Origin of the sequence: Streptomyces sp. NPDC057565, from assembly GCF_042801455.1 — a bacterium.
Taxonomy (GTDB): Bacteria; Actinomycetota; Actinomycetes; order Streptomycetales; family Streptomycetaceae; genus Streptomyces; species Streptomyces yanii.
Window position 1 is genome coordinate 1 of the sequence record NZ_JBHVFU010000010.1, and the last position, 230,686, is coordinate 230,686.

Here is a 230,686-nt window from a genome sequence, read left to right on the forward strand (position 1 = left end):
TCGACATGAACAGCCTTGTCCGCACCCATCGACAGCGCCTTGCGCAACGCGTCCTTGGCATCCTCCGGACCCACCGTCACCACAGTGATCTCCGCGTCGTCCGCCTCATCGGCGATCTGCAGCGCCTGCTCCACCGCGTACTCATCGAGCTCCGACAGCAGACCGTCCACATCCTCACGGTCCAGCGTCAGGTCATCAGCGAAGTGCCGGTCACCAGTGGCATCGGGCACATACTTCACACAGACAACGATCCTCAAGCTCACGCCGGCTCTCCTACTTGGGTGTGGGTCCTGAGATGACCATATGGCACTCAGTACCCTCTGTAAAGGTACGTAGTGTCGAACGGCCGGTATTGGTGTTAGGTTCCGGGCATGACCGAGGCGCGCAGACCAGTGAAGAAACCCCCCATGCGGGAGGTGCTCGCCGAAGCGGCGTTCCAGCTCTTCCTGGAACGGGGCTTCGAGCGGACCACCGTGGACGACATCGTTGCGCGGGCCGGGGTCGGACGGCGTTCCTTCTTCCGGTACTTCCCCTCCAAGGAGGACGTGGTCTTCCCCGACCACGAGCGCTGCCTCGCCGACATGACCGCGCTTCTGGAGGCGGCCGACGAAGGCGACCCGGTGAGCACGGTGTGCGATGCGGCCCGGCTCGTCCTGCGGATGTATGCGGCGAATCCGGAGTTCTCGGTCCAGCGCTACCACCTCACGCGGGAGGTTCCCGGCCTGCGTACCTACGAGTTGTCCGTGGTGCGCCGCTACGAACGGACGATGGCCGAATACCTGCGGGGTCGCTACGTCGGCACGCCGGACGGCCCGCTGCACGCCGAGGTGATCGCCGCTGCCGTGGTCGCCGCGCACAACAACGGCCTGCGGTCGTGGCTGCGTTCGGGTGGCGAGGGTGACGCCGAGGCCGCGGTGGACCATGCCCTCGGTGTCGTGCAGGAAGTCTGGGGGGCGAAGGCCGCGGGCGCCGCAGGGCCGACCGCGGACGACGACGAGGTCGTCGTGGTGGTCGCCTCCAAGAGCACGCCGATGTGGCGTGTGGTGCAGAGGATCGAGTCGGTTCTCGCCGAGGACTGATCACAGAGAAGGAACTCAGTACCTTTACGTCTCGACACTCAGTGCCATACGATGCGTGTGCGTCTGTGTCGAGCCACGACGCTGACGCACCGAGCCGAGTTCAGGGGGTCGAGACGTGTCCCACTCCGTTTCAGCGATCGGTGCCGCACCGGCGGCGCAGGGTGAAGCCGGACTGATCCATCAGCTCTGCCGCTGGTGCGGCACCGCGTCCTTCAGGCGGCTTCTGTGCCCTGTGTGCGCGTCGAGCGATCTGGATTCCGTGCGCAGCGACGGCCTCGGCGTCGTCGTACGGACCAGCGTGGTGCACCGCTACACAGAGGCGGCACGCAACGAGTCCCTCGTCCGGCTGCCCGAAGGGTTCGTGTTCCGGTGCCGTGTCGTGGGCGCCGCCCCGCACCTGGTGCACGTCGGCGCGCGGGTGCGACCCGTGGCGGAAGGTGCCCCGGAGACGGGTGAGATCGTCCTCGAACTCTGCGACCCCGGCGCGTATGCCGAATGGCGGTAGGCCGGTCCCCTAGGCAACCGGATGCCCCGGACCGGACCCCTCCGGCGGCCGGGGCTGCCTGCCGGGAGGACATGCGAGCATGAGTATGCGCGAGCTCGGCAGAATCGGCGTCATGGGCTGCGGCTTGATGGGGCCGGGTATCGCCGGGGCCGGTCCGGCCCGGCCGACGCGGGGCCGTTGTGGGCCCGGGGCCGCCGTGGCCCCCCGCACTGTGCTCGCCGATGTCGGCCATCGCCGCATGGGCCGGGCATGGGCCTGCACGGTGGATCGGGGGTTGTCCGGCCATGATTCACCAGGCCGATTCCTGGGCGCGTGTTCGGGAGGTCCTGTCCGCCTGCTCGCTGTACGGCGTCAGTCCTCGAATGCTTCGCCGGCGCAGCTCGGGTTCTCCTCCAGTACCGCTGTGTCCAGCGCTGCTGTGAGGCGGTTGAGGCGGGCCTGAAGATCGGTGATTTCGTCGAGACCGAAGCCGGTTGCCGCGGCGATCCGGCGGGGGACGGCGAGCGCCCGCTCGCGCAGTGCGGCGCCCTCGTCGGTGAGGTCGATGTGCACCGAGCGCTCGTCCTGGGCGCTGCGCTCGCGCCGTACCAGGCCCGCTGCCTCCAAGCGCTTCAGCAGCGGCGACAGCGTGCCGGAGTCCAGTCGCAGATACATGCCCAGCTTCTTCACCGGCAGTTCGCCGTGCTCCCAGAGCGCCAGCATCACCAGGTACTGAGGGTAGGTGAGCCCGAGGTCCTTGAGCAGGACGCGGTAGATGCCGCCGAAGGCGCGTGAGGCGGCGTTCAGGGAGAAGCAGATCTGCTGGTCGAGGCGGAGGTAGTCGGCCTCGGACGGGGCTTCGCGGCTCGGGCCGGGCGTGAAGGTCATGAATCCAGCGTACCCCCGCGCTCCCCATTCAATTGTGCACAACTTAATTGTGTGCTTTCATGATGGGGAAGCGGCCGGACAGCGCCGCTGGAACACGACTTTCAAGAGGGATGGTTTCCATGGAAGCGCTCTACACCGCCGTCGCCACCGCCACCCACGGCCGCGAGGGCCGCGCCGTCACCCCCGACGGCAAGCTGGATCTGCAGCTGGCCATTCCGGTGGAGATGGGTGGGAGCGGCCAGGGCACGAACCCTGAGCAGCTGTTTGCCGCCGGTTACGCCGCCTGCTTCGCAAGTGCCCTGGGCCTTGTCGGCCGGCAGGCCAAGGTCGACGTCAGCGACGCCGCCGTGACCGGCGAAGTCGGCATCGGCAAGCTGGGGGAGGGTTTCGGCCTCGCGGTCACGCTGCGAGTGGAGCTGCCCGGGACCGTCGACGAGGCCACCGGCCGCAAGCTGGTCGAGCAGGCTCACCAGGTCTGCCCCTATTCCAACGCGACTCGCGGCAACATCCCGGTCGAGCTCGTCATCGAGTAGTGGACTCCGGGCGGAGCAGGGCCGACGTCCCGGGGTCGGGCCCCCTCCGCCGGCTCCACGTCTCACCCCGCCGGTCGGCGTCGATCCGCCGGGCACCCTCCGAGGCGGGTTGACGCCCTGTGTGGGCAGACGCTGACCGTTCGACATCGACCTTGCCCATACCGGCCTCACGGAAGCTGAGTTGGCACGGAAGCTGAGTTGGGGACGTGTGACATCGACGGTGCCGGATGCCCCGCCGACGGTGACGCCCGTGCCGCCGCATGCCGGAGCGCACACGGCTGCGAATGCCCCGACCGCCCCTTGGTACCGCCGGGTCCCTGGCTGATCCGGACCGGACACCGCGGCGGTTCAGCGCACCCTGATGGGTGAATGTCACGCCATGGTGGGCGCCGGGCAGCCCACGTCGGTCCCGTGGCTGGTTTGCTGCACCAGGAGGCTGGCGCGACGCGCCGGGGGACCTGCCGGCCGCCCCGGTGGGAGCGGCGCCTCGCCGGGTGCCGAGTCCACCCGCGAAGGACCGATCGAAGGAGCGTCGTAGTGACGACGATGGGCACAGCTGGGGCGGACGAGGCAGACGAGTCGTACGCGAACGAGCTGCCGGTACGGAGCAAGGAACCGGGCAATGTGGTCGTCAGGTGGATGACCACCACCGATCACAAGACGATCGGCACGTTGTACCTGGTCACCTCGTTCGCGTTCTTCGTCGTCGGCGGCGTGATGGCACTCATCATGCGCGCGGAGCTGGCCCGTCCCGGCACGCAGATCGTGTCGAACGAGCAGTTCAACCAGTTGTTCACGATGCACGGCACGATCATGCTGCTGATGTTCGCGACGCCGCTGTTCGCCGGGTTCACGAACTGGATCATGCCGCTGCAGATCGGCGCGCCCGATGTGGCTTTTCCGCGGCTGAACATGTTCGCGTACTGGCTGTACCTCTTCGGCTCGATCATCGCGGTGGCCGGCTTCCTGACTCCGGCGGGGGCGGCGGACTTCGGCTGGTTCGCCTACTCCCCGCTGACCGACGCGGTCCATTCGCCCAGCATCGGCAGCGACCTGTGGATCATGGGTCTGGCCTTCTCCGGCTTCGGTACGATCCTCGGTTCGGTCAACTTCATCACCACGATCATCTGCATGCGCGCACCCGGCATGACGATGTTCCGGATGCCGATCTTCGTATGGAACGTCCTGCTGACCGCTGTGCTGGTCCTGCTGGCCTTCCCGGTGCTGGCAGCGGCCCTTCTGGTGCTGGAGGCGGACCGCAAGTTCGGTGCGCATGTATTCGAGGCGGCCAATGGCGGCGCGCTGCTCTGGCAGCACCTCTTCTGGTTCTTCGGCCATCCGGAGGTGTACATCATCGCGCTGCCGTTCTTCGGCATCGTCACCGAGATCATCCCCGTCTTCAGCCGCAAGCCGGTCTTCGGCTACATCGGTCTGATCAGCGCCACCATCGCCATCGCGGGCCTGTCGATCACCGTGTGGGCGCACCACATGTACGTCACCGGCGGCGTGCTGTTGCCGTTCTTCTCGTTCATGACGTTCCTGATCGCGGTACCGACCGGGGTGAAGTTCTTCAACTGGATCGGCACGATGTGGAAGGGATCGTTGTCCTTCGAGACTCCGATGCTCTGGTCCATCGGCTTTCTGGTGACCTTCGTCTTCGGTGGTCTGACCGGCGTCATCCTGGCCTCGCCGCCGCTGGACTTCCATGTCTCGGACTCGTACTTCGTCGTCGCGCACTTCCACTACGTGGTGTTCGGCACCGTGGTCTTCGCGATGTTCGCGGGATTCCATTTCTGGTGGCCGAAGTTCACCGGCAAGATGCTGGACGAGCGGCTCGGCAAGATGTCGTTCTGGACGCTGTTCGTGGGCTTCCACGGCACGTTCCTGGTGCAGCACTGGCTCGGTGCGGAGGGCATGCCGCGTCGTTACGCGGACTACCTCGCCGCCGACGGCTTCACCGCGCTGAACACGATCTCGACGATCTCCTCGTTCCTCCTCGGAATGTCGCTGCTGCCGTTCTTCTACAACGTGTGGAAGACCGCCAAGTACGGCAAGAAGATCGAGGTCGACGACCCGTGGGGCTACGGCCGTTCGCTGGAGTGGGCGACCTCCTGCCCGCCCCCGCGGCACAACTTCCTCACCCTGCCGCGGATCCGTTCCGAATCCCCGGCGTTCGACCTGCACCACCCCGCCGTACGCACCCTCGACGAGGCGCAGAACCGCTCGCACACCGCCCCCGGGGGTCCGGGGCGGAACCCGGCGTGACGGAGCCCCGGTGAAAGGAGGATGAATGGACGACGACAAGGACAGCACCGCCCGCGGTCTGGCACAGATGGAGGGCTACCTGCTGTGGAACGCCGAGGTCGAGGAGGCGCGCAGGCGGGCTGCCCGGTTCACCGGGGAGCTGCCCTGGCTCACCACGGCCCAGCGTGAGGACGTGGAACGCGTCTACACGGCGGAGCGGGTTGCCGCATCCCGGGCGATGCTGTCCCGGATCTCGGCCCGCGCCATGGAACTGCGCGGCGAGTACAACGACCGCTACCGCGCGCTCAGAGCACGCTGTGTCGCGACCGCCGTCGTCACCGCATGCGCGGTCAGCTGCACCTGCGCAGCCCTCACCCTGCTGACCCGCTGACTCCGTGCCGTCGTCCGTTCCGCCGCCCTCAGCGGGCGAAGTCGGCCGTGGTTCGTGAGGATGAGGGGTGATGGGCGCGTGTGACCGGGCAGGAGTACGGGCGACCGCGCAGACCCGAGAAGGGACGAACACCGTGGCACGACCCAGGATTCTCGTCGTCGGCGCCGGATTCGGCGGGGTCGAGTGCGTACGCCGACTGGAGCGCCGACTCAACCTCGGCGAGGCGGACATCGCGCTCGTCGCCCCGAACTCCTATCAGCTCTACCTGCCACTGCTGCCCCAGGTGGCCGCGGGTGTCCTCACCCCGCAATCGGTCGCGGTGTCGCTGCGCCGCAGCCGCCGGCACCGCACCCGGATCATCCCCGGCGGAGCGATCGGAGTGGACCCGAAGGCGAAGATCTGCGTCATCCGTAAGATCACCGACGAGATCGTCGACGAACCGTACGACTACATCGTCCTCGCCCCCGGCAGCGTCACCCGTACGTTCGACATCCCGGGGCTGCTCGACAACGCCCGCGGCATGAAGACGCTGGCCGAGGCCGCCTATGTACGCGACCATGTGATCGCCCAGCTCGACCTGGCGGACGCCAGCCACGACGAGGAGGAACGGGCCTCCCGGCTGCAGTTCGTCGTCGTCGGCGGCGGCTACGCGGGCACCGAGACCGCGGCGTGTCTGCAGCGGATCACCATGAACGCCGTAAGGCAGTACCCCCGGCTCGACCCGAAGCTCATCAAGTGGCACCTGGTGGACATCGCCTCGAAGCTGATGCCCGAGCTGGGGGACAAGCTCGGGCTCAGCGCCCTGGCAGTCCTGCGCGAGCGCGGCATCGAGGTATCGCTCGGCGTTTCCGTCGCCGAAGCCGGACCGGACAGGGTGACACTCACCGACGGCCGCGTACTGCCCTGCCGCACCTTGATCTGGACGGCCGGTGTCACCGCGAGCCCGCTGGTCGCCACCTTCGACGCCGAAACGGTACGGGGCCGGCTGGCAGTGACACCCGAGATGACCCTGCCGGGGTTCGAGGGCGTCTTCGCGCTCGGCGATGCCGCCGCCGTCCCGGATCTGATCAAGGGTGACGGCGCGGTCTGCCCGCCCACCGCGCAGCACGCCATGCGCCAGGGACGCAGGCTCGCCGACAACCTGATCGCGACTCTGCGCCACCAGCCGCTGAAGCCGTACGTCCACAGGGACCTCGGGCTCGTCGTGGACCTCGGCGGCAAGGACGCGGTCTCCAAGCCGCTCGGTATCGAGATGCATGGCATCACCGCGCAGGCCGTGGCCCGTGGCTATCACTGGTCGGCGCTGCGCACCAATGTGGCCAAGGCCCGGGTCATGACCAACTGGATGCTCAACGCGATCGCCGGTGACGATTTCGTACGCACCGGATTCCAGGCCAGGCATCCCGCCACGCTGCGCGACTTCGAGTACACGGACGCCTATCTCACGCCGGCACAGGTCCGTGAGCACACAGCGTCGATGACCGCCCGCGGCTGATTTCGGAATTCCTCATCGGGTCCGGTCACATTCCTTCGGCGGCGCGTGTCATAGCACCGACGGACGGAGTTCCGTCGGTGTGACAGGCAGCAGAACACGCGACACGAGGAGCACGCCATGACCGCAGGCATCAAGACGATCATCTACCCCGTCAAGGACCTGGCCGGGGCAAAGTCCCTGTTCAACACCTTGCTGGGGGCGGAGCCCGTGATGGACGAGCCGTACTACGTCGGCTACCGGGTCGCCGGTCAGGACATCGGTCTGGATCCCCACGGCCACAGCAGGGGGATGACCGGTCCGCTCGCCTATTGGCACGTGGACGACATCGAGGCCGACGTGAAGAAGCTCCTCGAAGCGGGTGCGGAGACCGTGCAGGCGATCCAGGACGTCGGCGGTGGCAAGCTCACCGCCTCGCTGAAGGACGTGGACGGCAATGCGATCGGCCTCATCCAGCCCGCCTGAGTCCCGAGGTCCCGTCGTCTGACCGCTTCTGCGGGCGACGACGGATGTTCGGCGACAGGACCTGGGCCCGCTGCTGCGACGAACAGCGGGCCCAGCCGGCCGGGCGCTCAGGCGTCGAGGATCCGTACATCCATCCGGCCGAGGTGATCGGCGTCGGCGAGGAGGTCGATCGAGGCGATCCTGCCGTCCTCGACGGTGAAGTCGAAGACCACCCGCGGCTTCCCGGCCGAAGCCCAGACGGCGCCCGGAACACCGTCGATCAGCGCCGGCTGCGCCGCCTTGGCACGCCCCGAGAACGTGTCGGCGACCGCCTGGGCCCCGACGGCAGCGGCCGCGCCCGACAGGGCGGCCGCGGCGTCGACGCGCAGGACGACGTCCGGGTCGAGCAGGGCCAGCAACGCCTCGAAGTCGCCCTTGCGCGACGCGGCCAGGAACGCGTCGACGACTTCGCGACGGCGGGCGGGATCCGACCCGGGAGCCGGCATCGGCACGGTGCTCTGGACGCGTCGGCGCGCACGGCTGGCGAGTTGGCGGGTCGCGGCGGGGGTGCGTTCCACAATGGGTGCGATCTCGTCGAACGGCACGGCGAACATGTCGTGCAGCACGAACGCCAGGCGCTCGGCCGGCGACAGCGTCTCGAGCACCACGAGCATCGCCAGACCGACCGACTCGGTGAGCTCCGCCTGTTGTTCGGGACCGGTGCCGTCCCGGTGTTCCACGGCGGGTTCCGGCCGGTGCGTCTCCCAGGGGTCCTCACGCCGGGTGTCGCGGGCGCGCAGCATATTGAGCGACACGCGGGCGACCACTGTCGTGAGCCACCCACCGAGGTTCTCCACCGCTTCGGCGTCGGTGCGGGTGAGCCGCAGCCAGGTTTCCTGGACGGCGTCGTCCGCCTCGGCCGCCGATCCGAGCATCCGGTAGGCCACCGCCCTGAGCCGGGGCCGGTGCTGCTCGAAGCGCCCCGCCAGAAGTTCCTGTTCGTCCATCGGTCACGTTCCTTACGTCGCGCAGTGTCGTACGTGTGACCCATGGGACCAGCACGTTGTGACCGGGGGCGCACGCCGACACACCGTCGGAACGCCCCGGACGGGGAGGGCGGGGTCACCCGGACGGTGTGCCCGGCCCTCCCCGTCGCGGGTGACCGGTCGACTCAGTCGTTGCCCCCGTGGCCCGCGGTCAGCGCCGGGTTCCGTTCCACCACCGGCTCCAGAACGTCGTCGATGGCCTTGAGGAGGTCCGCGTCGAACGTCACGCCCGCCGCCTTCGCGTTCTCCGTGACCTGCTCGGGCCGGGAGGCGCCGATGATCGCGGCGGAGACGTTGGAGTTCTGCAGCACCCAGGCGACGGCCAGCTGCGCAAGGCTCAGACCGGCTTCGTCGGCGAGCGGCCGCAACTGCTGGACGCGCTCCAGGACTTCGTCGCGGAGCCACCCGGCGACGAAGTCCGCACCGCCCTTCTCATCGGTCGCCCGAGAGCCTGCCGGAGGCTGCGCCCCCGGCTTGTACTTGCCCGTCAGCACGCCCTGGGCGATCGGCGACCAGACGATCTGACCGACGCCGAGCTCCTCGGAGGCGGGCACCACTTCGGCCTCGATGACCCGCCACAGGGCCGAGTACTGCGGCTGGTTGGAGATGAACGGAACGTTCAGCTCGCGGGCCAGCCGGTGTCCGGCGCGCAGTTGGTCGGCCGTCCACTCGGAGACGCCGATGTAGAGGGCCTTGCCGGAGCGGACCACGTCGGCGAACGCCTCCATGGTCTCCTCCAGCGGCGTGGAGTGGTCGTAGCGGTGCGCCTGGTACAGGTCCACGTAGTCGGTCTGCAGTCGACGCAGGGAGTTGTCGATCGATTCGAGGATGTGCTTGCGGCCCAGGCCGCGGTCGTTCTGCCCCGGACCGGTCGGGAAGTAGACCTTGGTGAACACCTCGATGCCCTCGCGGCGCTGGTCCTTGAGCGCCCGGCCGAGGACGGCCTCGGCGCGGGTCTCGGCGTAGACGTCCGCCGTGTCGAAAGTGGTGATTCCGGCGTCCAGGGCGGCGCGGATACAGGCGACGGCCGCCTCCTCCTCCACCTGGGAGCCGTGGGTGATCCAATTCCCGTAGGCGATCTCACTGATCGTCAGACCGCTGCGGCCGAGTCGGCGGAATTCCATGTGCCTGCTCTCCCTGTGCTGATACGTGAACACGTCATGCTATGCCGAGGGTTCTGCTTCCGCCGGGAAGGTTCAGGCGGCGGGGACGGTGCCGCGGATGCGGCGGAGGAACGTCGCGTTGTCGGGGGTCTGCCGGATCCTGTCCAGCAGCACTTCGAGGGTCGCCTGCGCGTCCCGGGTGTGCAGTGCGCCCCGGAGACCTCGGACGGCGGCCAGTTCGGCGGCAGGGAGCAGCAGTTCCTCGCGGCGGGTGCCGGACTGCGGAATGTGCACGGCCGGGTAGACCCGCTTGTCCGCCATCGTGCGGTCCAGCCGGAGTTCCATGTTGCCGGTGCTCTTGAGCTCTTCGAAGAAGAAGTCGTCGGCGCGGGAACCGGTGTCCACCAGCGCCGTGGCGAGGATGGTCAGCGAGCCGCCCTCCTCGGTGAGCCGGGCGGCGCCGAAGAGCTGCTTGGGGCCGAGCAGGGCAGTGGGGTCGACACCACCGCTGAGGGTGCGGCCACCGGCGGTGGCGGCGTTGTTGTGGGCCCGGCAGAGCCGGGTCAGCGAGTCGAGCAGGATCACGACGTCCTGCCCCTGCTCGACGAGCCGCTTCGCACGCTCCACCGCGAGTCCGGCGAGTGCGATGTGCTCCTTCGCGGGCCGGTCGAAAGTCGACGCGAGCACGTCACCCCGCACGGAGCGGCGCATGTCGGTGACCTCCTCGGGGCGTTCGTCGAGCAGCACCACCATCAGATGGCACTCGGGGTGGTTGGCCGCGACGGCGGCGGCGATCTGCTGCAGCAGCACGGTCTTTCCGGTCCTGGGCGGGGCGACGATCAGCCCGCGCTGTCCCTTGCCGACCGGGGCGACGAGATCGATGACGCGCGTCGCCGGGCTGCCGCCGGGCGTCTCCAGGCGCAGCCGCTGCCGGGGGTGGAGGGGGGTGAGATCGGCGAAGTGCGGCCGGTCGCGCAGCGCCTGCGGGGTGCGTCCGTTCACGCGCTCGACCGCTGTGAGGGAGCGGGCCCGGTCGCAGGGTCCCTCGACGAGGTCGCCCCTGCGCAGGCCGTACCGGCGGACGAGGCCGACGGACACCTGCACGTCGGCGGGGGACGGGTGGCCGCCGTCGGTGCGCAGGGCACCGTGCCCCTGGCGCGTGATGTCCAGGACACCGGTGACGGTGGTGGGGGTCGGTTGCTGGTTGAGGGAGCGTTCGAGTGTGGTGGTCATGCGGGGTGGTCCTTTCGCGGACATGGCGAATGAGGGGCCCGGCGGGTGTGAGGGGCGGTGTGATCACGCCCCGGACGACGGGCAGGAAAGTCCGTACCGGACTGGAAGAAGGTGGTGCGGAAGGCTGCGTCGCCGGCCGGGAAGGACGGGAGAAACAGCATCAGAAAGGAGAACCGGCACCGGCGCCCAAAACCGGGGCGTACACACGTGCCATGCGCACTGTACCACCCGCCGGACGCGAATCGCGCCGGGAATACAGGAGGGGCGGTGGCCGCCCCGCAGCCACCGCCCCTGACCTGCTCACCCGCGCTCAGCCGCCGAGCGCATGCACCTCGTTGAGGATCGCCCGCATCTGCGGTCCCGACCTCTGCGCGTAGTCGCCGCCCGTGTACCCCCACCAGTCCCAGCAGCCCTGCGGGTTGCCGCGCAGCAGGCTGATGTCGGTCTGCGGGTACAGGATCACCAGTTTGTTGGTGTCCGCGTACTCGTTGAGATGGGACTCGCGGGCGAACCGGTCACCGACGAACGTGTTGTCGCTGAGGCAGCCGTGCAGCGCGACAACCAGCTTGCAGGCGGCCCCGGCGGCGCAGGAGTCCGGCGTGTAGAGGAAGCTGCTGCTGCCCATGCTGTACCACTGGGCCAGTCCGCCCGGCACGTACCGGTTCTGGTCGTGCCTGCTGATGGTGCCCGACTGCGTGGCGGCGGGTGCGTTCACCTGTCCCAGCCAGTGGCCGAGCATCTCGCCCTGCGGGTCGTTCCCGCAGTTGATCAGGAACGGGTAGAACGTGGTGCCGCAGCTCAGGGGGGCGTTCGGAGTGGGCCAGCCGTGCCCTGCGGGGTCGGTGTCGTGGTACGCGGTCCGGGCGCCGAAGTCCCGGTAGAACTGCACCCCTTCGTCGCTCACCGACGTCTGCACGAGGGGGTCCTTCGTGCCGTGGTATGTGTAAACGGGCTTGCCCGCGAGGTTCGACACCGGGTCGATCCGGCCCTCTGCCGACCAGCGCCGTGCGATCTGCTCGAGGCCTTCCGGGTCGGTGGAGATCAAGCCCGCACCGCAGGCGACCAGGCCGACGACGATGCCGCCCTTGCCACAGTAGTACGGACCCGCGGCGACAATGGCCGCGCCCTTGAACGTGCCCGAGTAGGCGACCTGCAGCTGCGAGGCCATGAAGCCGCCGGAGGAGATCCCGGTGACATAGGTGTCGGTGATGTGGAGGCGAGGGAGGCCCGGTTCACCCGCATGGGCGGGGGCGGTGGGTCCCAGGGCCGCGACCAGTGCGGCTGCGAGGGTGACGGCGGCGGCTCGCAGGGAGCGGAACTTCATCATGCGCTCTCCTTCACTGTGGGGGGTTCGCTCTCGGGGAACGGAGACGGACGGGGCCATGGTTGGCCGTGCACCGCCCTCCGGGAAATGGAGGTGAGCCACGCCATCGGCGCCCGATGAGTGGAGATTTTCTCCGTCGCGCGGGGGTCACTGCCGGAACGCTGCGGTATCACTGGGCAGGTGACGACGACTCGTACGACTGCCACCGCCGTTCTGCTCCGCCTGCTGTGCGAGGAAGCCGACGAGGCGGCGTTCCGCGCGGTCGGCGCCGAACCGGAACTGGTCGACGAAGCCCTGGAGATACGGTCCCGGCTTGCGGCTCACCGCCGCCGCGAGGCCGCGCTTGCCGGGCTCTACGAGACCGCCGGCGACCTTGCCTCGCTGCGCGATCTGGAGGACGTCCTGCAGGCCATCGTGCGCCGCGCCCGCACCCTCGTCGGAACCGACGTCGCGTACCTGCTGCTCTCCGACCCGGAGGAGGGAGACACGTACGTACGCGTCACCGACGGCATCACGACGGACGGCTTCAAGACCGGGAGACTCGCCGCAGGCACCGGTCTCGGCGGACTTGTCGCCGCGACCGCCGTGCCCTACCACACGGCCGACTACCCCAACGACGCCCGCTTCGAGCACACCCCGTACGTGGACGGCGTCATCGGCGCCGAGGGGCTGGTGGCCATCCAGGGCGTGCCGCTGAAATTCGGTGATCAGGTGTACGGCGTGCTGTTCGCCGCCAACCGCAGGGTTCGACCGTTCTCGCCCGAGGAGGTCGACCTGCTCATCTCCCTCGCCAACCACGCCGCTCTCGCCATCGAGAACGCCACCCTCTTCGAGGAGGTCCGCAAGACCGCCGCCGTCCATGAACGGCTCACCGCCGTCGCCCTCGACGGCGGCGGACCGACGGGACTCGCCACGGCGCTCGCCGAGGTGCTGCGCGGCAGCGTCCTCGTCCTCGACGCACAGGACCGGCCGCTCGCCGCAGCCGGCGCCGCACCACCCGAACGGGAAGCTCTCGTGGCGGAGATGGCACAGGCACGCATGCGTCGCAGCTCCGCCGTACGCGGAACTGCCTGTGTCACCCCGATCGTTGCCGCCGACGAGCACCTCGGAACGCTGCTGTTCGTACGCGGCGGACTCGACGCCTCCGACATCCACGCCCTCGAACGGGCCGCGCAGGCAGCCGCGTTGATGCTGCTCGGCGAGCGCACGGTCGCCGAGGCGGAGCACCGGCTGCGCGGCGAGATCCTCGACGACCTGCTCGGCGCCCCGCACCGTGACCCCGAAGGGCTGCGCCGCCGGGCCGCGCTCGTCGGCCTCGACCTGGAGCGCGGCCACGCGGTGCTGGTGGTCCGTGGCGGGAACCACGGCAGACGCCGCCGCATCACGGAACTGGCGGGTGGTCATGCGGCCGGGTCCGGCGGTGTCGTGGGCGAGTACGGCGGCAACACCGTGGTGCTGCTGCCGGGCGCAGACGACCCCGGCGGCGCCGCCCGCACCCTCGCCGAAGCCCTGACCACCGCGACCGGACACCCCGTCACGGTCGGCGCGGAGCGGGCCGCACCCGGCGCCGCGGCTGTCGTCGAGGCACACCGCGACGCGGCCCGCTGTCTGGACGTACTGATCGCCCTGGACCGCGCCGGCGAGGGAGCCTGCCGCGAGGACCTCGGCATTCACGGCATCCTGCTCGGCCCCGCGGGCCGTGACGAACTCGACCGGTTCGTCCGCCGTACGATCGGCCCGCTGGTCGACCACGACGCGACCCGCGGCAGCGATCTCGTGCGGACCGCGCTCACCTACTTCACCTGTGACGGCAATCTGGGCCGCACCGCCACCGCTCTGTACGTCCACGTCAACACGCTCTACCAGCGCATCGACCGGATCTCGTCGCTCCTCGACCCGCAGTGGCGCCACGGCGACCACGGGCTCCAGGTCCACCTGGCCCTCACCATGCACCGCACGGCGGGGTGAGGGCCGAGGAACCGCGGATCAGCCGTTGCGCGCCTCGCCCCGGAACGCGGCGAGGATCTCCTCGGCGGCGAGTGTCGCCGTCAACTCGCCGTCACGCACGCGTTGTTCGAGAGTCGGCGTGAGGGCGCGGACTTCGGGATGGCTGCGCAGACTGTCCAGCAGCTCGTCCCGGACCATCGTCCAGGTCCAGTCGACCTGCTGCTCGCGCCGCTTGGCGGCGAGCCGCCCCGTCGAGTCCAGCAGCGCACGGTGCTGCTCCAGCCGCTCCCACAGGGTGTCGAGACCGGTCGATTCACGGGCGCTGCACGTCAGCACGGGGGGAGTCCACGCCGCTTCGGCCGGGTGCATCAGCCGTAGTGCGCCCGCCAGTTCACGGGCCGCCGCACGCGCGTCCCGCTCGTGCGGACCGTCGGCCTTGTTCACCGCGATGGCGTCCGCCAGCTCCAGGACACCCTTCTTGATGCCCTGCAGCTGGTCACCGGTACGGGCCAGCGTGAGCAGCAGAAAGGTGTCGACCATCTGGGCCACGGCCGTCTCCGACTGGCCCACGCCGACCGTCTCCACCAGCACCACGTCGTAACCCGCGGCTTCCATCACCACGATGGACTCCCGGGTCGCCTTGGCCACCCCGCCCAGTGTCCCGGCAGTGGGGGAGGGGCGTACGAATGCCGCCGGATCGACCGCGAGCCGTTCCATCCTGGTCTTGTCGCCCAGGATGGAACCGCCGGTGCGGCTGGAGGACGGATCGACCGCCAGCACCGCGACCCGGTGCCCGAGCCCGGTGAGCATTGTGCCGAGTGCGTCGATGAAAGTGGACTTACCGACCCCGGGCACCCCGCTGATGCCGATGCGCCGGGCTTTGCCGGACCGCGGCAGCAGCTCGCGGAGCAACTGCTGGGCCAGGGTCCGGTGATCGGGGCGGGTGGACTCGACGAGAGTGATGGCGCGCGCGATGTGCGCCCGCTTCCCGTCGAGCACTCCCTTCACATAGCTGTCGATATCGATCGTCGGAGCCATCGGGTCAGCGGCTCACAGCTCATGGCCGAGCGCGGCACCGAGGCGCGTCACCAGATCGAAGGCGGCGTCGGGGATCACCGTGCCGGGAGGGAACACGGCCGTCGCACCCGCCTCGTGCAGCGCCTCGACGTCCTGCGGCGGGATCACCCCGCCCACGACGATCATGATGTCGTCGCGGCCCTCGGCGGCCAGCTCCTCACGGAGCGCCGGTACGAGGGTGAGATGTCCGGCCGCCAGCGAGGAGACACCCACGATGTGGACGTCCGCCTCGACCGCCTGCCGCGCCACCTCCGCCGGAGTCTGGAACAGCGGGCCGACGTCGACGTCGAAGCCCAGGTCGGCGAAGGCCGTCGAGATCACTTTCTGACCCCGGTCGTGGCCGTCCTGGCCCATCTTGGCGACCAGGATGCGCGGACGGCGCCCCTCCGCCTCCTCGAACCGGTCGACCAGCGTCCGGGTACGGTCCACGGAAGGTGACTCCCCAGCCTCGTTGCGGTACACACCGGAGATCGTACGGATCTGGCCGGCGTGCCTCCCGTACACCTTCTCCAGAGCGTCCGAGATCTCGCCGACCGTGGCCATCGCGCGGGCTGCGTCGACCGCGAGCGCCAGCAGATTGCCGTCGAGGCCCTGGCCGGGACCGCGCTCGGCAGCCGCCGTCAGTGCTCGCAGCGACGCCTGGCAGGCCCCCTCGTCGCGCTCCGCGCGCAGCCGCCGCAGCTTCTCGATCTGCTGGGCGCGCACCGAGGAGTTGTCGACCTTGAGCACATCGATCTGCTCATCGGTCTCCACCCGGTACTTGTTGACCCCGATCACCGGCTGCCGCCCGGAGTCGATCCGGGCCTGTGTGCGGGCCGCGGCCTCCTCCACCCGGAGCTTCGGGATGCCCGCGTCGATGGCCTGCGCCATCCCGCCCGCCGCCTCGACCTCCTCGATGTGCTGCCACGCCCGTCGCGCCAGGTCGTACGTCAGCTTCTCCACATACGCGCTGCCGCCCCACGGGTCGATGACCCGGCCGGTACCCGACTCCTGCTGCAACAGCAGCTGGGTGTTCCGGGCGATCCGCGCCGAGAAGTCCGTCGGCAACGCGAGGGCCTCGTCGAGGGCGTTGGTGTGCAGCGACTGTGTGTGCCCCTGGGTGGCGGCCATCGCCTCCACACAGGTCCGTGTGACGTTGTTGAACACGTCCTGCGCGGTGAGCGACCATCCCGATGTCTGCGAATGGGTGCGCAGCGAAAGGGACTTGGTGTTCTTCGGGTCGAACTCCTTGACCAGCTTCGCCCAGAGCAGCCGGGCCGCCCGCAGCTTCGCGATCTCCATGAAGAAGTTCATGCCGATGGCCCAGAAGAAGGACAACCGCGGTGCGAACGCGTCGACATCGAGACCGGCGTCCCGCCCGGCCCTCAGATACTCCACCCCGTCCGCGAGGGTGTACGCCAGCTCCAGGTCGGCCGTCGCACCCGCTTCCTGGATGTGATAGCCGGAGATGGAGATCGAGTTGTAGCGCGGCATCTTCTGCGAGGTGTACGCGAAGATGTCGGAGATGATCCGCATCGAGGGCTTCGGCGGATAGATGTAGGTGTTGCGGACCATGAACTCCTTGAGGATGTCGTTCTGAATGGTCCCGGCCAGCTTCTCGGGCGGTACGCCCTGCTCCTCGGCGGCCACGATGTACAGCGCGAGTACGGGGAGCACCGCGCCGTTCATCGTCATCGACACCGTCATACGGTCCAGCGGAATGCCGTCGAACAACTGGCGCATGTCATAGATCGAGTCGATCGCCACGCCCGCCATGCCGACATCGCCGGTCACCCGCGGATGGTCGCTGTCGTAGCCGCGGTGGGTCGGCAGGTCGAAGGCGACGGAGAGTCCTTTCTGCCCTGCTGCGAGGTTGCGGCGGTAGAAGGCGTTGGACTCCTCAGCCGTGGAGAAACCCGCGTACTGTCGGATCGTCCAGGGCTGGTTGACGTACATCGTCGGGTAGGGGCCGCGCAGATACGGGGCCATACCGGGGTATGTGCCGAGGAAGTCGAGCCCTTCCAGGTCACGCCCGGTGTACAGCGGCTTGACCGGGATGCCCTCCGGCGTCTCCCACAGCAGATCGCCTTCGGGGTCGCCGGTGGACTCCTTCACCGCTGTGCGCCACTGGTCCTCGGACCCCTTGGCGCCGTTGCCCGGCCCGAGTTCGATGTCGGAGAAGTCGGGGATCCGCATTACGCCACACCCATACGGTCGAGAACGGAGGAGAGCACGGCCACCACATCGCAGCCCGCGAAGACGTACGCGTCGACGTCGGGATACTCGGCGGGCCGGCCCGCGAGGAAGACCCGCTGCGCACCGGCCGCGCGCAGCGCCGAGGCCACGGCACCGGCCTGTTCGGCGTAGAGCGTGTCGCTGGAACAGAGCACCGCCACACCTGCCCCACTGGCGGCGAAGGCTCCGGCGGCCGTCGACGCGTCCACCGACACCGGGTCGTGCACGGGCTCGATCCCGCCCGCCTGGAACAGGTTGGCGGCGAACGTGGCTCGCCCGGTGTGCGCAGACGTGGGTCCGATGGCGGCGAGGAACACCCGTGGGCGGCTGCCCGTCGCCGCCAGATGGGCGTCCGACCGCGCGCGAAGCGCCTCGAACGCCTCGTCACGACGGACCACGGGCAGACCGCCCGACGCACCACCGGCGCCGGGAGCCGTCTCGCGCTCCAGCTGACGCTCCGCCAGCTGAGGGAACTCACTGACCCCGGTGATCGGCTCCTTGCGCCGAGCCAGATCCTTGCTGCGCGCCGCCCAGGTGGCCGCCAGCCGCTCGCCGACCAGGCCGGAGCCCAGCGCCGAGGCCTGACCGCCCGCCCGCTCGATCTCCTGGAAGAACGCCCAGGCCGCGTCGGCGAGTTCGGATGTCAGTCGCTCCACGTACCAGGATCCGCCCGCCGGGTCGATGACCCTGGCCAGATGCGACTCCTCCAGCAGGATCGTCGACGTATTGCGGGCGATGCGCCGGGCGAACGCGTCCGGCAGACCCAGCGCGTGATCGAACGGCAGCACGGTGACGGAGTCGGCCCCGCCGACTCCCGCGCCCAGACACGCCAGCGTCGTCCGCAGCATGTTCACCCACGGATCGCGCCGCGTCATCATCACCGGCGACGTCACCGCGTGCTGACGCTGCGCACCGGCGCCCGGCGCCCCGCACACCTCGGCCACCCGCGCCCACAGCCGGCGCGCCGCCCGCAGCTTGGCGATGGTCAGGAACTGGTCGGCCGTCGCCGCGTAGCGGAACTCGACCTGCGCGCAGGCCGCCTCGACGGAGAGCCCCGTCCCGGTCAGCGCACGCAGATAGGCCACACCCGTGGCCAGCGAACTGCCCAGTTCTTGGGCGGCCGAGCCACCGGCCTCGTGGTACGGCAGCGCGTCCACTGTCAGAGCCCGCAGCCCGGGGTACTCCTTCGCGCACCGCTTCGCCCAGTGCACGGCGGCCGTCAGGTCCGGAGCATCACCGCTGCGTGCCGCCTGCCCCAGCGGATCCGCGCCGAGACTGCCGTGCACCGATGCGGGGGCAACTCCGCGCGCCTGATACAGCCGGAGCAGTTCCGTTGCCGCGGCGTCGAGTTCACCGCCCGCGTCGATCGCGAGCGGAGCCAGATCGAGGTGGACACCTTCCAGCGCCCGCGCCAGACCGGACACCGGCACACCCGAGGTACCGCCGACGGTCAGCCACAGCGACGTGACACCGTTCTCCAGATCCGCGAGCACGGCCTCGTTCAGCCGGCCCGGATCCGTCAGGCTGTGCAGCTGCCTCACGTCCCAGCCGCCCGCCGCGTTCCCAGCGGCCTTGCTGCCGCGGGTGAAGGGAGCGAAGCCCGGATATCCGGCATCGGGCGCGTCATCGCGCGAGGTGTAGAGAGGGCGGGTGATGAGCCCGTCCTCCACCGTGGTGGACAACGCTTCCTCGGCGGCCGAACCCGCGACGTCCTTGCCCGACTTGCGCAGCACACCTTCGACAAGGCTCTGCCACTGCTCATGGGCTGGATCAGGGAACTCGGCGGCCAACGAAAGCCCGTCAGCAGGCAGGACCGTCATGCCTGGATGCTAGGCGAAGGCTCAGATGAGCAGCAGGGGGACCGCCTGTGACCTTGCCCTCCCTCAACGCGCTTGATCCAGTACGGACAGTGGCGTAGCCGGAGAGCCGTCAGGGACTTGGTGTTTCCTGAATTCTTGCTGGCATGTGCGCCATGAATCTCTTTCCTTCATTGCACTTGCGAGATCATTCCGGGAATCTTGTCGCATATGCGGTCCTGTGTGGTTGGGTGGGCGGTGCGCGTCTGCTGGGGGCTTTCCCGATACGGCCCGCCACTGGGTGGACGCCGGAGTCGTCGCGACGAAAGCGGCTGCCGTCCCGCTGGCGGCCGGGACCCGGTGCGTTCCGAGGGCGGAACGCGTGGCCTCATCCCGCGCGCCGGGGCCGCGTTTCGCCTCGGCGTCACCTTGCCGGCCTCGCGCGGTCGCGATGGCGCCCGGGTGCCCCGGACCGGCGCACTCTTCCCGCGCTTGAGCCCCCTGTCCAGCACGGCGTACGCCCCCGTCGCCCTCTGCCCGGGGCTGCCACTGAGGTCGCTGCCGCGGGCAAATTGTCACAGTGCGGCGGTAAATAACCGAAGTTATGCTGCTGACATTCCATCCCTCAGGAGAGGAAACGCCCGTGGCTGTGGGACCAGTGGAGTACCTCGTCGTCGCATTCCCCGGCAGTCGTTTCACCGGGGCCATCGCGCCGGCGCTGGCGGACGCGGTCGCCTCGAAGGCGGTGCGGATTCTCGACCTCACGTTTGTGTACCGCGCCGAGGACGGCACGCTCGACATGGTCGAACTGGAGGACCTGGACCCTGATGACCTGGTGTCCTTCGAGCCGGTCGAGGGAGTGGTCAGCGGCCTGCTGAACAGCGAGGACATCCGCGCCCTCGGCGAGAGCGTTCCGCGGGGCAGCTCCGCCGCGCTGATCGTGTGGGAGGACCTGTGGGCGGTACCGCTGACGGAGGCCGTTCGTGCCTCGGGCGGCCGGCTGGTGGCCCATGAGCGGATCCCGGCCGACGTCGCGGAAGCGGCCGTGGCCGCCTCCGGTTCCGCCGGCTGAACCCGCCCTGCCGGCCAACCGTCGTCATCACCGCATCGCACTGGAAGGGGCGCACATCATGCCGATTTTCCGAGGACCGGGCATGAACCGCCGCGGACCGGGACTGCTGGGCACCGTGGCGCGCACAGCCGTCGTCGCCGGAACCGCATCGGCGGTCGGTGGACGGGTCCAGAGGCGCCAGCAGGAGAAGTGGGGAGCCCAGGAGGTGGTCGCGCAGCAACAGGTGGAGGACCAGCGGGCCGTACAACAGCAACAGTCCATGCAGCAGCAGATGGCACCGGCCGCGCCTGCGGCGGACGACCTCCTCGACCGACTGGAACGGCTGGCCGAGCTGAAGAAGCAAGGTGTTCTGACCGAAGCCGAGTTCGAGGCGCAGAAGGCGAAGATTCTGGCAGGCTGACCCGGCCGCCGCCCACCGCCCCGTTCCCGGCGTTTTCCTTTGTCGATCTCCCGGCAGTCTGCGAATTGATTCGGCCGAGCCGAATCAATTCATCAGCCGTGTCCGGAGTAAGGGGAAGTTCATCGTGCAGACCGCCAGGCCCGTTCCGGCAGCCACTGTCATCAATATGCGCGACCTCGGCGGCATTTCGTTGGGTCCCGATCGCCGCGTCCGGCCCGGTGCTGTAGTGCGCTCCGGTCAGCTCAGTGAGCTCGACACAGTGCACGACCCGGCAGTGACCGCCCTCGGCATCCGTACGGTCGTCGACCTGCGGACCGCGGATGAGCGCACGGCGGCCCCGGACCGTCTGCCGCCGGGAGCCCGGCTGTTCGTCGCCGACGTCCTCGGTGACAAGCCGGGCGTGGCCCCCGCCCGGCTGCGCGCTTTGCTCGCCGACCGGGTGGCCGCGGACGAATTGCTCGGGGGCGGAAAGGCCGAGGAGCTGTTCGCGCAGACATACCGGCAGATGGTGCTGTCGCCGGGCGCCTCGGCCGCGTACCGGGCCTTCGTCGAGACAGCCGCGGACGACGGGGCCCGTCCGGTGCTCTTCCACTGCACGGCGGGCAAGGACCGCACCGGCTGGGCCACCGCGTTGCTCCTGCTGATGGTCGGGGCGTCGCGTGAGGTCGTACGTGCCGAGTTCCTTGCCGTGAACCCGGTGGTGCGGACCGCCTTCCGTCCGTATGTGCAGGGCTTCCTGGACGCAGGGGGCGACCCGGAGATCGCCGCCGCGATCATCGAGGTCCGCCCCCGCTATCTCGACGTCGCCCTGGATGCCATGGACGAGCGGTGGGGCGGGCTCGACGGATATGTGCGCAACGGGCTGCGGATCCCCGAGCCCGTGGTGGAGCGGCTGCGGAGCCGGCTCGTGGTCTCCACCTGATCACGGAACGGCCGTCGACAAGGCATCAGCGGGTTGACTTGATACCCCTAGGGGGTATGTTGTTGGCCTGTAGGAAGCGCCCGCTTCCCCGTCGATGGAGGCCGTCATGAACAACGGACTGAAGATCACCGTCTTTGCCGCCGCGCTTGCCGCGACCTTCGGGACGGCGTACGGCGTCGGCAAGGGGGCCGACCCGCTGGTCTCCACCGGCGCTCACGCGCCGAAGCAGCACGGTGGCCACGTCGCAACCGGGCGGGACGGCGCCGCCGAGCACGGGCCCGGCGGACTGCAGATATCCGAGGGCGGCTACACGCTGGCGCTCGACACGCCCGCGGTCGCCGCTGGTGGCCGAACCGGGATCCGGTTCGCGATCGAGGACGACGCCGGTCGCAAGGTCACCGCCTTCCGGCGCGAACACGGCAAGGAACTGCATTTCATCCTCGCCTCGCGCGACCTCACCGAGTACCGGCATCTGCACCCCGTCCGCGCGGCCGACGGCACCTGGTCGACCTCCGTCGATCTGCCGAAAGCCGGTGACTACCGGGTATTCGCGGACTTCACCCCGGCCGTCGAAGGCGCCGAGAACCTCACGCTGGGCGCGGATCTCCCGGTCTCCGGCGCTTATCGCCCCGCCGCTCCGCCCGTCGCCCGCACCACGGCCGAGGTCGAGGACTACCGGGTCGCCCTCGGTGGCGAACTCCGGGCCGGCCGGGAGAGCGAACTCGAACTGACCATCAGCCGCAACGGAAAGCCGGTCACCGATCTGCAGCCCTATCTCGGCGCTTACGGGCACCTGGTCGCCCTGCGCTCGGGCGACCTCGCCTATCTGCACGTCCACCCGAACGACGGCGGTCCCGGACCGGCGGTCTCCTTCACGGCGACGGCGCCCAGTGCGGGCACGTACCGCCTGTTCCTCGACTTCCAGCACGAGGGGAAGGTCCGCACCGCCGCCTTCACGGTCGAGGTGGAACCCTCGGTGAGGACCCCGACCGGGGCGAACAGCGAGCACCAGCACTGAGGGGCCGCCCCTCGGTATCGTGGGGGGACGGGATCATGGGTTCTCCGAGAGGGGCGTACGGTGACCGAGCGCAAACCCCCGGGGGTCAGCTTCGAATCATGGGTCGACAAGCAGATCCGCGACTCCGAGGAGCGCGGCGACTTCTCCCAACTGCCGGGTTTCGGCAAGCCGCTGCCCGATATCGACCGCCCGTACGACGAAGCCTGGTGGATCAAGGCGAAGATGCAGCGCGAAGGCGTATCGATGCTCCCGCCGGCCCTGGCCCTGCGCAAGGAGGCGGAGGATGTGCGCGAGGCGGTGTCCGGAGCCCGTTCGGAGGCCGAGGTGCGCCGGATGCTCACCGAGGTCAACGAGAAGATCGAGGCGGCGATCCGGCGGCCGCCGCCGGGGCCGCTGCTGAATCTGCGCCCGTTCGACATCGACGCGGTGGTCGGGGAGTGGCGTGCCGGACGCGGCTCGGTGTAGGTAGGGGCGGCGGCCCGTCCGCTGGTGCGTAATACTCCCTCTATGAGATCGAGTGTTACGTCGTCGAGTGGCGAGGTGGGTCGCCGTGCGGTGCGGGTCCGGCGGGCGACGGTGGGCGACGCGAAGCGTCTCACCCGACTGGTCAGGAACTCCCGTGCCTACGAGGGGCCTTACGCGCCCATGGTCGCCGGATACCGGGTGGGAGCCGACTACATCGAGACCCATCGGGTGTTCGCCGCCGTCGAGTCGGCAGAGTCCGGTTCCGGCCGCCTGCTCGGCTTCTACTCCCTGATCCTCGATCCCCCGGAACTGGACCTCATGTTCGTCGCCGACGACGCCCAGGGCCTCGGGATCGGCCGCCTGCTCATCGGGCATCTGCGCGGCGAGGCGCGGAATGCCGGACTCACCGGCGTCCGCATCGTCTCGCATCCGCCTGCCGAGGGCTTCTACCGCAGTGTGGGTGCCCGGCGGACCGGCACCGAGACGGCCCGTCCGCCCGCCGTGATGTGGGACCGGCCCGAGCTGATGCTCCCGGTCGGCTGACGGACCGCAGAAGGGTCCGGCCGGGACCCGGATACCCGGTCCCGGCCGAACACCTCGTGTGCGGGCCCCGCTATGAGGCGAAGCCGCCGTAAGGACGTGTGATGATCTCCATGGCGTGGCCGGCGGGATCGAGGAAGTAGATGCCCCGTCCACCGTCATTGTGGTTGATCTCGCCCGGATGCTTCCGGTGCGGGTCGGCCCAGTAGGTGATCCCGAGTTCCTTGATGCGGGCGTACGCCGTGTCGAACTCCGCCTCCGAGGTCAGGAAGGCGTAATGCTGCGTGATGATCGATTCGGCGGGAATGGTCGCGAAATCCAGCGTGACCCCGTTCGCGGTGGCGAGCGGGATGAACGGGCCCCATTCCGCGCCGATTTCCAGACCGAGGATGTTCGCCAGGAACTCGGCGGATTCCCGGTTGTCCCGGGCGTGAACGATGGTGTGATTCAACTCGACTGACACTGTGGAATGCCTCCAACGGGCATCTCACGGGCACCTCCACGCCTCACCCGGCCGGTGACCGACGCGCGATGCCGTACTCAAGATCGTAGGCGAGGGGCGCCGGGCCGTCGAGTGAGTACGGGGGAGGGGATACGGAACAGTTCCTTCCCAGCCGGTCTACGCGTCCTCCGCCACCTCCGTGACCTCCACGATCTCCGCGGCCGGGTTCCGGACGTCCGTGACGGTGAACAGTCCACCGTCCGGATCCAGCAGCGTGGCCTCGCTGCCCTCGGTCGTCGACCGCTCCTCGACGACCGAGCCCCCGTGCTCGCGCGCCGTGGACACCGCCGCCGCCACATCGTCCACCGGGAAGTGGACCTGCCAGTGCGGACGGATCAGCGGATCGGGTGCCGCCTCGACCGCCCCGGAGCTGATGCGCGCGAGCTGCCTGCCACCGCACTCCACGATGACCTCGTCCTTTGCGTACGACACCTCGCAGCAGCCGGGGCGTCCGGTCGCCCAGTCGAGGACCTCACCGTAGAAGATCGCCGCCTCGAAGGCGCTCCTGGTGCGCAGCCGGAGCCATGCGTGCGAGTAGTTGTCCGGCGCCGGGGGAGAGGTCGCCGGCTCCGTGCGCTCCCAGAAGCCGAACACGGCGCCGTCGCGATCCGCCGCCAGAGCGCCGCGCCCCTTGCCGAGGGCCAGCGGCCCGACCGCGACCGTTCCGCTGCGTTCGCGGATGCGTGAGGCGGTCACGTCCGCGTCCGGGACGGCGAAGTAGGGCGTCCAGGCGACGGCGACCTGATAGGCGGTCGCCACCGCGGCGATACCGGCCACGGGCACGTCGTCGCGGCGCGCTACGGAGAATTCCTGCCCCAGCTTGCCCGCACGGAAGGTCCAGCCCAGTACGGCGCTGTAGAACCCCTGCGCCGATTCCAGATCGCGGGTCATGAGGTTGACCCAGCAGGGGGCGGCCGACCCTGTGAGCGCAGCCGGCGCGGACACCGTCCTGGGTTTGCTTCCGGTCATGGTCCCACTGCCTTCATCGGGTCTGAGCATGCGTGCGCCGTGGTCGTCGGGCCCCTACCAGCCTCACTTCGGTCGGCCACTCCCGCAACACGCCGGGCCCGTCCCCCTACGGCGGGCAGCAGGTCGCACTCCGCCCGGCGGCAGTGCACAGCGGGGCGACACCGAGGACGATCGGTCCGTCGCCATACCCGCGGGGGACTCCCGGCCGTTCGCGCTCAGAGCCTCGAAGCGGGGAGGGCGGGATGCCGTCCCCTGTGACACGAGCGGCGGCCCGGACACATGGCTGCGCAGGGCGACGACCCACCCCCTGCCGCAGGCGTTTGCGGATGTCGGCGATACGCGCCCGCGTGTGGGCAAAGCATCTCGCGGAGCTGTTCGGCGGTCGGACCGGGGACCGGAACGGGACAGTCGTGGGGATCCGCCGACGGGCCGGGCAGTGCGCCCGTGCTCCCGCGGCTCACGGGGGCGGAGCCGGTCGCGTCGGATTCCGTTTCAGTCGCGTGGCTCGTCCTTCTCCCGGGGAATGGGCTCGTTCCCGTGGTCACCGAGTTCGTAGGGCCAAAGTCCCCGTCCGTCGGCCGGGAAGTGGTCGTCGCCGTGGATGTCGTGCTCTTCGAGGTGGGTCCGGTGGTCCGGCCGCGGCGGCTGCTCGTCGGGCCGGGGCGGCGGCAGTTCCTGGTCCCGGCGCCGCATTCCCAGCCAGAAGGCACCGATCAGCACGGCCACCAGGGCCACTCCGACAATCGGCATCACGACCCCGGTCGCGCCCCGTCCGGCCGCAAGGGGCAGGGCCAGGGAACTGAGGGCTCCGTTCGAAACGTCCATGCATGCCGAATACCCCGGCACGAGGATGTCACTCTGCAATATCTGTTAATTCATGTTTTAAGTGGACATAGGTTAAAAAAAGTTTCGTTGCTCGGTGGTCCTGATGGCCGGGCGGCGGACCTGCTTGTTCCTCCCCCTGGCGGAGCGGTCTGCCCGGACGTCGTTCGCCATCGGGTCCGGCGGCTCGGGCATCGCCTCCGCCGAGGATCCGGTCCACCCCGCCGGCCCCCGGCGAGGTGACCTACGGCAGACTCCGAGCGGAAGGAACCCCGGTGAACAGCACACAGTCGCAGACGGAGGAGTATCGGCACGGAAAGGAGGTGTCGGTTGCCATCAGCGGATGTGCGAAGGACGACGCACGAACGGTCTTCGACGTCCTGCGGGCCGCCTTCGCCACTGACCGGGCCCTGGTGGATGTGCCGCAGGACCTGGCGGGAAATCGCCCCACGGTATGGACCATGACCGTCGACGTGTCCGAGGCGCTGGTGGTCTCGGGTCCCGTCGCGCTGGGCAAGCCCGTGAAGGTAGACGTGCAGGGCGGTTACTGGGCTGTCGAGGAGCTCAGGAGACACCTGGCCGACGCCTTCGCCGTACAGGTCGTAGGAACGGTCTCCGGTGACCAGGAGGAGGAGGTGTGCCTGCGGCTGGAGAGCCGGTAGGGCGCAGAACCGTACCGGCGCGGGGGCAATGAACCGGAAAAGCCCGTGCGAATCTGGTACAAAGCACGCAAAAGTCACATTGATGAGAGGTGTGAGCGCGTGGATCCCACCAGCGAGCGGGAGAACAGTTCCGGACAGCTGGGGGAGACCAGTCACCGTTCCGCGGTGGCGCTGCACATCAACGGCACGCCACGGACCCTGACGCTTGATCACCGCACGACCGTGTTGGACGCGCTGCGCGAACATCTGGACCTCACCGGCGCCAAGAAGGGCTGTGACCACGGCCAGTGCGGCGCGTGCACCGTCATTGTCGACGGCCGGCGCGCCAACAGCTGTCTGCTGCTCGCCGTCGCGCACGACGGGGCCCGCATCACGACCGTCGAGGGCCTCGCCGACGGTGACCGGCTGCATCCCGTCCAGGAGGCATTCCTGGCCAGGGACGCCCTGCAATGCGGCTACTGCACACCCGGTCAGATCTGCTCGGCCGTCGGCATGCTCGGTGAAGCGGCGGACGGCTTCCCGTCCCACGTCACCGGGGACGGCTCCGCCCCGGCGCGGCTCACCGCCCCCGAGATCCGGGAGCGGATGAGCGGCAACCTGTGCCGCTGCGGCGCCTACCCACGCATCGTCGAAGCGATCGAGGACGTGGCGCCGTGAAACCGTTCGGATATCTGCGCGCCCGCACCACTGACGAGGCGGTCAGCGCGATGACCCGCCACCCGGGGGCGGTCTTCCTCGGCGGGGGCACCAATCTGATCGACCTGATGAAGCTCGGTGTGGCGACCCCGGATCTCCTCGTCGACGTCAGGGGGCTGCCCCTGGACCAGGTGGCGGACACCTCCGACGGAGGTCTGCGCATCGGTGCGACCGTGCGCAACAGTGACCTCGCCGCCCACCACGCCGTGCGCACCCGCTACCCCGCCCTGTCGCAGGCGCTGCTCTCCGGAGCCTCCGGGCAGCTCCGCAACACCGCCACGACCGGCGGAAACCTGTTGCAGCGCACCCGATGTCCGTACTTTCAGGACGTCTCGAAGCCGTGCAACAAACGGGTACCGGGCACCGGCTGCCCCGCCCGTGAAGGCACCCACCGCGACCTGGCGGTCATCGGCCACTCCGAGGCATGTGTCGCCACCCATCCGTCGGACATGGCCGTCGCCCTGGCTGCCCTCGACGCCACGGTCCAGCTGTACGGCCCGGACGGCGAGCGGAGCGTACCCGTCACCGACTTCCACCGGCTGCCGGGAGACACTCCCGACCGCGACACCGTGATCCGGCCGGGCGAGCTGATCACCGAGGTGCTGTTGCCGCCGCGTCCCGAGGGCGCCGTCTCCGTCTACCGCAAGGCCCGCGACCGCGCCTCCTACGCCTTCGCGCTCGCCTCCGTCGCCGCGGTCGTCACCGCCCGCGACGGCCGCATCGAGCACGCAGCACTGGCCTTCGGCGGGATCGCCCATCGCCCCTGGCGCGCCCGCGCCGCGGAAGAGGTCCTGCGGGGCGCCACCGCCACCGACGACACCTTCACCCGGGCCGTGGACGCCGAACTTGCGGCCGCCCGGCCGCTGCGCGACAACGCATTCAAGGTGGAGCTCGCCCGCAGCCTGGCCGTCGACGCACTCGCCGCACTCACCGCCCGCAACTGAGGAAGTGGACTTCCCACCATGAGCGACGCGCCCCAGCCGCTGGGCAGCCCCGTGGTCCGCCTCGAAGGCCGGGACAAGGTCACCGGCGCCGCCCGCTACGCTGCCGAGCACACTCCGCCGGGCTGTCTGTACGCCTGGCCCGTACCGGCCACCGTCGTACGCGGCCGGATCACGGCAATCCGCACCGACGAGGCACTCGCCCTGCCCGGCGTGCGCACCGTCCTCACCCATGAGAATGCCCCGAGGCTGAAGCAGCCGGACGACCCGGTCCTCGCCGTCCTCCAGGACGCCCGGGTCCCGCACCGGGGCCGGCACGTCGCGCTCGTGGTGGCCGACACCCTCGAATCGGCCCGCGCCGGAGCCGAGGCCGTCCGGATCGAGTACGAGAGTGCCGGGCACGATGTCCTGCTCGACGAGGACCACCCGGGCCTGTACACACCGCAGACGGTGAACGGTGGATACCCCGCCGTTCGCGAACGGGGCGACTTCGACCGCGCCTTCGCCGTGTCCCCCGTACAGATCGACGCCACATACACGCTCGGGCCCCTGCACAACCACCCCATGGAACCGCACGCCGCCACCGCCCATTGGACGGACGACGGGCAGCTGACCGTGTACGACTCCAGCCAGGGCACCGGAACGGTTCGCGACGCCCTGGCCACCGTGTTCGGGCTACGGCCCGAACAGGTCACGGTCGTCTCCGAACACGTCGGCGGCGGCTTCGGCTCCAAGGGCACCGCGCGCCCGCAGGCGGTCCTGGCCGCCATGGCTGCGCGCCACACCGGACACCCCGTCAAGCTCGCCCTGCCGCGGCGCGAACTGCCCGCCGTCGTCGGCCACCGCGCCCCCACCGTGCAACGTGTCAGACTCGGCGCGGAACTCGACGGCACCCTCACCTCGCTCGCCCACGAGATCATCACCCACACCTCCACGGTCAAGGAGTTCGTGGAACAGGCGGCCGTACCGGCCCGCACGATGTACTCGTCCGGGCACAGCCGTACCGTCCACCGGGTGACCGCCCTGGACGTGCCCAGCCCCTCGTGGATGCGGGCACCCGGCGAGGCACCCGGCATGTACGCGCTGGAGTCGGCCATGGACGAGCTGGCCGTGGCCCTCGGTATCGACCCCGTCGAACTGCGCCTGCGCAACGACCCCGCGTACGAACCCGACACCGGCCGCCCCTTCAGCAGCCGCGGCCTTGCCGCCTGCCTGGAGGAGGGCGCCGCACGGTTCGGCTGGTACGACCGCGATCCGAGCCCCGCGGTCCGAATGGAAGGCCCACTTCTGCTCGGTACGGGCGTCGCCTCCGCCACGTACCCCGTATACATCGCCGGCTCCAGCGCCTCGGCGCACGCCGCCGCCGACGGCACCTACCGCATCAGGATCAATGCCACCGACATCGGCACCGGCGCCCGCACCGTCCTCGCGCAGATCGCGGCGTCCGTGCTGGACACCTCCGTGACCGACGTCCGGATCGACATCGGCAGCAGCGTGCTGCCCGAAGCACCCCTGGCCGGCGGTTCCGCCGGTACCGCCTCCTGGGGCTGGGCCGTGCACAAGGCGTCCACCGCCCTGGTACGCCAACTGCGGGAGCGCACCGGGCCCCTGCCCGACGAGGGCGTCACGGTCACCGCCGACACCGCCCAGGACACGGCGGTGGAATCCCCGTACGCACGGCATGCGTTCGGTGCGCACTTCGCCGAAGTCGCCGTCGACACCCGCACCGGTGAGGTCCGGGTGCGGCGCATGCTCGGTGTCTTCGCCGCCGGACGCATCCTCAACTCCCGTACCGCACGCTCCCAGTTCATCGGCGGCATGATCATGGGGCTCGGCATGGCGCTGACCGAGGGCAGCACGATCGACCCCGTCTTCGGCGACTTCACGCAGAACGATCTCGCCTCCTACCACGTGCCCGTCTGCGCCGACGTCCCGGAGATCGAGGCGCACTGGATCGACGAGGACGACCCGCATCTCAACCCGATGGGCAGCAAGGGCATCGGCGAGATCGGCATCGTCGGGGCCGCGGCCGCCATCGGCAACGCGGTGCGGCATGCCACCGGGGCCCGGCTGCGCAGCCTCCCGCTCACTCCGGACAAGCTGCTGCCGTATCTGCCCTGACGTCCGGTGAAGCGCGGGCGGACCGCTGGTGGCCGTTCGACGCCGGCTGGAAGCCGCAGGGGGGCCGGAGCGTGGGCATCGTGCTGGTCGGCGCCCCGGTGGAGCTCGGACTCGCGGTACTGATCTCGCTGCTGACCGTGGCGTGGGCCGTACTCGCCTGCTCCTGGCGGTACTTCGAGGAGCCGCACCGACGGCACGCCGGGTCGTTCCCCGCCTCGGGGGCCGGCGGGGCTGCCGGCCGTCGCGCTCGCCGCCCAGGCCGTTCGGCGTCCCGCGGCATGGTCGGCAGACCGGTGGGCTGAGCCGCTGCGGCGCCTTCACTCGGGGCACATCGGCGACTACGTGACCTGTGCGCTCATGAGCATGACACTGCTCGCCACGCTGGCCCTGGCCGCGCTCTTCCAGGGCTGAGCAGGCTTCCGGGGACAGCGTCCCCGCCCCGTGGCCACGGCGCCGTCGGCCGACGTGTTGCGCAACCGGTCCTACCGGGTCACTCTAAGGAGTGACCTAACAGTGACATCTGCTCACTCTTTGTGTTCGGGGGGTCGTTGGTTCAACGGGCGAAGCAAGTGGGCCTCGATGTGAGGAGCCTCGACGATGACCGTTCCACTCGACCGGCACTATCTGGTCGAACTCCAGGTATCGGCAGAGCGCGTTACCCAGGTGCGACGGATCGTCGCCGCGCATCTGCGCCACTGGAGCCTCGAACTCCACATCCGGCCGGTGTGCCGGGGCGTGGAGGAGCTGCTGACCAACGTCCACCGGCACGTCGGTGACGACAACCATTGCGTCGTCGAACTCCGCTGGTCCGGACGGCACCTCACGGTCTCCGTCGCGGACAACAGTTCGGAGATGCCGCGGCTGCTCAGCAGCGGCGGCGGTGGTCTCAGCCGCGTGATGGCCCTGAGCCACAGCTGGGGCACCTGCCGGACTCTCGACGGCAAAGTCGTCTGGTTCACCCGCTACGCCGAGGCGCCGCGGAGTACCGATCTGGTGCCCCGCACGCCGCTGCCCGGGGTACGTGAGTTCCTGTTGCCGCCCGTCTCCGAGCCCGCCCTCGTCTGACGCGGCTGCCGCCGCCGGCCCCACGAAACGGGCAGCGCGCATTCCCACCCGGACCGGTACGCGGGTCCGTACGCGAAGAAGACAGCCCTGCCCACCGGCGCGGATGACGTGCTCACAGCACGCATGGTCCGCGCCGGTCGGGTACCCGCACGAGGGCCCGCGTTGCGCGACGGGGCGTGGCGCGGCACGGTCGAAGAACCGAGGCAAGGAGGCCACAGTCATGCCCATCGCGACGGTCAACCCCGCGAACGGCGAGACCCTCAAGACGTTCGACGCACTGGGAGCCGCGGAGATCGAACGCAGGCTCGCGGCCGCGGACACCACGTTCCGGGAGTACCGTACGACCGGGTTCGGCGAACGGGCCCGCCTGCTGAACCGGGCCGCCGACCTGCTCGACGAGGATCAGCAGGACATCGCCCGCACCATGACCACCGAAATGGGCAAGCCCGTCAAGGCGGCCCGTGCGGAGGCCGCGAAATGCGCCAAGGCCATGCGTTGGTACGCCGACGCCGCCGAGGAACTTCTCGCGGACGAGCACCCGTCGGCCGGCGATGTGGGCGACGCCGGAGCCTCCAGGGCCTATGTCCACTACCGTCCGCTGGGCCCCGTCCTCGCCGTGATGCCGTGGAACTTCCCGCTCTGGCAGGTCGTACGGTTCGCGGCCCCCGCGCTCATGGCGGGCAACGTCGGCCTGCTCAAGCACGCGTCGAACGTCCCGCAGACCGCGTTGTACCTGGAGGACCTGTTCCGCCGGGCGGGTTTCCCGGCAGGCTGCTTCCAGACGCTGCTGGTCGGGTCCGGGGCGGTCGAGTCCATCCTGCGTGACCCCCGGGTCGTTGCCGCCACCCTCACCGGGAGCGAGCCGGCCGGCCGCGCGGTCGCGGCGATCGCGGGCGACGAGGTGAAACACACCGTGCTGGAACTGGGCGGCAGCGACCCGTTTCTCGTCCTTCCCTCGGCCGACGTGCGGCAGGCCGCCCGTACAGCGGTGACCGCCCGCGTGCAGAACAACGGCCAGTCCTGCATCGCCGCCAAACGGTTCATCGTGCACACCGATGTGTACGACGAGTTCGCCGAGGAGTTCACCGCAGGAATGCGTGCTCTGAAGGTCGGCGACCCGCAGCAGGAGTCGACGGACATCGGCCCCCTCGCCAGCGAACAGGGCCGCACCGACATCGAGGAGCTGGTGGACGACGCCGTACGGCAGGGAGCGACCGTGCTCTGCGGTGGCAGCAGGCCCACCGGTCTGGGCGCGAGGCTGGACCGCGGCTGGTTCTACGCCCCCACTGTCCTCAGCGCGATCACCCCGGCCATGCGGATCCACCGCGAGGAGACCTTCGGTCCCGTCGCCACGCTGTACCGGGCCGCCGACCTGGGCGAAGCCGTGGCTCTGGCCAACGACACCCCCTTCGGTCTCAGCTCCAACGTATGGACACGCGACGCCGACGAAAGCCGTCAGTGCGTGCGTGATCTGCAGGCGGGTGGTGTCTTCTTCAACGGCATGACGGCCTCCCACCCCGCACTGCCCTTCGGCGGAGTGAAGCGCTCCGGCTACGGGCGCGAGCTTGCCGGGCACGGGATTCGCGAGTTCTGCAATGCCACGACGGTCTGGTACGGCCCCGAGGCGGACGAGAGCCGGTCCGCATAGCTGCCCCGGGACGCCGGCCCGTACTGCTTGCGACCCTGTCGAGGAGACGCACATGAGCGACGCCCGCACGCCTCACACCCGCACGGACGACGCCCGCGCACCGGACGCCTCTGCTCCGGCAGGGGCGTCCGGCCTGTCCGACGTCGAGGTATCGGCTCTTGACGCGCACTGGCGCGCCGCCAACTACCTCGCCGTCGGCCAGATCTATCTGATGTCCAACCCGCTCCTGAAGGAGCCGCTCGCCCCGGAGCACATCAAGCCCCGACTGCTCGGTCACTGGGGCACTTCGCCCGGACTCAACCTGGTCCACACCCACCTCAACCGTGTCATCAAGGCCCGCTCCATCCAGGCGCTCTGCGTCTGGGGCCCCGGCCACGGCGGTCCCGCCGTCCTCGCCAACTCCTGGCTGGAGGGCAGCTACTCCGACACATACCCCGATGTCAGCCGTGACGCGGCCGGCATGGGGCTGCTGTTCAGGCAGTTCTCCTTCCCCGGCGGGGTACCGAGCCATGTCGCACCGGAGACACCGGGCTCCATCCACGAGGGCGGGGAACTCGGCTACGCCCTCACCCACGCCTACGGCGCCGCGTTCGACCACCCGGACCTGCTCGTCACCTGCGTCATCGGCGACGGTGAAGCGGAGACGGGCCCGCTCGCCGCGTCCTGGCACTCCAACAAATTCCTCGACCCCGTGCACGACGGGGCCGTCCTTCCGGTGCTCCACCTCAACGGCTACAAGATCGCCAACCCGACGGTGCTCGCCCGTCTCCCCGAGACGGAACTCGACGCACTGCTGCGCGGCTACGGGCACGAGCCGCTGTACGTCAGCGGAGACGATCCCTTCACCGTCCACCGGGCGATGGCCGACGCGATGGACCGGGCCGTCGACCGCATCGGGGAACTCCAGAGCGCCGCACGCACCGGCGGCGACACCGCTCGCCCCGCCTGGCCCATGATCGTGCTGCGCACCCCCAAGGGCTGGACCGGTCCCCGGGAGGTCGACGGGCTGCCCGTCGAAGGCACCTGGCGCGCCCACCAGGTTCCGCTGTCCGGCGTCCGGGACAACCCCGAACACCTGCGGCAGCTGGAAGCCTGGCTGCGCTCCTACCGGCCCGACGAGCTCTTCGACAGCGAGGGCAGGCCGACCCCTCAGGTCCTCGACTGCGTACCCGAGGGGACGGCACGCCTCGGCGCCACCCCGTACGCCAACGGCGGGCTGCTCCTGCGCGATCTGCCGGTGCCGCCCCTTGAGGAACACGCCGTCGAGGTCGCCGAACCCGGCACCGTCCAGCACGAGCCGACCCGGGTGCTCGGCGGGCTCCTCGAAGATGTCATGGCCGCCACCGCCGGACGCCGCGACTTCCGCCTCGTCGGCCCCGACGAGACAGCGTCGAACCGGCTCGACGCGGTGTACGAGGCCACCGGCAAGGCCTGGCAGGCGCGGACGTTCCCCACCGACGAGCATCTTGCCCGCGACGGCCGTGTGATGGAGGTCCTCTCCGAGCACCTGTGCCAGGGGTGGCTGGAGGGCTATCTCCTCACCGGCCGGCACGGACTCTTCTCCTGCTACGAGGCGTTCGCCCACATCATCGACTCGATGGTCAACCAGCACATCAAATGGCTGCGCACCTCACGCCGGCTGCCCTGGCGCCGCCCCGTCGCCTCCCTCAACTATCTGCTCACCTCGCACGTCTGGCGTCAGGACCACAACGGCTTCTCGCACCAGGACCCCGGGTTCGTCGACCACATCCTCAACAAGAGCCCCGAAGTCGTTCGGGTCTACCTGCCGCCGGACGCCAACACCCTGCTGTCCGTGGCCGACCACGCCCTGCGCAGCCGCGACTACGTCAACGTGATCGTGGCGGGCAAACAGCCCGCCTTCGACTGGCTCACCCTCGACGAGGCCCGGGCGCACTGCGCGCGCGGGGTCGGCGTCTGGGAATGGGCGGGTACGGAGGACGGCAGCCGTGAACCCGATGTCGTGCTGGCCTGCGCCGGGGACGTACCCACGCTGGAGACCGTCGCGGCGGCCGGGCTGCTCCGCCGCCATGTGCCGGAACTCGCTGTGCGCGTGGTGAACGTGGTCGACATGACGAAGCTGCTGCCGCAGAGCGAGCATCCCCATGGCATGCCCGACGCCGAGTACGACGCCGTCTTCACCCGGGACAAGCCGGTGATCTTCGCCTACCACGGCTATCCCTGGCTGATCCACCGGCTCGCCTACCGGCGGACCGGGCACGCCCACCTGCACGTGCGGGGCTACAAGGAGGAGGGTACGACCACCACGCCGTTCGACATGGTCGTCCGGAACGACCTCGACCGCTATCGGCTGGCCATGGACGTCATCGACCGGGTGCCCGGACTCGGCGTCCGCGCCGTGGCCGTGCGCCAGGCGATGGCGGATGTCCGCACCCGCCATCATGCGTGGATCCGTGAACACGGCACAGACCTGCCCGAGGTGGCCGACTGGACCTGGGAGGGCTGACAACGCCCGGTCCGGACGGACCCCGAGGTGGATGTGGACCGACGGGGGCGAGCGCTCAGCGGCCGACCGCCCTGGCCAGTTGGGACTTCGTCATGTTCGAGCGTCCCTTGATGTTCTTCTTCCTGGCCTCTTCGTAGAGCTGGTCGCGGGTGGGGCCTTCGGCTCCGCTGCGGGGGCCCGGACTGCCGCCGCGCTGCGCGGACGAGAGGTCATGGACGAACAGATCGCTCGCGGTCCTCGACTCGCCGGAGCGAGCACGCTCCATGTGCACCGTGCGCGCCGCGATCTCCTCGGCCCTCTCCTCACTCACTCCGCGCTCCTGCGCACTCTCCTTGATGTGTTCGTACTGCCGCACACGGTTGGTACTGGATCCGGGTGGCATGGTGCGGTCACTTCCTCTCCCGGGGGTTGTGTCTTCTGCGGGCCGGGTATCCGGGGCGCCCTCTCCAGTCTCCCAGCGGCTCCGGGGGCACGCATCGGATCGCCGCCAGTACGGGGCCGCGCGGCCGCCCGGGGCGCCAGGCAGCCGCCCGGGTCCTCGTCCGCCCTCGAAGCGGCGAGGGCGCCGCGGCCCGCCGTCCGGAGGCTGACCGCCGTCCTGCGTACCGCCGCGCCCGCTCCGGCCCTGTTCACATGGGGTGCTCCCGTTGCGCAGCGACTCCTGCTCAGTAGCGCAGAGCCGCCGCGATCCGCCCGTGCTCCGCCAGCGAGTCGTCGGCGAGGAACACCACATCGGCGCCGTTGTCCAGCGCCGCCTCGACGAGCTCGTCGACGATGTCCTCGCGGATCGTCCCGTCGGCTGTGCCCACGGTGCCCGCGGGCACCGGCTCCAGGTGCTCGTCCGTGACCCGTACGGTCTGCTGGAACTGCTCCTCCACCGCGACGAGAGCGGCCCGCCCCTCCCGCACGGCTGCCCACACCTCGTCGAGACCACCTGCGTAGGCACGGCGGCCGCGGGCGTCGTCGAGCCTGGTCGCGACCTCTTGGGCGGCCTCCGCCCGGCGTTGGCCGAGTGCGGGTGCGAGCTCCTTGAGGAAGCTGCTCGGCGACAGATCGGCCGACACCCCCTTCGTGACCCGGCCGACCGCCGGCTTGGTGGTCCCGCCGACCTCGTCCAGCAGGGCGAGGGCGGGGGCGAGACCGACCAGGTACACCGGTCGCGGATCGGCGGCCAGGACGGCACGCAACTTCTCGTCGACGGAGCGCAGGAAGATGCGCGTCTCCTCGTCGGAGAACGTGCTCGGTGTGTCCCCGATCTGCTCCTCGCGCTGCGGGTTCGGCTCCTCCTGCGGAACCGTCAGCGGGAACCCGCCGATCTGCTCCTGGTGCACGGAGTCGGCCGTTCCGCTCCACAGTGTCGCGTGGTCGGATGCGACGGTCAGTGCCCAGTACGGTTCGGCCAGGGCCTTCGCGGCCACCAGGTTCCGGGTCAGATAGGTGTCGCTCAGGACCACCCGTTCGGGCGCCGTACGGGGAAGCAGCCAGATCTGATGCTCGTCCGCCGTGGCCAGGACGAGCAGACCGTCGAGCCTGCGGCGTGTATCCACCTCGTCGACGGCGCGGGCCAGCTGCGTCTTGATGGCCGCCCTGGCCTCCCGGGACACCGCGGGATCGGCGTCGAGCCGCCGTTCGGCTTCGGAGAGCAGGTTGCGCAGCCGTACGGCGTCCTGGGCGTTGTCCGGAGCCTGTCGGTGCGTCGGCATGGTCAGGGACACAGCCGGATAGGGCTTGGGCGCTCGCAGCTCCTGCAGCAGGCCGGCGGTCAGGGCGTCCGTATCCATAGTTCCCTCCGGGGGATTGCGACCACTCCCGTGCAGAGCGGACGACTTCGACGAGTCAATTCATACCTTTTGATCCTAATATGAGCGAATTGCTTGACCTTGTCTCAGGAGGGATGTGCGATGTCGACGCTCACCGTGTGGAAGTTCCAGTCGGCCGAGGGGGCGGAGGGCGTGGAGACCACGCTCAAGTCCCTGCAGAAGGAGGGGCTGATCAAGATCCTGGACGCCGCGGTGGTCAGCTGGCCGGCCGACAAGGCGAAGCCGAAGACCAAGCAGTTGCTCAACCTGGTCGGCGCGGGCGCCCTGAGCGGCACGTTCTGGGGGATGCTCTTCGGGCTGATCTTCCTGATGCCGCTCTTGGGCGCGGCCATCGGCGCGGCGGCCGGGGCGCTGGGTGGCAAGCTGGCCGATGTCGGCATCGACGACGACTTCATCGCCGAGGTCAAGAAGCAGGTGACGCCCGGCACTTCGGCCCTGTTCCTGCTGACCACGAACGAAGTTCCGGACCGGATCAGCGACGCGCTCCCCGGTGGCGGCGCCGAGCTCCTCCACAGCAACCTGGACACCCTCAGCGAGGCGCGGCTCCGCGAGGTCTTCGGCGACGACGCCGAGTGACCCGAGTGGAGGAGCCCGGCGGATCCGGGTTCGTCCGGTGCGTCCCCCGTCCTGCCGTATGACGCCGACCCACTTTCCCGAGCAGACCCGGAGTGTCCGTGAACCAGTCCCGCCCTCTGCGGCGCACCCTCGGCGGCCGCACCGCCCGCCGCCTGACCCCCGCCCTCCTGGCCGCGGTGATCGTCGCCGGCACCGCCGCCTGCAACGGCTCCGGCACCACCGCGCCGGGCACGGCCAGGAGCACCCGTACGGTGTCCCCGGGCACGGCTGAGTCGCCGTCCGCGAGCGCCTCGCCGCGCACCCAGGAGGAGTTCGCGGCCTCGGTCTCCGCCGAGGTCGAACGCAACAGGCAGCGCGCGACCAAGCAGCTCGCAGGTGTGCAGGGTCAGGGGAACGCGGTGAAGGACGTCTCGGTGACCGGGCTGCCGGTCGCGAAGGCCGAGCAGTTCCGAAGCGCCCTGGTCCGCGTCACCAACCCCACCGAGAAGCCGGCGTTCTACGCGGTCCGGGTGGAGTTCGTCGACGCGTCGGGGAAGGTCCTCGACTCCGTGGTGCTCGGCTTCGCGGACACCCCGCCCGGCAGAACGGTCAGTGAGCACGCGAACAGCCGTAAGGCAGCGGGTGTCAAGTCGTTCCCCCGGATCGCCCAGGCCGAGCGCAGCTGACGACGGGGGCGAGGTGAGCGCCGCCGCCGACGCAGTGACGGACGTCCTGCGGGAACTGCGCAGTCGGTTCATGGGGGAGAAGGTCGGGCAACTCATCGACTACATCCCCCAGTTGGCGCTGGCCGACCCGGACGCCTTCGGGCTGGCGCTGATCAGCATGGACGGCCACCGCTACAGCGCCGGTGAGGCCGACGCCCCGTTCACCATGCAGTCCGTGTCGAAGCCGTTCGTCTATGCCCTCGCGCTGTCCGTCCTCGGACTCGACGAGGTGTGCCGCTGGGTGAATGCCGAGCCCAGCGGCGAGGCGTTCAACGCCATCAGTCTGGAACGGGCGACCGGACGGCCGGCCAACGCCATGGTCAACGCCGGTGCGATCGTCACCACCGCGCTGATCCCGGACACCGCCGGCGCCCCGAGGTTCGACCGCATCCTGGACTGCCTGAGCCGGTTCGCCGGACGGCAGCTGGACGTCGACGAGGCGGTGTACGCCTCCGAGGTCGCCACCGGTGACCGCAACCGCGCCCTCGCCTACCTGATCCGCAGCACCGGTCTGCTGCCCGTCGACCCGGTGGCGTCGGTCGAGACCTACTTCCGGCAGTGCGCGGTGCGGGTCACGACCCTCGACCTCGCCGCGATGGCCGCGACGCTCGCGCACGGCGGGGTGAACCCGCTCACCGGTGAGGCGGTCGTCGAGGAAGCGGTCGCCGCGCAGGTGCTCGCCGTGATGGCGACGTGCGGCATGTACGACGTCTCGGGCGACTGGCTGCTGCGGGTGGGGCTGCCCGCCAAGAGCGGGGTGTCGGGTGGTCTGATCGCAGCGGGACCGGCCCGGTTCGGCCTGGCGACGTACAGTCCGCCCCTCGATCCGACCGGCACCTCGGTGCGCGGGCGCCGGGCATTGGGGGCGCTCTCGGAGCGGCTCGGTCTGCACCTGATGCACAACCCCGCACTCGCCGGTTCGACCGTCACCCTGGTCACCACCGCCGACGATCTGCCGTCCGCCCCGACGGGGGAGCAGGAGCGTGCTCTGCGGGAGCAGGTGTCCGTCGTCGCCGCGCAGGGGGCGCTCGACTTCACCGCGGCGGAACGGGTGCTGTACGCGCTCGACGAGTCGCGGACGCAGGAGACCGCGTCCGTGGTGCTGGATCTGCGACAGGTGACAGGGGTGGACACCGTGGCCCTGGCGATGCTGCGGTCCGGACTGGAGCGGCTCGCGGAGGGCGGCCGGCGGACGGCGGTGGTCGATCCGGCGGGCCACTTGGCAGCAGTGTCCGCCGGCGAAGGTCCGACGGCTCCCCAGCGGTTCACCTCACGCGACGAGGCAGTCGAACGCGTTGCTCATGACCTGGAGCCCTGACGGCCTGATCCACCCGTGCCCGTCATGCCTGCTGTACGCGCCGTCCGGTCGTCCGCGGTCACGTTGTCGGGCGGTTCGCCCGACGACGTGACCGCGTGCTGGACGAATCGGCCGTTCTACCAGATGGATTCGACCCATTCCGGGTGGTCGATGAACGGGTTCCTGTTGTGCTGGTACTGGTCGAATATGACGTCGTTGCGCCGCTTCTCGAAGGTGTCCGGCGGGTCTTCCTGGCTCCACTGCTTCAGCACGGAGAGCCTGCCGATGTTCGGCGCGGAGCCGTTGTTCACCTTCTCGTTCGGTTCGAGGTCGGCGAAGGCGTCGTCGCCCTCGTAACGCACCGCCATGTAGAGGATCATGCGAGCGACATCACCCTTGGCCGCATCGCGCGGCTCGAAGGAGTCGCTGTCGGTGTAGTTGCCCGGTGCCCCGCTCACCGCGCTGCCGCCGTTGTCGAAGTCCTTGTTGCCGCGGATGGAGTTGACGGTGACATCCTCCGGGCGCAGGTGGTGGATGTCGGTGCCGGGTCCGGTGGCGGTGCCGAAGTCGCCGTGCGACTTGGCCCAGACGTGCTCACGGTTCCACTGGCCGACCGAGCCCCCGTTGTCGCTCTTCGGCTCGGAGCGCCCGGAGTAGATCAGGATGACGTTCGAGGAGTTGGCGGGGTCCTGGTCGGTGTTCTTGAGCGCGTCCCAGACCTGGCTGTACGAGATCTTGGACTGGACGCTGATGATCGAGTGCAAGGCGCTCTTGAGCTGGGTGCCGGTCTTGCCGATTGCGCTCCGGTAGTACGTGTCGTCGAGCGTGGTGAGCGGCGTCGCGGCCGCCGGTGCGGTCCGGGGCGCGGCAGGTGCCGCCGGTGCGGCGGCGGCCGTGCCGGCGAGAACCGCGAAGGCGGCGAGGGTGGCGAGCAATGGGCGCCGGTGGTGATGATGGCGACGGGACATGTGGGGTGTCCTCTCCGGGGCATGCGGCACCGCGACGCCGTCACGGGGTGGGGGGGGCGGCGCCGTGGTCGTGTGGTACGTGGTCAGCGGGAGCCTTCCATACGCACCGTGATCACAGTGTGAACGCTGCGTAATTATCATGTGCAGGTCAAGTGAACTTCGGATGCGCTCCCGGAGCGGCAGGGCGAGAATTGCCGCAAGGACGAGGAGGCGGTATGAGCGAAGACCCCGAATCCGTATCCGCACGCCTGGCCCGGGGGGTGACCCCGGACAGCCTCTTGCACACCGGCGGGAGCGACAACGCGTCGGCAGAGGACCTGGTGCTCGCCTCCGGGCGGGACCTGACTCCGCAGAATCTGGAGTGGGCACAGCGCCGGCTGGCACGAGAGGGCCGGGCGGCAATCGAAAAGCAGTTGCCTTAGAGGACCTCACATTTTGTGAGCTCCTCCTAGTGGGCGGCCGGCGCGGCGGGGAGTGCGTGGGCACTCTCCCGCCGCTCGGTTAGCCTGAAGGCACAATGAACCGTTTGACGACGTCAAAGGGCGAGTACGAGCTCGCCCGCTACCCCGAGCACCCGCGCGACCCGTTCCGCGCCTGGGACGCTGCCGACGAATATCTGCTCCGGCAGCTGGAGGGGATCGACGGTGCGACCCCGGTCGAGCTGACCGGCACCGTGGTCGTGGTGGGCGACCGCTGGGGCGCCCTGAGTGCGGTGCTGGCCGGGCACCGCCCCGTACAGATCACCGACTCGTACCTCGCCCAGCGTGCGACGCTGGCGAACCTCGTCCGCAACGGCCACGACGAGGACGCCGTACGTCTCCTGTCGGCCAGGGACACCCCGCCGGACCGGATCGACGTCCTTCTCGTGCGGGTTCCCAAGAGCCTCGCGCTTCTGGAGGATCAGCTGCACCGGCTCGCGCCCGCCGTGCACGCCGGGACCGTCGTCATCGGCACCGGCATGGTGAAGGAGATCCACACCTCCACCCTCAAACTGTTCGAGCGGATCATCGGCCCCACTCGCACCTCGCTCGCGGTGAAGAAGGCTCGGCTGATCTTCTGCACCCCGAACCCGGCGCTGGCCCGTACCCCCAGCCCCTGGCCGTACCGGTACGAGCTGCCCGGCGACGTCGGCGCGGTCTCCGGCCGGACCGTGGTCAACCACGCCGGGATCTTCTGCGCCGAGCGCCTCGACATCGGCACCCGCTTCTTCCTGAACCATCTCCCCGAGCGCACCGGCCGCGACCGCGTCGTGGACCTGGGCTGCGGCAACGGGGTCGTCGGCACCTCCGCCGCGCTCGCCAACCCCGGAGCGGCGGTCACCTTCGTCGACGAGTCCTACCAGGCGGTCGCGTCCGCCGAGGCGACCTTCCGTGCCAATGTCGGCGCGGACGCCGAGGCCCGCTTCCTGGTCGGCGACGGGACGGCGGACCTGGCCCCGGGCAGCGTGGACCTGGTGCTCAACAACCCACCGTTCCACTCGCACCTGGCGACCACCGATGCCACCGCCCGGAACATGTTCCACGGGGCGCGGACCGTGCTGCGGCAGGGCGGCGAGCTGTGGGTCGTCGGCAACCGGCACCTCGGGTACCACACGCAGCTGCGCCGGATCTTCGGCAACTGCACCACCGTCGCCGGCGACCCGAAGTTCGTCGTGCTGCGCGCCGTCAAGCGCTGACACGCTGGGTGCGGCTCCGCGGCCCTTCCGGATTCTTGCAACACGTTCTACTGTGTGCGCCGCCGCACACGGGCGACGCGACCGCGAGACTCCTGGAGGGGCCGTGCACCTCGAATACACGCCTGAGCAGCAGCAGTTGCGCGCCGAGTTGCGCACGTACTTCGCCGGACTCGTTCCCGACAACGCCTACGCAAGATACGACGACCCCACCGTCCAGAAACGCTTCTACCGCGAGACGATCCGGCGCCTCGGCGCCGACGGCTGGCTCGGCGTCGGCTGGCCCGCGGAGTACGGCGGACGCGGCCTGTCCCCGATGGAACAGTTCATCTTCTTCGACGAAGCGGCCCAGGCGGGCGTACCGCTGCCCCTGATGGCGCTCAACACCGTCGGCCCGACGATCATGCAGTTCGGCACCGACGAACAGAAGGCGTACTTCCTGCCGAAGATCCTGGCAGGCGAGATCGACTTCGCGATCGGCTACAGCGAACCCGACGCGGGCACCGACCTCGCGGCCCTCAAGACCCGCGCCGTACGCGACGGCGACACGTATGTGGTCAACGGGCAGAAGATCTGGACGACCAACGGCGACACCGCCGACTGGGTGTGGCTCGCCGTCCGCACCGATCCCGACGCCCCGCCGCACAAGGGCATCACCATGCTGCTCGTCCCCACGAGCGACCCCGGCTACTCCTGCACCCTGATCAACACCCTCGCCTCGCACGACACCACTGCCAGCTACTACGAGAACATCCGCGTCCCCCTCTCCCGTCGCGTCGGCGACGAGAACAAGGGATGGCGGCTGATCACCAACCAGCTCAATCACGAGCGCGTCACCCTCGCCGCCCACGGCACGATGGCCATCCGCGCCCTCCACAACGTGCAGCGCTGGGCCGCCGGCACCGAGCTCGCCGACGGGCGCCGGGTCATCGACCTCGGCTGGGTCCGTGCCCTCCTCGCCCGGACCCACACCCGGCTCGACGCCATGAAGCTTCTCAACTGGCAGATGGTCTCCGCCGTCCAGCGCTCCACCCTTACGCCGCAGGACGCCTCCGCCGTCAAGGTCTACGGCTCCGAGGCGCGACGCGACGCCTACGCCTGGCTGATGCAGATCCTCGGCTCGGCCGGACCGCTCAAGGAAGGCTCGGCGGGCGCCGTCCTGCACGGCGAACTCGAACGGGGATACCGGTCCGCAGTCATCTTCACCTTCGGCGGTGGCAACAACGAGATACAGCGGGAAATCATCTCGTGGATCGGCCTGGGGATGCCGCGCGTACGCCGCTGAGGGTTTGCGCCGCACCCCCCGCCGAGCGTGTCCCGGCTGTCGATGGGGCCGTTTCAGACGATACTCAACTTGTCGGCACTGCCGTCGAACACCGTGGGTTCGGTCTTGGCTCGGACCTCCTCGACGGTGACGTCCGGGGCGAGTTCGACCAGGAGCAGGCCGTCGGTGGTGATGTCCAGGACGCACAGATCAGTGATGATCCGCCGGACGACGCCCTTGCCGGTGCAGGGCAGGGAGCACTCCTCGACGATCTTGAAGTTGCCGTCCCGGGTCAGGTGCTCCATCAGGACCACGACCTTCTTGGCGCCGTGGACCAGGTCCATCGCCCCGCCCATGCCCTTGACCATCTTCCCCGGGATCATCCAGTTGGCGATGTCGCCGGTGGCGGAGACCTGCATCGCGCCAAGGACGGCGGCGTCGATCTTGCCTCCGCGGATCATCCCGAAGGACGTCGCGGAGTCGAAGAAGCTCGCGCCGCGGCGCACCGTCACAGTCTCCTTGCCGGCATTGACGAGGTCGGGGTCAACTTCGTCCTCGGTCGGGTAGCGGCCGGTGCCGAGGATGCCGTTCTCCGACTGCAGCACCAGCTCCACATCGTCGGGAACGTGGTTCGGGATGAGTGTCGGGAGACCGATGCCGAGGTTGACGTAGTCGCCATCCTTGAGTTCCCGGGCAGCGCGTGCGGCCATCTGCTCGCGTGTCCAGCTCATACGGTGTGCACCTCCTCGTCGACCGTGGGGGGCATCGTCTCGAGCTGCTCCTTGGGGGCCGGCTGCTCTGCTGCCGCACTCATGCCCGCACCGCCCTCTTCTCGATCCGCTTCTCGGCGGCCTGCTCCGGGGTGAGGGCGACGACCCGGTGGACGTAGACGCCGGGGACGTGGACCTCGTTGGGGTCGATCTCGCCGGGTTCGAGCAGGTGCTCGACCTCGGCGATCGTGATCCGGCCGCACATCGCCGCGAGCGGGTTGAAGTTGCGGGCCGCGTCCTTGAAGACGAGGTTGCCGTGCCGGTCGCCCTTCCAGGCCCGCACCAGCCCGAAGTCGGCCACGACGGCACGCTCGAGGACGTGGTCGAGGCCGTCGAAGGCCTCCACCGTCTTGGCCGGGGAGGTCACCTCGACGGTGCCGTCGGCGGCGTACTTCCAGGGGATGCCGCCCTCGGCGACCTGGGTGCCCACACCGGCGCGGGTGTAGAACGCCGCGATGCCGGAGCCGCCGGCGCGCATCCGCTCCGCGAGCGTGCCCTGCGGGGTCAGCTCGACCTCCAACTCTCCGGCGAGGTACCGCCGGGCGAACTCCTTGTTCTCCCCGACGTACGAGGCCACCACCCGGCGCAGGCGGCCCGCACCGAGCAGGATGCCCAGGCCCCAGTCGTCGACGCCGGCATTGTTGGACACCGTCTCGAGCTCGCTGACACCGGCCTCCAGCAGTGCCTGGATCAGCGAGGCCGGGATGCCGCACAGTCCGAAGCCGCCCACCGCGAGGGTGCTGCCCGAGGGGATGTCGGCGACTGCCTGGGCGGCCGAGGCCACGACCTTGTCCATCACGCCGCCCCCGCGGTCGGGGCGAGACGTTCCCGCAGTGCTCGGGGAACCGGTGCCGGGCGGCCGTCGGCATCGACGTGCACGACCGCGTGTTCGCCGCGCACGCAGACGCCGGCCGGGCCGATGACGTCCCAGGTGTAGGTGATCGAGCTGTTCCCGACGTGTTCGACCTCGAGGCTGACGGTGTACTCGTCACCGGCCGTGAGCGGCTGGTGGTACGAGGCTGCCGTAGCGCGACGCGGGAACCTGCCGATGTCGATGTCCGGAAGCACCGAGCGGTACAACGCGTGCTCGGTGTTCTCCGCCCACCGGTACGCGGCGGTGTGGTGGAACCGGCCGGAGGCATCGGTGTCGGACCAGGCGACGACGCCGGATGTGCTGTGGACGCTCACGCCGGCACCTCGTCGAGCTGCTTGAGGCCCAGCATGTCGCGCGCCTCGCTCGGAGTGGCGATCTCGTAGCCGAGTTCGTGAATGATGCGCACGGCGCGTTCGGCGAGTTCCAGGTTGGTCGCGAGCCGACCGCGCGAGTAGTAGAGGTTGTCCTCGAGGCCGACCCGCATGTGGCCGCCGAGGAGGAGACCGTGGGTCGTCGCCGGGAGCTGGGTCGGCCCGATGCCCGAGACCCCCCAGACCGTTCCCTCGGGCAGGTGCTCCACGAGCAGCTGCAGGATCTTGGGGGTGTATGGGAGGCCGCCCTGAAAGCCGCGCTGGCCGCCGAGCACGATGTTGCAGTAGTACGGCGGGGAGTCCAGGCCCTCGGCGGTCAGAGTGGTGAAGTCGGACAGGATGTGCCCGAGGTTGAAGACCTCCCACTCCGGCTTGATGCCGCGCTTGGTCATCTCCTCGAGCAGCCAGCGGGAGCGCTTCGGCGTCGTGGTGACGAGGTACTCCCGTTCGGCGGTGCTGGCCGTGATCGTGTGCGAGTCGAGGGTGGCCATCTCACAGCCCACGCCCTCGATGCCTTTGATCCGTTGGTGCCAGTCCAGTTCCCACAGCTCGTCGCCCAGCCGGACCGGCATGTCACCGTGGATTCCGCCGCCGGTGGAGTTGTTGATGACGATGTCGGTCCGGGCCCGGATCAGCGAGTTGATCTCGGAGTAGATCTCGGGATCGCAGGTGGCCAGCCCGTCCTCGCGGCGGGCATGGACGGCCACGACACTGGCGCCGACCTCCCAGCAGCGGGCCACGTCGTCGGCGATCTCCTGCGGGGTGACCGGCAGGTGCGGACTCTGCTCCTTGGTCGCCATGCCACCCGTCGGAGCGATGGTCAGGATGATCTTGCGGCTCATCGGTTGTCTTCCGTGGTTGTGCCGGCCCGTTCAAGGGAGGCGAGGTCGAGTTCGAGATCGTGGAACGGCTCCTGGTCACCGTGGTGCACGTCGACCGCGAGCAGGGCACCGGTCCGCGGACAGGCCCAGCCGGTGACCGTCAGGTCGCGGTGGAGGGGCGCGCCGACGGACGGCGGGAGGGCCAGGGCGAACCGATGGGCTCCCTCGCGCCACCTGGTGGAGCCGGAGGAGAGCACGACGCCCTCAAGGGTGTGCACCTGGAACTGTCCGGTGTCCGTATCCCGGACGAGGAGGAGTCGGTCGCCCAGCCGTACCGCGTCGTCGGGAACCGCCTCGGTGACCGCCACCGGGTCCACGACGGCGGTCGGTTCGACGCCGAGTCGGGCGGCACGCCGGTCCCGGCGGGCGGCGGAGGTGGCGGACGTGTCGACCGACCCGCCGTCCCCGGAGAGGACCACGCCGTAGGTCTCCCGGGCCTCCTCCTGGGTGACCACGCCGTAGTGGATGTCGTCCAGGACGTCGGCGGGGGTCCGGTCGAGCGGGTCACCGATGCCACCGCCGCCCTGCCAGGTCACCTCGAACAGGTCCGCCGGGGTCATCGGGAAGGAGCCCGGCTTCGGCCCGAGGTCCCGGGGCTGTTGCCCGCCGACCCGGAAGCGCTGGCTGATCATGGCACCGGGCAGGCCACCGCCGAGCCCGACGGAGTTCGGCACCTCGGCGCCGTGCGTCATCACGAGTGCTTCGGCCTCCGGCACGGAGACGGTGACGCCGACCTCGGCTCCGAGACCCCCACGGCGGCGACCGGCCCCACCGGTACCGGGGGCGAGACGCCGGTATTGGTAGAAGAGCGGGGTCTTCTGCTCGTTGACCTCCACATCGGCGATCGAGGGACACGGGGCGTTGATCGGCCCGGCGGCGTTCTGCCCGTCGTGGTCGGCGAAGGCGCCGAAGCCTCCGGCCAGCGGGTCCATCAGGTGCAGGCCGAACAACTTTCCGTGCCGGTCGCGGCCGGAGAGGTTGAACGTCGCCATCGTGCCGCTGCTGACGGCCTGGGCGCGGTGCGCGTACTTCGGCGAGGCGAACAGCAGCCGGTTCAGCGCCGCAGAGACGACGTTGCTCACCGTCCAGACAGCCTCGACGGTGGCGGAACCGACCGGTGCCGGCGGTACCGCGGTGCAGACCAGACCGTCCGGCGCCGAGATCTCCACCGGGCGCAACAGGCCCTCGTTCCACGGGATGCCGAAGCCCAGGGTGGGGATCACCGCACCCGCGACGCCGCCGGCCAGGCCGGCGCGTGAGGAGTTCACGAAGCCGTTGGCCTGCGGCGAGGAACCGGAGAAGTCGAAGTGCAGGCTGTCACCGCGTTTGGTCAGCACACAGTCGATGGCGAAGAGGTTGTTCTGCTTGCCGTCGTGTTCGAGGAAGTCGCGGGTGTGGACGACTCCGTCCGGCAGTTCGCGCAGGCGTGCGCGCACCAGTGCCTCGGCGTCGTCGACCATCGTGTGCATCACCGACAGCACGGTGGCCTTGCCGTACCGGTGGGACAGTTCGGTGAGGCGCTCGGCCGCGACGTTCAGGGTGGCGATGAAGGCCCGGATGTCGAGGCCCACCTCGGCCGGGAGGCGTGACGCGGTGAGGATCATCTCCAGTACGTCCTCACGCAGTTCACCGCCGTCGACCAGTTTGACGGCAGGGATGCGCAGCCCCTCCTGCCACACCTCGGTCGCCTTGGGTGACCACGAGGCAAAGTCCATGCCGCCGATGTCGGTCTCGTGCGCCATTACGCCGGCCCACCCGAGCAGTTCGCCGTCCACGATCAGTGGTGCGCACATCTGTAGGTCGTTCTGGTGCAGTGCGCCGATGAACGGGTCGTTGCCGATGATGCGGTCGCCGTCCTTCAGCCTGGTGCCGTTGCTCAGCAGGTGCCGGATGAGTGATCCCACGGGGGGCGCCTCGAAGGTCACCTGGTGGCCCATCGTGACGAACGCGCCGTCCGGCAGGTAGACGCCGGTGAAGAAGTCGCTCGCTTCGGTCACGGTCGGGCTGCCGCTGACCGACTGCAGCGCGAGCCGCATCTGGTCGGTGATGGCGACGAGGCGGCTGCGGACGACCTGGCGGATCACCGGGTCCGTGCTCGCGCCGTGCAACGGGACAGGGGCGACGTCGATTGCGTCGGTCATGTCAGTTCACCTTCACGTGGATGAGGCCGAGTGCGTCGGTGGTGGCGACCCCGTTCGGGGGGATCACCACGACGCATCCGGGGAGCTGGACGAGGGCGGGACCGGCGATCTCCTGCCCGGCAGCAGGCCGGCGGACGGTGTACACGGCCGTCTCGTCGGGCCGGTCGGCGTCGTCGAACACGACCGGACGCGTCCCGAGCCGGGTGAAGGGCTCGCCCGTACCGTGGCCGTCCGCACCGGCCGCGGGCAGCGCCGCCACGGAGCGGACCGAGAGGATCTCGAACCCGGCTTCCCGGAAGCCGGCTCCCTTGCCCCAGAGCTGCTCGTACTCCTTCTCGAAGCTGAGGAGGAGCTCCGCGACGGCATCCCTGTCGGGCGAGGCGGCCACGGTGACGTCGACGTGGTGGGCTTGGCCGAAGTAGCGGATGGACGCTGTGTGGGTGACCGTGCCGCACTCGGGGTCGGGCAGGGCTGCGAGAGCGCGCACACGGGTGTCGTCGACTGCCTCGGCGACGACCTGCGCGTCCTGGGCGCTCGGGCCGGCCTCAGCGAGCACACGCCGGTAGCAGGTGCGGGAGGCCGTGGTCTTGAGGTCGGAGGTGCCGGCGCCGAAGGCCGACTGAGCCGTCGCTGTCGGCGGCACGATAAAGCCGGCCAGGCCCGCCTCACGGCACAGGGCCCACGCGTGCGACGGACCCGATCCGCCACCGGCGACCAGGGTGAACTCCCGCGGGTCGTGACCGCGCTCGATGGTGACGGCGCGCAGCAGATCGGCCATGGCGTTGTCGAAGACCACACGGATCGCCCGGGCCGCTTCGACGGCCTTCAGCCCGAGGGGCGTCCCGACCTTGTCCGCGATGGCCTGCTTCGCGGAATCGCGGTCGAGGACGATGCCTCCGCTGCCGAACTGCTCCGGGTCGAGCACCCCGAGGACAAGGTCGGCGTCGGTGGTCGTCGGCTCGGTGCCGCCCTTGCCGTAGCAGACCGGGCCGGGTACGGCACCGGCGCTGCGCGGTCCGACGCTGAGCACTCCGCCCTCGACCGCGGCGATCGAGCCGCCGCCGGCGCCGATCGAGGCGATGTCGATGCTCGGTACGCGCATGTCGGCGCCGCCGAAGGTGACCTCGTCGCTCATCAGCGCGACTCCGCCGGCGATGACGCCGACGTCGAAGCTGGTGCCGCCGACATCCATGGTCAGGACGTGCGGGGTGCCGAGTTCCGCCCCGAGTTTCTGGCCGGCCACCACGCAGGACGCAGGACCGGAGAGCAGGTTCGACACGGGCCGCTCGGTGACCGTGCGCGCCGGGACCACACCGCCGGCGCTCGTCGTCATCATGATGGGGGCGGTCATGCCGAGGGCTGCCAGCCGCTCCTCCAGGAGGGCGAGATAGTGCCCCTGGACCGGACCGAGTGCCGCGTTCGCCACCGTGGTCGAGGCGCGGGCGTACTCACCGACCGAGGGCGCGATCTCGTGGGAGAGGGAGACGAAGACGCCGGGCAGTTTCTGCTCGATGAGCCGTGCGACGGCGAGTTCGTGGGCCGGGTTCTCGGTCGCCCACAGCAGGCAGACGGCGACGGCCTCCACCCCGATGTCCCGCAACCTGCCGATCGCGTCGAGCGCGCTGCTCTCGTCCAGCGGCGTGCGTACGACGCCGTCCGAGTCGATGCGCTCCGCGATCTCTACGACCTGGGTGCGGGGCACCAACGGCGGTACCTGGCCGCGCAGATGGTAGTCGCCCAGGTCCAGGCCCTGCAGGCCGGCCGTACCGCGACGCAGCCTGCCTATCTCCAGGACGTCACCGAAGCCGGCGGTCGTGATGAGCCCGGTCTTCGCCGAGCGTCCGGTCAGCAGCGCGTTGAGGCCGACGGTGGTGCCGTGCCCGAACCGGGTCACCCGGGAGCACAGCTCGCCGGTGTCTCGACCGACGGTCTCGGCGGCCAGGTGCACGGCGTCGATCACGCCCGTCACCACGTCGGGGGTGGTCGGGGTCTTGCATACCCAGGATTCGCCGTCCGGGGACCGGAGCCACAGGTCGGTGAACGTACCACCGACGTCGGTGCCGATCGCCCAGCCGGAGGCGGGGGACGGAGTGTTCATGGCTCCCTTTCAGAGTCGGTCGGCGACCCAGTCGGCGATGTAGTGCGCGGGAACGGCTTCGTTGTCCGCACCGGCGTGCGACGCGCCGCCTTCGGCGCGGCTGAAGACCTTGAAGCGGCGGTCAGGACTGTTGACGGCGTTCTCGTACTCGGGCACGGCGAACTCCATCGGGATCTGCCGGTCGTCCTCGCCATGGGTGACGAGGAAGGGGACGGTGATCCGCTCGATCACGCCCTCCAGCGTCATGTTCGGCGCGAAGGCCATGAAGTCCTCAAGGCTGTCCTTGCCGAACACCCACTGGACGTGGTCCCAGTAGTGCGGCACGGGGTTCTCGCCTTCGCGCTGCAGGCGGCGCTTCTGGAGTTCGCCCCAGTTGTGGTTCGCCCCCCAGACCGCGCAGAGCTTGAAGCGCTTCTCGAACGCGGCCGCGCGCGGGGCGTAGTAGCCGCCGAGCGAGACACCGCTCATGCCGATGCGCGTGCCGTCGACATCCGGTCGGGTCTCCAGATAGTCGACCGCGGCACTCGCCCAGCGCTCGCTGTCGTGGACCGCCGCGAGCCCGCGCTCACGGAGCGAGGCGCCCGTGCCCGGCTGGTCGACGCAGAGTGTCGCGATGCCGCGACGCGCCAGTTCGCGGGGCAGGCCCAGCCGGAACAGCATCTCCTTCATCGAGTCCAGGCCGTTGCAGAAGACCATCACCGGGTAGCCGTCCGCCGGAGGTTCGCCGTCGGCGGGGACGAACAGTGCGGGGTACGAGGTGCCCTCGTAGGGGACCTCGACGAACTCGGCGCGTTCCCCGCCGTGTTCGATCGCGAGCCGGCACGTCTGAACGGCCTTGCGGTAGGCGGCCTCGCGGGGTGCGTAGTGACGGCTCTGCATGCGCTCGGCGACCAGGTAGTAGACCGAGGCGCGGGCGTAGCGCGCACCGGCCGACAACGGATGGCCCTCGGCGAGATCCTGTTCGGCGCTCCGGACGAGTCCGTCGGCGAAGGCGCACCACGACTGGAAGAACTTCTCGGTGCCGGCGTCGTCGCCGTCCTTGGCCGCGTCGACGAGCGGGGCGCAGATCTGGTCGACCTCGCCGATCTGTCCACCGCAGTTCATGGCGATGCTGACCGACAGGCTCCAGACGTAGTTGGCCGGGAAGTAGCGGAACATGGTCACTTCCCGACGCGGTCGGCGGCGCCGTTGCTGATCACGGCGCGGTTGAACAGGCCCTGGTCGGCGACGATCGTCTGGCCGGTCATGGTGGTGTTGTTCCGAGAGGCGAGGTAGGCGTAGAGGGGCGCGTACTCCTCCGGGGTCGGTAGCGTGGGCAGGAGGGCCAGGGAGAGGAACTGTGTCTCGAAGTCCTCCTTGGGGATGTCGGACTGCTTGTTGTTCTCCAGCCCGAGCGCACGGGGGCCGCGGAGCTGGCTGTTGGCGATGCCCGACGGGGCAACGCCGTTGACCCGCACCTTCGGTGCGAACTCGAACGCGAGCTGGTTGACCACGCTGCGCACCGCGCCCTTGGCGGCGGTGTAGAAGAGCCCGCCGCCGTCGGCGGCATAGGCCGCGGTGGAGGAGGTCAGCACGATGGAGCCGCCTGTCTTCTCCAAGTCGTCGACGAAGACCTTGGCGGCCAGGATGTAGCCGAGAGCGTCGATGTGGAACACCTCGTCGAACAGCGACTCGACCCTGTCCAGGGGCACGTCGCGCAGCGGGATGTTGCCGTCGAAGATGCCGTGGGCGCCGACGAGGGCGTCGATACGGCCGAAGCGGTCCAGGACCGCCTGTCGGCAGGCGATCAAGTCCTCGGTACGGGTGACGTCACCCCGGACGAGAAGCACGTCGTCTCCGAACTCGGCCTTGAGGTCGACGAGTTTGTCCGCGGAGATCTCCAGGATGGCGACCTGCGCACCCTCGCCGATGAAGTGGCGGGCGATCCCGAGGCCGAGGCCGGAGCCGCCGCCGGTGATGAGGACGACATGGTTGTCGAGCATCTGCATGGTGGTTCCTTGCTGGGGGAGTCGAGGAGAGAGGGTCAGGCGGACGCCGCCGCGCCCAGGGCGTCGTTCAGTGACGCGCGGGCACGGAGCAGCTTCCGATACGTCCGCAGGGCGCGGACGCGGCCGCAGATGGTGGCGCCGTGCAACTCGTCGCAGGCGCCGTGGGCGACGACGAAGTTGCCGGTCGAGATGTCGCCCTCGACGACGATGTCGGTGTCGCCGGGGCGCCGCTCGCCGAGCATGTGGAGGGTCAGGCCGTACTGCTCGGTCCAGACGTAGGGCACAGCGTCGTAGGCGGTGGCTTCGCCGCGAGCGATGTTGAGACCGACCCGCCGGCCTTGCTCGATGGCGTGGGTCCAGTGCTCGAAGCGCCGGTGTCGGCCGTGGAGCGGGTCCCAGCGGCCGACGATGTCACCGGCGGCCCACACCCCCTCGACGTTCGTCCGACCGGCCGCGTCGGTGACGACGCCGTGGTCGAGCTCGACGCCCGAGCCGATCAGCCAGTCGGTGGCCGGCTCCGTGCCGACTCCCGCGAGCACGCTCGTGGCCTGTCGCACCCGCCCGTCGGCGAGATGGATGTCGTAGCCCTGCGCTGTCTCCGCCACGGAGGTCGTGGCGGTGCCGAGGTCGAAGAGGACCCCGTTCGCGAGGTGCAGGTCGTGCAGCCAGCCGGCGACCTCGTCCCCGAGGAATCCGGCAAGGGGCAGTTCGGTCGCGCACAGAAGGGTCACCTCGACGCCGCGGGAGCGGAGAGCGGCGGCCACCTCCAGACCGATGAACCCCCCTCCGATCAGCGTCACCGGACGCCCGGTCGTCGCGAACTGCCTGGCTGCGGTCAGATCAGCACGGGTGCGCAGGGTAGGCAGGGCGGCGCCCCCGGCCGTCACGATCGGGCGAGCCGTGACGCCGGTCGCGACGACGACGTGCTGCCACCCGATTGCCTCGCCCCAGTTGGTCACCACGAGGCGGCGGTCGACGTCCAGCCCCATGGCGCCGTGGCCGGCGAGAAGATCGATTCCCTTGGCGGCCAGTTGCTCGTCGGTCCGCAGCGGAGCCGGCGTGGCGTGATCCTTGGCGGCCAGCAGGCTCTTGGAGAGCATCGGCCGGTCGTACCCGGGCTCTACCTCCTCGTCCAGCACGGTGAGGGGACCGGTGTACCCGCCCTCGCGCAGGCCGTCGGCGGCGGAGAGGCCCGACGCGGACGCGCCGACGATCACAATGCCGTCATTGGTTCGGCTCACGGATCATCCCTCGATCAGGCGCAGAGCCTGCGCCGGACAGGCCCGGACGGCCTCCTGCACGTCTTCCAGGTCGTCCTCGGACAGCACGTCGCGGGTGACGACCGCGACCGGGCTGCCGGGCGGAACGGCGAAGACTTCGGGATGGATGCCGACGCAGATTCCATAGGCGGTGCAACGCCCGGGGTCGACGGTCACGCGGGTCACAGGAACACCCCCAGGTTGGCGGTCTTGAGGCTGGTCTCGGTCAGGATCACTTCGCGGGAGAGGAGCCGAGGACCGGCGGCAGTGAGCCGGACACGGTCGTTGCGGCGGCACGGGATCAGGTCGAAGTGGACGTCGATCCCACGCTGCCGGTAGAGCAGCAGCGAGCTGTGCGCCTCGACGACGTCGACCTCGGCGGTCCTCCGCACTTCGACGCTGCCGACGAGTCGCATGGTGCGGGACGGGGGCACCTCGGAATAGGCGTGACCGGTGTTCTGCCGGTCCAGCCGCGTCCGCACGTGCGCCTTGGTGTCACGGATGCGCCACGCGGCGCGATTGACCTCGATGCTGCGCGGCTCTGTCGACTGACGCGACGGCACGGTGTAGAGCAGGTCGTCGTCGAGCAGTTGGAACCACTCCTCCTCGCGTCCCTCGTCCAGAAGGCGCGCCTCGTGCGCGAGGAACTGCGCCACGCGTGTGTACGTCGCGGGGTCCACCACGAGGGTGTCCGGAGCTTCGGCGGCGGCCGTCATGCCTGCGTCCCTTCGGTGGTCCCCATGCCGGCGGCGGTCCGGCCCTTCATCGTGCGCAGCCACTGGCGAAGGAAGTTGAACTGCACGTGCTCGCCGTAACCGGTGTTGCGATGGATGCCCGGTCCCCTCCAGCCCGGGTCCGGAGCGTCGTCGACGGGCGAGTGGTGGCCCTGCTGATAGTTGAACTTCAGCCCTTCCTTGCGCATCCACGGGCTGGCGGCCGCACGCTGTACGCCCTCCCAGGCGACGGTGTCGTCCTGCTCGTAGAGCCCGGCCGACCCGAAGCAGTACTGGCCGCCGACGTAGTCGCGCAGCGCAGACTCCTCGTCCTGGAAGTTCCACACGAACTGCCAGTTCCACAGCTCGAGCTTGCCCGGTGCGACGGGCTGCCACTGACGGAAGCTGGTCATGACGGCCGGCGGGCCGTCAGGGAGCGGGGAGAAGATCCGGATGAAGCTGAGGTTGGGGAAGATGGTCCCCACGGTGGGAGGCTCGTGGTCGACCACGAAGCGCTGGGTCTCGTCCAGGCCACTGAGGTCGAACTGCGCCTTGTACTCGTCCGGGTAGCCCCACAGCGTGAAGCCCGGGTGGATCGCTCGGGTCCAGGCGTGGCCGATGAAGGTGTGTCCGTTCTCGAACTCGTAGGTCCGGCCGATCTCGCAAGTGCCCTGGACACCCTGGAGCATGTCGACCTCTTGGACGCTGGAGTGCAGGGTCGGCAGGTGGTAGACGTCGCCGGCGAAGTTCTCACCGGCCGTCTTCCAGTCGCCGTTGACCATGTACCGCTCGGGAGGACCTGCCACGCGCATGCCGTCGGGGTGAAGGCGGGTGATCAGGTCGAGCATCCAGGCACCGCCGCCGAGCCACTCCTCCAGCGGGGGTACCTCCTCGGACAGCGAGGCGAAGATGAAGCCTTTGCGGTTCTCGACCTTCGGGGCGCGCTTGAGGCTCCACTGATTCGGGTCGAGAGGCTCGCCGTACGCGCGGTGCATCAGCGGCGTACCGACCAGCCGTCCGTCGTTGGCGTAGGTCCAGCCGTGGTAAGGACAGGTGAAGAAGCGCGAGTTGCCCGCGTCGGTCTGGCACACCTGGGTGCCACGATGGCGGCAGTAGTTGGACAGCACGTTGACGCCGCCCTTGCCGTCGCGGGTCACGATGACCGGGTCGAGCCCGATTCTGCGCTGGACGAAGTCACCGGCCTTGGGGATCTCGCTCTCGTGGGCGACGAAGACCCAGGTTCTGGTGAAGATCCGCTCCATCTCGGCCCTGAAGACGTCGTCGTTGTTGAAGATCTCGGCCGGGACGAGATCCTCCCGCATGTCCTTCTCGACACGGTCGAGCAGCACGCCCAGCGGAGTGGAGAAGGGCGCCGACGACGGGGGTTCATTCGTGAGAGTCATCGTTGACTTCCTGTTCACGGGAGGGTTCAGAGCGGGGGCGCGACGAACACGCCGCGGTCGGGGTCGTTGAACTGCTGCTTGGCCACGAACTCGTTCATCTGGTTCGCGGTGCCCCACTGGTCGATGAAGTCGGGCTTCGTGACGTCGTATACGGACGGGTGGTGCTGGTCCCAGTCGACGGTCTCCAGCTCGGTGGTGTACTCGACGCAGTTCCCGACCCGGTCCAGGAAGTAGGAGTAGGTGTTGTCGCCGGCCTTGTGACGGCCGGGGCCCCAGATCTGCTGGACGCCCTCACGAAGCATCCGGCCGGTGCCGCGCATGTACTCGTCGATCCCGCGCATCTCGAAGGAGATGTGGTGGACCGCGACGTGGGGACCACGGGCAACGGCGAAGGAGTGGTGCCAGTCGTTGCAGCGCAGGAACCACATGAAGTCCCCGCGTTCGCCGAGGCACAGGGTGTCGGAGAGCTTGAAACCGAGGTGCTTGACGTACCAGTCGACAGTCGCCTCCGGGTTGTCGGAGTTGACCACGAAATGCGAGAGACGGACAGGGATCGACTCACGGGCCCCGATCGCCCGGAAGTCCCGGGTGGCGACGTCCGAGGAGACCTCGACCACACGCCCGTCGCAGTCGAAGAACCGGAAGCCGTAGCCGGCACCGGGAGTGTCGAGCTTCCGCGGAACGTGGATGATCCGGACGCCCTGCTGGGTCAGCTGCGCCGCGAGGGTGTCGACGTCCGTCGGGGAGCCGGCCCCGAACGAGACCAGGTCGAGTCGCTTCTGGTCGTCCTTCCGCAGGCGCACGATGTACTGCTCCGGGGACCCCTCGGCGGCCAGGAAATGCACGCCGGTGTCGGACTCGACGGGGGCGAGGCCCCAGAGGTCGCGGTAGAAGGCCAACTGGCGGTCGAGGTCGGGGGCCGCGAGCGCCACATGGCGTAGGTGGGTGATCAGAGGCTTCGTCACGTTCTCTCCTCATTGAGTGGCGGCGACAGCGGTGACGAAATGCGCGTTCACGCGTCGTTCATGTGAACGTAGTGATGCCAATCACCGCGCACAAACAATTCCTGGCGATGCTTGGCATTGATGAAATCAATTAATGTGGCGCCGTGGACCTTCGACGCGTTGACCTGAACCTGCTCGTCGCCTTCGACATGCTCATGATCGAGCGAAGCGTCACCCGTGCGGCGAACCGACTCTCGATCGGGCAGTCGGCGATGTCGTCGACGCTGTCCCGGCTGCGGAAGCTCTTCAACGATCCGCTCCTGACCAGGGAGGGGCGCGGTCTCGTCGCCACGCCGCTGGCCGAGTCGCTCGCCGGTCCGGTGCGCGAACTCCTCACCGGCATCGAGATCGTGCTCTCCCAGCGCGAGGCGTTCGACCCGGCCACGGCCCGGCGGACCTTCTCGGTGATTGCCAACGACTACCTGACGATGACGTTCCTTCAGCCGCTCATCGCCCGCCTGTCCGTCGAGGCGCCCGGTATCCGGCTGAACATCTTCCCGACCGGGGACGACTTCGCCGACCAACTCCGCGGACACCGGGCGGACTTGCTGGTAATGCCGAGGGAAGCCTTCGAGGAGCACGAGCAGTTCCCGCACCGGGTGCTCTTCCAGGACCGCTATGTGGTCGCTGTCGACAAGGATCATCCCGACGTGGGCGACGAGATCACCCTGGAGCAGTTCACGACCCTCCCGTTCCTGGCCGCGTCCTCGGGGCATCTGCGCGGTCTGTCGGAGATGCAGCTCGACTTCCTCGGTGTGCCGCGCAACACCGAGATCACCGCCGGGTTCGGCATGGCGCCGTTCCTGCTGAGCGGTACGAGGCTGATCACGCTGGTCCATGAGCGACTCGCGCGCAAGATCGGAGAAGCTGCGGGGATCCGCCTGCTCGAGCCGCCGATCCCGCAGCTCCAGCCCATTACCGAGATCATGGCCTGGACCAAGCGGACCGACCGTGATCCCGGACACCGCTGGTTCCGCCAGTGCCTGCTCAGGCTGGCCGAGGAGGAACCGGCGAGCCGACCCTGACTTCTCACTCGGACGAGGACGGGACCCGCCATCCCCGGGGTGCGCCCGCCTCGCCGAGCACCGCTGCCGGCCCGTAGCGCTGCGAGGCCCGGTGGCCTTCGGTGTCAGTGGCCCCGCATACGGTCTGCGCATGGCTGATCAGGATTCTCACGTGCCCTCGGTGCACGACTTCGCGACCTGGGAGCCCGTGCTGCGGCTTCTGTGGGACAGCGGCGCGAAGGAGCAAGCTGCCCCGTCCATCCGCGTGGCGGGACGCATCGGCCGACAGGGATGGAGTCTGCCCCTGCGGCGACAGCTGCCCCCGCCCGGTCGGGCCGCCCAGGTCGAGGACATGCGGGACGAGATCGAGGCGGTGGAGCGGGTGCATCACGCACTCGCGGACGCCGGTGTCGACGACGTCTCGTTCACAGCGGAGATATCGCCGGCCGGGAGGACCGTGCTCCGCCTGCTCGGGCCCAGCCCCGCGGTGGAGCCCGGCATCGGCACCCCGCACCCTGGGGCGCTCATCCTGGTTGAGGGCGCCGTTCCCCAGCCCTGGCGCTGTCTTCCCGATCCGGTGCCCGGGGCGGTGCCGGCTCCTTCGGCGGATCCGGCGTTGCTGGAGCGGACGCTCCGTGAGCGGTTGCCCGACGCCATCGGCGCGACGGAGGCGGAGATCGCCGCTGCGGAAGCGCGCCTCGGCGTCACCCTGCCCGAGGAGCTCAAGGTGCTCTACCGGGTGACACGGTCACGGTCAGAGGACTGGGGTGACGACTACGAGGCAGCGGAACATGCATGGATGGCGGTCGGCTGCGAACTCTTCGCGTTGGACGACCTGTACATCGCCGACGCGTCGTCCCGCTACTGTCTTTGGAAGTTCGCGGCGAAGGAAGCGGTCGTCACCCCGCCCGACGCCGCGGTGCAGGGCCTGGTCGGCTCACTCGGCTGGATCGCCTTCGGGGACAACGGCGGTGGCGACCGGCTGGCGGTCGATCTGACACCCGGCCCGCGCGGACACGCCGGGCAGATCATCATCCTCAGCCACGAGGAGAACGTCGGCGCCTGCCTGGTCGCCGACTCGCTCACCGACCTGGTGATGAACCGGCGCAGCAAGCGACGTGGCGGCGCGGGCGGAGACCAGCCGTCGGCCGTGGCCCACGTCAATATCCGGAGACTGCCGAGCATCGAGGTCGCCGCACACCCCGGCTTGGAGGTCCTGTCCATCGGCGTATGGGAGGCTGAGCCACTCAGCCTCGCCCCGGTCACCGAGCTGCCCCGCCTGCGGACCCTTGCCGCCTACCCCGGCACCCTCGCCGATCCCCTGGAGATCGCCGAGCTCACCGCACTGGAGTACCTGGAGCTCGGCCCGGAGGAATGGCGCGTCCTCCTCGACGCGCAAGCCGTCCCGCGCAGCCTGTCGGCCGCCGCCATCAACGTGAACGGCAACCAGGACCCCCTGCCCATCGTGGCCATCGCCAACGAAATCCTGGCCCTCTGGGACCGGCCCCGGATCATCCAGACCGTTCTCGAAGGCAACCTCGGCCCCATGCCTTAGAGGAGCCCGGCGTGGTGCGCACGCGCGCCCCGGACGAGACCGAGGCGCATCCGGGCGACATCATGATGAAGGGCACTCCGGCCGGCCGGGTCGGCAGCCCCGATGCCTTCACGCGGGCGGCGGTGCACCTGGCCGGCGACGACGCGGCGTTCGTCCACGGAACCGTACTCGACGTCGACGGCGGCCGGGTCGGCGTCGCGGCCATCGCCGGGCTGTGACCGAGCCGGAGCGAGGCCTGGAGCGTCAGCCCGGTCACAGCGCATCCTGTGGGTGCAAACGCCATACGTGCGTACGCGGCCGAGCGGGAGGTACGAGCAGTGATGGTGGAAGCCGACCCGGGGCTCTTCGGTCCCGAATCCGTCACCTGGCAGTTGCACGGCGACCCGATGATGTGGATCGCCGGGGTGCGTGCCCTCTACCTCCAGGCGTTGCACCCGCGCGCCGTCCGGGGCGTCATGCAGAACTCCGATTTCCGCAAGGACGCCTGGGGGCGGCTGATGCGCACCGCAGGCTTCGTCGGCACCATCACCTACGGCACCACCGAAGCCGCCGAGAAGGCGGGCGCCCGCGTCCGCCGGATCCATCGGCTGCTCAAGGCCACCGACCCGGCGACCGGCGAGACGTACGGCGTCGACGAACCGGAGCTGCTGCTCTGGGTGCACTGTGCCGAGGTCGACTCCTACCTCCAGGTGCAGCTCCGCTCCGGCCAGAGGCTCAGCGCCGCCCAGGCCGACCGTTACATCGACGAACACCGCACCAGCGCCCGCCTGGTGGGCCTCGATCCCGACGGCGTACCCGCGACCACCGCCCAGCTCGCCGCCTACTTCGACCGGGTGCGCCCCGAACTCGCCGCAGGAGCCGAGGCGTTCGACGTCGACTCCTTCCTCCGCCGACCGCCCGTCCACGCCCTGTTGGTACCGGCGCGCGAACTCCTCTGGCGGCGCGTCGCAGCACTCGCCTACCAGTCACTTCCCCCTTACGCCCATGAGCTCTACGGGAGGGCCGCGCCGCCCCCGCACGCCGTCGACCGGAGACTGCGCGCCACCGGCACCGCCCTGCGCTGCATCCCCTCACGGCTGCGCTGGCAACTCCCGCCCGGCCACATTGTGAAGGCGATGGAACGACTCGGTCCCGGCAGCCGCCCCACCCCCTCCAAACTCCGCAGCCCGGCAGCCATACTGGACGGGCCGGGGAGGGCGCAGCAGTAGGCGAAGCGACGGGGGCGACAGCACGCGATGGCGGACACCAGGCTGATCCAGAGCCGGTACCGGCTGCTCGATCTGATCGGGCGCGGGGGCATGGGCGAGGTGTGGCGCGCCCGCGACGAGTCGCTGGGGCGCCACGTGGCCGTCAAATGCCTCAAGCCGACGGGGCCCCAGCACGACCAGTCGTTCACCCGGATCCTGCGCGAACGGTTCCGTCGAGAGGCACGGGTGGCCGCCGCCCTCCAGCACCGCGGTGTCACCGTCGTCCATGACTTCGGCGAGTACGAAGGGGTCCTCTACCTGGTGATGGAGCTCCTCGACGGCCGCAACCTCAGCCAGCTCCTGGAGGACAACAAGCAGCATCCGCTGCCGGTCCCGGACATCGTCGACATCGCCGAGCAGGTCGCCGACGCCCTCGGCTACACCCATCAGCAGGGCATCGTGCACCGCGACCTCAAGCCCGCCAACATCATGCGGCTGGCCGACGGCACGGTGAAGATCTGCGACTTCGGCATCGCCCGGCTCGGGCACGACATCGGCTTCACCTCCCGCCTGACCGGTACGGGCATCGCCATGGGTACCCCGCACTACATGTCGCCCGAGCAGATCAGCGGTGGCCAGGTCGACCACCGCAGCGACCTCTATTCGCTGGGCTGCGTCCTCTACGAGATCGCCACAGGGGTTCCGCCCTTCGACCTCGACGACGCCTGGGCCGTCCTCGTCGGACACCGCGACACCCAGCCGGAACCACTCCGTACCCACCGCGCCGAACTTCCCGGCTTCTTCGACCGCGTCGTCCTGGAGCTGCTGGCGAAGACCCCGGAGGAGCGGCCCGCAGACGCGGGCGACCTGCGGCAGCGGATCGCCGTCGGACGCACCGGCGAACAGCGGCATCTTCCGGCGCCCGGACCCCCACGGCCGTCGGGACGTGTCCGGCTCGCCCCGCCGGTCCCCGTCGTACGCCCGGGACAGCAGCCGCCCGACGGCGAACCCCGGCTGCCGTCCTGGACCCGGGGCATGACCACCGGACACAAGGCGTCCGGCGCCATGCAACTCGGTCTCGCCCCGCCCGACCACTCCGCGGGCCTGACCGGCGAGTGGACCACCGGCACCGACCTGAGGGCCCTGACCGCGGGGCTGCCGCCCGCCCGGCCCGAGCGGCCCACCCCCTCTCCGGAGCTCCTCTCCACTCTCGCCAACCGGCACAGCGCGGGCCTCAACCTGGGCCGGCTCGGCCACTGGGAGGAGGCGGGCGAGGTGCACCGCGCGGTCGCCGCCGAACGCGAGCACGCCCTCGGCCCCGACCACCCCGACACCCTCTCCAGCCGGTACGAGGTGGGGTTCACCCTCAGCCGCACGGGGCGCGCCGCCGACGCGCTGCGCGAATTCGGGCGCGTCGCCCAGGGCCGCGAACGCACTCTCGGCCCCGACCACCCGGAGACCCTCGCCGCCCGGCAGGAGATGGCATACGTGCTCGGCCAGCTCGGCCGTCACTTCGAAGCCCACCAGGTGTACGCCGCGGTGCTCGCCTCCAGGGAAAGGTCGATGGGCCCCGACCACCCCGACACCCTCCGCTGCCGCCACAACCTCGCGTTCAACCTGGGCAGGCTCGGGCGGCTGGAGGACTCGTACCGGATGTCCCGCGACGTGGCGCACGCCCGCACCCGGTTGCTCGGCGCGAGCCACCCCGACACCCTGGTCACCCTTTATGAGGTCGCGTACACCCTCGGCCGGTTGGGGCGCTGGACGGATGCGCTGCAGACCTACCGGGAAGTCGCCCAGGGCCGCGCGCGAACCCTCGGCGCCGACCACCCCGATACGCTTTCGGCCCGCTACGAGGTCGGCATCAGTCTCGGCAGACTCGGTCGCAGCGCGGAGGCCCTGGAGCTCTACCGTGCCCTCGTCGACGACCGGACCCGGGTGAACGGCCCCGCCGACCCCGAAACGCTCCGGGCCCGCCACGGCCTCGGCGTGAACCTGGGGCGGCTGGCCCGCTGGGAGGAAGCCCTCGCCGAAGCACGCGACGTGTGCGTCATGCGGGAACGGGTCCTGGGCACCGACCACCCCGACACCCTCATCAGCCGCCGCGAGGTCGCCGTCGGCCTCGGCTGGCTCGGCCGCTGGACCGAAGCCCTCACCGTCTACCGGACGGTTGCCGAGGCCCGCGAACACGTCCTCGGAGCCGATCACCCCGACACGCTCGCCAGCCGCAACGACGAGGCGCACTGCCTCGAACAGCTCGGCCGGGGCACGGAGGCCGTCGAGCTGTACCGCAGGGTCGCGGCGCTGCGCCGGCAGCGGGGCGTGCCCCCGCACTGACTGTGGACTCCCTGGGCCACCGCCTCTGGCCAGTGGCGATCATCCTGTGTTACCAAGGGCCATGCCCGCACCTGACACCTATGACGCAGTGATCGTGGGCGGCGGCCACAACGGTCTGGTCGCCGCCGCCTACCTCGCCGGCGCAGGACAGTCCGTCCTGGTCCTCGAACGCCTCGGGACCACCGGGGGAGCGGCCGTCTCGACCCGTCCCTTCGACGGGATCGACGCACGGCTGTCGCGCTACTCCTATCTGGTGTCCCTGCTGCCACAGAAGATCGTCCGCGACCTGGGGCTGGACTTCGCCGTACGGAAGCGGACCGTCTCCTCGTACACCCCGACCGTCCGTGGCGGGCGAGCCACCGGACTGCTCGTCGGCGGGGACCGCACCCGGGAGTCCTTCGCCGCCCTCACCGGCGGGGAGCGCGAGTACGAGGCCTGGCAGCGCTTCTACGGCATGACGCGGCAGGTCGCCGAGAGGGTCTTCCCGACCCTCACCGAACCGCTGCCCACCCGGGACGCGCTCCGCGACCGGATCGGGGACGCGGACGCGTGGCGCATGCTCTTCGAGGAGCCGATCGGCGCGGCCGTCGAGGAGAACTTCACCGACGATCTCGTGCGCGGCGTCGTGCTCACCGACGCACTGATCGGTACCTTCGCCGACGCGCACGACCCGTCGCTGCTCCAGAACCGCTGCTTCCTCTACCACGTGATCGGCGGCGGCACGGGCGACTGGGACGTCCCCGTCGGCGGCATGGGCGCGCTCACCGACGCCCTCGCGCAGGCCGCCCGGACGGCGGGGGCCGAGATCCGGGTCCACCACGAGGCCACCCGGATCGAGACCGACGGGACACGGGCCGAGGTCACCGTCGGCACAGCCGAGGGCGAGTGGACGGTCGCCGCCCGCCGGGTCCTCGTGAACGCCTCGCCGCAGGCCCTGGCCGCACTTCTCGGCGACGAACCGCCGGCTCCGGCCGAGGGCGCCCAGCTGAAGGTGAACATGCTGCTGCGCCGGCTGCCCCGGCTGCGCGACCGCTCCGTCGACCCTCGCCAGGCGTTCGCCGGGACGTTCCACATCGCGGAGGGGTACGGGCAGTTGGCCGACGCCTACCGGGACGCGGTTGCGGGCCGGCTGCCCACGGCCCCGCCGTCGGAGATCTACTGCCACTCGCTGACCGACCCGTCGATCCTCGGTCCCGACCTCGCCGCGCGCGGCTACCAGACCCTCACCCTCTTCGGTCTGCACACGCCCGCCCGGCTCTTCGCCGCGGACAACGAGGCGACGCGCGCCGCCCTCCTCAAGGCCACGCTCGCCGAACTCGACGCGCATCTCGACGAGCCGATCGCCGACTGTCTGGCTGTCGACGGGAACGGCGAGCCGTGCATCGAGGCGAAGACCCCGCTCGACCTCGAAAAGGATCTGCGGCTGCCCGGCGGCCATATCTTCCACCGGGACCTCGCCTTCCCGTTCGCCACGGAGTCCACCGGCCGGTGGGGTGTCGAGACGGAGCACGCCAACGTCCTGCTGTGCGGGGCGGGCGCGGTGCGCGGCGGCGGGGTCAGCGGGGTCCCCGGCCACAACGCCGCGATGGCGGCGCTGGGCCGGTGACCCGTTCCCGTACCTACGGACCGAGGACGCCGCGCAGTGCGCCGAGCTTGCGCGGCAGGTCGTATTCCGCGCCGCCCTCGTGTCCGTTGTACGTGAACACCTCGATCTCGGCCGGACCCGCATAGCGGTGGTAGGCGGCGAACACCGTCGACGACGGGCAGATCTTGTCCATCAGCCCGACCGAGAACCACGCCGGAGCGGTCGCCCGTGCCGCGAAGTTGACCCCGTCGAAGTAGGACAGCGTCTCCATCGCCTCGTCGATCCGGAAGCGGTGCCCGGACAGCCAGCGGGCGATCTCCGCGTACGGGCCCGCGTCCGTGATCTGCGAGGCGCGCCGGTAGTGGCAGAGGAACGGCACATCGGCGACAACCGCCATCACGTCGTCCCGCAGCCCGGCGACGGCGAGGGCGAGCCCGCCACCCTGGCTGCCGCCCAGCACCGCGACCCGCGACGCGTCGACGGCCTCATGGGCCTTGGCCGCGTCGACGGCCCGCACCGCGTCGGTGATCAGCCGCCGGTAGTAGTGCCGATACGGATCCTCGATGCCGCGGGTGAGGAAGCCCGGGGACGAGGAGCCGTGGCCATCGGGTCCGATGTCAGGGGTGTCCGCGGTGTTTTTGCCACCGCCGCCCTGTCCCCGGTTGTCCATGACCAGATGCGCGTAGCCGAGGGAGCTCCAGGTCAGCCAGGAGTACGGGATGCCCCGGCCGCCGTTGTAGCCGATGTACTGCACCACGGCGGGCAGTGGGCCCGAGCGGACGCGCGGCAGCATCAGCCACGCCTTCACCGGCTGCCCGCCCCAGCCGCGGAACGTCACGTCGAACACGTCGACGGTCGCGAACCCGGCGTCGTACGGGACGAACTCGGCGTCCAGGCCGTGGCGGCCGGTCTCGGTGAGCGTCTTCGCCCAGAACGCGTCGAAGTCCGCGGGCTCCTCCGGCTCCGGCCGGTACTCGCGCAGCCGCTCCAGGGGCATGTCGAACAACAAGGGTCTAGCTCCTCTTCAGGGTGAGGGTGAGGGTTGCACCGTGGAGTTCAGTGGTGTCCGCCGTGATCCGGATGCCCCGGGCGGTGGGCGCGGCGCTCACGCCGGGATCGGCGGAGACGACGGTCAGACCGCGCCGGTCGAGATCCAGCACGACAGCGGACCTGAGCTGGGTGGGATCGGACAGCGACACCGTGACCGTCTTCCCCTCGGGCCGCACCAGCACCGACGCCGGCCCGTCCGACGTGAGGTCCTGTGCGGTGCCCGCGGTCCAGAAGTTCGCCGCGAACAGGCCGTCCGCGCAGCGGCGTACTGCGTGCACGGCTGTGGAGTCGGCGACGAGCTTCACCGGTGGCGCGGCCGACCACAGCCTGGTGCGTTCGGCGGATGCGGCGGGCGCCTGAAGCCAGAAGTAGCCGGCTCCGTCCGGCGCGGTTCCGTGGTCCTGCCACAGCGTCAGATACGGGCGGGTGACAGGGGTGTCGGTGCCGTACTTGAGGTTGATCTCGCGCCAGGTCGCGGTGCGGTCCTCGCGCACGCCGTTGACCTGTACGGGCTTGGGGAAGATGTAGCCGCCGGTCCCGGCGAGATGCAGCCAGCGGACCCGGTCGAGCCGGTCCGACCAGCCGGCGTCGGCGGGTACGGCCGTGCCGTTGACGAGGAGGGCCGCCCGCGGGTCGCGCAGCTTCCGGTTCTCCACGACCGTCTCGGCGGTGCCCGCGTCGGCGGTGATGCCGGAGCCGACGCAGGCGATCACGTCGTCCAGGCAGAACCAGCTCTTGAGGCCGTGCAGCGAACTCCCGAACGCGCGCAGCTCCATCCCGTACGCACCGAGCGTCGTTCCGGGCAGCGCGGCGCCGCCCGCCCAGTCGGCCGTGCTGGTGGTGCGCTGGCCGGCCGCGTCGGCGGGGCGGCCGGCGAGGACGGTGGTGCCGGGCAGCCGGGTCTGGTCGACGGTCGGCCAGTAGTCCTCGCTGTAGTGCCCGAGATCGTCGGTGTAGAGCAGGACCATGCCGTCGGAGAGGTGCCAGGCGTGCAGGTTCTCGTTCTGGATGGACTCGTAGTTGTAGATCCTCGTCGAGTACGCCGAGATGCCGAGTGCGAACGAGGGCCGGTGGTGGGCCGCCTTGTCCATTCGCGGGTGCTGCTTGTGGGCGACCAGCGGGCCGCGCGCCGGGACGGGCGAGGCGATGATCTGCCGGGCGGCGACGAGCGTCGCCAGGTCGGTAGTGGCGAGGAAGTCCCGGTAGGTGTCCTCGGCGATCCACTGCTTGACCAGGGCGGTGAACCGGTCGGCGGTCTCTCCGGGAAAGCTCGGAATCAGCCGCACCACCGCTTCGATCACCGTCTGCGCCGAGACGTGCCCCTGCTTGCTGGGGCGGGCGATCTCGCGCCCGCAGACGGACGCCATGACATCGCCGCGGGCGATGAGCGGGTCGAAACCGTCGTCGACCCAGTGCCGGACGTTGTCGAGATCGGGGTCGGTGACCGTCCATGCCGTACCGGCGAGCAGGTTCAGCAGCCGGGAGAGGTTGCTCAGGAGTTCCTTGCCGTAGCCACCGTTGTACGGGTGCTTGTAGTGCTGGAGGAACGAGCCGTCGGAGTAGAACCCCTCGCCGGTGCCCTCCGCGGCGGCGCTGGTGTCGTTGAACGCCAGCACACTGTTGGCGCCCGAACCCTCGACGTCCGACAGGGCGTCACGGACGCGGAGGAGATCGTCGCCGTTGTCGCGCAGCACCGCGTTGACAGCGACGACGGTGGAGATCCACACCCGGTTGGCGCCGGTCGCGATCTGCCGGTCGGCCCGCCACAGATTGGGGTCGGGCGTGTAGTGCCGGACTGCTGTGTTGATGCGGGTCAGCCGTTCCGTGCCGAGCGCGTCGTACAGCAGGACGGTCGCGTCGTTGAGGGCGAGCGCGGAGCCGATCTCCCAGTCCCAGTCGTTGTCGAACCTGGTGTGCTCGGGGCCGTAGCGGTTCGTCAGCATCCAGTCGATGCCGGCCAGCAGCAGATCACGCAGTGCGGGGTTGCCGAACTGCGGGGTGCCGGGCACGGCCCACGCGGTCGCGACCGTGGCGAGGCGCTTGAACGACGTGGTGACGTGGTTGGAGAGCGTGGTGCTGGTCAGATCGGGGAACAGACCGTCGGGTCGGGTCGGGTCGAGGCCCTTGGCGGAGGTGGTCGCGGCCTTGCCGATCCGGGCCACCGTCGCCGCGATCTGCGAGTCCGTGAGGTCGAGTCCGGGGCCGCCGGTGAGCAGGGTGTGCCAGCGGGCGCGGAGCGCGGCGGCGCCGTCGGCGGCTTCCGCGGCGTGTGCCGTACCTGTGGCCGGGGTCAGGGGCAGCGCAGCGGCTGCGCCGAGTGCTGCCGCTCCCGTGAGAACGGTGCGTCGGGTGGTGCCTCGGTTCATGATGCGGCCCTCACAGGAGGTGTCGGCGGTCGACGGCCGCGGCGAGCGCCGCATGGCCGGAGGGGTTGGGGTGCAGTCCGTCGCCGCTGTCGTGCGCGGGCAGCATCCGCGAGGGGCGGTCCGGGTCGCGGACCGCGGCGTCGAAGTCGGCGACGGCGTCGAAGACCCGCCCCGTGCGCACGGCCGCGTTGATCCGCTGCCGTACCGCTTCGAGCTCGGGCGTCCAGCGGGTCCAGCCCTCGAACGGGGTGATGGTCGCGCCGACGGCCCGCAGCCCGGCGTTCCGGGCGCGCAGGACAAGCTGTCGGTAGCCGGCCAGGAGGAGCGCCGGGTCGGTCTGGCTGGGCGGCTGCTGAAGGTCGTTGACCCCGAGATGGACGAGGACGGTGCGCAGCCCCGGCAGCGACAGCACATCGCGGTCGAAGCGGGACTGACCGCCCGGCCCGAACCGGGCGTCGTCGAGCAACACCCGGTTGCCGCTGATGCCGAGATTGGCGACGGCGGATCCGGGCAGCCGTCGCGCCAGCTGGTCCGGCCAGCGCAGATCGGCGTCGTCGGGCGTGCCGACGCCCTCCGCGATGGAGTCGCCGAGCACCGCGATCACCGGCCCGTGTGCGCCCGTCACTTCGACGCCCGTCAGCAGGAACACGGAGGTCGTGCGGGTTCCGTCGACGCTGTGCGAGGCATGCGTGTTGCGGTGGAAGGAGAGCGGTCCGGTGGGGCCGGGCAGCCGGGTCTCCACGGTCAGCCGGGCTGCGTCGGGGGTATGGAGACCGGCGACCGGATCACTCGTCAGGGAGGCGCCCGCGGCGACCCACGCCTGCTGCCGTCCGCCGAACGTCACCGGCTGCCCGCCCGCCGTCACCGGGCCGATCAGGACGGGTACGGTGCCGAACGCGTGCCCGTACCGCAGCCGGACCTGTCCGCCGGCCGAAAGCCGCACGGTGGCGGTGAACGTCCCGTTGGTCAGTCCGGCGCTCGCCACGGTGTCGGTGGCGGTCGGTGCGGTCTGCGCGGTCGCCCAGGACGTCGTCCAGCGCGACCTGCCCGCGCCGCTCCTCGGTGCTTCGGCGGCCTGCGCACCCGGCGCCGTCGCGGCCGCCGCGGCGAGCCCTGCCGCAGCTGCCGTCAGCACCCCGCGTCTCGCGGGTCCCCGCCCGGTCACCGGGGGCACGCACCCGTCGGGGCGTACTCGCTGCCATAGGTGCCGACCGCGTCGCCGCCCGTGTTCCCGCTCATCGTGTTGGTGCAGACCGGTCCCTGCGGGGTGCGCATGAACTTGATGCCGCCACCCGCGTTGCCGGTGATGGTGTTGCCGTAGACGCTGGTGTCGATTCCGTCCGTGGCGGTGTCGCCGCCGAGCCGGATGCCCGCGCCGACGTTGTCGTGAATGGTGTTGTAGCGGAAGATGTTGCCGCTGCCGCGCGCGTCGAGCCCCCCGGAGCTGGAGTCCTTCTGACCGCTGCAGTCGTTGTACTCCACGTAGTTGTTGGTCGAGTTCTCCTTCACGTCGACGCACTCATTGCCCTGGGTGGCGATGGTGTTGTGGTGGATGCGGTTGTTCTTGCTGATGTCGGGGGCGGCGTCCGGGGCCCCGTTGGCGCCCTGCTGCTCGGGGGCCGTGCCGAGGTAGATGCCCTCACCGTTCTTGCCACCGCCGCCGAACTGGAAGTCGGCGACGCCGCAGTGGGTGATCGTGTTGCCCGAGATGTCGGCTCCGGTGACGAGATAGCGCACCCGCAGGCATTCGTCGGCGGCGTTCCTCAGCGTCATGCCGGTGATGCGCAGCGCGCCCACACCGTTGCCCGGAGTCGTGCTCATGACATATATGAGCTTGAGGCGGTACCCCGAGACATCGGTGGACGACCCGTGCAGCCCGTCAACGGTGAACCCCCTCAGTGTGGTCGAGTCGTGCTGCACCTGAATGATCCGGGCGTTCCCCGCCCCCTTCACCACGGCGGTCGAGGGGCCGGTGATCGTGACGCCGGAGCGCCTGGTCACCACGTCCTGCTTGTACGTACCGGCAGCGAGGTTCACCACCGCGCCCGTCGGAGCCAGGTCCACGGCCTTCTGGATCGTGGCGAGTGGGGCACCTGCCGACGTGCCCGCGTTCGAGTCGCTGCCCGACGGCGACACGTAGTACGCGGTTGCCGTCTCCGCCGCGACGGACGGCGGTGGGCAGGCGAGTGGAGCTGCCGCGGCGAGCGCGGCGACGAGAGTGGTGCGTAGTACACGGCTCATGGGGTGTTCCTCCTGGGATCGGCGAAGGACAGAGCGAGCAGTACGGGAATGCTCGGGCCGAGAAGCAGCGGCCCCAGCGGTACGACGAGGGAGAGCAGCACGGCGGAGATCACCGCGCCGAGCAGTGCGGTGCCACGGGCGGCCGAGCCGAAGCCGAGCACCAGCGCACCGCGCGACCAGTCGCGGACGCGTCCGCGGGGCGCACGGCCCGCCTCGGCCGCCAGCGCCACATGGTGGATGACGGCGGCCGCCGCGATGCCCACCTGCGCGGCGAGCACCACGAACGTCCAGGGCTCCGAACGGCCCAGCAGATGGACGATGTTGGCCGCGAGGACGAGCGCCGCGGCGGTGGACGCCAGGGAGTGCCGCCACAGCGCGCGCCAGTACTGCGGGAACGCGGTGAACACCTGGGTGAAGCAGCGGCTGTCGTCCTCCGCGCGCCACTTCTGGAGAGAGTGTCCCATCGCGGCGAGCGCGGGCAGCCAGGTCACGACGCCGAGCGACAGCACCGCGAACGCGGCCCCGGCAGCGGCCGGATAGGCCACGAACTCCAGCCGGCGCAGCAGTGTCGGCCAGCCGGACAGGGTGCCGGCCCGCGGTTTCCGGGTCGAGAGGGTTGCCTGCATGATCAGCCGACCTTTCCTGTGTACGGCTCCGCGACGTCGAGGAGCACGCGGCCGTTCAGCCGCAGCCGCGTGGCCGCGACCACGTACGGGGCGCTGTCACCGTCGCCGAGCAGAACGGCGGCCGCGTCGGCAACGACGTCGGCGGTACGGATCCGGCGGGCGACGGGGGAGAGCAGCACCGTTTCGCCGCCGAAGGCGACTCCGTGTCCCTCCAGGCACGCGGCGTGCTCGCCCGGGCCGGATGCACCGGGCGTGATCGTGGTGAGGAACAGCCCGGAGGCCGTCCGCGCGGTCGTCGAGCGCAGTGTGTGCAGCGTGCGGGTGAGACGCAGCTCCGGTGTGCTGGACGTCGGATTGGCCTCCACCTCGGCGACGTCCGAGGTGACCGATGCGTCGTGGGGCGCGAACTGTCCCACCCGGGCCACGGCGGTGCCGGACCGGATCAGCCGGGTACCGTCCGGCTGCGGCTCGGTCGGCCGGTCGGTCTGGAGCAGGAACGTCCACTCCCGCTCCGTATCCGCCTCGGCAAGGTCCAGGAGCACCAGCCGCCCCGACGGGGTGAACACCAGCGTCCGGTCGAGCCGCCGCACCCCGAGCTCCGGGTCGTACATCGCGGCGATCTCCGCCGTGGCGTGCGCCCAGCCGCAGTCGTCGTCGAGGAGCACATCGCGCTGCCGCGCCTGCCGCTCGAACGGGATGTCCTGGTAGACGTGGTAGCGGTCCTCGTCCGCGTAACCCTGTCCGTCCACCAGCAGCAGGTTGTGGTGCGCGGCCCGCTTCCGGTTGCTGTACCCCTCGTCCACCGCGAGGAATTCGCCCTGCGATACCAGCACGAACGAACCCGAGTCGGGGTGGTGGTGTCCCTGGTTGAGCGTCTCCCAGCCCCGCTCGGCCCGGTGCTTCGCGGAGGTCTCCCACGCCTTGTGACCGCCGCCCGGGCTCGCCTTGAAGGAGACGAGCGTGGCGTCGTCGTCCCATCCCGTACGCGCCGCGAGCAGCCCCAGATCCGGGAAGAACGCCCGGGTCCCGGTGGGCCGTGCGGCCGGGACGGACGGGTCGTACCAGAGGTATTCGAGGTACGCCTCCGGCAGGATTCCCGGCCGCACCCCGCTCTCCGACGCCTCCTTCCACAGGAGTTCGCCCGACGCCAGATCGCCCATCCACTGCGCCTCCGGGATGCCGTACTGGGCAGCGAGGCGGTAGTACAGGCCCGCGCTGTGCCCGCTGCGGCGGTCGTGGCAGTCGCCGTGGTCGACATTGCGGGCGAAGCCGGGGGCGGTCTGGTGCAGCCGGTAGCGGAACGTACGGGAGAGGAAACCGCCGCGGTCCCACCAGTCGATGCCCTCCGCCTCCTGGAGGAGGTCCAGTTGGATCGCCAGGAACGGCACACCGTAGCGCCAGTAGACGACGCCCTCGGCGTGCGAACCGTCCTCCGGCATCAGATCGAGGACCGTACCGAGATTGTCCTTGGCGCGCTCGGTCCATTCCTCCTTGCCCAGCACATAACCGGCCGTCGCGAGCCCCGCGTAGCAGATCCAGTTGTGGTTCTGCCAGTACGACGACGACCACCAGCCGCCCTCGCTCGCCACCGCGAACTCGTACATCCGCCGCCCCTGGAGCAGCAGCTTGTACCGCAGCAGCGCCCGCACCCCGTCCGGCAGATCGTCACCGATCCACCGGTAGGCGAGCGAGAGATGATGCAGCAGCCAGCCGGCGTCCAGATCGTGGTCCGGCATATGGGCCTTGCCCCAGTGCGGCAGCCGTACGGCCGCCTCGATCCAGCGACGGCTCTCCGCCAGGTGGGCCCGGTCGCCGCCGACCCGGTAGGCCAGCGCCGGGTTGGAGGCGGCGGGACCCAGCCAGGTGATGCTGGCCAGGGGATGCGTACGGGGCGGGGTCAGCCCGCGGTGGCGGGCGGCCTCCTCGTACAACCGCACTTCCTGCGCGGGACGCGGGCCGGACGGCGGGGTCGCCGAGAGCAACAAGGGTCAGTCCTCCGTCCGGAACCGTGCCGTACTGCCGTCGGTCAGGCCGACCGTCAGTCCGTCACCGTCCAGCTGTACGTCGGTGACGGCGGGGCCCGCCGACGGCGCCTGGTACACCGAGGCGAACACGACCCGCTGCGCGTCGGCGGTGAAGTCGACGCGGGTGCGCATCCGTTGCGGATCGTCCGCCGGACCCGGTCCCGGCCGGGTGACCGGACGGACCGGCACACCGTCGGTGTGGGTGTGCCAGCCGTGCAGTGTCTCGTCGCCGTACCACGTGGTGCGCACCGGACCGACTCCCTGCAGCTGGACGTCAAGCGCGACGCCGGGGCGCAGCTGCGCGGTGAACTGCCGGGCGTCCTCGGCGGTCAGCGTCAGCAGGTCGACGAGAAAGCTGTCGCCGAACGCGATCCGTCGGACCGCCCGGACACCCTCGTACGCCTGGGTCACCTCGGCCGTGACGGAGGAACCGTCCGAAGCGAGCAGCTTCCCGGTGCACTCCGCCTGCTCGGCGCGGTCCGCCCGGAAGGCGGGATGTGCCTCCGTGGACGCGTACAGATCGCGGAACTCTGCATGTGCATAGGGAACTTGGCCGGGATCGGGCTGCCATGGAGTGGTGTCCCCATAGAGATAAAGCGACAGCTTGTCACGATGGCCGTGCGAGCCGCCGTGCGGACCGAAGTCCAGCAGTGCGTGGATCCCCGCACCGTGCAGCACCGCATATCCGGCCTCGCCGAACACCGTGACCGGACCGGCCGCGGGGCGTACCGGCAGCGGCGGGCCCATGAACCAGCCGCCCAGTTCCCGGTCCAGCCCGTCGTCGTGTGCGCCGAGCTCGGCCCGGGCCCGCTCCGCCACCGCATCCAGGGCGGGGGACGGAACCAACTGCTGTGCCAGCGCAACCAGTTCGAGCCACTCCAGGGCGAGAGGGCGACGCAGATACGGGCCGTCGTGCAGTGCGGGAAGGATGCCGCCCGGCGTGGCGATCGCCGCCAGTACATCCGTCATCCCGGCCAGCACGCCGATCACGTCGGACGGAACGGTCGCCGGGTCGGTCGAGCGCAGCGCCAGCAGCGCGGCCCGCAGTACGAACCCGTGGTAGTAGGTACTGCCCTCCCACTCCCAGCCGTCGTCGGCGACCGCGACGCGCAGATGCGCGTACAGCCCGTGCTCGCCGTCGAGCCATACCTTCGCGCCGTCCCATTCCTCGCCGCGGGCCGCGGCGGCACCACGACTCGCCGCCACACCGGCGGCGTTGAGCCACGCGGTGTAGTTGGAAGCGAGATGCCCCTGGCCGGTCAGCACATCCCGGGCGTCCAGCGCGGCCCGTTCCAGATCGTCGAGGAGCGGCAGCACCGCGCCCAGACCGTCCGTGGACTCCTCGGCGAGCGTGATGACGGTGTGCCCGATGCCGACCGCCCAGATGGCATCGGTCAGGGCCTGGTGGAAGAGCCGGCCGCGCAGCATCCAGGTCTGCGCCTCGCCGTGCCGCTCGGTGGCGAGCTCCGCGTACAGACCGGCGTACTCGACGAGCCGCGCCACCGCCTCCGCCCGCTCGCCCCGGTGGGCGAGCACCCGCAGATGCCGCGCCCACGCCTGGTGCGACAGCACCAGCCAGGCGCCGCGCACCGCCTCGTCGTCCACCCGACAGCCGTACGAGCAGCGCGCACCGCCGTCCGGGAAGACCCCGGAGAGCAGATCACCGTGATCGAGCTCGACCCCGTGCGCCGGGCAGACGTACGCGTGCCACCAGCCGCCGCGCTCCCGCGCGATCCGCCTCAACGCGGCCATACGCCACCGTCGATGTCCACCGTGGTGGCGGTGAGGAAGCCGGACGACGGCGACGCCAGGTGGACGACGGCCGCTGCGACATCCTCCGGCGTGCCGGCCCGGCCCACCGGGATGCCTGCCTCCATCGCCTGCTGCGCCTCGGGCGCGGTGAACGTGTCGTGGAAGGCGGTGCCCTTGATGAACCCGGGTGCGACGGTGTTGACCGTGATCCCGGTACCGCCGAGCTCCTTCGCCAGCCCCTTGGTGAAGCCGCGGATACCGGCCTTGGCCGCCGCGTACGCCACCGAGCCGGGGCCGCCACCGTTGTGCGCGGCCAGCGACGACATGGTGATGACGCGCCCGGCGGGGGACTTCGTCAGATGCGGCAGTGCGGCCCGCACGGTACGGAACGTCGAAGTCAGGTTGGTCGAGATCACCTGGTCGAAGTGGTCGTCGGTCATTTGGGCGATCGTGGCGCGGCCGATCAGATGGCCCGCGTTGCAGACCAGGACGTCCAGACCGCCGAGGAATCCGGTCGCCTCCTCGACGACCCGATCGACGTCCGCCGTCACGGTCACATCGGCCTGGAACGCCTTCGCCCTGCGGCCCAGAGCCTCGATCGCGGAGACCGTCTTCGCGGCCTCGTCGGCGGAGGAGTGGTAGTGGACGGCGACATCGGCGCCGGCCTCGGCGAGGGCGACGGCGATGGCGCGGCCGATGCCGTGGCCCGCCCCTGTCACCAGTGCGCGGGAGCCGTTGAGATCAGCAGACATGGAGTAAGTACCTTTCGAAGAGCGGCCGTTCGGCCGAAAGTCGGTGACCTGGGACCTGACCCGGTGACCTGGGACCTGATCCGGTCACCGGTGACCCGATCCGGTCACTTGAGACCGGCGGTCGCGAAGCCCTGCACGAAGTAGCGCTGGCCGATGAGGAAGAGGATGACCATCGGCAGGGTGGCCAGCGTGGTGCCGGCCATCAGGAAGTGCCACTGGGGACCGTTCTCCGTCTTGAAGACGGAGAGCCCCACCTGGATCACCCGCAGACTGTCCGTGCGGGTCACCAGCAGCGGCCAGAGGAAGTTGTTCCACGACGACTCGAAGGTCAGCAGCGCCACCGTGGTGAGCGCGGGCTTGACCTGCGGCGTCATGATCCGGGCGTAGATCCGGAACTCGCCCAGACCGTCGAGCCTGGCCGCCTCCTCCAGTTCCACCGGAAGGTCCAGATAGAACTGCCGGAAGAGGAAGACCGCGAACGGGGTGACGGCACCGGGAATGATCAGCGCCCACCAGGAGTCCAGCCAGCCGCTGCCGCCCTGGCCGAAGATGTCGTTCCCGCCGGCCAGCGGCATGAAGCGGACGATCAGGAACTCCGGCAGCACCTTGGTGTACGTCGGGATCATCAGTGCGGCGATGAAGAGGTAGAAGATGACCTCGCTGCCGCGGAACTTGATCCGCGCCAGCGCGTAACCGGCCATCGACGCCACGACCACATTGATGACGGTGTGACTGGTCGCGATGATGAAGCTGTTGCGTGCGTACGTCGCGAACGGCGCCGCCTTCAGTGCGTCCACATAGTTCCCGAACTCCCAGTGTTCCGGCAGCAGTCCGGCGTCCTGGGAGGCGATCTCCACCGGAGTCTTGAGTGAGGTGAGCACCATCCAGACGAACGGCACCACCATCAGCAGCGAGACGACGGTGAGGGTCGCGTAGAGCGCGATCCGGCCGGGGGTGACCGGCTTGTCGTTCCGCCGAGGCCGGGACTTCTTCGCGACCCTTGGCGCGTGGAGCTCAGTTGTGGCCACGGGTGCCTCCCATGATCCGCCGGTTCACCAGGGTGAAGCCCATCAGCAGCACGAACAGCACCAGTGACTGGGCACAGGCGTAGCCGACGCGGAACTCCCGGAAGGCGGACTTGTAGATCTCGTACGTCATCATCGTGGTGCTGTTGGCGGGACCGCCGTCGGTCAGGATGTAGATCTGGTCGAAGGACTGGAACGCGCTGATCATCGACGTGATGAGGACGAAGAACGTCGCGGGCTTCAGCAGCGGCACGGTGATCGAGAAGAACTGCCGCACCTTCGAGGCACCGTCCACCGAGGCCGCCTCGTACAGCTCCTTCGGCAGGGACTGCAGCGCGGCCAGGTAGATGAGCATCTTCATGCCGATGCCCTGCCAGATCCCGACCAGGATCACGGAGGGCATCGCCCATGAGGTCGACGCGAGCCAGGCCGGTCCGTCGATCCCGACGAACGACAGGATTGCGTTCAGCAGCCCGTTGCCCGGGTTGTAGATCCACAGCCAGACCAGCGCGATCGCGACGGTCGCCGTCACCTGCGGCAGGAAGATCGCAGTGCGGTAGATGCCCCGGGCCTTCAGACCGGTGTGCAGCGCCAGGGCGACGAGCAGTCCCAGCATCATGCCGAACGGCACCGTGAAGAAGGTGTAGATGACGGTGTTGACGATGGACTTGCGGAAGACCGCGTCGCCCATCATCTCGCTGAAGTTGTCCAGACCCACGAACTGCGGCGCCGTCAGCACGTCGTACTTCGTGAAGGCCAGGACCACCGATGCGACGACCGGCAGGCCGATCCAGAGCGAGGCATGCAGCAGCGCGGGCGCCACCATCAGCATGCCGGCGCGTTGCCTGCGGCGCCCCGGCCCCGTCGGTGCCCGGCCGGTGCGCTTCTTGGCGACCGCGCGTCCGTCCGGGGCGGAGGGCGGCGCGGGACGCGCCTTCAATACGGATGTAGCTCCCACTGTGACGGGTCCTTACATCCGGCCGATCGCGGCCTCGGCGAGCCGGCCGAGTTCAGCGATGGCTTCCTTCGCCGACTGGTTGCCTACGATCGCGGGCTCCAGCGTGGGCTTGATCTTCTCGCGGATCTCCATCCAGGCGGGGGTGCCGCCCTCGGAGCACGCGTCGCCCATGCTCTGCAGGGAGAGATCGACGAACTTGTTCTCCTTCACATAGTTGGTGTCGTTGAGATCCTTGAGCCCCGGCACCGAGCCGCGCTGCTTGGCCGCGCCCAGGATCGACTCGGGACTCGCCAGGTACTCGACCAGCGCACGGGCCGCGGCAGGGTGCTTGGAACTGGCTGACTGGGTGACCAGCGTGCCGCCCTGGAGCATCGCCGGCTTGCGGTTGGCGAGGATGAAAGCGCCCACCTTGTCGCCCTCGATCAGCTCCGGGTTGGTGTCTCCCAGCTGGTTCCACAGGGCGCTGGTCGACATCATCATCGACGCCTTGCCGGTCTGGATGTTCGACGGCGCACCGGCGTCGGTCTTCTTCGCGTAGTCGGACGAACCGTCCTTGATCAGGTCCTTGAAGAACTGCAGTGCCTCCACCCCGCGGGCGTTGTTGAACAGCACCTTCTTGCCGTCCGCGCTGAACAGCTGGCCGCCGTTGGCGAAGAGGAAGGTCTCCCAGCACTGGCGCAGGTCGATCGAGAACGGATCGAAACCGAGCCGTCCGTCCTTCGTCAGCTGCTTGGCCACCGCGCGCAGTTCGGCCCAGTTGGCCGGGGTCTTCTTGATCCCGGCCGCCGCGAAGTGGTCCTTGCGGTAGACGACGATGCGGGTGTCGAGGACGACCGGCAGCGCGTACAGCTTGCCGTCGTACCGCGACGGCTCCAGCACCCGCTTCTCGTAGTCGTGCGCGGACGCCAGCTTCTCGGGCAGCTCCGCGATCGCCTTCTTCGCGGCGAACGGCGGGATCCAGCCGACCCCCATCATCAGTACGTCGGGAAGCAGTCCGCCCGCGAGTCCCGTGGTGATCTTCTCGTTGAGCTGGGCGTACGTGGTGTAGTCCACGCTCACCTTGACCTTCGGATGCTTCTTCCGGAAGCCGCCGAGGATCTCCTTCTCCAACAGCGTCTTGCCGTCCGCGCCTTCATAGATCGGGGTGAGGAGCCTGATCTCACCCTCAGCGGGACCGTCGGCGGAGTCGGCCGTCGACGTGCCGGTGCCGCACCCGCCGAGGGCGGCGGCAGCGGTACCCGCGCCGATGGCAGCAAGCAACGACCGTCTTTTGAGTTCCATGGGACACCCCTTTTGAGGTGGAGACTGTGGATCGATCCAGCGACGGCATCCCAACTATGGCTGGGAAGCGCTGGTAAATCGATGCACTGATGCTAGGAACGCCCCGAGAGGGACGTCAACAGCTGATGCTCAAGAATTTTCGGGGAAGTTAACAGGTGTACCGGTGAAGAGAGTTCAGTAAATCGGTACACTAGTCTGGTGGAACGCGTTCCGAACCGGAGGTGGCATGAGCGGGGTAACGATCCATCAGGTCGCGGAGGCTGCGGGGGTCTCCGCGAGCACGGTCTCGAATGTCCTCAACGGGCGTACGGACCGTATGCAGGCGACCACCCTGGCCCGTGTCGAGCAGGCGATTGAGCAGCTCAGCTACCGGCCGAACCGTGCGGCACGGATGCTGCGCACCGGCCGGATCAAGGTCATCGGTCTGATCGTGCCGTCGGTGGCCAACCCCTTCTGGGGGGCGCTCGCCCGCGAGTTGGAGGCCATTGCGCTCGCCGAGGGCTACCACGTGCTGCTCTGCAACAGCGAGCGCGATCCGGCGCGTGAACTCAAGTACGGCGAGGAGTTGCTGGCCGACGGGGTGAGCGGAGTGGTGCTCTGCTCCTCACTGCCGTCGCTCGACCATGTGGCGCCGTTGCTCAGCCGCGGTCTGAAGATGGTCGCCTTCGACCGTACCGCCCAGGCGGGTGACCCCCCGTCGCTGGCCAGCATCAGTGTGGACAACGCGATGGGCGCCGAGCTCGCCACGCGTCATCTCATCGAACTGGGCCATCGGCGCCTCGCGTTCGTCTCAGGCTCGGTCAACAGTGTCAACCGTCGTGAGCGACTGCGCGGCTTCCGCGCGGCCCTGGAGTCCGCGGGGCTCGACCCGGCCGACGCGGTGGTCTGGCCGGGCGCCGACACCACCGAGTTCGGCGACAAGGACGCTGCCGAGCTGGGCCGTAACGCCGCCCGGGAGCTGCTGTCCGGACCGCGCCCGCCCACCGCGTTCGTCGCCATCAACGACATGTGCGCGATCGGGATCTGCCGGGGCGCGAAGGACGCCGGGCGCACCGCCGGACAGGACGTCTCGGTGGTCGGCTTCGACGACATCCTGCTCGCCGATCTCTTCGAACCGCCACTCACCACGGTCCGCCAGCCGCTTCCGGAGATGGCTGCCGAGACGTTCCAGCAGCTGAGGGCCCGGATCGACTCGGCGCCGGTGGCCGGGCGCTCGCTGCTCATCCGGCCGCGCCTGGTCGTACGGGAGTCGACGGCGACGGCGCCGGCCGCTGTGCCTGCCCCCGCATCCGCCTGAGCCGGACAGTGGGCCGGGCTGCGAGGAACAGCGAGTTCCGGGGTGGTTGACGGCAACGTCAGCGGACGAGAGCCGCCGGCGGGCAGTTCTCCGCGGACGACCCCACCGGTCTGGGTGTTCGGCGGGGCGTCGGGTGCGGTGCGGAGGGTGTCGATGGCCTGGAGCTGGAATCGGCGTCGGGCGTGGGCGTAGACGGTGTGGGTGACACCGCTGGAGGCGAGCCGACGCTCGCGACGCGGCTCAGGCGCGCTGGTCGAGACCGGCGTTGAGCGGCGGCTGCGGGGCGTCGAGCAGAGAGGTGTCCACCTCACCGACGCCCCAGCCGTACGCCAGCTTGTGCACTTCCAGCACGAAGAACGAGTCGGTCGAGACGACTCCGTCGATGTGATGCAGTCTGCGGTTCATCAGGTCGGTGAAGTGGTCGGTGTCCCGACAGATCACCTCCGCCATCACGTCGTAGGTGCCTGCCGTCATGATGACGTACGAGGTCTCGGGCAGCTCCCGCAGCCGTCGGCAGACCTCCTGGGCGCTGCCCGGCCTGACCCGGATGCCGACCATGGCGAACCGGTCGAAGCCGATGGTGAGCGGGTTTGCGATGCCGACGATCTGGAGGATGCCGTTCTCCTCCATGCGCTGGACGCGGTATCGCACGGAGGAGGCGGGGATGTCCAGTTCTTCGGCGATCTGGCTGTACGGGCGGCGGCCGTCCGCTTGAAGTGCGGCGATGATCTGGCGGTCGGTGTCGTCCAGGGGGCTGCCACCCAGCGTGCTCATGCTGTTGCTCCGGCTCTCATGTACGGTCCGCCACGTTGTGCGGGCCTGGATCTTTGGTCGTACGGGCCTATCCTGCCCGGCTCATGTCACGCAGTCCGCTGCGGTGGTCATGTGGCGGTTACCTCGTTGCCGGCTCGGTGGGGCAGTGCGGGCCGGGGCCCCGACGCTGGTCGGGGCCCCGGTCGGCGGACGTTCGGGTGAGCGGGGAGCTCAGAGACTGATGACGCCGGTACGGGTGTCGGTCATGTCCATGAGCGTCCACTTGCCGCCGATGCGGCCCCAGCCGGTGGAGCGGTTGCCGGCGCCGCCGAAGGGCATGTTGATGTCCCACCAGTTGTTGCTCTCGTTCACGACGACCTGGCCGACGGCCATTTCCTCGATGAAGCGGAAGGCGGAGGTCATGCTGCGGGTGAAGACGGCACCCTGGAGGCCCAGTTTGTCGTCGTTGGCGATGCGCAGAAGGTCGTCCTCGTCCTGCCCGGTGATGATCGGGACGACCGGGCCGAAGGACTCCTCGCGGGACAGCAGGCTGTCCTCGGGCACCCCGTCCACCACGGTGAACTCGTAGTAGAGGTCCGTGGGGTGCCCTGAAGCACGCTTGCCGCCGAGCAGGATGCGTGCGCCGCGCTCGCGGGCGTCGGCCATGTGGCGGTCCATCTTGGCCGCGACGCCCTCGTTGTTGAGGGGGCCGAGGACCGTCTTGGGGTCGAACGGGTCGCCGAGGGTGATGCGCTGGGCCTCGCGGAGTACGGCCTCGACGAACTCGTCGTGGATGTCCGCGTGCACGATGACGCGTTCGGTGGCGCAGCAGACCTGTCCGGCGCAGGGATAGGCACCGTCGACAGCGGCCTTGGCGGCGGCCTCGACATCGGCGTCGGCGAGGACGACGAGCGGCCCGTTGCCCGAGCACTCCATGATGGAGCGCTTGAGTCCGGCGGCGGACTGGATCTTCGCGCCGGTCGCCGTGGAGCCGATGAACCCGATGGCGTGGATGCCCTCGTGGCGTACCAGCGCATCGCCGGTGTCGCCCTCTCCGGGCACGATGTTGACGAGGCCGTCGGGCAGTCCGGCGGCAACGAACGCCTCCATCGCCTTGAGCACGGTGAGCGGGGTGTTGGCCGGCGGCTTGACGACATGGGCGTTGCCGGTGGCGAGACCGGGGGCGACGAACTCCGCGAGCATGAGCAGCGGGAAGTTCCACGGCGTGATGATGCCCCAAGTGCCCACCGGGCGCTGGAAGGTGAACATCCGCTTGGTGTTGTCGGTGGAGGGCAGCGTCTCGCCGTGCAGTCGTACGGCGTCCTCGGCGTGCAGGTGGAAGAGCTTGGCCGCCTCCTCGATGTCGGCGACGGACTCGGCGAGCGGCTTGCCCTGCTCCATGGACTGGAGGCGGGCGAGTTCGTCCACGCGCTTGCCGAGTTCGGCACCGATGCGGTGGCAGAGCTCGGCACGGGTCCACACGTTGGTCGACGCCCAGGCAGGCTGGGCCTCGTTGGCGGCACGCACCGCGGCGTCGACGTCGGCGGCCGCGGGCAGCGGGAAGGTGCCCACGAGTTCGCCCGTCGCGGGGCTGATGACCTCGTGGGTGGTCCCGGAGGTGCCTTCGGTGTACGCGCCGTTGATGAAGAGCTGGTGCCGGTCGGCGGTCGGGGTGGTCATGCGTTGGCCTCTCTGTCCTGTCCTGACCGGGAAAGGGCGCATCGGCTCCGGACCGCGCCGGCCCGGGTCCGCTGCGATGACTGGAGACTCGCTGGGCAATCGAGGGCTGTCAAGACTGCGGAATGAGCAAAAGTGGAAGCTGATCACTGCCTTTTCGTGAGTATTGACAGACATTTTTCGCCTCCTCTATAACCAGGCGTCATCGACTGTCATGTCTGCGCCCACTCTGAGGGGAACGCCATGTCATCCCAGCCACAGATCCCAGCTCCGCCCTCCTCGGATCCTTCGGACTCGTCGGGATCGGCGGGTGCGTCCGCCCCGGCACTGCCGAAAAAGATGAGCTGGTTCGACGGATTCGCGATGTCGCTGACCATGCCGGCGGCGCTCATCGCCTCGCTCGGCGCCTCCATCGGCGGACTCGGCGCCTGGGGTGCGATCGCCCTGTGGGCGGCCTCGATGGTGCTGGCCACCGCGACGAACTGGATCTACACCGAGATGGCCGCGATGTTCCCCGACTCCTCCGGAGGGATCGCGCACTACGCGACCGAGGGCTGGAAGAAGCGGGCGCCCGTGGTGGGTCCGATCGCGAGCATCGGTTACTGGTTCCCCTGGACGACGGCGCTCGCCGTCTACTCCGGACTCATCGGTTCGTTCGTCCAAGCCCAGTGGTTCCCCGGCCAGGACTGGAGCGTGGAGTTCGGGCCGGTGAAGGTGGACTTCCCGATAGCCGTGGGCCTGCTCGTGATGCTGCTGCTGTTCGGCGCGGCGATGATCGGCCTGCACGTCGCCATGTGGGTCGTCTACGTCACCGGAGGTGCGCTGCTCGTGCCGCTCGCCGTGTTCATTGTTTTGCCGCTGTTCTCCGGTGACTGGAGCGCGCAGGGCCTGCACTGGAATCTGCACGGCGCCGCGGGTCTGCGCGAGGCGCTGGTGTGGCTGTACGTCATGGCGTGGACGTCGTTCGGTGTGGAGGTGTGCGCGACCTTCGCCCCCGAGTACAAGGACACGGTGCGCGACACCTCCCGGGCCCTGCGCGCCGGTGTGCTGTTCTCCCTCGGTGTGTTCATCCTGCTGCCACTGACCCTGTCGGGGTACGTCGGCGAGAAGGCCATCGGCGAGGAGCCCACCACCTTCTTCATCGGAGCCTTCCAGGACCTGGTGGGCGGCGCCTCCGACCTCATGGTGGTCTTCCTCGTCGCCTCGTTGCTGCTCATCATGATCACCGGTCTCGCGGACGGTTCCCGCGTGCTGTACGAGATGGGCAAGGCGGGGCTCACCATCAGGCAGGTGGGGGTGCTGAACAAGCGCGGTGTGCCGGCCCGGGCGCTGCTGGTGGCCCTGGTGCTCAATGCCTTCGTGCTGACGGTGCTTCAGACCCCGCTGGCCATCATCGTCACGGGCAACCTGGGATACATCCTCGTCCATGTGCTGGCGGTCTCCGGCTTCGCGCTGCTGCGAAAGGACCGTCCGGACGCCGTGCGTCCCATCAGGCTGCCCCGGTTCTTCGTGCCCCTGGCCTGGACGCTGGCCGGGTTCCTCACCGTGGTGCTGGTGGTGGGCGCGACCGGCTTCTCCATCACCGGATACGGCGGCTACACGGAACTGGGAGTCGCACTCGCCGTTCTGGTCGTGGCGGTACTGCTCTGGCTGTACCGGACCAAGGTGCAGGACCGGCGCACCACCGGCTCTGCCGTCAGGTGAGGCATGCCCCTCGGCCCCGGGCGTCGCACACCTCTTCTCGCCGCCGCTGCGGTGGAACGCCACATGGTGCGGCCCGCATTGACTGCTGCCGGGCGACAACCATGTGCTGCTGAGATTCTTCGCCGCGCCCGAGAGAGCGGGCCCGTCCCCATGGCGCCGGTTGGACGTGGGGACGGGCCGGGCAACGACTACGGATGCGCCGGTTTGCGGACCATGAGGAATGCCTGGGGGCCTGCGTCCTTCCAGCCCGCCTCGCGCACGAGCCTGGCGTCCACGAGGAGTCCGGCCCGACTCAGGAGCTCGGCCACACGCTCGGGTTCCAGCCAGTAGACGTCGAGCGCCAGTGCATGGCCGTACGCGTGGTCCAGATGCCGGATCTCGTTCCCGGCCTTGAAGGCCAGCAGCAGATGGCCGCCCGGGGCCAGCACCCGGTGGAATTCGGCGAACACCTCGGGCAACAGCTCGGGCGGGGTGTGGATGATGGAGTACCAGGCGACGATGCCGCCGAGACTGCCGTCGTCCAGGTCCAGGGCATTCATCGAACCCACGTCGAAACGCAGGTCCGGGTAGGTCTTACGGGCCACCGCGACCATCTCCGGCGACAGGTCGATGCCGCGTGCGGTCAGTCCCAGGGACTGCAGATGTCCCGTCACCCGCCCGGGACCGCAGCCGATGTCGGCGACCGGTCCGGCATCGGTGGCCTGTACGAGTTCGACGAACGCGGCGAGCATCGCCCGGTCCAGCGGCCTGCGTCCGAGTTCCGTTCTCAAGAGCTCGGCGTAGTCGGCCGCGACGGTGTCGTAGGACGCCCGGGTGGTACGTACGTAGGTGGGTTCGGTCACGACCGAGAAGCGTAGTGGCTCGGTAGCGGCTCGACGGATCGCAGCACGGAGTCCCCATGTCGATGCGGCCGCACACCCGAAAAAATGTGTTGCTCCCGTTCCCGTACGGCCCCACCATCTGCTCATGAACTCGATCACCACCCTCCTGCCGACGACCCCTGCCACTCGACCGGTGCGGGGCCAGCAGCAGTCCGGCCGACCACGGAGGCCGATTCCTCTCCCCGCGTGAGCGCCGCCCTGGTCGCGGGGCTGCTGGCCGGCTTCGGCATTGCCATGCCGGTCGGAGCGGTCGCGACCTATCTGGTGGCTCTCACCGCACGGACCTCCCTCGCAACCGGCGTTGCCGCCGCGCTCGGAGTCGCGACGGCCGACGGCCTCTATGCGCTGATCGCGGTCGTCGGAGGCTCCTCACTCACCCGTGTCATCGAGCCGGTCGCCCTGCCGCTGCGCTGGGCCTCGGCCCTGGTGCTCGTCGTCCTGGCGCTACGGAGCGCCACCACCGCGATCGGCCAGTACCGCAAGCGGCATTCGGTGTCCGGGTCCGACCGGACCCCGCTCAGCCCCGCGCGCGCCTATCTGGGGCTGACGGGTATGACCCTGCTGAACCCCACCACCGTCGTCTACTTCACGGCGTTGGTGCTGGGCAGCCGGGCGACCGCCGCCGCCCCGGACCGACTGGAACAGTCCGTGTTCGTCCTCGCGGCGTTCGCCGCGTCCGCCGGCTGGCAGTTGCTGCTGGCCGGCGGGGGAGCGCTGCTCGGCCGCGTACTGACCGGCGGCCGGGGGCGGCTCGTCACCGCCCTGGCGTCCTCCGTGCTGATCACAGCGCTCGCCGTCCATCTGCTGGTACCGGCGTTCTGACGCGCAACCAACCCGTCGAACCAGCGGCTGCCGGCCGGTCCGAACCGGCCGGCAGCCGCCGCTCTCAGTCGGCGGACATCGTCCACCCGTTCGCCTCGATGCGCCCCGCGTCGCCCGACCTGCCGTCGTCGAAGACGGTCCGGCCGTCGTCCTCGACCCGGATGCCGTCCACGTACGCCCCGCGCCCGACGTACAGCTGATCGGTGGTGTACCGCCACCGCAGCCGCACATCCTTGCCCCGCCAGGCGGCCAGGTCCGCGTCGAGACGGTGCCAGACCCGGCCCGACCAGCCGGAGACGGAGCCCGCCGGATGCGGTTCCGGCTCCGCCCGCTGGGAGTCGGACGTCGTCGCTGCGGTGGTGAAGGGCACCGGCTGCCAGGTCGTCCCGGCGTCCGACGAGGCCTCCAGGAAGAGGTAGTCGGAGCCCGGCTCGGTGTCCCACCACACCGCGCAGCTCAGCGTGGCACGCGAGGATGCCGGACGCAGAGCGGGCAGTGCGAGCGTGGCGGAGGCGGCGCTCGCCATGCCGGAGAACCAGGCGGTACGGCCCCGGGCGGGGCGCACCGCCACCGCCCGCGCCATCTGGTTCGCGGTGGCGACCCGAGGTGCACTGCCGGAGCGCCATGTGCGAACCGGATGAACGGAGTTGCCGAGCACGATCAGGAACGAGTCGGTCGTCGGATCGAGGACCAGGCTCGTCCCGGTGAAGCCGGTGTGGCCCGCTGTGCTCGGGGTGGCCATCGCCCCCATGTACCAGTGCTGGTAGAGCTCGAAGCCGAGCCCATGGGCATCTCCGGGGAACGCGGTGTTGAAGTCGGTGAACAGGAGGTCCACCGAATCCTGGGAGAGGATCCTCGCGCGCCCGTAGACGCCGCCGTTGAGCAGCGTACGGGCGAGGATCGCGAGGTCCCAGGCGCAGGAGAAGACTCCGGCGTGGCCCGCCACCCCGTCCAGGCTGTACGCGTTCTCGTCGTGCACCTCGCCCCAGACCAGCCCGCGGTTCAGGCCGGACCAGGGCAGCCGGGCGTCCTCGGTGGCCGCGATCTTCGGCTTCCAGGCGGCGGGCGGGTTGTAACGAGTGCGGTGCATCCCGAGCGGTGCGGTGATCTCCTCGCGGAGCAGCACATCCTGGGTGCGTCCGGTGATCTTCTCCAGGACCAGCTGCAGCGAGATGAGATTGAGGTCGGAGTAGAGGTACACCGTGCCCGGCGGATTGGCCGGGACCTCGTTCCACAGCAGCCGCAGCTTCCCCTCCCGGGTCGGCTCCTTGTAGAGCGGGATCCAGGCACGGAACCCCGAGGTGTGCGTGAGCAGCTGACGGATCGTGACGTCCTGTTTGCCGCCTCCCGCGAAGTCGGGCAGATACGAGGCGACCTTCGCCTCCAGTTCCAGTGCCCCGCGCTCGATCTGCTGCACGGCCAGGATCGAGGTGAACAGCTTCGACACCGACGCCAGGTCGAAGACCGTGTCCTCGGCCATCGCGATCTGCTGGTCCGCCGGGAACTCCACTCCAGTGTCCGTCTTGTCGTCGTACGCCGCGTACCGCACCGCCTTGCCGATCGGCCGGTGCAGTGCCACCGTGCCTCCGCGTCCGGCGAGCAGCACCGCGCCCGCGTACCACGGGTGTTTGGGGGAAGCGGAGAGGAACCGTTCTGCCTCTGCGACCAGTTGGTCCAGTGGACCCTGCAACAGCCCGGCGCGGTCGGCGGAACCGAGCCGCAGCGTCGGCCGCCCGTCGGCGGCCGCATCCGAAGCGTCCACGGCGCTTGCTCCCGACGCCCCCGACGTTCCCGCCCCCGATTCCATGGCCGACGCCGTCTCCGCGAAGGGAATCGGTGCCAGGGCGAGTGCTCCGCCCAGTGCGAGCATCCCACCGCTCAGCCTGCGTCGGCTGATCCCTCTGCCGGTCGCGTCCTCGGTCATCCGGAACCCCTTCCTACCGGTTGAAAGTAACTTTCTTCATCCAGTCCTACGGTGAAACTTCCTGCCGCCGCAGAGATTACTGTCACCCCTGCCGTCCCGGAGGCCCCCGGCACCACAAAGAATCTGACACTGCATCAGAAAATCTCTTCCTTCGGATGTCCGACTGCGGCATCCTGCCGCCCATGGAGACGGAGCTGAGCAAGAAACTGGGAGTCGAGCACGCCATCTTCGGCTTCACGCCCTTCCCGGCGGTGGCCGCGGCGATCACCCGGGCCGGCGGATTCGGCGTACTCGGCGCGGTGCGCTACACAGCCCCTGACGACCTGGCACGTGACCTCGACTGGATGCAGGAGCACACCGACGGCAAGCCGTACGGCCTCGATGTCGTCATGCCCGCGAAGAAGGTGGAAGGGGTGACGGAGGCCGATGTGGAGGCGATGATCCCGGCCGGACACCGCCAGTTCGTCCAGGACACCCTCGCCGCATACGGCGTCCCCGAACTCGCCGAGGGCGAGGCATCCGGCTGGCGCATCACCGGGTGGATGGAGGAGGTCGCCCGCAACCAGCTCGACGTCGCCTTCGACTACCCCATCAGGCTCCTCGCCAACGCCCTCGGCTCGCCCCCCGCGGACGTCGTGCAACGTGCCCACGACCGGAACGTCCTCGTGGCCGCCCTCGCCGGAAGCGCCAAGCACGCCCGCCACCACGCCGACGCGGGCATCGACATCGTCGTCGCCCAGGGGTACGAAGCGGGCGGTCACACCGGAGAGATCGCCTCCATGGTCCTCGTCCCCGACGTCGTCGACGCCGTGGGACCCCTCCCCGTCCTCGCCGCCGGAGGCATCGGCAGCGGACAGCAGATCGCCGCCGGGCTCGCCCTCGGCGCCCAGGGCGTCTGGCTCGGCTCGCTCTGGCTGACCACCGAGGAGGCCGACCTCCACTCCCGCGCACTGACCCGCAAGCTCCTTGCCGCCGGCTCCGGCGACACCGTCCGCTCGCGCGCCCTCACCGGAAAACCCGCACGCCAGCTCCGTACCGAATGGACCGACGCCTGGGACGACCCGTCCGGCCCCGGCCCCCTGCCCATGCCGCTGCAGGGACTGCTGGTCGCCGAGGCCGTCTCCCGTATCCAGAAGTACGAGACCGGCGCACTGCTGGGCACCCCCGTCGGCCAGATCGTCGGAAGGATGAACACCGAACGCAGCGTGCAGGCCGTCTTCGACGACCTGACCCGCGGCTTCGAACGCGCCGTGGACCGGATCAACCGCATCGCCGGACGGAGCGCCGCATGAACCAGCCGCCCAACGGCTTCTGGGCCCAGGCCACCGCCGACCCCGACCGTACGATTCTCGTCGCCCCCAACGGCGAGACCTGGACCGCGGGCCGCCTGCACAGCGCGGCCAACCGCCTGGTCCACGGGCTGCGCGCGGCCGGCCTCCGGCAGGGCGACGCGTTCGCCGTGGTCCTCCCCAACGGCGTCGAGTTCTTCACCGCGTACCTCGCCGCCTCCCAGGCCGGGTTCTATCTCGTCCCCGTCAACCACCACCTCGTCGGCCCCGAGATCGCCTGGATCGTCTCCGACTCCGGCGCCAAGGTGCTGATCGCGCACGAGCGGTACACCGACGCAGCGACAACCGCCGCCGACGAGGCGGAACTGCCCGTGAGCCAGCGCTACGCCGTCGGCGCGGTCGACGGCTTCCGCCCGTACGCGGAACTGCTCGCGGAACAGTCCGACGCACCGCCCGAGGACCGAAGCCTCGGCTGGGTGATGAACTACACCTCGGGCACCACAGGACGCCCGCGCGGCATCCGCCGCCCGCTCTCCGGCAAGCTCCCCGAGGAGAGCCATCTCGGCGGCTTCCTCGGCATCTTCGGCATCAAGCCGTTCGACGACAACGTCCATCTGGTCTGCTCGCCGCTCTACCACACCGCCGTGCTCCAGTTCGCGGGCGCCGCCCTGCACATCGGGCACCGCCTCGTTCTGATGGACAAGTGGGCGCCGCGGGAGATGCTGCGGGTCATCGACGCGCACCGCTGCACCCACACGCACATGGTCCCCACCCAGTTCCACCGCCTCCTCGCCCTGCCCGACGAGGTGAAGGAGCGGTACGACGTCACCTCGATGCGGCATGCCATCCATGGCGCGGCCCCCTGCCCCGACCACGTCAAACGCGCCATGATCGACTGGTGGGGCCGGTGCGTCGAGGAGTACTACGCGGCCAGCGAGGGCGGCGGCGCGTTCGCCACCGCCGAGGACTGGCTGAAGAAGCCCGGCACGGTCGGGAAGGCCTGGCCGATCAGTGAACTCGCCGTCTTCGACGACGACGGCAACCGCCTCCCGCCCGGCGAGCTCGGCACCGTCTACATGAAGATGAGCACCGGCGGCTTCAGCTACCACAAGGACCGGACCAAGACGGAGAAGAACCGCATCGGGGACTTCTTCACCGTCGGCGATCTGGGCGTCCTCGACGAGGACGGCTATCTCTTCCTCCGCGACCGCAAGATCGACATGATCATCTCGGGAGGGGTGAACATCTACCCCGCCGAGATCGAGGCCGCGCTCCTCAGCCACCCCGCAGTCGCCGATGCCGCCGTCTTCGGCATCCCGCACGCCGACTGGGGTGAGGAGGTCAAGGCGGTCGTCGAACCGGCCGAAGGACACCCCCCGGGCGACGGGTTGGCCGCCGAGATCCTCACCCACTGCGCCGAGCGGCTCGCCGGGTACAAACGCCCCAAGAGCCTCGACTTCATCGACACGATGCCGCGCGACCCCAACGGCAAGCTGTACAAGCGGCGACTGCGCGCCCCGTACTGGGAGGGGCACCACAGAGCCCTCTGAACGCCGGCCGCCCCGCACCGTCCGCCGAGCGCGCCCCGCCCACCTCTGGCAGCGTGTGGCTCATGAAAACGAGCGCGACGGTCCGGTCCCTGGCTACCCAGTGGACCGTGGTTGTGCCGATCATCGCGGCGGTGGCGCTGTTGTTCAGCTGGGGGCGGGCGCTGCCGCCCTTCGCCGTCGCCGTCGTGGCGCTGTGTCTCGCGGGCGCCGTGCTCGCCGCCGTCCACCATGCCGAGGTGATCGCCCACCGGGTCGGCGAACCGTTCGGCTCGCTCGTCCTGGCCGTCGCCGTGACCATCATCGAGGTGGCCCTGATCGTCACCCTGATGGTGGACGGCGGCCCCAAGACGTCCGCGCTCGCCCGCGACACCGTCTTCGCCGCCGTGATGATCACCTGCAACGGCATCGTCGGACTGTCCCTGCTGGTGGGCGCGGTGCGTTCCCGCGTCGCCGTCTTCAACGCCGAAGGTTCCGGCGCCGCCCTCGCCACCGTCGCCACCCTCGCCACCCTCAGTCTGGTGCTGCCGACCTTCACCATCGGCAGACCGGGCCCCGAGTTCTCCACCGCACAGCTCACCTTTGCCGCCGTCGCGTCCCTCCTCCTGTACGGGCTGTTCGTCGCCGTACAGACCGTCCGGCACCGCGAGTACTTCCTGCCGCTCGCCCAGGACGGCCGGCTCAAGGAGGACGAGCAGCACGTGGCGCTGCCCGGCCGGGGCGCCACCGCGCTCAGCGTCGCCATGCTGCTGATCGCGCTGGTCGCCGTCGTCGGCGACGCCAAGTCCGTCTCGCCGACGATCGAGTCCGGCGTGGAGGCCGCCGGGCTGCCGCAGTCGGTGGTCGGTGTCATCATCGCCCTGCTGGTGCTGCTGCCCGAGACCCTCGCCGCGGTCCGGGCCGCCCACCGTGAACGCGTGCAGACCAGCCTCAACCTCGCCCTCGGGTCGGCCATGGCCAGCATCGGGCTGACCATCCCGGCCATCGCCCTGGCCTCCATCTGGCTGTCCGGACCGCTGCATCTCGGCCTCGGCGCCACCCATATGGTGCTGCTCGCGCTGACCGTGGTGGTCGGCGCGCTGACCGTCGTACCGGGACGGGCCACGTTGCTCCAGGGCGGCGTCCACCTGGCGATCTTCGCAGCGTTCGTCGTCCTCGCGATCAGCCCCTGACCGCATGCGATGACCGGCCCCTGACCGTCGGCAGCGATCGGCCCCCGACCGCCCGGACGGTCAGGGGCCGATGTGCCTCCGAAGCGTGTTACCGGTGCTCGCGCACACGCACCACCCGCAGCGCCGGCGAGCGCGCGATGTCCTTCTCGCAGAACCGGGATGTCACCCAGCGCTCACCCGAGAAGAGCTCGGTCTGGTCGCTGTAGTGCGGTGAGTTCGGGTTCGAGGACTGGGAGTACGTGAGCAGGGTGCGGGCCACCGGGCACGAGGAGCCGTCCCAGCCGACCGCCTGGATGTAGCTGGAGCCGGCCGAGATCTCGGTGTACCCACCGGCCGTGGCGTCCCACACCGGTTCGGTCTTGTTCCAGACACCGAGGGACTCCGTACCACCGCCGACCGGGATGCGCTTCCCGTTCCGCACGACCACCTGGTTCGCACCCAGCGGCGCGTCCGGAGCGATCCCGGCCGCCCGCAGTTCGGCCACCGCGTCGGCGAGCGCCGCGGTGACGCGCGGCGCCGCGGTGTTCAGCGTGTGCGGGGTACGAACCGGATCGGTGGGGGAGAAGGGCACCTTCCACAGATCGGCCGCCGACCCGGCGGTGGCCCGGCGCCAGAACCGGTCGAAGAGCAGTGCGCCCCGGCTGCCGGTGTCGAACTTCCGGTCCCAGCGTGCAAGCACGTCGCACGCCGCCGACACATCGACCGCCCTGCCGTCGCTGCCGGCCGCCGTTCCGTCGGGCAGCGCCGCACAGGCGCGCGACAGGTCGGCCGCCGCCCGGTCACCGGCAGGGGCGCGGTTCGCGTACTGCTGTTCCTGCAGGTCGCCGACTGTCAGCCGGCCCTTCGCCGCCATCGCCGACACATCCTCGATCGCGCCGCGGGTCCGCATCGAGCGAGGCGTGCCGATGGTGCCGAAGACCCGTTCGTAGCCGGTCAGCGGTGCGTCGGCGTTGGTCAGCCAGGCGCTGTCGTTGGAGTTCTCGACGTACGGAGCATCCTTGACGGTCGGCATGCGGCCCGGCCCGAAGATGCCCGGCTGTACCGCGTCCGGGTCCGAACCGAGCGCGCAGTCGCTCCTCGAACCGTCCAGCACCGCGAGCCCCGACGACGGATACGTCGCTCTGCCCAGCGGGGTGGAGCACCGCTGCGCGAGATCGTCCGTGATCCGCGGCAGCACCTGCGACTGCGAGAAGAACGAATGGCCCGCGGAATCGGCGGCGACGGTGTTCACCCACGGCAGTCCCTGGGTACGCCGCAGGGCGGCCTGGATGTCCGCGGTGCTGCGTGCCTTGCTGAAGCCGAGACCCGTGTCCGCGGACCGCAGGTTCGTGGCGTTCGGGTCGTTCAGTGCATACGCGGTCGTCGCCGTCCAGGGCAGCGGCAGCCCGGCACCGAGGGAGGTGACGACCGGACCGTACCGGGTCCACCACTGGGTCCGGGTCACCGGGGCGCCGCCCTTCACCTCGACCGAGACCGTGCGCTTCACCATGCGCTCCGGCCTGCCGTCCACCAGATACGCGGTCGGATCGGCCGGATCGAGGGCCAGTTGATGCAGATTGAGGGTGACACCCGTGGCGACGGTGTGGCTCCAGGCGATGTTCGCGTTGTGCCCGATCGACACGGTCGCCGAGCCGAGCAGCGAACCGCCCGCCACGTTCAGCTCCCCAGGGATGGTCTGCTGCGACTGCCAGAACCGCCGCCCGCCCTGCCACGGGTAGTGCGGATTGCCGAGCAGCAGCCCTCGCCCGTTCGCCGTCGTACTGCCCCGGAACGCGACCGCGTTGGAGCCCATGTCGGCGTTCTGCGTGGACAGCAGCCGCTGCGCCGCCTTCGCCGCCTCACCCGGTGGAACACCGGGCGACGCCGGTGCGCCCGTGGGCGGCTGCGCCGCCGTGATGCCGTCGATCCCGCGGCCCTGCCCGCCCAGCACGGACAGCGCGAAGGCGCGGGTCGCGACATCCAGCATCGTCACCGGCCGCACCCAGTCGGCTCCCCGGCAGGCCGGATCGCCGATCCGGTTCTGCTTCAGCCAGGCGTTGTATCCCGCCGCCCAGCCTCGCTCCAGCTCTTTCACGTCATGGCTCTGACCCGCCGGGGCGGGCACTGTCAGCAGCTTCTCCACGGTGCCGCTGTCCTGGACCCCGCGGAAGTAGAGATCGCTGGAGAGATTGCTCGTCGCGGAGGACAGCGAACCGTCCGGAGCCGCGTCCGGACCGAAGTACCGCGACCGCTCGCCGCGCAGCGTCACGAAGCCGTCGGCGAGCGTGCACACCTGGTCGGCCGCCTGCGCCCACCCGTTGCCGAACCCGAGATCCGCGTAGTCCTTCGCCACGATGTGCGGAATGCCGTACTCGGTGTAGCGGATCACGGCGGACAGACCGCCGCCCGACGGATGCCGGGTGTGCGAGGCGTCGGCCACGGCCGGAGGCAGGGACGCCGCCACGGTGAACAGTGCGAGACCGGACACCGCGAGAAGTCTCAGACGGTTACGGAGGGGCAAGGGTCCTCCCAACTGCGCGGGTGATAAAGGCGGTTGCTCGGATGTTCCGAGATGCCACGCGCAACTCAGCCAGCACGCGCGTACCGCTGTCAACAGCGGTGCAGATATCAGAACCCTTGACCGCCCGGTCCCGGCCGCCCAGGATCACGCCATGACAGGTGTACGCAGCTCCACAGTCGACGGCGTCGTGACCCGCAGCGCACGGCGCACCCCCGAGCGCACCGCCGTGCGGTACGCCGACCGGTCCTGGACCTATCGGACGCTGGACACGGCAGTCAGCACCGCGGCGGCCCTCCTCCTCGCCGACCACGGCCTGCACCCCGGCGACCGGGTCGCCTCCTACGCGCACAACTCCGACGCGTACCTGATCGCGTATCTCGCCTGCGCCCGCGCCGGGCTGGTCCATGTGCCGGTCAACCAGAACCTCACCGGCGACGACCTGACCTACATCCTGGAGCAGTCGGGCAGCGCCCTCGTGCTCACCGACCCGGCACTCAGTGACCGCATCCCGGCCGGCTTCGCCGTACGGCCGCTGCGCGACGCACCGGACTCCCTCCTCGGCGCGCTCGCCACCCCGCGCCCCTTCACCCCCGAGCGCGAACCCGCCGCCGGTGACCTCGTGCAGCTGCTGTACACCTCGGGTACCACCGCGCTGCCCAAGGGCGCGATGATGACGCACGGCGCCCTCGTCCATGAGTACGTCAGTGCGATCACCGCCCTCGACCTGCGCCCCACCGACCGGCCCGCCCACTCGCTGCCGCTCTACCACTCCGCGCAGATGCATGTGTTCCTGCTGCCCTACCTCGCGGTCGGGGCGGAGAACACCATCCTCGACGCGCCCGAAGCGGGCCGGATCTTCGACCTCGTCGAGGCCGGGCAGGCGGACAGCCTCTTCGCGCCGCCCACCGTCTGGATCGGGCTCGCCAACCACCCGGAGTTCGCGACCCGCGAGCTCGGCGGGCTGCGCAAGGCTTACTACGGTGCGTCGATCATGCCGGTCCCGGTGCTGGAACGGCTCCGCGAGCGGTTGCCCGCGCTGGCCTTCTACAACTGTTTCGGACAGAGCGAGATCGGCCCGCTGGCCACCGTTCTCGGGCCCGAGGAGCACGAGGGCCGGATGGACTCCTGCGGCCGGCCGGTGCTCTTTGTCGAAGCACGGGTTGTCGACGAGCACGGCAAGGAGGTTCCCGACGGCACGGCGGGCGAAGTCGTCTACCGGTCACCGCAGCTGTGCGAGGGCTACTGGAACAAGCCCGAGGAGACCGCCGAGGCCTTCCGCGACGGCTGGTTCCACTCCGGCGACCTCGCCGTCCGTGACCCTGAGGGCTTCTTCACGGTCGTCGACCGGGTGAAGGACGTCATCAACTCCGGCGGTGTCCTGGTCGCCTCCCGCCAGGTCGAGGACGCCCTCTACACCCACCCCGCCGTCGCCGAGACAGCCGTTGTGGGGCTGCCCGACGAACGCTGGATCGAGGCCGTCACCGCCGTCGTCGTGCTGCGCGAGGATGCCACCGAGCAGCAGCTTCTCGATCATGTACGGGAACGGCTCGCGCACTTCAAGGCCCCGAAGAAGATCCTCTTCGTGGACGAGCTCCCCCGCAACGCGAGCGGAAAGATCCTCAAGCGCGAGCTCAGGGACCGGTTCGCGCAGCCGTGACCCCCTGAGGGCCCTTCCGGAAGAAGGGCCCTCAGCGACGATCGCGCCGCAGTCGATGTCGAGACCGACGCCGTCATCGCGGCGGTCCGAGCGGACGCCAGGAGCCACGCGGTGCTCGCGACGGCGGCGAGGACGGTGACCGGAGCGGCGGGGTGCCGGACGATTCGACGTGACGGCCCGGCTCCCCGGGAACACACGCCAGAAGTGGGCGCCGCCGTCCCGGTGCCTCAGCGCTCGCCGCGGTCGTCCACGATCCGCTTGAACTTGCCGACCGACCGCTCCAGCGTCTCGGGATCGACGATCTCGACCCCGACCGACACCCCGATGCCGTCCTTGACCGCCGCCGCGATCGCCCGCGCGGCATGTGCCCGCTGGTCCGGTGTCGACTCCGCCCGCGCCTCCGCCCGTACCGTCAGCGCGTCGAGACGGCCCTCGCGGGTCAGCCGCAGCTGGAAGTGCGGTGCCACGCCTGGCGTACGCAGCACGATCTCCTCGATCTGGGTCGGGAAGAGGTTCACCCCGCGCAGGATCACCAGATCGTCGCTCCGCCCGGTGACCTTCTCCATCCGCCGGAAGACCCGGGCCGTGCCGGGCAGCAACCGGGTCAGATCCCGGGTCCGGTACCGGATCACCGGCATGGCTTCCTTGGTCAGCGACGTGAAGACCAGCTCACCTTCCTCGCCCTCCGGCATTACCTCACCGGTGAACGGGTCGACGACCTCCGGATAGAAGTGGTCCTCCCAGATGTGCAGCCCGTCCTTCGTCTCCACGCACTCCTGGGCGACCCCTGGGCCGATCACCTCCGACAGCCCGTAGATGTCGACCGCGTCGATCGCGAACCGCTCCTCGATCTCCCGGCGCATCTCCTGTGTCCACGGCTCGGCGCCGAATATGCCGACCTTCAGCGAGGTGGTACGCGGATCGACGCCCTGGCGCTCGAACTCGTCGAGCAGCGTCAGCATGTACGAGGGTGTGATCATGATGATGTCGGGCCGGAAGTCCTGGATCAGCTGCACCTGGCGCGACGTCATGCCACCGGATGCCGGAATGACCGTGCAGCCGAGCCGTTCGGCCCCGTAGTGCGCGCCGAGACCACCGGTGAACAGGCCGTACCCGTACGCCACATGGACCTTCTGTCCCGGACGGCCGCCCGCGGCCCGGATGGATCGGGCGACCACGTCCGCCCAGGTGTCCAGGTCCCGCTGCGTGTAGCCGACCACGGTGGGGCGGCCCGTCGTCCCGCTGGACGCATGGATGCGCCGCACCTGGTCCTCCGGCACGGCGAACATGCCGAACGGGTAATTGTCCCGCAGATCCGCCTTCGTCGTGAACGGGAACCGGGCCAGGTCGGTGAGCGAACGGCAGTCGTCCGGGCGCAGCCCCGCCTTGTCGAACGCCGCTCGGTAGAAGCCGACATGGTCGTACGCGTGCTGCAGCGTGGCGCGCAGCCGCTCCAGTTGCAGCGCCTGCAGCTCCGGGCGGCCGAGCCGCTCCGCCGCATCCAGCAGAGCCGTCATCCGGATGTTCCTCTCCCCGAGTGGGCGACCGATCATTCGGTCGATCGTTACGGGAGCAGTAATTCAGGATGTCCCGCAGCATGGCAAGAGGGGCGACGCATTCGTGCTCAGCCCTTCGGTCCGCCGGTCACGCCTGGACCGTGACCCCGCCTCGTGGCGGACCGCGGCACCGGCCGGGTTCCCGGCCCGGGAGCCGTCCCACATCCTGGATACGCTCATACCGAACACAGCTGCGTCACGGCAGGGGTCCTGTTTGGATGGCGTACATGCCGACCTTCCACGCATACGACGGGACCGGGATCGCCTACCACCTGCTGGGGGAGGGCGAGCCGCTGATCTGTGTGCCCGGCGGGCCGATGCGGGCCAGCGCCTATCTCGGCGACCTGGGCGGACTTGCCGCCCACCGCCAACTGGTGCTGCTCGATCTGCGAGGCACCGGGGACTCCGCCGTTCCGGACGACCCATCGACCTACCGCTGCGACCGGCTCGTCGACGACGTGGAGGCACTGCGCGCCCACTTGGGGTACGAACGCATCGATCTGCTCGCCCATTCCGCGTCCGCCAACCTGGCCGCGCTCTACGCCGCCCGGCACCCGAAGCGGCTGCGCACGCTCACCCTCGTCACCCCCGGCACCCGCGCCGCCGGTATCACCGTCACCGACGAGGACTGGCGCGAGGCATCCGAACTGCGCCGTGGAGAACCGTGGTTCGCGGAAGGCCGGGACGCGCTGGAGTCCATGTGGGCGGGGCGGCGTTCCCTCGGTGACGCGTGGCCCGCGATCGAGCCGTTCACGTACGGACGGTGGGACGCCGCCGCGCGGGCGCACGCCGCCGCAGCGCCCGAGCAGGCCAACTCCGAAGCAGCGAAGACCTATTACCGGGACGGTGCGTTCGACCCGGCCGGCACCGTCGCCGCCCTGCGAGGCGTCACGGCGCCCGTGCTCGTCCTCGCGGGGGAGTACGACGGAGGACCCACCCCGGACCGCGCCGCCGAACTGGCCGCGCTGTTCCCGAACGCGGAGTTCGCCGTGCAGCGCGGCGCCGGGCACTACCCGTGGATCGACGACCCGGGCGCCTTCGTCCGCACCGTCAGCGCCTTCCTCGACCCCGAGGTGCGCAGCGTCCAGGCAGGAGGCATTCGGCTTGCCTACCGGGTGTGGGGCGAGCCGTCCGCTCCGCCCGTCGTCCTTGTTCACGGGCGCTGCGAGTCCAGCCGCACCTGGACGGAGATCGCGGAACAACTCGCCGCCGACCACCGGGTGTACGCGCTCGACTTCCGCGGCCACGGCCTCAGCGACTGGACCGGCCGCTACTCCTTCGAGCTGTTCCGCGACGACCTGCACGCCTTCCTGGAGGCCCGCAATCTTTCCGGCGCCACCGTCGTCGGACACTCGATGGGCGGCGTCGCCGCGTTCCTGCTCGCCGAACGGGAACCGGCGCTGATCGGCAGACTTGTCCTCGAGGAGGCCCCGCCGCTCATCCCGCTCGATCCGCCGCGCCCGCCCGCCCAACGCCCCGACATGGAACTCGACTTCGACTGGCCGGTCGTCCCGTCGATCGATGCCCAGCTGAACGACCCGGACCCGGCGGCCCGCGAGCGCCTCGGCGAGATTGCCGCCCCGACCCTCATCATCGGCGGGGGTCCCGACAGTCACCTCGCCCAGGACCAACTTGCCTGGATGGCCCGACAGATCCCCGACTGCCGCCTGGTCACCATCGACGCCGGACATCTCGTCCACACCGCCCGACCGGCAGAGTTCCTTGCGGCGCTGCGGTCGTTCGGCATGGACCGAGATATCGATGAACCGTTGGCCGGCGGCGTCAGCCTCGGCTGAGCAGGGAGGACAGCACGTCGTACAACGTCGTCTCCGGGTCGGTGACGGAACCTTCCGACCGCCAGGCCACGAAGGCGTCGGGGCGCACCAGCACCGCACCCTCGGTGCTCGTACCGTGCGCCTGTGCCCAGTCCGCCCCGTTCTCCGGCTCCAGGTCGGAACCGGCGCCGATGCCGAACGCGTCGAGCCGCACCGAAAGCCGGTCGGCCACGCGCGCGGCCGCACGGCGCCAAGCGACATCCGCGCCGTCGCTCAGCAACACGAACGACCGCTCGTACAGGTCCAGTGTCGACTTGCGCTCACCTGCCTGACGGACCCACAGATGTGGTGCCCGTGAGCCGGGGTCGCCGTTCAGCCGCAGCCCTTCCGGCACCACCGGCTGTTCGGCGTCGACACCCACCACGGCGCCACGGACATAGCGGTAGCCCAGCGCCACCGGCAGCAGGCCGCCCTTCTTCCCGCCGCCCACACCGGGAGCCGGGGCATATCCGGGGTGGCTGTGCTCCGCCGAACGGGACGAGGCCCGCTCGCTCGTTGCCCGTGCCACGGGCAGCCGTTCCGCCTCGTACGTGTCCAGGAGCCCCGGACCGGCCTCGCCGCGCAGCACGGCGGCGAGCTTCCAGGCGAGGTTGTGCGCGTCCTGGATGCCGGTGTTGGAGCCGAACGCCCCGGTCGGCGACATCTCATGGGCGGAGTCCCCGGCGAGGAAGACTCTGTCCCGGCCGTACCGATCGGCGACCCGCTCCGCGGCGTGCCACGGGGCCTTTCCGGTGATCTCCACGTCGATGTCGGGTGCGCCGGTCGCCCGGCGGATGTGCTCCGCGCACCGCTCGTCGGTGAAGTCCTCCAGTGTCTCGCCCCGCTCGGGGTGCCACGGCGCGTGGAACACCCACTCCTTCTCGTTGTCCACCGGCAGCAGAGCACCGTCCGCCGCGGGGTTGGTCAGGTAGCACACGATGAAACGCCGGTCGCCCAGCACGTCGGCGAGCTTCCGCGAGCGGAAGGTGATGCTCACGTTGTGGAACAGGTCGCCGGGTCCCGACTGACCGATCCGCAGCTGCTCCCGGATGGGGCTGCGCGGGCCGTCGGCCGCGATCAGGTAGTCCGCACGGACGCTGATGTGCTCACCGGTCTCCCGGTTCTTCAGTGCGGCGTCCACCCCTGAGCCATCCGGGTCGAACGTCATCATCTCGGTGGAGAACCGGATGTCGCCGCCCTGCTCACGGGCCTGCGCCAGCAGCACCGGCTCCAGATCGTTCTGGCTGCACAGGCACCAGCCGCTCGGGCTGAACCGCGCCAGCCCGCCGCCCGGGTCGATCTCCTTGAACAGCCACTCCTGGTCGTCGCCGGTCAGCGAACCGGCCTGCAGGATCCCGTGATTTTCCGCGAGCACCGAAGCGGCCTCCCGGATCCGGTGTTCGGCTCCCGCCGTGCGGAACACCTCCATGGTCCGTACGTTGTTGCCGCGACCACGCGGGTGCGTGGAGGTGGCCGCGTGCTTCTCGACCAGCAGATGCTCGATGCCGAGCCGGCCGAGGAAAAGTGATGCGGACAGACCTACCAGGGAGCCGCCCACGATGAGGACGGGTACACGGAGGTCGACGTTCTCGTTCATCAGTTGCTCCAGCTCCGACGCCGTACAGATGCATTGTTCATGCCCGTGCGGGTGCCGTTCGGACGGCTCCCCGGCGGCTGCTCACCTGAACGGTTCATAAATCTCGCGTCGACCGGACCAGCGTTTCACGATCGGTCACGGAGACGCACCCCGCGGTGCGGGGGCGGACGTCACGCATCCGCCGGGAGATACCCCGCTCCGATCCCATTGGACAACCGACGGCCTGCCATCCATGTGGACGCCACGCCGTCTCGTAAGGAGAACGACACATGACCACCCTTTCGGAACGGATCTCGCAGTCCGCCTTCGACGGCTCCAGGCTGCGGGTCGTTCTGCTGCTGGATCTGCACGACGGAGCCCAGAACCAATTCCTCGAGGCGTACGAGCACCTGCGCAATCAGGTGGCATCCGTACCCGGGCACATCAGCGACCAGCTGTGCCAGTCGATCGAGAACCCCTCGCAGTGGCTCATCACCAGCGAATGGGAGAGCGCACCGCCCTTCCTCGCCTGGGTCAACAGCGAGGAGCACGTCCAGACGGTCCAGCCCCTGCACAGCTGCGTACGCGACACCCGGTCGCTGCGCTTCTCCGTGCTGCGGGAGACCGGGAGCGCCTTCGAGAGCACCCTCGAGGCCGCCAAGGGCAACCTGCAGTCCGCCCCCCGGCTGGGCGACGGCGTGGTCCGCCACGCCCTCACCTTCACCGTGAAGCCCGGCAGTGAGGACGTCGTCGCGAAGATCCTCGCCGACTACGACTCCCCGAAGGCGCGGGTCGACGAGCACACCCGGTTGCGCCGCACCTCGCTCTTCATGCACGGAAACCGGGTCGTCCGGGCCGTCGAGGTCGAGGGGGACCTCCTTGCGGCGCTGCGCCACGTGTCCCGTCAGCCCGAGGTCAGGGCCGTCGAGGAGGCCATCAACCCGTACCTGGAGCAGGACCGGGACCTCAGCGACGACAACTCCGCCCGGGTGTTCTTCACCCGGGCGGCTCTGCCCACGGTCCACCACGTCACCGCCGGCCGGCACAACGCCGCGGACATCCGCCGGCACGCGCTGTTCTACCAGGCCAAGGAGGGGTGCGGCATGGCGCTCGCCCGGCTGCTCGCCGGCAACGACGAGGAGGCGGCCGAGGACCGGAACAGCCCGATCGACAGCAGCACCATCTTCCAGCGCGACGACATCGTCGTGCGGCTCCTCGAAATGGTCGGCCCGCTGGACGCGCAGCCCGCTCAGGCGCTGGGCATCGACGACCCCGCCAAGGTGGCCAGGCTCGGACGACTCCTCGACGGCGGCGTCAACGCCGCGCCGACCAACGGCCAGGAGATCTCGCGCTTCCTCAAGAAGTCCGAGATGACCCTGATCACCGATCGGCGGTCCGCGGATTCCTGAACCGCGCGTCAGCACCCTGGGGGGTTCTCGCTCAACCCGTCAACACCACGCGCACTGCGCCAGGAGGAAAGCAGTCATGACCACGCACCGGCCACGCATCGTGGACCTCAGTGAGACCCAGCCCAACCGCAGGCGCGGAGGAGACCTTCGCGCCATGCTCACGCCGACCGCGGTGGGTGCCACCAGCGGCTTCATGGGGCTGGCCATCGTGCAGCCCGGCGACCGCATCGGCGAGCACTACCACCCGTACTCGGAGGAGTTCGTGTACGTCGTGAACGGTCTCCTGGAGGTGGACCTGGACGGGGAACCGCATACCATGCGGCCCGACCAGGGCCTGCTGATCCCTCCGTATGTACGTCACCGGTTCCGTAACGTGGGCGACGTGGAAGCGCGCATGGTCTTCCACCTCGGTCCGCTCGCCCCGCGTCCGGAACTCGGTCACGTCGACACCGAGCACACCGAGACCGCCGACCGGGCCGCGCCGCCAGAACGAACCGAGGCTGCTTCATGACCCGGCGCGTGGCGGTCACCGGAGTCGGTGTCGTCGCCCCGGGCGGAATCGGCGCGCCGGCCTTCTGGGACCTCCTCGCCAACGGACGTACCGCGACGCGCGGTATCACCCTGTTCGACCCGGTGGGATTCCGCTCCCGGATCGCCGCCGAGTGCGACTTCGACCCCGCGGCCCACGGCCTCGACGAGGACGAGATCGCCCGCTCGGACCGGTACGTCCAGTTCGCGCTCGTCGCCGCCAGGGAAGCCCTCGGCGACGCGGGGCTCGACCTTGAGAAGGTGGACCCCTGGCGCATCGGGGTGTCGCTCGGCACCGCCGTCGGCGGCACCACCCGACTGGAGCACGACTACGTCGCCGTCAGTGGCAGCGGCGCCCGCTGGGACGTCGACCACCGCCCGGCCGGCCGCCATCTGGAGCGGGCCTTCTCACCGAGTTCCCTCGCCTCGGCAGTCGCCGAGCAGGTCGGCGCGCACGGCCCGGTGCAGACCGTCTCGACGGGCTGCACCTCCGGCCTCGACGCGATCGGGTACGCGTTTCACTCCATCGAGGAGGGGCGGGTCGACGTCTGCATCGCCGGGGCGTCCGACTCGCCGATCACCCCGATCACCGTGGCCTGCTTCGACGCGATCAAGGCGACCTCCCCGAACAACGACGACCCGGAGCACGCCTCCCGGCCGTTCGACGCCCGTCGGGACGGCTTCGTCATGGGCGAGGGCGGCGCCGTACTCGTCCTGGAGGAGCTGGAACATGCCCGCGCCCGCGGTGCCACCGTGTACTGCGAGATCGCCGGCTATGCCACCTTCGGCAACGCCTATCACATGACCGGGCTGACCCCCGAGGGACTGGAGATGGCCGAGGCCATCAATCGGGCCCTCGGTCATGCCCGGATAGACGGCTCACAGATCGACTACGTCAACGCGCACGGATCCGGCACCAAGCAGAACGACCGTCACGAGACGGCGGCAGTGAAGAGGGCCCTGGGCGCGCACGCCTACGAGGTGCCCATGAGCTCCATCAAGTCCATGGTCGGTCACTCGCTCGGCGCCATCGGCGCCATCGAGATCGCCGCCTGCGTGCTGTCCCTGGTCAACCAGACAGTGCCGCCGACGGCGAACTACGAAACCCCGGACCCGGAGTGCGACCTCGACTACGTGCCGCGTGACGCACGGCCCAGGAAGCTGCGCAGCGTCCTGTCGGTCGGCAGCGGATTCGGTGGATTCCAGTCTGCTGTGGCCCTGACCAGAACAGGTGGGAGGACACCATGAGCACCCGAAAGGCCCGGCGCACCGTTGTCACCGGCATCGGTGTCGTCGCCCCCAACGGCACGACCACCGAGTCGTTCTGGAAGAGGACGCACGAAGGGATGAGCGTCCTCGACCGCGTCACCCGCGAGGGGTGCGAGCACCTGCCGCTGCGGGTCGCAGGCGAGATCAGGGGCTTCGACCCGGTGGACCTGATCGAGGAACGCTACCTCGTGCAGACCGACCGGTTCACGCATTTCGCGATGGCCGCAGCGGATCTCGCCCTCGACGACGCCCGGATCGGCCGGGCCGACTACGAGGGCGACCCCTTCGCCGTGGGAGTGGTGACCGCTGCCGGCTCCGGCGGCGGCGAGTTCGGCCAGCGCGAGCTGCAGCGACTGTGGGGACAGGGGTCCAATTACGTCGGCCCCTACCAGTCCATCGCCTGGTTCTACGCGGCAAGCACCGGACAGATCTCCATCCGGGGCGGATTCAAGGGGCCGTGCGCCGTCGTGGCCAGCGACGAAGCGGGCGGTCTGGACGCATTGGCGCATGCCGCACGGTCCATCCGCGGCGGCACCGACGCAGTGGTCGTCGGCGCCGCCGAGGCACCTCTGGCCCCGTACTCGGTCGTCTGTCAGCTCGGGTACGAGGACCTCAGCGTCTGCGACGACCCCGCCCGGGCCTACCGCCCCTTCACCGCGGACGCGTGCGGCTTCGTACCCGCCGAGGGCGGTGCCATGCTCGTGGTCGAGGAGGAGGCCGCGGCGAACCGCCGTGGGGCCCGGGTCAGGGCCGAACTGGCGGGCCACTCCGCGACGTTCACCGGGGCATCCCGGTGGGAGGAGTCCCGGGAGGGGCTCGCCCGGGCGATCAGCGGTGCCCTGCGGGAGGCCGGCTGTGCGCCGGAGGAGATCGACGTGGTCTTCGCCGACGCCCTCGGCGTACCCTCCGCCGACCGGGCCGAAGCACTGGCCATCGCCGACGCGCTCGGCGGTCACGGCAAGCGGGTACCCGTGACGGCGCCCAAGACCGGTATCGGCCGCGCCTACTGCGGGGCGCCGATGCTGGACGCGGCAGCCGCCGTACTGGCCATGGAGAACGGCCTGATACCTCCGACCCCGAACGTCGTCGATGTGTGTCACGAAATCGATGTCGTCACCGGCCGGGCACGCCCCGCCGAACTGCGGACGGCGCTCGTGCTGAGCCGCGGCCTCATGGGTTCGAACGCGGCCATCGTGCTGCGGCGCCCCACCGCCACCCACGCGTGAGAAGGAGAAGCCCTCATGAACGATCCACTGACCTACCAGGAGCTGGCCGCGCTGATGAAGAAGGGCGCGGGAGTCAGCGTCGACCCGCAGGAGATGGAGAGCCGGCCCGCGTCCGGCTTCGACGAGTACGGCCTGGACTCCCTCGGCCTCCTCGGCATCGTGGGCGTGCTGGAGAACCGACACGGCAGGCCGCTCCCGGCTGACGCCGACCGGTGCAAGACGCCCCGTGAATTCCTCGACCTCGTCAACCACACCCTTATGACAGGAGCCTGAAGTGTCCGGACACACCGAGAACGAGATCACCATCGCCGCCCCTCTCGATCTGGTCTGGGACGTGACGAACGATCTGGAGAACTGGCCGCGGCTCTTCAGCGAGTACGCGGCCGTCGAGGTGATCGAACGGGACGGCGACAGGACGAAGTTCCGTCTGACCATGCACCCCGACGAGAACGGCAAGGTGTGGAGCTGGGTCTCCGAGCGCACCGTCGACCGCGTCGGCCGCAAGGTCGTCGCGCGCCGCGTCGAGCCGGGCCCGTTCCAGCACATGAACATCCGCTGGGAGTACTCGGAGGTACCCGGCGGCACGAAGCTCCACTGGGCGCAGGACTTCGCGATGCGGCCCGACGCACCCGTCGACGACGCGTGGATGACCGACAACATCAACCGGAACTCGCGTGTCCAGATGGAACTCATCCGGGACAAGATCGAGCAGCGCGACCGCGAGCGCCGTACCGCCCCGGTCAACGCCCGCTGACTCCCTGCCCGCCCGCGGCCGGCCACCCGGCCACCCCGGCAGGGTGGCCGGCCGGGTATCAGAAAGGCATCCTGCCCATGCATCACGCTCTGATCGTCGCCCGGATGGCGCCGGAGTCGGCGCCGGACATCGCCGAACTGTTCGCCGCCTCCGACGGCGGCGAACTGCCGCACCTCGTCGGGGTCAACCGGCGCAAGCTGTTCCAGTTCGGCGACGTCTATCTGCACCTGATCGAATCCGACCGCCCGCCGGGGCCGGAGATCGCCAAGGTGCACCAGCACCCGGAGTTCCAGGACCTCAGCGAGAAGCTCACTGCCTTCATCAGTCCGTACGACCCCCAGACCTGGCGTGGTCCGAAGGATGCGATGGCCCATGAGTTCTACCGGTGGGAGCGCGATTCCCGCGCCTGAGGCACACCAACGATCGCCCCGGGTCCGGCTTCAGAGCCGGACCCGGGGCGATTCCGTGAGGCGAAACGGTTCAGCTGGGCACGATGCACTCGAACGCGTGCAGATATCCGTTGACCGGGCTGATGTCGCCGACGATCAGCCCCGCGTCCTCCATCCGCCCGATCAGGCTCTCCTTGGTGTGCTTCGCACCGCCGACGTTGAGGAGCAGCAGCAGGTCCATGGCGGTGGTGAACCGCATCGACGGGGTGTCGTCGACCAGGTTCTCGATGATCACGACCCGGGCACCCGGGCGGGCCGATGCCATGACATTGCGCAGGGTCCTGCGCGTGCTCTCGTCGTCCCATTCCAGGATGTTCTTGATGATGTAGAGATCCGCCTCGACCGGGATCGCCTCGCGGCAGTCCCCGGCGACGATGCTGGTCCGTCCGGCGAGCGCTCCGCCGTCCCGCAGCCGGGCATCGGCGCGCGCGACCACGCCGGGCAGATCCATCAGCGTGCCGCGGACCTTCGGGTGCTTCTCCAACAGGCTGGCGAGCACGTGCCCCTGACCGCCGCCGATGTCGGCGACCTCGGACACTCCGGCGAGGTCGAGGAGTTCGGCGACATCCAGCGCGGACTGCATGCTGGAGGTGGTCATGGCCCGGTTGAAGATCTGCGCCGACTCGCGCGCGTCCTCGTGGAGGTAGTCGAAGAAACCCTTCCCGTACACGTCGGGGAAGACGCTCGTGCCGGAGCGCACCGCGTCGTCGAGCCGCGGCCATACCTCCCAGGTCCAGGGCTCGGTGCACCACAGGGAGATGTACCGAAGGCTGTTCGGGTCGTCCTCGCGCAGCAACCGGGACATATCGGTGTGGACGAAGCTTCCGTCGGCGGTCTCGGCGAAGATTCCGTAGCAGGACAGGGCACGCAGCAGACGGCGCAGCGGCGCCGGCTCCGCGTTCACCTCCGCCGCGAGCTCGGCTGCGGTGGCCGGTGTCTCACCGAGCGCGTCGGCGACGCCCAGCCGGGCCGCCGCGCGCACGGCCGCGGCGCAGGCCGCGCCGAAGACGATCTCGCGCAGCCGCATTCCCGGCTGCGGGGTGTGCAGAGGAGTGGTGGGGATGGGGGTGTTGGTGCTCACGGTGGTCATACCGTCTCGCTTCTTCTCGTGCGGGGGGTCGCGGTCAGCACATGCCGGTCGGTGCAGACGTCGCGCATGTGTTGCCGACGAAGGTGTTGTTCCGTCCGGCTTCCTGGTTGGCCAGGTCCGCGGGCCGGTTGCCCAGCACCACATTGCGGCTGATGGTGTTGCCGGTGTTGTGGGCGCCCACGAAACTCTTGAACAGCACGAGGCCGCCGGAGAGCGGGGTGGCGCCGACGTTGTTCCGGATCGTGTTGTCGCGCACCTTGTTGTCCACAGTGCCGGTGAGGACGATGCCGGAGCCCTGAATGGCGGGGAGCCGGGGGGTCGCCTTGCAGAACTTGTTGTTGTCGGTGATCCGGTTGTTGTGGATGGTCATCACCCCGGCCTGCGGTTTGCCCTCGTCGCCGACGACGAACATGCCGCTGCAATTGCCGGTGGCGGTGTTGTCCCGGATGGTGAGGTTGCGGACCCGGCGGGCGGTGATGCCGATCCGGTTGTTCGTCAGCGTGTTGCCGCGGAGCTGCGTCCCGTGGGTGTCGGTGGCTCCACCCTCCTCGGCCACGGTGTTCGCGACGAAGATGCCGGCGTCGCCGTTGCCATGGGCGGTATTGCTCCGGAGCTCGGAGCGGGTCGACCTCTCCTGGGCGATGCCCCAGACGCCGTTGGTGTCGGAGGTCACCTGCCGGACCTTCAGACCGTCGGTCCAGGACGCCCAGATGCCGTTCTTCTTGAATCCGGAGACGGTGAGGGAGCGGATGCTCACACCGTCGACGGTGTGACCGGACGTGCCCAGTACGCAGACGCCGCTGCCGGCTTTCGCACAGGCGTTGCCGGTCTTGGTCCCGGTCGAGGCCGGCTTGATGACGGTCTTGGCTCCGGTGCCGCGCAGGGTCAGCCCCTGCTTCTTGATCAGTACGCTCTCGTGGTAGGTGCCGGGCTCGACAACGATGGTGTCACCCGTCCGGGCGGCGTCCACGGCGGCCTGGATCGACTGGCCCGGATGGACCGTGCGCACAGCCGGGGTGGCGGCGGAGACAGACGGTTCGGCGCAGGCCACCGCGGTGGCCGAGACGACTGCCATGCACACGAGGTTGGTGATGTGGCTTTTCCTCATGAGCCGAAGCTATGGGCGATCGCCGCCCACTGCCACGCAGGGTGAGCGGACGAGCGTATCCCGTGCCCGAATGGCTTACGACCGGACGGCCGCGTCGCACGTCCGGGGGGTGCTCGCGGTGTGGCGCATTCGGGTGACCCGGCGCGTCTCAGCCCTGGGCCCCGGTGCCGGGCGCGACGACGGAGCGGGCCCACCGGTAGTCGGCCTTGCCACTCGGTGAGCGCTGGATCTGCGGGGCGATCACCAGCTGTCGGGGGATCTTGTATCCGGCGAGACGGGTCCGGCAGTGCGCCTGGACGTCGTCGAGCGAGGGCTCGGCCGCCCCTTCCCGCAACTGTACGACCGCCGCCACGTGGTTGCCCCACCGGGCGTCGGGCACACCCGCCACCAGTGCGTCGTACACGTCCGGATGGGACTTGAGCGCCTGTTCGACCTCCTCCGGGTACACCTTCTCGCCCCCGGTGTTGATGCACTGGGAGCCGCGTCCGAGGACGGTGACGATCCCGCCCGCGTCGACGGTCGCCATGTCGCCGAGCAGCACCCATCGCTCCTCGCCCTTGCGGAAGAACGTCTCGGCGGTCTTCTTCGGGTCGTTGTAGTAGCCGAGCGGCACGTGTCCCCGTTGGGCGATCCGCCCTGCCTCGCCGGGCGCCACCGGTTCGTACGTCGACGGATCGACCACCGCGGTACGGGAGTTGACCTGGAGGCGGAAGCCGTTCTCCGGACCGGAGTCGGCCGTCGCCGTGCCGTTGAAGCCGGACTCGGACGAGCCGAAGTTGTTCAGCAGCATCACGTTGGGCACCAGCGACTGGAACTCTGCGCGCACTGAGTCCGACATGATCGCGCCGGAGCTGGAGACGGAGAACATGGACGAACAGTCGGTGCCCTTCAGCGGTCCCTTCAGTGCGTCGATCAGCGGCCGCAGCATCGCGTCGCCGACCAGCGACACGCTGGTGACCTTCTCCTTCTCGATCGTCCGGAGCACCTCCTCGGGGACGAACTTGCGATGGATGACGACCCGCTGCCCGAAGTTGAACCCGATGAACGCGGTGAGCGTCGAGGTGCCGTGCATCAGCGGGGGAGTGGGGAAGAACGTGATGCCGTCACCGCCCGCGGCCACCCGCTCGGCCAGCTCCTGCGGAGTCTTCACCGGTTCACCGGTCGGGGCGCCGCCGCCGAGGCCGGAGAAGAAGAGGTCCTCCTGGCGCCACATCACACCCTTGGGCATACCCGTGGTCCCACCGGTGTAGATGATGAACTGGTCGTCGGCCGAGCGCGGGGCGAAGCCGCGCCCGGGATTCCCGGCCGCCTCGGCGTCGGCGAACGCCATGGCATCCGGACCGGGGGCGCCCGCCACCGGTGTGCCCACCCGTACGAGGTGACGGAGCTTGCGGGCCTTCGGCGCGGCGGCCGCGACCCGGTCGTCGAACTCGGCGTCGAAGACCAGCCCCGCCAGATCCGCATCGCGGTAGAGGTAGATCAATTCCTCTTCCACGTACCGGTAGTTGACATTGACCGGCACCAGGCGCGCCTTGAGGCAGGCCAGTACGGTCTGGAGGTACTCGATGCCGTTGTAGAGGTGGAGGCCGAGGTGCTCTCCCGGCGTGAGGCCCGCGTCGATCAGGTGGTGGGCGATCCGGTTGGCGGCGGTGTCCAGCTCCGCGTAGGTGAGCCGGCGCTCCGCACCCGTACCGGGGTGGTCGAGGTAGACGAGCGCCTCGCGATCCGGGACCGCGTCGACGACCGACTCGAACAGGTCGGCAAGGTTGTACTCCACCGTTCCTCCTGACCCCGGGGCGCTGAGTGGCTCGGCGGTCATTAGAGCGCCGACCGGCACAACTGGGAAGAGGTGCCGTGGAAGAAATCTGACTGACTGTCAGGAAGCTATTGAACTGGACCCCGACCTACTGCAACCTGTTCTAGATCTGGAGACGGGAGGCAGGCAATGGGTGGTACGGAACACCTCACCGTGCAGCGCGAAGGCGCCACGCTGGTGCTCACCCTGAACAGGCCGGAGGCGAAGAACGCGCTCTCGCTGCCGATGCTGGTCGGGCTGTACGACGGCTGGCTGTCCGCCGACGAGGACGACGGCATCCGCTCGGTCGTCCTCACCGGCGCGGGCGGTACGTTCTGCGCCGGCATGGACCTCAAGGCCCTGGCGGGCAAGGGGATGGAGGGCGAGCAGTACCGGGACCGGATGACGGCCGACCCCGATCTGCACTGGAAGGCGATGCTGCGCCACCACCGCCCCCGCAAACCGGTCATCGCCGCAGTCGAGGGTCACTGCGTGGCCGGCGGCACCGAGATCCTGCAGGGCACGGACATCCGCATCGCCGGCGCGAGCGCCACCTTCGGACTCTTCGAGGTCAAGCGCGGACTCTTCCCCATCGGCGGCTCGACGGTCCGGCTGCCGCGCCAGATCCCCCGCACCCACGCCCTCGAGATGCTTCTCACCGGACGCCCGTACAGCGCCGACGAAGCCGCCCGTATCGGGCTCATCGGCCGAGTCGTCCCCGACGGCACCGCACTGGAGCAGGCCCTCGACGTCGCCGAGCGGATCAATGCCTGCGGCCCGCTCGCCGTCGAGGCCGTCAAAGCCTCCGTGTACGAGACCGCCGAGATGACCGAGACCGAGGGCCTCGCCGCCGAACTGGAGCGCGGCTGGCCGGTCTTCGCCACCGCCGACGCCAAGGAAGGCGCCCGCGCCTTCGCCGAGAAGCGCCCGCCCGTGTACCGGCGTGCCTGAGCCAAGGAGACAACCGTGCCCGACGTCCTCAGCGCACCGCTGGTGGTCGAGTTCCCCTTCACCCGCTCCCTCGGCCCCGTCCAGAGCGCCTTCCTCACCGGGCTGCGCGAGAGGACCGTCCTCGGCGTGCGGACCGCCGACGGAAGAGTCCTCGTCCCGCCCGTCGAGTACGACCCCGTCACCGCCGAGGAAATCCGCGAACTGACCGAGGTCGCCGCCACCGGTACCGTCACCACCTGGGCCTGGAACCCCGCCCCACGCCGCGACCAGCCCCTCGCCACCCCGTTCGCCTGGGTACTGGTCAAGCTGGACGGGGCCGACACCGCACTGGTCCACGTCCTCGACGCACCGGGACCCGGGGCAGTGCACACCGGCATGCGCGTCCGCATCCGCTGGTCCCCGGAGCGTACCGGCGCCATCACGGACATCGCCTGCTTCGAACCGTACGAGGGCGAGATCGGTCAACCATCGCCGCACAACGGCGAGTTCGCGGATCCTGTCACCGGCATCGTCACCCCGGCCCGCCTCGACTACACGTACACCCCCGGCCGCGCCCAGAGCGCGTACCTCAAAGCCCTCTCCGAGCAACGCACCGTCGGAGAGCGCTGCCCGTCCTGCCGCAAGGTGTATGTCCCGCCCCGCGGCGCCTGCCCCACCTGCGGCGTCGCCACGGCCGAACAGGTCGAGGTCGGCCCGCGCGGCACCGTCACCACCTACTGCATCGTCAACATCAAGGCGAAGAACCTCGACATCGAAGTGCCGTACGTCTACGCCCACATCGCGCTCGACGGCGCCGACCTCGCCCTGCACGGACGGATCGGCGGCATCCCGTACGACCAGGTGCGCATGGGGCTGCGGGTCGAACCCGTCTGGACCGGGGAGGGCCGCCACCCCGACCACTACCGGCCCACCGGGGAGCCGGACGCCGACTACGACGTGTACAAGGAGCTGCTGTAGATGCGAGACGTAGCGATCGTCGCTTTCGCGCAGACGGATCATCTGCGGCGCACCGACGAACTCTCCGAAGTCGACCTGCTGATGCCGGTCCTCCACCAGGTCCTCGACGCCACCGGTCTGAAGGCGAGCGACATCGGGTTCACCTGCTCGGGATCCAGCGACTACCTCGCCGGCCGGGCCTTCTCCTTCACCATGGCGCTCGACGGCGTCGGCGCCCACCCGCCGATCTCCGAGTCCCATGTGGAGATGGACGGTGCCTGGGCGCTGTACGAGGCATGGGTGAAACTCCAGACAGGCGAGGCGGATACCGCCCTCGTCTACGCGTACGGGAAGTCCTCTCCCGGCGAAGTGCGCGACGTCCTCACCCGTCAGCTCGACCCGTATTACGTCGGCCCGCTCTGGCCCGACTCCGTCGCCCTCGCCGCACTCCAGGCCCAGGCGCTGATCGACGCGGGCCACACCGACGAGGCCGCCCTCGCCGCGATCGCCGACCGCAGCCGCGCCGCCGCCGCGGACAACCCGCACGCACAGCTTTCCGGTTCGGTCCCGGCCGGTGACTACCTCGTACAGCCGCTCCGCACCGGCGACTGCCCGCCGATCGGCGACGGCGCCGCCGCCGTGATCCTCGCCGCCGGTGACACCGCACGCGCCCTGTGCACCCGCCCCGCCTGGATCCGGGGCATCGACCACCGCATCGAGGCCCACAGTCTCGGGGTGCGCGACTTGACCGACTCGCCGTCGACCCGCCTCGCCGCCGAACGCGCGGGGGCCTTCGAAGGACCGGTGGACACCGTGGAGCTGCATGCCCCGTTCACGTCGCAGGAGGTCGTGCTGCGCAGGGCGCTCGGACTCGACGCCGGCGTCAGCGTCAACCCGTCCGGAGGGGCGCTCGCGGCCAACCCCGTCATGGCTGCCGGGCTGATCCGGCTCGGCGAGGCCGCTGCCCGCATCCAGCGCGGCGAGTCGGACCGGGCGCTCGCTCATGCCACCTCCGGGCCCTGCCTGCAACAGAATCTGGTCGCCGTCCTCGAAGGGGAGGCAGCTCATGCCTGAGGAGCCCGTGGCCGTCGTCGGCATCGGCCAGACCAAGCATGTCGCCGCCCGCCGGGACGTCTCCATCGCCGGTCTGGTCCGCGAGGCAGCCGTCCGCGCGCTGCGGGACGCCGCACTGACCTGGGCGGACATCGACGCCGTCGTGATCGGCAAGGCGCCGGACTTCTTCGAGGGCCTGATGATGCCGGAGCTCTATCTGGCCGACGCCCTCGGTGCGGTCGGCAAACCGATGCTGCGGGTGCACACCGCGGGCTCGGTCGGCGGCTCCACCGCACTCGTCGCCGCGAATCTGGTCTCCGCACGCGTGCATCGCACCGTCCTCACCCTGGCCTTCGAGAAGCAGTCCGAGTCCAACGCCATGTGGGGCCTGTCGCTGCCCATCCCGTTCCAGCAGCCGTTGCTCGCGGGGGCGGGCGGCTTCTTCGCCCCGCATGTGCGCGCGTACATGCGTCGCACGGGAGCGCCCGACACCGTCGGCTCGCTCGTCGCGTACAAGGACCGGCGCAACGCGCTGAAGAACCCGTACGCGCACATCCACGACCCGGACATCACTCTGGAGAAGGTTCAGGCGGCACCGATGCTCTGGGACCCGATCCGCTACTCCGAGACCTGCCCGTCCTCGGACGGCGCGTGCGCGATGATTCTCACCGACCGGGCCGGCGCCGACCGTTCACCGCATCCGCCCGCCTGGGTGCACGGCGGGGCGATGCGCAGCGAACCCACCCTCTTCGCGGGCAAGGACTTCGTGTCACCGCAAGCGGGCAAGGACTGCGCCGCCGATGTGTACCGTCAGGCCGGGATCGCCGACCCTCGCAGGGAGATCGACGCCGTCGAGATGTACGTCCCGTTCTCCTGGTACGAGCCGATGTGGCTGGAGAACCTCGGCTTCGCCGACGAGGGGGAGGGGTGGAAGCTCACCGAGTCCGGCGTCACCGAACTCGACGGCGATCTACCGGTGAACCCCTCGGGCGGAGTGCTCTCCACCAACCCCATCGGTGCCTCCGGCATGATCCGCTTTGCCGAGGCCGCCCTTCAGGTACGCGGGCAGGCGGGCGAACATCAGGTGCCGGGCGCCCGCAAGGCGCTCGGCCACGCCTACGGCGGCGGGGCGCAGTTCTTCTCCATGTGGCTGGTCGGAGCAGAACCGCCCACCGGCTGACCCGGCTGCCGTCCCGGACCGGTCGAACCACCCTTGGCCGCGGCCTGTCCGGGACCGCCGACGGTGGCTAGGCTTTGGCCGGGACGACGAGCGGGAGGAGCCGACGTGGCGGAGAGCACCACCACCCAGCAGCCCTTTGCCGGCTGGGACAAGCCGGACCTCGATCTCAGCAACGCGAACTGGCAGCCGGGCACTCAGGGGGCCGGGGATGTCCAGATCGCCTTCGTCGAGGGATTCATCGCGATGCGCAACGCCGGCAGACCCGGCAGCCCTTCGCTGATCTTCACCCCGGCCGAATGGCGGGCCTTCGTGGTGAACGCCCGCGACGGCGAGTTCGACCTCACCTGACGTCCGGCCTCCTGGGTGCGCGAGCGACCCGACCCGCTCGGGCTCGCCCGGGCAGGTGAGGGCTGGACGGCCGACGAGGAGGCCCTGGCCGTACGGCCCCTGCGCGCCGCCGTCCGGGCTCTCTTCGCGCGTGCCGTCCGCCCCGACGGGCCGAGCCCCGTCGACGTTCGCAGCCCGATGCCCGTGCGGGAGGCACTCGACCGGCTCAACGCCACGGCCGATGCCGTCCCGACCGTCCCGCACCTGGAGTGGCCGGACGACGGCCGCCCCTCGTCTCCGGGCCACCCGACCGGAGGTACGCCGCGGGGGGACGCCCTGCCCGCTACCCCGGCCCGCGCCGCGATCGGCTTTCTCGCCGGACCGGACCGTGCCGCTCTGCGCGCCTGCCGGGCCGCACGGTGCGTCCGCTGCTTCGTCAAGGAGCACCCCGCCAGGAGGGGTGCGCACCGTCCTGCGGCAATCGCACCCGAGTGGCCCGCCGGTCCGAGCGGCGGCACCGCACCCCGCACTCACAGGTGGCGCAGTAGCGTGGTGATCATGACTGGCGAGCGTGATCTTCGAACCCTGCTGAGCGGCCTGCGGCCGGAGCTGAATCCCGGCCGGTACGTCTTCACCACGGTGGCCGGCGGCGCAGTCCCCGCCGGAGTCACTCCCGTGGTGACGGTTGCCGAGCCCGAAGGGCTGACCCTCGTGATCGCGGAATCGGAAGCCCTTGCCGCAGGGCTTGCGTACGACTATGTGGCGGCCTGGATCACCCTTCGCGTCCACTCCGCCCTGGACGCGGTCGGACTCACCGCAGCCGTGGCGCTCGCCCTCACGGACGCGGAGGTCAGCTGCAATGTGGTGGCGGGCTACCACCACGACCATCTGTTCGTCCCCCACGCGCGTGGCACCGAGGCGGTGAGTGTGCTGCAGGCCCTCGCCGCGGAGTCCGACGGGAGGGTCTCCGGTCCCGGCTCCGCAAGGTGAGCCGGGACACGTAACATGTCTGCATGTCCTTCCTCCGCCGCCGTAGCGCCGCCACACCCGCGGGCCCGGATTTCGACGTCCTGGCCATGGACCCGGGCGACTGGCCCGGAAATCTCGGCGCCGGTCTGCTGCCCGCCCCCGACGGGAGCTGTCAGGGCGTCTTCCTGCGGTACGACCTGTTCGGCGGCCGCGGACCCGCGATGATCATCGGTAATCTCCCGGAGGGCTCTCCCGCCCGCGAGACCGAGGAGGGCCAGGTCCCCTTCGAGGTCGCGCAGCTGCTGCTGGCGCTGGAGAACGACGAGCCGGTCGAGGTGACCGGCACTGATGACATGCCCGTGATGCAGGGCGACAATCTGCTGATCGTCCGGCGCGTCAAGCTCTCCGAGACCCGGATCTCCTGCGTCCAGTTCGACCGCAGCGATGGGGTGCTCGTCACCATCGCCAGCTGGGACCGGCCGATCACCGATGATCTGTACACCCTGCTGAAGCCGCTCCCGGCCGAGCTGTTCCAACAGGGCTGAAACGTCCCTGCTTCTCCGACCCCGGCATCCCGCAAGGGCCGTCCGTGCAGATCGGGCGGCCACGGGGTCACTTCCGTCCAAGTATCCGCAGCCTCTGTCCAAGAGGCTGCTTTGTCATGCGCCTTGTCCGAGTAGTCATCGGACCTTTAGCGTCGTGCGGCATGACATCTGGGATCACGCGTCGCACGACCGTCAAGACAGCTGTCGGTGTAACAAGTGCTCTGGCGCTGGGAGTTCCTGCCCTTGCTGGAACGGCCGCGGCCGACAGTACCTCCGATGAATCGCGAGCATCGCAGGAGCCGGAGGGAATCAAGACATTGGTGGATCCGGTGCTCTGGTACCGCGCACCGGCCGCGGGCTGGGAGCGTGAATCGCTGCCGATCGGCGGCGGAGCCCTCGGCGCCGGCGTCTACGGCACGCTCGCCACCGAACGGCTCACTTTCAACGAGAAGACGCTCTGGACCGGCGGCCCCGGCTCCGCCCAGGGATACGACTTCGGCAACTGGACCACCCCCAGACCCGGCGCTCTCGCCGGAGTCCAGCAGCGCCTCGACAGCGAGGGGTCGCTCGACCCGGACTCCGTCGCCGATGAGCTCGGCCAGGCGCGCCGCGGCTACGGCGCCTACCAGGTCTTCGGCGACCTGCTGCTGGACCTGCCGAACGCCCCGGCCGCCCCCGACGCCACCTACCGCCGCGCCCTCGACCTTCGGACCGCGCTCGCCACCGTCGCGTACACCCACCAGGACGCCCGCCACACCAGGGAGTTCTTCGTCTCCCACCCCGGCAAGGTCATTGTCGGCCGCCTCGCCGCGGACCGCCCGGGACAGGTCACCTTCACGCTGCGTTACACCTCGCCGCGCGGCGACTTCACGACCACCGCCGCCGGGGACCGGCTCACCGTAAGGGGCGCGCTCCAGGACAACGGGCTGCGCTTCGAGGCCCAGGTCAGGGTCCGTACCAGCGGCGGCACCGTCACTGCCGGAGCCGGTGGCACGCTCACCGTCACCGGCGCCGACAGCGCCTGGTTCGTCCTTGCCGCAGGCACCGACTACGCCGACAGCTACCCTGCCTACCGCGGCGACGACCCGCACAAGGCGGTCACCCGCACCGTGGACAGCGCGGCCGGCAGGCCGTACGAAAAGCTCCGCGACGCCCATGTGCGCGACCACGGCGCGCTCTTCGACCGGGTCGCCCTCGACATCGGCCAGCAGCTCCCCGATCTGCCGACCGACCAGCTGCGTGCCCAGTACACCGACGGCACGAGCCCCACCGACCGGGCGCTGGAAGCGCTCTTCTTCCAGTACGGCCGCTACTTGCTGATCGCCTCGTCCCGCGCCGGCTCGCTGCCCGCCAACCTCCAGGGCGTCTGGAACAACTCCACCACCCCGCCGTGGTCCGCCGACTACCACAGCAACATCAACCTGCAGATGAACTACTGGCTCGCCGAGGTCACCAACCTCGCCGAGACCACCGCACCGTACGACCGCTACATCGAGGCGATGCGCGCCCCCGGGCGGAGAACGGCGAAGGAGATGTTCGGGACGGCCGGCTGGGTGGTGCACAACGAGACCAACCCGTACGGCTTCACCGGCGTCCACGACTGGTCCACCGCCTTCTGGTTCCCCGAGGCAGCTGCCTGGCTCACCCAGCAGATGTACGAGCACTACCGGTTCAGCGGCTCCACCGACTACCTGCGCTCCACCGCCTACCCGGCGATGAAGGAGGCCGCCGAGTTCTGGCTGGCCAATCTGCGCACCGACCCGCGCGACGGGCTGCTGATCGTCACCCCCAGCTACTCTCCCGAGCACGGCGACTTCACCGCGGGCGCCGCGATGTCCCAGCAGATCGTCCACGACCTGCTCACCAACACCCTGGAGGCCGCCCGCACGCTCGGCGACGCGCCCGCCTTCCGCAGCCGCCTGGAGACTGCCCTCGACCGGCTCGACCCCGGGCTGCGGATCGGCTCCTGGGGCCAGCTCCAGGAGTGGAAGACCGACCGCGACGACCCGGTCGACGACCATCGCCACGTCTCGCACCTGTTTGCTCTGCACCCGGGGCGGCAGATCGAACCCGGAACCAAGTGGGCCGAGGCCGCCAAGGTCTCCCTCGGAGCGCGCGGTGACGGCGGCACCGGCTGGTCCAAAGCATGGAAGATCAACTTCTGGGCGCGGCTGCGTGACGGCAACCACGCCCACAAGATGCTCTCGGAACAGCTGAAGAGTTCCACCCTCCCCAACCTCTGGGACACCCACCCGCCCTTCCAGATCGACGGCAACTTCGGCGCCACCTCGGGCATCGCCGAGATGCTGCTGCAGAGCCAGTACGGCGAGGTCGAGATTCTCCCCGCCCTCCCGGCGGCCTGGCCGGAGGGCTCCGTCCGGGGACTGCGCGCCCGCGGCGGCTTCACCGTCGACATCGAATGGTCCGCGAGGCAGGCCCGCCGCGTAGTGATCACGGCGAGCCGCAGCCGCGAAGTGACCGTCCGCAGCTCACTGTTCGCGAGCGGCAAGAAGGTCTTCAAGGCCCGTGCGGGCGGCCGCTACACGCTGGTCGCCGAGGGCTGAGCGAACAGCGCGGTCACCCGCGCCGCCGAGATGCCGAGCCCCGTGGGGCCACTGAGGTGCCACGGGGCGCCGGTACCTCGCCGCAGATCCTCCTCACAGTAGCGCCGGCAGCCCCGGTGCCAGATCAGGATGCCCGCGATCCAGTGCTTGAGCTCCTGGACATAGCCCGCCAGGATCTCCCTCGCCTCGGCGCCGAGCCCGAAGTCGTCATACAGGAGGGGGAGTTCCTGCTCGGCGACATGGAGGAACTGGCGGAGCCGCGAGTTCATCAGGTCGTGCACGATCGCCACCCCGGTCGGATAGTCGACGCCGAAGAAGTTCTGCACGACCAGGACGCCGTTGTGCACCTCACCCTCGTACTCGATCTCCTTCTGGTACGAGAACAGGTCGTTGAGCAGCACCGCGTAGTCCGCCGCCGCGTTCTCCAGGGAGCGCAGCGGGCCGCTCCGGTAGATCGCCTCCGGCACCTTCCTGCCGTGACCGAGCCGGCACAGACTCATCGTGAGATCCGAACCGAACGTCAGCCGCCGCATCTCGATGTAGTCCACCGGATCCGGGATCCGGTTCTGTGCCTGATTGGCCAGCTCCCACAGCCAGCTGGCCGTCATCGACTCGATGGCCGTACGGAACGCACGTCGCCCGCTGTCGTCCATCGGGGCCGAGGTCCGCTCCCAGAGATCGGCGAGGCCTCGCTCCAGAGCGTTCACCGGCTCCGGCACCGCGGAACCGTCCAACGGCATGAACAGCAAAAGCCGTTCATGTGCCAACCGCGCCCCGGCCAGGTCGCGGGGCCGCCCGTGCACCACCGGAAACCAGTCGTCGCCGTACGTCCCCCAGGTCAGCCACTGCGAGGAGAGGTCCAGTTCGTCGGGCGTCGCGTCCGGATGCAGACCCGCCGCGCACAGCGGCAGATCGATCGCGACGAGCCGCTCCTCGTCCCAGATGTGCGAGCCCGGCACGCCCGGCTGTGCCTCCAGGATCCCCATCCGGCGCGACCAGTCGACGAGCCGGACCCGGGCCCCGTCCAGATGCGGACTGAGCGTCGTGCCGAACGGCAGGTCGAAATCGGGCAGCAGTGACGGACCGACGCGCTGGTACGGCACATGGGTGTGGGTGCGCAGCCGCGCCGACTCCGAACGCGGAGTGAGCCGGATCGATGCCGCGGACATACCGAAGCCGAGGACGGCCTCACCGGCCCCGCCGTTGTTCATGTAGCGGCTGGAACGCATGTGCCACTCATGGCCGCCGGACTGCCAGTCCTGCAGCCCCTTGACATAGGCGAGCACCGCAGCGGTCTGTGCCGGATCGAGCCCCTTCTCCGCGCACAGCGGCCCGAGTTCCGTGAGTGCCGTGTTCTCGAACTGCTGGAGCCGCGAGGTCAGCAGGTCGTTGACCGCCTCGGCCGCCTCCTGCGTGGAGCAGCCCAGGAACGTCTCCAGTACCAGCACGCCGTTGCTGTTCTCGCCCTCGTCCTCGACCTCCCGCTGGTACGAGAAGAGGTCGTTGCGCAGAGGCACTCCGTCGGAGAAGGCATCCCGCAGCACCCGCAGTGCCCGCTCGTCGGCCACCGACTCGGGCACCTCTGCGCCCGCCGCGTACTCCACCAGTCCCGCGGACCAGGGGGCTCCGCCCACCTTCCGACGCATCTCGATGTACTCGACGGGATTGGCGATCCGCCCCTCGTTGATATTGGCGAGCTCCCACAGCGACTCGTGGAGCAGATTCTTTGTCGCCTCCGCGAACCGGGCCCGCCAGGCGTCGGACATGCCCGGCACCGTCCGCGCCCACAGGTCGGCCAGCCCCGCCTCGACCGGATTGGTCGGCTCCGGTGTCGGCGCCCCACGCTCCATCGGCATGAAGGCGGGCAGCCGGTCCAGATACTTCTTTCCGCCCGCCCGGTCCGGGGTGCGCTTGAACAGCTCCAGGAAGTGGTCGTCGAAGAAGAACACCCACACATACCAGTCGGTGACCAGCGACAGGGCCTCCGCCGAGCAGTCGGGATGGGTGTACGCGCAGAGGAGCGCGTAGTCATGGGAGTCGAGGTCCTTCTCCTCCCAGATGCCGGACCCCTCCAGCATCCCTATGCTGCGCGCCCAGGCCCTGGTGTGCTGTCGGGCCTCCTCGACATGGGAGTTGAGCCGCGCCGGACACGGAACATAGAAGTCCGGCAGGGTGAAGGGCTGAGCCATGTGCGTCCGGCCTTTCCGGGAGTCGCCGCGCGAGGTCGCGCGTCGTACCTGTCGTGTCCGCGCGAGCACTACCCCTGGGCCGTCCGGGGCACGCACACCGGGAATTAGTCACACGAAAGGTGCGTCCTGGCGGGAGGCGGCGACACGCTCCGGCGCCTGGCCGCCGCTTGCGTAAAACCCAGGTAACGGCCCACCGCCAGAAACCCGTTGCCTCTTTCCCGTCGCAGGTCAGAGACCCTGCCAGTGGTCTGGTCCAGTGGCTCGACCGGCAACCCCCGATGCGCTCTTGACGCGCCATCACCTCAGGTCACAGAGTGTGCGCCCATAGCAGAACAGTGAGATCGGACCACGTACGACTTTCCATGCGCACAGCTCCAAGAAGGGTTGTCATGACGTCCAAGCAGAGGACCAGACTCACGCTCGCCCTGACCGCCGTCGGTGCCCTGAGTCTCGCGCTGCTCGCCCCCGCGGCGCAGGCCGGTGCGGACGGGGTGCGGCCCGAGTGTCCGAGCGGCCTCGACTGCGACTGGGTCCCGGCGGCCTATCAGCAGACCGGCGATCCGGCCGACAAGGAGACGTACGGCAACTACGACACTGCGGACCGGCCGCACAGCAACAAGATCAAATTCATTGTTCTGCATGACACCGAGGAAGACTTCGACACCACCCTGAAGATCTTCCAGAACCCGCTGAAGCAGACGTCCGCCCACTACGTGGTGCGCTCGGGCGACGGTCATGTCACCCAGATGGTCAAGGGCAAGGACGTCGCCTGGCAGGCGGGCAACTGGTACGTCAACACCCACTCGATCGGCATCGAGCAGGAGGGGGTCGCCGTCGAGGGTGCGAAGTGGTATACCCCCGAGATGTACAACTCGACGGCGAAGCTGGTGCGTTACCTCGCCGACAAGTACGACATCCCGCTCGACCGGCAGCACATCATCGGTCACGACGGCGTGCCGCCCACCAGTGCGGCCGGTACCAAGAACATGCACTGGGACCCGGGTCCGTACTGGGACTGGAACCGCTTCATGGCACTGCTCGGCAAGCCGACGACCGTTCCGAGCGCCCCGAAGAGCAGTCCGCTCGTCACCGTCAGCCCCCGGTTCAAGGACAACCAGCAGGCCTTCCGCGACTGCGAAAAGCGCGTCGACCTGCCGGTCCAGGGCAGCAGTGCCGTCCCGCTCCACGCCGAACCCTCCACCGACGCACCGCTCTTCTCGGACCCCGGACTGCACACCGACGGCTCGCCCGGCACGAACTGTGCGGCCGACTGGGGCAGCAAGATCAGCGCGACCCACCAGGCGGTCGTCGCGGACCATGCGCCCGGTTGGACGGCGATCTGGTGGTACGGCAAGAAGGCCTGGTTCCAGACCCCGGCGCACACCCGGACCACCGTCCCGACCGCCGGCTACGTCGTACGCCCGAAGGAGGGCCGGACCGAGGTGCCGGTGTACGGGGTGGCCTACCCGGAGAAGTCCGAGTACCCCGCGGACTTCGCGGACAAGCGGGTCGGGACGGCGCTGCCGTACACGATCAAGGCCGGGCAGTCGTATCCCGGCGGGGGTGAGGCGCCGACCGGGTTCTTCTACGCCCCGACGATCGATGCGTCGTACCCGCTGGACCACTCCTACTTCCAGGGCCGGGAGAAGTATGTGACGGTGCAGATCGGGCACCGGGTGGCCTTCGTGAAGACGTCCGACGTGGATGTGGTACCGGTGCGGTGAGTGCCGAGGGCGGGGGCGGGCGTCCTGCGGGGCTCCGCTCCCGCACCCGTGCTCCTCATCCGCCGAATGGGGGGATTCTGTCGGTTCGGCTTGATTGTCCGTCCAGGCGGAAAATCGATCCCTTCCTGCCATTGAGGAAGGGGCCCGGGGTGGCGCCCCGGTTTCGGGAAGCGGCGGGTAGGGGGCAAGCCCCACACATGGGGCCTCGCCTCCTACCTCCGTCCCCCCGCCACCTCCCGGTCCACCTGCCCCGGCGACAACGCGTGCTCGATCGCCAGGATCCCCGCCCCCACCGCCGCCGCGTTCTCCCCCGTACGGCTCGGCTCGATCCGCAGCAACTGCGTGGCCAGGGGATGTGAGCGCCGGTACACGGCTTCCCTCACGCCGGCCAGCAGTTGATCGTGTACGGCGGCCAGCGCACCGCCCATCACCACCGTGTCCGGGTTGAAGAAGTTCACCAGCCCCGCGAGGACCTCCCCGACAGCCCGGCCCGCCTCGCGCACCATCAGCACTGCCTCGCGGTTCCCGGACTTCACCAACCGCACCACATCGCTGCCCGATGTCGCGTCCAGACCAAGACCGGCCAGCTTCGCCGCCAGTGACGCACCGCCCGCCACCGCCTCCAGGCAGCCCGAATTGCCGCACCGGCACGGCTCGTCGAGTTCCGCGACGCGGATGTGGCCGATGTCGCCCGCGCAGCCCTGCGCCCCCCGGTGCAGCCGGCCGTCGGCCACGATCCCGCAGCCGATGCCCGTGCCGACCTTGATGTACAGCAGGTAGCGGCAGTCGGGGAAGGCGCGGCGCTGCTCCGCCAGGGCCATGACGTTCACATCGTTGTCGACGAGTGCCCGTACCCCGAACCGGGCGGCGAAGAACTCCGGGATCGGGTACTGGTGCCAGCCCGGCATGATCGGCGGATCGACCGGACGACCGGTGGAGAACTCCACCGGGCCCGGAACCCCGACCCCGATGGCCTTGAGTGCCCTGGGCGTCCGGCCCGCTTCCTCGAGGAGTGCGTGCACGGTCCGTTCGACATGGCGCAGTACGGAGTCGGGGCCGTCCCCGATCGCCAGGGGATTCTCCTGCGTCGCGAGCGTCGCACCGCCGATGTCCAGCAGTGCCACCCTGCAGTGCGAGGCTCCCAGGTCCACCCCGGCCACCGCATGCTCACGGGTCCGCAGTGCCAGCCGGCGAGGAGGGCGCCCCCCGGTCGAGGCGCCGTCCGCGTCCTCGTCCACGAATCCGTGCGCGATGAGCGCGTCCACTCGCTGGGAGACCGTCGAACGTGCCAGCCCGGTGATCCGGGCGATGTCGGCGCGCGTTGCCACGGCCCCCGAACTGATCAGCGCGAGCACCTCGCCGGGCGAGTGCGAGGAGGCGGCGGACAGGCGATCCGACTGCAAAGACATGGCAGTCACCCTAAGGACGACTTCCGCTGCTCACAAGGCAGTTGGTGTTCGATCGTCGGCAAAAGTCTGCGCCAATTCGGCAAAGAGCAATGATGCAGGAACCCTTGACAGTCCAAAGTTGCGTCACGACTCTGCTCAACAGACCACTGACCGAGGAGCCGGTGATGCTGACGATGCAGGGCGTGTCCAAGAGCTTTCTCGGGGTGCGTGTGCTCCACGACGTGGAGCTCAGCCTCGAAGCCGGAGAAGTGCACGCCCTGGTGGGTGAGAACGGAGCGGGGAAGTCGACTCTGATGAAGATCCTCGCGGGTGAGCACTTACCCGACGCCGGGACCCTCACGATCGACGGAACCGAGCACTCCTTCAGTCACCCGGCCCAGGCACAGGCAGCTGGAATCGGCATCATCCACCAGGAGTTCGCGCTCCTGGCCCACCGCACCGTCGCCGAGAACGTCTTCCTCGGCCGGGAACCCACCCGGTACGGACTCGTCGACCGCCGGGCCATGGAACGGCGCACCGCCGAACTCCTCGACCGGATCGGCGCGACCGGCATCAGTCCGAGGACCCCCGTCCACGAGCTGTCGGTAGCCCGCCGGCAGACCGTCGAGATCGTCAAGGCTCTCGCTTCCGAGGTCCGCATCCTGGTCATGGACGAACCCACCGCCCCGCTCGCCGACCACGAGGCCGGACAACTCGCCGCTCTGGTACGCCGCCTGGCCGCCCGCGGGCTCGGCATCCTCTACATCTCGCACCGGCTCCGCGAGGTCTTCGACCTCTCGCAGCGCATCACCGTCCTCAAGGACGGCCGCCGCGTCACCACCCTCACCACCCGCGACACGGACGCCGACACCGTCGTACGCGCCATGGTCGGCAGGGACCTGGGCGCCTACTACCCGCCCCGCGCCCGGCCCGAGGAACTGGGCGAGCAGCGGCTCACCGTACGCGGCGGCGGCAACGCCCGTATCTCCGGCATCGATCTGACGCTGCGGGCCGGCGAGGTCGTCGGCGTCGCCGGGCTCCAGGGCTCCGGCCGCACCGCCCTCGCCCGCGCCCTGTTCGGCGCCGCCCCTTTCACCACCGGCGCCATGACCGTCGGAGGCCGGCCCCTGCGCCCGGCCCGCCCGAGGGACGCCATTCGGGCCGGGATCGCCCTGGTCACCGAGGACCGCAAGACCGAGGGCCTGGCGCTGCGCCAGTCGGTGCGCGACAACGCCCTGCTCGTCACCCGGGCGGTGCCCGCCCGTTCCAGGCCGCCGACGGGCCGTGAGGTGACTGCTCTGCTGGAGCGCGTACGCCTGCGGGCCGACGGCGAGGACCAGCAGGCCCAGTACCTCTCCGGCGGCAACCAGCAGAAGGTCGTCATCGCGAAGTGGCTCGCCGCCCGCCCCCAGGTCCTGCTGTTCGACGAACCCACCCGTGGTGTCGACGTCGGCGCCAAAGCGGCCATCCACACCCTGGTACGGGAACTGGCACGCGAGGGTCTCGCCGTACTGATCATCTCCTCCGAACTGCCCGAGCTGATCGGAATGAGCGACCGCATCCTCGTCATGTCCGAGGGGCGCCTCGCGGGCGAACTCCCCGCCGGAGCTACGGAGGAGACCATCATGCGGGTCGCCACCGGTGGCGCCGAGGCGCGGAGAGGGGCCGCATGACCGCCCTGCGCCCCGACGTCCGGGAACCCGTCTCCAGCCCAAGGACCCGGCGGACGGCGGTGTCGCACTTCACCGGCCCCATCACCGGTGTCTGGCTCGCGGCGCTCGCCGTCACCGTCCTCGGCTGGATCGTCGTCGCCGCCCGCGGTGGGGACTTCCTCACCGTCACCACCGTCGTCGCGATCCTGCAGAACTGTGTTGCCCTCGGCCTCGTCGCCGCAGGACAGACCGTCGTCATCCTCACCGGATCACTCGATCTGTCCGTCGCGTATCTGATCAGCCTGGGCACGCTCGTGGCCGCCGAGACGATGGAGAGCGGCAGCGTCCTCCTCGCAGTCCTGGCCGTCCTCGCGCTCTCCGCCGCTGCCGGTCTTGTCAACGGCTTGATCATCACCGGCCTGAAGGTCAACGCCTTCATCGCCACTCTCGGAACCGCGTTCATCCTGCGCGGCTGGATCGAGGACAACTACACGGGCCCGGCGGGCAAGGTCCCCGCCTCCTTCCAGCACCTTGGCTACGACCGGATGGGCCCGGTCCCCGTCTCCGTCTTCCTGCTGCTGGCCGTCGCCGCCGTCGTCTGGCTGATCACCCGCCGCACCACGCCCGGCCATCACATGTACGCGACCGGCGGCGACGAGCACGCGGCGCGCCTCTCCGGTGTCCGCACCCGCCGCACGGTCGTCCTCGCCCACATCCTCTGTTCCCTGTGCGTCGGCGCGGCCGCCCTCTTCCTCGCCGCCCGGCTAGGCGCCGGAGCCCCGTGGGCCGGCACGGAGGCCCGCTACGACCTGGAGTCGATCGCCGCCGTCGTTCTCGGCGGCACCGCACTCGCCGGAGGCCGCGGGGGAGTGACCGGGACCCTCGGCGGCGTCCTCGTCCTGTCCGTACTCGACAACGTCTTCAACCAGCTCGGCGTCGACCCCTTCTTCAAGAACGTGGTCCGGGGCGTCGTCATCATCGCGGCCGTCGCCGTCTACGCCCGAGGCCGCCGCACCCCGCAGGGGAGGACCGCATGACCACCGCAACCGCCTCGCTCGGTCGCCGCACCGTCCGTTCCCTGGGCACCGGCGCCCCCGTCTACGGGCTGCTCCTCGTGCTCCTCGGCGCCCTCGCCCTGACCGACCCGGGCTTCTACGAACCCGACCGCCTCCTCGCCTTCGTCAGACGCGCGGCCCCCCTCGTCATCCTGGCCGCCGGCCAGTATCTGGTGATCGTCTGCGGCGAGTTCGACCTCTCCGTCGGGGCGATCGTCACCGCGGGCGTGGTCGTCGCCGCCGAGCTGTACGGCTCGTTCCCCGACGCCCCCTGGCTGCTCGTCACCGCCGTCCTCCTGCTCGCCGGAGCCCTCGCCGGTCTGGTCAGCGGACTGATCACCACTCTCCTGCGCGTGCCGTCGTTCATCGCCACGCTCGGCATGATGCTGATCCTCGAAGGCGCTGTCTTCTTCTGGACCGGCGGCTCCCCCCACGGCATGCTGCCCGCCGAGTTCCGCCGGCTCGGCCGCGCAGCCGTGTTCGGCTGGCTGCCCTGGGCCGTCCTCGCCTGTCTCGTCGCAGGAGCCCTCGCCGTACGGCTGATGCGTTCCGACTTCGGCCGTACGCTCCTCGCGACCGGCGACAGCGAACGCGCCGCCGCGCTCGCCGGAGTCCGGGTCGCCCGCGCCCGCACCATCGCCTTCGTCCTCTCCGGCACCGCGGCCGCGCTCGCCGCCGTCCTCGTCGGCGGCTTCTCCGGAGTCTCCGCGCAGGCGGGCCGCGGCTACGAGTTCGAGGCGATCACCGCGGTCGTCCTCGGCGGCGTCGTGCTCGGCGGCGGGCGCGGCTCCGTCATCGGCGCGATGGCCGGAGCGCTGTCACTCCAGGCGCTGTTCACCCTGCTCAACCTTCAGGGCGTCTCCGGAGCCCTGGAATCGACCGTGCAAGGGGTCGTCGTCATCGTCGCCGTCGCCCTCGGCGCCGCCGACTGGTCCCGGCTGCGCCGTCGCCGTACCCACCCCTCGGGAGTGAAACGATTATGAGTACCCGCATGGCCCGACACGCACTCGCGCCCGTCACCGTTCTGTTAGGCGCGGCACTGCTCGCCGGCTGCACGAGCGATGCACCGCCGGGCGCACCCACCGCCTCCGGCAGCGCCGACGGCACCGGATCGGGCACCGGAAAGCAGTCGAAGTTCTTCGACCGGGCCGAGTACGAACGGCAGCTCGCCCTCGCCGACGAGACCCCGCAGGGTCCTGCGGACAAGCCGTGGGAGCAGATGCTCAGCCCGGAGCTCATCGACACGACGCAGTACAAGAAGAAGAGCCCCGGCTCCGTCCACCTCTGCTTCTCCAACGCGGGCGTCTTCAACCCCTGGCGCCAGGTCGGCCTGAAGAACATGCAGGCCGAGGCCGCGCTCCACAAGGAGATCAGCGAGTTCACCGTCCTGGACGCCCAGGGCAAGGACGACAAACAGATCTCCGACATCCAGGAACTCACCGGCAAGGGCTGCGACGCCCTGATCGTCTCCCCGAACACGACCGCCACCCTGACCCCGGCCGTCGAGCAGGCCTGCGCCAAGGTGCCCGTCATCGTCTTCGACCGGGGCGTCGAGACCGACTGCGCCGTCACATTCATCAACCCCATCGGCGGTTACGGGTACGGCGCGGTCGCCGCCGACTTCCTCGTCGAGAAGGTCAAGCCGAAGGGGAAGATCCTCGCCCTGCGGATCTCGCCGGGCGTCGACGTTCTGGAGACCCGGTGGTCGGCCGCGAAGGTCGCCTTCGACAAGAGCGGACTGGACGTGGTGGACGTGAAGTTCACCGATGGCGACCCGGCCAGAACCAAGTCGATCGTCAGCGACGTACTGACCCGCAACGGCGACATCGACGGCGTGTGGATGGACTCCGGTGCGACGGCCGTCGCCGCCGTCGAGGCGTTCGAGGACGCGGGCAAGGACGTGCCGCCCATCACCGGCGAGGACCAGCAGGACTTCCTCCAGGCGTGGAAGGAGAAGAAGCTCACGGCCATTGCACCGTCGTACCCCACCTTCCAGTGGCGCACCCCTGTCATCGCGGCGCTGAGGATCCTCGGCGGACAGCAGGTCCCCAAGGAATGGAAGCTCCCGCAGCCCACCGTCACCCAGGACACCCTCGACCAGTACCTCAAGCCCGGCATGCCGCCGCTGCACTACGCGATGTGCGGCTGCGAGAAGCTCCCCGGGTTCCCGAAGAAGTGGGGAGGCAAGGAGTGAGCGCCGCCCTGCCGCTCGGGGCCAACCCATGGATCTGGCACTCCCCGGTGACGTACGAAGCACTGGGCGACGTCCTGCCGCTCCTCTCGGCGTGGGGTTTCGACTGCGTCGAGATCCCGATGGAGAACGAGCGCGACTGGGAACCTGTGGCCGTCACCAAGCTCCTCGAGGCCTCGGGGCTCGCCCCGGCCGCGGTCGTCGCCGTCATGCCACCGGACCGCAATCTGGTGCGTACCGGCCCACGGACCGTCGCGGTCACCCAGGACTATCTGCGCCGCTGCGTCGACGCCGCCCATGCCCTGTCCGCCCCCACGGTGGCCGGACCCGTCTACACCGCGGTGGGCCGCACCTGGCGGATGGACTGCATCGAACGGGCGGCGGCCTACGCGGAGTTGAGCGAGAACCTCGCCCCCGTCGTCGACCATGCGCGGGCCGCGGGCGTACGGATCGCGGTCGAGCCGCTCAACCGCTACGAGACCAGCCTCCTCAACACCGTCGGCCAGACCCTCGACGCCCTGGCCGGACTTCCCGAGGACACCATCGGCCTGGCGCTCGACACCTACCACCAGAACATCGAGGAACGCTCCCTGCCCGATGCCGTACGCCGCGCGGCGGGGCGCATCGTCCACGTCCAGGTGTGCGCGAACGACCGCGGCACCCCCGGTGCCGACTCCCTCGACTGGCCCGGCTTTCTCACCGCACTCACCACGAGCGGCTACCGGGGGCCGCTCTGCATCGAGTCGTTCACCGCGCACAACGACGCCATCGCGATCGCCGCCTCCGTCTGGCGGCCGCTCGCCGACACGCAGGACGCCATCGCCACCGAGGGACTGGCCTTCCTGCGCCGCACCCTCGCCACCATCCCCGGCCCCCGCTGATCCCCCTCAAGTCCCTTACGGATCCCGACCCCAGAAAGGACCCAATCCGTGAGCCAGCCCGTAATCTGTCATGCTCGTGACATACGGCGGGCGGTCATCGCATTAGTGAGCGCACTGCTGCTCGCGCTGACCGCACTGCCCGCAACCGCCCAAGCCGCCACCGCGGCCAAGGGCCCCGCCTTCCGCGTCCTGCTCTTCACCCGCGCCGTCGGCTATGTGCACGCCTCCATCCCGGCCGGCGTCAAGATGCTCAAGGAGGAGGCCGCCGCCAACAACTTCGCCCTCGTCGAGAGCGCCGACCCCACGGTCTTCGACGACGCGAAGCTCAAGGACTTCGACGCGATCGTCATGCTGCAGAACTCCGGCATGGTCTGGGACACCGATGCCCAGCGCCAGGCGATGCAGACATACGTGCGGGGCGGTGGCGGTGTCGTCGCCATCCACAACACGCTCGACATGGGAATCGAGTCCGAATTCCCCTGGTGGGACCAGGCCATCAACGGCGGCGTCCACATGCCCGCCCACTCGCCCGGCGTCCTCCAGGGCACCGCCAAGGTCGCCGACCGCGTCCACCCCTCCACCGCCGGACTCCCGGAACGCTGGGAGCGCCCCGAGGAGTGGTACAACTTCGACAAGAACCCCCGGGGTGACGTCCACGTCCTCGTCACCGCCGACGAGACCACGTACAACCCCGGCGGCTCCGCCATGGGCGCCGACCACCCCATCTCCTGGTGCCGCAACACCGAGGGCGGCAAGGTCTGGGCCACAGCCATGGGCCACGACACCCCCGCCTACAGCGAACCCGCGTTCCGACGCCACGTCCTCGGCGGCATCGAGTGGGCCGCGGGCCACAAGCCCGGCGACTGCGGCGGCACCGTCTGGAGCGGCTACGAGAAGGTCACCCTCGACGACAACACCGCCGACCCGATGGAGCTCGACGTCGCCAAGGACGGCCGTGTCTTCTACATCCAGCGCAGCGGCGAGGTGAACATCTACGACCCGGCCACCCACGCCACCAGCACGGCCGGCAAGCTCGACGTCTACACCGGCGGTGAGGACGGTCTGGTCGGCATGGAACTCGACCCGTCCTTCAAGGACAACCACTGGATCTACCTCTACTACGCCCCCGCCGGCGCGTCCGAAGACGTCAACCGGCTCTCCCGTTTCACGGTCAAGGGCAACACCCTCGACCTCGCCAGCGAGAAGAAGCTCCTCGACGTCCCCGCCTACCGCGACCGCACCTTCCCCGAACCCGGACACACCGGCGGCGCCGTCGAATTCGGCCCGAACCGCACCCTCTATCTCGGAGTCGGCGACGACACCCCGCCCAACCTCGACCCCAACTGGCAGGGATACGCGCCACTCGACTGGCGCGAGGGCAAGCAGATGCTCGACGCCGCCCGCACCGCGGGCAACACCAACGACCTGCGCGGCAAGATCCTGCGGATCAAACCGAAGGACTCCGGCGGCTACACCATCCCCAAGGGCAACCTCTTCGCCGAGGGGACCGCGAAGACCCGCCCCGAGATCTACGCCATGGGCTTCCGCAATCCGTTCCGCTTCACCGTCGACCCGAAGACCGGCTACGTCCATGCCTCCGACTACGGGCCCGACCGCGGCCTGCCGACGACCGACCGCGGACCCGAGGGCCTCGTCGAGTACAACGTGATCAAGAAGGCCGGGAACTTCGGCTGGCCGTTCTGTCACGGCAACAACCAGGCGTACGCCCCGTACAACCCGGACACCAAGGAGGTCGGCGCCAAGTTCGACTGCGCCGCACCGGTCAACCCCTCGCCGAACAACACCGGTCTGACCGAACTCCCGCCGATCCAGCAGCCGGAGATCTGGTACGGCTACGGAGCGTCGAAGGAGTTCCCCGAGGTCGGCAGCGGCGGCTCGGCCCCGATGAGCGGGCCCGTCTACCACTACGACAGCAAGAACCCGTCCACCACGAAGTTTCCCGCCTACTTCGAGGGCGCGAGCTTCTTCTACGAGTGGTCGCGCAACTTCGTCAAGGAAGTCCGCTTCGACCAGGACCAGAAGCTCCTGAAGATCAATGACTTCCTCTCCTCGCAGAAGTTCAACAAGCCGATGGACATGACGTTCGGCCCCGACGGATCGCTGTACGTCCTCGAATGGGGCAGCTCCTTCGGCGGCGGCAACAACGACTCCGGGCTCTACCGGATCGACTACGCGCAGGGGAAGCGCATCCCGGTCGCCAAGGCCACCGCCTCCGCCACCGACGGCCCCGTCCCGCTGAAGGTCGACTTCTCCAGCAAGGGCAGCAACGACCCCGACGGTGACGCACTCAGCTACGCCTGGGACTTCGACGGCGACGGCACGTACGACTCCACCGAAGCCGACCCCAGCCACACCTACACGGCCAAGGGCGACTTCGTCGCCCAGCTCAAGGTCACCGACTCCACCGGCAAGTCCGGCTACGCCAACATCCCCGTCACCGCCGGGAACACCACCCCCAAGGTGACCATCGACTTCCCGGTCAGCGGCAAACTCATCGAGTTCGGCGACAAGATCCCGTACAAGGTCACCGTCACGGATCCCGAAGACGGCCCGGTCGACTGTTCCAAGGTCACCGTCAACCCGGCCCTGGGACACGATGACCACGAGCATCCCACCACCGACCTCGCCGGCTGCGAAGGCACCGTGGACACCGGCGACCTGGGCGGCCACCCGGAGGGCGCCGACCTCACCTACGTGCTCAACGCCAAATACACCGACCGGGGCGGCGACGGCGTCTCAGCCCTCACCGGCTACGGTCGCGCCGTGCTCCAGCCCAAGCACAAGCAGGCGGAGTACTACGACGCCCAGTCCGGCACCCGGATCGTCTCCCAGGCAGGCGCCGAGAACGGCAAACGCATCGGGGACATCTCCCACGGCGACTGGGTCGCCTTCGAACCGATGAGCGTCGAGGGCATCGGCTCCGTCAGCTATCAGTTGTCCTCACCGTACGGGGTCGGCGCGATCGAACTGCGCGCGGACGCTCCCGACGGCACGCTGCTCGCCACCACTCCCGTTCCCAATACCGGCGGCTGGGACACCTATCGGCCCACCCCGGCCGTACCCGTCCAGGAACTGAAGGGCACCCACAAGCTGTACCTCGTCTTCACCTCGCCGCAGAACAACTCCTTCGACGTGGACGCGGTCGACTTCAGGAGCTCCTGACCCTCCGCCCCGTCCGACAGAGCACAGCACGCACAACAGCGTGCCGCGGGCCCGATGTGTCGGCATCGGACCCGCGGCACGCATTTCCCGGACAGCGCAGCGTCAGCGAGTGCCCACCGCGGCACGCACCGCCCGCCGGGCCATCGCGCAGTCGTCATGAAGCCGACGCAGCAGCAGCCGCTGCTCCTCGCCCGACGGCAGCGCACCCGGCCGTTCCTGAATCCCTACCGTGACCACGCCCTCCCGCATGGCCCGCTGCACCGCCGTCTCGTACGTACGGATCTCCCGTGTCAGGACGAGCATCAGGTTCACCAGGAACGCATCCCGCGCCGCAGGCCCTGCGGCCTGTGCCAGCTGGCTGATCTGCCGCCGCGCCACCGGCGCGTCACCCAGCACCGTCCACAGCGTTGCCAGGTCGTACCCCGGCAGATACCAGCCCGCGTGCTCCCAGTCCACCAGCACCGGACCCGTGGGCGACAGCAGGATGTTGGAGAGCAGGGCGTCACCGTGGCAGAACTGCCCCGTGCCGTGGCGGCCGCCCGCATGCGCCAGACCGTGCAGCAGCTTCTGCAGGTCACCCAGATCACGGTCGGTGAAGAGCCCCAGCTCGTGGTAGCGCGCGATGCGGGATGCGTAGTCCAGTGGGGCGTCGAAGAGCCCCGCGGCCGGTCGCCACGCGTTGACCCGGCTGATCGCGCCGAGCGCTGCCCGCACATCGGCGCGGGGCGGAGCCTCCGTAGGGTGCCTCGTCAGCGCCGCCACCCGTCCCGGCATTCGCTCGATGACCAGGGTGCAGTTCTCGGGATCCGCCGCGATGAGCCGCGGTACCCGGACCGGCGGGCGGTGCCGGACGAACGCCCGGTATACCGCTATCTCGTGGCGGAACCGCTCGGACCATGCGGGAGAGTGGTCCAGTAAACACTTGGCGACCGCCGTCGTGCGTCCGGTTGTGCCGACGATGAGCACCGAACGCCCGCTGCGCCGCAGCACCTGGACCGGATTGAACTCCGGGCAGATCCGGTGCACCGAGGCGATCGCCATCCTCAGCTGTGCACCCTGCGGGCCGGACAGGTCCAGCCGTCCGCTGAGGGGGCCGGAACCCGGTGCCGCCGGTCTCCGGGGCCGGACCGTGCCGGGAGCCGGCGGTGCGGCGCGGCGGTCGAGGTACGGTCCGCCGCCCGCCCCCAGCGGACGCAGCGGTCGGGGCGGGGCGGACACGGAGGACGATGCTGTGTACATGGGCGAGACAGATCCCTTCGTGCGCCGACAAGTTGCGTGCACCGCCCCGGCCGGCGGCCGTTCGGCACCCTGGGGAGTACCTAGGGCTGCCGGACGGGGTGGCGCTTTCCTACCTGACACCGGACCGCGGGTTGCGGACCATCTGGCGGACCCTGGCGAACCCTGGCGAATAGTCGCAACGCATCTGACAGGAGGTTAGTGTCAACACAGCCGAGAACCTGGGGGCTTGACGTGACCGGAGAACCCAACACCCGCCTGTCTGACCTGTTCGGCCTTGCCGGCTGGTCCAAGGGCGAACTCGCGAGAATGGTGAACCGGCAGGCGGCGGCCATGGGCCACCCGCAGCTGGCCACCGACACCTCGCGGGTGAGGCGTTGGATCGACATGGGGGAATCCCCACGCGATCCCGTGCCCGAAGTGCTGGCTGCCCTGTTCACCGAGCGGCTCGGTCGTGTCGTGACCATCGAGGACCTCGGGTTCGGCCGGCGCGGGCGTGTGGGGAAGCGGCGAGAGGACGGGACGCAGGACAATCCCGACGAACTGCCGTGGGCGCCCGAACGGACGGCAGCGGTCCTCACCGAATTCACGGGAATGGACCTCATGCTCAACCGACGCGGCTTGGTGAGCGCGGGCGCCGCGCTCGCCGCAGGATCGACCATCACCGGCCCCATGCAGGACTGGCTGCACACCGACCCCGTTCTGGCGGCCGACGCTCCACGGATCGACGATCCCGTCCACGCGGACCAGGCCGGTTTCGACCGGTACGAGGCCGCTCCCATCGGATCGGAGGAGATCGAGGCGCTGGAGCGGTCCGTCGAGGTGTTCCGCGCCTGGGACGCCTCCCGGGGCGGCGGACTCCAGCGGAAGGCCGTCGTGGGCCAGCTCAACGAGGTGGGCGGCATGCTCGCCTACCGCCACCCCGACCATCTGCAGCGCCGCCTCTGGGGCGTCGCCGCCAACCTCGCTGTTCTCGCGGGGTGGATGTCCCACGACATCGGTCTGGAACCCACCGCCCAGAAGTACTTCGTGATCGCCGCCCATGCGGCGCGCGAGGGAGGCGACCGCCCGCGCGCGGGCGAGGCGCTCTCCCGGGCGGCCCGCCAGATGGTCCACCTGGGGCGTCCCGACGACGCCCTGGACCTGATGAAGCTGGCCAAGTCCGGTTCAGGGGACATGGTGCTGCCACGCACCCAGGCGATGCTGCACACCATCGAAGCGTGGGCACAGGCATCCATGGGCCGCGGGCAGGCCATGCGCCGTACCCTCGGCCAGGCCGAGGACCTCTTCGTATCGGACAAGGGAGATGTGCCGCCGCCCAGTTGGATGCAGATGTTCGACGAGGCGGATCTGCACGGCATGCAGGCGCTGGCGTTCCGTACGCTCGCCGAGCACGAGCCGGCGGCGGCGATCGTCGCCCAGCGCCATGCCAAGCAGGCACTGGAGCTGCGCGTCAACGGGCGCCAGCGCTCCAAGATCTTCGACTACATCTCGCTCGCCTCGGCGTGCTTCATCGCCGACGACCCGGAGCAGGCCGACCGTTACGCACGGCTCGCCCTGGTGTCGATGGGGGAGACCTCCTCGCACCGCACCTGGGACCGACTGCGCGAAATGTACCGGCTCACGGGTCAGTTCGCGGGATACGCGAAGATCCAGGACTTGCGCGAGGAGATCGAGCTCGCCTTGCCGCAGAGTTCGATCATCAAGCGACCCAGGCGTTCGGAGATCTGATCGGCCGACGCCGCGAGGAGGAGGAGCGCCCACCACCGCCGAGCACAGCATGCGTAGGGGTCTCGGCCGTCTGCGTTCCTGTGCCGTGCTCTGATTCGCTCTGCTCTCGTGCTCCGGCGGCCTACCGGGCGTTCACGCCCCGATGCGGGCGACCAGCACGCATGCGTCGTCCAGGCGCTCGGTCCCGCCGAACTCCTCGACGACGGTACGTACGCACTCCTGTGCCGTGCGGGCCTCGGCGAAGCGCGGTGCGAGACCGAGCAGTGCCTCCGGGCCCGCACCCCGGTCACTGCGGCGGGTCAGTCCGTCGGTGTGCAGAACCAGCACATCACCAGGCAGCAGGTGCACTTCGTGCTGCTCGTACGCGACCCCGGACGCGGCACCGAGCAGGACCCCGTCCGGCGGGGGCAGCGGGCGTCCCGCTCCGTTGCGGAAGAGCAGTGGCGCGGGATGGCCGGCCTGCGACCAGGCGAGGGTGCCGGTCGCCGGTTCGAAACGGCAGCACACCGCGCTGCCGAGCGCGGGCTGGGCCGACGATTGGAGTAACTGGTTGAGATGGCCCATCAGAGCGCCCGGCTCGATGCCGGCGACGGCCATGCCGCGCAGTGCGCCCAGCAGCATGGCCATGGCTGTGGTGGCGGGGATGCCATGACCGGTCAGATCGCCGACCGTGAGGAGCGTTCTGCCGTCGGGCAGCTCCAGTGCGTCGTACCAGTCGCCGCCGATCAGGGCGCTGGAGTCCGAAGGCAGAAAGTGGGCCGCGACATCCAGTGCGCCGGGTCCCTGTTGCGGCAGGCGCAGCGAGCCGCGCCACGGGGGCAGCACGGTCTCCTGCAGCTCGACCGCCATCCGTCGTTCGGTCTGCGCCATGTGCTGCTGGCGCCGGATCGACTCACGGGTCCGGCCCACCACGCGCTGGCTGCGGCGCAGTTCGCTCACATCGCGCAGAACCGCCCACATGGAGGCGGTGCAGCCGTCCGCGTCGAGGACGGGCTCGCCCATCATGTGCAGGGTGCGCATCCGTCCGTCAGTCCGCAGAATGCGGAACTCGCCGTCTATCGGCTTCCCGTCGACCAGACAGGCCGTCACCAGAGAGGTGAGCAACGACTGATCCTCGGGAAAGAGCACAGACGGAAGCTCGTCCAGCGACAGTGGTCCCGCCTGTGGGGACCGGCCGAAGATCTGGAAGAGCTCCTCCGACCAGCTGACCTCGTCGGTCAGCAGATTCCACTCGACGCTGCCCACACGGCTGAGCAGTGAACCGGGCTGCGGCTCGTCGAACGGCTTCTCCTGGGCGGGCTCCGGCTCCTCGGCGAGCTGCTCCGCATCCCCCGTCGGCATTCCTTCCTTCAGTTGTCCCAGATGCGCGCCGAGATCGTCGAGATGATGGACCGCCAGTTCGCAGAGCGCACGCTGCCAGCGCAGCTGCGGATCGTCCTCGTCGATCAGGACGGCGTCGCGCCGCACCGCGTCCACGTCTCCGCGCAGCCGAAGGGTCCGGTCGATCAGCACATCGACGGCATCGCGTTCGGGCGGCTGCGGGGTGGGGCGGCCCGCGGACAGATGGGGCGGCATCTCGTACTCCGATACAGGCACGGCACGACCAGGTCTGAAAGGTGACCGATGACGACTGTGGCACAGGCCGAGGATGCCCGTAAGCGATTTGGCCACACTCGATACGTAGTTGCATCTGACATATGCCATAGGCTGCCTGGGTGGCGGATTTTCCGAACAGCCTTGCTGTAGAGGAGTGTTGATGCAAGTCATCCGGCGTGTGCGGCGCCGCGCGCGCCGGAGTGCGCCGGGTCCCGCGGGTCGCGCGGCACCCGGTCCGGGCATATGCGAGGAGCCCCTGTGGATGTGCAGGGGCCCCGGGGGCCGATGGTGGCCTCGGCTAACAGACGGCGATGCGCCCGTACGAGCCGACCTTCTACTTCCATTCCAGGGTCTCGCCCGGGAACGTGGTCCAGCACTGCTTGTCCGGACCGTTCTTGATGACCAGCTGGATGTGCATGTTCTTTCCGCAGTTGTTGGTCGTCCAGGCCGTCTTGTTCTGCTTGACGACCTCACGCGCGATACAGGCGGGCGCGGTGTCACCCGCGGCGGCCACCGGGCCCGCCGCGGTCAGCGTGGCCGCAGCGATCAACGAGCGTCGTCGCTCTTCGTGGCGCCGTCCGCGAAGGGCGACGGATGGGCGCCCGCCACCTCCTGCAACACCTGACCGTTCCTATCCAGTGTGCGTGAGTGAGTCCTGGACCCACTGTTGCGTACTGGGCGCATCCCGAGCGGTGTGGGATGCGCTGGGTTCCCGCGTTCGCGTCCCGTTCGGTGACGGCCCTCCGGGGGGCCGGTCCGTTGCGGGTGGGCGGGTTCCCTCACGTCCTCGGGCGCCTGGTCCGGCCTGGGCGGTCCGATGCCCCGCACGATCGCTCCGGTCGTGCGGGGGCGGTGCCGTCCTTCCCCAAGCTCTCAACTCCGTTCGAGCAGGGGATACCCCATCCCGGACCGGGTGCCCGAGGGCGCGTCGTCCGATCGCGATGCCCGCGGCATCGTGACGGGACATGGTGCGGCGGGGGGTGACCAGTGGTTTCTGCCAGTGCTGGGCACCCCACAAAGTGGTGTAGGCGGGGTCGACCGCGACAATGCTCAGGCCGTGTTCGGCGGCCATGGAGACGAGCCGGGCCTTGAGTTTCCCGGTCGGGATGCCGGAGATGAGCTGCCGGAACCGTTTCCTGCGGCCGTGTTTCTCCCGGGTCTTCTCGGTGGTGAAGTCGAGGTCTTCGATGCCGATCGCCGCGACACCGACACGCCTCGCCCAGTGGATCAGCCGGGTCAGCGCGTGGCGGATCTGCGCGTCGCGGTGACCGGCGGTGCCGGACAGGTCGAAGCCGAAGCGGCGTGGGTCTCCGAGGGGGTTGCCGTGCCGGTCCAGGTGGTAGGCGGCGAAGTGGTCGGCGTTGGTGTCGACGCCGATCATGCCCCGGGCGCGGGCGGCCTCCAGCGGGATGGTCTGCACGACGGGGCGCTGCCAGGACGCGGTGAGGTACCAGCGGCCGCGCCGGGTGTCGAGGTGGATGCGGTAGGCCACAGCGCGGTTGGCGGTGATGCGGTCGGCCCACTCCGCACCCCGGTGCGCGAACGCGATCCGGGTGGTGAGGACGTACCGGCCGTGCTGGGCGTTGGCCAGGTGCGCGAGCGGGGCAGGCAGTCTGATGGACACTTCGCCGTCCGGGGTGACGCGGATCGTCTCGTTCCCGAACCGCTTCCCCGACTCACCATCGGCCCCAATGAACCAGCGCCCCGCCTCCCACCGTTGCCGCCACTGCTCCTCGGTGAGCCGGGCCTGGGCGAGGTGGTGGCGGGTGTTGAGCAGACGTCTGCCGCCCCGCACCACGCGCACCCGTCCGGCCTGCCACTCGGCGACAACGGCCGCATGCCGCGCCTCCAGCATCGCGAGGCGGCGGGACTTGCGGAACCACTCGCTCTTCGACCGGTAGCCACCCGCCGCCCGCTTGGTGCCCTTCTCCCCGATCGGGAGGGACAGGCGGTGCCGCAGCGTGCTGATCCCGGCTGCCAGCGTTTGGATGTGCGCGGCCTGGCAACGGCGCGCCAGCGCCCACTGGTCGTGCGTGGCCTTGGTGATCGCCCCCGCGATCCGCGACGACGACAGCGGCGTCAGGTCCCGCTTACGCGACGCCCACGTCTGAGCGCTGTGCTCCAGACCGTCCGCACAGCGGGCCCTGAGATCACGGGAAGCGAGCGCACCCTGATGCTCACCGACCGCACGCAGCACCATCTCGTCCCGGGAGGTGAGGTGCTTGAAACGGTCCCGAACCGCCACCCCGCAAGGCCCCGGCACCACGAAGGGCACGGCCAACTCCCGCACACCACCCACCACATCACCCCCGCCCTCAAAGGCCAGCCACCCGCTGTCCAGCCCAACGAGCAGCAGCCGCCAAGGTCACCCATTCGACCCCAGAACCCCCGTTCCCACCCCCACAAACCCGCTGACGGGACTCACTCCCGCACACCACCACTCACTTCAGCTCAGCAAACCGACAGCAGCTCACAACCCTGCGCCTCCGGTGCGAGGTTCGCAGCCACCCCTGGCCGAGGCCGACATCGAGTCTGCCGTGCGCATATCCGATCGGCGACGGACACGCTGCGGAAGCCGAGTCCTCGGCGGCGCTCGCGGCGGTGGCCACGGCTTCCGGCCCCGCCTGCGGGCCGAAGGCGGGGAGGTCGATGCCTGGGCGAGGGGTGCGCACGGGGGGTCTCCTCGGGTTCGGCGGGGGGCGTCTGCGGGATTGCGATACCCGACATTCAAGACCGGCGACGCGCCTCACCCTGATCGCTGCGCGCCGATGTCCGGGGCGGGAATGTCACCGGACCCACCCGCGTTACAGCAGCAGAACGAAAACGACACCCATTCCCACAAGCTTGGAATCGGGGTCGGTGGAAACGACCGGAGGTGCCCATGGCACGCAGTGAAACCCGCCCCGTCGTCACTTTGAGGTCGACGGCCGGTACCGGACAGACCTATGTGACCCGCAAGAGCCGCCGCAACAACCCCGACCGGCTGGTGCTGCGCAAGTACGACCCCGCCGCGGGGCAGCACGTCCTCTTCCGCGAGGAACGCTGACCCCTCGAGCCCGACCGGCAGTAGCAGGCCCTCCCCACAGCAGCAGGAAAGGAACGCGCATGAAGCCCCGCATCCACCCCGTCTCCCGTCCGGTCGTCTTCCGCGACCGTGCCGCGGGGGTCGCCTTCCTGACCCGCTCGACCGCCGACTCCGACCGGCGCGTGGAGTGGGAGGACGGCGCCAGCTACCCGGTCATCGACGTGGAGACCTCGTCGGCGAGCCACCCCTTCTACACCGGCACCCATCGCGTGCTGGACACGGCGGGCCGGATCGAGCAGTTCCGGCGGCGCTACGGGACCACGGCGGCCGTCGGGCGCTGAGGCTCGTGGGTCGCGTCACAGTGAGCGGTACGGATTCGAGGGAACGGAATCCAATGGTTTATCGTTCACCTATATGTGGATGACGCGCACAGCGCCCACCCCCAAGCTGCCCCGGCTGGATTCCCCCGATCCGGCCGGGGCCTCTCTCTGCCCGCCCCTCATTGCCGTGATGCGCGCCGTGGCACCACCTCGACCAGCAACGCACCTGCCGCCGGCACCGCCGCGACCACGGCTGCGGTGCCCGGCCAGAGCCGTACCGCCAACGCCGTGACCGCCGCACCCGCCACGACGGCGAGAAGCCGGCCGATCACCCAGCCGTCCCCCTCGCGCAACGCACCCAGCGCCACGCGGCTGACGAGGGATGTCAGCGTGCCGGTGAAGTAATTGGTCGGCGTCGGGCGGATGCGACCCTGGATTCCCATCGCCAGGGCAATGACCGCCAGCAGCCCCAACCGGCCCCAGTCGGACGTGACCGGGTCGAGCCCCCACACCACGGCTCCGGCCGCGAGCAGCGCCACCTCGACCAGCAATATCACCGACAGCCGGTACCGAAGCCGCTCACTCATCCACGCACCGCACGCGACGCCGCAGCCGTACGCGACGAGCGCGGTCACGACACGCAGCGCCACCCCCTCCTCCCCGGCACCGGCGGCGGAAACACCCAGCAGCACCAGATTCCCCGTCATCACCCCGGCGAAGACCTGGCCGACGCAGATGAAGACGAACGCATCCGCCGCGCCGGACGCGGTGGAGAGCAGTATCAGGACCCATTCGCTTCGCGGATCGCGCACGGAACCCGTGCTCGGCCGGCCGGTGGGCACAGTGGGACTGGACACGCCTGACACCCTAGGGTTCGGTGGTGTGAACAGACACATACACATCGCGCGACTCCACAACTCCCGCCACGTCGGCGGATAGCAGGGCGCCGAGGGACACACAGCCCGGTGGGGCCGGCTCTCCTCGAACCGGCAGGGACCCGTCAGCCGACGGCGCGCGGTACGACCGTCGAGAGCACCTGAGTCAGTGCGTGCCAGTCCGCGGTGATGATGCTGGCGCGCCGTCCGGAGAGTTGAGTGACGGGCAGGGGCACGGAAGCCGGCCGTTCGGAGTTCGACAGGGACAGCGGGTCGACAAGCGGGCCTGCCCTGCTCCTTTGGTGGTCCGCCGGGGCATGGAAGGCCGTTCCCCAGGTGTGGCCGTGATCGATGCGGGCATTCGGGTGCCATGACTGCAGAGGCGGACCGTACGGAGAGGCGACGGAGGGTATGGGGCGCCACGCTGCTGCGTACGCTCGTGCTGGTGGCTGCCCTCGTGGCCCTGACCGCCTTCTCCTTCGCTCTGGCGAATGTGACGCTGACCCCGTCATCGGCATCGGAGGACCTCGTCCGGTCCAACCTTCGGCCGGGAAGATCGCTGCGGCAGTACGCCGAGGACTACACCTTCCTCGCGGCCTGCAAGCAGGCCGGTGGAAACCTGCTGCTGGGCGTCCCGTTCGGCATCCTGCTGCCGATTCTCGTGCCGCGCCGGCTCCGGATGCTGCGCATGGTCCTGCTGACGGTGACGGTGATGGTGGTGATCGAACTCGTCCAGGGCGCCCTGGTCACCGGGCGCGCCTTCGACATCGATGACGTGATCCTCAATACGAGCGGTGCGCTGCTCGGATATCTGCTGGTGGGGCGGCGGGTCAGCCATCGCTATCACGTGCTGGCGAACAGAACGACCAGGTCGGAGGCGGCTGCGGAGCCGAAGGCAAAGCCTGGTCCCCAGCCGAGGTCAAAGCGGAAGCCTGCGTCGAGGTCCGAGCCGAAGTCCACGTCCAAGCCGAAGTCCACGTCCAAGCCGACGCCCACATCCAACTCGAAGCTGACCTCCACGTCCAAGCCGAAGCCCAAGCCGAAGCCCAAGCCGAAGTCCAAACCCAAGCCGAAGTCCAAGCCCAAGGCCCGGAGCGGGGCCGCGACCGGCCGAAGCGCGCCCGGGCTGGTTGCCTCCGGACGCTCCCTGTTCGGCCGGCTGCTGAGCCGTGGCCGTTGATCGGTGAGCCGGGTCCGGGCGGGGGAGCGCCCGGACCCGGCCGTCACGGTTTCTGGAGCGCCGGGTAGGCGTTCTTCATGAGCAAGGAAGCCGGCACTGACGCTCGCTCCAGAGCCGAGCGTGCCCTTCCATGACTCGTTCGCCGCCGTGATGGTCCTGTCCGACTGGGACCACCGGGCGTTCCAGCCCTGAGTCACCTTTTCCTGGCCGGGCAGATCGAAGACAAGGCTCCAATTGCTGACCGCGGAGCCGTTGTTGGTCACGATGACGGATCCCTGGAAGCCGCCGTCCCACTGGCTGACGGTGGTGTACTCCACCGTGCAGACCGGGGCGGATCCGGAGGCGGTGACCACATTCGCATGAGCCACTCCGTGCAGTTTGGACATACCGGCTTCGGCACGTCGACTGATGGAATCGCTCCCACTGGTTCAAGGCTCGTGCTCGACCAGGTGCACCCCCCATGTATCCGAGCCCCAAGGAGGGCCCTGCGATGTCACCGGGAAGTGCGCGAAGACCGTGGGCGCCCAGGAGATTCGGCAGAACCGGAATGCGATCAGCCGTACGGATCACTGCCGGGATCCGCCCGGTCCGGCGCGGCCCGTTCGGACACCCGATCGGCCCGTGGCCGATTGCGGGCCCCTACCGGCGGGCCCAGCGTGGGGTGACGTCGTAGGTGCCGATGGCGTACGCATCGTCCGCCGAGGAGGAGCGACATGACTGAAGCCCGATGGACGGGCCCCAGGGGGGCGGACGCGGGGGAGTGGCTCCCTGTGCTCGACATCGTCGAGCCGGCGAGGCAGCGCCGGCTCACGGTGCTGGTGCGGCTGTTCCTGTTGATCCCGCACTTCATCGTGTTGTTCTTCCTCTACATCGCGGCCTTCTTCACCACCATCGCGGGCTGGTTCGCCGCCCTGGTCCTGGGGCGGCTGCCCGAACCGGTCTTCCGCTTTCTCGCCGGATATCTCGGCTACCAGACGCGGGTCGGCGCGAGCGCGATGCTGCTGATCGACCGCTATCCGCCGTTCGCCCTGACGCCGCCGCCGGACTATCCGGTCCAGATCGAGCTGCGGCCGACGGAACTCAACCGGCTGGCCGTCTTCTTCCGCCTGATCCTGATGATTCCGGCAGCGGTGGTGTCGGGACTCGTCACCTCCGGCTGGTGGGCACTGTCCTTCATCTGGTGGCTGATCACACTGATCCTGGGGCGCATGCCCCAGCCCCTCTTCGAGGCCTCGGCCGCGACACGCCGGTACGAATTCCGCTTCGACGCCTACTTCATGATGCTCACCCCGGCCTACCCCAAGGGGTTCTTCGGCGAAGAAGCTCTTTCCGTACCCGAGCAGCAGCCTCGTTCCGCCACCCGGCCGCTGATCATGAGCGGAGCGGGGAAGGCCCTGCTGATCCTCTTCCTGGTGGTGGGCGTGGCCACGAACATCACCACCTCCGCCACGACCGACTGGTCCTCGGACCGTACTGACGGCTGGTGAAAGGCCTGGCAGGATCCGGTGGCCGACGGGCATGATCTGGCGATGACATGGACAGCGCCAGACGCGACGCGCAAGCCCGGATCCCTCGTCGCCGGTGAGCGGGAGATGCTCACGGGATATCTCGCATGGTTCCGCAGCACCCTGCTGCAGAAGTGTGCCGGCCTGACCGGTGAGCAGCTGGCCGAACAGACCGTACCGCCGTCCAACCTCACCCTTCTCGGGCTGCTTCGCCATATGGCGAAGGTCGAACGCACCTGGTTCCGGGAGCGTTTCGCCGGTCAGTCGCTCGACCCGATGTACGACCCCGCCAGGGGCAAGGACGCGGACTTCGAGGACCTGGACCCGGCGTGCGCCGCCGACGACTACGCGCGCCTGGTCGAGGAGTGCCGACTGGCGGACGCCGTCATTGCCGACGCGTCGCTCGACGACACCTTTGTCCACGGCGGCGAGGTCTTCTCGCTGCGCCTCGTGCACGTCCACATGATTGGGGAGTACGCGCGCCACATCGGCCACGCCGATCTGGTGCGGGAGCGGCTGGACGGGGTGACGGGGGCCTGAGGCGGCGCCGAACGACGACTGTCCAGCCGGCTCGGGGCGGTTCGGACCGGCTGGGCGGTCGACTGTCCGGCCTCCCGGGAAGTCACCCGGCCGTTCGCGTGCCCCCTCGGTGACCTGCGGCGCCCAGGTCCTCAGGCGACGCCGCTGATCCCCGTGTCCCGGTGTTCGGTGTGCTGCCGCGCTGTGCACGGCCCGGGAGCCGGATCGAGCAGGGCGATGTCGCCGGCCATGGCGGCGAAGCGGCCCTCGCTGATCCCGGCCGCCGCCACGCGGCGCCGCAGGGCCGCCGCCAGGGCCGTGGAGGCCTGGGCGGCCGCTGTCAGGCCCGCAGGTGTGAGGGCGGCGTATGTCACCCGGCGGTCGGCCCGGGAGGGCCTTCGCTCCACAAGGCCCGCCTCGCTCAGCCGGTCGACCACCTTGGTGGTACCGGCGGTGGAGAACCCCATCAGCTGGGAGAGCTGATTCATCGGCGCGGCATGGTCAGGCACCGTCAGCAGGTACCAGAGCACCTGGACCGACGAGGACGCGGAGTGCGAGGCCCGTTCCACGTCCTCCAGCAGCTGATCGCCCAGCCGTCGCAGCCCGCTGTGCAGGGTGTTCCACTGCAGCAGCAGTGCTGCGTCTTCGGCCCTGGGGCAGCCGTCCGTCTGTTCAGCCGGTGTGGTCTCTGCCATGGGTCCGGTCCCCCACCCTTCCGACGTGCAGTGATCTCTGCAAGGGTACGTCAGCGCGCTAATATCTCGCTGGCTACCTAATTGCCAGCGTTACGTTTACTCTTAAATCAAGCGCTGAACGCCACCGTCTATCTGGAGAGCTCCGATCTCATGACCAATCCCGCCGAGACCACCCGCTCGACCGAATCGGCCGCCACCGGCAGCTGGACCCTGGACCAGGACGCGACCACCGTCGCGCTGCGACACAAGACGATGTGGGGTCTCGTCAACGTCAAGGGCGCCTTCACCGACGTGACCGGCGAGGGAGAGGTCGACGCCGACGGTTCCGCGCGTGGCTCCGTCACCCTCGACGCGACCTCCCTCGACACCGGCCACGCGAAGCGTGATGCGCATCTGCGCTCGGCCGACTTCTTCGACACGGACCGCTACCCGACGCTCGTCTTCACCGTCGACCGTGCCACCCCCGATGCCCGCGGCAACGTGGAGGTGGCCGGCCGGCTCACCGTCCACGGCACGACCCGGCCGCTCACCTTCTCGGCCCGTACCACCGAGTCCACCGCGACGGCGGTCACCCTGACTGCCGAGATCGACGTCGATCGTGCCGATTTCGGGCTCACCTGGAACAAGGGCGGAATGATCAAGGGACCGGCGACCCTCTCACTGACCGTCCGATTCGTGCACCTTCCGGCCTGAGCAGATGCGTCTCGTCAGTGCTCCCGCTCGCCGCACACGGCGGGAAACACCACCGCGCCCGCCGGTAGCGCCCCGGGCGGGACACCGACGACACGCAGACACGCCTCGAAGCTCGCGTCCACGGGCGGATATTCGACCCGGACCGCATCGAGACCGGTGACACCGTCGGCGGTGTGCAGTTCGGCGGGGTGGGAGCCGTCCGGAACGGTGCCCGCCAACACTCCGAAGGCCGACGTGTCGCTGCCCGTCCCGACACAGTCGTCGATGACGAAGCGCCAGTGCCCGGCCGCTTCGGCGAGCAACGAGGTGCCGGCCCTGCCGTGACCGGCGAGCAGCTCGCGGCGCGCACGGATGTGGTCGGCGAGTGCACAGCAGAGCGGGACCGCCGCGCCGTACGGCGTGCCGACCCGGGTGTCCCCGGCGAACGGGTACGACGACAGGGCCTCGTCGAGCAGACCCAGCGCCGCCCGTCCGGCCGAGGGGGGCCCGCCCTCCACGATGTCCAGGAGGATCGGCGCCGCGATCACGGCCGCAGGGAACACGGCCCCGCTGTGGCCGTGCACCAGGCCGCCGCCCGCGAGCCGCGATGCCGCTTCCGCCACGGCCACCAGCCCTGCGGCGGACGCGAGATCGCGCAGCCCGGACGCGGCGTCGCCCGGCCGGTACCACCCCGCGCGGCCCGGCACGGCAGCCCAGTCCACGGCGTCGATCGCGTCCAGTACCCCCGTCAACACCACACCGGCATCGTCCCACGGTTCACGGCGCGGTGGCTTTCCGACCGGCCGGTGGGGACCGGCGCCGGTCTGCTGTTGACCGCCGGCGGTCTGTCCCTGTCCCCCGTGCTGATGGCTCTGTCCACCAGACTTCGCTCGGCCCGTCCGGTCCGTCAGTCCCGGGAGACGAACCGGGCGACGCCGTCCCCGGCAGCGATGTGCAGGTGCAGGTGCCGGTTGTGCTGCTCATTGCCGAGCGTGGTCAGCACCTGGCAACCCCCGTGCCGGGCGACGACGTCGCGGGCGGCAGTCCGGACGACTTCCAACAGGTGGGCGGCCAGGGCAGCATCGAGTTCGAGAAGCGAGCGCACATGGTGCTTCGGCACCACGATGACGTGGTCCTTGCCGAATCCGGGGACAGGGGGCCGGAACGCCGGCGGTCTCCACGACCACGTCGATGTCAATTCTCCGGGGGATGACTTCGGCGCAGTGACCAGTCGGGTTCATCCCTGTAAGGGCTCTTGGGGCAGGTGCGGCATGCGGGTTGTGGGCGTTGGCAGTATCCGCAAGGGACCGGACCACCGCTCCGCGCCTGCGTCCCGCTTCGAGCGTCTCAACGGCCGGTCGTGCGGCGCCGCCCGGCGTAATGGACGACGCCCTCAGCTGCCGCCAGTAGGGCCGCAGTTGTCGCGCGTGAGGAGAGCCTGGTGTTGCTCGCCCCGGTGTCGGGCCACGGCCGACACCCGCACACTCCGCCGGTCCGTCGTGCGCAGCCCGTGCGCGGGCGGCCCCCATGTGGACCGAACCGGAGCGGCTTCACGCCGGCGCTCCCGCTTCCAAGGCGTCACCGCACGGTCGTACCGTCCGCGGTCCGCGTCGCGTCATGGCGCATCCGGCCGTGCCAGCACCATGCCCGAAACTACGCCTGATGCGGCACGGTTTTGGTGGCAGGGCGGCGCTGAGGTACGACTTGCTACGTCGTCACCACCGCATGAGAAGTCACGGGAGGCAGTGCATGTCACGTCCGGTCACCATTGTCACGGGGGGAAGCCGGGGTATCGGCGCCGCTACGTGCCTCCGCTTGGCAGCTGACGGGCACGATCTGGTATTGGGATACGTCAAGAACGCGACGGCCGCCAAGGAGACCGCGGACGCGGTGCGCGCGGCGGGAGGACGCTGTGTGACCGTTCAGGTCGACACGTCCGAAGAGTCCGGCGTCGAGCGGTTGTTCGACACCGCGACGGCCGAACTCGGCGCGGTGACCGGGCTGGTCAACAACGCCGGTGTGACGGGTCCGCTGGGACGGCTCTCGGACGCCCGCACCGCAGATCTGCGACGCGTGGTCGAGGTCAACCTCCTCGGCTACTTGCTCTGTTGCCGCAGGGCTGCACGCGACATGGCGGCGCTGGGCTCCGGCGCCATCGTGAACGTCTCCTCCGCGGCCGCGACCCTCGGCAGCCCCGGCGACTATGTGCACTATGCGGCAACAAAGGCGGCCACCGACGCCCTGACCATCGGCCTGTCCAAGGAACTCGGCCCGATGGGTGTCAGGGTGAACGCCGTCGCCCCCGGCATCACGAACACCGAGATGCATGCCGAGATGGGGGACCCCGACCGGCCCGCGAAGTCCGCCGCGCAGATCCCGCTCGGCAGGCCCGGCGAACCGGACGAGATCGCCGCCGCCATCGCGTGGCTGTTGTCGGCCGATGCCTCCTACACCACCGGTACGGTGCTGAGGGTCTCCGGCGGCCGCTGAACCGATGCGGTGCCTGCGCACGGGGCGTGACCGGCGGCGTCCAGGATCCGCCGCGGCGGTCCCCGAGCGGCCGTGTGGAGTTGCTCAGTCTCCTTGGAAGAAGCGCCGGGGACAGCCCGGAGGAGGTGGGGCACCGCGGCCGCGCCGTGGGTAGGGTGCCGCCGCGCCCTGCACCCGATCGTTCGGGGTACCGCCCCTCCCCGAGGGGCGGTACCCGTTCACGCCGGCTCAGGCGTTGTACTGCACGTACAGCGAATACCCCACCGCATAGTTGCCGGTGCAGCTGTACGAGCTCGCACCGTCGTAGTGCACGTACATCGCGCCGGTGCTCTGGCAGTCGGACAGAAACCGGTACGTGGCGATGTACGTCCCGCTCGCCGCCTGTGCCGGGCTCGCCACCGCGGTCGCCAGGCCCACCGACGCCGTCGCCGCGAGCGCCAGGCCCGCAATCCATCGTGTCATCCTCGACATGCCCCACCCCGTTCGTGTGCTGATCGTGTGCGAGCCCTCATGCTCCCCACCGAACGGAAGGAGCGTCAACATCTTTTGTACGGTGAACAATTGAGTCGGGGCCCGCACGGCGCGAACGCTTCGGCGACCGCGGGGCGATGAGAAGGTACAGGTACCGCGGTCGGTGCCGAGGGCAGAACAGGAAGGCACCCGCGGACGAGGCTCCTGCTCTTGCCCGACGGGCCGACCGCACCATTTCCAAGCGGGGCGCCCAGACTCGGTCGTCGCCTGCACACCACAACATGAGGCCGGACCGCTCGGCCGTGTGACGCCGTGTGGGCGGCTCGACGGAGGCTTGAATTCGACGTTTCGTCGTTGTGCAAAAAATATGAAGCGGTAGTGGAGTGCGTTTTTCACTTGCCCACCTTCGGCTTCGAGAGGGACCTTGCAGGAATAGAGGGTGGTATGCCCAGGTAGAGGTTATATATCCGATAAATGATCTCTATTGACAGGGGCATGTGCAACTGATTAGAAATCATGCCGCCACGACGGAGACCCCCTGTCCGCTGACCGACGCGTGCCCCGAAGTCCTCTTTCCCCAGGGGGTTTCCGGACGCACGTCGGCCTCTACAACCCTTTACTCGAAGCCGACTCTCCTGCAGGGCGCACAAAAGTCGTCCGGGCGGAATACCCCGTTCGGAGGTCCGGCGTGCCCATATTTCGCCTGCGTGCTGATTTCGGTGTGCGTGGAATACGGGGGCGTCGCTGAGGAAAGGGAAATGGGACGTGAAAGTCCGATACGGGAGATTAATCTCCTGCCTGGTCGCATCGGCGGTGGTGAGTGCCGGGTTGCCGCAGATGGCATATGCGGCCTCCGCCTCCGGGGGCGATGACGGCAAGGGCGTCGTCGACACCATCGCGGGGTGGTTCTCCGACGATGACGATGACGGCGACAGCAAGCCGCCCGCGGGCGGCAAGTTGGAGATATCGAGCCGGGAGAAGCTGCCGAAGGGCAAGACGCGGGCCGAGGCGAAGCGGGTTCGAGAGCTGGCATCCCGCCGTACCGAGCACGCGCGGTTCTGGCAGTTGTCGGATGGCCGGGTCCAGGCCGAGGTGTCGGCGGTGCCGACCGCGTACCGCAGCGGCAAGGGCAAGAAGACTTCCTGGAAGGAGATCGACACCGGCGTCGGCACGACCGATGCCAAGGGTTTCGACTTCGCCAACACGTCCAACTCCGGGCGTAGCTGGTTCGGCGGGGACGCCGATCGGCTGCTCAAATTCCAGGCAGGGGTCGAAGGTCCTGCCGTCACGCTGGGCCTGAAGGGGATGCGGAGGTCCGTGGATCCGTCGGCCAAGGGTTCGACGGTGACGTACAAGGGCGTGGCGGCTGGTGGCGCCGACCTGGAGTATCAGGTCGGTCCGGGCCGGGTGAAGGAGAACATCGTCCTGGCGAAGGCGCCGGGCGAGCCTGTCTCCTACACCTTCACCCTCAACACGGGTGGTCTGACGCCGAAGGCCCGCAAGGACGGGTCGATCGCGCTGTACGGCGAGTTGCCGAACACGCCGGTCATGCTCATCCCGGCCGCGTACATGACGGACGCCAAGAACGACGCGTCGTCGCCGTACGGGAAGACCTACAGCCCCAAGGTCACCCAGAAGCTCGTCCGGGACGGCAAGAACTGGCTGATCAAGGTCACCCCGGACGCCAAGTGGCTGGCCGCGAAGGCCCGTCAGTACCCGGTGACGATCGATCCGACGATCACGATCACGCCCGACGCGGCGACGTCCCAGGACACGATGGTCCTGTCGGACCAGCCGGCGGCGAACTTCAACAACACCTGGAAGCTGTCGGCGGGCAAGACCGACACAGGTATAGCGAGATCTCTGATCAAGTTCCCGCTGAACGAGATCCCGACGGGCACGAAGATTGACTCCGCTCGTCTGGAGATGTACTACGACCAGACGCACACCACCAACGCCAACGACGTCACGATCGAGGCCCACCGCGCCACCGGCGCGTGGGACGAGTCGACGGCGACCTGGTCCAACACCAGTGCCCTGTCTGGCGAGTTGTCGGGTACGACGTACCAGATCGACGACGGCGACACCGGCACCGCGGCCGTAGGTGAGTGGCCCAGGGCCACGACCACCGGCGGCGCCGCCACGAACGACGACTTCGCCTACAACAAGAACACCGCGACGGGCGAGTCGTACACCTGGCAGCCGCAGATCCCGGAGACCGCGTCCTACCGGGTGGAAGCGCATTTCCCGCCCGCGTCGGACGGGGCGACCGTTGCCCCGTACACGATCAACCACCGCGACGGCACAGCGACGGGGACGGTCAATCAGTCCGGCACCGTCGCCGCGTGGAAGACGGTCAACAGCGGACAGTTCTATTTCGCCAAGGGCAACGCGGGCAAGGTCGTCCTCGGCGACACGGGCAGCTCCACCACCCGTAACATCGCCGACTCGATCCGCCTGGTGAACCCGGCGCAGATCGTCAAGAACACCGGCGAGTACAACTCCTGGCACAAGTTCCCGGTGACGGACACGGTTCAGAAGTGGGTCTCCGGCACGGCCACCAACAACGGCTTCGTGCTGCAGGCCAAGGACGACGCCCTCGCCGCGACGCCGACCGGCGGTCCTCGCTATGAGGCCGGTGACGGAGACTACGGCGGTGAGACCGCCACGTACCCGCGCCTCACGATCACGTACGGCAAGGTCGGCTCGGCCCTCAGCTCGCCGACCGTGGTGCATGACACGGGCCCGGAGCTTTCCTGGTCGAAGTACACCAATACCACCGGAGATACCGGTCAGGACATCGTCGAGTACCAGCTACACCGCTCTACGCAGCAGGTGTTCACGCCGTCCGCGGCCACCTTGGTGGCCCCCGTCGGCAAGGCCGTCACCGCCTACACCGACACCACCGCGACCCCGACCCCCGACTCCTCGTCGGCTGAGATCGGACGCTCGTACTACTACCAAATCGCGGTGAAGACGAAGAACGGCACGCTGCTCGGCTCCCCGACCCGCATCGTCGGCGTGCCCAAGGCTGGCCGCACGATGAAGCTCATCCAGGGTACGGCCGGAGGCGTCACCGACACCACGCTGTCCTCGGCCCAGCCGACCACCAACGAGGACACGATCCTTTCCTACGTGCCGCAGAAGTGGCTGAGCGTGGGCAATAATTCCGGCACGTATGGCAAGACGCGCTCGACGCTGAAGTTCCCCACGAGCTCGATCCCGGCGACGGCGACGGTGCTGGACTCCAAGCTGTACATGTGGGGTGCCGAGACCACGACCGGCACCGACGGCGCGATCTACGAACTGCACTCACTGAACAAGGACTTCGACGAGACGACGGCGACGTGGAACAACGCCACGTCGACGACACCTTGGACGACTCCGGGCGGTGACTTCGGGGCCACGGTCTCGGACACCGTCGCGCAGGTTTCCGAGGTCGGCCGGCACTGGTGGGACGCCACGTCCATGACGCAGGGCTGGGTCAAGACCCCGTCCAGTAACAAGGGTGCCCTGCTGAAGCTCAAGGACGAGACGACGACGGGGCCGCAGGAGCGGACCCTGTTCCTGGCGTCGGAGACCGGCGACCAGCAGCTCGGCCCGCTGCTCCGCGTCATCTACGTCGACTCGACCACCGAGAACACGTACTACGCACCGCAGACCCCGGCCAGGATGACTCCCAACTCCACCTACACGGTGGATGTCACGGTCACCAACACCACCAGCACCGGCTGGGCGACGGGGGAGCGTCAGCTTTCCTACACCTGGAAGCTGCCCGACGGCACGGACGTCACCACCGGAGGCAACCAGCTCAACACCGCGATCCCGGCGCTGCTGCCCGGCAAGTCGGCCACCATCCAGGCACAGGTCAAGACGCCCATCAATTCGGATGAGGGCAATAAGCGGACCGACTACGTGCTCGGTTGGGACGTCCGGAAGCTCTCGGACGGCAGCTGGCTGTCGGCCGGAACCGGCGGCATTCCCTCGCTGAAGCAGAACGTGGCCGTCGAGGACCCCACGTCGAACACGCTGGGGCTTGAGAAGTTCTACTCCTACACCGGCAAGAACACCGGTGCCGGCTCCTCGGTCATGAACAACCTGGCCTCCGGCAACACGGTGTGGTCCTACAACGCATTCACCAACCCGGGCCGTGGTCTCAACACCTTCGCCCGCTTCTCGTACAACTCGCTCGACACGAGTGACACGGTGCTCGGTGCGGGCTGGTCCGGGCAGGCGGCGGGGCCGATTCGGCTCGGCGCGCCGCTGGACTTCCACCCCAATCCGAACCCGACGAAGATCCGTCTCCTGGACGGCGACGGCACGACGCACCTATTCTCCAAGCAGGGTGACGGCACGTGGAAGGCCCCGGCCGGGGTGCACTACAAGGTCACGATGAAGTCCGGCCTCGACTGCACGCCCAACAAGGACCCGATCCCCGACGCCTGGACGCTCACGCGCCCCGACGGGACCCGGTTCGTGTTCGGCTGCGATGGCTACATGACGTCCGCGATTGACAAGAACGGCAACACGCAGACGTTTACGTACGAGGAACGAAAGTCGAACAATAAGCCGATCAAGTTCCTGAGATACATCACCGACCCGGCGGGCCGGCAGTCGCTGAGCGTCGACTACTACCTGAAGGGTGACGCGTCGTTCGATTACATCGACGACACGGGCGCCAAGGTCAGCGGCACCAACCTGACCAACTCCAAGATCTATGACCATGTGAAGTCCATGACGGACATCTCGGGCCGCAAGATCTCCTTCCACTACACCACCAAGGGCCTTCTCGGTCAGTTCACCGACGGTGACGGATCCGCGCAGCCGAAGGTCTTCAAGTTCACCTACGACGCGACGCAAGGCAACAAGAACGTCAAACTGGTCACCGCGACCGACCCGCGTCAGCACGGCACCAAACTGGCGTACTACGCGCCGCAGACCGGCGACGACCCGAAGTACCACTGGTGGACGAAGACCATCACCGACCGGTTGAACGGGGCGACCGGCTTCGCTTACGCGGTGAACGCCACCAACACGAAATTCACCGACGCGACGGCGACGGACGCCGAGGCGCACGCAACCAAGTACGTCACCGATGACTTCGGCCGCCCGGTGCAGACAACCAACGCCAAGTCCCAGATATCCAAGATGAGTTGGGACGCGGACAACAATGTCACCTATCTCGAGGAGGACAACGGCGCCAAGACCGCGTACTGCTACGACCAGAAGACCGGCTACCCGCTATGGCAGCGCGACGCGGAGAACAACAAGGCCGGGGTGCCGCCCCAGTCGGACTGTGCGCCAGGGACCTACCCGGCCAATTCCACCAAGTACGCCTACCAGACGCGATTGGACGGGTTCTCGGCCGACCTGTACACCAAGACCTCCCCGGAGGGCCGCACTTGGCAGTTCGGCTATGACGCCTTCGGAAACTTGAAGACGGTTACCGACCCCAAGGGCGTGGCCACCGCGACGGCGAATGACTACACGACGTCGTACGAGTACGACGCTAATGGCCAGCTGACCAAGGCGACAGACGCCAACGGCAATGCCACCGTCAACAGCGGGTTCACAGAAATGGGGTACCCGACAAAGATCACGGACCCGCTGCAGAAGTCGATGTCGTTCGTGTATGACGAGGTGGGCCGAGTCACCGAGGTCACGGATGCACTGAGCAAGAAGACCACGCAGACGTACGACACGTATGGTCGGCCACTGGTGAGCACCGTGCCCAAGGACCAGACGGCGGGAGTGCTCATCACCACGGCGGCGCCCGTGTACGACGCCAACGACAACATCACCCAGTCGACCTCACCCAACGGTGCGGTCTCCACCGCCGTCTACGACGATGCGGACCAGCTCACCTCGGCCACGGCGCCGGCGAACAATCAGACCGACCCGCGGAAGACCGTCTACACGTACGACAAGGTCGGCAACCTGAAGACGACGACGGAGCCCAAGGGTTCACTGACGTCGAACGACCCGACCGACTACATGACAACGAACAACTACGACGGGATCTATCAGCTGACATCGGTGGTGAACGCCGATGACGACAAGATCTCCTACGAGTACGACAACGTCGGCAATGTCACCACGGTCATCGACCCCAAGAAGAATGCGACCGCCGACCTCAACGACTACACCTCCAAGACCGCCTACGACTTGAACCACCGGGTCACACAGGTCACGGATGCGGCGGGGAAGTTCACCAAGCAGTCCTACGACAAGGACGGCCTGACCGTCTCCGCCACCGACAAGGAGAACAACACCACCACCGTCGCCTACGACGAGCGGGGCAAGCAGACCGAGGTCAAGGTCCCGCACGAGGGCACCTCGCCGATCACGTACCGGTCGACCAAGTACGAGTACGACCAGGTCGGCAACACGACCAAGGTCATCACACCGCGAGGCACGGCGACCGCCGCCGCGGACGACTTCGAGCAGCGCACCACCTACGACGCTCTGAACCGGCCGAAGAGGCAGTACCAGCCCTACGACCCGGCCGACGGCCGTTACAACAAGGCCGACGTGTACGCGGAGACCACGTACGACGAGGTCGGGCGGGTTTCGAAGACATCGCTGCCACCGTCGGACGGTGAAACGGTGCGCAACGACACCAGCTACACCTACTTCGACAACGGCTGGACGAAGAAGTCCACTGACGCGTGGGACATCGCCACCACCTACGAGTACGACGACCTGGGGCAGCAGATCAAGCGCACCCTGTCCTCCGCGGGCGGCGACGCCGACCGCACGATGACGTGGTCGTACTACCCCGACGGGGCACTCAAGTCGAAGTCGGACGACGGTGTTCCGGTCGGCAAGTCGGTCGTTCTGGTCGACAATTCCGACACCCAGAACACGTCCTCCGCCGGGACCTGGGCCAAGGGCGACATCGCAGGGCAGCAGGGCTACGACCACCGCACGCATGCGGCCGGTACGGGCACGGATGCCTTCACGTGGACCCTGAACATCCCGAAGGACGGCACGTATGCCGCGTACGTGAGGTTCCCCAAGGTGACCGGCGCGGCGACGACGGCGAAGTACACGCTCACGCACGGCACGACGACCGAGACGGCCGTCACCAAGGACCAGAACACTGCCACCGGTACCTGGGTCAGTCTCGGCTCCTACTCCCTCAAGCAAGGTGAGGACGCCAAGCTGAAGCTGGACCAGAACAGCGGCGGCATCGTCGTTGCCGACGGCGTGAAACTCGTGCGCAGCACCACAGGCGAGACGGACAACGAGAAGAACTCGTTCTCCTACGCCTATGACGTCAACGGCAATCTGAACTCCATCGATGACACCTCGTCCGGGTCGAAGATCGACGCATATACCGTCGCCTACACCGGCCTCAACCAGGTGGCGAAGGTGACCGAGGCACTGGCGGGCCAGGAGAAGAAGGCCACCAGCTACACCTACGACAGCAATGGCCAGTCGGACACCGTCACGCACTCCGACCAGTTCTCCAAGTACACGTACGACCTGCGCGAGCTGGTCAAGACGGTGTCGGTCGGCAAGTCCGCCACGGACGCCGCTCCGAAGGTCACCTCGTACACCTACACCGACCGCGGCCAGAAGCTGAGGGAGACCAAGGACAACAGCAACACCGTCGACTACACGTACTTCCTCGACGGTGGGCTGAAGACGAGCGCCGAGAAGAAGTCCAATGGCACGCTGGTCTCCTCGCACACCTACGCCTACGACCCGAACGGGAACAAGGCGCAGGATGCGGCGAAGAAGATGAACGCCGACAACCACGCGGTGTACCTCGATTCCACCACGAACTACACCTACGACCCGGCCGATCGGCTCGCCAAGTCGGTCAAGACGGGCAACGGAGCGGCCACGGAGACGTACGTCCACGACGACAACGCCAACGTGATCAGTCAGACGGTCAACGGCACGTCCACCACGTTCAACTACGACCGCAACCGGCTGCTGAGCGGTACCACCAGTGGCGTGACGGCCAACTACACCTATGACCCGTTCGGCCGGCAGGAGACGGTGACCTCCGCCGGGGAGGTCGTCGAGCGCAGTGTGTACGACGGCTTCGACCACGTCGTCGAGTCCCAGAAGGCCGACGACACAGGGGCGTTGAAGTCCACGAAGTACGTCTTCGACCCGCTCGACCGCACCTCGTCGAAGACCGCGGACGGCAAGACGACCGACTACACCTACCTCGGCCTGTCCAATGAGGTGCTCGGCGAGGAGGTTGCGGGCCGGCTGACCAAGTCGTACCAGTACAGCCCGTGGGGCGAGCGTCTGTCCCAGGTCAAGCACAACACCGACGGCACGACGGAGGACGGCTACTACGGCTACAACAGCCACACCGACGTCGAGACCCTGACCGACAAGAACGGTGACACCAAGGCCACGTACGGGTACACGGCTTACGGCAACAACGACGACTCCGAGTTCACCGGTATCGACAAGCCCGATGCCGCCGACCCGACGAAGGAGGAGTACAACCCGTACCGGTTCAACGCGAAGCGCTGGGACGCCCAGTCCGGCACCTACGACATGGGCTTTCGCGATTACAGCCCGGGTCTGAACCGCTTCACCACCCGGGACATGTACACCGGAGCGCTGGCCGACATGGGTCTGGGAGCCGACCCTTACACCAGCAACCGGTACGCGTTCACCGGTGGCAACCCAACCAGCTTCATCGAATTGGACGGCCACCGGCCCGCGGAGTGTGTCGAGTCCGGCTACACATGCTCGATGAACAGTGCGGGGGGCTGGGACGTCGACTACAAGGCCCAGGCGTCGAGCGGCGGATACACGGAGGGCGCGCCTTCGGAACCGTCCTTCGACTTCGGAAACAGTTTCCCGTACGACCCGAATGCCGAAGCAGGCTGGAAGGACTACTGGAACTGGAACAAGTGGGACGCCATCATGCACGGCGGCATGGTCGCCTCCGCGCTGGGCTTCTATTCGGACGGCGCCCTGGACGATGCCGTTCCGCTCTACTCGCATTACCGCGACGGGTCTGGAACGGACGACGAGGTCAACTACCGGGAGGCGTACTACGAGGACGCCGCGATCAAGACGAACGTGGACAATGAGATCGCCCGCGCACAGGCTGCGGCGGAAGGCCTCAGTTCGGGCCTGCACAAGGACTCCTTCGAAATGACGGGAAAGCTCCGGAACATTTCGGGATACCCGGAAACCGAGAACTGGAAGAAGGCCCTCGGCGACCACAAGGTATGGGGCAGTGCCACGGTCACGAGGAAGGGCGACCAGATGACCATGAAGGTCACTGTGCACGCCTTGGACCAGTACGACTTCAACGATGGCGCCAAGGACATCAGGTCCGGCGTCCCGGACGATGTCAACGGCCGCTTCGCGACGCTGGGCTGGGCCAAGCCATTCCTGGTGCGCGGTACATTCACGCGCAACGTGACGTGGACGGTCGGACAGGCGGGCAGCACCACGGAAGGGAACGATGTTTACAGGTAGGCGAGTAGCCGGGCCGCAGAGCGGCGTAGTTGACCGGTGGGCCGGGCGTGCTGTTGCGGCGGTTGCCGCTCTGGCCGTCTGCGGCCTGTTGACCAGCTGCGGCGGTGAGCTTCAGCAGGCAGAATCCGCAGGCACCGGCGCTCCACGCGTCGATGCCGCCCGGAAGTCCGACCAAGGCATCCGGCGGGACAAGAAGCTTGTCCGGGAGTACTTCCCCGAACTGGGTGACTTCGAGGCGGTGGTGTGGAAGGGAGAGATTCTCGGAGACCCCCGGTCGGTGGTGCCCGGCCCCTCGGACTTCCAAGTCTCCGGGGTGGTCCATCTCGGCGACGGTGACACCGCGAGACTGCGGCGGGACTACGTATGGAAGTCTGAACCCGGTACGCCAGTGGTGCTGTCGGATATCCGGCCCGAGGTGCCGAAGGGCGCCGACTGGCAGACGAGCGAGGACTTTACGCTCAACGTCACCGATGACCACTATGCGGCCACGTTCTACGCGGACTTCGACCGGAAGATCGTAGTCTTCGACGCCCGGAACCCGGAGCGCCACAAGACTCCGTAGATCATTGCCTTGGTCCTGCCGGTCCGCTGCTGTCACAGCCGCGGACCGGCAGGGCTCTTGCGGTGATTCGGACAACCGCGGACCTGAGCAGCGGACAGCGGCTCGGGTTCCCCGGGAAGGGCCATGCCACACCTTCGCAGAAGGCGGGTTGAGCGATAGGGGCGGCCCATCCGACTCACCCCGTAGGTGATCGTCTCAGGCCCTCGTCGACGCTTCACTCGACATGGTGCCGTCCGCCCACGTCCTTTGGCGCGTCGCGTCGGAGGGCCACCGCCAGTCCGACGGTCGAGCGGACGAGCACCCTCATCGGCCCCCCGCGCCCCGGGCCACCGCCTCCACGCGGACCAGCATCCGGCGATCATCCCCGTTCGTCAGAGGCGCACGCAGTGAAGGAAGAGGTGCGGCTCGGGTACCGCCTCAGGGTGGGACGGGGTGAACACACTGCTCTGCTCCCACTGGACCGCCAGACCCGCCCCGATCACCACCGAGGTGAACTCATCGGCGCCGAAGCTGGTCACGTGGACCTTCTGGCCCATGAATACGGCGCCGACATCCTCCACATCCAGCGGCACCGTCGCCACGACCAGGTGCCCTCCGTGTCTCAGCGACCGCCCGAGCCGGTGCAGCAGCCGTGACTGTTCGGCCCGCGACATCTGCAGGAGCGAGAAGTACACACAGACAGCGTCGAAACTCTCGTCCTCCAGCGCCAGTTCACGGATGTCGGCGCACTGGAAGGCCGCCCCCGGTACCTGCCGGGCCGCGAGGTCCACCATCACCGGCGAGACATCGACCCCCAACACGTCATGACCGGCGTCGGCCAGGGTCTGTGCGGTCGGCCGGCCTGTTCCGCTGCCTACGTCCAGGATCCGGCTGTGCGGGTCGAGTCGGGTCAGTAGGTGTTGCAGTGAGTCCCGGTGCGCCGCCGAGGTGGCGAAGGCTCGCTCGTAGTCGGCGCCGAGAGCGTCGAAGACCTTCGCGGCCGTGGGGCGGAGCTGGTCATCCATCGAGGCGTTCCCTCCGAGGGCGGGCGAGCGGTTCCCCGGAATCGTTGCACCGTTCACGACAACCTTCAACGCCCCCAGGCCCGCCCGCCGAGCACTCTGCGCAACGCGCTGCGCCGCCGGTGGTCCCTGCCGAGGAGACCACCGGCGGCGCGGCCGTACGGTCAGGCGCCGGATGCCTCCAGCATGGCGCCGCGATCCACGACCTTGATGCGCTCACGGCCCTGTTCCGCACCGAGAGCCTGCTCGTGAGCGTCCAGGCGGTGCCAGCCTTCACGCGTGGTGTAGCGGATACCGCGCGCCTCGAGGAAGGCGACGACCGCGTCCGGATCAGGCTGCGTCGGGGCCGGCAGCAGGCCCGCGGCCCGGTCCTCCAGCAGACAGGCGACCGTTTCGTTGGCGTCGCCCTTGGTGTGGCCGATCAGGCCGATCGGTCCCCGCTTGATCCACCCGGTGACGTACACCGAGGGCATCGGCTCCGCACCCTCGACAACCCGTCCGGCGACATGAGGGACCGTGCCGGAGGTGGGGTCGAACGGAAGCTTCGGCAGTTCATCCGAGTAGTACCCGACCGCCCGGTAGACGCTCTGGACATCCCAGTCGGTGAATCGTCCCGTGCCCCGGACGTTGCCGGTGCCGTCCAGCTCCGTCCGCTCCGTCCGCAGGCCGACCACGCTGCCGTCGTCCCCGAGAACCTCGACCGGGGACTCGAAGAAGTGCAGGAACAGCTTGTGGGGCCGGTCGCCCACGTCCCGGATGGCCCAGTTCTCCAGGGTGGAGGCGACCATGTTCGCCTGCTTGTTTCCCCGCCGGGTCTCGACCGATCCCGCGTCGTACTCGATGTCCTCGGGGTTGACGATGACCTCGATGTTGGGGGAGTGGTCCAGCTCCCGCAGCTCCATCGGGGAGAACTTGGCCTGCGCCGGACCGCGCCGCCCGAAGACGTGCACCTCCAGCGCCTTGTTCGCCTTGAGGCCTTCGTGCACGTTCGCCGGGATCTCCGTGGACAGCAGCTCGTCCGCGGTCTTGGCGAGCATGCGCGCCACGTCCAGGGCCACATTGCCCACCCCGAGAACGGCGACCTTCTCGGCTGTCAGCGGCCAGGTGCGCGGCACCTCGGGGTGCCCGTCGTACCAGGAGACGAAGTCGGCCGCACCGTAGGAGCCGTCGAGGTCGATCCCCGGTATGTCGAGGGGACGGTCCGCTTCGGCGCCGGTGGAGAAGATCACCGCGTCGTAGAAGGAGCGCAGGTCGTCGAGGCCGATGTCATGGGGGTAGTCGACGTTGCCGAACAGCCGCAGCTGCGGCTTGTCCAGTACCTGGTGCAGCGCGGTGACGATGCCCTTGATCCGGGGGTGGTCAGGGGCCACTCCGTAACGGATCAGGCCGAAGGGGGCGGGCATGCGCTCGAACAGGTCGATCGATACACCCGGGTCCAGTGCGCACTCGGATTTCAGCAGCGCGTCGGCTGCGTAGATACCGGCGGGGCCGGCTCCGACAATGGCGACGCGGACAGGGCGTGTCATGGGGCTGTTGTTCCTTCGTTCCATGGGGCGGTTGAACGCGGGCAGAGAGCAGTGGAAGTAAGGCTTGGCTTAGTACTCTCCACCGCACACGCTATGTCCTGCCCCCACCGGCCCTCCGACCGGGGGGTCATCCGGGAGGTGCCGGCCCCGCTTGCCCGCCTCCGCGCCGACCGCTCGGCAGAGGGGGCCCGTCACGTGCTGCGGTGTGGGCGCTTGTGACCCGCCGTAGGTCAGCGGGGCGGGGGTGGGCTCAGGGCCGGCCGCTCGGCTACGGCCACCTGTGCCGCGCGCATCAGGTGTGCGCCGACCCGGTAGCCGGGGCGCAGCACCTCGATGCAGGTCGTGCCGGTGGTGCCGGAGGCGATGGTGGAGGTGAGGGCTTCGTGGATGTGGGGGTCGAACGGTTCGCCTGCCTCGCCCACGCTGTGCAGGCCCAGCGCGGCGAGGTGGGACTCCAGAATCCCCGCGACTTGGTGGAATCCACCGGTGACGTGGCCCTGTGCGCGGGCCCGGTCGATGGCGTCCAGGACGGGCAGCAGCCCGGCGAGGACATTGGCGACGGCCGCCTCCCGGATCGCGAGACGGTCCCTCCGTACACGTTTGCGGTAGTTGTCGTACTCCGCCTTGACCCGTTGCAGGTCCTCGGTGCGCTCGGCCAGGTCCGCCTCCAACTGCCGGATGCGGTCCTCGGGGCCGGACGGACTGTGGGCGGCGTTCCTGCCGGTAACCGGTGGGCCGGCCGTCGCCGCCGTGTGCGCCGACGGTGTGGCCTCCTGACCTTCAGGTCGGCGGGGGCGGAGAGCGACGGGATCGATGCTCCTGCGGTCGCGGATGACCACGAGGGGTGGGAGATCCGGACGCGGGGGCTGGTCCGGCTGCTTCATCACGTGCCTCCCTTCGCGGTGTCGTCGTCCACGATCTCCGCGTCCACGACTTCCTCCTCGCCGCCCTGTCCGGTGTCGGCAGCAGGACCGGGGGGCTGATCCGTCCGTGCCTGCGAGTAGAGGGTGGTACCGATCTTCTGAGCAGCGGTGGCTGCTCGTTCCACGGCGGAACGAAGGGCGGCCGTGTCGTCGCCCTTGAGCTTCTCCTTGACGTCGGCCAGCGCGTTCTCGACGTCCGTCCTGACGTCCGCGGGGATCTTGTCGGTGTTCTCGGCCAGGAGCTTCTCGGTGGTGTACACGAGGTGTTCGGCGCTGTTACGGGTGTCGGCGGCCTCCTTCTGGCGGCGGTCCTCCTCCGCGTGGGCCTCGGCATCGCGCATCATCCGCTCGATGTCGTCCTTGGGCAGCGCGGAACCACCGGTGATGGTCATCTTCTGTTCCCTGCCGGTGCCGAGGTCCTTGGCGGCGACGTGCATGATGCCGTTGGCGTCGATGTCGAAGCTGACCTCGATCTGCGGGAGGCCGCGCGGGGCCGGGGGCAGGCCGGTCAGCTCGAACACGCCGAGCTTCTTGTTGTAGGCCGCGATCTCGCGTTCGCCCTGGTAGGCCTGGATCTGGACGGACGGCTGGTTGTCCTCGGCCGTGGTGAAGATCTCCGAGCGTTTGGTCGGGATCGTGGTGTTGCGTTCGATCAGTTTGGTCATGATGCCGCCCTTGGTCTCGATACCCAGGGACAGCGGGGTGACGTCCAGCAGCAGGACGTCCTTGACCTCGCCCTTCAGGACACCGGCTTGCAGGGCTGCGCCGATCGCGACGACCTCGTCCGGGTTCACACCCTTGTGCGGATCCTTGCCCGTCAGCTCCTCCACCAGTCCCGTGACGGCGGGCATCCGGGTGGAGCCGCCGACCAGAATGACGTGGTCGATGCCGGAGACCTGGATTCCCGCGTCCTTCACGGCCTGATGGAACGGGTTCTTGCAGCGCTCCAGGAGGTCCGCGGTGAGCTGCTGGAACTGGGCACGCGTGAGCTTCTCGTCGAGGTGCAGCGGGCCCTCGGCGGAGGCGCTGATGTAGGGAAGATTGATGGTCGTCTCGGTCGCCGCAGACAGTTCGATCTTCGCCTTCTCCGAGGCCTCGCGCAGCCTCTGAACGGCCATTTTGTCCTTGGCGAGGTCGACCCCGTAGTTGTTCTTGAACTGTTTCACCAGGTGGTCGACGATCCTCTGGTCCCAGTCGTCGCCGCCCAGGTGGGTGTCGCCATTGGTGGACTTCACCTCTACGACGCCCTCGCCGATGTCCAGGAGGGACACGTCGAACGTGCCACCGCCGAGGTCGAAGACAAGGATCGTCTGGTCGCTCTCCTTGTCCAGGCCGTACGCCAGGGCCGCAGCGGTCGGTTCGTTGACGATCCGCAGTACCGTCAGACCGGCGATCTCCCCGGCCTCCTTCGTGGCGGTGCGCTGCGCGTCGTTGAAGTACGCGGGCACCGTGACCACGGCGTCGCTCACGTCCTCACCCAGATAGGCCTCCGCATCGCGCTTGAGCTTCTGCAGGACCCGCGCGGAGATCTCCTGCGCGGTGTAGCGCTTCCCTTCCACGCTGCCGGAGTCCGGGAACCGCCAGGCCGCCTCACCCATGTGCCGCTTCACCGACCGGGCGGTGCGCTCCACATTGGTCACCGCCTGCCTCTTGGCGACCTCGCCGACCAGCACGTTGCCGCCCTTGGCGAATGCCACGACGGACGGGGTTGTCCGGGCGCCCTCGGCGTTCGGGATCACAGCCGGTTCGCCGCCCTCCAGAACGCTGACGACAGAGTTCGTCGTACCGAGGTCGATACCGATCGAGCGTGCCATGATCCCGCTCCTTCTCCATGCTCCTCGCCGGGCAGGTGTCGGGGCTGCTCCGCGGCACCTGGGGCGCGGCGTCCGGGCCCGGCGAATCGCGGTCGGCAACCGCACCGGCCGGTTTCGGCCTCGAACGTGCCTTTCACCCTCAGATTCCGGGATACGTCGACTGCCAACCGCTGTCAACGCGGCCCTGCGCCGAAGCTTCGAGGCAATGCCATCCGACCGTGAGCGCGGAGACCGAGTGGGGTCTCGGACCGCACTCGCCGCGTCCGAAGGGGAAGCCCTCTTGACCTCCATGGTGCCTTGATGACCCGACCGACCGGGACCGACCCTGCCCCCCCGCCCGCGAGGGAGGGTGGGTATGCCCTCCGCGTCGTAGGTATGCGGCTACGGACCACGGCTGCAGGGGAGACCCTGCGCCACCTCGGCCACGAGCGGCCCCTCAGCAGGACGGGGCCGTCGGGACGCCGCGCCGCGGCTTCATGGCCCGTGTCCGGACTGCATGTGCCGGGTCCGGGCGATGAGCAGGGCTACGTCGTCGTGGTCGTCCCGGTGACGCAGCGCGCCCAGCAGGAGGTCGCAGGTCTCTTCCAGAGGACGGCGGGGGTTGCTGAGAAGGTCGGTGAGCGCCTGGAGGCGGGCGTCGATGTCCTGGTCGCGGGTCTCGACCAGCCCATCGGTGTAGAGGACCAGTTCGTCGCTGATACCCAGATGGAACTCGATCGTCTCGAAGGGAACGCCGCCGACACCCAGAGGGGCTCCGGTGGGCAGGTCGAGCAATTCCGGCACGTGACCCGGCCGGGTCAGCACGGGAGGCAGATGGCCGGCAGTGGCCATGCGGCAGCGCAGGAGGTGCGGGTCGTAGACGGCGAAGACGCAGGTGGCCATGGCGCCGTCCAGACCCACGGCGATGTCGTCGAGTTGAGCGAGGACGGCATCGGGTTCCAGCCCGAGTGCGGCGAGGGTGCGAGCGGCGATGCGCAGCTGGCCCATGGTCGCGGCCGCGTTGATGCCGCTGCCCATCACATCGCCGACCACCAGCGCGGTCTGCTCACCGGGCAGCGGGATGACGTCGAACCAGTCCCCGCCGGCCTCGTCGGCCGCCGCAGCGGGTTGGTATCGGTAGGCGATCTCCAGTCCGGGTCTGGGAGCGGGCTCGGAGGGCAGCAGGTGGCGCTGCAGGGTGAGCACGGCGCGGCGTTGACGCTGGTACCAGCGGGCGTTGTCGATGGATACCGCGGCGCGGGCGGCGAGTTCGACGGCGAGGACCTGGTCGTCGTGGTCGAAGGGCTGCTGATTGCGGGCGCGTTTGAGGTCCAGCACGCCGAGGACCTCACCTCGGGCGATCAGTGGCACCGCGAGGTAGGAGTGCAGGCCCGCCTCCTTCAGCAGGGTGGCGGCCTCCGCGTCGCGGGCGATGCGGGCAAGGTCGCTCTCCTGCACGCGGGACACCAGGACGGGGCGGGCGGATCTCGCGCTCTGCGTGACCAACCGGGTGGCGTCGTAACTCGCCAGCTCGCCGACCGGGTCGGCGGCCCGGATCGCCGGCGTGGGGTAGGCGGTCTTCACCGCGAGCGCACGGAACGACGCCGTGTCGCCGTCGTCGTGGGGTTGCGTGCCCCCCAGTACGGAGTCGAGGACGTCGACGGCGACTATGTCGGCGAACTCCGGCACGACGATGTCGGCCAGCTCCCGGGCGGTGACCTCGAGGTCGAAGGAGGTGCCGATCCGCGCGGACGCGTCGGCGATCAGGGCCAGGCGCCGCCGGGTCCGGACGGCGGCGGCAGCTGCCCGCAGCTGCTCGGTGACGTCCACGACCGAGGTGGCCAGTCCGATCACTCGCCCGGACGCGTCCTCCAGCCGGTAGAACGACACACGCCAGGCGTGCTCCGTGTCAGGGTCGGCCGCGGTGCGGCCGGTGGTGAACTGGTTCAGCCGAGGCACGCCGTCCGCAAGCACGCGCCGCATCGCCGATTCGGTGGCGTCCGCGTCCAGGAACGACAGCACCTCGCCTACGCGTCGGCCCAGGTGCTGCTCGGCGGGCAGGCCGTTGATGCGCTCCAGCGCCGGGTTGACCAGCACGTACCGCAGGTCGGTGTCCATGACCGCAAGGCCCATCGGGGATTGCGACACCAATCGCATGGACAGGGCCAGATCACGCTCCACCCGTTGCAGCGTCGCGCGATCGGAAGCGATGCCCAGTGCGTAGAGGTGGCCGTGCTCGTCCTCGAGACGCATGTTGCGGAACTCGGCCAGTCGGGTGCTGCCGTCCTTGTGGCGCACCGGGAATACCCCGGCCCAGGCCCCGCAGCCCGCCATCACCTGCGCGAAGAGGGACGCCACCTGCTCCCGATGCTGTTCCTCGATGAGCAGGTAGATCGCGCTGCGGCCCAGTGCCTCCCCGGCGGTGTAGCCGAACAGTTCCTCGGCCTGGGGGCTCCACAGGGAGATCCGGCCCTCGGCGTTCAGGACCACCGCGGCCACACCCAGCACATCGAGCAGCCCGCCCGGAGCGGCCGAAGGGTCAGCCGCCCCCGGCGCAGCGTCGCCCAGCAGGCCGTCGGCCTCAGTCACGGCCGGACCCTCCTTCCCCTCAGAGGTCCATCACACCGCCCGCGCGAACCGCCTCGCCGCCCTGGCTCCCGTGCATAGCTTTCAGTGTGTCCATCGTCCCCCTACCTGCCGACACCGGCAGATCCGATCCGGGATCGCATCCCGCAACAGATCGTGCTGCGGACCGAGCCTGAACTGCTCGTCGTGCCACCGGTCACGCGGATAGAGCCACACCGGCGCACCCACCAGATCGGCCGGTTCCCACTCGAACCGTGGCCAGACACGTGCATGCAAGAAGGGGTCCCTGTTCCCCCGGATCTCCAGATTGACCCGCCGGAAGGCCGGGGCCGGCCGGCAGCTCCGTCGTTCACCGCCCACGTCCGACGACGTCGTGAGCTTCCTGCTGCACCTCCATGCGCGGGAGCTGTGTGTGATCCAGGGGAGGGATCGGGGCAGCATCTATGCTCTTACCCGGCCGGCCCGGGACTCCAGATAGCGTTGCTCGGCGATGCTGGCGGTGGACTTCGCGGCGCGCCGGTAGTGCTCGTACGCCCCGGCCGTGTCGCCGGTCTTTTCCAGCAGATGCGCCCGCACGGACAGCAGCCGGTGGTGCCCGGCCATCCGCTCGTCCCTGTCCAATGTGGACAGCAGGGCCAGCCCGGCCGACGGGCCCTCGGTCTCGGCGAGCGCGATCGCCCGGTTGAGGGTGACCATCGGGTTGGGCGCGATCCGTTCCAGGATGAGGTAAAGGGCGTGTACCTGCGGCCAGTTGGTCTCCTCGGCCGTTGCGGCGTCGGCGTGCGTGGCGGCGATCGCGGCCTGCAGTTGGTAAGGCCCCAGCGCCGGGCCGGCCAGCGACGTCTTGACCAGCTCGGTGCCCTCGTCGATCAGCCCGCGGTCCCACTGCGTACGGTCCTGCTCGTCCAGCGGCACCAGGTCGCCGGCCGCGGTCGTACGTGCCTCCCGGCGGGCGTGGGTCAGCAGCATCAGCGCGAGCAGCCCGGTCACCTCACTGTCCTCGGGCAGCTGCGTGTGCACCATCCTGGCCAGCCGGATCGCCTCGTGCGCGAGGTCGGCGCGGTGCAGCTCGCTGCCCGAGGAGGCGGTGTAGCCCTCGTTGAAGATCAGGTAGAGCACGTGCAGGACGACCCGTAGCCGCTCCTCGCGCTCCGCGCCGTCCGGCAGGCTGAACGAGCTTCCGGCGGCCTTGATGCGCTGCTTGGCCCGGCTGATCCTGGCCGCCATCGTGGCCTCCGGCACCAGGAATGCGCGGGCGATCTCGGCAGTGGTCAGGCCGCCGACCGCCCGCAGCGTCAGGGCGGTCTGGGAGGCCGCGGTCAGCGTCGGATGGCAGCACAGGAGCAGCAGGACGAGCGTGTCGTCGGTGTCCGGTACGTCCTCGGGCACCACCTCGGTGGCCGTCGCCGACTCCCGCTCGCGGCGCGCGTGGTCACTGCGCATCTGGTCGATGAGCCGCCGGGACGCGACAGTCACCAACCAGCCGCGCGGGTTGTTCGGCACTCCCTCGGCCGGCCACTGCACGGTGGCGGCGAGGACGGCTTCCTGTACGGCGTCCTCACACCCTTCGAACTGGCCGTGCCGACGTACCAATGCGCCAAGGACCTGCGGCGTGAGCTCACGCAGCAGGTCCTCGATGGCTCGTGCTGTCATGCCTCCAATTGTCCGTCAGCGAACATCACCTGCCGCACCTCGACCCCGAGACCCTCGATCGTGGTGTCCGGGATCTGCGATGCCAGTTCGATCGCCCGCTCCTTGTTCTCGCAGTCGATCAGATAGAAGCCGCCCAGATACTCCTTGGACTCCAGGAAAGGACCGTCGGTCACCACCGGCTGGCCGTTGCGTACGGACACCACAGCGGCCTGTGACGGATCGACCAGCGCCTGCGTGGTGATCAGCTCGCCGGACTTCTTCACCGCCTCGATGAACCTGCCGTGGCCGTTGCCGATCGCCGCCTTCTCCTCGTCGGTCAGCGCGTCCAGTACGGCCGGGTTGATATGCAGGCTGATCAGGAACTTCATCTTGTACTCCTCGTGGTTCGCGGGCCCCAGCTGGGCCCTTCGACCGGTTGGTCGGAGCCGCCGCCGTCGTCTTGACATCCCCCGCCCGAACGTTGGCATGAGTTTTTCGCCGTCGATCGCCCGGACCGCGAGGTCGTCATTTCTGGTGACGTCCCACCGTGGCAGACGCGAGAGATTTCCGTCCGTACTGATGTCAAGAAGCTCTCGACCGCTCCGACCAACCGGCGAAACGTCGAGAGAACAGGGAGTTTCGGATATGCGAGTCAACCGGGCGTGGCTGGGACTGGTCGTCCTCATGCTGCCGACATTGCTTGTCGCGATGGACATGACGGCGTTGCTCCTCGCGCTCCCACGGCTGAGCGCCGACCTGGGTGCCACCAACGTCCAGCAGCTGTGGATCAGTGACAGCTACGGATTCATGGTGGCCGGCATGGTCATCACGATGGGTACGCTCGGCGACCGGATCGGCCGTCGACGGCTGCTGATGATCGGCGGAGCGGCGTTCGCGGTGCTGTCGGTCGTGGCCGCCTTCGCGGCCGACCCGCTCACACTGATCGTCGCGCGTGCGCTGCTGGGCGTCGCCGGCGCGACCCTGGCGCCGTCCACGCTTGCCTTGATCACCAACATGTTCCGCGACGAACGGCAGCGCGGGCAGGCCATCGCGATCTGGGCGACCTGCCAGTTCACCGGCGGCGCGCTCGGACCCGTACTCGCCGGATTCCTGCTCCAACACTTCTGGTGGGGATCGGTGTTCCTGGTCGCCGTGCCGGCGATGGCGTTGTTGCTGCTCGCCGGGCCGGTCCTCCTGCCGGAGTACCGCAGCGACCGGGCCGGCCGGCTGGACCTGGCCAGCGTCGGTCTGTCGCTCGTGGCAGTACTTTTGACGGTCTACGGCATCAAGCAGTTGACCGTCGGGAGCGAGCCGGCCGGTTCGGCGGTGGCCCTCGTCGTCGGCGCGGCCATCGGATTCCTGTTCGTACGCCGACAACTGCGGCTGGAGACGCCGCTGCTTGACCTGCGACTGCTGCGCAACCGCCCGTTCACGGCCGTACTCGTCGCGCTGGTCTTCGCCGGCATCGCCATGGCCGGTACGGGCCTGCTGGTGACCCAGTACCTGCAGAGCGTGCTGGGCTACTCGCCGTTCGCGTCGGCGGTGCTGTTCGCCCCCATGGGCCTGGGCGTGGCGGTCGGCACCATGACCGCGCCGGCGCTGGGCCGGCGGATGAAGCAGACGACCGCGATCGCCGGCGGGCTGGTGGGGTCGGCGCTGGGCAGCCTGCTGCTGGTCGGCGTCGACGGTGCGAGCGCCCTGCCGCTGGTGATGATCGGCATCGCCGTACTGGCGCTGGGCACCGGCCCGCTGTTCGCGCTGGGCACCGGGCTGGTCGTCGGGTCCGTACCGCCGGAGCGCGCCGGCTCGGCGGCGTCTATGTCGGAGACCGGTAATTACTTCGGCGGTTCTCTCGGCTTCGCGCTGCTCGGTGTGGTGGCCGCGGTGGTCTACCGCAGTCGGATGGACGGCACATCCGACTCGCTGGCCGGCGCGGTCGCCGCCGGCGAGCGCCTTCCCGCCGGCCAGGGTGCGGAACTGCTGCACACCGCGCGGGAGGCGTTCACCGCCAGCCTGCACGTGACGGGCGTCGTCGCCGCGGTCATCTTCGCCGGGCTGGCCGTACTGATCCTGACCATGCGCCCGGCAACCCGGACCACCCCGGCCGCACTCCCCGACTACGAGGCGACTCGCTCATAGAATCCTGCCGAGGTCGAGTCGTGGTTGTCATATCCGAACGCGGCACTCCGTTGTCGCCTCCACGCATGACGAGCATGTTCGGTCAGGAAGAGGTGGGCGGCGGTGACGAGGGTGACGTGCCGGTGCCGACGAGAAGAGTCATCCAGTTCGACCACGCCACCGTGTCGGCGGACCTCACCGAACGTCGACGGCCCTGACACCATCGGCGTGGCATCAGGGCCGTCCCGCGGGTCCGGCGTGGGGCACCGGATTACTGCAGTTATCTAGCACATTGCTGCAGAGGGGATGTAAGTGACACGCGTGCTCCAGGCGACGTGACCTCTTACGAGCGATGGACCCGCCAGGCGCTTGGCCGATCGCCCGGCTGAGCTGCGCCTTCATTCCGGGCCAGTGGCTTTTCCATCGATGGCCTGGGCCACGGTGGCGATCGCAGGGCGTGCAAGGCATGCCGACGCCGTCTTGGTCTGCGAGAGGGGTGTGGTCGGTCGTAGTGGCGTTCGGGGTGGTGGGGTGGGTGCCGGTGACTGGTGTTCAGGGTCGTGGGGTGAGGTTTTTCGGTGCGGGGCCGGGCGACATGCTGCCGACAGGGTGATCGGGCGTCATCAAGTCGCCCAGAAGGCCTAATCGTGTACCAAATAAGCTTACTTTCACACGTATTGACGGCGTGTCATGTGGCGATCGGCGGGCGGTGCGGGGCGTGCGTACACCCGGTCGGCCCCCTGGTGATACGTCCGAGATGCCAGCTAAAGGCGCCATAAGTACGTTCGTCACAGGCCGGTTGCCCGGCCGACCCTCAGAGACAAGGGAGAAGTGACATGAAGACGCGTACTGTCGCCGTGACCGCTGCCGCAGTGGGCGCCGCGGTCATCGCCACTACCGGCATCACCTATGCCTCGGCTTCCGGGTCCGCTCCGGCTGCCCCGGCAGTTCAGCAGGCTGCTCCGGCTGTTGCTCCGCTGGCTGACGGCGGGAACGGGAACGGGAACGGCAACGGGAACGGCAACGGCAACGGCAGGGGGAACGGGAACGGCAACGGGAACGGCAACGGGAACGGTTTCGGGAACGGGAACGGGAACGGGAACGGGAACGGTTACGGGAACGGGAACGGGAACGGCAACGGGAACGGCAACGGGGGCAAGGGGAACGAGGGTGGCTACGGCGGTGGCGGCTACGGCGGTGGCGGCTACGGCGGTGGCGGCAACGAGCGTGGTGGTTTCCGCTACAAGGAGGAGGGCCGGATCTTCATCAACGAGCGGTCGTACTCGGCTCGTGGTGAGGATGGCTGCATCACGGTGGTGAGCGGTCTGGGTGCCCGGAGCTTCAACGTCCGTAACGACAGCCGCCGGACTGTTGAGTTCTTCCGCGGGGCGACCTGCGACAACGGTTCCCCGGTTGCGACGGTCGGTCCCTGGAGCACCAGCAACGGTGTCTTCACGCGTCAGCACATCCGTGGCGGCGTGTTCGTCAAGAACGGTGTCGTGGGCAGCTTCCGGGTGGTCCGGGACCACTACAACAAGGAGTGGTGAGGAACCACCTCCACAGGTGGTAGAGCAGGGTCTGCATGACATGGAAACTCCGGCCCGTCGGAATCGGGCCGGCGTTTCCATGTCATGCGGGGGTATCCCTCGGCACGCCCCCGGGGCGGGTCAGTATCCGGGTCGTCGTGGGCCCATTGCCGCGCGTGCCCGGTGGGCGGCGTCCTTGCAGAGTCCTGCCGGGCATACTTCCGCCACGGTTGCCTCGGCAGGCGACGCGGGGTGCGGTCACCGCAGACCGGAGGCCGGCCGGAGCACGCGCCCGCATACAACGGACCGTTAGGAGCCCGCAGAGTGAGGGAGTTGATGGCGTCGCACGCTGCACGACGCGATGGGCCATGGCACACGAGATTGTCGCCCAGGGCGTTGCGATCGAGGTCGACGGCTCCGGGCTGAGCAACCGTTGCTGGAGGCCACCGGCGGCATTGCCGACCACGACGTCGGGGTGCTCATGTTCTTCGCAGAGCTCGGCCACGGCATCGACGCGGAGCAGCGCACGCAGATCAGTGATGCGCTCACTGCATCCGGCGTACGGGACGAGAAAGGTGCGTGCCCGGGCGCCCAGCACGCCTTCTTCTTTCCAGGATGTGAGGGCGCGTCAACCGCATCAAGATGCTCAGACGCCGACGTTCGGCCGCGCCGGTTTCACGCTCCGACGCAAGCGCGGCCTGTCGGCTCTCGGAGCGATGTCAGCCGTGCGCTGTACGGTCCGCACATGGGCGTATATCTGGTCAGCGTTGCTGCGGAAGAATGGTTCGATGACGAGGAAGACGGGCGGGGTGGAGTCGCCTCGGCGCTCAACGTCGAGTTGAGTCGGCGGGGGCTGCCGCCGTATGAGTCGGTGCCGGTGGAAGCGGACTTCGTTCGCGGTTCGGGGCAGGCCTTCGAGGAGAAGCTGATTCCCTCCATGGACGGGTTCGATGCTCTGTGCCAGGCGCACCTGTCACGGGAGGAAGTGGAGACCGTCCGTGGCTGGACGGTGCTCGTGCCCCTGTCCCTCGACGAGGAGATCTGGTTGCCCATCAACTCCGCCTCTACGGATTCGACCATGGTCGCCGGCGCTCCTCAGGCCCTTGCGATCGCGGAGAAATTGGCGGCAGCTGTCGACCTGTCGGCCGAGACCCCGGCGACGTGCGACAACCTCGACCTGACCGCGTGGTTCATGGATGGAGCAGCGAAGGAACTGGCCGCCGTTCGACCGGGACCGTGGGGCGATGACCTGGACACAGCCTTCTACGTCGCACTGTTCCTGCGCGCTGCCCAGCATTCGATCCGGCGTGGCTGCCCCATCATCTACACCTGATATTTGTCCTCGGTCCCGCTGGTCTCCTGACGCATATCACTCACAGCAACGTGATGACGGAAGTTGAGTCAGGACGATGAAGGTCTACCGGGGCCGCTACACGCTTTCCACGAAGCTTCGGAGCGGGCTGATCAAGGCGTCGGCAGCGATTCCTGCCGCTTCTGGCCAGCGCCCTGCACGAGCAAAGGAGCACTCTGCGGCCGGCTGAACAGCTCTTGGGGACTCTGCGGGCTCGGGCTGCGACCGTCTGTGACGTGCCGACATCGGGGCGGAGGTGCCTGGGCCGGCCGGACGAACAGCCGCAGCCCCGATCACCACAGGCGACACCGATCGGGGCGGGCTGGTGCTGATCCGGCCCGGCTTGCGTCCGCCGCAGCTGTTCCAGCGCGATTGCCCGCCTGGCCACTGCCACCTAAGCCGCCGCGGTCTGTGGGCGGTCTCCAGTGCCGCTTCACCCACCGGTAGAGGAGACAAGCGAAGCCTCGAAAGAGTACAAATGTCATATGAGCGAGAAATCGGAAAATCTGCAAGGCGTAGACGAGTGGGCCGACCGCATCCGGGACGCCTCGTCCGGGGCCGATGCCCAGGCTGTCCGCAAGGTCGTCAGCGACATCTACCGCGCTGCCCAGGATGAACTCGACAAGAAGCGGGCGCAGGCTGAGTACGAACGCGAGGAGTAGCCGTTCGAGCTCATTCCGTGTCCGGAGTTGAGTCGAGGGGGACGTGCGACGTCCGGAACGGCGGGACCGGAGGTTTTCCGTCGGTCGACCGCCGGTTCGATGCTGGTCGTGAAGGTGCTGGTCATGGCGAGGGCGGCGGTCTGCGCGGTGGCCAGGAAGGAACCCTTCCTCCCGGATCTATGAATGAACCCGGCGGGGAGGCCTTCATTCTTCGGGTGCTGTCGCGATCGACGGGGCGCTTGTCGCTTCCTGGCTTGGTCGACTCCGTGAACCGGTTCCGCAGCCTTCGTATCCGATGGGCGGCCAAGGCCGACATCCAACCAGGCCTTCCTCACTCCAGGCTCTGCGGCCATCTGCCGGCAACGCCTGCGTCCCGCATTGCGTGAGGAGCTCAAGGCGCCTGCTTGCCGGCCTGCCATTCCGGCGCAAGGGCCGACCAGATCTCCTCGTCGTGCCGCTTCCCCCGGTGAAGGTAGCTCTCCCGCAGTGCGCCGTCTTTGGTCATCCCGAGCCGCCTGGCCACAGCGATGCCGGCGGCGGTCCGATGTCCCGGACCGGTCCGGGTGGCGAAACCTGTGCTCCGCTTCAGGAGCAGCGGCTCGGTCCACTCTCGCGGCCCGTCCGGCACGATCCGCGGCGACATGCCCACGGCCCATCAACGGACAACTGGCCTCCCGGCGGCAGGTCGGCAAGGCCGCAGCCGCTTGATTGCGTGAGCGTCGCTTATGCATGGATGGCCGGCGGTCCTGAAACTTCGTTGACCGGCTGCGTGGGAGAGGACGGCCCAAGTGGCGCATGGCGGGAATGGGGAGGCGACGACGACTTCCCCGGGAGCCTCGGCCACCTCTTCGGGAGCTGTTGGCGGACGCCGCTATGGCGGATACGGCCGTGGCTGGACACCGAGAGGGTGGGGGCGTACACCGTCGTGGCGCCGGTTGGTGCGGGTGCGGGTGTGGCCGGGCTGGGGTGGTGAGGGTGTGTTGGCTGTGGCGGGACAGTGATGGTTGTTCAGGGGCGGTGGTGGGGTGTGGTCTTTGGGTGTTGTGGGAGGCGATGGGTTGGGGTGGGGTGCTGCCGAGAGGGTGAGGGGGTGGGTGTATGTCGCCCGGAAGGGCTAATCCTGTGCCAGGAGGGCTTATTTGCTTATTATTTGATGACCCGTCAGGTGATCCTGGAGTGGGTGGGGGGTGGGGTGCGTACACCCGGTCGGCCCTGTGGTGTCACGCCGTGGATCTGTCCCGATATGACAGGTAATGAGGCGGTAAGTACGTTCGTCTCAGGTCGGCTGCCCAGCCGGCGTCTCTGAGACAGGAAGAAGTGACATGACCACGCGCACAGTCGCTGTAACCGCTGCCGTAGCAGGCGCAGCGGTTCTGGCTACTACCGGCATTACGTATGCCTCGGCTTCCGGGTCCGCTCCGGCTGCCCCGGCAGTTCAGCAGGCTGCTCCGGCTGTTGCTCCGCTGGCTGACGGCGGCAACGGGAACGGGAACGGCAACGGGAACGGCAACGGGAACGGCAACGGGAACGGGAACGGCAGGGGGAACAGCAACGGGAACGGGAACGGCAACGGGAACGGGAACGGCAACGGTTACGGGAACGGCAACGGTTACGGGAACGGGAACGGCAACGGGGGCAAGGGGAACGAGGGTGGCTACGGCGGTGGCGGCTACGGCGGTGGCGGCTACGGCGGTGGCGGCAACGAGCGTGGTGGTTTCCGCTACAAGGAGGAGGGCCGGATCTTCATCAACGAGCGGTCGTACTCGGCTCGTGGTGAGGATGGCTGCATCACGGTGGTGAGCGGTCTGGGAGCCCGGAGCTTCAACGTCCGTAACGACAGCCGCCGGACTGTTGAGTTCTTCCGCGGGGCGACCTGCGACAACGGTTCCCCGGTTGCGACGGTCGGTCCCTGGAGCACCAGCAACGGTGTCTTCACCCGTCAGCACATCCGTGGCGGCGTGTTCGTCAAGAACGGTGTCGTGGGCAGCTTCCGGGTGGTCCGGGACCACTTCAACAAGGAGTGGTAAGGAACCACCTCCACAGGTGGTAACGCGGGTGTCTGCATGACATGGAAACCCCGGCCCGTCGGAATCGGGCCGGGGTTTCCGGCATGGGGGCGCCTGTGGGCGAGGGCCCGTTCGGGACGGTGGTACGCGCGGCGGGTACCCGGTGCCCTGTACATCGGCTTCCGCCATACTAACTTGATCTTTAACCTCGGAGGTCGAACGCGAGGGCGGCCTTCGGCACCTCACCTACTCACACCCGAAGCAGGCCCACGTTGCGACCGACGGCGGCCGCACCGCGATCGGTCGCAGCTCGACCTCGCCAACCGCCTCGACTTGGACACCCGATTTTGGACGCGGCCAAGTTTCTCGTCCACCCCGCCCTGACCTGCCACCGCCAAGCAATGGCCGGCCTCGTCCGCACCGACGCCAGGCCCCATGGTGGTGACACCCTGAACGCGCAGTGGAGCCCAGGCCTCAGGGTCAGGGGACGAGGACGGTCAGGGAAGTGCTGGTGAGCTCGAATCCGAGCTTCTCGTAAAGATGACGGGCGCGATTGCCGTCACTCACCACCAGCGCCATCTCTGTGAGACCGGAGGCCGCGGCGTCTGCCAGCATCCGGCGCAGAAGCACGGAGCCAAGACCGGCATAGCGGGGGCCTGGCCGGCGGAAGACGGTCGCGATCCACGGAAGGCCGTCACGGTTCGTAACGATGACTCCGGCGATCACGCGGTCCGCTTCATCTGTCGCCAGTGTGCTGCAGGGCATGACCGGGCCCAGCACTTCGCCGGTCAGCAGCGGGGCCAGCTGTGTCTCCAGGGCTTGCTCGTCGCTTCCGTGCGAGTGATCCGGATGTTCGGGAGAGAAGGCAGCCCGCCACGCCGGGAACAGGTCACGGGCCGGACGGTCGCAGGGAGCGATGTGGAGTCCGTCGGGCAGGTTGATGGTTGACCACTCGGACGGGGAAGGGTCGGAGACCAAGTCAAAGTGCATGCTGTGGGCGTGTCGCATGACGTGTGCGCCGTGCTGTATCAGTTGTTCGCCAAGTTCCACGGATCCTGACACGGCCCACCCGGACATGCTGGTGAGGATGGACGGCACTGGATCGGGGCCGACCACCTCGGCGAGGTCGGCCCAGGGATGACCGTCGCGAGTGCCTTGGATGTAGGTCAGAACCGGCAGCCCATCGGGGCCGGTGAGAGTCTGGCGTTGTTCGTCGTGCAGGGTCACTTATGTGTGCCTATCGGTAGCGAAATCGCTTTCGGTCGACCCATGCTCCGGTGCCCGACTCGAATATGCAATCGAAATTCGGTTGCATCGGCTCAGCGGCTTGATGGGGGCTTCCTCGCCCATCCGGCGGTTGGCCAAGTCTGGGTCAGACGCGGGGCGTGACCATCTTCCGGACCACGTTGACCCGCAACTCACCGGCCGCGCTCAGCGGTCTGCCGGCCGGCTTCGCCGCTCCCACGGCCTGCCGGGCTCCTGTCTGCTGCCGTCCGGCCGGAGGACGGCCCGGTGACGGCGGTGGGCGGTGCGGCGATCGACCGCACTCCGGCTGGTTTCGAGGAGCTTCACGGTGGCGACGGCCATGGCCGGAAGACGCGGTCGTTCACACAGGTGGCGAAGAGGCGGCACGCATCACAGGTCCTCTCCGGCCGGCGCGAGACGGGCCTCGGCCGCGTCCCAGGCGGCAGGGTCGCCGCCGGGCGGGTAGTGGCGCAACTGCTGGGTGTCCGCGACCAGTCGGCGCATCGAGGAGAGGTCACCGACCAGACCGGCGGCCCTGGCCTGGACGAGGACGTTGCCGAGCGCGGTGGCCTCGGCGGGGCCCGCCACCACCGGCAGCCCGCAGGCGTCGGCGGTCAGCCGGCACAGCAGCTCGTTGCGCGAGCCGCCGCCCACCAGATGGACTTGGGTGATGTCGTGGTCGGCGAGCCGCGCGGCCTGCCGCAGGACCCGGCGGTGGGCCAGCGCCAGACTCTCCACGATGCAGCGCACCAGGGCGCCCTGACTGTCGGGGACAGGCTGCCCGGTGCGGCGGCAGTAGGCGCGGATCTGCTCCGGCATGTCACCGGGGGCGAGGAACTCCGGCGCGTCCGGGTCGACCACCGAGACGAACGGCCGGGCCCGGTCGGCCTCGGCGAGCAGCTCGGGCAGTCCGGTCGGCAAACCCTGCGCCGCCCAGGTGCGGCGGCACTCCTCCAGGAGCCACATGCCCATGATGTTGCGCAGGTAGCGGATGGTGCCGTCGACGCCGCGCTCGTTGGTGAAGCCGGCCTTCCGGGACTCCTCGCTCAGGATGGGGGAGTTCAGCTCCAGTCCCGCCAAGGACCAGGTCCCGCAAGAGATGTACGCGAAACGGGGGGCGGCGGCCGGTACCGCGACGACGGCGGAGGCCGTGTCGTGGGAGGCGACCGTGGTCACCGGGGTGCCGGTGCCTAGTCCGGTGTACGCGGCGACGTGCGGCAGCAGCGTGCCCGCGGAATCACCGGGTGCGCGCAGCGGCGGCAGCAGGTCGGGGGCGAGGGAGAGCCGGTCGAGGAGGTCGGGGCGCCAGGTGCCGGTGCGGGCGTCGAAGAGTGCGGTGGTGGAGGCGTTGGTCTCCTCGGCACCGACGGTTCCGGTCAGCCAGTGGATGAACAGGTCGGGGACGAGCAGCAGGGTGCGGGCGGCGTCCATCTGGGCGGTGCCGGCCGCGGAGGCGAGCTGGAAGACGGTATTGAAGGGCAGGTGCTGAAGGCCCGTGATCCGGTACAGCTCCTGGGCGTCGATCCGGGAGAACACGGTGTCGGCGGCACCGTCGGTGCGGCTGTCGCGGTAGTGGAAGGGGTGCCCGAGCAGCGCGCCGTCACGGTCCAGCAGCCCGTAGTCCACCGCCCAGCTGTCCACCCCTACGGAGGCGATTCGACCGTCGGTACTGCGGGCGGCCCGGCGCAGCCCGTCGAGGACCCCCTGGAAGAGGGCGAGCACGTCCCAGTGCAGCCCGTCGGACAGCCGCACCGGTGTGTTGGCGAACCGGTGCAGCTCGGTGAGGACGAGGCGGTCCGGCGCGACTTCGCCGAGGACGACTCGTCCACTGGTGGCACCCAGGTCGGCCGCGGCGAACAGGGCGGGTGACGCGGAGGGGGGTGGGGTGGTGGTCATGAGGTGGCTCCTCCGCGGGGCGTGCGGTGGTGTCGATGGGGGAGGGCGGGCCCGGAGCGGCGTGACGTGGCTTTGCCGCCCCGGCAGGGAACCGGGCGCGCGGGGCCCCTGCTGTCCGCGGACCCGTGGGCGTGGGCGCACGGGGACGCCCGGACGGCCTGTGCGGTGGTGAACCGTCCGGACGTACCCCGTGCGGGGGAAGCCGGGGCCGGCGGTGCGGGGCCGGCGCCGGCGGGGTCGGCGGGCTGTCACCGGACCGGGCGCGGTGTGCCCGGCCCGGTGACAGCGTCTGCGTTATCGCAGGAAGGCGGCGGCGACGCCGGCGTCGACCGGGACGTGGAGGCCGGTGGTGTGTGTGAGGTCCCCGCCGGTCAACGCGAACACCGCGTTCGCGACGTGCTCGGGGAGTACCTCGCGCTTGAGCAGGGTGCGCTGGGCGTAGAACTCGCCGAGCTTCTCCTCCTCGATGCCGTAGGTCGCCGCGCGCTGCGCGCCCCAGCCGCCGGCGAAGATTCCGGAGCCGCGGACCACGCCGTCCGGGTTGACGCCGTTGACGCGGATGCCGTGCTCGCCCAACTCGGCCGCCAAGAGCCGTACCTGGTGGGCCTGGTCGGCCTTGGTGGCGGAGTAGGCGATGTTGTTGGGGCCGGCGAAGACCGCGTTCTTGGAGGCGATGTAGACGATGTCGCCACCCAGCTCCTGCTGGATCATCACGCGGGCCGCCTCGCGGGAGACGAGGAAGGAGCCGCGGGCCATGATGTCGTGCTGGAGGTCCCAGTCCTTCGCGGTGGTCTCCAGCAGGGGCTTGGAGATGGAAATGCCCGCGTTGTTGACGACCAGGTCGACACCGCCGAAGGCCAGTACCGCTGCCTTGAACGCCTCGGTGATCTGTTCCTCGGAAGTGACGTCCACGGTGACCGCGACGGCCCTGTCGGGGCCGCCCAGCTCGTCCGCGACCGCCTGCGCGTTCGTCGCGTCGAGATCCGCGATCACGACGCAGGCGCCCTCGGCGGCCAGTCGGCGGGCGATCGCCCTGCCGATGCCGCTGCCCGCGCCCGTCACCAGCGCGACGCGTGTGGCGAGCGGCTTGGGCTTCGGCATCCGCTGGAGTTTGGCCTCCTCCAGGGCCCAGTACTCGATGCGGAACTTCTCCGATTCCTCGATCGGCGCGTACGTGGAGACGGCCTCGGCTCCGCGCATCACATTGATCGCGTTGACGTAGAACTCGCCGGCCACGCGCGCGGTCTGCTTGTCCTTGCCGAAGGAGAACATGCCGACGCCGGGGACGAGCACGATCGCCGGGTCGGCGCCGCGCATCGCGGGGGAGTCGGGCTCCGCGTTGCGCTGGTAGTAGGCGGCGTACTCCTCGCGGTAGGACGCGTGCAGTTCCTTCAGCCGGGCGGCCGCCTCGTCCAGGGGCGTGGCCGGTGGCAGGTCGAGGACGAGCGGGCGGACCTTCGTACGCAGGAAGTGGTCCGGGCAGGAGGTGCCCAGCGCCGCGAGCCGGGGGTGCTCGGCGCGGGCGAGGAAGTCGAGGACGACGTCGGAGTCGGTGAAGTGGCCGACCTGCGGGCGGTCCTGCGACGCGAGGGCCCGGATGTACGGTGCCAGGGCCGCGGCCCGTTCCCGGCGCTCCGTCTCGGACAGGGCCTCGTACCCCTCGACGACCGGCCCGAACGGCTCGGCCCTGCCGTGCTCGGCGAGGAAGGTTTCGGCGGTGCGGATGATGTGCAGCGAGTTGCGCTCGCATTCCTCGGCCGTGGCACCCCAGGCGGTGATGCCGTGGCCGCCCAGAATGCAGCCGATCGCCTGCGGGTTGGCCTCCTTGACCGTCGCGATGTCCAGGCCGAGCTGGAAGCCGGGGCGGCGCCAGCGCACCCACACCACGCTGTCGCCGAAGCACTCGGCGGTCAGCTTCTCGCCGTCGGCGGCGCAGGCCAGTGCGATACCGGAGTCCGGGTGCAGGTGGTCGACGTGGGGCGCGTCCACCAGGCCGTGCATCGCGGTGTCGATGGACGGGGCGGCGCCGCCCTTGCCGTGCGCGCAGTAGTCGAACGCGGCGACCATCTCGTCCTCGCGCTCCACACCGGGATAGACGTCGGTGAGGGCGCGCAGCCGGTCCAGGCGCAGCACGGCCAGACCCGCCTCGGTCAGGGTGCCGAGGTCGCCGCCCGACCCCTTGACCCACATGAGTTCGACGTCGCCGCCGGTCACCGGGTCGGTCTCGGTGCCCTTCGCGGAGGTGTTGCCGCCGGCGTAGTTGGTGTTGCGGGGGTCGGCGCCGAGCCGGCGGGACCGGGCCAGCAGGGCCGCGGCTTCGGGATGGGGAGCCATGTTCCTAGTCCTTAAGAGAGAGTGTCTGCTTGTGCTCGGAAGCCCTGAAGGGCGCGGGGAACCGTGCCGCCTTGGCGGGCGGCCGTGCGGCGGATCCATGCCGTTCCGGCGGGACCGCCGCACGCTCGCGGTCCCGTGGCGGCCCGGACGAATCCGCCGCGGCGCTCACGCGCCCCAGCCGGCCTGCTGCCCGCCGACCCGCTCCTCGGCGATCTTCGCCGCCCAGCCGGAACGGTGGTACGCGGCGACCGGGTCCGCGTCCAGGCCCAGCTCCTCGCGCACCTCGCCCAGCAGCGGACGTACGTCCGTGTTGTAGGCGTCCATCAGTACGGCGTTCGCGGTGAGCACGTCGCCCGAGCGCTGGGCGGCCGTCAGCGCCGCACGGTCGACGAGCAGCGCCTTGGCCGTGGCCTCCTGGACGTTCATCACCGAACGGATGATCGCCGGGATCTTGGCCTCGATGTTGTGGCACTGGTCGAGCATGAAGGCGACGTCCGGGGTGAAGCCGCCGCCGCGGATCACCTCGTACATGATCCGGAACAGCTGGAAGGGGTCGGCGGCGCCGGCCATCAGGTCGTCGTCCGCGTAGAAACGGGAGTTGAAGTCGAAGGCGCCGAGTTTCCCCTCACGCAGCAGGGTGGCGACGATGAACTCGATGTTGGTGCCCGGTGCATGGTGCCCGGTGTCGACGACGACCTGAGCCCTGTCGCCCAGCTTGAGGCAGTGGGCGTACGCCGTGCCCCAGTCCGGCACGTCGGTCGTGTAGAAGGCGGGCTCGAAGAACTTGTACTCCAGCAGCAGTCGCTGGTCGTCGCCGAGCCGCTCGTACACCTTCGCCAGGCCCTCGGCGAGCCGGTCCTGGCGCTCGCGGACGTCGTCCTGGCCGGGATAGTTGGTGCCGTCGGCGAACCACAGCTTGAGGTCCTTCGAACCGGTCGCATCCATGATGTCGACGCATTCGAGGAGGTGGTCCAGGGCCTTGCGGCGGACGGTGGCGTCCGGATGACAGACACTGCCCAGCTTGTAGTCGTCGTCCTGGAAGGTGTTGGAGTTGATGGTGCCCAGCTTCAGGCCGCGCTCCTTGGCGTACGAGGCGAGCGCCGCGTAGTCGTCGACCCTGTCCCAGGGGATGTGCAGCGCGACCGTCGGCGCGGCCCCGGTGAACTCGTGGACCTTCGCCGCGTCGTCCAGCTTCTCCCACGGGGTGCGTGGCACTCCTGCCTGGGCGAACACCTTGAAGCGGGTACCGGAGTTGCCGTAGCCCCAGGACGGCGTCTCGATCCGCTGTCCGGCGAGTGCGGCCTTCACGGCAGCGATGTCAGTCATGTTCACCTCGGGAAGCGCGACAGCCCGGAACTGGGCCGGCAGACACACAAATGTGTGAATCGATTCATTACACGGGAAAGCTAACCCCGGGTTTCGTGGGCGTCAAGGGTCTGCGCTGAAGGCCGCCGCGTTACGCAATCGTGTTATTGGTCTTCCGCAGCCCGCAGGCAGGCCTTATTCCGTACAGGTCATGGGGGATTGGCCGGTGCACTTGCTTGCCCTTCTCCTGTTTCGCCCCGTTGCGTCGAAGTCGACCCCTTGACCTGAGGGGCGGGCAGGGCTAGCTTCCGGGCAACCTCACTGAAACATTTCATGCCGGGTGATCGCATCGGCACGGTTCGGCGTGCACAGATCCCCTGGCCGACCCTGACCCCCATGGAGAGACACATGACGCAACCCGAACCGGATGCCACTCCGGTCCTCGCGCTGGAGGAGGTGAGCAAGTCCTTCGGCGCCGTCCGGGCCCTGCGCGGAGTCTCCCTGCGGCTGTACGCCGGAGAGGCCCACGCCCTCGCCGGCGAGAACGGTGCGGGCAAGTCGACCCTGATCAAGGCCCTGGCCGGCGTTCACCGGCCCGACACCGGTACGGTGCTGCTCGACGGATCACCGGTGGAGTTCCACGGCCCGGCCGACGCCCGTGACGCGGGCGTCGCCGTGATCTACCAGGAGCCGACGCTCTTCCCCGACCTCTCGGTCGCCGAAAACATCTTCGTGGGCCGCCAGCCCACCCGCTCCTTCGGCCGGGTCGACCACCGCGCGGTGAAGCAGGCCGCCGCCGACCTCTTCGCCCGCCTCGGAGTCGACCTCGACCCGGAACAGCCCGCCCGCGGACTGTCCATCGCCGACCAGCAGCTCGTCGAGATCGCCAAGGCGCTCTCCTTCGACGCCCGCGTGCTGATCATGGACGAGCCGACCGCCGCCCTCACCGGCAGCGAGGTGTCCCGCCTCTTCGGCGTCGTCAGGACGCTGCGCGAGCAGGGCGCCGCCGTGCTGTTCATCTCGCACCGCCTGGAGGAGATCTTCGAGCTGTGCCAGCGGGTGACCACCCTGCGCGACGGCACCTGGATCAGCAGCGAGCCGCTGGCCGGACTCACCGAGGACGACCTGGTGCGCCGCATGGTCGGCCGCGACCTCGACGAGCTGTACCCCAAGCAGGAGACCGAGACGGGCGAGGCGGCGCTCACGGTGCGCCGGCTCACCCGTGAGGGCGTCTTCACCGACGTGTCCTTCGAGGTGCGGCGCGGCGAGATCGTGGGCCTGGCCGGACTGGTGGGAGCGGGCCGCAGTGAGGTGGCACGGGCCGTGTTCGGCGTCGACCGCTGGGACGGCGGCGAGGTCGAGGTGCTCGGCCGGAAGCTCAAGCCGGGTGCTCCGAGCCTGGCCATGGCTGCGGGCCTCGCCCTCGTCCCGGAGGACCGCCGCGCCCAGGGCCTGGTGATGGACATGTCCATCGAACGCAACATCGGGCTCACGGGCTTCGCCGAAACCACCCGCGTCGGCCTGATGAACCGCCGGGCCGAGCGCGACCGCGCCGTCGACTGGGCCGTGAAGCTCCAGGTGAAGTACGCCCGACTGGCCGACGTCGTCGGCACCCTGTCGGGCGGCAATCAGCAGAAGGTCGTCCTGGCCAAGTGGCTCGCGACCGCGCCCCAGGTGCTGATCGTGGACGAGCCGACCCGCGGCATCGACGTCGGCACCAAGGCCGAGGTGCACCGGCTGCTCTCCTCGCTCGCCGCCGAGGGCGTCGCGGTGCTGATGATCTCCTCCGACCTGCCGGAGATCCTCGGCATGGCCGACCGGGTCCTGGTGATGCACGAGGGCCGCCTGGCCGCGGAGATACCGCGCGCGGAGGCGACCGAGGAGACCGTGATGGCGGCGGCCACCGGCCGCGCAGCCCGAGGGAGGGACGCGGCATGACCACGACCGCCGAACCGGTGCGGAGCGCACCCGCATCCCGGACCGCCGGCGCGCGCACCTTCATCGACAAGATGTTCAAGGCGCGCGAACTGGCAGTCCTCGCCGTGCTCGTGGTGATGCTCGGCGCCACCCAGATCTACAACGGTGAGTTCCTGTCCGAGCAGGGCATCAAGGACCTGCTGCTCAACGCGACCATCCTGGCCCTCGTCGCCACCGGCCAGGCCGTCGTGGTGATCACCCGGAACGTCGACCTGTCGGTCGGCTCGGTGCTCGGCATCTCCGCCTTCGCCGCCGGCAACTGGCTGAACGGCGGGGGCAGCCCGCTGCTCGCGGTACTGCTCGCAGTCGCGCTCGGAGCGCTCTTCGGGCTCCTCAACGGCGCCCTGGTCAGCCTCGGCAAGGTGCCCGCCCTCGTGGTCACCCTCGGCACCCTCTACATCATCCGCGGCATCGACTCCATCTGGGTCGGCTCCCGTCAGATCACCGCGGACGCGCTGCCCGAAGGCTTCGTCGGCTTCGGCCACGACGGCATCTGGGCGGTTCCCTACCTCGCCCTGCTCGCCCTCGTCGTACTCCTCGCGGTCGGCTACTACCTGCGCAGCTACCGCAGCGGACGCGACCTGTACGCCTTGGGCTCCAGCCCCGAGGCGGCCCGTCTCGCGGGTGTTCCGGTACGGGGCCGCATCATGACCGCGTACCTCCTGTGCGGCGCCCTCGCCGGACTCGCCGGCGCCCTCTACCTCGCCCGCTTCGGCAACGTCGACTCCGCCACCGGCAACGGCTACGAACTCACCGTCGTCAGCGCCGTCGTGGTCGGCGGCGTCGCCTTCACCGGCGGCTCCGGAAGCGTCTACGGAGCGGCGCTCGGGGCCGTCCTGCTCACCTCCATCAACAGCGTGCTCCCCGCGATCGGCGTCAGCTCGGTCTGGGTCACCGCGATCAACGGCATCCTGCTGCTGCTCGCCATCGCCGTCGACCGGATCCTGGCCCTGCGGGTCGCCGCAGTGCTGCGCAAGAAGGCCGCACAGATGAGGAGTGCCCGCCATGACTGACACCACTACGAAGGCCACGGCCCGGCGCGGCCTCGGCGGCGCGGTGCGCTGGGACACCGCGGTGGGCGCCCTGTTCGTCGTCCTGCTGCTGTGCTCCTTCTCGTTCGTCGACAACTTCGGCAACGCGCTCAACGTCTCGTTCCTGATCGGCAACACCCTGCCGATCGCCCTGATCGCGCTGCCCATGACGCTGCTGGTGGTCTCCGGCGAGGTCGACCTTTCGGTGGGCTCCACGGCGGGCCTGTCGGGAGCGGTGATGGGTGCCCTGTGGAACGAGGGCATGAGCATCGAGACGATCATCCCGCTGTGCCTGCTGCTCGGTGTGGTCTGCGGTTTGATCAACGGACTGCTCGTCACCCGCCTCGGCCTGCCTTCCCTTGCCGTCACCATCGGCACCATGGCCGCCTACCGGGGCATCGCCCAGATCATCCTCGGTTCCGACTCGGTCACCGACTTCCCCTCCCAGTACCTGGACTTCGGCGCGGGCCGGATCGGCGACACCTTCATCCCGTATGCCGCACTGCCGTTCCTCGTGCTGCTGGCCATCGCGGTGGTCGTCCTGCACGCCACCCCCGTCGGGCGTTCGCTGTTCGCGATCGGCGCGTCCGAGGAGGCGGCCCGGTTCGCCGGCATCCGTGTCAAGCGCCTGAAGCTGTCCATGTTCGTCACCACCGGTCTGCTCTCCGCGCTCACCGGTGTCTTCTGGGCCCTGCACTACGCCAGCGCCCGCTACGACAACGCCACTGGCCTCGAACTCTCCGTCATCGCCGCGGTCCTGCTCGGCGGCATCGACTTCGACGGCGGCAAGGGCACCCTCGGCGGCGCGATCGCCGGTGTGTTCCTGCTCGGCACCCTGCAGAACGTGATGAGCCTGCTCAACGTCTCCGCCCAGTCCCAGATCGTCGTCACCGGTGTCCTGCTGGTGGTCTCCGTCCTCGCCCCGCGCGTCGGCCGGCAGATCGCCCAGAGCAGGGCTCGCAGAAAGGCGACCGCGGTTCCCCTGAGACCGCCGGCTGCCACCTCCTGAAGGGACGCCGACGCCGTCGGCAGCCCCTCCGGGGAGGCGGAGCGGCACCGTCCGCCGTGCCCCGAACCAGGCAACACCCCCGTACAAAGCCGTACTTCGCAACGATAGGACGCTCATGTCTCTCGCCATCGTCAGAACCCGTCGACTCACCCTCGCCGTCGCCACCGTCACCGTTCTCGCCCTGGGCGCCACCGCCTGCGGCGGCACCACCAAGAACGACACGGACAAGAAGTCCGGTTCCGCCGTGACCGGAAAGGCCGACGCCAACGCGGAAACCAAGAAGGGTCTGAAGATCGCCTTCCTGCCCAAGCAGGTCAACAACCCGTACTTCACCATCGCCGACACGGCCGGCAAGAAGGCCGTCGAGGAGCTCGGTTCGACCTACCAGGAGGTCGGCACCAGCAGTGGCACCGACACCTCCGGCCAGGTCTCCTACGTCAACACCCTGACCCAGCAGCAGGTGAACGCCATCGCGGTGTCCGCCCAGGACCCCGGTGCCCTGTGCACCGCGCTGAAGCAGGCGATGAAGAACGGCGTCAGCGTCGTCACCTACGACTCCGACACCAAGGCCGACTGCCGCCAGGTCTTCGTCTCCCAGGCCTCCGCGGAGGACCTCGGCCGCACCCAGGTCCAGCAGCTGGCGAAGCAGATCGGTGGCAAGGGCGAGATCGCGATCCTGTCCGCCGCCCAGACCGCCACCAACCAGAACACCTGGATCGACTTCATGAAGGAGGAACTGAAGAAGCCCGAGTACAAGGACATCAAGCTGGTCAAGGTCGCCTACGGCGACGACGACGCCCAGAAGTCCTTCCAGCAGACCCAGGGCCTGCTCCAGGAGTACCCCGACCTGAAGGGGATCATCTCCCCGACCACCGTCGGCATCAAGGCCGCCGCCCAGTACCTGTCCGGCTCCAAGTACAAGGGCAAGGTCAAGCTGACCGGCCTGGGCACCCCCAACGACATGCGTGCCTACGTCAAGAACGGCACCGTCGACGCCTTCGAGCTGTGGGACCCGAACAAGCTCGGTGAGCTCGCTGCCCGCACCGCCGTCGCCCTGCAGTCGGGCCAGATCACCGGCGCCGAGGGGCAGACCTTCAAGGCCGGCGGCATGGGGACTTACACCATCGGCAAGGACGGTGTGGTCTCCCTCGGCAAGCCGACCGTCTTCGACGCGAAGAACATCGACCAGTACAAGTTCTGATCCCAGCACAGGTGGGGCCGCTCCGCCGCGACCGCGGGGAAGCGGTCCCACCTCCGTACGCACCCATCAAGGACATGACATGCAGCGTGTCTGCTTCCTGCTCAAGGTCAGGCCCGACCGGGCCGAGGAGTACCGCGAACGCCACCAGCACGTGTGGGCCGAGATGCGCGATGCGCTCTCCGCGGCCGGCTGGCACAACTACTCGCTCTTCCTGCGCGAGGACGGTCTGCTGGTCGGCTATCTGGAGACCGAGGACTTCGACGCGGCCCGCGCCGCCATGGACGCCACCGACGTGAACGCGCGGTGGCAGGCCGAGATGTCCGAGTTCTTCGAGGAGCTGGACGGCCGGGCACCCGACGCCGCCATGCTCCCCCTCACGGAGGTGTTCCACCTGCCATGAGAACCGGGCTGGGCTTCTCCGGGACGGACGGCTCCCTGCCGTTCCCGCCGACCGACGGCCCCGTCATCCGCGGAGCCGACCGAGAAGGCGCCTTGGCGAGGCGTACGACGGGCGACAGGTCCGCAGTCGGCATCAAGGACGTGGCACGGGAGGCGAAGGTCTCCGTCGGCACCGTCTCCAATGTGCTCAACCGCCCCGAACGGGTCTCCGACCGGACCCGCCGCCATGTCCAGCAGGTGATCGCCCGCCTCGGCTACGTCCGCAGCGAGTCCGCACGCCAACTGCGGGCCGGCCGCAGCCGTATCGTCTCGCTGCTGGTCCTGGACATGGGCAACCCGTTCTTCGTCGACGTCGTGCGCGGCGCCGAACGCACCGCACGCGACGCGGGATTGGGCGTCATGGTCTGCAACAGTGGCCAGAGCGTCCAGGAGGAGGCGGACTACCTCGCGCTCTTCGCCGAGCAACGGGTGCGTGGGGCACTGGTCACCTCCGCCGACTCCAGCGGCCGTACACTGCGCGAGTTCCGCCGGTTCGGCATTCCCTTCGTGGTCGTGGACCGGGTGGACGGCAACGAGGAGGGCTGCTCGGTCGCCGTCGACAACGTGGCAGGCGGCGCTCTGGCCATCAGACACCTGACGGCCGCAGGCCACCGCCGGATCGCCTTCGTCAGCGGGCCGGAGCACCTCAAACAGGTGCAGGACCGGCGGGCGGGCGCCCTGGCGGCCCTCGACGAGGCGGGGCTGCCCCACGAGGCACTGCACGAACTGCCCACCGACCGCCTCGACGTGGCCGCGGGCCGCGACGCCGGGGCCCGCCTGCTGGGGCTGGCGCGGCGGCCCACCGCCGTGTTCTGCGCCAACGACCTGCTGGCCCTGGGAGTGCTCCAGACGCTCTACACCGCGGGGGTGAGAGTGCCGGACGACATGGCCATCGTCGGTTACGACGACATCGAGTTCGCGGCCGCGGCCACCGTGCCGCTCACCTCGGTGCGTCAGCCCGCCTACGCCATCGGCTCCATCGCCGCCGACCTGTTGCTGCAGGAGACGGGGGAGAAGGCCGGCGAGCACCGGCACGAACACGTGGTACTCCCGCCGGAGCTGGTGGTACGGCAGTCGAGCACGGCCGGCGGCTGAGGAACGCCGGGGGCCACGGAGCACCAGGGTCCGGAGCGCCGGGGTCCGCAATGCCGGGCCTGGAAACACCGGGGTCCGCTTCCCGAAGCCGGGGGAGCGGACCCCGGTGTTCTGCGTTCTGCCATGCCCGTGCCGCCCGGCCGCCCCGGGCCGCCACCCGTTCTCAGCCCTCCCCGTACAACACGGCGGGCCGGGGCGGGGACACCTGGTCACCGCCCCGGCCCGCGTGCTCACCGCGATGCCGTGCTCACGCGTGCACGGTCGCGGTCCCGTACGGCACCACCCGCACCGGGCCCAGCAGCCCGTACGCCTGGCGTGTGGCGGCGCCGAACACCGGTGCGTCGGCCACCCGCAGCCGGTTCAGCAGCGTCGTCGCCACCTCCACCTCGACGGTGTTGGAGCCCTGCCGCAGCCGCGAGCCCAGGTCCACCACCCGCGTCACCTGGTCCGCCGGCGGAAGGTCTCGGCCGTTGACGCGGATGCGGAAGGTGTCGCAGACCTCGCCCAGCTCCAGCCGTGCCCCGGTCCCCTCGGTCCACTCCTCGCCCAGGGTGAACGCCGCGCGGTAGGTACCCACGCCCGACACGTCCTCCAGACCGATGATCTGCGACCACGGCAGCAGTCCGTCCGGCAGCGACAGCTGGTGCCGCACACGGACGGTCTCGGTGGCCTTCGAGCCCGGCTGCCAGTCCTCCACGTCCAGCTTCCACGACTCCAGGGCGAACGGCGCCGGCACCGTCCGGACGACGGCGTTCACCGAGCGCCCGTTGTCGAACGTGGTGCGGTAGACGCCCGCGGCGGCGGCCCGCACCTCGAACGTCCGGCCGTCGGCGGTGACCACCTCGTCGGCGTGGGTGGCGGTGACGTGCCGGGCAAAGACGCCACCGGTGGGCCGGGACAGCCGCACGATGCTCACGGCACCGGGCGCCAGGTCCACGGTGAGACGGATCCGCCCGTCCTCGGTGCGGGTGTACGCGGCGAGCGGCGTGACCGAACCGGTCCACGGGTCGAGCAGGTGGGGGACTGCCCCGCGGACATGGCCGGTCAGGGTGACATCGTGACGGATCCGGGAACCCGTCGACCCCTTCTTGCTGACCGCGTCGTTGGCGAAGAAGAAGTAGTCCGCGTCGTCGTCCCGGCGGTGTGCGTGCAGCAGCATCGATGACTGGGCGTACTCCACGTCGCGCCGCAGCCCCAGCGCCTCGATGGCCTCGGGCACGTTGGGGCGGTCCGCGACGGTGTGCACGGTGGGCCGCTTCTGCAGCTCCACGAGCAGCTCGCGCAGCCGGGTGTTGTCGTCCGCGGCGGCGGGCATCCCGGGCACGTGCGCGTCCGACCAGTTGCCTATCAGGATGATCGCGAGACCCGCGTCCGCGTAGGCGACCAGTCTCCGGGCCACATCGAGCTGGAGCGTGTGTTCACGGCCGCTCATGACGTCGCCGTCGACGACCAGCGCCTTGCAGGAGGGGCCGTCGGGGGCGAATCGGCCGTTGCGCACCACGGCACTGGGCAGGTCGAGCAGACGCGGGCTGAGGAAGGTGTGCGTCCAGCCGACGGGCACACCGTCACCGGTGAACCACGGTGCCCCGAGCCCGGAGCCCGCGTAGCCCTTCTGCCGCAGCACCCCCACATCGACCCGATTGACCCCGGTCTGCAGCACCTGCTGGATCCTGGCCAGGCAGTCGGCGACGATGTCGGCGTGCTGCCAGGTCGGCTGGCGCGGGCCCCAGGCCTCGCCGTACCCGGCACCGCCTCTGTACGGCGAGAAGGCGGCGAAGCCCGGCCAGGCGGCGCCGGGCGCGTCGGCGTAGGCGAAGCCGTGGAACACCGCCTGGTTGACGCCGGCCGCGTACTGGATGACCAGCTTCTTCAAGGTGGCGGACCAGGTGGTCGAGTAGGCGCCGTTGGCCACACCGCCGGCCTCGTTCGACAGGACGAGCCGGCCGCCCATGTCCCGGCCGCCCGCCAGGCATCGGAAGTCGTCCAGGTTCTTGAAGCCGAGGGACTCGCCTTCGGGGATGTCCAGGATCGCGGCTTTGTAGATCGCGTCGGTCTCCAGGCCGTACGGCTGTATGCGCAGCTTCAGGCCCAGAGTGTGTGCCCAGTTCTGCAGTGGACGCAGGTGGTGTTCGATGTACAGCTCGGTGATGACGTCCATGACGTCGCTGCGCACCGGCTTGTCGACGGCCGGGCCGAAGCTGAAGACGGGCTTCTCCTTCTTCTCGACCACGGTCGCCAGGTACGGCAGCAGCGAGTACCCCTTGCGGCGCTCGAACTCGGCGGGCAGCTTCGGGGTCCACAGGGTGGCGTCGGTCTCCAGCTCGATGGAGTCCTCGAACAGCGCGCCGCCCACGTCGCGCAACAGCGACCGGATCTCCGGGGTGAGGATGTGCTTCTCCCAGAAGCCGGTGACGGCGCCGGTGCCCGCGTCGCTGAAGTGGTCGACGACGTAGGAGAGCGGGGCGGTGTGTGCCGGGCCCTCCGGGCGTTGGCCGGAGCCGCGCTCCCAGTAGGCGACGACCAGCCAGCTGCCGTCGTCGGGCGCGGTCCAGGTCAGGGTGGAGCCGCGCACCGCCGAGGTGAGGTCGGTGACGCTGGACTGGTCCAGGACGACGGGGACGGCGCCGGCCGAGCTGCCCGTGGCGACCCGGACGGCCTGCACCAGCAGCGGCCGCTGGACGGTGACATCCTCGGAGGCCTCGGACACGGCAGCCGGAAGCGGCCCCGAGTAGGTCTCGCCCGGCGCCACCACGGCCTGGCCGTGCGCGAGTTCCTTGGCCGCCGCGGTGCTGTCCGGGGTGATCGAGGGAACCGCGGCCGGCCAGGCCGGGCCGACCGTCAGGTCCACCACCACGTCGTGCCGCTTCGCGGCTCGCAGCGCGGCCTCGACGGCCGCCGTCCACGCGGGGGTGCCCCAGCCGTGGCGCTGGGCGTCGATCTGCTGGCTGAGGCTGTGGGTGACGGCCGCGATTTCCACGCCGCCGAAACCGGCGGCGGCGATGCTCCCGATCTCGTCCGCGATCTCACGGGTGTTCACCAGCGCGTCGGGCCACCACCAGCGGAACTTGGGGCGCACGCCGGACTCGGGGTCGCCGAAGCCGCGCGGCACGGTGCTGCCCTTGCCTTCCTCCGCCGCCGCGGGAACTGCCGTCAGGGGCAGGGAAGTCGCGGCCGCACCGGCCAGGGCCCCCATCGTCAGTACGGTTCGCCGTCGCAGGCTCATGTTGCTCCTTGTCGGGCCCACCGGGGCGCGCAGCACCGGGACCCGGAACGCAGGTTCATTTGAAACGCCGTTCAAACGATTCAATTAACGCGGCGGAAATCTACGTGCTCGGTGTACTCAAGGCAATAGGGGTGAAGGAAAGAGCTGTTGCGTACGTCTTGACGCGCGGCGATCTCCGCCCTCAGAGTGGCCGTCGTCCAAAAAACGATTCAACTCTTGCTGTGCAGAGGAGTCGCCGCATGCCACGACAGAACCTGACGCGAAGACGCTTCGTGATCGGAACCGGGGTGGCGGTCGGAGCTTGGGCGGTCGCCGGGGCGCCTGCCGCGGCGACCGACGGCCACGGGCCCCGGGCCGGGTCCACGCCCTCCAGTCCCGCGCTGGCCGAGTTCGCGCCGGGATCGGTACGGCTGCTGAACAGCCCCTTCCGCGACAACATGCGGCGCACCTGCGCCTACCTCGAAGCCGTCGACATCGACCGTCTCCTGCACACCTTCCGCACCAACGTCGGCCTGCCGTCGAGCGCGCAGCCCTGCGGCGGCTGGGAGGCCCCGGGCGTTCAGCTGCGCGGCCACAGCACCGGCCACCTGCTGTCCGGCCTCGCGCTCGCGCACGCCGGCACCGGGGACGACCGGTACGCGGACAAGGGTCGTCGTATCGTCGAGGCCCTGGCGGAGTGTCAGGCCGCGTCCCCCGCAGCGGGATACGGCGAGGGCTACCTCTCGGCCTTCCCCGAGAAGGTCTTCGCCGACCTGGAGGCGGGCTCGAAGCCCTGGGCGCCGTACTACACCATCCACAAGATCATGGCCGGTCTCCTCGATCAGTACCAGCTGTGCGGGAACGAGCGGGCCCTGGGCCTCGTCGAAGCCATGGCAGCCTGGGCCGACCGCCGCACCGCCCCGCTCACCCCGGATCAGCTCGACCACGTGCGACGGGTGGAGTGGGGCGGCATGAACGACGTGCTCGCCGCCCTGCACCTGGCCACCGGTAGCCAGGCGGCCTTGCGCACGGCCCGCCGCTTCGACCAGGAGGACCTGTTCGGTCCGCTCGCCGAGGGGCGCGACGAGCTGAACGGCCGGCACGCCAACACCGAGATCGCCAAGATCGTGGGCGCGGCCCGGATGTACGAGGCGACCGGCGAGCAGCGCTACCGCGTGATCGCCTCGAACTTCTGGGACATCGTGGTCCACGACCACTCCTACGTCATCGGTGGCAACGCCAACCAGGAGTTCTTCGGCCCGCCCGGCGAGATTGTCAGCCGGCTGTCCGAGGAGACCTGCGAGAACTGCAACACGTACAACATGCTCAAGCTGGGGCGGCGGCTGTTCCTCCACGACCCCGCCCGGGCCGAGCGCATGGACCACTACGAATGGGCCCTGTACAACCAGATGCTCGGCGAGCAGGACCCCGACTCCGAACACGGCTTCGTCACCTACTACACCGGCCTGTGGGCGGGGTCGCAGCGTCAGCCCAAGGGCGGTCTGGGCGCCGCGCCCGGCAGTTACAGCGGGGACTACGACAACTTCTCCTGCGACCACGGCACCGGCCTGGAGACCCACACGAAGTTCGCGGACAGCATCTACTTCCACTCGGCCCGCGCCGACCGCCCCGAGCTCTACGTCAACCTCTTCATCCCCTCCGAACTGCACTGGCAGGAACAGAAGGTGACGATCCGTCAGGAAGGTGGTGGATATCCGGAGTCCGGGCGGGTCAGGCTCACGGTCACCGGCTCGCCGTCCCGGTTCCGGCTGCGGATACGGATACCGGGATGGCTCGCCGACGGCACGCGCCGCCGGACCGCCCGTATCACCGTCAACGGCCGCACCGTCGACTGCGACGTCAGGCCGGGGACGTACGCGACACTCGACCGGCAGTGGCGGTCCGGTGACACCGTCGAGATGACCCTGCCCCGCGAGGTCGTGGAACGCCCTGCCCCGGACAACCCGCACGTGGTGGGGTTGTCCTACGGACCGCTGGTGCTGGCCGGTGAGTACGGGACGACCGGGTCCGTGACGATTCCCACCCTTGAGGGCGGCCCGGTACGGCCGGCTACGGACGGGGGCACCGCGTTCACAGCGCGCGCGGACGGGAGGCCAGTCACCCTGCGACCCTTCCACCAGGTCCACCACCAGCACTACAACGTCTACTTCGCGCGCCCGCCCCGCCAGGACGGCCCGCGAGAAATCGCCCGCTACCTGCTCGACGAGGGTGCCGGAGCCGCTGTCGCCGACACCACCGGACACCACCCCGACGGCCGGCTTGCCGAGGGCGCGGCATGGACCGCCGGACGCGGAGCGGCCGGAGCGGTGGCCCTGGACGGTGCGGGCGGCCATGTCGTGCTGCCGCGCGGCCTGCTGACCGGCCTGACCGAGCTCACGGTGAGTGCCTGGACGCGCCTGGACTCGGTGGCCAACTCGGCACGGATCTTCGACCTCGGCTACCACAAGGGCACCTATCTCTTCCTCGCCGCCCGCACCGGAAAGGGCTTCCCGCGGGCTGCCCTCAAGATCGCCGGGATGGAGGGCGAGGACGTCGTGGACTCCGGCGTGTCGCTGCCGCAGGGCAGGTGGGTCCATGTGGCGCTCACCCTCGGCGGCGGCACGGGAGTGCTGTACATCGACGGGGCCGAGACCGGCCGCAACGAGGCCATGGTCTGCTCACCCCTGCTGCTCGGCGAGACCAGCCGCAACTACCTGGGGCGTTCGCAGAACGCCACCCACCCCTACCTGCACGGTGCCGTGGCGGACTTCCGCATCCACAACCGGGTGCTGTCGCCGCAGGACATGGCGGCGCTGGCACGCAGATGAGGCCGTCCCCCGACGGCTGAGGACCGATCGGCCGAGGAGCATGGGCCCTCGGCCGGCGGGGGCCCGGCGTGATCCGGGCCGCCCCCCGTGCCGGCGGCCGGACGCCGTCGTCCCCGGGCATGACAGATCGTCATTCTCCTGTGCCGTCACGCAAAACCGTGGCGCGCCGTCCCTTCGCAGACCAGCACAGAAAGCAGAGCGCACAGCCATGTCGCACATCTTCAGCTCTCCCGAAGGCGCCTCCCGCCTGACCAGGCGCCGCTTCGTGACCCTGGCCGCGCTCACCGCCGCCACCGTCACCGGCGGCGCTCTGAACGGCCTGCCCGCCTTCGCCTCCGGGCACTCCGACGTGACGTCCCTGCCCGCCTTCGGCGACGTCGACTTCGCCGACCCCAGCCGCGACAGCCGGCCCGCCGTGTACTGGTACTGGAACGGCCCGGTCACCAACGAGCTCGTCGACACCCAGATGGCCGACCTCCGCTCCAAGGGCATGTACGAGGTCATCGTCTTCCCCTACGACAACGCCGAGATGCAGCCGGCCTTCTTCACCGAGGGCTGGTTCGACATCATCGAGCACGTGCTGACCACCGCCGAGAAGACCGGCATGAAGGTGTGGCTTTTCAACGACAACCACTTCCCCAGCGGCCGGGCCGGCTACTTCATCACCCAGGGCGGCACCGTCGGTTCACGCACCTACCAGGCCCGCCCCGACCTGCGCCTGAAGGGCCTGTGGCGCTCCACGCACATCGTCCAGGGACCGACGAGCGTGCGCCCGACCCGGACCACCGGTGTCGGCGTCGACACCGGGAGCCTGGTGGCCGACGCGGCGGTCCTCGCGGGCCCCGCCGTGCTGAGCGACAGCGCCGGATGGGGCGACTGCACCGTCTCCGCCAGCGTCAAGCCCGACGTCACCGCGGCCGGAATGCTGGTGAAGGCCTCGGCGGCGGGCGAGAACGCACTGCTGGTGGAGTTCGAGCAGACCGGTGTCGTCACCATCAGCCGAGTCGCCGGCACCCTGGTCACCCAGCTCGCCCGGTCCACCCGCACCGACGGCTTCAACAAGACCAAGTTCCACACCCTGGCCGTCAAGGTCACCGGCGCCACGGTCACCGTCACCCTCGACGGCAAGGACAAGGGCACCGTCACCGACGAGACCCTGGTCCAGGGCGGCGTCGGCGTGCACGCCCGGGACGGGCAGCGCTCCCTGTGGGACAACCTGACCGTCACCGCCGCCGACGGCACCGCCCTCTACCAGCAGACCTTCGACCAACCGTCCGCCGCGGGCGACTTCACCGTCCGGGACCTGCCCAAGGACGCCGCCCGCCCGGTCGCCGCCACCGCCCGCCCCGTGGGCTCCACCGACGCGGGCGACCTGATCGAACTCACCGGGCACCTCGACGGCACCTGGCAGGTGCCCGCGGGGCGCTGGCAGATCGACCTGTTCGGCGGGGCGACGCTCACCGACGACTCCAAGGGCTACACGCGCGGGTACGCCGACCTCCTCGACGACGAGCCCGTCGAACTCTTCCTCGACATCGTGCCCGGGGAGTACTACCGCCGCTTCCGCCGCTTCTTCGGTTCCGTGATCAAGGGCTTCTGGGACGACGAGCCGTTCATCGCCTCCGCCGCCCCGCACCCCTTCAAGCGCCGGCCCTGGTCGCCCACGCTCGCCGCGGAACTGAAGGCCGTCGGCGCCGAGCCCGGCGCCGCCTACGCCAGCGCCTTCGACGACCTCGGCGAACAGGGACGGATCCTGCACGGCCGCTACTGGGAGGCCGTCTCCAACCGGTTCGCCCAGTACTTCGCCAAGCAGGCCACCTGGTACGGCGACCGCGGCGTGAGCCTGATCACCAACCCCCTCTACGACGAGACGGCCCCCTCCAAGCGCATGCAGTCCACCGGCGACCTGCACAAGGTCAACCAGTGGGCGCAGGTCCCGGGCGGCGACGCGATCACCGCCGAGTACGAACTCGACACGCCCACCATGGACCCGCGCAACCCCGCCTCCGTCGCCCACCAGATGGGGCGCCCGCGCGTGCTGATGGAGGCCTTCGGCAACATGGGCTGGCAGGTCGCCCCCGACTTCATGCGGGCTTTGCTCGGCGCGTACGCGACCCGCGGCATCAACTTCACCGCGCTGCACGCGCTGTGGACCGACGAGACCCATGTCTACTTCGCGCCGCCGTTCGGCCCCCGCAACCCCTGGTGGTGGGCAATGCCTCCGATCACCGCCTGGATCGGGCGGGTCATGGAGCTGGCCCGCGGCACCTCCGGCGCCCGCACCGCGCTGCTGCAACCGCAGCGTGCCGCCGAACAGTTCACCGCCACCACCCGCCAGGGCGAGGTCGATGCCGCCTTCGACGAGACCGCGTTCGCCCTGGAGCGCGCCCAGGTCGACTTCGACCTGGTCCACGAGGGCGCCCTGGCCGGTGACCCGGACCTGCTCGCGCACGCCGAGCCGCGCGAGGGTGCGCTCCGGGTCGGCGAGGCCTCCTACGACCTGGTGGTGCTGCCGGTGACCCCGGTGCTTGAGACGGCCGCGGTGCACACCCTGACCTCGTTCGTCCGGGGCGGCGGCACCCTCATCGCCGTGGGCGACCTGCCCGCCCTCGCCGCCGACGGGGACAACACCACGCTCAGGCGTTCCCTCGCGGAGCTCTTCCCGTCCGGCCCCGGCAGCCGCACCGTCGGCCGGGGCAAGACCGTACGGGTCGCGGACGGCGCCGGGCTCGGCGTCGCCTGTCAGGCGGCCGGGGCCGCCGCGGCGGTCCTCGAACCGGCCGCCGAGACCGTGCGGGTGCTGCGCACCCGGCGCGGCGAGGACGTCGCCTTCCTGTTCAACAACGAGAGCGGTACGGCCGTCACCACCCAGGCCCTGCTGCCCGCCCAGGGCGTGCCGGAGGTGTGGGACCCGGCGACCGGCGCCACCGGTCCCGCCCTGGTGCGCGGCCTGCCCACATCCAAGGGCGTCCGGGTGCGGCTCACCCTGTCCCCCTACGAGACCCTCGCGGTCGTGGTGCGCCGGAAGGCCGAGGACACCCCCTACCTCACCGAGACCGGCGGCCTGCCGGTCACCGGCATCACCCGGCACGGCAACAGGCTGCGGGTGACCGCCCTGGGCGAGGCCCCCGGCACGTACCGCCTCACCGCCCGCGACGGCAATCACATCCGCTCCGGGACGGCCCGCGTCACCGAGCAGCTCACCCCCATCGCCCTCGACGGCGACTGGACGCTCACCCTTGCCCAGGAAGGCGCCGAACCCGTCACCCGCCCCCTGGCCGACTGGAGCGACATCGCCCGCCTGTACTCGGGCAGCGGCACCTACACCAAGGACGTCACCCTCGACGCCCGCGCCCTGGCCGGGCGGCACCACATCCTCGACCTCGGCACGGTCCGCGAGGTCGCCGAGGTCACCGTCAACGGGCACAAGCTCGCCCCGGCCCTGTGGTCCCCCTACCTCGTCGACGTCACCGAGGCCCTCAAGCCGGGCGTCAACCAGCTCTCGGTACGGGTGTCCAACACCCTCTCCAACGAGCGGAACAAGCCCCTGCCCTCCGGCCTGCTCGGCCCGGTGAAGCTGCTTCCGCGCCTGCCGCTCACGGTCGAACTGGGCTGACGCCCGGACCGTACCGGTCACCCCTTCTTTCCGACGTACCCGTGGAGTTCCGCATGTCTCGCACATCTCGCACACCCCGCACGTCAAGACGATCCCTCGTGCTCGCCTCCGCGCTGACCGCCCTGGTCACCACGGCGCCCTTCGCCCCGCCCGCCGCGGCCTCCCCGCTGCAGGGCACGGTCACCGCCGAGCAGCTGCGCACCCAGCACCTCAGCAACGCCCTCGGCATCGACGACACCACCCCCGACCTGAGCTGGCGGCTCATCTCCAGCGGCCGCGACACGGCCCAGACCGCCTACCGCATCCAGGCCGCCACCACCCGCGACCGGCTGATGTCGGCACGGCCCGACCTGTGGGACTCCGGCAAGGTCGAGTCGTCCGTCCCGCAGGCCACCTACGCCGGCCGCGCGCCCGGCTCCCGGGCCCGCGTCTACTGGAGGGTCCAGCTCTGGTCCCGCGGCGGCTCACGCCCCGGCAACTGGAGCAGCCCCGTCGTCTTCGAGACCGGCCTGACCCGCGCCTCCGACTGGTCCGCGGACTGGATCACCCATGACGACTGGCAGCTGAGCAAGCACACCGTCGAACCGGTCACCGTCAAGGTGCCCCGGACCACCGCCCGGTACGTCCGTCTCGACGTCACCGAGCTGGGCCTGCCCCTCGCCGACGACTTCCCCGTCCTCGCCCACCGGCTCCAGCTCGCCGAGATCGAGGTGCGCGACAGCGACGACCCCGGCACCGACCTCGCCCAGGGTGCCACGGTCACCGCCTCCGAGTCGGACACCGAACGCAAAGTGTGGGAGCCCAAACTCGCCACCGACGCCGTCACCAACAGCGCCTGGAACCAGGCAGCCGGCTACTCCAGCCTGCCGCACACCGGCTCCGACGTCTCCGACGCTCCCGTCACCGTCACCCTCGATCTGAAGGTGACCAAGACCTTCGACCAGGTCGTGCTGTACCCGAGGGCCGACGTCCTCACCGACGACGGGCAGGTGCCCGGCTTCCCCGTCGACTACACGCTGTCCACCTCCGACGAGCCCGGCAGCTCGTACACCCGGGCGGCACAGGTCACCGGCCAGAAGCCGCCCAAGCCCTACCTGCCCTCCGCACTGCCGCTGTTCGCGAAGGACTTCACCCTCCCGAGGAACATCCGGTCGGCCCGCCTCTACATCGCCGGACTCGGCGTGTACGACGCCAGTGTCAACGGCGCACCGGTAGGCGACGCCGTCCTGGAACCCGCCAACACCGACTTCGCCGACCGAGTCCAGTACGCCACCTACGACGTGACGAACCGGCTGCGCAGCGGCGACAACACGCTGGCGGTCGAGCTGGGCAACGGCATCTCCAACCAGCTCAGCACCGCCGACCGGTACCGCAAGCTGTACGGCAACCGGAGCGACCCCAAGCTGATCGCCCAGCTGGAGGTGACCCTCGCCGACGGCACCGTGCGCCGCATCGCCACCGGCGACGACTGGCGCACTACCCTCGGCGCCACCACCTCCTCCAACTGGTACGGCGGCGAGGACTACGACGCCCGGCGCGAGATCCGTGGCTGGAACGAGCCCCGGGGCGACCGTTCCCACTGGGACCGGGCCGTCACCCTCGGCGCCGACTCGGCCCCGGCCGCCCTGAGTGCTCGTGAGACGGAACCCGTCCGGGTCGTCGAGACACTCAGCGGCAAGGAGGTCGACGGGGCCGCCGAAGGCAGCCGGATCTTCGACCTCGGCCGTAATATCGCCGGCTGGCCGGAGATCACCGTCTCCGCCCCCGAAGGCACCACCATCCGCGCCTACCCGGCCGAGAGCCTCAAGGGCGGGCACGCCTACCAGTCCATCAGCAACGTCGGCGGCCCGCTGTGGGACAGCTACACCACCGGCAACGACAAGCAGTCCGAGACCTGGCACCCCAAATTCAGCTACCACGGTTTCCGTTACATCGAGATCAAGGGCCTGCCCAAGGATGCCGCCGTCTCGGTGAACGGCAAGGTGCTGCGGGCCGACAACGACTCCGCCGGCTCCTTCTCCAGCTCCGACGACCTGATCAACGGCATCCACTCGCTCATCCGGCGCTCCGTCGAGGGCAACATGATGAGCATCCTCACCGACTGTCCCAGCCGTGAGAAGCTCGGCTGGCTGGAGCAGGACCAGCTGGTCTTCCCCACCCTCGCCGCCAATTACGACATGCGCGCCTACCTCCGCAAGATCGTGCGGGACATGGCCGACGCGCAGACCAGTGAGGGCCTGATCCCCTCCACCGTCCCCGACTACGTCACACTGGCGGGCACATACCGCAACGACGCCAACTGGGGCGGCGCGTTCGTTCTCGTGCCCTGGCAGCTGTACACCACTTACGGCGACCAGGAGACGATGCGCGCGTACTACCCCCACATGAAGAAGTACGTGACGTTCCTGGAGCAGAAGGTCTCGGGCGGCATCCTCGACTACTCCCTCGGCGACTGGTTCACCCCGGACAAAACCTTCCCCAAGGCGGTGTCGGGAACGTACGGCTACTGGCACATCGTCGACACCCTGGCCGACATGGCGAAGGTGTTGGGAGAGGACGAGGACGCGGCCACCTACCGCGCCAAGGCCGACGCGAGCGCCAAGGCCCTGTCGGACAAGTACTACGACCAGCAGGGCGGCACCTTCGCCGGCGGCGGCCAGGGCGCGGAGGCCCTCGCCCTGGACATGGGCGCCTACCCGGAGGGCGAACGCGACCGTCTCCTGGACCACTTCACGGCGTCCGTCGAGGCAGCCGACTACCATCTGCTGCTCGGTGAGATATCCCTGCCTGCCGCGTTCCGTGTCCTGTCCGGTGCGGGCCGGGACGACATCGTCCACCGGATCGCCACGCAGACCACCAGCCCCAGCTACGGCTACCAGGTCCTGGCGGGCAACACCGCGCTCGGCGAGTCCTGGGACGGCGGCTCGGGCCAGTCGCAGAACCACTTCATGCTCGGCGCCATCGACTCCTGGTTCACCACCCGCCTGGCGGGCCTCGACCAGGCACCGGGATCGGTCGGTTACCGCGTGCTGCGGATCGCCCCGGCCGTCGTCGGTGACCTGACCTCGGCACGCGCCACCTACACCACGCCGTACGGCGAGGCGGCCAGCCAGTGGCAGCGCGACGAGGACAGGCTCTCCCTCACCGTGCGCGTTCCGGCCGGCACCACGGCCACCGTCGAGGTTCCGTCCACCTCGGGCCAGGTCACCGCCCCCGACGGCGCCCGGCCGGCCGGCCACCGGGACGGAGTGCAGATCTACCAGGTGGGATCGGGCACCTGGACCTTCACGTCGAGCTTCACCCCCGGGACGTGACCGCAGCCCTCTTGCAGGGCCGCGAAAACGTGACGGAGGATTGAGATCCTCCCCGGCCTGCGGTTATCCGCCGGGGAGGATCTCAACGTTCGGCGGTAGCAGGGTTTTCGAGGCGGCGCCACATCACCACGCTGCCTGGCCACATCCGCGACCCAACCGCAGCGCAGTCACATGATCGTCCGGAGAGTTCCCTCAGGGCTGTTCGGCAGGTGGAAGGTGCGGTGCATCTCCTGCAGACGGCCGGCGAGAGCAGGAACAGGGCCCTGGACCACGATCCCGGGCACTACGTCCTGGACCGCCAGGGAACGCACCGGTGATGACGGTACGCCGAGCTCGGTCAGCCACTGCGTCAACTGGGCCGCGGAGTGCGCATAGACGATGCGGCCGAGGCCGGCCCAGCCGTGTGCGGCCGAGCACATGGGGCAGTGCTCGCCGGAGGTGAAGACGGTGGCCGCGGCCCGCTGGCGCGCCGGGAGGTGCACGGCGGCCCAGCGGGCCAGTTCGAACTCCGGATGCCGGGTGCTGTCGCCGAGACTGTGCACGCGGTTGCGGTCTTCGGCGAGAATCTGGCCATCGGCACTCACCAGGACGGAGCCGAACGGCTCGTCCCCGGCCTGCAGTGCCTCGGCCGCCAGCTGTACGGCCCGCTCCAGGTGCTGGTGTTCCACGTCGGTCAGTTCGGCAGATGACAAGACTCGCTCCTCACGTGTACAGGATCATCCTCGCCGTCGGGGGCAGATCCCATGGAACCCACCGTGCCAGGCCGTGGCTTGTGGCGTCCAAGAGATGTCGGCCATCCCGGCCATCGGCGGCGCCTATTGCCACGTTTGATCGAAGTCTGCAGCCGTGGTGTTCCACAGGAGCCAACGGTGGCCGTCAGCGGTGTGAACGCCCCTCGTGCTCCGAGACCCAGTGGTGAGCTCCATGGTGGTCCCGCATCCATTCGATCTGGTCACTGACCCAGCGTCGACGGCTGTCGTCGTCGCTCGGCCGGTGGCTGACCCCGTCGTGGCTCCGCATCCATTCGATCTGGTCACTGACCCAGCGTCCACGGCCGTCGTCGTAGCTGTCCCGGCCCTCGACCCAGCTGCCGTGCCGAACCTCGTCATGAGTGTCGACGAGCCGCACAGGGTGGGATACGACGGCTGCCCGGCCGTCGGTCGGGAGGGCCGTTGCCGAGGCGGGGCCACCCGTCGCGAGGAGTCCGGCCGCTGCGACCGTCACAGAAGCGGCCGCGAGAGCAGCGCGCCGCGCAATCCTGAAAGCCATGATGTTTCCTCCTTGCTTACCCCGTGACCTGCACAACAGGCCGGGAGGGCTTGCCTTTGATCAGGCACTGACGACAGTACTCGGAGTTGGTTGAACGATGAACTATTTGCGGAGTGAGGTACGCCATGCCCCGAAAAATCGTTGCCTCGGAATACTTCCGGGAGCCCCCATCGGTCGCCGGCCGCCCCGAGGTTGGGCAGCCGGCAGAGCAGCTTCTTCTTCGCGCCAATGCTGACGACCGACCCGCCGTCGCCTTGGTGCCGCTTGAGCTGCTCGTTGATGGACCGGAACCGGTTGTTGCGGTTCGGGTGCTGCCGGCCCTCCAGGGTCTTGGCTCGGCCTGGAGGCTGCAGTCGTTCCCCTGCGGCAGCCGACCGGCCGTGACCGCCGGGACGGATGACCCCGACGGATCGGTTCCTCGGCGAGGTTGCGTCCCCCGCCCGGCCGTACTCGCTCACCCCAGCGGCACACGTAACGGTTTGTACGCCGCCGTGCCCCGGTTGCCCGCGCTGCCGCCCGCTCAGGAACCGCAGCAGCACAAAACCACCGAGTGTGAGTCCTGTTGGCCGCACACTCCTTCGGAGTCGCCATGTGACTGCGACCGGAAGCGACGGCTTGTTTCCCTACGACTCCAGTGGACGACCACGTGCTGCTTCGGTCCCGAACTGAAAGCTCGGACGAGGGCAAAAGCCGCGTGGGCCGGGTGAAAGTGCCCGGTCAGTGAGTGTCCGCGCGGTCCAGGTCGGCCAGCAGCCTTTCCACGTCTGTCATGAGTGAGCCGTAGACATGCCAGGCACCCGGCTCGGTGAGGGTGCCCCGGCCGATCATGTCGGTCATGGTGTCGTGCCAGGCCAGCGCGCCGTCGATTGCTCCGCGCAGGCGTTCACGGGGAGATGTGTCCGGTGAGCCGGTCGCCGGGTCGGATTCGACGAATGCCTGGACGGCCGCCCCCGCCAGCTGGAGGGTTTCGGCGTATCGGTCGAGGAACTGGTGCCCCAGGTGGTGATCGGCGTGGTTGTCGTGCGCGTTGTCGGCCAGGGTCCGTGCGATTCCGCGTACCTGGATCGACACGCCGCGCAAGGCCATGAACGTGTCGTTGAAGGTCGTCTCCTTGCGTCGCGTGTGCGCGACGCAGCGCGTGTTCCACCGCAGGCTCTCGTCGGCCTGCCGCACCTGTTCCTCTGCACGAGTGAGGCGTTTGTCCAGGTTGCGCGCCTGGTGCAGCCAGTTGTGGGCCTTCGAGGTGAGCTGTCGCCGGGAGAGGCCGGTACCCATGTCGTGCAGCAGCGTGCCCATGGAGCGGGCGAGGTCGCGTACGGCGGAATCGGACTCGTTCAGGTAGAGCGGAGGCAGGATGAGAGCGTTCACCGCGATGCCCACGGCCGCGCCGGTGAGCGTTTGGAGCGCGGGGGATACGAGACTGCCCATGGGATCGGTTGCGGTGGCGGCCAGTGCGATGACTGCGGTGGAGGCGATCTGGAGACGGTCGTCAGCGGTGCGGCGGGGGCCCGCCAGGACCGCGATGACCGCGATGACTGCTACGGCACCTGCGGTCGGTCCCAGCAGCCGGGCCGTCGCGAGGGCGAGGATCAGCCCGGCAACCCTCGCTACCACACTTTGTGTCGCCTTGGTCACGGACTGGTAGACCGTGGACGCGTTGACCATGAGCAGAGCCGTGGCGACCGCCATGTAGGGCCGGCCCTCGGGTGACCAAGGGGCCACGATGCCCCAGGTGAGCAGTGCTGCGATGAGGGTTTTGGCGCCGTGCACCACGTGGTCGGCCCGTTTGGTACGGAGCCGGCCGGTGAGGCGACGCATCGGCTCTGTCATTGCCACCGGCGTGCGCTCCAGCTGAATGGTTGAATCTTGCACGACATCGATGATGGCATCGTTTGTCCGTTTTGACCTCGTGACGTCGGCCACGGTCACCTGTGGCGCCCCGTGGGTACGCCGTCTTCGCTGCCGTCGCGCCGGCCCGTCACGGTCGGCGTCGGACGGGCGAGGCGGTCAGGCGTGGGTTGAAAGCGGGCCTCCGGGGATCCCGTGACGGTTCAGGGCGCTCCGTCCAGGAATTGGGCGAGGTGGGATTCGAGGTCCAGTGCCTCGGCTTCCCTGCCGGCGGGCACGAGCTCGTATGTGCGGCGCAGCCATCGCTCGACCGCACCGAGTGGGGCTGTGAGGTGGGCGGACCCGTGGGGGGAGGACAGGAGGAGGTGCAGGAGCGCCTCGGGGCCGGTTTCGGCAGGCCAGACCCGCACGTCGCCCTCCCCGCTGAGGGCCCGAGTCCCTGCGGCGAGAAGGTCGCGTGCGAAGACCCACGGGATCGGGCCCTGGAGGCTGTCCTGGAAGAGGAGCTGCACGGCGAGCGGGTCCTGCGATCTGTAGAGCAGGTGGGTCGGCACGAGGATCCGCTCACCCAGAGGGGACGCGAGCTCCATGTGGAGCATGTGTTCTACGCAACTGGTCATGGTTCGACGTGTGGGGGCCGGGGGGCGCCGGGCCCGGGCGCCAGGATCGGTGCCCGGGTCCGGCGCTTGCCGTGGTCCGTGAGGTCAGCGGAAGATGCTGTAGTCGAAGCCGTGCGCGTTGCCGATCACGACGACCCATGTGCCGCGCTCCCACTGGTAGAAGCGGTGGTTGTCGAAGCGGTAGCGGTGACCGTGGTCGTTGCTGTACCAGTACCGGCCCTCGCGCTCCCAGCGGCGGTGACCGTCCCAGCGTCGGTCGCCGTGGTGGTCGTTTCGGTCGCTCCAGCGGTGGCCGTTTCCGTTTCGGCCGCTCCAGCCGTCGCGGTGGCCGTCTCGGTCTCCGTGGTGGTCGCCGTACTGCATGGCGGCCGGGGCGTGGGAGGAGGTCGGCGCGGCATGGCCGGCCGCGGGGTTCGGAGCTGCCGAGGCGGCGCCGGCCGTGGTCAGCAGGGTGCCGACCACGGCGGCGAGAGCGACGGCCGTGGCGGCGGCGCGACGTCCAAAGGTGCGATTCATGATCTTTCTCCTTGTTCCGTGCCGGAGCCCCATGGATGGGGGCCCTGGCGGGTGCCCCAGGGTGGTGGGGCAGGAGCGACGCTACTCCCAAATAAGTTGAACGTTGAACGTTGTCTTCTGTGACATATTTCATCACCTTTAGGGTTATTCGGCTCCGGCTCCGGGGGCGTCGCGGCGAAGCCGAGCGCCGTCGCCTGCGGACCCCTCGCGTCCGCATCGCCCGCGCCCGCAAGCGGGCCGCGGAATAGCCGGCAGCCAGTGTCGTCCTCCCCGCCCTCTGGTTCGGCCGTCCCGAGCGCCGCGCTGCTGCTCACCGCACCCGTGCCGTGCTGCTGCGGGCACGCCACAGGCTGCTTCAGCGTCAGAACTGGCGACAGGACGGCGGAAGGGCCGTTGCCGACTGGAACCCATGGCTTGCTCGATGGACACGGCTTGTCTGAGAGGAGCTCACAGTCATCCCCGGTGGTGAACATCTCGCGCCTGTCGGCGACAGGGCCATGTCGGCGCAGGATCTGCCGGCTGAGGGCCAGGCCATCTGCGAAGAAAACGCCCGCAGTTGCGGACCTTGGCCAGACCGGACCGCCTGGGGGTCTCCTGATCTGAGAAGCCGTCATGGCCGCGGCGGGGCCCTGGCCGGCTTGGCGGACAGCGGCCAACTGTCCGGGTATCCGGTGCAGTACACAGATGCGCCGACCGGGCCCGAGTGGCAGGTCGCAGGCGGGGCCACTTCAGATCGGAGTTGAAGTCGCAATCGAGGTCAGCGGCAGTGTTCTTGCCCTGGGGGCGGCAGCAGCCATGCAGTTGCTGTACGCCGGTGCTGTACAGCAACCTGCCGGCCACCGCCTTCTGGCGCGCGTCTGCTGCGGCTCGCGGTCAGGAGGAGTTCAGGGCTTGCTGCGGCTCTGGGGTCGCATCCGCGGGCGGGGCCGGGCCTCTGAGCTTGGTCAACGCAGGCAGTCGGGACAGCAGGGTGGGGCCATGCGCGTTCGATACTGCCCTGGTCCAGGAGCGAGGCGGTGAATGCGCGTCGTTGCCTCAATCAGCCGGATCGCTCCGACCGGCAGATCGTCCCAGCTTTACCTCCGCTCACTCACGGCTGTAGCAGGCACCGGCTTCTCGATGGTGGACGGCAGCGCCGGCGCGCTGCCGTCCACGTACCACGACAGTGCTCACGTGCGGGAAGCGTTACTTGGCAGGGGCCTGGTAGAGGCCGCGTCCGGCACGATGAGCCCTGGATGTGGCAACGAGCCGGTCGAGTGTGCTGCGCACGGTGTTGATGCTGCCGGCTGTGAGCTCGCGTCCCAGGGCCTTGGTGACGTCGCGCGCCCGGAGGGGCGTGCCGCCGGCCGCGGACACCACTTGCATGACCTGCTCGATGAGACGGCCCCCGTCCTTGGCCTCCACAGGTGCTGCATTCCGGGCGGTCTGTGCCTTCTCGGACTTGGCAGGAGTGGCCTTTTTGGACGGGCGTTCCTTCTTCTGCTGTGCAGGAGCCTTGGGAGCTGCCTTACTGCCCTTGGCAGCAGCAGTCCTGCGGGCCTTGCGAGGGCTGGGGATGGCTACTGCTTCCGGTGTGTCTTCACTTACGGCGGAGGGGCCGGGTTCGTGGTGACCCTCCGGTGTGGCCTTCGATTCCGATGCGGCGTCCGCATCGCTGCCGGCCGACGAAGCAGGCCGGGTGTCGGATTCCCCGTCAACCACAGCGGGTGCCGGCAAGGGGGGTGCGGCGGACAGCGCCTGCAGAGCGGTCAGGGCAGTGCGCACCGAATCCAGGCGCTCGGTGACTGTGACGAGCTCCTTCTCCAGGGCCTGCTTGCGCTCTTCCAGACGCGGAAGTTCCGCCTGCAGGAGAGCTGTTGTGGCTTCGACGCTGCCCGGGGTGCTCGTTGCGGAGGTCATGATGCCGCCTTTCTGTTCCGGCCGCCCGTTGGTGACCGCTGCAGTGCAGCGTAGGGGATGTTGTGTTGTGCCCTGCGTCTGCCTCTGCCTGATTTCCCGGGTCAGTTGAGTTGAACCGTTCCGGGTTCGGTAGGGACTCGATCCTTTGAAAGGATCGAATCATGGCACATCCTTGCCCTTGCCTCCTTCATCGACGGGTACCGTGAGCTTGATTCGCTTCGGCGGAAAGGGGCCGACCTTCGGTGGCCGCGGGGGCGATTCGGAGCGGGAAACCAGGGCGCCTGTGGCTGCAACTGCTCTCCGTCGCCGACCAACTCGTGACCACCGGCCGTCGCCGCGTCCTCCGCCTTGCGGCGTGCTTGCCCTGGACCCACCTGATCACCGACACCCTGCAACGGCTCGAAAGCCTCCCGCACTCAGGCTGACCAGCACCTCCCCGTCCCTTAGAGCTCGTAACAGGATCTTGCTGAAGTGGCCTGGTCGGCCGTGACCGGTGTGACGATTCGACCGTTCGGGAGTGTGTGAGTACTCGCCGGTGGATCGTGGACGACGACTTGTGGTTGCTGATCGAGCCGTTGCTGCCGCCTTGGCCGGAGCGGTCACCGGGGCCGCGGCCGGTTCCGGACCGGCTGTGCCTGCAGGGGATCCTGTACGTGCTCTGCAACGACCTCGCCTGGCAACTGCTCCCGCTGGAGCTGGGGTTCGGCTCCGGACAGACGTGCTGGAGGCGACTGGAGCGGTGGCAGAAGGCCGGCGTCTTCGACCAGCTCCACCGCATCCTGCTCGCCGAGCTCAATGCAGCCGGCCAGCTCGACTGGTCCCGGGCCTGTGTGGATGGCTCCCACATCCGCGCGAAAAAGGGGGCGCCGACACCGGTCCGTCGCCGGTCGACCGGCGGAAGACGGGCAGCAAACACCACCTGATCTGCGACGGACGCGGCACTCCACTCAAGGTCATCACCACTGCAGCGAACGTCAACGACGTCACCCAGACCCTCGCCCTGGTCGACGGCATCCCGCCCGTCGCGGGCAGGCCCGGCCGGCCCCGCCGACGCCCAGCAGCCCTGCTCGGCGACAAGGGCTAAGACTCGAACCCGAACCGCGATGAGCTGCGCAAACGCCGGATCCTGCCCGTCATCTCCCGCAAGGGCTGCCCGAACATCAAAGACATGGGCAAGCTCCGCTACGTCGTCGAGCAGACCTTCGCTCTGCTCCACCAGTTCAAACGACTCGCCGTCCGCTGGGAACGCCGCACCGAACTCCACGACGCCTTCGTCTCCCTCGCCTGCAGCCTCATCTGCTGGCGCCGGCTCTAAGGATTGTCGTACTGGTGATACCTGCATACGTGAATGCGAGCACGGCCCTCAAGGCCTCTCCGGCGGGTTGCGGCACCGGCCATCCGTCCCTGCGTCGCCGGTGGCCCACTCCCGGCAGGTGTCACTCGAATGGAGTAACCAAACGCGCCACCCACATGGGTGAAGATCAACCTCGTGTATTCAGCCGAGAATGCGAACTGACGCCACGACAACAGAAGGGTGCCTCTCACCTGCGATGATCTGGACTGTCTAGATCAAGAGCATCGTTCGGGAGAGGCACCCTCCGGGTGAAAGCTACCAGTTGGGACAGTCGGCTCGTGGTGCGGGCCGACGACAAGAACCTGGTCGGGCACGCGGGGATCGTGCTGCTACGCCGTGTCGCCGACCGGGTCGGCCTGACCGCCGCACTGAGCGCGGTGTTGCCGCAGGGCGCCGGGCCGGGGTGGCGGGACCGGGGTATGGCGCTGGTCCAGCTCGCCTGCGCGATCGCGCTCGGTGTCACGAGCGTTCTGGAAGCCGAGCAACTCCAACACCACTGGCGGACGTTGTTCCCGAAGCCGGTCTCGGACAGCACCCTGCGACGGGTCCTGGAGGCAGTCGACGGCCCGGTGGCGGCGCGTATCGAGCGGGTCCGCGCCGTGACACGACGGGTCGTGTGGACCTGGCTGGCTCTGCGACCTGCCGGTTTCCCCTGGATATCGGTGTGCGGCCGGGAACTCACCGGCTGGTACGTTCTCGACCTGGACGCCACCGTCGTGACCTGTACCAGCAGTAAGGAAGGGGCGGCGGGGACGTTCAAGGGCACCTGGGGGCATCATCCGCTCGGTGCCTGGGTGGCCAACACCCGTGAGTGCGTGGCGATGCTGCTGCGGCCCGGGAACGCGGCCGCCAATGACGTCGCCGACCACAAGACGGTTCTGGCCGCCGCGTTGCGGCAGCTTGCGCTGCCACTGTGGCCGAAGCTGCTGATCAGGATCGACGGCGCGGCCTTCAGCCACGACGTCCTGGACCATCTCCAGCACCTGACCACGAGCCGCAGGAGGGTGCGGTGGGTGACCGGCTGGGCGATCCACACCGCCGACGAGGCGGCGATCGCGCTGCTGCCCGAGGAGGTGTGGACGGCCGCGCTGCGGCAGGACGGCGAGATCCACGAGATCAAAGGCCCCGACGGCAGCATGGTCTCCTACCAGGTCGCCGAGCTCACCGGGGTGCGCGATCTCACCGGCTGGCCCGAGGGGATGCGGCTGATCGTGCGCCGGGTCAAGCCCTCACGGCGGGATCTGAAGAAGCTGACCGCCTTCGAGCAGGCCACCAGTTGGCGCTACCAGATCGTCGCCACGAACATCCCCGCCCACCGCGGGCTGTCCGGTGTCCCCGGCTCCGGGCAGGTGTGGTTCGTCGACGCCCTCTACCGCGACCACGCCGAGGTCGAGGACCGCGTGAAAGCGATCAAACGGGTCGGGCTCGGACTGCTGCCCTCGAAGTCCTGGCAGATCAACGCCGCGTGGGTCCTGGCCGCCACGATCGCCGCCGACCTCGACGCATGGACCCGGCTCCTCCTCCTGCACGACGAACCCGAACTCGCCAGAGCCGAGCCCGAGACGATCCGCAGGAAGCTCTACCACCTGCCCGCCCGCCTCACCACCCACGCCCGCAGACGCACCCTCCACCTCGACCGCGCCTGGTCATGGGTGCCGACGTTCACCACCGCGTGGCAACGGGCCACCCAGCTTCCGGCCCTCACCTGACGGCCGGCCACCACCCGACGAGGACCAGGAAGGAGCAGACCGGCAGGACCCCGGCCCCCGTGGAAGCCGGCGCACCCGCAGCGACAGGTGACGGCCAGTCCTGACACGGCGCGGGACATACCGGGCAACCAAGCCGCTCAGGCCGCCGCCGTCAGCCCTCGGAAGAATCGAGGCCAACAGGGATACCCTCACTCGCTATCACGCACCAACTCGTAAGGGCTGCCCCGACCGGAGGGACGGAACCCAGTGCCCACCTGACTCGAGAACCTGCCTCCACACCCCAACTCCCGACCCAGCAAACGCGAGATGTCCGTCAACAAGCTGACGGACATCTTGCGAAAGATCGAGGTTCGTGATCAAGCTATGCAATGTTTGGGCCATTGTGAGCCGTTCCTGCTGTCCATCGCCAATAGAGCTCCGGCTCAGGCCGTTTGTTGCAGCTGACGAGACCGAGTCGGGGGTGCTGCGCCTTCATTGAATTCCAGTAAGGGGGGAGCGAGCGGTCGTCCTGGTAGAGGCACATGCCTTTCTCTCCCACGATTCGCCATGCCGTGCGCTTCCAGGTGGTGCTATTCCAGGGTTTCTGTGCCCATTTCTGTTCTGGACGTGATGCGTTACACGGTGCCAGGCCGGCGCCGCTGGTCAGTTTGGTGAGGCAATATCCTCTGTAGAGTCGTGTTCTGATCGTTCCGGCGTCTCGGATTTCCCATTTCTGTGCGCTGGTTCCATTGCAGGTGTTGATCCGGACTGCGCCGTACTTCGGTTGCGTGCTCACCGCTTCGAGGCACTGTTCCGGATCCCTGCTGCTGAACTCGGTCGTTCTTCCGATGTCTCCCATGATTTCGCCGAGGCGTGGGTTCCGGTGCTCTTGCTGGTACTGACGGTGAACCCAGTCCGAATCGTCGAGTTGGAGCGGCCCCCTATAGGTGTCAGCCATGGCGCAGCTAATCTTGGAATGGCAATCGGCATGTGCGATGTAGCGCCTGACGGACGCTTCCTTTTCGGCCACTTGTTCAGGGGGCAGGTTGGGTTCAAGTGACGACATGGTGTATCCGAGGTAGGACGCGACGGGGATGCCGGAGAGATATCCGGCTTTTCTGAAGTATCTGGCACCGATGCCGTGGTCGCTGTGGTCGACCTTGCCGCGGAGACCGAAGGCGAAGGAAGCGTTGTCGTAGTCCAGCGTGAGAATGCGTTGCGCTCTTTCCTGCCGGGCGAGGTCGGACAGGGTTTGCAGGAGCTGGTCCTCGGTGTAGCTTTCCATGCTTTGGAACAGCTGAATCCGTTTGCGGGTCGCCAGGAACAGTTTGAGCATGCTCTCACTCCCCTGTCCGTGGGGGAGTCCGTCGTGCAGTCCCAGGAAGAGCAGTTTGACGGGTGATGGGGAACCGCTGCCGAGGCTGAAGGATCTGATGCTGCGTCCGTTGACCCGTGTGCTGTCCTCGGTCCAGCGATCTGGGGCCCCGGCAAGCTCCGCATAGGCCGCGCGCAGCCCGTTCTCTCTTCTTGCGACGTAGTCCCGGGCTGCCTGTGGGCTCTTCCCGTCATCGCCCGCGGTGAGATAGACGGTGGTGACCGCGCATCCCGCACGGATGGTCTTCCTGATCTCCGGGTCGACAAAGTAGAGGTCGTCGTCGGGATGTGCCACACCGATCATGGTGCGTTGGCATCCGTGAGGTTCTTGTGCCGCCTTCGACGTCCGGTGCGACGTGGGGCCCGCGGCCCTGTTTGCGAGAGGAGAATCATTCGAAGAGCACGATGATCCCAGAATTGCGCACATCACCAGCACCGTAGCGGGAATGAGCCGGTGTGCCGAGCGTGTTTTATCGATGTCCTTCGTCCACTCCATTCGACCGTTCCGTCCTTCTCGTCCTTTGGCCCGCATCAGGTCCATGCTCGGGGTGGTCCTGGGCGGATGGTGGTAGCGAGTGTGACAGCTTCGGCGAGGCCCCCTGGGTTTCGCCGAAGCGCACAACTCATAGGGGTACCGGTAGGCGGACTGCGCAAAACGACCGACTCGCCGGGATGACCGAATATCCGGTGAGTGAAGGGGTTCGTCGGAATGACCGCGGGTTGAGCAGTGCCTCAGGTCGTTGTGTGCCGTCCGTCTTCGGATCGCCCCCGGGCGGCGGCTTATTGGTGTGCCGTCGTGTGGCCCGCAGCGAGTGGGAAGAGGCTGCGCCGGGCCTTCGACGAGTTCGGAGCCCGCGCCGGGCTGGTCCGGTCGCGGCGAGTGATCGACTGAGTCTGCACGTGCCTGTGCTCAGGGGAGTCCTGTCGCCAGAACCACGCGTTCCAGACGGTAGTAGTGGGCCACGCATGACGCGGGCCACGGCTTGCGCCCATCGTCACCGAACGGTTCGGTCATTTTGCTGATGGGCAGTCGGGTGTAGGGGAGTACCTTCGCGCCGGTCGCGGCCTGGCTGCGCAACCAGTGATCTTGGTGGTCCCATTTCCGAGCGCGTACCGCCATGTCGGCGTCGAGGTGCACCAGAGAAACCGCAAGCGCGAGGCAGACGAGGGCGTACACGGACGCGGCGGCGGCCTTCGGCAGCCCGGTGGGGCGCCCGCTCTCTCTCCACGCGCGGCCGAGGCGTGTGCCCACGAGGACAAGCAGCAGGATGTAGAGCAGCAGATAGTCGTTCCAGAGTCGTGTGGATGTCATGACGCTCGGCCCGAAGACCGGATAGGCGATGACCGTGCACAGGTAGCCGGATACGAGGAGGGCGCAGACGCCGGTCCCGGCGAGCAGCGTCCCGCATCTCATCGGGGGAAGGCGGCCTTCGTGCTGCCGGGTCAGCAGACCCAGGAGCAGTCCGGCCACGAAGGCCCCCAGGTACTGCCATGTCGTGAGAAGGATGGCCGCGATGTGCGCGAAACCGCGCAGCGAAGCGAGGAGCGATTCGGGAGTGAGCATCGACGCCGCATCGTGACGTTCACGCCGATGTCGTGAGCCCGGAGAACTGAGGAGGATCAGGCTTCCGATGACGATTCCAGTGATCCCGGCGGCGCACCAGCCGCGGAAGAAGGTACGTCGTTCCTGCGGGAAGATCCGGCCGCTGATCAGCAGCAAACAGCTCAGTACAACCACACCGACGACACAGGTCTCCTCCGACAGCGTGCCCAGTAGGAACCCCGCCACGAAGACCGTGAGCAGGGCGAAACCTCTGCCCTGTCGTGATGCGGCCCGCAGGAGAGGAAGGGCCGCTGCGCAGGCGAACACGGGTGGCAGGGTGTGCGAGACGGACGCGGCCGGCCAGTAGAACGTCTTGTAGGTGTTGGGGGACCCGAACAGGAACATCGCCGTCACCATCGATGCCAGCAGGAGGGGGACCCCTCGTGGCACCGTCATCCCTGCCCTGGGCAGAGCGCCGGCGACTGCGGCCCAGAGGAGCCCGAGCATCAGCACACCGCTGATCAGGCCGAACCATTGTTGCCCGGCGACACCGAACCGCGCATAGCACCAGACCAGCACAGCGTTCATGACGCGCCCGTTGTCCAGGTAGTAGAACTTCCCGACGATCGCGGACAGCCCTCCGTCACGCACGACGGGCAGAAAGCACCAGTCATCACCGGATGGACGCACCCAACGGCCGAACCAGGCCGCGGCCGCCAGCAGAGCGATGGGGAGAACGGGGAGCGAACCGATCCACAGAGATCTCCACCACCGAGCTGTCCTGCGGTCCGGGACACCGTCCCTCCGTCCCTCCTGAACGGCTTCACCTGGGGGACGTTCCACGACCGGTGTGCCTTTCGCTGGGGTCCGATACCGCGCCGCGGCCCTCGCGTCCGGGCCCGCCCACCGGGTGACGAGGTATGGACCAGTTCGCTCCGGCGTGTCGCAGCCCTCGGGGCGCCGAACCCGGCAGGGATCGCCGGCCCCCACGGCCCACGCCCCTCGCTGTCCGGCCGGTCACGGCAGTTCACCGACAGCCACCAGGGCAAACGGGGCCGGACAGGCCCGAACCGTTCCGGAAGATGGTCAAGTGCCACACAGTTCAGCAGAACATGAGGGCACGTGCCGTTGATCAGAGCCGAGTCCGCACAACTCTCCGTTCGAAGAACACTGCAACGCAGCAGGGAGTAATCGGGAGCCGGCCGGTCAGGTGCATCGCCAAGGACCGTTCGGGCAGCGGCGCGACGGATGCTTCACCCATTCGGTGCCATCCCGTGGCGTGATTCGGTCGGAGGGCATCGCGTAGAACGATGGGGCCTGCAAAATTCCTTTGACGATGCCTCGGGCCGAGACGCGTCAAGAGGGAACAGACGCATGCTCCGAGATGCCGTTACCACATCTCTCAGGGATCCGAATGACAGAGTGCCAGGTTTCGATCGTAGTTCCCTGTTTCAATGAGGACGAGGTGATCGAGCGATTTCACCGAACACTGGTTGTCGTCCTCGAAACGACCCGACGCAGCTTCGAGGTCTGTTACGTCGACGACGGCAGCCGGGACGCGACCAGGGAGCAGTTACGCGCTCTCGCTGCCGCGGATCCGCGGGTCCGCTACACCTCCTTCAGCCGGAATTTCGGCAAGGAGGCCGCGATGCTTGCGGGTTTGCGTATGTCCCGGGGTGACGCTGTGATTCTCATGGACGCCGACCTTCAGCATCCGCCCTCACTCGTTCCCCGGATACTGGAGCTGCGGCAGCACGGCTACGATCAGGTCGTCGCGCGTCGGGACCGTTCGGGGGATGGCGTGCTGCGCAGCGTCGTCAGCACGGCCTACTACCGTGTGATGGGGCGTTGCATGGATATCGACATCACCGACGGAGAGGGAGACTTCCGGCTGCTGTCCCGTCCTGCCGTCGAAGCGGTGCTCGCCCTGCCCGAAGCCAACCGGTTCTCCAAGGGAATCTTCTCCTGGATCGGCTTCGACACCGTCAGCTTCACCTACCACAACGTCAGCCGCGCCGCCGGCACCTCGAAATGGGGCGGAAGACGCCTGCTCAACTATGGTATCGACGGACTGATCTCCTTCAACAGTCGACCGTTGCGTCTTGCTGTCTACACCGGTCTCACGCTCTTCTCCGCAGCATTGGCGTACGCGCTGTGGATTGTCATCGGCGTTGCCCTGCACGGTGTGCGCGTCCCCGGATTCGCCACCCTGCTGACCGCTGTCGTAGCACTCGGCGGGGTCCAGCTGGCCACGCTCGGAATCATCGGTGAATACGTCGGGCGAATCTACTTCGAAACGAAGCACCGGCCGCTCTACGTGGTGCGCGAGACGGACGTAAGCGTGCGGCAGGAGCGCCAGAACATTGCGGACCTTCATCCTCCCGAAATGCCGTCAGCGACGGATGCGGGAGCCTCCGCGATCGGATCGTCCAAGGGGCGCACCCTGCGCCAGTTCTTCGTCTTCGCGTCGATCGGAATCGTCAATACGGCGGTCTATCTGGGGGTGTACGCCTCCCTGAACCGATGGATCCCCTATCTGATCGCCCACGTCATCGGTTTCGCGGTCAGTATCGTGGGGTCCTTCTTCCTCAATACGTACATCACCTGTCGTACGAAACCGACGTGGCACGGATTCTTCCGGTATCCCGTCTCGAGCCTCGTCAACCTCGTACTCACCGGCGTTCTCCTCTTTGCCGGTGTAAATGCCCTGGGCATGGGTAAGAACGTCGCCGCCGTGGCGGCAGGACTCCTTGCCACCCCGCTCTCGTTCCTGCTCGCCCGATGGGCCATCAACTCCGGCGCTGCTCTCACCCAGCAACGTGTCCGCTGATCGGGAACCCATGTCGGCCGGACCCGAACGGCGCCTCCATCATGAAGGGCACCAGGACACATGACCACAGACGAATCGAAGGCCCCTGACCTCTCCCACCCGGAAGACGGGTCCGGTACCAGGAGCAACAAGTGGCTCGCGTCACGGTGGACGACGGTCTGGACCACCGTTCTCGTACTGCTGCCACTCGGCCTTCTTGGTGCGGCGGTCTGGATCGGCCGCCTGGTCCGCCCAGGAGCGGACGACTGGTGCTTCCTCCCAGTAGTCCGGGACGACGGCGCATCCGGTCTGATCGGCAAGTTCTACTTTCAGGACAACGGACGTGTCGCCAACGCACTGCTCGTCGTCGCCTACGCCGCGTTCGGGGTCCCGGGCCACAGGTGGTTCGCACTGAGCACCGGCATTCTCGTCCTGGGCATTCTCTGGGCAGTGACGGCCTCAGCGCTCCGCAGCACCGGGATGCGTGCGCCCCGAGCGATCCCGCCGCTGGTGGCGGCGCTGATGACAGTGGTCTTCCTTTTCGCCACGCAGAACACCTACAAGACGTTCTACTGGCCGGCCTCCTCGGTCTCGCACACCCTCGCGCCAGTTCTGGCCGCCGGCTCCGTCATCCCGCTGCTACGCGCGCGCACCCGCAAGGGCCGCGTCTTCGCCCTCGGTGCCGCACTCGTGGCCGGAGTGTTCATCGGCACACTGTCGGAGGAGACGGCGGTCGTGGTGTTCGTCGTCCTCGCCCTTGCCTTGCTGACGAGTTACTGGGCCGTGCCGGGCCCCGGCCGGGCTCTGGCCCGCTCGTGGTGCGCCGTCGCCTTCGTCGGTACCGCGATCGGAACCGTCATCCTCTACACGTCGCCCGGCGCGCGCACCAGGCGCGAGCGGTTCGACGCCGATGCCACGTCAATGTTCAGCCCGGACACGCTCATGACATGTCTGCGCGCGTTCATGGACATCCTGGGGACGATCCTTTCGACGTGGCAGTACGCCGGGGCCTTCGCGGCCGGTCTCCTCCTGGGACTGCTGGTGCGCGGAGACGGCCCGCGGACGCAGGGGCTCCTATGGCGGCGGCCTCTCATTCCGGTCGTGGTCGGGGCAGTCGCGTTCCTTCTCTCCGGATATCTCTGCACTGTCGTCGCCCATCCGGCATTCGGCGCGAGCGTGGCCACCGCCTCTCGCACCTGGAACGACTATCTGCTGCTCTACGTCATGCTCCTGGTCACCGTCGGTGCAATGTTGGGCCGCGTCCTGCGCACACGCCAGTGGTTGCCCGGCCTCGCGATGGCGGCCGCGGCAGCGGTCTGCGTCATGGCCTGCGTCGGACTTGCCGTTCCTCTGGCCCACCTGGAGCGGAAGATGGAGGTACGGGCCCAGCACTGGGATCGCCAGGACCGGTGGCTGCACACCCACGCGGCACACGGCGACCAAGTGCTGCCCTACACACCGGTCTCGGTCAGTGGACTGGGCGAACCGTTCGGCCGACACGGTCAGAAGCCGTGGCCGGCCAAGTGCGTTGCCCAGTGGTACCACCTCCAGCGCATCACCTACTCACCCCGGTTTCCCTGAACGCAGCCGGGCCGTCCGATGACGCCCGATGGGCTGAGGGTTGTGCGCTCAGGCGGCACCGAACGGCGCGCTGCGGCGAGAGGCCAGGACATCTACGCTGTCACCGCACCGCTCGCCGTGGAAGCGGATTGCCGCATCCTCACGGGACAGACCAGGACGGTCGGTGTCGCCTCCGCCGGCAAGATCTTCGACGCGCCCGACTTCCTCCGCGCGCTGTCCCCGCACATCTCCCTTGAGCTGCGTCCGTAGCTGGTCACGTGGGAGCGGGGTAGGCCTATGTCCGGCGTCCACCGTCCGTTCGCCTCGTTCCGCGCATGGTTGTGAGGGGCCTTGGGCCAACGATGAGCTGTGCTGCTCTATGCCCGGTCGGAGCGGAGGCTGACCGCGCGCAGGAGGGCGTCGCGGCACGCGAGGACGGCCGGGTGCTGGCTGCGGCCGCGGCGTACGACGGTGAAGACGCGGCGGGTGCGCCGGTCGCGGGGGAGTTGCCGCAGGGTGACGGTCGGGGGTTGTCCGCTCCAGACGAGGTCGGGAAGGAACGCCGCGGCGTGATTCTGCTCGACGAGACGGAGGTGGAGCAGGAGGTCAGTGGTCTCGAACCGTACGTCGGGTTCGAAGCCGGCGTTGCGGCACAGGGTCATGGCCCAATGCCGGGCGGCTGTGCCTTCGGGTTCCATCACCCAGGCGTGGTTGGCGAGTGAGCGCAGCGCCGCCATCGGGCTCTCGGTGTCCAGGCTGTCGGCCGTTTGGGGCAGTGCCAGGTGCAGGGGGTCGCTGAGTAGGTCTTCCTGTTCGAGTTCGGCGGGCCGTGGGTTGGGGTTGCCGGGGTATTCCTCAGCGAGGACCAGGTCGAAGTCGCGGGCTTGCAGGGCGGGAAGGGCCTTTTCCGGTTCCATGTGTGTGACGTGGACGCGCAGGTGCGGGTGCAGGTCGCGCAGCAGGCCGAGCGCCGTCGGGACCAGCGCCAGGGCGGCCGTTTGGAACGAGGCGATGCGCAGGGTGCCGGTGAGATCGGTCAGGGAGGTGGCGATGTCCGCCTCCGCGCGCTCCAGGCGTTCGAGGACCGCTTCGGTGTGGGCGACGAGGATCTCGGCCTGCTCGGTCAGCCGCACCCGCCGCCCGACCGGTTCCAGCAGCGGGACGCCGACTTCGGCTTCCAGTTGCGAGAGCTGCTGGGAGACGGAGGAGGGAGCGTAGGACAGGGCGGCGGCCACGGCCGCGAGCGTGCCGCGGTGCTTGAGTTCGCGCAGCAGGCGCAGCCGGTGCAGGTCGAGCATGGCCGGACCGCTCCCCTCGCCGTCGCCGAGCGACATTAATCGTCGGTTTCTTCGATGAGTATAGGTCGAAAACATTCGCTGGACCGATCGTAGGAGGGCGTCGGACCCTGATCGTGTGTCTGAAAACGCTTCTTCCCCCCGTGCGCTGCGGTGGTCTCTGCGACCCAGCGCCCGTACCTGGCGGTGCGAACCCGCACCCGTCGAGGTGCGGGGCTTCCACGCCGCGCTGCCTGACCACTCACCCACTCCACTAACTGAACTCCCTCCGTTGGCATCGGAGTTGGGGGTCGGCCGGGTCTTCGTCAAGGACGAGTCATGCCGCCTGGGCCTGCCCGCATTCAAGGCTCTGGGCGCGTCCTGGGCGGTCCACCGCACCCTTGCCGAGCGGACCACGAGCGGCAAAGAGCCCGGCCCGGTCACCCTGGTGACTGCCACCGACGGTAATCACGGCCGGGCAGTGGCCCGCATGGCACGCCTCCTTGGGCAGCGCGCCCACGTTTTCGTTCCGCAGGGCGTGCATCCGCGGGCTGTGGCGGCCATCGTCGCCGAGCAGGCGAAGGTCACCGAGGTCTCGGCGCCGTACGACGAGGCCGTGCGCCGTGCGGCCGAGGCAGCTTCCGGGCCGGACGCGGTCCTGGTCCAGGACACGGCCTGGGCGGGCTACGAGCAGATTCCGGGATGGATCGTCGAGGGCTACTCCACCCTCTGCGCCGAGACTGACGAGCAACTGGCGGCCGAAGGGGTCGTCGAGGGGCCTGACCTCGTCTCCATACCCGTGGGTGTGGGGTCACTGGCTCAGGCCGTGGTCACCCACTACCGCAGCCGCCCCTCCGGGTGGGCTCCGGCACTGCTGTCGGTGGAGCCGGAGACCGCGGCCTGCGTCCTCGAAAGTCTCACCGTCGGCGAACCCGTCAGTGTCACCACCGGCGACACCACCATGGCCGGGCTGAACTGCGGCACCCCGTCCAGCATCGCCTGGCCCTACCTGCACAGCGGGCTGGACGCCGCCGTCGCCATCCCCGACGCCGACAGTGCCCGCGCGGCCGCTCACCTCGGGGCTCTCGGTGTCTCCTCGGGTCCCTGCGGGGCCGCGGCGCTCGCCGGTCTCCGTGCGGTGCTCACTGGCGTGGGCGCCGACGAACGCCGTACGGCACTGGGGCTCGACGCGACTTCAGTGGTCGTGCTCTTGAGCACCGAGGGCGCGGCCGCCAACCCGAACTCCACCGCCGATCACTGAATACACCTGAAAGCCCCCTGCGTTGAGCCACCGCACCTTCATCCCCCCGCTGCCGACCGGTTTCGATCAGTTCGGTCAGGAGAAGGCCGGCAGCGTGCTGACCCGCTTCACAGCCGCACTCGGTGTCCTCGGCCCGCTGACCATCGTGCCGGGCCCGGACATGGCGGCGGTGCCCCAGTGTGCCGTCGCGGCCTGTCTCCGCGACGCGCTGCGGACCGTAGGCGGGATAACGGCGGGGCTGCTGGTCCGGGGCGCGCTGACCGTGGGGAGCCCGTGGCGGACCGGCCCGGTCAGCAAGGCCCTCAACCCGAAGAGCACCATCTTCTGCACCGGACTGCTTCCCACGCCGCCCCCGTCTCACCTGTCCGCCGCCCGGGCCATGATGCTCCTCGTCCTCCTCCACACCACCCGCACCCTCCCCCTCGCCTGGCTGGGCAGCTACGTGCTCCTGCTGTCCAAGGCCCGGCACGTCCTCGAAGAGCCGCGGACCCGCCGTGCGCGCTCGGGCGGACCGCGGGCGTCGCGCTGATCGGCTTCGGCCTCGTGGCGCGACCGCAGCCGGCTGAGCCGCAACGCCACCCACTCCACCGTTTCCGACAACTCCGGGAGACAAGTCATGACGAGCCCCACCCCCGACAAGATCACTGTCAACGGCGACCGCCTGTGGCAGTCGCTGATGGACCTCGCCGACATCGGCGCGTACGACGACGAGCGAACCGGCCTGCGCGGCGTCAACCGCCTCGCCCTGACCGACACCGACGCGACTGGCCGCCGCCAGGTCATCGCCTGGATGGAACAGGCCAGTCTGACCGTCCGCATCGACCGGATGGGCAATATTTTCGGCCGCCGCGAGGGCACCGACCCCACCGCGGCCCCGGTTCTGACCGGCTCGCACATCGACAGCGTCGCCACCGCCGGTGCCTTCGACGGCTGCCTCGGCGTGCTGGGCGGTATCGAAGTCGTCCGCACCCTCAACGAACGTGGAATCACCACCCGCCGCCCGGTCGAGGTCGGCATCTTCACCGAGGAGGAAGGCGTCCGCTTCGGCACCGACATGCTCGGCAGCGCCGTCGCCGCCGGGCGGCTCACACTGGAGTACGCCCATGCCCTGACTGACCGCGACGGTCTCACCCTCGGCGGCGAACTCGCCCGCACCGGCTTCAACGGCCCCGCCGACGTACGCCTCGACTCGCCGCACGCCTACGTCGAATGCCACATCGAACAGGGCCCCGTCCTCGCCGAGAACGGCGTCGAGATCGGCGTCGTCACCGGCGTGCAGGGCATTTCTTGGCAGGAGATCACCATCCACGGCCGTGCCGCCCACGCCGGTAGCACCCCCACCCACATGCGCGTCGACGCCGGCCTCGCGGCCGCCCAGATCATCGTCCACCTGCGGGCGCTGGTCGACTCCGGCGAGTACGGGGATCTGCGGGCCACGGTCGGCCATCTGGTCGTTCATCCGGACCTGACCAACATCGTCCCGGCCCGCGCCGAGCTGACCGTCGACCTGCGCAACCCCGACGACGTCCAGATGGCCCGCGCCGAGGAAGCCCTCGCCGCGTTCCTGCACGACCTGGAGGACGGTCGGCCCGGCCTGTCGCTGACCGTCCGGCGGATGGCCAAGACCGCCCACGTCCCCTTCGACGAGGGGCTGCAGAAGGTCATCGCGCAGGCCGCGGACGACCACGGCCTGGACCACATCTCGCTGCTCTCCGGCGCCGGACACGACGCCCAGGAGATCGCCGCGCTCTGCCCCACAGCCATGATCTTCGTCCGCGGCGAGTACGACGGCATCAGCCACAACCCCCGCGAGTACTCCACCCCCGAGGCATGCGCCCACGGCGTCGACGTACTGGCCACCACCCTCCTGCGCCTGGCCAACCAGGACTGACCGCCCACGGCCTGAAACAACCACCGCACACGCACGATGCACAGTGCTCGGCAACGCCGCCACTCCCCACGTGCCGTACCCACCGTCCCGCCCCCGACTCACGGGGTGGCATCAGAACTTCGGAAGGCCCTCATGCTCCCCGAGACCCCCTCGACCCCAGCGGCCCCTGATCCACTGGAGCCGGATCCCAGCCGCCTGCTGGCCCGGCTGATCGCCATCGACTCCGTCAACCCGGACCTCGTTCCCGGCGGAAATGGCGAAACCGTCATCGCTGACTTCTGCAGTCAATGGCTGGCCACCCGCGGCTTCGAGGTCCACAGCCTGGAAAAGCGCCCCGGCCGGCCCTCAATCGTCGCGATCGCCCGCGGCACCGGCGGAGGCCGGTCGCTCATGCTCAACGGCCACCTCGACACGGTCAGCCTCGCCGACTACGACGGCGACCCCCTCGACCCGCAGATCCGCGACGGCAGGATGTACGGCCGCGGCACCTTCGACATGAAGGGCGGCATCGCTGCCATGATGGTCGCCGCGGCCCGCGCCACGGCCCACGGACCCCTGCGCGGCGATGTCATCCTCGCCTGCGTCGCAGATGAGGAGCACGGCAGCTCGGGTACCGAGGAAGTGCTGGAGTCCTTCACGGCCGACGCGGCGATCGTCACTGAGCCGAGCCACCTCGAAGTGACCCTCGCCCACAAGGGCTTCGCCTGGTTCGACGTGGAGATCGAAGGCCGCGCAGCCCACGGTTCGCGGCCCGAGCTCGGTATCGACGCCATCGCCAAGGCCGGGCACTTCCTGGTCGCGCTGGAAGAGCTGGGACAGCGCCTCACGCAGGGCCCGGTACACCCCCTCCTGGGCACCGGCACCGTGCACGCCTCCGTCATCCACGGCGGCGAGGAACCCTCCACCTACCCGGCGCACTGCCGTATCACCCTGGAGCGCCGCACCATTCCCGGCGAGAGTGCAGACAGCGTCGAGCGCGAACTGGCTGACGTCCTCGACGGCCTTGCCGACACGGTCTCCGACTTCCGCTACCGGCTGACCCGCGGCCTGCACCGCGAACCCTTCGAGGCCGACCCCGAAGCCCTGATCGTGCGCACCCTGACCCGCCACGCCGAGCAGGTCCTCGGCCACCCGCCCGTGGTGCGCGCCGAGCCATTCTGGACCGACTGTGCCCTCCTGGACCGTGCCGGTATCCCTTGCCTGCTCTTCGGCGTCGACGGCGCGGGTGCACACGCGGCCACCGAGTATGTCGACCTCGCCTCGCTGGACCGCCTCACCGACATCCTCACCGGCACCATCGCCGACTTCTGTTCCTGAACTCTCACCCGGGCCCGGACCACGGGCCCGGCACGGAATGAAAGATGCAGCACCATGACCACTCAGGCAGACCAGCGCCAAGACAGCGGCCGCACCGCCGACAGCACACCTGACGAGGGCTACCAGCGCGGCCTCAGCGCCGGCCAGGTCCAGATGACAGCCATCGGCGTCGGCCTGTTCACAAATATTCCTTGACGTGAATATTCTCTACGGAGAATACTCGCCTTCATGGACGCACTCCTCACCGCACTGGCCGACCCGGCCCGCTGGCGGCTCGTATGCCTGTTGGCCGAGCGGCCCCGCCCGGTCGGTGTCCTGGCCCAGCTCGCCGAGGCGCGCCAGCCGCAGACCACCAAGCACCTCCAGACTCTCGAGCGCGCCGGCGTCGTCACCTCCCAGCGCACCGGCCAGCGCCGCATCTACGCGCTTCGGCCCGCGCCCCTGCGGGACCTGGCGGCCGCGCTCAGCCGGCTCGCAGACACCGCGGATCAGGCCGACGGCCCGCGCGCGACCTACGACCGCTACGGGCTCAGCCTCGACACGGAGCGTCTCGCCGCGGAGCAGCCGGGGTGGGCCGACGGTCGCTCGTTCAGGTTTCACCGGTCGCTGACCGGGGGCCCCGAGCTGGTCTGGTGCCACCTGACCGAACCCGCCCTGCTCACCCGATGGTGGACGCCCGACGGCCTCCGCGTCTCCGAGCTCGTCTTCGAGGCGCGCCCGGGCGGGCGGATCGTCCTGGAGTACCGCGACGCCGAGGACGCCGATGGCTCCGACCTGGTCGCCGGGCGCGGGGAAGGCGTCGTCGACGACGCCCGCCCCGGTGAGAGCCTTGCCTACCGGCTCTCCCCGCGACTTCCCGACGGCAGCCTCGCCTTCACCGCCCATGTCGACTTCGGCCTCCGGCCCACCGACACCGGCATGGATCTCGACGTCCACTACCGGATCACCGACAGCACGGTCGATTCCGCGGACTTCATCGCAGGCATCGAGATCGGCTTCGGCCAGAGCCTCGACAAGCTCGCCGACGCCGTCGGCGCATCTCAGCGCACCACCACGGCAGTTCACGCCAAAGGAAAGGAAGTGCAGCCATGACCAGCTCCACCGGACGCAAGGTGGCCGCGAACATCGCCCTCACCCTGGACGGGCGCTACCACGGCCCCGGCGGGCCCGGCGATGCAGACGCGATCGTCCCCTACGCGACCACCGAGGTCGCGCGAGACCACCTCACCCGTATCTGGGAGGGCGCGACGACGGCGCTGCTCGGCCGCCTCAACGCCGAGGGATTCCTGGGGTTCTGGCCGACGGTCGCCGAGGACGAGAACGCCGATCCGCGTGATCGCGGATACGCGAAGTGGCTGGTCGACACGGAAAAGGTGGTCCTGTCGACCACCTTGACCGAAGCACCGTGGGAACGCACGCGCGTGGTGAACGCCCCGGCTGCCGATGTCGTCGCTGAGCTCAAGACCACCGGCGAGGGCTACATCCTCGTCAACAGCAGCGCGAGCGTCATCAAGGCGCTCCTCTCCGCGGACCTGCTCGACCGGCTGTTTCTCATGATCTGCCCCGAGATCGCCGGGGGTGGGCAGAGGCTGTTCGACGACGGCCTGCCAAGTTCGAAGTGGAAGCTCACACACCAGGAGACCGGCGAGCTGGGCGAGATCGCCATGGTCTACGACCGAGTCCGCTGAGTCGGCCGATCAGCGCACTCAGCCGACGAGGCGACCCCAGCTCGCGCCACGAGTCGGGGTCACCAGTGCGGTGAGCACGTCGCAGCCCAGCGTCAGGGGGCCGGCCGGACCCGGCGGTGCCAGCCCGGCCAGCCGGAACAGGTGGGTGCGCTCGGACCCTGACGGCCGAAGCGTCCTGGCCAGGGCCTCGACGACCTGTGCCGAGGGGTTCACAACTACTGGGTAGACACGTCGTTTTGGCGATCATGGGCACGATGGGGTGAACGGCGCGATGAGCTGCGGGCATGCCCGGTGGGGTGTGGGTGACGTTCTCGGTGCGATCTGGGACGCCGGGTGTGGTGTCAGCGGTCGGGGCCCCCGTGTCACCGGAGAGATGGTTCGGGGCCTCCCCGTCGCCTCCGGCCACACCCATATGGCCAGGTCGTGGGGATTCCGCCCGCCTGGGACGGAGCGCATACGGGATATGCGTCGCCGACCGGGACGCGAAAGCGGAGGACCAGTGCGCCCAAGACCGTTCGGGGCGTGCCGGTGAGCCAGGACTCACTCCTGCTCACTGCCCAGGAACGGTTGGACGCACTGCCCTGTTCGAGTCGGGCGGTGGAGGAGGGGGATAGGTACCCGAGCGGTCCGGCGACGGACCCCGAACCGGCCAGAGAAATGATCACAGCAGGACGTACCCGCCCCCGTAGCTCGGCGGCACCACCGCTGTGGTCCGGGCTCGCCCGACCACCGCGGCCCAGTGTTTCCGGTGCTCAGAATCCCTCGCGCTGGAGGGCGACCGCGGCCATGTCGTCGTCCAGCGGGCCGGCCACGTAGGCCTGCAGATCCTCGGTCATCGCCTCCACGAGCGGCCCCGGGCGCAGGTCGGCCCAGGCTGTGGCGCGCTCGAGGAGCGGATAGAAGGTGCCGTGCCGGTCGCGGGCTTCAGTGACGCCGTCGGTGTAGAGGAGCAGACGGTCGCCGGGGGCGAAGACGAAGGTGGTCGGAGTGTAGGCGCTCTCGGCCAGGCCTCCCAGGCCCAGGGGCGGTGCCGGCTGGGCAACGTTCAGGAAAGTGGCGGTGCCTTCGTGCAGCAGGAGCGGAGGGAGGTGCCCACAGCTGACGATGTGTACATACGGTTCGTGGTCCGGAATCTCGACGACGGCCACCGTTACGAACCGTTCGCCGACGTCGGCTTCGACCCGAGGGTTGGCGAACTCCGCCAGGTCCCAGCGAACGCTCGCTTCCAAAGTGGCGACCAACTCGGGCAGAGGCGCTTGCCGGTGGGCCGCTGCGCGGAAGGCGCCGAGGACGGTCTCGGAGTCGCCGATCGAGCCGAGGCCCTTGCCGCGTACGTCGCCGATGAGCAGCCGCGTGGCGTTGGCGGCGCGGGCCACCGCGTACAGGTCACCGCCGAGGCGCGCGCCCGCCTCGGCGGACCGGTACGCCGAGGCGATGACAACCGGTCCGGCGCGCTTCGGCAGCGAGCGCAGCACGACACCCTGAGCCGCCTCGGACACCCGGTGCAGGCCCGCCATCTCGTGCTGCCCCCGTTCCCGCAGATGACTGAAGAGCACCAAAAGCACCGAGAGCAGAATCAGGGAGACGAGCTCCACGAGCACGTTCTCGGTGGCCAGAGTCCTTCGCTCGACTCCGGCGACAACAAGGGCCAGCACAGCCAGAAGGGCGGTCACCGCGCCGCGACGGGGGCCTGAGAAGACGGCGACGAGTGCGACGGGGACGACCAGGATGTGGGCGAGGTGAATGTCCGGCGGCAGGAAGAAATCCACAACCGGCACGGCCATGATCAGCCCGGCCGACACCGCGGGCAACGCATACCTGCCCGCCCCCGTGGGCTCCTGCATCGTCGACAGACGGGACCACAAGCGCATCCAGACTCATCCCTTCCCGTCGCGCACCCTGATCCCGCGCGGCCGAGAACCATCGTTCTGCGTATGATCCCAACATGGGAAGGAACCTTTTTCTTCCTGATGACGCTGTCCGCTGAGCAGCGCTCACAGTCAGGCATCATTCGGCGACGCCGAGCTTCAAGCCGGGGCCAGATGCGCCGCCCGGTCGTCACCGTCATGCCTCCGGGCCGACGGCCCCGGACCGATCACCTTCACCGCTGTCCCCCTGTGAGGAGACTCGGACCGGTCTCGATCGGGTGACCGCTGGGCGCACGCGCCCGGGCTCGGCCCTCGGTGCAGCCGCCGGCCGTTCTCGGTCTCGATGCGGCCACGCGGCGCTACGGTCTCTCAGCGGTTGACGGCCGAAGGCCGCCTGCGACGTTGCGGCATCACGGGTCGGATCGTGCCCCGCTCATGCGAGTGAGGTCCATACGCTCTTGACCTCGGTGTAGAGGTCGATGGCGCCCCGGCCCATCTCCCGGCCCCAGCTGCTGGACTTGAATCCGCCCCAGGGAGTGGAGGCGTCCAGCGGGTTGGGCATGTTGATGTAGACCGTGCCGGCGCGGATCGCCCCCGCCAGACGGTGCACCGAGGCGACGTCACGGGTCCACATGGCCGCGGCCAGGCCGTACTCCGATCGGCTGACCCTGGTCACGAGTCTCCAAATCCGCAAGTTCTCGGGCGTGTTCCTCGATGAGATCACCGATGCGCCACAGGATTCGCCCTCGTTGTGCAGAGGTGATCCCTGCCCACTCGGGGCTGCAGAGCGCGGCGCGGGCGGCTGTCACGGCCGCGTCGGCGTCGGCGGCTCCCGCGTCCGCGACCTGGGCGTTTGGCTGCCCGGTCGCCGGGTCCAGAGTGTCGAACTCCGCGCCGGAGGCGGCGGACTGCCACTCGCCACCGATGAAGAGGGCGTTCGTTGTGCTCACTGCTGTGCTCCTGGGGTGAAGTCGGCGCACCGTTCGCCGATCATGAGGTGGCTGCGTGGCTGCGTGGCTGCGTGGGTGCGTGGGTGCGTGGGTGCGTGGGTGCGTGCGTGGGTGTGTAGGTAGTGCCTGAGGCGTTGGACGGCATGACCGAGGCGTCGACCACGGGGAGGCCGGGCACGCCCTGGACACGCAGGTGCGGGTCGACCAGCGGTTGACGCCGTTGCGGCACGTCTCGACCTGGTCTTG

The 230,686-nt window shown here is 69.3% G+C and carries 185 protein-coding genes and 8 pseudogenes; 103 read left to right on the plus strand and 90 right to left on the minus strand.

Going from position 1 to position 230,686, the window contains the following annotated elements; translation table 11 throughout:
• On the minus strand, window positions 1-263 hold a 263-nt coding region (locus ACFU8W_RS20350), incomplete at its 3' end, for an electron transfer flavoprotein subunit beta/FixA family protein (protein WP_384038945.1).
• Window positions 264-371: 108 nt separating this feature from the next.
• On the opposite strand from ACFU8W_RS20350, the gene ACFU8W_RS20355 reads away from it, so the two are divergent.
• Both ACFU8W_RS20355 and ACFU8W_RS20360 read left to right on the plus strand, forming a co-directional pair.
• A complete protein-coding gene (locus tag ACFU8W_RS20355) occupies window positions 372-1,079 on the plus strand; it encodes a TetR family transcriptional regulator (RefSeq protein ID WP_384038948.1) in 708 nt (235 codons plus the stop codon).
• Between the two features lie 136 nt (window positions 1,080-1,215).
• Window positions 1,216-1,584, plus strand: a complete 369-nt coding sequence (locus tag ACFU8W_RS20360) for a hypothetical protein (protein WP_345513842.1) — start codon at window positions 1,216-1,218, stop codon at window positions 1,582-1,584.
• A gap of 351 nt (window positions 1,585-1,935) precedes the next feature.
• On the opposite strand, the gene ACFU8W_RS20365 is transcribed toward ACFU8W_RS20360, so the two are convergent.
• Window positions 1,936-2,451 (minus strand): MarR family winged helix-turn-helix transcriptional regulator, encoded by a 516-nt coding sequence (locus ACFU8W_RS20365; RefSeq protein ID WP_384038951.1) that lies wholly within the window; start codon window positions 2,449-2,451, stop codon window positions 1,936-1,938.
• 119 nt (window positions 2,452-2,570) lie between these two features.
• Between ACFU8W_RS20365 and ACFU8W_RS20370 the strand changes: the two genes are divergently transcribed.
• The 5 genes from ACFU8W_RS20370 (at window position 2,571) to ACFU8W_RS20390 (ending at window position 7,576) form a co-directional block, all read left to right on the plus strand.
• The gene (locus tag ACFU8W_RS20370) at window positions 2,571-2,984 is read left to right on the plus strand and encodes an organic hydroperoxide resistance protein (protein ID WP_384038954.1); all 414 of its coding nucleotides are present in this window, start codon (window positions 2,571-2,573) and stop codon (window positions 2,982-2,984) included.
• A 546-nt stretch (window positions 2,985-3,530) separates the two neighbouring features.
• Window positions 3,531-5,249 carry a cytochrome c oxidase subunit I gene (gene ctaD, locus ACFU8W_RS20375; RefSeq protein WP_384039395.1) on the plus strand — a complete coding sequence of 573 codons (1,719 nt, stop codon included), beginning with the start codon at window positions 3,531-3,533 and terminating at the stop codon, window positions 5,247-5,249.
• A gap of 25 nt (window positions 5,250-5,274) precedes the next feature.
• Window positions 5,275-5,619, plus strand: coding sequence for a hypothetical protein (locus ACFU8W_RS20380; protein ID WP_384038956.1), 345 nt, complete (start codon window positions 5,275-5,277; stop codon window positions 5,617-5,619).
• A 133-nt stretch (window positions 5,620-5,752) separates the two neighbouring features.
• The gene (locus ACFU8W_RS20385; RefSeq protein ID WP_384038959.1) at window positions 5,753-7,114 is read left to right on the plus strand and encodes an NAD(P)/FAD-dependent oxidoreductase; all 1,362 of its coding nucleotides are present in this window, start codon (window positions 5,753-5,755) and stop codon (window positions 7,112-7,114) included.
• Window positions 7,115-7,231: 117 nt separating this feature from the next.
• Complete coding sequence (locus tag ACFU8W_RS20390; protein WP_384038961.1) at window positions 7,232-7,576, plus strand: VOC family protein; 345 nt, start codon at window positions 7,232-7,234, stop codon at window positions 7,574-7,576.
• 107 nt (window positions 7,577-7,683) lie between these two features.
• On the opposite strand, the gene ACFU8W_RS20395 is transcribed toward ACFU8W_RS20390, so the two are convergent.
• The 4 genes from ACFU8W_RS20395 to ACFU8W_RS20410 form a co-directional block, all read right to left on the minus strand.
• Complete coding sequence (locus ACFU8W_RS20395; protein ID WP_384038964.1) at window positions 7,684-8,562, minus strand: sigma-70 family RNA polymerase sigma factor; 879 nt, start codon at window positions 8,560-8,562, stop codon at window positions 7,684-7,686.
• A 164-nt stretch (window positions 8,563-8,726) separates the two neighbouring features.
• On the minus strand, window positions 8,727-9,725 hold the full coding sequence (locus ACFU8W_RS20400) for an aldo/keto reductase family protein (RefSeq protein ID WP_384038967.1): 999 nt from the start codon (window positions 9,723-9,725) through the stop codon (window positions 8,727-8,729).
• Between the two features lie 72 nt (window positions 9,726-9,797).
• Window positions 9,798-10,937 carry a transcription termination factor Rho gene (rho, locus tag ACFU8W_RS20405; protein ID WP_384038970.1) on the minus strand — a complete coding sequence of 380 codons (1,140 nt, stop codon included), beginning with the start codon at window positions 10,935-10,937 and terminating at the stop codon, window positions 9,798-9,800.
• 310 nt (window positions 10,938-11,247) lie between these two features.
• Entirely contained in the window at window positions 11,248-12,264 is a 1,017-nt protein-coding gene (locus ACFU8W_RS20410; RefSeq protein ID WP_384038973.1) for a hypothetical protein, read from the minus strand.
• Between the two features lie 177 nt (window positions 12,265-12,441).
• On the opposite strand from ACFU8W_RS20410, the gene ACFU8W_RS20415 reads away from it, so the two are divergent.
• Window positions 12,442-14,229 (plus strand): helix-turn-helix domain-containing protein, encoded by a 1,788-nt coding sequence (locus ACFU8W_RS20415; protein ID WP_384038976.1) that lies wholly within the window; start codon window positions 12,442-12,444, stop codon window positions 14,227-14,229.
• Window positions 14,230-14,247: 18 nt separating this feature from the next.
• Here ACFU8W_RS20415 and meaB read toward each other — a convergent pair whose 3' ends face one another.
• Genes meaB through mutA form a run of 3 tightly spaced genes read right to left on the minus strand, consistent with a single transcriptional unit; the run spans window position 14,248 to window position 19,319 of the window.
• A complete protein-coding gene (meaB, locus tag ACFU8W_RS20420; protein ID WP_384038979.1) occupies window positions 14,248-15,246 on the minus strand; it encodes a methylmalonyl Co-A mutase-associated GTPase MeaB in 999 nt (332 codons plus the stop codon).
• Window positions 15,247-15,258: 12 nt separating this feature from the next.
• Window positions 15,259-17,460 carry a methylmalonyl-CoA mutase gene (gene scpA, locus ACFU8W_RS20425; protein ID WP_384038981.1) on the minus strand — a complete coding sequence of 734 codons (2,202 nt, stop codon included), beginning with the start codon at window positions 17,458-17,460 and terminating at the stop codon, window positions 15,259-15,261.
• Window positions 17,460-19,319, minus strand: a complete 1,860-nt coding sequence (gene mutA, locus ACFU8W_RS20430) for a methylmalonyl-CoA mutase small subunit (RefSeq protein ID WP_384038984.1) — start codon at window positions 19,317-19,319, stop codon at window positions 17,460-17,462. The genes scpA and mutA overlap by 1 nt, the downstream gene beginning before the upstream one ends.
• 634 nt (window positions 19,320-19,953) lie before the next feature.
• Between mutA and ACFU8W_RS20435 the strand changes: the two genes are divergently transcribed.
• The 6 genes from ACFU8W_RS20435 to ACFU8W_RS20460 all read left to right on the plus strand — a co-directional run bounded on the left by ACFU8W_RS20435 (window position 19,954) and on the right by ACFU8W_RS20460 (window position 23,715).
• Window positions 19,954-20,367: a DUF6325 family protein gene (locus tag ACFU8W_RS20435; RefSeq protein ID WP_384039398.1), complete on the plus strand. Its 414-nt coding sequence runs from the start codon at window positions 19,954-19,956 to the stop codon at window positions 20,365-20,367.
• 82 nt (window positions 20,368-20,449) lie between these two features.
• The gene (locus ACFU8W_RS20440) at window positions 20,450-20,767 is read left to right on the plus strand and encodes an SHOCT domain-containing protein (RefSeq protein ID WP_345513803.1); all 318 of its coding nucleotides are present in this window, start codon (window positions 20,450-20,452) and stop codon (window positions 20,765-20,767) included.
• Window positions 20,768-20,891: 124 nt separating this feature from the next.
• Window positions 20,892-21,689 (plus strand): tyrosine-protein phosphatase, encoded by a 798-nt coding sequence (locus ACFU8W_RS20445; protein ID WP_384038987.1) that lies wholly within the window; start codon window positions 20,892-20,894, stop codon window positions 21,687-21,689.
• A gap of 106 nt (window positions 21,690-21,795) precedes the next feature.
• Entirely contained in the window at window positions 21,796-22,707 is a 912-nt protein-coding gene (locus ACFU8W_RS20450) for a hypothetical protein (protein ID WP_384038990.1), read from the plus strand.
• Between the two features lie 60 nt (window positions 22,708-22,767).
• The gene (locus tag ACFU8W_RS20455) at window positions 22,768-23,172 is read left to right on the plus strand and encodes a DUF1992 domain-containing protein (RefSeq protein WP_384038992.1); all 405 of its coding nucleotides are present in this window, start codon (window positions 22,768-22,770) and stop codon (window positions 23,170-23,172) included.
• Window positions 23,173-23,214: 42 nt separating this feature from the next.
• On the plus strand, window positions 23,215-23,715 hold the full coding sequence (locus tag ACFU8W_RS20460; protein WP_384038995.1) for a GNAT family N-acetyltransferase: 501 nt from the start codon (window positions 23,215-23,217) through the stop codon (window positions 23,713-23,715).
• A 70-nt stretch (window positions 23,716-23,785) separates the two neighbouring features.
• Here ACFU8W_RS20460 and ACFU8W_RS20465 read toward each other — a convergent pair whose 3' ends face one another.
• From ACFU8W_RS20465 to ACFU8W_RS20475, 3 genes are all read right to left on the minus strand, one after another.
• Complete coding sequence (locus ACFU8W_RS20465; protein ID WP_384038998.1) at window positions 23,786-24,175, minus strand: VOC family protein; 390 nt, start codon at window positions 24,173-24,175, stop codon at window positions 23,786-23,788.
• 156 nt (window positions 24,176-24,331) lie between these two features.
• Window positions 24,332-25,183 (minus strand): VOC family protein, encoded by an 852-nt coding sequence (locus tag ACFU8W_RS20470; protein ID WP_345513809.1) that lies wholly within the window; start codon window positions 25,181-25,183, stop codon window positions 24,332-24,334.
• A 492-nt stretch (window positions 25,184-25,675) separates the two neighbouring features.
• Complete coding sequence (locus ACFU8W_RS20475) at window positions 25,676-26,008, minus strand: DUF6479 family protein (protein WP_384039001.1); 333 nt, start codon at window positions 26,006-26,008, stop codon at window positions 25,676-25,678.
• Between the two features lie 272 nt (window positions 26,009-26,280).
• Between ACFU8W_RS20475 and ACFU8W_RS20480 the strand changes: the two genes are divergently transcribed.
• The 8 genes from ACFU8W_RS20480 (at window position 26,281) to ACFU8W_RS20515 (ending at window position 35,623) form a co-directional block, all read left to right on the plus strand.
• A complete protein-coding gene (locus tag ACFU8W_RS20480) occupies window positions 26,281-26,667 on the plus strand; it encodes a hypothetical protein (RefSeq protein WP_384039004.1) in 387 nt (128 codons plus the stop codon).
• Window positions 26,668-26,766: 99 nt separating this feature from the next.
• A complete protein-coding gene (locus ACFU8W_RS20485; protein WP_384039007.1) occupies window positions 26,767-27,324 on the plus strand; it encodes a 2Fe-2S iron-sulfur cluster-binding protein in 558 nt (185 codons plus the stop codon).
• Window positions 27,321-28,307, plus strand: a complete 987-nt coding sequence (locus ACFU8W_RS20490; protein WP_384039010.1) for an FAD binding domain-containing protein — start codon at window positions 27,321-27,323, stop codon at window positions 28,305-28,307. Before ACFU8W_RS20485 ends, ACFU8W_RS20490 begins: the two co-directional genes overlap by 4 nt.
• Before the next feature lie 18 nt (window positions 28,308-28,325).
• Window positions 28,326-30,425: a xanthine dehydrogenase family protein molybdopterin-binding subunit gene (locus tag ACFU8W_RS20495; protein WP_384039013.1), complete on the plus strand. Its 2,100-nt coding sequence runs from the start codon at window positions 28,326-28,328 to the stop codon at window positions 30,423-30,425.
• A 71-nt stretch (window positions 30,426-30,496) separates the two neighbouring features.
• On the plus strand, window positions 30,497-30,727 hold the full coding sequence (locus ACFU8W_RS20500; RefSeq protein ID WP_384039016.1) for a hypothetical protein: 231 nt from the start codon (window positions 30,497-30,499) through the stop codon (window positions 30,725-30,727).
• 295 nt (window positions 30,728-31,022) lie between these two features.
• The gene (locus tag ACFU8W_RS20505; protein ID WP_345513814.1) at window positions 31,023-31,490 is read left to right on the plus strand and encodes an ATP-binding protein; all 468 of its coding nucleotides are present in this window, start codon (window positions 31,023-31,025) and stop codon (window positions 31,488-31,490) included.
• Window positions 31,491-31,710: 220 nt separating this feature from the next.
• Window positions 31,711-33,138, plus strand: coding sequence for an NADP-dependent succinic semialdehyde dehydrogenase (locus ACFU8W_RS20510; RefSeq protein ID WP_384039019.1), 1,428 nt, complete (start codon window positions 31,711-31,713; stop codon window positions 33,136-33,138).
• A 52-nt stretch (window positions 33,139-33,190) separates the two neighbouring features.
• Complete coding sequence (locus tag ACFU8W_RS20515) at window positions 33,191-35,623, plus strand: phosphoketolase (RefSeq protein ID WP_384039022.1); 2,433 nt, start codon at window positions 33,191-33,193, stop codon at window positions 35,621-35,623.
• A 55-nt stretch (window positions 35,624-35,678) separates the two neighbouring features.
• Here ACFU8W_RS20515 and ACFU8W_RS20520 read toward each other — a convergent pair whose 3' ends face one another.
• Window positions 35,679-36,005 (minus strand): plasmid stabilization protein, encoded by a 327-nt coding sequence (locus tag ACFU8W_RS20520; RefSeq protein ID WP_266989492.1) that lies wholly within the window; start codon window positions 36,003-36,005, stop codon window positions 35,679-35,681.
• Between the two features lie 283 nt (window positions 36,006-36,288).
• The gene (locus tag ACFU8W_RS20525) at window positions 36,289-37,404 is read right to left on the minus strand and encodes a chemotaxis protein (protein ID WP_384039025.1); all 1,116 of its coding nucleotides are present in this window, start codon (window positions 37,402-37,404) and stop codon (window positions 36,289-36,291) included.
• A gap of 120 nt (window positions 37,405-37,524) precedes the next feature.
• On the opposite strand from ACFU8W_RS20525, the gene ACFU8W_RS20530 reads away from it, so the two are divergent.
• The 3 genes from ACFU8W_RS20530 to glsA all read left to right on the plus strand — a co-directional run bounded on the left by ACFU8W_RS20530 (window position 37,525) and on the right by glsA (window position 40,041).
• Window positions 37,525-38,019, plus strand: coding sequence for a DUF1269 domain-containing protein (locus ACFU8W_RS20530; protein ID WP_384039028.1), 495 nt, complete (start codon window positions 37,525-37,527; stop codon window positions 38,017-38,019).
• 98 nt (window positions 38,020-38,117) lie between these two features.
• A complete protein-coding gene (locus ACFU8W_RS20535) occupies window positions 38,118-38,684 on the plus strand; it encodes a hypothetical protein (RefSeq protein WP_345513819.1) in 567 nt (188 codons plus the stop codon).
• 70 nt (window positions 38,685-38,754) lie between these two features.
• Complete coding sequence (gene glsA / locus ACFU8W_RS20540) at window positions 38,755-40,041, plus strand: glutaminase A (protein WP_384039401.1); 1,287 nt, start codon at window positions 38,755-38,757, stop codon at window positions 40,039-40,041.
• Between the two features lie 116 nt (window positions 40,042-40,157).
• On the opposite strand, the gene ACFU8W_RS20545 is transcribed toward glsA, so the two are convergent.
• Window positions 40,158-40,988, minus strand: a complete 831-nt coding sequence (locus tag ACFU8W_RS20545; RefSeq protein WP_384039032.1) for an endonuclease I family protein — start codon at window positions 40,986-40,988, stop codon at window positions 40,158-40,160.
• 215 nt (window positions 40,989-41,203) lie between these two features.
• Here ACFU8W_RS20545 and ACFU8W_RS20550 point away from each other — a divergent pair, with 215 nt between their 5' ends.
• The 3 genes from ACFU8W_RS20550 (at window position 41,204) to ACFU8W_RS20560 (ending at window position 43,945) form a co-directional block, all read left to right on the plus strand.
• Window positions 41,204-41,410: a hypothetical protein gene (locus tag ACFU8W_RS20550; RefSeq protein ID WP_345513820.1), complete on the plus strand. Its 207-nt coding sequence runs from the start codon at window positions 41,204-41,206 to the stop codon at window positions 41,408-41,410.
• Window positions 41,411-41,505: 95 nt separating this feature from the next.
• Window positions 41,506-42,663, plus strand: coding sequence for a methyltransferase (locus ACFU8W_RS20555; protein ID WP_384039035.1), 1,158 nt, complete (start codon window positions 41,506-41,508; stop codon window positions 42,661-42,663).
• A gap of 103 nt (window positions 42,664-42,766) precedes the next feature.
• Window positions 42,767-43,945, plus strand: coding sequence for an acyl-CoA dehydrogenase family protein (locus ACFU8W_RS20560; protein WP_384039038.1), 1,179 nt, complete (start codon window positions 42,767-42,769; stop codon window positions 43,943-43,945).
• Window positions 43,946-43,998: 53 nt separating this feature from the next.
• Here the strand turns inward: ACFU8W_RS20560 and ACFU8W_RS20565 are convergent, their stop codons facing one another.
• From ACFU8W_RS20565 to ACFU8W_RS20625, 13 genes are all read right to left on the minus strand, one after another.
• A complete protein-coding gene (locus ACFU8W_RS20565) occupies window positions 43,999-44,655 on the minus strand; it encodes a CoA transferase subunit B (RefSeq protein WP_384039040.1) in 657 nt (218 codons plus the stop codon).
• Window positions 44,656-44,734: 79 nt separating this feature from the next.
• Window positions 44,735-45,490 carry a CoA transferase subunit A gene (locus tag ACFU8W_RS20570; RefSeq protein ID WP_384039043.1) on the minus strand — a complete coding sequence of 252 codons (756 nt, stop codon included), beginning with the start codon at window positions 45,488-45,490 and terminating at the stop codon, window positions 44,735-44,737.
• Window positions 45,490-45,882 (minus strand): acyl-CoA thioesterase, encoded by a 393-nt coding sequence (locus tag ACFU8W_RS20575; RefSeq protein WP_384039046.1) that lies wholly within the window; start codon window positions 45,880-45,882, stop codon window positions 45,490-45,492. Before ACFU8W_RS20575 ends, ACFU8W_RS20570 begins: the two co-directional genes overlap by 1 nt.
• Complete coding sequence (locus ACFU8W_RS20580) at window positions 45,879-46,781, minus strand: 3-keto-5-aminohexanoate cleavage protein (protein WP_384039048.1); 903 nt, start codon at window positions 46,779-46,781, stop codon at window positions 45,879-45,881. Before ACFU8W_RS20580 ends, ACFU8W_RS20575 begins: the two co-directional genes overlap by 4 nt.
• Window positions 46,778-48,961 (minus strand): hydantoinase B/oxoprolinase family protein, encoded by a 2,184-nt coding sequence (locus tag ACFU8W_RS20585; RefSeq protein ID WP_384039051.1) that lies wholly within the window; start codon window positions 48,959-48,961, stop codon window positions 46,778-46,780. Before ACFU8W_RS20585 ends, ACFU8W_RS20580 begins: the two co-directional genes overlap by 4 nt.
• Window position 48,962: 1 nt before the next feature.
• Window positions 48,963-51,059 carry a hydantoinase/oxoprolinase family protein gene (locus ACFU8W_RS20590; RefSeq protein ID WP_384039054.1) on the minus strand — a complete coding sequence of 699 codons (2,097 nt, stop codon included), beginning with the start codon at window positions 51,057-51,059 and terminating at the stop codon, window positions 48,963-48,965.
• A gap of 9 nt (window positions 51,060-51,068) precedes the next feature.
• Entirely contained in the window at window positions 51,069-52,217 is a 1,149-nt protein-coding gene (locus ACFU8W_RS20595) for an alpha/beta hydrolase family protein (RefSeq protein WP_384039057.1), read from the minus strand.
• Between the two features lie 2 nt (window positions 52,218-52,219).
• The gene (locus ACFU8W_RS20600) at window positions 52,220-53,047 is read right to left on the minus strand and encodes an SDR family oxidoreductase (RefSeq protein ID WP_384039060.1); all 828 of its coding nucleotides are present in this window, start codon (window positions 53,045-53,047) and stop codon (window positions 52,220-52,222) included.
• 35 nt (window positions 53,048-53,082) lie between these two features.
• A complete protein-coding gene (locus tag ACFU8W_RS20605) occupies window positions 53,083-54,288 on the minus strand; it encodes an NAD(P)/FAD-dependent oxidoreductase (protein ID WP_384039063.1) in 1,206 nt (401 codons plus the stop codon).
• Between the two features lie 3 nt (window positions 54,289-54,291).
• On the minus strand, window positions 54,292-54,483 hold the full coding sequence (locus ACFU8W_RS20610; protein WP_384039066.1) for a ferredoxin: 192 nt from the start codon (window positions 54,481-54,483) through the stop codon (window positions 54,292-54,294).
• A gap of 5 nt (window positions 54,484-54,488) precedes the next feature.
• Complete coding sequence (locus tag ACFU8W_RS20615) at window positions 54,489-55,022, minus strand: aromatic-ring-hydroxylating dioxygenase subunit beta (RefSeq protein WP_384039069.1); 534 nt, start codon at window positions 55,020-55,022, stop codon at window positions 54,489-54,491.
• Window positions 55,019-56,422, minus strand: a complete 1,404-nt coding sequence (locus tag ACFU8W_RS20620; RefSeq protein ID WP_384039071.1) for a Rieske 2Fe-2S domain-containing protein — start codon at window positions 56,420-56,422, stop codon at window positions 55,019-55,021. The genes ACFU8W_RS20615 and ACFU8W_RS20620 overlap by 4 nt, the downstream gene beginning before the upstream one ends.
• Before the next feature lie 26 nt (window positions 56,423-56,448).
• A complete protein-coding gene (locus ACFU8W_RS20625; protein ID WP_384039074.1) occupies window positions 56,449-57,387 on the minus strand; it encodes a VOC family protein in 939 nt (312 codons plus the stop codon).
• Between the two features lie 143 nt (window positions 57,388-57,530).
• On the opposite strand from ACFU8W_RS20625, the gene ACFU8W_RS20630 reads away from it, so the two are divergent.
• The 6 genes and pseudogenes from ACFU8W_RS20630 to ACFU8W_RS20655 all read left to right on the plus strand — a co-directional run bounded on the left by ACFU8W_RS20630 (window position 57,531) and on the right by ACFU8W_RS20655 (window position 65,115).
• Entirely contained in the window at window positions 57,531-58,451 is a 921-nt protein-coding gene (locus ACFU8W_RS20630) for a LysR substrate-binding domain-containing protein (RefSeq protein ID WP_384039077.1), read from the plus strand.
• Window positions 58,452-58,581: 130 nt separating this feature from the next.
• A complete protein-coding gene (locus tag ACFU8W_RS20635; RefSeq protein ID WP_384039080.1) occupies window positions 58,582-59,985 on the plus strand; it encodes an SMI1/KNR4 family protein in 1,404 nt (467 codons plus the stop codon).
• A gap of 5 nt (window positions 59,986-59,990) precedes the next feature.
• A pseudogene (locus ACFU8W_RS20640) lies at window positions 59,991-60,203 on the plus strand (SDR family oxidoreductase); the annotation flags it as partial.
• Window positions 60,204-60,305: 102 nt separating this feature from the next.
• A complete protein-coding gene (locus tag ACFU8W_RS20645; RefSeq protein WP_327249674.1) occupies window positions 60,306-61,193 on the plus strand; it encodes an oxygenase MpaB family protein in 888 nt (295 codons plus the stop codon).
• A 27-nt stretch (window positions 61,194-61,220) separates the two neighbouring features.
• Window positions 61,221-63,509, plus strand: coding sequence for a tetratricopeptide repeat protein (locus ACFU8W_RS20650; protein ID WP_384039083.1), 2,289 nt, complete (start codon window positions 61,221-61,223; stop codon window positions 63,507-63,509).
• A gap of 61 nt (window positions 63,510-63,570) precedes the next feature.
• Complete coding sequence (locus ACFU8W_RS20655) at window positions 63,571-65,115, plus strand: phytoene desaturase family protein (protein WP_384039086.1); 1,545 nt, start codon at window positions 63,571-63,573, stop codon at window positions 65,113-65,115.
• A gap of 13 nt (window positions 65,116-65,128) precedes the next feature.
• Here the strand turns inward: ACFU8W_RS20655 and ACFU8W_RS20660 are convergent, their stop codons facing one another.
• The 11 genes from ACFU8W_RS20660 to ACFU8W_RS20710 form a co-directional block, all read right to left on the minus strand.
• Window positions 65,129-66,103, minus strand: a complete 975-nt coding sequence (locus ACFU8W_RS20660) for an acetylxylan esterase (protein ID WP_384039089.1) — start codon at window positions 66,101-66,103, stop codon at window positions 65,129-65,131.
• 4 nt (window positions 66,104-66,107) lie between these two features.
• Entirely contained in the window at window positions 66,108-68,510 is a 2,403-nt protein-coding gene (locus ACFU8W_RS20665) for a polysaccharide lyase 8 family protein (protein ID WP_384039092.1), read from the minus strand.
• Window positions 68,511-68,520: 10 nt separating this feature from the next.
• A complete protein-coding gene (locus ACFU8W_RS20670) occupies window positions 68,521-69,645 on the minus strand; it encodes an SGNH/GDSL hydrolase family protein (protein WP_384039095.1) in 1,125 nt (374 codons plus the stop codon).
• Window positions 69,646-69,671: 26 nt separating this feature from the next.
• Window positions 69,672-70,751, minus strand: coding sequence for a DUF1565 domain-containing protein (locus tag ACFU8W_RS20675; RefSeq protein ID WP_384039098.1), 1,080 nt, complete (start codon window positions 70,749-70,751; stop codon window positions 69,672-69,674).
• Window positions 70,748-71,377 (minus strand): DUF624 domain-containing protein, encoded by a 630-nt coding sequence (locus tag ACFU8W_RS20680; protein WP_384039101.1) that lies wholly within the window; start codon window positions 71,375-71,377, stop codon window positions 70,748-70,750. Before ACFU8W_RS20680 ends, ACFU8W_RS20675 begins: the two co-directional genes overlap by 4 nt.
• Window positions 71,378-71,379: 2 nt before the next feature.
• Window positions 71,380-73,362, minus strand: coding sequence for a hypothetical protein (locus ACFU8W_RS20685; RefSeq protein WP_384039104.1), 1,983 nt, complete (start codon window positions 73,360-73,362; stop codon window positions 71,380-71,382).
• 3 nt (window positions 73,363-73,365) lie between these two features.
• Window positions 73,366-75,153 carry a heparinase II/III family protein gene (locus ACFU8W_RS20690; RefSeq protein ID WP_384039107.1) on the minus strand — a complete coding sequence of 596 codons (1,788 nt, stop codon included), beginning with the start codon at window positions 75,151-75,153 and terminating at the stop codon, window positions 73,366-73,368.
• On the minus strand, window positions 75,141-75,905 hold the full coding sequence (locus tag ACFU8W_RS20695; RefSeq protein ID WP_384039109.1) for an SDR family NAD(P)-dependent oxidoreductase: 765 nt from the start codon (window positions 75,903-75,905) through the stop codon (window positions 75,141-75,143). Before ACFU8W_RS20695 ends, ACFU8W_RS20690 begins: the two co-directional genes overlap by 13 nt.
• A gap of 104 nt (window positions 75,906-76,009) precedes the next feature.
• A complete protein-coding gene (locus tag ACFU8W_RS20700) occupies window positions 76,010-76,933 on the minus strand; it encodes a carbohydrate ABC transporter permease (RefSeq protein WP_384039112.1) in 924 nt (307 codons plus the stop codon).
• Window positions 76,920-77,888, minus strand: coding sequence for a carbohydrate ABC transporter permease (locus ACFU8W_RS20705; protein ID WP_384039115.1), 969 nt, complete (start codon window positions 77,886-77,888; stop codon window positions 76,920-76,922). The genes ACFU8W_RS20700 and ACFU8W_RS20705 overlap by 14 nt, the downstream gene beginning before the upstream one ends.
• Window positions 77,889-77,900: 12 nt before the next feature.
• Window positions 77,901-79,169, minus strand: a complete 1,269-nt coding sequence (locus ACFU8W_RS20710) for an ABC transporter substrate-binding protein (RefSeq protein WP_384039117.1) — start codon at window positions 79,167-79,169, stop codon at window positions 77,901-77,903.
• A gap of 226 nt (window positions 79,170-79,395) precedes the next feature.
• Between ACFU8W_RS20710 and ACFU8W_RS20715 the strand changes: the two genes are divergently transcribed.
• Window positions 79,396-80,466, plus strand: coding sequence for a LacI family DNA-binding transcriptional regulator (locus tag ACFU8W_RS20715; protein ID WP_345513840.1), 1,071 nt, complete (start codon window positions 79,396-79,398; stop codon window positions 80,464-80,466).
• A 240-nt stretch (window positions 80,467-80,706) separates the two neighbouring features.
• Here the strand turns inward: ACFU8W_RS20715 and ACFU8W_RS20720 are convergent, their stop codons facing one another.
• Together ACFU8W_RS20720 and ACFU8W_RS20725 are read right to left on the minus strand one after the other, a co-directional pair.
• On the minus strand, window positions 80,707-81,240 hold the full coding sequence (locus tag ACFU8W_RS20720) for an Lrp/AsnC family transcriptional regulator (RefSeq protein ID WP_384039121.1): 534 nt from the start codon (window positions 81,238-81,240) through the stop codon (window positions 80,707-80,709).
• 210 nt (window positions 81,241-81,450) lie between these two features.
• The gene (locus tag ACFU8W_RS20725; protein WP_384039124.1) at window positions 81,451-82,899 is read right to left on the minus strand and encodes an aldehyde dehydrogenase family protein; all 1,449 of its coding nucleotides are present in this window, start codon (window positions 82,897-82,899) and stop codon (window positions 81,451-81,453) included.
• Window positions 82,900-83,235: 336 nt separating this feature from the next.
• Between ACFU8W_RS20725 and ACFU8W_RS20730 the strand changes: the two genes are divergently transcribed.
• Window positions 83,236-84,600 (plus strand): APC family permease, encoded by a 1,365-nt coding sequence (locus ACFU8W_RS20730; protein ID WP_384039127.1) that lies wholly within the window; start codon window positions 83,236-83,238, stop codon window positions 84,598-84,600.
• 188 nt (window positions 84,601-84,788) lie between these two features.
• Here ACFU8W_RS20730 and ACFU8W_RS20735 read toward each other — a convergent pair whose 3' ends face one another.
• The gene (locus tag ACFU8W_RS20735; RefSeq protein ID WP_384039130.1) at window positions 84,789-85,442 is read right to left on the minus strand and encodes a class I SAM-dependent DNA methyltransferase; all 654 of its coding nucleotides are present in this window, start codon (window positions 85,440-85,442) and stop codon (window positions 84,789-84,791) included.
• A 225-nt stretch (window positions 85,443-85,667) separates the two neighbouring features.
• Between ACFU8W_RS20735 and ACFU8W_RS20740 the strand changes: the two genes are divergently transcribed.
• Window positions 85,668-86,303 carry a LysE family transporter gene (locus tag ACFU8W_RS20740; protein WP_345517101.1) on the plus strand — a complete coding sequence of 212 codons (636 nt, stop codon included), beginning with the start codon at window positions 85,668-85,670 and terminating at the stop codon, window positions 86,301-86,303.
• A gap of 64 nt (window positions 86,304-86,367) precedes the next feature.
• Here the strand turns inward: ACFU8W_RS20740 and ACFU8W_RS20745 are convergent, their stop codons facing one another.
• Window positions 86,368-88,227: a serine hydrolase gene (locus ACFU8W_RS20745; RefSeq protein WP_384039133.1), complete on the minus strand. Its 1,860-nt coding sequence runs from the start codon at window positions 88,225-88,227 to the stop codon at window positions 86,368-86,370.
• Between the two features lie 182 nt (window positions 88,228-88,409).
• Between ACFU8W_RS20745 and ACFU8W_RS20750 the strand changes: the two genes are divergently transcribed.
• From ACFU8W_RS20750 to ACFU8W_RS20760, 3 genes are all read left to right on the plus strand, one after another.
• On the plus strand, window positions 88,410-89,519 hold the full coding sequence (locus ACFU8W_RS20750; protein WP_345517103.1) for a nitronate monooxygenase family protein: 1,110 nt from the start codon (window positions 88,410-88,412) through the stop codon (window positions 89,517-89,519).
• Complete coding sequence (locus ACFU8W_RS20755; protein WP_384039138.1) at window positions 89,516-91,066, plus strand: acyl-CoA synthetase; 1,551 nt, start codon at window positions 89,516-89,518, stop codon at window positions 91,064-91,066. The genes ACFU8W_RS20750 and ACFU8W_RS20755 overlap by 4 nt, the downstream gene beginning before the upstream one ends.
• A gap of 62 nt (window positions 91,067-91,128) precedes the next feature.
• Entirely contained in the window at window positions 91,129-92,235 is a 1,107-nt protein-coding gene (locus ACFU8W_RS20760; RefSeq protein WP_384039141.1) for a calcium:proton antiporter, read from the plus strand.
• Between the two features lie 88 nt (window positions 92,236-92,323).
• Here the strand turns inward: ACFU8W_RS20760 and ACFU8W_RS20765 are convergent, their stop codons facing one another.
• Window positions 92,324-94,735, minus strand: coding sequence for an acylase (locus ACFU8W_RS20765; protein WP_384039143.1), 2,412 nt, complete (start codon window positions 94,733-94,735; stop codon window positions 92,324-92,326).
• Window positions 94,736-94,886: 151 nt separating this feature from the next.
• Here ACFU8W_RS20765 and ACFU8W_RS20770 point away from each other — a divergent pair, with 151 nt between their 5' ends.
• Complete coding sequence (locus ACFU8W_RS20770; RefSeq protein ID WP_384039146.1) at window positions 94,887-96,392, plus strand: acyl-CoA synthetase; 1,506 nt, start codon at window positions 94,887-94,889, stop codon at window positions 96,390-96,392.
• Window positions 96,393-96,619: 227 nt separating this feature from the next.
• Here the strand turns inward: ACFU8W_RS20770 and paaK are convergent, their stop codons facing one another.
• Window positions 96,620-97,909: a phenylacetate--CoA ligase PaaK gene (gene paaK / locus ACFU8W_RS20775; RefSeq protein ID WP_384039149.1), complete on the minus strand. Its 1,290-nt coding sequence runs from the start codon at window positions 97,907-97,909 to the stop codon at window positions 96,620-96,622.
• Between the two features lie 266 nt (window positions 97,910-98,175).
• Between paaK and ACFU8W_RS20780 the strand changes: the two genes are divergently transcribed.
• Complete coding sequence (locus ACFU8W_RS20780) at window positions 98,176-99,744, plus strand: alpha/beta fold hydrolase (RefSeq protein ID WP_384039403.1); 1,569 nt, start codon at window positions 98,176-98,178, stop codon at window positions 99,742-99,744.
• On the opposite strand, the gene ACFU8W_RS20785 is transcribed toward ACFU8W_RS20780, so the two are convergent.
• On the minus strand, window positions 99,731-101,359 hold the full coding sequence (locus ACFU8W_RS20785; RefSeq protein ID WP_345517108.1) for an FAD-dependent monooxygenase: 1,629 nt from the start codon (window positions 101,357-101,359) through the stop codon (window positions 99,731-99,733). The genes ACFU8W_RS20780 and ACFU8W_RS20785 overlap by 14 nt on opposite strands.
• A gap of 269 nt (window positions 101,360-101,628) precedes the next feature.
• Here ACFU8W_RS20785 and ACFU8W_RS20790 point away from each other — a divergent pair, with 269 nt between their 5' ends.
• The 7 genes from ACFU8W_RS20790 (at window position 101,629) to ACFU8W_RS20820 (ending at window position 106,934) form a co-directional block, all read left to right on the plus strand.
• Window positions 101,629-102,747 (plus strand): SchA/CurD-like domain-containing protein, encoded by a 1,119-nt coding sequence (locus ACFU8W_RS20790; RefSeq protein ID WP_384039151.1) that lies wholly within the window; start codon window positions 101,629-101,631, stop codon window positions 102,745-102,747.
• A 76-nt stretch (window positions 102,748-102,823) separates the two neighbouring features.
• Window positions 102,824-103,258, plus strand: a complete 435-nt coding sequence (locus ACFU8W_RS20795) for a cupin domain-containing protein (protein WP_345517110.1) — start codon at window positions 102,824-102,826, stop codon at window positions 103,256-103,258.
• The gene (locus tag ACFU8W_RS20800; RefSeq protein ID WP_384039154.1) at window positions 103,255-104,523 is read left to right on the plus strand and encodes a beta-ketoacyl-[acyl-carrier-protein] synthase family protein; all 1,269 of its coding nucleotides are present in this window, start codon (window positions 103,255-103,257) and stop codon (window positions 104,521-104,523) included. Before ACFU8W_RS20795 ends, ACFU8W_RS20800 begins: the two co-directional genes overlap by 4 nt.
• The gene (locus tag ACFU8W_RS20805) at window positions 104,520-105,770 is read left to right on the plus strand and encodes a ketosynthase chain-length factor (protein WP_384039157.1); all 1,251 of its coding nucleotides are present in this window, start codon (window positions 104,520-104,522) and stop codon (window positions 105,768-105,770) included. Before ACFU8W_RS20800 ends, ACFU8W_RS20805 begins: the two co-directional genes overlap by 4 nt.
• A 15-nt stretch (window positions 105,771-105,785) precedes the next feature.
• Entirely contained in the window at window positions 105,786-106,043 is a 258-nt protein-coding gene (locus tag ACFU8W_RS20810) for an acyl carrier protein (protein ID WP_266989585.1), read from the plus strand.
• A gap of 1 nt (window position 106,044) precedes the next feature.
• Entirely contained in the window at window positions 106,045-106,524 is a 480-nt protein-coding gene (locus ACFU8W_RS20815; protein WP_345517113.1) for an SRPBCC family protein, read from the plus strand.
• 77 nt (window positions 106,525-106,601) lie between these two features.
• Window positions 106,602-106,934 (plus strand): TcmI family type II polyketide cyclase, encoded by a 333-nt coding sequence (locus ACFU8W_RS20820; RefSeq protein ID WP_345517114.1) that lies wholly within the window; start codon window positions 106,602-106,604, stop codon window positions 106,932-106,934.
• A 70-nt stretch (window positions 106,935-107,004) separates the two neighbouring features.
• On the opposite strand, the gene ACFU8W_RS20825 is transcribed toward ACFU8W_RS20820, so the two are convergent.
• The 3 genes from ACFU8W_RS20825 to ACFU8W_RS20835 form a co-directional block, all read right to left on the minus strand.
• Entirely contained in the window at window positions 107,005-108,063 is a 1,059-nt protein-coding gene (locus ACFU8W_RS20825) for a methyltransferase (RefSeq protein ID WP_384039162.1), read from the minus strand.
• Between the two features lie 34 nt (window positions 108,064-108,097).
• Entirely contained in the window at window positions 108,098-109,171 is a 1,074-nt protein-coding gene (locus tag ACFU8W_RS20830) for a nitrous oxide reductase family maturation protein NosD (RefSeq protein ID WP_384039165.1), read from the minus strand.
• A gap of 148 nt (window positions 109,172-109,319) precedes the next feature.
• Entirely contained in the window at window positions 109,320-110,948 is a 1,629-nt protein-coding gene (locus tag ACFU8W_RS20835; protein WP_384039168.1) for an acyl-CoA synthetase, read from the minus strand.
• Window positions 110,949-111,116: 168 nt separating this feature from the next.
• On the opposite strand from ACFU8W_RS20835, the gene ACFU8W_RS20840 reads away from it, so the two are divergent.
• The 9 genes and pseudogenes from ACFU8W_RS20840 to ACFU8W_RS20880 all read left to right on the plus strand — a co-directional run bounded on the left by ACFU8W_RS20840 (window position 111,117) and on the right by ACFU8W_RS20880 (window position 119,491).
• Window positions 111,117-111,917, plus strand: a complete 801-nt coding sequence (locus ACFU8W_RS20840; RefSeq protein ID WP_384039171.1) for a crotonase/enoyl-CoA hydratase family protein — start codon at window positions 111,117-111,119, stop codon at window positions 111,915-111,917.
• A gap of 15 nt (window positions 111,918-111,932) precedes the next feature.
• Complete coding sequence (locus ACFU8W_RS20845) at window positions 111,933-112,874, plus strand: Zn-ribbon domain-containing OB-fold protein (RefSeq protein WP_384039174.1); 942 nt, start codon at window positions 111,933-111,935, stop codon at window positions 112,872-112,874.
• Window positions 112,875-113,927 carry a thiolase domain-containing protein gene (locus ACFU8W_RS20850; protein ID WP_345517120.1) on the plus strand — a complete coding sequence of 351 codons (1,053 nt, stop codon included), beginning with the start codon at window positions 112,875-112,877 and terminating at the stop codon, window positions 113,925-113,927. It begins immediately after the preceding gene.
• Window positions 113,920-115,086: a thiolase domain-containing protein gene (locus ACFU8W_RS20855; protein WP_384039177.1), complete on the plus strand. Its 1,167-nt coding sequence runs from the start codon at window positions 113,920-113,922 to the stop codon at window positions 115,084-115,086. Before ACFU8W_RS20850 ends, ACFU8W_RS20855 begins: the two co-directional genes overlap by 8 nt.
• A gap of 105 nt (window positions 115,087-115,191) precedes the next feature.
• A complete protein-coding gene (locus ACFU8W_RS20860) occupies window positions 115,192-115,434 on the plus strand; it encodes a DUF397 domain-containing protein (protein ID WP_266989605.1) in 243 nt (80 codons plus the stop codon).
• A 15-nt stretch (window positions 115,435-115,449) separates the two neighbouring features.
• Window positions 115,450-115,737, plus strand: a pseudogene (locus tag ACFU8W_RS20865) (ABATE domain-containing protein); the annotation flags it as partial.
• 234 nt (window positions 115,738-115,971) lie between these two features.
• Window positions 115,972-116,403, plus strand: coding sequence for an ACT domain-containing protein (locus ACFU8W_RS20870; RefSeq protein ID WP_266989613.1), 432 nt, complete (start codon window positions 115,972-115,974; stop codon window positions 116,401-116,403).
• Window positions 116,404-116,426: 23 nt separating this feature from the next.
• The gene (locus tag ACFU8W_RS20875) at window positions 116,427-116,927 is read left to right on the plus strand and encodes a hypothetical protein (RefSeq protein ID WP_030928952.1); all 501 of its coding nucleotides are present in this window, start codon (window positions 116,427-116,429) and stop codon (window positions 116,925-116,927) included.
• A gap of 329 nt (window positions 116,928-117,256) precedes the next feature.
• Window positions 117,257-119,491, plus strand: a complete 2,235-nt coding sequence (locus ACFU8W_RS20880) for a glycoside hydrolase N-terminal domain-containing protein (protein ID WP_384039180.1) — start codon at window positions 117,257-117,259, stop codon at window positions 119,489-119,491.
• Here ACFU8W_RS20880 and ACFU8W_RS20885 read toward each other — a convergent pair.
• A complete protein-coding gene (locus ACFU8W_RS20885) occupies window positions 119,467-121,680 on the minus strand; it encodes a germacradienol/geosmin synthase (RefSeq protein ID WP_384039183.1) in 2,214 nt (737 codons plus the stop codon). The two genes, ACFU8W_RS20880 and ACFU8W_RS20885, sit on opposite strands and share 25 nt — an antisense overlap.
• 389 nt (window positions 121,681-122,069) lie before the next feature.
• On the opposite strand from ACFU8W_RS20885, the gene ACFU8W_RS20890 reads away from it, so the two are divergent.
• Window positions 122,070-123,404, plus strand: a complete 1,335-nt coding sequence (locus ACFU8W_RS20890; protein WP_384039187.1) for an N-acetylmuramoyl-L-alanine amidase — start codon at window positions 122,070-122,072, stop codon at window positions 123,402-123,404.
• A gap of 212 nt (window positions 123,405-123,616) precedes the next feature.
• On the opposite strand, the gene ACFU8W_RS20895 is transcribed toward ACFU8W_RS20890, so the two are convergent.
• Window positions 123,617-124,813: an ROK family protein gene (locus ACFU8W_RS20895; RefSeq protein WP_384039190.1), complete on the minus strand. Its 1,197-nt coding sequence runs from the start codon at window positions 124,811-124,813 to the stop codon at window positions 123,617-123,619.
• A gap of 164 nt (window positions 124,814-124,977) precedes the next feature.
• On the opposite strand from ACFU8W_RS20895, the gene ACFU8W_RS20900 reads away from it, so the two are divergent.
• The 6 genes from ACFU8W_RS20900 to ACFU8W_RS20925 are packed head-to-tail and all read left to right on the plus strand — an operon-like array spanning window position 124,978 to window position 133,754.
• Complete coding sequence (locus ACFU8W_RS20900) at window positions 124,978-126,465, plus strand: sugar ABC transporter ATP-binding protein (RefSeq protein WP_384039193.1); 1,488 nt, start codon at window positions 124,978-124,980, stop codon at window positions 126,463-126,465.
• Complete coding sequence (locus ACFU8W_RS20905; protein WP_384039196.1) at window positions 126,462-127,481, plus strand: ABC transporter permease; 1,020 nt, start codon at window positions 126,462-126,464, stop codon at window positions 127,479-127,481. The genes ACFU8W_RS20900 and ACFU8W_RS20905 overlap by 4 nt, the downstream gene beginning before the upstream one ends.
• Window positions 127,478-128,482, plus strand: coding sequence for an ABC transporter permease (locus ACFU8W_RS20910; RefSeq protein WP_384039199.1), 1,005 nt, complete (start codon window positions 127,478-127,480; stop codon window positions 128,480-128,482). The genes ACFU8W_RS20905 and ACFU8W_RS20910 overlap by 4 nt, the downstream gene beginning before the upstream one ends.
• 8 nt (window positions 128,483-128,490) lie before the next feature.
• A complete protein-coding gene (locus ACFU8W_RS20915) occupies window positions 128,491-129,693 on the plus strand; it encodes an ABC transporter substrate-binding protein (RefSeq protein WP_376665850.1) in 1,203 nt (400 codons plus the stop codon).
• Window positions 129,690-130,571, plus strand: a complete 882-nt coding sequence (locus tag ACFU8W_RS20920) for a sugar phosphate isomerase/epimerase family protein (RefSeq protein WP_384039203.1) — start codon at window positions 129,690-129,692, stop codon at window positions 130,569-130,571. The genes ACFU8W_RS20915 and ACFU8W_RS20920 overlap by 4 nt, the downstream gene beginning before the upstream one ends.
• 48 nt (window positions 130,572-130,619) lie before the next feature.
• Window positions 130,620-133,754: a ThuA domain-containing protein gene (locus tag ACFU8W_RS20925; protein WP_384039206.1), complete on the plus strand. Its 3,135-nt coding sequence runs from the start codon at window positions 130,620-130,622 to the stop codon at window positions 133,752-133,754.
• 102 nt (window positions 133,755-133,856) lie between these two features.
• On the opposite strand, the gene ACFU8W_RS20930 is transcribed toward ACFU8W_RS20925, so the two are convergent.
• Window positions 133,857-134,993 carry an aminoglycoside phosphotransferase family protein gene (locus ACFU8W_RS20930; protein WP_384039209.1) on the minus strand — a complete coding sequence of 379 codons (1,137 nt, stop codon included), beginning with the start codon at window positions 134,991-134,993 and terminating at the stop codon, window positions 133,857-133,859.
• Between the two features lie 231 nt (window positions 134,994-135,224).
• On the opposite strand from ACFU8W_RS20930, the gene ACFU8W_RS20935 reads away from it, so the two are divergent.
• Window positions 135,225-136,721, plus strand: a complete 1,497-nt coding sequence (locus ACFU8W_RS20935) for a hypothetical protein (protein WP_345517132.1) — start codon at window positions 135,225-135,227, stop codon at window positions 136,719-136,721.
• Between the two features lie 132 nt (window positions 136,722-136,853).
• Here ACFU8W_RS20935 and ACFU8W_RS20940 read toward each other — a convergent pair whose 3' ends face one another.
• The 3 genes from ACFU8W_RS20940 to ACFU8W_RS20950 all read right to left on the minus strand — a co-directional run bounded on the left by ACFU8W_RS20940 (window position 136,854) and on the right by ACFU8W_RS20950 (window position 140,616).
• On the minus strand, window positions 136,854-138,296 hold the full coding sequence (locus ACFU8W_RS20940) for a PP2C family protein-serine/threonine phosphatase (RefSeq protein ID WP_384039407.1): 1,443 nt from the start codon (window positions 138,294-138,296) through the stop codon (window positions 136,854-136,856).
• Between the two features lie 355 nt (window positions 138,297-138,651).
• Window positions 138,652-138,867, minus strand: coding sequence for a hypothetical protein (locus ACFU8W_RS20945; RefSeq protein ID WP_384039214.1), 216 nt, complete (start codon window positions 138,865-138,867; stop codon window positions 138,652-138,654).
• Between the two features lie 81 nt (window positions 138,868-138,948).
• Window positions 138,949-140,616, minus strand: a complete 1,668-nt coding sequence (locus ACFU8W_RS20950; RefSeq protein ID WP_384039216.1) for an IS200/IS605 family accessory protein TnpB-related protein — start codon at window positions 140,614-140,616, stop codon at window positions 138,949-138,951.
• Window positions 140,617-141,198: 582 nt separating this feature from the next.
• Between ACFU8W_RS20950 and rpmG the strand changes: the two genes are divergently transcribed.
• Window positions 141,199-141,363, plus strand: coding sequence for a 50S ribosomal protein L33 (rpmG, locus tag ACFU8W_RS20955; protein WP_266989628.1), 165 nt, complete (start codon window positions 141,199-141,201; stop codon window positions 141,361-141,363).
• Window positions 141,364-141,422: 59 nt separating this feature from the next.
• The gene (locus tag ACFU8W_RS20960) at window positions 141,423-141,683 is read left to right on the plus strand and encodes a type B 50S ribosomal protein L31 (protein ID WP_384039219.1); all 261 of its coding nucleotides are present in this window, start codon (window positions 141,423-141,425) and stop codon (window positions 141,681-141,683) included.
• Window positions 141,684-141,841: 158 nt separating this feature from the next.
• Here the strand turns inward: ACFU8W_RS20960 and ACFU8W_RS20965 are convergent, their stop codons facing one another.
• Window positions 141,842-142,444, minus strand: coding sequence for a YoaK family protein (locus tag ACFU8W_RS20965; protein ID WP_384039409.1), 603 nt, complete (start codon window positions 142,442-142,444; stop codon window positions 141,842-141,844).
• A 463-nt stretch (window positions 142,445-142,907) separates the two neighbouring features.
• Here ACFU8W_RS20965 and ACFU8W_RS20970 point away from each other — a divergent pair, with 463 nt between their 5' ends.
• On the plus strand, window positions 142,908-143,717 hold the full coding sequence (locus ACFU8W_RS20970) for a VanZ family protein (RefSeq protein ID WP_384039222.1): 810 nt from the start codon (window positions 142,908-142,910) through the stop codon (window positions 143,715-143,717).
• Between the two features lie 110 nt (window positions 143,718-143,827).
• Here the strand turns inward: ACFU8W_RS20970 and ACFU8W_RS20975 are convergent.
• Window positions 143,828-143,980: pseudogene (locus tag ACFU8W_RS20975) on the minus strand (cellulose binding domain-containing protein); the annotation flags it as partial.
• A 450-nt stretch (window positions 143,981-144,430) separates the two neighbouring features.
• Here ACFU8W_RS20975 and ACFU8W_RS20980 point away from each other — a divergent pair.
• Together ACFU8W_RS20980 and ACFU8W_RS20985 are read left to right on the plus strand one after the other, a co-directional pair.
• On the plus strand, window positions 144,431-145,204 hold the full coding sequence (locus ACFU8W_RS20980; protein WP_384039225.1) for a DUF4389 domain-containing protein: 774 nt from the start codon (window positions 144,431-144,433) through the stop codon (window positions 145,202-145,204).
• Window positions 145,205-145,246: 42 nt separating this feature from the next.
• Window positions 145,247-145,762, plus strand: coding sequence for a DinB family protein (locus ACFU8W_RS20985; protein WP_345517137.1), 516 nt, complete (start codon window positions 145,247-145,249; stop codon window positions 145,760-145,762).
• 131 nt (window positions 145,763-145,893) lie between these two features.
• Here ACFU8W_RS20985 and ACFU8W_RS20990 read toward each other — a convergent pair whose 3' ends face one another.
• Window positions 145,894-146,436: a MarR family winged helix-turn-helix transcriptional regulator gene (locus ACFU8W_RS20990; RefSeq protein WP_384039228.1), complete on the minus strand. Its 543-nt coding sequence runs from the start codon at window positions 146,434-146,436 to the stop codon at window positions 145,894-145,896.
• Between the two features lie 150 nt (window positions 146,437-146,586).
• On the opposite strand from ACFU8W_RS20990, the gene ACFU8W_RS20995 reads away from it, so the two are divergent.
• Window positions 146,587-147,129 (plus strand): YceI family protein, encoded by a 543-nt coding sequence (locus tag ACFU8W_RS20995; protein ID WP_384039231.1) that lies wholly within the window; start codon window positions 146,587-146,589, stop codon window positions 147,127-147,129.
• Window positions 147,130-147,143: 14 nt separating this feature from the next.
• On the opposite strand, the gene ACFU8W_RS21000 is transcribed toward ACFU8W_RS20995, so the two are convergent.
• Entirely contained in the window at window positions 147,144-147,866 is a 723-nt protein-coding gene (locus ACFU8W_RS21000) for a hypothetical protein (protein ID WP_384039234.1), read from the minus strand.
• 149 nt (window positions 147,867-148,015) lie between these two features.
• Window positions 148,016-148,231 carry a hypothetical protein gene (locus tag ACFU8W_RS21005; protein ID WP_384039238.1) on the minus strand — a complete coding sequence of 72 codons (216 nt, stop codon included), beginning with the start codon at window positions 148,229-148,231 and terminating at the stop codon, window positions 148,016-148,018.
• 626 nt (window positions 148,232-148,857) lie between these two features.
• Here ACFU8W_RS21005 and ACFU8W_RS21010 point away from each other — a divergent pair.
• A complete protein-coding gene (locus ACFU8W_RS21010; protein WP_384039241.1) occupies window positions 148,858-149,598 on the plus strand; it encodes an SDR family oxidoreductase in 741 nt (246 codons plus the stop codon).
• Between the two features lie 228 nt (window positions 149,599-149,826).
• Here the strand turns inward: ACFU8W_RS21010 and ACFU8W_RS21015 are convergent, their stop codons facing one another.
• On the minus strand, window positions 149,827-150,060 hold the full coding sequence (locus tag ACFU8W_RS21015) for a hypothetical protein (protein ID WP_384039244.1): 234 nt from the start codon (window positions 150,058-150,060) through the stop codon (window positions 149,827-149,829).
• A 1,785-nt stretch (window positions 150,061-151,845) separates the two neighbouring features.
• Here ACFU8W_RS21015 and ACFU8W_RS21020 point away from each other — a divergent pair.
• Together ACFU8W_RS21020 and ACFU8W_RS21025 are read left to right on the plus strand one after the other, a co-directional pair.
• Complete coding sequence (locus ACFU8W_RS21020) at window positions 151,846-159,534, plus strand: DNRLRE domain-containing protein (protein ID WP_384039412.1); 7,689 nt, start codon at window positions 151,846-151,848, stop codon at window positions 159,532-159,534.
• Between the two features lie 88 nt (window positions 159,535-159,622).
• Window positions 159,623-160,096, plus strand: coding sequence for a hypothetical protein (locus ACFU8W_RS21025; RefSeq protein WP_384039247.1), 474 nt, complete (start codon window positions 159,623-159,625; stop codon window positions 160,094-160,096).
• A 371-nt stretch (window positions 160,097-160,467) separates the two neighbouring features.
• Here the strand turns inward: ACFU8W_RS21025 and ACFU8W_RS21030 are convergent, their stop codons facing one another.
• From ACFU8W_RS21030 to ACFU8W_RS21065, 8 genes and pseudogenes are all read right to left on the minus strand, one after another.
• On the minus strand, window positions 160,468-161,100 hold the full coding sequence (locus ACFU8W_RS21030) for a class I SAM-dependent methyltransferase (RefSeq protein WP_384039250.1): 633 nt from the start codon (window positions 161,098-161,100) through the stop codon (window positions 160,468-160,470).
• A gap of 161 nt (window positions 161,101-161,261) precedes the next feature.
• Window positions 161,262-162,623, minus strand: a complete 1,362-nt coding sequence (locus ACFU8W_RS21035; RefSeq protein WP_384039253.1) for an FAD-dependent oxidoreductase — start codon at window positions 162,621-162,623, stop codon at window positions 161,262-161,264.
• Window positions 162,624-162,853: 230 nt separating this feature from the next.
• Window positions 162,854-163,507 carry a nucleotide exchange factor GrpE gene (gene grpE / locus ACFU8W_RS21040; protein ID WP_384039255.1) on the minus strand — a complete coding sequence of 218 codons (654 nt, stop codon included), beginning with the start codon at window positions 163,505-163,507 and terminating at the stop codon, window positions 162,854-162,856.
• Complete coding sequence (gene dnaK / locus ACFU8W_RS21045; RefSeq protein WP_384039258.1) at window positions 163,507-165,360, minus strand: molecular chaperone DnaK; 1,854 nt, start codon at window positions 165,358-165,360, stop codon at window positions 163,507-163,509. Before dnaK ends, grpE begins: the two co-directional genes overlap by 1 nt.
• A gap of 474 nt (window positions 165,361-165,834) precedes the next feature.
• Entirely contained in the window at window positions 165,835-167,928 is a 2,094-nt protein-coding gene (locus ACFU8W_RS21050; RefSeq protein ID WP_384039261.1) for a SpoIIE family protein phosphatase, read from the minus strand.
• An 81-nt stretch (window positions 167,929-168,009) separates the two neighbouring features.
• A pseudogene (locus tag ACFU8W_RS21055) lies at window positions 168,010-168,270 on the minus strand (diadenosine tetraphosphate hydrolase); the annotation flags it as partial.
• A gap of 96 nt (window positions 168,271-168,366) precedes the next feature.
• A complete protein-coding gene (locus tag ACFU8W_RS21060; RefSeq protein ID WP_384039264.1) occupies window positions 168,367-169,578 on the minus strand; it encodes an RNA polymerase sigma factor in 1,212 nt (403 codons plus the stop codon).
• Entirely contained in the window at window positions 169,575-169,946 is a 372-nt protein-coding gene (locus ACFU8W_RS21065; RefSeq protein WP_345517150.1) for a YciI family protein, read from the minus strand. Before ACFU8W_RS21065 ends, ACFU8W_RS21060 begins: the two co-directional genes overlap by 4 nt.
• Before the next feature lie 256 nt (window positions 169,947-170,202).
• Here ACFU8W_RS21065 and ACFU8W_RS21070 point away from each other — a divergent pair, with 256 nt between their 5' ends.
• The 5 genes from ACFU8W_RS21070 (at window position 170,203) to ACFU8W_RS21090 (ending at window position 175,214) form a co-directional block, all read left to right on the plus strand.
• On the plus strand, window positions 170,203-171,696 hold the full coding sequence (locus ACFU8W_RS21070) for an MFS transporter (protein WP_384039267.1): 1,494 nt from the start codon (window positions 170,203-170,205) through the stop codon (window positions 171,694-171,696).
• A 65-nt stretch (window positions 171,697-171,761) separates the two neighbouring features.
• Window positions 171,762-171,893 carry a hypothetical protein gene (locus tag ACFU8W_RS21075; protein ID WP_384039270.1) on the plus strand — a complete coding sequence of 44 codons (132 nt, stop codon included), beginning with the start codon at window positions 171,762-171,764 and terminating at the stop codon, window positions 171,891-171,893.
• A 618-nt stretch (window positions 171,894-172,511) separates the two neighbouring features.
• Window positions 172,512-173,222, plus strand: a complete 711-nt coding sequence (locus ACFU8W_RS21080) for a hypothetical protein (RefSeq protein ID WP_384039273.1) — start codon at window positions 172,512-172,514, stop codon at window positions 173,220-173,222.
• A gap of 412 nt (window positions 173,223-173,634) precedes the next feature.
• A complete protein-coding gene (locus tag ACFU8W_RS21085; protein ID WP_384039276.1) occupies window positions 173,635-174,534 on the plus strand; it encodes a hypothetical protein in 900 nt (299 codons plus the stop codon).
• 503 nt (window positions 174,535-175,037) lie between these two features.
• Entirely contained in the window at window positions 175,038-175,214 is a 177-nt protein-coding gene (locus ACFU8W_RS21090) for a hypothetical protein (RefSeq protein ID WP_345517155.1), read from the plus strand.
• A gap of 391 nt (window positions 175,215-175,605) precedes the next feature.
• Here ACFU8W_RS21090 and ACFU8W_RS21095 read toward each other — a convergent pair.
• A pseudogene (locus ACFU8W_RS21095) lies at window positions 175,606-175,743 on the minus strand (RimJ/RimL family protein N-acetyltransferase); the annotation flags it as partial.
• A gap of 793 nt (window positions 175,744-176,536) precedes the next feature.
• Between ACFU8W_RS21095 and ACFU8W_RS21100 the strand changes: the two are divergent.
• Window positions 176,537-177,241, plus strand: a complete 705-nt coding sequence (locus ACFU8W_RS21100; RefSeq protein ID WP_384039279.1) for a hypothetical protein — start codon at window positions 176,537-176,539, stop codon at window positions 177,239-177,241.
• A gap of 459 nt (window positions 177,242-177,700) precedes the next feature.
• Here the strand turns inward: ACFU8W_RS21100 and ACFU8W_RS21105 are convergent, their stop codons facing one another.
• Window positions 177,701-178,210 carry a GNAT family N-acetyltransferase gene (locus tag ACFU8W_RS21105; protein WP_384039282.1) on the minus strand — a complete coding sequence of 170 codons (510 nt, stop codon included), beginning with the start codon at window positions 178,208-178,210 and terminating at the stop codon, window positions 177,701-177,703.
• 395 nt (window positions 178,211-178,605) lie between these two features.
• Between ACFU8W_RS21105 and ACFU8W_RS21110 the strand changes: the two are divergent.
• Window positions 178,606-178,786, plus strand: a pseudogene (locus ACFU8W_RS21110) (molybdopterin-binding oxidoreductase); the annotation flags it as partial.
• Between the two features lie 69 nt (window positions 178,787-178,855).
• Here ACFU8W_RS21110 and ACFU8W_RS21115 read toward each other — a convergent pair.
• The 3 genes from ACFU8W_RS21115 to rhaI form a co-directional block, all read right to left on the minus strand.
• The gene (locus ACFU8W_RS21115) at window positions 178,856-180,361 is read right to left on the minus strand and encodes a rhamnulokinase family protein (protein WP_384039285.1); all 1,506 of its coding nucleotides are present in this window, start codon (window positions 180,359-180,361) and stop codon (window positions 178,856-178,858) included.
• A 294-nt stretch (window positions 180,362-180,655) separates the two neighbouring features.
• Window positions 180,656-182,695: a bifunctional aldolase/short-chain dehydrogenase gene (locus tag ACFU8W_RS21120; RefSeq protein ID WP_384039288.1), complete on the minus strand. Its 2,040-nt coding sequence runs from the start codon at window positions 182,693-182,695 to the stop codon at window positions 180,656-180,658.
• A 165-nt stretch (window positions 182,696-182,860) separates the two neighbouring features.
• Entirely contained in the window at window positions 182,861-184,021 is a 1,161-nt protein-coding gene (gene rhaI / locus ACFU8W_RS21125) for an L-rhamnose isomerase (protein ID WP_345517160.1), read from the minus strand.
• A gap of 387 nt (window positions 184,022-184,408) precedes the next feature.
• On the opposite strand from rhaI, the gene ACFU8W_RS21130 reads away from it, so the two are divergent.
• The 6 genes from ACFU8W_RS21130 (at window position 184,409) to ACFU8W_RS21155 (ending at window position 190,751) form a co-directional block, all read left to right on the plus strand.
• Window positions 184,409-185,938: a sugar ABC transporter ATP-binding protein gene (locus ACFU8W_RS21130; RefSeq protein WP_384039291.1), complete on the plus strand. Its 1,530-nt coding sequence runs from the start codon at window positions 184,409-184,411 to the stop codon at window positions 185,936-185,938.
• Complete coding sequence (locus ACFU8W_RS21135) at window positions 185,935-186,990, plus strand: ABC transporter permease (RefSeq protein WP_384039295.1); 1,056 nt, start codon at window positions 185,935-185,937, stop codon at window positions 186,988-186,990. Before ACFU8W_RS21130 ends, ACFU8W_RS21135 begins: the two co-directional genes overlap by 4 nt.
• The gene (locus ACFU8W_RS21140) at window positions 186,983-188,017 is read left to right on the plus strand and encodes an ABC transporter permease (RefSeq protein WP_266989690.1); all 1,035 of its coding nucleotides are present in this window, start codon (window positions 186,983-186,985) and stop codon (window positions 188,015-188,017) included. Before ACFU8W_RS21135 ends, ACFU8W_RS21140 begins: the two co-directional genes overlap by 8 nt.
• Before the next feature lie 115 nt (window positions 188,018-188,132).
• Window positions 188,133-189,218: a rhamnose ABC transporter substrate-binding protein gene (gene rhaS, locus ACFU8W_RS21145; protein ID WP_384039298.1), complete on the plus strand. Its 1,086-nt coding sequence runs from the start codon at window positions 188,133-188,135 to the stop codon at window positions 189,216-189,218.
• 79 nt (window positions 189,219-189,297) lie between these two features.
• Complete coding sequence (locus ACFU8W_RS21150; RefSeq protein WP_384039301.1) at window positions 189,298-189,618, plus strand: L-rhamnose mutarotase; 321 nt, start codon at window positions 189,298-189,300, stop codon at window positions 189,616-189,618.
• Entirely contained in the window at window positions 189,615-190,751 is a 1,137-nt protein-coding gene (locus ACFU8W_RS21155; RefSeq protein WP_384039304.1) for a LacI family DNA-binding transcriptional regulator, read from the plus strand. The genes ACFU8W_RS21150 and ACFU8W_RS21155 overlap by 4 nt, the downstream gene beginning before the upstream one ends.
• A gap of 247 nt (window positions 190,752-190,998) precedes the next feature.
• On the opposite strand, the gene ACFU8W_RS21160 is transcribed toward ACFU8W_RS21155, so the two are convergent.
• Entirely contained in the window at window positions 190,999-193,974 is a 2,976-nt protein-coding gene (locus ACFU8W_RS21160) for a glycosyl hydrolase (protein ID WP_384039307.1), read from the minus strand.
• Between the two features lie 239 nt (window positions 193,975-194,213).
• On the opposite strand from ACFU8W_RS21160, the gene ACFU8W_RS21165 reads away from it, so the two are divergent.
• The 3 genes from ACFU8W_RS21165 (at window position 194,214) to ACFU8W_RS21175 (ending at window position 203,711) form a co-directional block, all read left to right on the plus strand.
• The gene (locus tag ACFU8W_RS21165; protein WP_384039310.1) at window positions 194,214-196,781 is read left to right on the plus strand and encodes a beta-L-arabinofuranosidase domain-containing protein; all 2,568 of its coding nucleotides are present in this window, start codon (window positions 194,214-194,216) and stop codon (window positions 196,779-196,781) included.
• A 208-nt stretch (window positions 196,782-196,989) separates the two neighbouring features.
• Window positions 196,990-200,397: a glycosylhydrolase-like jelly roll fold domain-containing protein gene (locus ACFU8W_RS21170; protein WP_384039313.1), complete on the plus strand. Its 3,408-nt coding sequence runs from the start codon at window positions 196,990-196,992 to the stop codon at window positions 200,395-200,397.
• Between the two features lie 53 nt (window positions 200,398-200,450).
• Window positions 200,451-203,711 (plus strand): family 78 glycoside hydrolase catalytic domain, encoded by a 3,261-nt coding sequence (locus ACFU8W_RS21175; protein WP_384039316.1) that lies wholly within the window; start codon window positions 200,451-200,453, stop codon window positions 203,709-203,711.
• A gap of 167 nt (window positions 203,712-203,878) precedes the next feature.
• Here ACFU8W_RS21175 and ACFU8W_RS21180 read toward each other — a convergent pair whose 3' ends face one another.
• The 7 genes from ACFU8W_RS21180 to ACFU8W_RS21210 form a co-directional block, all read right to left on the minus strand.
• Entirely contained in the window at window positions 203,879-204,403 is a 525-nt protein-coding gene (locus ACFU8W_RS21180) for a nucleoside deaminase (protein WP_384039319.1), read from the minus strand.
• A gap of 184 nt (window positions 204,404-204,587) precedes the next feature.
• Entirely contained in the window at window positions 204,588-204,980 is a 393-nt protein-coding gene (locus tag ACFU8W_RS21185) for a hypothetical protein (protein ID WP_384039322.1), read from the minus strand.
• Window positions 204,932-205,552: a hypothetical protein gene (locus ACFU8W_RS21190; protein ID WP_384039325.1), complete on the minus strand. Its 621-nt coding sequence runs from the start codon at window positions 205,550-205,552 to the stop codon at window positions 204,932-204,934. Before ACFU8W_RS21190 ends, ACFU8W_RS21185 begins: the two co-directional genes overlap by 49 nt.
• 145 nt (window positions 205,553-205,697) lie before the next feature.
• Window positions 205,698-206,852 (minus strand): aromatic acid exporter family protein, encoded by a 1,155-nt coding sequence (locus tag ACFU8W_RS21195; protein WP_384039328.1) that lies wholly within the window; start codon window positions 206,850-206,852, stop codon window positions 205,698-205,700.
• Between the two features lie 179 nt (window positions 206,853-207,031).
• Complete coding sequence (locus ACFU8W_RS21200) at window positions 207,032-207,448, minus strand: SsgA family sporulation/cell division regulator (RefSeq protein WP_384039331.1); 417 nt, start codon at window positions 207,446-207,448, stop codon at window positions 207,032-207,034.
• An 84-nt stretch (window positions 207,449-207,532) separates the two neighbouring features.
• Window positions 207,533-207,964 (minus strand): hypothetical protein, encoded by a 432-nt coding sequence (locus ACFU8W_RS21205; RefSeq protein WP_384039334.1) that lies wholly within the window; start codon window positions 207,962-207,964, stop codon window positions 207,533-207,535.
• A 1,185-nt stretch (window positions 207,965-209,149) separates the two neighbouring features.
• Complete coding sequence (locus tag ACFU8W_RS21210) at window positions 209,150-209,863, minus strand: hypothetical protein (RefSeq protein WP_384039337.1); 714 nt, start codon at window positions 209,861-209,863, stop codon at window positions 209,150-209,152.
• Window positions 209,864-210,402: 539 nt separating this feature from the next.
• On the opposite strand from ACFU8W_RS21210, the pseudogene ACFU8W_RS21215 reads away from it, so the two are divergent.
• Together ACFU8W_RS21215 and ACFU8W_RS21220 are read left to right on the plus strand one after the other, a co-directional pair.
• A pseudogene (locus ACFU8W_RS21215) lies at window positions 210,403-211,178 on the plus strand (IS5 family transposase).
• A gap of 287 nt (window positions 211,179-211,465) precedes the next feature.
• Complete coding sequence (locus ACFU8W_RS21220; RefSeq protein WP_384039340.1) at window positions 211,466-212,926, plus strand: IS1380 family transposase; 1,461 nt, start codon at window positions 211,466-211,468, stop codon at window positions 212,924-212,926.
• A gap of 361 nt (window positions 212,927-213,287) precedes the next feature.
• Here the strand turns inward: ACFU8W_RS21220 and ACFU8W_RS21225 are convergent, their stop codons facing one another.
• Window positions 213,288-214,583 (minus strand): PIG-L family deacetylase, encoded by a 1,296-nt coding sequence (locus ACFU8W_RS21225; protein ID WP_384039343.1) that lies wholly within the window; start codon window positions 214,581-214,583, stop codon window positions 213,288-213,290.
• A 606-nt stretch (window positions 214,584-215,189) separates the two neighbouring features.
• Window positions 215,190-216,473: a DUF6056 family protein gene (locus ACFU8W_RS21230; protein ID WP_384039346.1), complete on the minus strand. Its 1,284-nt coding sequence runs from the start codon at window positions 216,471-216,473 to the stop codon at window positions 215,190-215,192.
• A 763-nt stretch (window positions 216,474-217,236) separates the two neighbouring features.
• On the opposite strand from ACFU8W_RS21230, the gene ACFU8W_RS21235 reads away from it, so the two are divergent.
• The 3 genes and pseudogenes from ACFU8W_RS21235 to ACFU8W_RS21245 all read left to right on the plus strand — a co-directional run.
• A complete protein-coding gene (locus tag ACFU8W_RS21235) occupies window positions 217,237-218,652 on the plus strand; it encodes a glycosyltransferase (RefSeq protein WP_384039414.1) in 1,416 nt (471 codons plus the stop codon).
• Between the two features lie 60 nt (window positions 218,653-218,712).
• Complete coding sequence (locus ACFU8W_RS21240) at window positions 218,713-220,212, plus strand: DUF6056 family protein (protein WP_384039349.1); 1,500 nt, start codon at window positions 218,713-218,715, stop codon at window positions 220,210-220,212.
• A gap of 39 nt (window positions 220,213-220,251) precedes the next feature.
• Window positions 220,252-220,461, plus strand: a pseudogene (locus ACFU8W_RS21245) (saccharopine dehydrogenase); the annotation flags it as partial.
• Window positions 220,462-220,568: 107 nt separating this feature from the next.
• On the opposite strand, the gene ACFU8W_RS21250 reads toward ACFU8W_RS21245, so the two are convergent.
• Window positions 220,569-221,489 carry a LysR substrate-binding domain-containing protein gene (locus ACFU8W_RS21250; protein WP_384039416.1) on the minus strand — a complete coding sequence of 307 codons (921 nt, stop codon included), beginning with the start codon at window positions 221,487-221,489 and terminating at the stop codon, window positions 220,569-220,571.
• Window positions 221,490-221,604: 115 nt separating this feature from the next.
• Here ACFU8W_RS21250 and ACFU8W_RS21255 point away from each other — a divergent pair, with 115 nt between their 5' ends.
• From ACFU8W_RS21255 to ACFU8W_RS21285, 7 genes are all read left to right on the plus strand, one after another.
• Entirely contained in the window at window positions 221,605-222,726 is a 1,122-nt protein-coding gene (locus ACFU8W_RS21255; RefSeq protein WP_384039352.1) for a diaminopropionate ammonia-lyase, read from the plus strand.
• 22 nt (window positions 222,727-222,748) lie between these two features.
• A complete protein-coding gene (locus ACFU8W_RS21260; protein ID WP_384039355.1) occupies window positions 222,749-223,255 on the plus strand; it encodes a hypothetical protein in 507 nt (168 codons plus the stop codon).
• An 87-nt stretch (window positions 223,256-223,342) separates the two neighbouring features.
• The gene (locus ACFU8W_RS21265) at window positions 223,343-224,617 is read left to right on the plus strand and encodes a Zn-dependent hydrolase (protein WP_384039358.1); all 1,275 of its coding nucleotides are present in this window, start codon (window positions 223,343-223,345) and stop codon (window positions 224,615-224,617) included.
• Between the two features lie 132 nt (window positions 224,618-224,749).
• A complete protein-coding gene (locus tag ACFU8W_RS21270) occupies window positions 224,750-225,934 on the plus strand; it encodes an ArgE/DapE family deacylase (RefSeq protein ID WP_384039361.1) in 1,185 nt (394 codons plus the stop codon).
• Between the two features lie 54 nt (window positions 225,935-225,988).
• Entirely contained in the window at window positions 225,989-226,129 is a 141-nt protein-coding gene (locus ACFU8W_RS21275; RefSeq protein WP_384039364.1) for a hypothetical protein, read from the plus strand.
• 33 nt (window positions 226,130-226,162) lie between these two features.
• Entirely contained in the window at window positions 226,163-227,026 is an 864-nt protein-coding gene (locus ACFU8W_RS21280; protein WP_384039367.1) for a metalloregulator ArsR/SmtB family transcription factor, read from the plus strand.
• Window positions 227,023-227,622: a dihydrofolate reductase family protein gene (locus ACFU8W_RS21285; RefSeq protein WP_384039370.1), complete on the plus strand. Its 600-nt coding sequence runs from the start codon at window positions 227,023-227,025 to the stop codon at window positions 227,620-227,622. Before ACFU8W_RS21280 ends, ACFU8W_RS21285 begins: the two co-directional genes overlap by 4 nt.
• Before the next feature lie 18 nt (window positions 227,623-227,640).
• Here ACFU8W_RS21285 and ACFU8W_RS21290 read toward each other — a convergent pair whose 3' ends face one another.
• The 5 genes from ACFU8W_RS21290 to ACFU8W_RS21310 form a co-directional block, all read right to left on the minus strand.
• Window positions 227,641-227,835, minus strand: coding sequence for a hypothetical protein (locus tag ACFU8W_RS21290; protein WP_384039373.1), 195 nt, complete (start codon window positions 227,833-227,835; stop codon window positions 227,641-227,643).
• Between the two features lie 539 nt (window positions 227,836-228,374).
• Window positions 228,375-229,493, minus strand: a complete 1,119-nt coding sequence (locus ACFU8W_RS21295; RefSeq protein WP_384039375.1) for a PP2C family protein-serine/threonine phosphatase — start codon at window positions 229,491-229,493, stop codon at window positions 228,375-228,377.
• Between the two features lie 430 nt (window positions 229,494-229,923).
• Window positions 229,924-230,124: an aldehyde dehydrogenase family protein gene (locus ACFU8W_RS21300; RefSeq protein ID WP_384039378.1), complete on the minus strand. Its 201-nt coding sequence runs from the start codon at window positions 230,122-230,124 to the stop codon at window positions 229,924-229,926.
• Window positions 230,111-230,440 (minus strand): aldehyde dehydrogenase family protein, encoded by a 330-nt coding sequence (locus ACFU8W_RS21305; protein ID WP_384039381.1) that lies wholly within the window; start codon window positions 230,438-230,440, stop codon window positions 230,111-230,113. The genes ACFU8W_RS21300 and ACFU8W_RS21305 overlap by 14 nt, the downstream gene beginning before the upstream one ends.
• A gap of 40 nt (window positions 230,441-230,480) precedes the next feature.
• A complete protein-coding gene (locus ACFU8W_RS21310) occupies window positions 230,481-230,669 on the minus strand; it encodes a GMC oxidoreductase (protein WP_384039384.1) in 189 nt (62 codons plus the stop codon).
• Window positions 230,670-230,686 lie beyond the last annotated feature (17 nt).

What these genes read in the sequence shown, in the direction of transcription:
- ACFU8W_RS20355 (WP_384038948.1), top strand. Translation starts at nt 372, where the DNA reads ATGACCGAGGCGCGCAGACCAGTGAAGAAACCCCCCATGCGGGAGGTG.
- ACFU8W_RS20365 (WP_384038951.1), bottom strand. Translation starts at nt 2,451, where the DNA reads ATGACCTTCACGCCCGGCCCGAGCCGCGAAGCCCCGTCCGAGGCCGAC.
- ACFU8W_RS20370 (WP_384038954.1), top strand. Translation starts at nt 2,571, where the DNA reads ATGGAAGCGCTCTACACCGCCGTCGCCACCGCCACCCACGGCCGCGAG.
- ctaD (WP_384039395.1), top strand. Translation starts at nt 3,531, where the DNA reads ATGGGCACAGCTGGGGCGGACGAGGCAGACGAGTCGTACGCGAACGAG.
- ACFU8W_RS20380 (WP_384038956.1), top strand. Translation starts at nt 5,275, where the DNA reads ATGGACGACGACAAGGACAGCACCGCCCGCGGTCTGGCACAGATGGAG.
- ACFU8W_RS20390 (WP_384038961.1), top strand. Translation starts at nt 7,232, where the DNA reads ATGACCGCAGGCATCAAGACGATCATCTACCCCGTCAAGGACCTGGCC.
- ACFU8W_RS20395 (WP_384038964.1), bottom strand. Translation starts at nt 8,562, where the DNA reads ATGGACGAACAGGAACTTCTGGCGGGGCGCTTCGAGCAGCACCGGCCC.
- ACFU8W_RS20400 (WP_384038967.1), bottom strand. Translation starts at nt 9,725, where the DNA reads ATGGAATTCCGCCGACTCGGCCGCAGCGGTCTGACGATCAGTGAGATC.
- rho (WP_384038970.1), bottom strand. Translation starts at nt 10,937, where the DNA reads ATGACCACCACACTCGAACGCTCCCTCAACCAGCAACCGACCCCCACC.
- ACFU8W_RS20410 (WP_384038973.1), bottom strand. Translation starts at nt 12,264, where the DNA reads ATGATGAAGTTCCGCTCCCTGCGAGCCGCCGCCGTCACCCTCGCAGCC.
- meaB (WP_384038979.1), bottom strand. Translation starts at nt 15,246, where the DNA reads ATGGCTCCGACGATCGATATCGACAGCTATGTGAAGGGAGTGCTCGAC.
- scpA (WP_384038981.1), bottom strand. Translation starts at nt 17,460, where the DNA reads ATGCGGATCCCCGACTTCTCCGACATCGAACTCGGGCCGGGCAACGGC.
- mutA (WP_384038984.1), bottom strand. Translation starts at nt 19,319, where the DNA reads ATGACGGTCCTGCCTGCTGACGGGCTTTCGTTGGCCGCCGAGTTCCCT.
- ACFU8W_RS20440 (WP_345513803.1), top strand. Translation starts at nt 20,450, where the DNA reads ATGAACCGCCGCGGACCGGGACTGCTGGGCACCGTGGCGCGCACAGCC.
- ACFU8W_RS20450 (WP_384038990.1), top strand. Translation starts at nt 21,796, where the DNA reads ATGAACAACGGACTGAAGATCACCGTCTTTGCCGCCGCGCTTGCCGCG.
- ACFU8W_RS20460 (WP_384038995.1), top strand. Translation starts at nt 23,215, where the DNA reads ATGAGATCGAGTGTTACGTCGTCGAGTGGCGAGGTGGGTCGCCGTGCG.
- ACFU8W_RS20470 (WP_345513809.1), bottom strand. Translation starts at nt 25,183, where the DNA reads ATGACCGGAAGCAAACCCAGGACGGTGTCCGCGCCGGCTGCGCTCACA.
- ACFU8W_RS20475 (WP_384039001.1), bottom strand. Translation starts at nt 26,008, where the DNA reads ATGGACGTTTCGAACGGAGCCCTCAGTTCCCTGGCCCTGCCCCTTGCG.
- ACFU8W_RS20495 (WP_384039013.1), top strand. Translation starts at nt 28,326, where the DNA reads ATGAGCGACGCGCCCCAGCCGCTGGGCAGCCCCGTGGTCCGCCTCGAA.
- ACFU8W_RS20505 (WP_345513814.1), top strand. Translation starts at nt 31,023, where the DNA reads ATGACCGTTCCACTCGACCGGCACTATCTGGTCGAACTCCAGGTATCG.
- ACFU8W_RS20510 (WP_384039019.1), top strand. Translation starts at nt 31,711, where the DNA reads ATGCCCATCGCGACGGTCAACCCCGCGAACGGCGAGACCCTCAAGACG.
- ACFU8W_RS20515 (WP_384039022.1), top strand. Translation starts at nt 33,191, where the DNA reads ATGAGCGACGCCCGCACGCCTCACACCCGCACGGACGACGCCCGCGCA.
- ACFU8W_RS20520 (WP_266989492.1), bottom strand. Translation starts at nt 36,005, where the DNA reads ATGCCACCCGGATCCAGTACCAACCGTGTGCGGCAGTACGAACACATC.
- ACFU8W_RS20525 (WP_384039025.1), bottom strand. Translation starts at nt 37,404, where the DNA reads ATGGATACGGACGCCCTGACCGCCGGCCTGCTGCAGGAGCTGCGAGCG.
- ACFU8W_RS20530 (WP_384039028.1), top strand. Translation starts at nt 37,525, where the DNA reads ATGTCGACGCTCACCGTGTGGAAGTTCCAGTCGGCCGAGGGGGCGGAG.
- glsA (WP_384039401.1), top strand. Translation starts at nt 38,755, where the DNA reads ATGGGGGAGAAGGTCGGGCAACTCATCGACTACATCCCCCAGTTGGCG.
- ACFU8W_RS20545 (WP_384039032.1), bottom strand. Translation starts at nt 40,988, where the DNA reads ATGTCCCGTCGCCATCATCACCACCGGCGCCCATTGCTCGCCACCCTC.
- ACFU8W_RS20550 (WP_345513820.1), top strand. Translation starts at nt 41,204, where the DNA reads ATGAGCGAAGACCCCGAATCCGTATCCGCACGCCTGGCCCGGGGGGTG.
- ACFU8W_RS20555 (WP_384039035.1), top strand. Translation starts at nt 41,506, where the DNA reads ATGAACCGTTTGACGACGTCAAAGGGCGAGTACGAGCTCGCCCGCTAC.
- ACFU8W_RS20565 (WP_384039040.1), bottom strand. Translation starts at nt 44,655, where the DNA reads ATGAGCTGGACACGCGAGCAGATGGCCGCACGCGCTGCCCGGGAACTC.
- ACFU8W_RS20570 (WP_384039043.1), bottom strand. Translation starts at nt 45,490, where the DNA reads ATGGACAAGGTCGTGGCCTCGGCCGCCCAGGCAGTCGCCGACATCCCC.
- ACFU8W_RS20580 (WP_384039048.1), bottom strand. Translation starts at nt 46,781, where the DNA reads ATGAGCCGCAAGATCATCCTGACCATCGCTCCGACGGGTGGCATGGCG.
- ACFU8W_RS20585 (WP_384039051.1), bottom strand. Translation starts at nt 48,961, where the DNA reads ATGACCGACGCAATCGACGTCGCCCCTGTCCCGTTGCACGGCGCGAGC.
- ACFU8W_RS20590 (WP_384039054.1), bottom strand. Translation starts at nt 51,059, where the DNA reads ATGAACACTCCGTCCCCCGCCTCCGGCTGGGCGATCGGCACCGACGTC.
- ACFU8W_RS20595 (WP_384039057.1), bottom strand. Translation starts at nt 52,217, where the DNA reads ATGTTCCGCTACTTCCCGGCCAACTACGTCTGGAGCCTGTCGGTCAGC.
- ACFU8W_RS20600 (WP_384039060.1), bottom strand. Translation starts at nt 53,047, where the DNA reads ATGCAGATGCTCGACAACCATGTCGTCCTCATCACCGGCGGCGGCTCC.
- ACFU8W_RS20615 (WP_384039069.1), bottom strand. Translation starts at nt 55,022, where the DNA reads ATGACGGCCGCCGCCGAAGCTCCGGACACCCTCGTGGTGGACCCCGCG.
- ACFU8W_RS20620 (WP_384039071.1), bottom strand. Translation starts at nt 56,422, where the DNA reads ATGACTCTCACGAATGAACCCCCGTCGTCGGCGCCCTTCTCCACTCCG.
- ACFU8W_RS20635 (WP_384039080.1), top strand. Translation starts at nt 58,582, where the DNA reads ATGGCTGATCAGGATTCTCACGTGCCCTCGGTGCACGACTTCGCGACC.
- ACFU8W_RS20645 (WP_327249674.1), top strand. Translation starts at nt 60,306, where the DNA reads ATGGTGGAAGCCGACCCGGGGCTCTTCGGTCCCGAATCCGTCACCTGG.
- ACFU8W_RS20650 (WP_384039083.1), top strand. Translation starts at nt 61,221, where the DNA reads ATGGCGGACACCAGGCTGATCCAGAGCCGGTACCGGCTGCTCGATCTG.
- ACFU8W_RS20655 (WP_384039086.1), top strand. Translation starts at nt 63,571, where the DNA reads ATGCCCGCACCTGACACCTATGACGCAGTGATCGTGGGCGGCGGCCAC.
- ACFU8W_RS20665 (WP_384039092.1), bottom strand. Translation starts at nt 68,510, where the DNA reads ATGAACCGAGGCACCACCCGACGCACCGTTCTCACGGGAGCGGCAGCA.
- ACFU8W_RS20675 (WP_384039098.1), bottom strand. Translation starts at nt 70,751, where the DNA reads ATGAGCCGTGTACTACGCACCACTCTCGTCGCCGCGCTCGCCGCGGCA.
- ACFU8W_RS20680 (WP_384039101.1), bottom strand. Translation starts at nt 71,377, where the DNA reads ATGCAGGCAACCCTCTCGACCCGGAAACCGCGGGCCGGCACCCTGTCC.
- ACFU8W_RS20690 (WP_384039107.1), bottom strand. Translation starts at nt 75,153, where the DNA reads ATGGCCGCGTTGAGGCGGATCGCGCGGGAGCGCGGCGGCTGGTGGCAC.
- ACFU8W_RS20695 (WP_384039109.1), bottom strand. Translation starts at nt 75,905, where the DNA reads ATGTCTGCTGATCTCAACGGCTCCCGCGCACTGGTGACAGGGGCGGGC.
- ACFU8W_RS20710 (WP_384039117.1), bottom strand. Translation starts at nt 79,169, where the DNA reads ATGGAACTCAAAAGACGGTCGTTGCTTGCTGCCATCGGCGCGGGTACC.
- ACFU8W_RS20715 (WP_345513840.1), top strand. Translation starts at nt 79,396, where the DNA reads ATGAGCGGGGTAACGATCCATCAGGTCGCGGAGGCTGCGGGGGTCTCC.
- ACFU8W_RS20720 (WP_384039121.1), bottom strand. Translation starts at nt 81,240, where the DNA reads ATGAGCACGCTGGGTGGCAGCCCCCTGGACGACACCGACCGCCAGATC.
- ACFU8W_RS20725 (WP_384039124.1), bottom strand. Translation starts at nt 82,899, where the DNA reads ATGACCACCCCGACCGCCGACCGGCACCAGCTCTTCATCAACGGCGCG.
- ACFU8W_RS20730 (WP_384039127.1), top strand. Translation starts at nt 83,236, where the DNA reads ATGAGCTGGTTCGACGGATTCGCGATGTCGCTGACCATGCCGGCGGCG.
- ACFU8W_RS20745 (WP_384039133.1), bottom strand. Translation starts at nt 88,227, where the DNA reads ATGACCGAGGACGCGACCGGCAGAGGGATCAGCCGACGCAGGCTGAGC.
- ACFU8W_RS20750 (WP_345517103.1), top strand. Translation starts at nt 88,410, where the DNA reads ATGGAGACGGAGCTGAGCAAGAAACTGGGAGTCGAGCACGCCATCTTC.
- ACFU8W_RS20755 (WP_384039138.1), top strand. Translation starts at nt 89,516, where the DNA reads ATGAACCAGCCGCCCAACGGCTTCTGGGCCCAGGCCACCGCCGACCCC.
- ACFU8W_RS20760 (WP_384039141.1), top strand. Translation starts at nt 91,129, where the DNA reads ATGAAAACGAGCGCGACGGTCCGGTCCCTGGCTACCCAGTGGACCGTG.
- ACFU8W_RS20770 (WP_384039146.1), top strand. Translation starts at nt 94,887, where the DNA reads ATGACAGGTGTACGCAGCTCCACAGTCGACGGCGTCGTGACCCGCAGC.
- paaK (WP_384039149.1), bottom strand. Translation starts at nt 97,909, where the DNA reads ATGACGGCTCTGCTGGATGCGGCGGAGCGGCTCGGCCGCCCGGAGCTG.
- ACFU8W_RS20780 (WP_384039403.1), top strand. Translation starts at nt 98,176, where the DNA reads ATGCCGACCTTCCACGCATACGACGGGACCGGGATCGCCTACCACCTG.
- ACFU8W_RS20785 (WP_345517108.1), bottom strand. Translation starts at nt 101,359, where the DNA reads ATGAACGAGAACGTCGACCTCCGTGTACCCGTCCTCATCGTGGGCGGC.
- ACFU8W_RS20790 (WP_384039151.1), top strand. Translation starts at nt 101,629, where the DNA reads ATGACCACCCTTTCGGAACGGATCTCGCAGTCCGCCTTCGACGGCTCC.
- ACFU8W_RS20795 (WP_345517110.1), top strand. Translation starts at nt 102,824, where the DNA reads ATGACCACGCACCGGCCACGCATCGTGGACCTCAGTGAGACCCAGCCC.
- ACFU8W_RS20800 (WP_384039154.1), top strand. Translation starts at nt 103,255, where the DNA reads ATGACCCGGCGCGTGGCGGTCACCGGAGTCGGTGTCGTCGCCCCGGGC.
- ACFU8W_RS20805 (WP_384039157.1), top strand. Translation starts at nt 104,520, where the DNA reads ATGAGCACCCGAAAGGCCCGGCGCACCGTTGTCACCGGCATCGGTGTC.
- ACFU8W_RS20810 (WP_266989585.1), top strand. Translation starts at nt 105,786, where the DNA reads ATGAACGATCCACTGACCTACCAGGAGCTGGCCGCGCTGATGAAGAAG.
- ACFU8W_RS20820 (WP_345517114.1), top strand. Translation starts at nt 106,602, where the DNA reads ATGCATCACGCTCTGATCGTCGCCCGGATGGCGCCGGAGTCGGCGCCG.
- ACFU8W_RS20825 (WP_384039162.1), bottom strand. Translation starts at nt 108,063, where the DNA reads ATGACCACCGTGAGCACCAACACCCCCATCCCCACCACTCCTCTGCAC.
- ACFU8W_RS20830 (WP_384039165.1), bottom strand. Translation starts at nt 109,171, where the DNA reads ATGAGGAAAAGCCACATCACCAACCTCGTGTGCATGGCAGTCGTCTCG.
- ACFU8W_RS20840 (WP_384039171.1), top strand. Translation starts at nt 111,117, where the DNA reads ATGGGTGGTACGGAACACCTCACCGTGCAGCGCGAAGGCGCCACGCTG.
- ACFU8W_RS20850 (WP_345517120.1), top strand. Translation starts at nt 112,875, where the DNA reads ATGCGAGACGTAGCGATCGTCGCTTTCGCGCAGACGGATCATCTGCGG.
- ACFU8W_RS20855 (WP_384039177.1), top strand. Translation starts at nt 113,920, where the DNA reads ATGCCTGAGGAGCCCGTGGCCGTCGTCGGCATCGGCCAGACCAAGCAT.
- ACFU8W_RS20870 (WP_266989613.1), top strand. Translation starts at nt 115,972, where the DNA reads ATGACTGGCGAGCGTGATCTTCGAACCCTGCTGAGCGGCCTGCGGCCG.
- ACFU8W_RS20875 (WP_030928952.1), top strand. Translation starts at nt 116,427, where the DNA reads ATGTCCTTCCTCCGCCGCCGTAGCGCCGCCACACCCGCGGGCCCGGAT.
- ACFU8W_RS20885 (WP_384039183.1), bottom strand. Translation starts at nt 121,680, where the DNA reads ATGGCTCAGCCCTTCACCCTGCCGGACTTCTATGTTCCGTGTCCGGCG.
- ACFU8W_RS20890 (WP_384039187.1), top strand. Translation starts at nt 122,070, where the DNA reads ATGACGTCCAAGCAGAGGACCAGACTCACGCTCGCCCTGACCGCCGTC.
- ACFU8W_RS20895 (WP_384039190.1), bottom strand. Translation starts at nt 124,813, where the DNA reads ATGTCTTTGCAGTCGGATCGCCTGTCCGCCGCCTCCTCGCACTCGCCC.
- ACFU8W_RS20900 (WP_384039193.1), top strand. Translation starts at nt 124,978, where the DNA reads ATGCTGACGATGCAGGGCGTGTCCAAGAGCTTTCTCGGGGTGCGTGTG.
- ACFU8W_RS20905 (WP_384039196.1), top strand. Translation starts at nt 126,462, where the DNA reads ATGACCGCCCTGCGCCCCGACGTCCGGGAACCCGTCTCCAGCCCAAGG.
- ACFU8W_RS20910 (WP_384039199.1), top strand. Translation starts at nt 127,478, where the DNA reads ATGACCACCGCAACCGCCTCGCTCGGTCGCCGCACCGTCCGTTCCCTG.
- ACFU8W_RS20915 (WP_376665850.1), top strand. Translation starts at nt 128,491, where the DNA reads ATGGCCCGACACGCACTCGCGCCCGTCACCGTTCTGTTAGGCGCGGCA.
- ACFU8W_RS20930 (WP_384039209.1), bottom strand. Translation starts at nt 134,993, where the DNA reads ATGTACACAGCATCGTCCTCCGTGTCCGCCCCGCCCCGACCGCTGCGT.
- ACFU8W_RS20940 (WP_384039407.1), bottom strand. Translation starts at nt 138,296, where the DNA reads ATGCCGCCCCATCTGTCCGCGGGCCGCCCCACCCCGCAGCCGCCCGAA.
- rpmG (WP_266989628.1), top strand. Translation starts at nt 141,199, where the DNA reads ATGGCACGCAGTGAAACCCGCCCCGTCGTCACTTTGAGGTCGACGGCC.
- ACFU8W_RS20960 (WP_384039219.1), top strand. Translation starts at nt 141,423, where the DNA reads ATGAAGCCCCGCATCCACCCCGTCTCCCGTCCGGTCGTCTTCCGCGAC.
- ACFU8W_RS20970 (WP_384039222.1), top strand. Translation starts at nt 142,908, where the DNA reads ATGACTGCAGAGGCGGACCGTACGGAGAGGCGACGGAGGGTATGGGGC.
- ACFU8W_RS20980 (WP_384039225.1), top strand. Translation starts at nt 144,431, where the DNA reads ATGACTGAAGCCCGATGGACGGGCCCCAGGGGGGCGGACGCGGGGGAG.
- ACFU8W_RS20985 (WP_345517137.1), top strand. Translation starts at nt 145,247, where the DNA reads ATGACATGGACAGCGCCAGACGCGACGCGCAAGCCCGGATCCCTCGTC.
- ACFU8W_RS20990 (WP_384039228.1), bottom strand. Translation starts at nt 146,436, where the DNA reads ATGGCAGAGACCACACCGGCTGAACAGACGGACGGCTGCCCCAGGGCC.
- ACFU8W_RS20995 (WP_384039231.1), top strand. Translation starts at nt 146,587, where the DNA reads ATGACCAATCCCGCCGAGACCACCCGCTCGACCGAATCGGCCGCCACC.
- ACFU8W_RS21010 (WP_384039241.1), top strand. Translation starts at nt 148,858, where the DNA reads ATGTCACGTCCGGTCACCATTGTCACGGGGGGAAGCCGGGGTATCGGC.
- ACFU8W_RS21015 (WP_384039244.1), bottom strand. Translation starts at nt 150,060, where the DNA reads ATGACACGATGGATTGCGGGCCTGGCGCTCGCGGCGACGGCGTCGGTG.
- ACFU8W_RS21020 (WP_384039412.1), top strand. Translation starts at nt 151,846, where the DNA reads ATGGTCCTGTCGGACCAGCCGGCGGCGAACTTCAACAACACCTGGAAG.
- ACFU8W_RS21030 (WP_384039250.1), bottom strand. Translation starts at nt 161,100, where the DNA reads ATGGATGACCAGCTCCGCCCCACGGCCGCGAAGGTCTTCGACGCTCTC.
- ACFU8W_RS21035 (WP_384039253.1), bottom strand. Translation starts at nt 162,623, where the DNA reads ATGACACGCCCTGTCCGCGTCGCCATTGTCGGAGCCGGCCCCGCCGGT.
- grpE (WP_384039255.1), bottom strand. Translation starts at nt 163,507, where the DNA reads ATGAAGCAGCCGGACCAGCCCCCGCGTCCGGATCTCCCACCCCTCGTG.
- dnaK (WP_384039258.1), bottom strand. Translation starts at nt 165,360, where the DNA reads ATGGCACGCTCGATCGGTATCGACCTCGGTACGACGAACTCTGTCGTC.
- ACFU8W_RS21060 (WP_384039264.1), bottom strand. Translation starts at nt 169,578, where the DNA reads ATGACAGCACGAGCCATCGAGGACCTGCTGCGTGAGCTCACGCCGCAG.
- ACFU8W_RS21065 (WP_345517150.1), bottom strand. Translation starts at nt 169,946, where the DNA reads ATGAAGTTCCTGATCAGCCTGCATATCAACCCGGCCGTACTGGACGCG.
- ACFU8W_RS21070 (WP_384039267.1), top strand. Translation starts at nt 170,203, where the DNA reads ATGCGAGTCAACCGGGCGTGGCTGGGACTGGTCGTCCTCATGCTGCCG.
- ACFU8W_RS21075 (WP_384039270.1), top strand. Translation starts at nt 171,762, where the DNA reads ATGACGAGCATGTTCGGTCAGGAAGAGGTGGGCGGCGGTGACGAGGGT.
- ACFU8W_RS21080 (WP_384039273.1), top strand. Translation starts at nt 172,512, where the DNA reads ATGAAGACGCGTACTGTCGCCGTGACCGCTGCCGCAGTGGGCGCCGCG.
- ACFU8W_RS21090 (WP_345517155.1), top strand. Translation starts at nt 175,038, where the DNA reads ATGAGCGAGAAATCGGAAAATCTGCAAGGCGTAGACGAGTGGGCCGAC.
- ACFU8W_RS21100 (WP_384039279.1), top strand. Translation starts at nt 176,537, where the DNA reads ATGACCACGCGCACAGTCGCTGTAACCGCTGCCGTAGCAGGCGCAGCG.
- ACFU8W_RS21105 (WP_384039282.1), bottom strand. Translation starts at nt 178,210, where the DNA reads ATGCACTTTGACTTGGTCTCCGACCCTTCCCCGTCCGAGTGGTCAACC.
- ACFU8W_RS21115 (WP_384039285.1), bottom strand. Translation starts at nt 180,361, where the DNA reads ATGACCACCACCCCACCCCCCTCCGCGTCACCCGCCCTGTTCGCCGCG.
- ACFU8W_RS21120 (WP_384039288.1), bottom strand. Translation starts at nt 182,695, where the DNA reads ATGGCTCCCCATCCCGAAGCCGCGGCCCTGCTGGCCCGGTCCCGCCGG.
- rhaI (WP_345517160.1), bottom strand. Translation starts at nt 184,021, where the DNA reads ATGACTGACATCGCTGCCGTGAAGGCCGCACTCGCCGGACAGCGGATC.
- ACFU8W_RS21130 (WP_384039291.1), top strand. Translation starts at nt 184,409, where the DNA reads ATGACGCAACCCGAACCGGATGCCACTCCGGTCCTCGCGCTGGAGGAG.
- ACFU8W_RS21135 (WP_384039295.1), top strand. Translation starts at nt 185,935, where the DNA reads ATGACCACGACCGCCGAACCGGTGCGGAGCGCACCCGCATCCCGGACC.
- ACFU8W_RS21140 (WP_266989690.1), top strand. Translation starts at nt 186,983, where the DNA reads ATGACTGACACCACTACGAAGGCCACGGCCCGGCGCGGCCTCGGCGGC.
- rhaS (WP_384039298.1), top strand. Translation starts at nt 188,133, where the DNA reads ATGTCTCTCGCCATCGTCAGAACCCGTCGACTCACCCTCGCCGTCGCC.
- ACFU8W_RS21150 (WP_384039301.1), top strand. Translation starts at nt 189,298, where the DNA reads ATGCAGCGTGTCTGCTTCCTGCTCAAGGTCAGGCCCGACCGGGCCGAG.
- ACFU8W_RS21155 (WP_384039304.1), top strand. Translation starts at nt 189,615, where the DNA reads ATGAGAACCGGGCTGGGCTTCTCCGGGACGGACGGCTCCCTGCCGTTC.
- ACFU8W_RS21160 (WP_384039307.1), bottom strand. Translation starts at nt 193,974, where the DNA reads ATGAGCCTGCGACGGCGAACCGTACTGACGATGGGGGCCCTGGCCGGT.
- ACFU8W_RS21165 (WP_384039310.1), top strand. Translation starts at nt 194,214, where the DNA reads ATGCCACGACAGAACCTGACGCGAAGACGCTTCGTGATCGGAACCGGG.
- ACFU8W_RS21170 (WP_384039313.1), top strand. Translation starts at nt 196,990, where the DNA reads ATGTCGCACATCTTCAGCTCTCCCGAAGGCGCCTCCCGCCTGACCAGG.
- ACFU8W_RS21175 (WP_384039316.1), top strand. Translation starts at nt 200,451, where the DNA reads ATGTCTCGCACATCTCGCACACCCCGCACGTCAAGACGATCCCTCGTG.
- ACFU8W_RS21185 (WP_384039322.1), bottom strand. Translation starts at nt 204,980, where the DNA reads ATGGCTTTCAGGATTGCGCGGCGCGCTGCTCTCGCGGCCGCTTCTGTG.
- ACFU8W_RS21200 (WP_384039331.1), bottom strand. Translation starts at nt 207,448, where the DNA reads ATGACCAGTTGCGTAGAACACATGCTCCACATGGAGCTCGCGTCCCCT.
- ACFU8W_RS21205 (WP_384039334.1), bottom strand. Translation starts at nt 207,964, where the DNA reads ATGAATCGCACCTTTGGACGTCGCGCCGCCGCCACGGCCGTCGCTCTC.
- ACFU8W_RS21210 (WP_384039337.1), bottom strand. Translation starts at nt 209,863, where the DNA reads ATGACCTCCGCAACGAGCACCCCGGGCAGCGTCGAAGCCACAACAGCT.
- ACFU8W_RS21225 (WP_384039343.1), bottom strand. Translation starts at nt 214,583, where the DNA reads ATGATCGGTGTGGCACATCCCGACGACGACCTCTACTTTGTCGACCCG.
- ACFU8W_RS21235 (WP_384039414.1), top strand. Translation starts at nt 217,237, where the DNA reads ATGACAGAGTGCCAGGTTTCGATCGTAGTTCCCTGTTTCAATGAGGAC.
- ACFU8W_RS21240 (WP_384039349.1), top strand. Translation starts at nt 218,713, where the DNA reads ATGACCACAGACGAATCGAAGGCCCCTGACCTCTCCCACCCGGAAGAC.
- ACFU8W_RS21250 (WP_384039416.1), bottom strand. Translation starts at nt 221,489, where the DNA reads ATGCTCGACCTGCACCGGCTGCGCCTGCTGCGCGAACTCAAGCACCGC.
- ACFU8W_RS21265 (WP_384039358.1), top strand. Translation starts at nt 223,343, where the DNA reads ATGACGAGCCCCACCCCCGACAAGATCACTGTCAACGGCGACCGCCTG.
- ACFU8W_RS21270 (WP_384039361.1), top strand. Translation starts at nt 224,750, where the DNA reads ATGCTCCCCGAGACCCCCTCGACCCCAGCGGCCCCTGATCCACTGGAG.
- ACFU8W_RS21275 (WP_384039364.1), top strand. Translation starts at nt 225,989, where the DNA reads ATGACCACTCAGGCAGACCAGCGCCAAGACAGCGGCCGCACCGCCGAC.
- ACFU8W_RS21280 (WP_384039367.1), top strand. Translation starts at nt 226,163, where the DNA reads ATGGACGCACTCCTCACCGCACTGGCCGACCCGGCCCGCTGGCGGCTC.
- ACFU8W_RS21285 (WP_384039370.1), top strand. Translation starts at nt 227,023, where the DNA reads ATGACCAGCTCCACCGGACGCAAGGTGGCCGCGAACATCGCCCTCACC.
- ACFU8W_RS21295 (WP_384039375.1), bottom strand. Translation starts at nt 229,493, where the DNA reads ATGCGCTTGTGGTCCCGTCTGTCGACGATGCAGGAGCCCACGGGGGCG.
- ACFU8W_RS21300 (WP_384039378.1), bottom strand. Translation starts at nt 230,124, where the DNA reads ATGTGGACCCGTGACGTCGCCTCGGTGCACCGTCTGGCGGGGGCGATC.